Raw genomic sequence first — 230,686 nt, 5'->3', positions numbered from 1 at the left:
ACGGCCGCGTACCCGCCGCCCGCGACCACGAACAGCAGCCAGGACCCGAGCGTCGACAGGTTGCCGTTGGCCACCGCGTTGATCACGGGATCACGCAGGCCCAGCGTGCCGCCGTCGCCGATGAGCTGCAGGATCACGCCCTGCCAGGCGATGAACAACGCCAGGGTGACGACGAAGCTGGGCATGCCCGTCCGCGCCACGAGGAAGCCGGTGAGGCAGCCGACCGCCACGCCCACGCAGATCGCGAGCAGCATCTCGACCCAGGCGTTGGGCGGCACCCCGACCAGCAGGAGCACCGCCCCGAGCAACGCCCCGGCCGCGCCCGCCCAGACCTTCGTCCAGATCGCCAGCCCGGCGCAGACGACGAGGCCGATCACGAACACGACGAAGACGAAGCCGCCCATCGCGCCGAGCAGGTTCCCGCCGCTCACGAGGTGCAGCGCCATGAGCGCCGCCGCCAGGCCGGACGCGGTACCCGCGGCGAGGTCGATCTCGCCGGTGAGCAGCACGAACACCAGGCCCATGGCGATGATGGTCCGGCCGGCACCCTGCTGGAGGAGGTTGGCGAGGTTCAGCAGGCTGGGGAAGGTGCCGCCGTGGTCGAGGGCGGTGAAGAGGATGAACAGCGCGGCCAGGCCGAGCAGCGCGGGAAGCGAGCCGAGCTCGCCGTTGCGCAGCCCCGACACGTAGCCGCGGATCGCCTCGCCGGTGGTGCGGGCGGTGGTGTCGATGCCGAAGTCGGCGGCCCGGTTGCCCGGGTTGGCCTTCTCGGCGGCGGACTTCTCGGGTGCTGTCATGATTCCGCCTCCGCGGGAGTGAGTAGGTCGGCGGTCATGCCCCGACCACTCCTTCGGGACGCGCCAGCCCGAGATCCCCGGACCGGCCTGCGGTGATGAGCTCGACGACCTGCCCGTGCGTGACCTCGCGCGTGGGCACCTCGGCGACCATGCGGCCGAGGTAGAGGGTGGCGATGCGGTCCGCCACCTCGAAGACGTCCGCCATGTTGTGGCTGATCAGGACCACGCCGATGCCCTGCTCGGCGAGCCGGCGCACCAGGTCGAGGACCTGGCGGGTCTGGGCGACGCCGAGCGCCGCCGTCGGCTCGTCGAGCAGGACGACCCGGGAGTCCCAGAGCACGGCCTTGGCGATCGCGACGGTCTGCCGCTGGCCACCGGACAGCGACGCGACCGGGGTGCGGACGCTCGTCACCGTCCGGACGGAGAGGGACGCGAGGGTTCGCCTCGCCGCCTGCTCCATGTCGGCCTCGTCGAGGAGCCACGGCTTCCCGCGCTCCCGGCCGAGGAACATGTTCTGGACGATGTCGAGGTTGTCGGCGAGCGCGAGGTCCTGGTAGACGACCTCGATCCCGAGCTTCGCGGCGTCCGCGGGAGCGCTCATCGTCACGGCCCGGCCGTCGAAGACGATCTCCCCGTCGTCGATCGGGTGGATGCCCGCGACGCACTTGACCAGCGTGGACTTGCCCGCGCCGTTGTCGCCGACGAGCGCGGTGACCTCGCCCGCCCGCACGGTGAGGTCGACGTCGTGGAGCACCTGGACCGCGCCGAAGCTCTTCGACACGCCTCGCAGCTGCAGGATGGGTTCGGACATGCGCGGCCCTCCGTGCGAGGGCGCGCGGCCGGGTCCCGGCCGCGCGCCCTGGTCGTCGTTACTTGATGCCGGCCGCGGCACAGGCCGCCTGGGTGGCCGTCACGCAGATCTCGCTCGCCTTGACGTACCCGGCGTCGGTGACCACCTTGACGTTGTCCTTGGTGATCAGCTGCGGGGTGAGCAGCACCGACTTGACCTGACGGTTGCCCTTCGGGTCGTTGACCGTCTGGGTGGCGGTGGAGTCCGCGGTGGCCTTGTCCCCCTTGGCCAGGGCCGCGGCGAGCTTCGCCGTCGAGTCCGCCTCCTGCTGGATCGGCTTGAAGACCGTCATGTACTGGTCGCCGCGCAGGATGGCCTGCAGACCGTCCGCCGTGGCGTCCTGGCCGGTCAGGGCCACCTTGCCGTTGAGGCCGTACTTGGTCAGCACGGTGACGATCGCGCCGGCCAGGCCGTCGTTCGCGGCGACGACGCCGTCGACCTTGCCGCCGTTGCCGGTGAGGATCTGCTCGAAGGTCTGGCCGCCGACCTGGTTGTCCCACTTGTCGATGGCCTGCTTCTGCACCAGCTTGAGCGCGCCCGAGTCGTACATCGGCTTGAGCACGGTCTGCTGGCCGTTGTAGAACAGCGTCGCGTTGTTGTCCGTCGGCGCGCCCTCGATCTCGATCACCTGGGCGCCCTGCTTACCGGTCAGCGCCTGGGCGAGGCCCTGGCCCTGCAGCGCCCCGACCTTCTCGTTGTCGAAGCTGACGTAGTAGTCGCTGGTGCCGCCGAGGTTGAGCCGGTCGTAGTCGATGACCGGGATGCCCTGGGCCTTGGCCTTGGCGGCCACGGCGGAGCCGCCGTCGGAGCTGATCGACGCGATGACCAGCACCTTCACGCCCGAGGAGATCATCCCGTCGGCGAGGGTCGAGAACTTCTGCTCGTCGCCCTGCGCGTTCTGGATGTCCGGGTCCAGGCCCGCGGCCCGCATGGCCTTGTCGAGCATCGGCTTGTCGAAGCCCTCCCAGCGGGCGGACGTGTCCGTCTCGGGGAGAATGACGCCGACCTTGACCCCACCGGCCGCCGGGGCCGCCGAGGCCCCGCCCGATCCGCTCGAGGAGCCCCCGGAGCTGTTCGCCCCGCACGCGCTGAGGGTCAGGACGAGGCCCAGACCCGCAGCAGCCAGTACTCGCGGCGTCGCTGTGAGCGCCGCCTTCCGAATCCGCATCCAGTCCTCCACGCCGATGTGGCCCCGACGCGGTTGGACGCCGGGTGAATGTTGTGGGCGACAACGTATGCGGAAAATCTGTGTGATGTGAAGCATGGTGAATCGATAAAGTTACGGGGCGATCATCACGATTCGGTCACACAGGTCACGTTTTGTTGCCGGTCCCCGCACTACTCACCTCGCCACCCCGGCCCCCACGCACCCCGGTCCCCCACCCCGCGCGTCGGATCGCGAGCCCCGCGAGTCGGCAGTTCCGGGAGGCGAGTCGCACATCTGCGACGTGCCCCGTGCGACACCCGGCCCGGGTCGCGTACCGCGACCCCGGCACACCCGACCTCACGCCTCCGCCCCACTGCGCCGTCTGGTCGCGCGCCTCCCGGGTGAGTCCCTCCCGACGCACCCTGACCGTCGGGTCGGGCACTCGCTCGTCCGCCCGGAGCGAACAGCGCGAGCCCGGCGGCGCCCGACCGGACGTGTCCCCCGCCACCTTTCGGAGCCCTCCGCAGGTCACGTCCACCCACTCGGGTGATCTTCACTCGACCGCCGCGCCCGATGTCACGCTGTGTCACTCCCGCCGCGGGTCACGGTCCGTCACCGGATACGGCTGCCCGGGGGCCTCCACCGGCACGTCGCCGTCGCGCGAGCGGACCGCCACTGCGGCCACGACGGCCGCGATCCCCGCCGCCTCGGCCAGCCCCGGGAGCTGCCCGAGGACCACGAACCCGATCACCGTGGCCGTGGCCGGGAGCAGGGCGAGGAGCACCGCGAACCGGGCCCGCCCCACGCGTCGCAACACGATCTGGTCCAGCCCGTAGGGCACCACGCTCGACAGCAGTCCGACCCCGACGACCAGCAGCAGCACCGTCGGCTCGGCCAGCGGCGCGAGCCCGTGCGGACCGCCGAGGAACAGCGCCGGCGAGCAGACGATCCCGGCCACCGTGAAGCCGACGGCCATGTCGTCGACCCCGTTGCCGGCACTCGCCACCCTCGTGCCGAGGAGGATGTACGCCGCCCACATGGCCGCCGCCGCGAACGCCCACAGCACCCCGGACACGCTGCCCGACCAGCGGACATCCGCGATGAGGGCCACGCCGCCGGCCGCCAGGAGGACCGCCGCCACGTCCCGTGGCCGCCGGGAGAGCACGGCCGCCACGGCGACCGGGCCGCAGAACTCGACCGCCACCGTCGTCCCGAGCGGGAGGCGGGCGATGGCCTCGTAGAACGCGACGTTCATCAGGCCCGTCGCCACCCCGAACGGGACCGACCGCCGTAACCGAGCGCGACCCCACGCGGCCCGTTCCGGGCGCCGCACGACCAGCAGCACCACCCCCGCCGCCAAGATCCGTAACGCCGCCACGGCGGCCGGCGACAACCGGTCGAACAGACCGACGGCCAGGGCGGCCCCGACATACATCGAGACCGCCCCGGCGACGAAGAGCACCGGCGCCGGGACCCGGCCCGCCACGCTCGGCGTCACGACTGCGCTCCGTAGTCGGCTCGTCCGGACTGTTTACACACGACACCTTGCGGTGTCACAACAGGCACCGCATCATTCACTCGTAGTCAACTGAATCCGTGTTCGTACACCGGACCGCCACCGTGCCGATGATCTGACGACGGTCACCCGTCGAAACGTGATTGTCGTCGCGACACGGACCGGGAACACATGCAGGGGTGTCGAGCGTCTGGAAGAGTGGGACGTACCGCGCGAGCGGTCGTCACAGCAAGCGGTGCCGGAGCCATCCGGCACCAGACGGAGGGAGACCGCTATGCAGCCTGGAACCCTGACCCGGCCCGAGTTGACCCTCGCCGACCGCTGTGACCGCTGCGGAGCAGCGGCGAAGGTCCGCGCCGTACTTCCCAAGGGCGGCGAACTCCTCTTCTGCGGACACCACGCCCGTGCCCACGCCGACAAGCTGCGTGAGCTCGAGGTGGACGTGCAGCAGGGCTGATGGGTACCGGCGACTCCCCTCGCCGGCTTCGAGAACTTCCGCGAGAGGGCGGGCACCAGCAGGTGCGGCCCCTCTCGCGTACCCAGGTCCTGACTCCCCGAGACCCGGCCTCCGAGTCCGCGCGAGTCGGGGTGTGAGCCCGCGCGAGTCGGGGTGTGGATCGGGCGAGCCGCGAGTCGGCGGGTGAGCGGCGGGGCGCCCCGCCGCGAGATGATCTTTCCGACGGGCACCTCCGTGTCCCGGAGGTCGCTCGGCCGTCACCCTCGCGCTGATCATCGCCGAGGTGATCGTTGTCGCGGCGCCACCACGGTGGTCGGCGCCGCTCCCCGTTGTCCGTCGCAATGATCATGGGGACGGCGACCTCGCGGCTCGCGTCCCTCGGTACGGGGTCGTCGGATCGGCCGGCACGTCGTGAACGTGGGTTTCGGCCTCGGAGAAAGTGCCGACTCGCGGGCTCGACAGCCCGACTCGCCGGGAGCCAGGTCCCGACTCGCGGAATACGGTGGTCAGCGCCAGGAGCGGATCGTGGCGATCCGTTCCTCGATCTGCTCGATCGTCGCCATCGCGATGGGCGGGCCGCCGCAGGTCTTGCGGAGCTCGTTGTGGATCATGCCGTGGGGCTTTTTGGTGCGGTGGTTGTGCAGTGCGACCAGGGAGTTCAGCTCCTTGCGGAGCTTCTGGATCTGCTCTCGCACCGACAGCCCGCGCTCGGGCTCCGGGGCCGGCGGCGGGGTGGCGCGGGCGGCGGCACCGGTGCGCGGGGAGCCCCGGTCGACCCAGTCCTGCTGGCGCTGCTGCAGCAGCGAGCGGACCTGGTCGGCGTCGAGCAGGCCGGGCAGGCCGATGTAGTCCTCCTCGTCCGCGGAGAAGGAGGCGCCGTCGTAGATGAGCTGGTCGAGCTCGGCATCGGCGTGCAGGGCCGTGAAGGACTTCTCGTCCTCCCCCGGCTCGTCCTCCTGCCGGTTGGCGAGCATCAGCTCCTGGTCGTTCCACTCCTCCTTGGGCCGGTGCGGGGCCCCGAGGACGTGGTCGCGCTGAGCCTCGAGCTCGCTGGCCAGCCCCAGCAGCACCGGGACCGACGGCACGAACACCGACGCCGTCTCCCCCTGCCGCCGCGACCGCACGAACCGGCCGATGGCCTGCGCGAAATACAGGGGGGTGGACGCCGACGTGGCGTAGACACCCACGGCGAGCCGCGGCACGTCGACACCCTCGGACACCATGCGGACCGCCACCATCCACCGGTCCCGCGACTTCGAGAACGCCTCGATCCGCTCCGACGAGCCCGCCTCGTCCGAGAGCACCAGGGCCGGCATCGTGCCGGTGATCGTCATCAGCAGGGCGGCGTAGGCGCGGGCCGCGGTCTGGTCGGTGGCGATGACCAGCCCGCCCGCGTCGTCCATACCGCCGTTGCGGTGGGCGTCGAGCCGCCGGTCCGCGGCGGCGAGCACGGACGGCATCCACTCGCCGGCGGGGTCCAGCGCGGTGCGCCAGGCCATGCCGGTCTGTTCCTTCGTCATCGGCTCGCCGAGGCGCGCGGTGATCTCCTCGCCGGCGCTCGTGCGCCAGCTGGAGGTGCCCGAGTACGCCAGGAACACCACGGGCCGGACGACGTTGTCGGCCAGCGCGTCCGCGTACCCGTACTGGTGGTCCGAGCGCGAGCGCAGCGCGCCCTCCGCGTCCCGCTCGTACTCGACGAACGGGATCGGGTTGTCGTCCGACCGGAAGGGCGTCCCGGTGAGCGCCAGGCGCCGCTCGGCGGGCTCGAACGCGAGCTGGACGCCCTCGCCCCAGGACTTCGCGTCCCCGGCGTGGTGGATCTCGTCCAGGATCACCAGGGTCCGGCGGTTCGCGGTGCGGGCCCGGTGGGTGTTCGGGTGCACGGACACGCCGGCGTAGGTGATCGCGATGCCGTGGTAGTCCCGCGAGGTGCCCTGCGAGGCCCGGAACTCCGGGTCCAGGGCGATGCCCACCGCGGCGGCCGCCTGCGCCCACTGGTACTTGAGGTGCTCGGTCGGCGTGACGACCGTGATCGCCTCGATCGTCCGGTCCGCCAGGAGCTCGCTGGCCACCCGCAGGGCGAACGCCGTCTTCCCCGCGCCCGGGGTCGCGACGGTGAGGAAGTCCTGGGGCTTCGCGGCGAGGTACCGGGCCAGCGCGGACCGCTGCCAGGCACGCAGCGGACGCGAGGACGGGGACAGCGCGACCGTCCCGGATTCCGTCTGCGTCACGCGTCTCCCTGTCCTGCCGACCAACCGATCCGGCCGCCGTTCAGGGTATCCGCCCGCCCCGGCCCGGCGAGTCGCGACCCGCCTCACGCACGATCGCCGCACGTCATGGTGGACTCCCTCCCCGCCATGACAACCTCGCTCCGCGCCGGGCACCGGACCCGGCTCCGCACCCACCCGGCCACCCGGGTCGCCGGCCGGACGCTGGGCAAGGCGTGGGACGACGGCATCTTCTCGATGTCCGCGCAGGCCGCCTTCTGGCAGGCGCTGAGCCTGCCCCCGCTGCTGCTGGCGCTGCTCGGCTCGCTGGGCTACGTCGGGAGCTGGTTCGGGCCCGGGACCGTCGGCCGGGTCGAGGCGACGATCGTCGCGGCGTCCCGGCAGGTGTTCGCCGGCGACGTCGTGGACACGATCATCGCCCCGACCGCGGCGGAGATCCTGGGCCACGGCCGCGCCGACGTCGTCTCCATCGGGTTCGTGGTGGCCCTGTGGGCGAGCTCCTCTGCGGTCGCCTCGCTGGTCGACTCGACGACCCGGGCCCACGGCCAGCAGGGCATCCGCAACCCCGTCTGGCAGCGGCTCGTCGCCTGGACGATCTCGCTGGTCGCGCTGCTGCTGTCGCTGGTCGCGCTGCCCGGCCTCGCGCTGGGCCCGGAGCGGCTGAAGGCCTGGTGGCCGGCCGTCTCCCCGCTCGTCGACGCCGGCTACTTCCCCGGCCTCGGCCTGCTGCTGGTGTTCTGCCTGGCCACCCTCTACAAGGTCGCGCTGCCGTGCGGGCTGCCCTGGCACCGGCTGCTGCCGGGAGCGGGTCTGGCGGCCGTCGTGTTCGTGCTCGCGACCTCCGGGCTGCGGTTCTACATCGCCTTCGTCACCAGCACCGGCTACACCTACGGCGCGCTGGCCACCCCGATCGCCTTCCTCCTGACCGCCTACCTCTTCGGGTTCGCGGTCGTGCTGGGCGCGCAGCTCAACAACGCGCTGCAGGAGGTCCGGCCGGCCGAGCAGACCCGTCACCGGGAGCGCCTCGCGGGCGCCGCACGCGGGTGGGGACAATCGCTGCGATCCGCGAGAGGGGGCCCATGACCAGCAGGAACCACACCGACGACGCCGCACTGCCACTGGACGCGCTGCTCACCGAGGCGGCCCGCGGCCCGCTCGCCCGGCTGCTGCCCGCCGCGGCCGCCGCCCGGTTCGTCGGGGCACTCGTGCGGCACCCGACCCGGGTCGCGGCCCGCGGGACCGGCCTGGCCGCCGAGCTCGGCCGGATCGCCGGCGGCGGAGCCGGTCCCCGCCCGGACGCGACCCACCACGCCATCCGGGCCGCCGTCCTCGATCTGGTCGACGATCTCGCCGAGGCCCCCGAGGACGCGGAGCGGCTGCGGTTCGCGGCCACCCGGATCGCGGAGCTCCTGGCGCCCCGGCGCCCGGCCGAGCTGCGCGCGCTCGCGGCGGACCTGGCGTCGCTCCCCCGGGTCCCGGGCAGCGGGCTGCGCCTCGAACCCGGCACCGACACGGCCACCGCACCCGGCGCCGTCGTGTGGCGGACGCCGGTGTGCGAGCTGATCCGGTACCTGCCGGTCACCGAGCGGGTCGGCGAGGTGCCGGTGCTGGTGGTCCCCGGCTTCGTCAACCGGGTGCACCTCGTGGACCTCGCGCCGGACCGCAGCCTGGTGGCCCACCTCGTCGGGGCCGGGGTGCAGGTGCTGGCGCTGTCCTGGCGCGATCCGGGCCCGCAGGACGCGGCCCGGGACCTCGACACCTACGCGGACGCCGTCGCCGGAGCCCTGGACGCCGCGGGGCGGATCTGCCGCGTGGACCGGACCACGCTGCTCGGGCTCGGCGCGGGCGGGCTGCTCGCGGCCGCCGTCACGGCGCGCCTGGAGCGGCAGGAACGGGTCGCCGCGCTGGTCCTGGCCGGCACCGCGCCCGGCCGGGACGCCGGTAACACCGGGCCCGGCGCGCCCACCCCCGTCGACGAGCGGGAGGTCGAGGCCGCGGTCGGGGCCGTGACCCGCGCCGGGCGGCTCGACGGGCGGCGTCTCGCCGAGCTGCACGCCCTGCTCTGCCCCGCGCTGCTCCGGCCCGCGCGCGACGGCACCGCCGATCCGCTGCGCGCCTGGAACCTCGACACCCTGCACGTCCCGGCCGGGCTCTACCGCGACCTCACCCGGATCGCCCTGAGCGGCGAGGTGCCCGGCGCGGACCTCGGATCGGTCGACCGGGACGTCTACCTGGTGGCCGGCGTGACGGACCGGCTCGGCAGCTGGCAGGGCGTCTACCGGACCACCCAGGTCCTCGGCGGCAAGAGCCGGTTCGTGCTGGTCCCGGGCAGCACCGCGGCCGCCGTGGGGTACGGGACGAGGGTCTTCCGGGCCGCGGACGGCGGCGTCTCGTCCGGGAACCCGGCCGATCCCGAACGCTGGCGGAGCGCGGCCCGCCTGCACACGGGCTCCTGGTGGGCGGACCTCACCGCGTGGCTCGACGAGCGGTCCGGCGACCGGGTCGACGCGCCGCCGGAGCTGGGCGGGCGGGGGCTGCACGCGCTGCACCCCGCGCCCGGCACGTACTTCTAGGGGACCACCGTCACCGGCCAGCGACCCGCCTTCACCACCCGCGTCGCCACCGAGCCGAACAGCTTGTGGCCGGCCTGCACGCTGGCCCCGACGACCACCGCGTCCGCCCGCTCGCGCTCCGCCACCGCGACCATCGCGGCCACGGGATCACCCGCCACGGTCTCGAACGTCACGTCGACGCCGTACTGCGGGCCCATCTCGGCCACCTCCGCCCGCAGCTCCTCGATCAGGGTGTCCACGCCCGGATCGGCCACGGCCGCCGCGGCGAGCGGGACCGCGGTGGCGAAGGCGGCGGCCGGCAGCCGGTCCGCGTAGACCGCGACCACCCGTCCGCCCTGCCGCCGGGACTGGCCGATCGCGTAGTGCAGGGCCCGCCAGCCCGTCTCCGAGCCGTCGATCCCCACGACGACGGCCCGCGGCCCGTCGCAGCCGTACTCGAACCCGGTCATGACCGTCCGCTCTCGTGCCTCAGGGCGTCCTCGGCGAGGATCGCCTCCTCCGGATCGGCCGGGATCTCCGTGACGGCCTCCTCGGCGGCCTCCCCGTCGGCCGTCGCGTCGGCGTTCTCGAGGTCCCGGTGCACCGTGGTGAGCAGGGCCACGCCGGCCAGCACGACGACCGCCCCGATCCAGAACGGCACGTGCACGCTGATCCCGGCCGCGAGCAGGCCCGCGGCCAGCGGGGCCAGCCCGCCGCCGATGAACCGGACGAAGCCGTACGTGGCGCTGGCGACGCTGCGCGGCACCGGCGAGATGCTCATCACGGCGGTGGTGACGAGCGTGTTGTTCAGCCCGACGAACGCGCCCGAGGCGATGACGGCGACGATCACCGTGGGCACCGACCCCGAGAAGGTCCCGATCACCGCGAGGATGACGGCGACACCGACCAGGCTGCCGTAGAGCGTGCGCGCCGTGCCGAAGCGGTCCTTGAGCCAGATGGCGCCGAAGACCGCGAACAGGGCGACGAGCAGGCCCCAGCCGAAGAACACCAGGCCCAGCCGGATCGCCGAGAGGTTCATGAGGAACGGCGCGTAGCCGAGCAGGGTGAAGAAGCCCCAGTTGTAGAGGAGCCCGACCAGGCTGGTCGTGCGCAGGCTGCGGTGCCGCAGCGCCGTGAGCGGCTCGGAGAGCCTCGATCTCTCGGCGGGCGGCGGGGTCTTCTCCACGAACGCGACGGTGGCCACCAGCGCGACCAGCATCAGCACCGAGACGCCGAAGAACGGGCCGCGCCAGGAGATCGAGCCGAGCAGCCCGCCCAGCAGCGGGCCGGTGGCGATGCCGATGCCCAGCGCCGTCTCGTACAGGACGATGGCGCCGCCGAACCCGCCGCTCGCGGAGCCGACGATCACGGCCAGGCTCGTCGCGATGAACAGGGCGTTGCCCAGGCCCCAGCCGGCGCGGAAGCCGACGATCCCGCCGATGCTCCCCGACGCCGCCGCGGCCGCCGCGAACACGACGATCAGCACGAGGCCGGCGACGAGCGTCTTCTTGGCGCCGATCCGGCTGGACACCCAGCCCGTGACCAGCATCGCGACGGCCGTGACCACGAGATAGCTGGTGAACAGCAGCTCCGCCTGGGTCGGCGTGGCGTGCAGCTGGTCGGTGAGCGCCGGGAGGATCGGGTCGACCAGCCCGATCCCCATGAACGAGATGACGCAGGCGAACGCGACGGCCCAGACGGCCCTCGGCTGCCGGAACGGGCTGGCGGTGTGGGTACTCACGCGGCTCCCTCGGTGGTGTGGGTGAGGGCGGCCAGCGCGCGCGTCGCGTCGAGCAACGCGCGCCGGTCGTCGGCGGGCAGGGTCGTGATCCGGTCGGCCACCATGACGGCGCGCTGCGCGTGCCGCTCCCGGATGTAGCGACGACCGGCGTTCGTCGGGGCGACGAGCGTGGCGCGTCCGTCGGTGGGGTCCGGGGCGCGGCCGACCAGCCCGGCGGCCTGCAGCCGACCGACGATCCCGGTCATCCCCGGCTGGCTGGCCCGTTCGAGGGCGGCGAGCTCGGTGACCCGCCGCGGCCCCTCCCGCACGAGCTCGTCGAGGACCGAGAGCGCCACGGTGTTCCACTCCTCGTTCCGCAGCGTGCGGCGCAGCCAGCTGGCCACCTGCTCCAGGACGCCGGCCAGCTCGGCCACGTCGGGTGCATCGGTCTCCACCGTCCGGTTCACCCCTCCATTACATCACCGACTTATATAAATGGTCGATACAGGTGACCCGGTCCCGGCGCGGTCGAACACCTGTTCTACGGTCAGGCTTGTCGTCCCACCCGCCTGCCTGGAGAGGGAGCCCGTGACCACTGCCGAGCCCACCCCCGCCGACGTCCCGTCGACGGTCCCGCCCGCTGCCGACGCCTCCGGCTCCCCCGCCGGCACCGCTACCGATGCCGCCACCGGGACCAACGACGTCACCTCCGAGAAGCCCAAGCGGGGGCGTCCGAAGGGCTCCACGGCGCGCACCACGCGTGTCGTCGAGCTGACCCTCACCGTGAGCGGCTCCGCGGACGGCGAGTGGCAGGCCGAGCTCAAGCGCGGCGCCACCTGGCTGGCCCGGGCCCTGCCGGTGTCCGCCGCCGCGGTGGTCAAGGCCGCCGCGGAGCTGCACCCCGAGATCGGCGGGCCGATCGAGGAGGTCATCGGGGAGGCCCGGGCCGCGCGCGAGGCCAAGGTCGCGGAGCTGGAGGCCCAGCTCGAGCAGGCCCGGAAGGCCCTCGCCGAGCTGGAGTGAGAACCGGGTTCCGTACCCTTTCCCGGTCAGCACGAGGCGAGGGATACGGATGACGGTGGACGCTGAGGACCGGAGCGCAGGGATCGACCCCGGGGAGCTCGCGACCTGTCTGAGGGTGCTCGCGGCGCTCGACGAGCTGCCGCCCGAGCATCCCGACGCCGTCACCGTCCGGCGGGCCACCGCGGGCATCTGGAAGTCGGTGAAGGCCCGCCGCAAGAGCGACCGGCGCAAGGCCGTCACGGACGCGGACAACGCCGTGTTCGCCGCCACGGCGACCGCCGCCCCCGGCCGGGTGGACGACGAGACCGCGGGCATCCCGCTCGCCTCGACCACCCCGGGCGCGACGGCGGGCACGCTGCTGCGCGCCCGCTCCTGCTACATGTGCAAGCAGCGCTACACCGAGGTCGACGCGTTCCATCACAACCTCTGCCCGTCGTGCGCGGGGTTCAACAGGGCCCGGCGGGACGCCCGCACGGACCTGAGCGGCCGGCGCGCCCTGCTGACCGGCGGCCGGGCCAAGATCGGCATGTATATCGCGCTGCGGCTGCTCCGCGACGGCGCGCACACCACCATCACCACCCGCTTCCCGCACGACGCGGTGCGCCGCTTCTCCGCGCTCGAGGACAGCGCGCAGTGGCTGCACCGGCTGCGGGTCGTGGGCATCGACCTGCGTGATCCGGCGCAGGTCGCGGCGTTGGCGGACGACGTCGCGGCCCAGGGCCCGCTCGACGTCCTGATCAACAACGCGGCCCAGACGGTGCGCCGCGCCCCCGGCTCCTACGCCGCGCTGGCCGAGGCGGAGGCGACGCCGCTGCCCGCGGACACCGTCCCGGAGGTCCTGGTCTTCTCCCACGCCTCGGACGCGCACCCCGCGGCACTCGCGGGTGCCGTCCCCGCGCTCGGCGCGGTGGTGGAGACGGCGGAGGGCGGCTCGGCCGCCGCGGACCGGCTCGCCTCCCTGGCGATGACGGCGCGCAGCGCGTCCCCGGAGCGGATCGAGGCGGGCATCGCGGTCGACGCCGGCGGGCTGCTGCCGGACACGGCCCGGGTCAACAGCTGGGTCGCGAACGTCGAGGGCGTGGACCCGCTCGAGCTGCTCGAGGTCCAGCTCTGCAACCAGACCGCGCCGTTCATCCTGATCTCCCGGCTCCGGGCGTCGCTGGCCGCCGGGGCCGCCCGCGCGGGGCGCGCGTACGTGGTCAACGTCAGCGCGATGGAGGGCGTGTTCGGGCGGGGCTACAAGGCTCCGGGGCACCCGCACACGAACATGGCGAAGGCCGCGCTGAACATGCTCACGCGCACCTCGGCCGAGGAGATGTTCCGCTCCGACAAGATCCTCATGACGGCCGTGGACACGGGCTGGATCACCGACGAGCGCCCGCACCACCAGAAGCTGCGCCTCGCCGACGAGGGCTTCCACGCCCCGCTGGACCTGGTCGACGGCGCGGCCCGGGTGTACGACCCGGTGGTCCGGGGCGAGGCGGGCGAGGACCTCTACGGCTGCTTCCTCAAGGACTACGCCGTCAGCACCTGGTAGCGCCCTCGCGAGTCACGCCCGTTCCCCGCGAGTCGGCCCGCCGGCGGAGCCGGCCGATCGGCAGAGCCGGGAGGCCGAAACACACATCTGCGACGCCCGATCCTGTGGACAACCCGGGCTCGCGGGCGTGCCCCGCGCCGGAACCGTCGGCCCCCGTCAGTAGGTTCGTTCCCGTGCTGCTGATCCACCGGGCCGAGCGGGCCGACCGGTTGGCCGACGCGCTCGCCGAGGTGATCGGCGGGCCGGCGGTGGACCCCTTCGTGGCCGAGATCGTCGCCGTGCCCGAGCGCGGTGTGGAGCGCTGGCTCGGGCAGCGGCTGGCGGGCCGGTTGGGGACGGGCGGGGGGACGGACGGCGTGTGCGCCAACGTCCGTTTCCCCGCACCCGGGCAGATCCTGTCGGAGGTGGTCAACCTCGCGACCGGCACCGACCCGGAGGCCGATCCCTGGCACGCCGCCCGCGCGGTGTGGCCGCTGCTGGAGGAGATCGTCCGCGCCACCGCCGACCCCGGCGACACGTTCGCGGCCCTCGCCGCGCACCTCGCCCAGAGCGGCGGCTCCCGCACGTACGCCGTCGCCCGCCGGCTGTCGGACCTGTTCGCGGGCTACGCGATCCACCGCCCGGACATGGTGCGGGCGTGGCACGAGGGCGGGTCCGCGGGCGTCCCGGCGGACCTGCGGTGGCAGGTCGAGCTGTGGCGGCGGCTCCGGGCCCGGATCGCCGTCCCGAGCGCGGCCGAGCGGCTGCTCGCGGCCGATCGCGCGCTGCGGGCGGATCCCGGCCTCGTCGCCGCGATCGTCCCGGAGCGGCTGTCGGTCTTCGGGCCCACCCGGCTCGCCGCCGAGCACCTCGCCGTGCTGTCGGCACTCGCCGCGCACCGGGACGTGCACCTGTGGCTCCCCCATCCGTCCCCCGCCTTGTGGGAGTCGTTGCGGGGCAAGGACTTCGGGTTCACCCGGGAGCAGGACGAGTCCGCGCGGGCCGTCCGCAACCCGCTGCTGCGTTCCCTGGGCCGAGACATCCGCGAGCTGCAGCTGCGGCTCCCGACCGGCGCGCAGGACCTGCATCACGAGGCACCCGCTCCGCCGGACACGCTGCTCGGCTGTCTCCAGGCCGCGCTCCGCGCCGACAGCCCGCCGCCGCCCGCACCGGAGCCGCTCGCCGCGGGCGACCGGAGCGTCCAGGTGCATGCCTGCCACGGGCCGGACCGGCAGGTCGAGGTGCTGCGCGAGATCGTGCTCGGCCTGCTCGCGGCCGATCCCACGCTCGAGCCGCGGGACGTCATCGTGATGTGCCCGGACATCGAGGCCTTCGCGCCGTTGATCTCGGCCTCGTTCGGGCTGGCCGCGGAGACGGACGCCGAGGACACGCACCCCGGACACCGGCTCCGGGTGCGCCTCGCGGACCGGTCCCTGCGGCAGGCGAACCCGTTGCTGGGCACCGTGTCCGCGCTGCTGGAGCTGGCGGACTCGCGCGTCACCGCGTCCCAGGTGCTCGACCTGGTGGGGTCGAGCCCCGTCCGGCGCCGCTTCCGCCTCGACGACGACGCGCTGGACCGCCTCGGTGAGCTCGTGGTCGGTGCCGGCGTCCGCTGGGGGCTCGACGGTGAGCATCGCCGGCCCTTCCGCCTCGAGGGCTTCCCGCAGAACACCTGGTCGTCGGGCCTGGACCGGATGCTTCTCGGGGTGGCGATGGCCGAACGCCCCGGCGAGCAGGGCTGGCTCGGGACCGCGCTCCCCCTCGACGACGTCGACTCCTCGGACGTCGACCTCGTCGGCGCGCTCGCCGAGGTCCTGGAGCGGCTGCGCACCGTGCTCGACGCGCTGCGCGGCCCGCAGCCCCTCACCGCGTGGGTCGGGGCGCTGCTCGACGGGCTGTCGGCGCTGGCCTCGACCACCCTGACGGACGCGTGGCAGGAGGCCCAGGCCCGGGCGGAGCTGGCCGAGGTGGTCCGCTCCGCGGGCCCGCAGGCCGGCACGGTCGACCTGTCCCTGTCCGACGTCCGCGGCCTGCTCTCCGACCGGCTGCGCGGCCGCCCGAGCCGCGCGAACTTCCGCACGGGCACGCTGACCGTCGCCACGCTCGTGCCGATGCGCTCGGTGCCGCACCGGGTCGTCTGCCTGCTCGGGGTGGACGACGGGGTGTTCCCCCGCACCGGCGCCCCGGACGGGGACGACGTGCTGGCCCGCGATCCCCACCTCGGCGAGCGGGACCTCCGCAGCGAGGACCGGCAGCTGCTGCTCGACGCGGTCACCTCCGCCACCGAGCACCTCGTCGTCGTGCACTCGGGGATGAACGAGCGCACCGGTGCGCCCCGCCCGCCCGCGGTGCCGATCGGCGAGCTGCTCGACGCCGTGGACGCGGTGGCCGGGGCGGGCGCGGGTGAGCGGGTCACGACCCGGCATCCCCTGCAGCCCTTCGATCCCCGCAACTTCCGCGCCACCGGATCGCAACCGGCGCCGTTCAGCTTCGACCGCACCGCGCTGGCCGGCGCCCAGGCCCTGCAGCACGAGCCGCGCCCGGTGCCGCCCTTCCTCACCGAGCCGCTCGCCCCCGCACCGGAGCCGGACGGCGTGGAGCTCGACGATCTCGTGCGGTTCCTGGAGCACCCGATGAAGGCCTTCCTGCGCCAGCGGGTCGGCATGGTGCCCCGCTCGGAGGACGAGGAGCCGGCGGACGCGCTCCCGGTGCAGCTCACCGGGCTGGACGAGTGGTCGGTCGGCGACCGGATGCTGCGGGACCGGCTCGCCGGGGCCGACGCCGGGCACGGTGTCCAGGCCGAATGGCGGCGCGGCGAGCTGCCGCCGGGCGCGCTCGGCGGGGCCGTCCTGGAGAAGGTCGGGACGGCCGTGGAGCCGCTGGTGGAGGCCAGCGCGGACCTGCGGGTGGGCGACCCGGTGTCGCGGGACGTCGCGGCCGGGCTGCCGGGCGGGGCCCGCGTCGTCGGGACCGTGGCGGGCATCCACGGGAACACCCTGGTCACGGTCGAGTACTCGCGGCTGGGCCCGAAGCACCGGCTGCGCGCCTGGGCCCGGCTCCTCGCGCTCACGGTCACGCGCCCGGACACGCAGTGGCGGGCGGTCACGCTCGGCCGCGGCCGGGGTGGCGGCACGGCGAGGGCCTCGCTGCGCCCGCTCGGGCTCGAGGAGGCCCGCGAGGCGCTGGCCGGGATCGTCGCGCTGCACCGCGAGGGCCTGCGGGAACCGTTGCCGCTCACCGCACCCTGCGGGCTGGCGTACGCGAAGGCGCGCCGGACCGGGGCCGCCGTGCGGGACGCCGAGGCCGCAGCCGGCGGCGAGTGGCGGTTCGAGGCGGAGGACGAGTCGATCATCGCGGTGCTGGGCACCGGGGCCGGCTTCGACGCGCTGCTCCGGCAGCGGGATGCCGCGGGCGAGTCCCGGTTCGGGGCCCTGGCCGAGCGGATCTGGCGGCCGCTGCTCGACGCCGAGCACCTGGAGGTCCTGTGAACGAGCGGGGAGTCGCGCGATGACCCAGGCACTGCTGGCCCACCCGCAGTTCCGGGTCGACGGCGAGCTCCCCTCCGGCACCACGGTGCTGGAGGCGAGCGCCGGCACCGGCAAGACCTTCACCATCGCCGCCCTGGCCACCCGGTACGTGGCCGAGGGGATCGCGCTGCCCCGGCTGATGCTCGTGACCTTCGGCCGCGAGGCCACCCAGGAGCTGCGCGAACGCGTGCGGGAGCGGCTCGGCGCGACCGAGCGCGGGCTGGCGTCGGGCGAGCCGTCGTCGGACGAGGTGACCCGGCTCCTGCAGCAGGGCACCCCCGAGGAGGTCCGGTTGCGCCGCGACCGGCTCCGCACGGCGCTCGCGGACTTCGACGCGGCCACCATCGCCACCACCCACCAGTTCTGCCAGCAGATGCTCGCGGGTCTCGGGGTGGCGGGCGACAGCGATCCGGACGCCGAGTTCGTCGAGCACGTGGACGACCTGGTCACCGAGGTGGTCGACGACTTCTACGTGCGCAAGTACGCCGCCGCCGGGGCGGGCCGGCCGGACTTCGGCCGGGAGGACGCGCTGAAGCTCGCCCGCCAGGCCGTCGGGGACCCGCAGGCCCGGCTCGAGCCGCGGGACGCGGGTCCCGGCTCCGGACCCGGCGTCCGGTTCAGCTTCGCCGCCGCCGTGCGCGGCGAGGTCGACCGGCGCAAGCGCGCGCGGCGCCTGTTCAGCTACGACGACATGCTCACCCGGCTCGCGGGCGCGCTGCGGGACCCGGTGCGCGGCGAGGCGGCGCGGGCGCGGCTGCAGGCGCGCTACGACGTCGTGCTGGTCGACGAGTTCCAGGACACGGACCCGATCCAGTGGGAGATCCTGGAGCGGTCCTTCCACGGGCACGTCACGCTCGTCCTGATCGGCGACCCCAAGCAGGCGATCTACGCGTTCCGCGGGGCGGACGTCGTGTCCTACCTGGAGGCGGCGAAGGAGGGCAGCCGGCTCACCCTCGGCACCAACTACCGCACGGACGAAGAGCTGCTCGGCTCGCTCGACGGGGTGTTCGGCGAGGTCGCGCTGGGCAGCGACGAGATCGTCGTCCGGCACGTGGAGGCGCACCACACCGCCCGCCGGCTGTCCGGCGCGCCGTCCGACGCCCCCTTCCGGCTCCGGGTCGTGGACCGGGACCGGCTCGAACCGCTGACCGGGCGCAGGCTGGGACGGGCGGCCAAGGCGCGGGAGATCGTCGCGGAGGACGTCGCGGCCGACATCGGCGCGCTGCTGGCCTCGGGGGCGCGCTTCGAGGAGCGCGACCTGCGGGCGGGGGACATCGCCGTCCTGGTCCGGACCAACGCGCAGGGCGTGCTCGTCCGGGAGGCGTGCACGGCGGCCGGGGTCGCCGCCGTCCTCACCGGCACCACCAGCGTGTTCACCACGGAGGCCGCGGCCGAGTGGCTCACGCTGCTGGAGGCCGTCGAGCAGCCGCAGCGCACCACCCGGCTGCGGGCCGCGGCGCTGACCTGCTTCGTCGGGCACACCGTCGAGGAGCTCTGCGGCGACGGTGCCGAGCAGCTGGTCGACGAGCTCGGCGCGGACCTGCGGGCCTGGCACGCGATCCTCACCGAGCGGGGGGTCGCCGCGCTGCTGGAGGCCGTCACCACCCGGACCCGGCTGCCCGCCCGGCTGCTCGCGCTCCGCGAGGGCGACCGGATGCTCACGGACGTCCGGCACATCGGGCAGGTGTTGCACCAGGCCTCGCTCGAACGGCACCTCGGACCGTCCGCGCTGGTCGAGTGGCTGCGCCACCGCATGGCCGACGCCGCGCGCGACACCACCACCGAGCGGAGCCGGCGCCTGGAGTCGGACGCGGACGCCGTGCAGATCGTCACCGTGCACCGCAGCAAGGGGCTCGAGTTCCCGGTCGTGTACGTGCCGTTCGGCTGGGACCGCTGGGTCAACGACAAGGCCGAGGTGCTCCTGGTGCACGACGACGAGGGCGCCCGGGTGCTCGACGTCGGCGGCCCCGGTTCGCCGGAGCGCGGCGCCCGCCTGCAACGCCATCTCGACGAGGAGGCGGGCGAGGACCTGCGGCTGATGTACGTCGCGCTCACCCGCGCCCGCTGCCAGGTGGTGGCGTGGTGGGCACCCACCACGACCACGGAGTCCTCCGCGATCCACCGGTTGCTGATCGGGCGGCCGGCGGCGGGGACGGTCCCCGCCCCGAGCTACAAGGTGCCGTCGGACGCGTCGGCGGTGCAGCTGCTCTCGTCGGTGCCCGGGATCGTGGTGGAGACCCTGTCCGACCGCGGGCCCGCCGCCCCCGCGGAGCCGGCGGGTGAGCCGCCGCGGCTCGACGTCGCCCGGTTCGGCCGCCGCCTCGACTCGGCGTGGCGCCGCACCTCCTACAGCGCGCTCACCGCGGACGCGCACGGCTCCCACACCGCCGAGACCCCGGAGCCGCCCACGCCCGGGGTGGGTTCGGAGCCGGAGGTGGCCGGGACGGACGACGAGGCGGAGCTCGACGCGCCGGAGGTCGTCTCCGAGATCGGGGCGGACGTGCCGTCGCCGATGGCGGAGCTGCCGCTCGGCGCGGCGTTCGGCACGTTGGTGCACGCCGTGTTCGAGCACCTCGACCCCACGGTGGCGGACCTTCCCACCGAGCTGCTGGCCCGCACCCGCGAGGAGCTGGAGAAGCAGCCCACCGAGGTCGACGCCGAGGTCCTGGCCGCGGCACTCGTCCCCGTGGTGGAGACCCCCCTCGGCCCGCTCGCCGGCGGCCGCGCGCTGCGGGCGGTGCCCACGTCGGACCGGCTGCCGGAGCTGGACTTCGAGATGCCGCTCGCGGGCGGGGACCTGCCGACCGGCGAGGTCACGCTCGGGGACCTCGCGCCGGTGCTGCGCCGGCACCTGCCCGCGGGCAATCCGCTGGCGGGCTATCCCGATCTCCTCGCCTCCCCCGGCCTGGCCGGCCAGCCGCTGCGCGGGTACCTGACCGGCTCGATCGACGCGGTGCTGCGGGTCGACGGGCGGTTCCTCGTGGTGGACTACAAGACCAACTGGCTCGGCCCGTCGGGTCCGGGCGGCCGGGAGCCGCTGACGGCGGCGCACTACGCCCCGCCGGTCCTGGCGGCGGCGATGCAGGCGGCGCACTACCCGTTGCAGGCGCTGCTGTACTCCGTGGCCCTGCACCGTTTCCTGCGCTGGCGACTGGCGGGCTACTCCCCCGACGAGCACCTCGGCGGGATCCTGTACCTCTTCCTGCGGGGGATGTGCGGCCCGGACACCCCCGTCGTCGACGGCACCCCCTGCGGGGTCTTCGGCTGGCGCCCGCCGGGCGCCCTGGTGGAAGAGCTCTCCGACCTCCTCGCCGCCGCTCCCCGGGCACGGGCCACCCCTCCGGCCGACGTGTCCGGGCCCCCGGCACCGGAGCACACAGCGCCCCCCGGCCCACCGGCCGCACGCGATGATCACCGGCCCGGACCCGTCGACGCCGCACACGGCACCACGGAGTCCGAAGCGCCGAGCACAGACGAGCCCTACCCCGTTCATGATCACCGTATGGGACTCGGACACGCCAAATCCGGCGACCATGGGTCAGAGCCGCCGATCATGGACGGGGCGCCCGACCTCGACCTGTCCAGCCCGGTTCATGATCGCCAGCCTGGACCCGTTCCCGCCACATCCGGCGCCGATGGGTCCGAAGCGCCGATCATGGAGGAGGAGTCCGGACCGGCCGATGATCACCGGCCCGGGCCCGTCCTGGTCGCATCCGGCGCCGATGGGGCCGAGGTGCCGATCGTGGAGGAGGAGACGGGCGAGCTGGCGCTCGATCTGGGCGAACCCGCGACCACGACCACGTCCGGAACCACTTCCAAGGCCGCACCCCGAGGCGCGGCGGGCAAGGCGGCGCGCGCGTCCACGGAGGCACCGGCCGAGGAGGCCGGGCTGTTCGACCTCGACGATCTCGGAGGCTCCTCGTGACCGCCCCGGCCGCTATCTCCGCCCCGATCCCGGCCGCGAGCGGGTCGACCGGCCCCGGAACGCCGGCCGTCGGGGCGACCACCGCGCGGCGGCCCGAGCGCGATCCCCACGACCTCCGTACCGCCCTCGGCGCCCGGGGACTCCTCGGCGAGTTCAACGTCGCGGGGGTGCTCACCGCTGCGGACGTGCACGTCGCGACCCGGCTCGGCGCGCTGGGCGGCGATCCGGGAGGCGAGCCCGAGGAGGTGCTGCTCGCGGTGGCGCTGGCGGTGCGCGCCATCCGCAACGGCTCCGTGTGCCTGGACCTGGCCGAGGTCGCCCACACCGTACTGGGCGAGGGCGAGGAGAGCGTCGACGTCACCGACCTGCACTGGCCCGAGCCCGAGGGCTGGCGGGCCGCGGTCGAGCGCAGCCCGCTCGTCGCGCTCGGCACGGACGCCCCCGCCGGCCGGCCCCTGCGCCTGGTCCCGGTCTCGGGCGGCCGCGGCCTGCTCTACCTCGACCGGTACTGGGCCGAGGAGGAGCTGGTCCGCCGGGAGCTGCGGGACCGGGCCACGGGCGAGCAGCCAGAGGTCGATCCCACCCGCCTCGCCGCGGCCCTCACCCGCCTCTTCGGCCCACCCGCATCGCCCGGGGCGACCACCACCGACCCGACCGACACCGACCCGACCACCACCGGCCCCACGGCAGCCGGCCCCGATGAGGCCGCCACGAGCCCCCGACCCACGACCCACGAACCCGACCTCCAGCGCCTCGCGGCGGCGGTGGCGGCGCTCCGCCGGGTCACCGTGCTCGCGGGCGGGCCCGGCACGGGCAAGACCACCACGGTCGCCCGGCTCCTCGCCCTGCTCCACGATCTCCACGAGGCCGGTGGGATCGGGCGCGGCGAGCCCACCCCCCTGCGGGTCGCGCTGGTGGCGCCGACCGGCAAGGCGGCAGCCCGGCTCGGCGAGGCCGTCGCCCAGCACACCACCGAGCTCCCGCCCGAGGACCGGGCGCGGGTCGGCCGCCCCACCGCGTCGACGATCCACCGCCTGCTCGGCCGCCGCGCCGGCTCGTCCAGCCGCTTCCGGCACGACCGCGCCAACCGCCTGCCCCACGACGTCGTGGTGGTCGACGAGACCTCGATGGTCTCGCTGACCCTCATGGCGCGGCTGCTCGAGGCCGTGCGCCCGGACGCCCGGCTGGTGCTGGTCGGCGACCCGGACCAGCTCGCGTCCGTGGAGGCGGGGGCCGTGCTCGGCGATCTCGCCCGCGCCGGCGGCACCGCCGAACCCGCCCTCGACGAGCGGCTCCGCGCCGCCGGGGCCCTCGAACCGGGCGATCCACCGGTCGTCCACGGCGTCGTCACCCTGCGGCACACCTGGCGCTTCGACGGCGGCATCGCCGAGTTCGCCCGCGCCGTGCAGGCGGGGGACGCGGACACCGCCGTCGGGCTCCTGCACGCCGGGCTCCCGGACGTCACGTTCGTGGAGACCGATCTCGAGGTGCGCGAGCCCGCCGGCCTGGAGGGCCTGCGCCGGGACGTCGTGGCGGCGGCCGGGGCGCTCATCGACGCCGCCGCACGGGGTGATGCCGCGGGCGCGCTCGGGGCCCTGGAGCAGCACCGCCTGCTCTGCGCCCACCGCCGCGGGTCCTTCGGCGTGGCGCGCTGGGGCCTGGAGGTGGAGCGTTGGCTCGCCGCCGCACGCCCCGGGTTCGACGAACCGCCGCCCGGAGAACGTCGCAGCCCCTGGTACCCGGGCCGGCCCCTGCTCGTCACCACCAACGACTACGACCTCGGGCTCTACAACGGCGACACGGGCGTGGTCGTGCGGGAGAACGGGGTGCTGCGGGCGGTGTTCGGCCGGCCGGCCGAGCCGCAGTCCTTCGCCCCCGCCCGCCTGGGCGCGGCGCAGACCGTGCACGCGATGACCGTCCATCGCAGCCAGGGCAGCCAGTTCGCGCAGGTCACGGTCGTGCTGCCGCCTCCGGAGTCGCCGCTGCTCACCCGCGAGCTGCTCTACACCGCGGTCACCCGCGCCCGCGAGTCCGTCCGGATCGTCGGGGCCGAGGAGGCCGTCCGCGCCGCGGTGGGCCGCCCCGTGAGCCGCGCCAGCGGACTGCGCGAGCGGATGGGATGAGCCCGATGGACCCTTTGCAGTCGAATCACCGATGCCGCCGCTCGCCGGGCAGGGCAGGATGAGGTCATGACGGATGCCCCCACGTCGTCCGGGCCGCCCGGCTCGCTCGTCCCTGCCAAACCCGCACTCGTCACCGTCGACGACGATCCCTCCGTCTCCCGTGCCGTCGCCCGGGACCTGCGCCGCCGCTACGGCGCCGACCACCGCATCGTCCGGGCCGAGTCCGGCCAGCAGGCGCTCGAGGCGCTGCGCGAGATGGCCCTGCGGGGCAACGACGTCGCCGTGCTGCTGGCGGACTACCGCATGCCCGGGATGAACGGCCTGGAGTTCCTCGAGCAGGCCATGGACCTGTACCCGGCGGCGCGCCGGGTCCTGCTCACCGCCTACGCGGACACGGACGCCGCGATCACCGCGATCAACGTCGTCGACCTGGACCACTACCTGCTCAAGCCCTGGGACCCGCCCGAGGAGAAGCTGTACCCCGTCGTCGACGCGATGATCGAGTCGTGGCGCGCCGCGGACCGCACCGAGGTCTGCGAGACGCGGGTGATCGGGCACCGCTGGTCCGCCCGGTCGCACGAGGTGCGGGACTTCCTCGCCCGCAACCAGGTCCCCTACCGCTGGTACCCGGTCGACCAGCCGGAGGCCGCGCGGCTGCTGGAGGCCGCCGGCGTCGACGCGTCGACGTTGCCGGTGGTGATCTCCCCGTCCGGCGAGTGCCTGATCGCGCCCGCGGAGGTGCAGCTCGCCGAGCGGGTCGGGCTCTCGACCGTGCCGGCCACGGACTTCTACGACCTCGTCGTGATCGGCGGCGGACCGGCCGGGCTCGGCGCGAGCGTGTACGGCGCCTCCGAGGGTCTGCGGACGGTGCTGGTCGAGCGCACCGCGACGGGCGGCCAGGCCGGGCAGAGCTCCCGGATCGAGAACTACCTCGGCTTCCCGGACGGCGTCTCGGGCGCCCAGCTCACCGACCGCGCGCGCCGCCAGGCGGTGCGGCTCGGGGCCGAGGTGCTCACCGCCCGCGAGGTCGTCGGTCTGGAGGCGAACGGCTCCGCGCGCACCGTCCGGTTCTCCGACGGCAGCGCCATCCACGCCCACGCCGTCGTGCTGGCCACGGGCGTGAGCTACCGCGAGCTCGACGCCCCGGGGCTGGCCGACCTGGCCGGGCGCGGGGTGTTCTACGGCTCGGCGCTCACGGAGGCCTCGGGCTGCGCGGGCAGCGACGTCTACATCGTCGGCGGGGCCAACTCCGCAGGTCAGGCGGCCGTCTACTTCGCCCGGCACGCGCGCAGCGTGACCATGCTGGTGCGCGGCCCGAGCCTGCAGGCGTCGATGTCGCAGTACCTCATCGAGCAGATCGACGGCATCCCGGAGATCACGGTGCGGACCTGCGCGGAGGTCGTCGAGGCCACCGGCGGCGAGCACCTGGAGAAGCTCACGCTGCGCGACCGCACCACCGGCGAGACCGAGACCGTCGACGCCGGCTACCTGTTCGTGTTCATCGGGGCCACCCCGCGCACGGAGTGGCTCGACGGGCTGGTGGCCCGGGATGCCGCCGGTTTCGTGCTCGCCGGCCCGGATCTCGTCGTGAACGGGAAGCGGCCGGCGGGATGGTCCGCGGACCGGGATCCGTTGCACCTGGAGACGAGCCTGCCCGGGGTGTTCGTCGCGGGCGACGCCCGTGCCGAGTCCGTCAAGCGGGTCGCGTCGGCGGTGGGCGACGGGGCGATGGCCGTGTCCCTGGTCCACCGCTACCTGGAGAACCCGTAGAGGGAGTGACGATGACGGTCTGCGATCCCGAGGAGCTCAAGAGCCTCTTCCTCTTCGAGAAGCTCGACGACGACCAGCTCGCGGCGCTGTGCGAGCAGGGCGACATGGAGACGTTCGAACCCGGCACGGTGTACCGCGAGGGCGACACCGCGACCTGCTTCTACGTGCTCGTCAGCGGCACGGTGGTGCTCAGCCGCCGGTCCGGCGAGGAGGACGTCGAGGTCGAGCGGACCTCCCAGCCCGGCGTCTACGCGGGGGCCTGGCACGCCTACCTGGGCGACCGGGTGCCGCAGGTCTACAACAACTCGCTGCGGGTCACCGCGCCGTCGCGCTTCTACGTGCTCGACGCGGACAAGCTCTCCCTGCTGATGCGCGAGTGGTTCCCGATGGCGCTGCACCTGCTCGAAGGGCTGTTCTTCGGCATCCAGAACACCCAGCAGGCCGTCAGCCAGCGCGAGCGCCTGCTCGCCCTCGGGTCGCTGTCGGCCGGGCTCACCCACGAGCTCAACAACCCGGCGGCGGCCGCGGTCCGCGCCACCGCCACGCTGCGCGAACGCGTCGCCGGGATGCGCAGCAAGCTCGGCATGATCGCGGCCGGCCCGTACGACCGGGTGGACCTGGAGACGCTGGTGCGCCTGCAGGAGGACGCGGCCGACCGGGTCGGGAAGGCACCGGAGCTCTCCCCGCTGGAGACCGGGGACGCCGAGGACGCCGTCGGCGACTGGCTCGACGGGCAGGGCATCGACGGCGGCTGGGACATCGCGCCGAACTTCGTGGCCGCGGGGATCGACGTCGAGTGGCTCACCCGGGTCAAGGAGAGCGTGCCCGCGGCCGTGCTCGAGGGTGCGGTCCGCTGGCTGAACTACACCGTCGAGACCGAGCTGTTGATGAACGAGATCGCGGACTCGACCACACGGGTGTCCACGCTGGTCGGCGCGGCCAAGCAGTACTCGCAGATGGACCGGGCACCCTTCCAGACGGTCGACGTGCACGAGCTGCTCAAGTCCACGATCATCATGCTGCACAACAAGTTCGGCGACGGCATCACCCTGGTCAAGGACTTCGACCGGACGCTGCCGAAGATCGGTGTCTACGCCGCCGAGCTCAACCAGGTGTGGACCAACATGATCGACAACGCCGTCCAGGCCATGGCGGGCCACGGCACGCTGACCGTCCGCACCGCGCGCGACGGCGACAGCCTGCTCGTCGAGATCGCGGACACCGGCCCGGGCATCCCCGCCGAGATCCGCAGCCGCATCTTCGAGCCCTTCTTCACCACGAAGGCGGTCGGCGAGGGCACCGGGCTCGGCCTGGACATCTCGTGGCGGATCGTCGTCAACCGCCACCACGGCGACCTGCGGGTGCTGTCCGAGCCGGGGAACACCCGCTTCCAGGTGCGCCTGCCGTTCGAGCATCAGGAGGACTCGTGACCATCGATCCCTCGGTCCCGCCGTCGGGCGCGGGCTGCGTGGAGTGCGACGCGGCCGGCGGCTGGTGGGTGCACCTGCGCCGGTGCGCCACCTGCGGGCACGTCGGCTGCTGCGACTCCTCCCCCGGCCAGCACGCCACGGCGCACTTCGGTGCCACCGGGCACGCGGTCGTCCAGAGCTTCGAGCCGGGCGAGGACTGGTTCTGGGACTACGAGCACGGCGTGGGTGCCTCGGGCCCCGAGCTCGCCCCGCCGACCTCGCGCCCGGAGGACCAGACCGTCCCCGGCCCCGAGGAGCGGGTCCCCGGCGACTGGCAACGCCACATCCACTGACCTGCGGGCTCCGCCGCCCCTCGGGGGCGAAAGTGCCCACGCCCCCCTGACCTGCGAGGACGCGCCGTGCTGACGAGTGCCGGGATCCTGCTCCACCGGGAGCGCGAGGGCGCTGTGGAGGTGCTGCTCGGGCACATGGGCGGGCCGTTCTGGTCGCGCAAGGACGCCGCGGCGTGGTCCATCCCGAAGGGCGAGCTCGACGAGGGCGAGGACCCGGTCACGGCGGCGCGCCGCGAGTTCACCGAGGAGCTCGGCATCGCCGTGCCCGCGGGCGAGCTGCGCGAGCTCGGCTCGGTGGTCCAGTCCGGGCGCCGCAAGACCGTCCTCGGGTTCGCCCTGGCCGGGGACGTGCCCGACGCGGACGTGGCGGCGGTCGCCGGCCGGCCGGACGACGAGACCTGGGTCGAGATCGAGTGGCCCCGCAACTCGGGCCGGCGGCTGCGCTTCCCCGAGATCGACAAGGCGGAGTGGTTCGGCCTCGACGCGGCGCGGGAGAAGCTCGTCAAGGGCCAGGTGCCCTTCCTCGAGCGGTTGACCGCGCTGCTCGCATGACCGGCGCCCGGCGGGGTATCCGCAGGTCATGCCGAATCCGAGCATCAAGAACGAGAAGGTCTACGAGAAGATCCGCGACGAGGGCGGCTCGAAGGAGAAGGCCGCCCGGATCGCCAACGCCTCCGCCGCCGAGGGCGCGGGGACGGTGTCCGCGCGCGGCGGCCGCGCCGGCTCCTACGACGACATGACCAGGGACGAGCTGTACGAGCGGGCGCGGAAGATCGGGATCGAGGGCCGCTCGGACATGTCGAAGGACGAGCTGATCGCGGCCCTCCGCGACCACTGAGCCGGACCCGGAGCCCGCTCCGCGCCGCGCCGATAGCCGGGCCCACGCTGCAGGAGCACGAGAAGGCGCGACCGTTGGTCGCGCCCGGCCCTCCGCTGAGCGGAAGCGATGCGGCTGAACGGGTGACTGTCGGTTAACGCCCGGCACCTCGCGGTACTCCGGCGTCAGGGGACGGACGGGACGAGTTGCCCGCCCCCGAGTTGTGACCCGGCGGGGCCGCGGCACCGTCCCCGAGCCCGCCGGATGCCCACCCGCCGCCGGCTGCATCCCGGCGGCGGGTGGGGCACGCTCCCGATGAGCGAACGGGCCGCTCGCTCACCAGATGTGAACGAGAGCGCCGTTCGCTCACGAAACCCGCGGGGACCGCGCCCGCATCCCGCGGGGGACCACGCCTTCGCACCCGGTGAGCGAGGGGGCCGCTCGCTCACTAGGTATGAGCGAGAGCGCCGTTCGCTCACTCGGGGCGGGCGTCGGCGGCGGGGACGATCCTCGGGGGGCGGTGGGCGTCGACCGGTGGTGGTGCGCCCTCGTACCGGCTGACCTGCACCGTCGTCAGCTGGCCCGTGCAGCCCTGGGCCAACCGCGAGCTGCCGACGTCCCGGGTGAGGACGTTGGGGTTGCCGTGCACACAGGTCGGGTCCTCGTCGGACAGTGGCGTGTACCAGGCGCCGGTGGGCAATTGCACCACCCCGGCCCGGATCTCGTCCGTCACCCGGGCCGCGGCCAGGCAGGCGCCGCGCGCGTTGTGCAGGCGCACCACGTCGCCGTCCGTGATCCCCCGGACCCTCGCGTCGGACGGGTGGATGCGCATCACCTCGCGTCCGTCCACCTTGGCCTCCGCGCTGGTGGCGCCGAAGTCGAGCTGGCTGTGCAGCCGGGTGGCGGGCTGGTTGGACACCAGCCACAGCGGGTGCTCGCGCGTGGGCGGCTCGGTCGGCGGGATCCAGGCGGGGTGCCCGGGGCAGTCGTCGTAGCCGTAGGAGGCGATCTCCTCGGACGCGATCTGGATCTTCCCGCTCTCGGTGTAGAGCGGTCTCCCGCCGTTGCGGAAGGCGGCGAGCATGCCGCCGTCGTCCGGGCCGGGCGGGAGCAGGAGCTCCCCCGCCGCCCAGAACTCGTCGAAGTCCGGCGCCGGGAAGCCCTTGTCCGCCAGGCCCTTGCGGGTGCGGTCCCAGAGGTGCTCGAGCCACTCGCGGGGCGTGCGGCCCTCGGTGAAGCGCTCCCCGAAACCGAGCCGGCCGGCGAGCGCGGCGAAGATCGCGTGATCGTCCCGGGCCTGCCCGAACGGCGCCGCGACCGGCTTCATCGCGACGATCAGCGAGTCCGTGCCGGCGGCGCCGATGTCCTCGCGTTCCAGCGTGGTCGTCGCCGGGAGGACGACGTCGGCGTGGCGCGCCGTGGCCGTCCACACCGACTCGTGGACGACCACGGTGTCGGGCCGGCCGAAGGCCCGCCGCAGCCGCGTGAGGTCCTGATGGTGGTGGAACGGGTTGCCGCCGCACCACCAGACCAGCCGGACGTCCGGGTAGACGTGGTCCTCACCGTTGTACTGGTAGAGCGCACCGGGGTTCAGCAGCATGTCCGCCACCCGCGCGACGGGGATGTAGCTGCGGATCGGGTTGGGACGCCGCGCCAGGGTCGGGACGGGGACGGCGTTCGGCACGCGGCCGTACTGGGCCAGCGAGCCGAGGCCGTAGACGAAGCCGCCGCCGGGCAGCCCGATCTGGCCGAGCATCGCGGCCAGCGCCAGCCCCGCCCACACCGGCTGTTCCCCGTGCTCGGCGCGCTGCAGCGACTGCGAGACCGTGATCAGGGTGCGGCCGGCCGCGAGCCGCCGGGCCAGGGCGCGGATCTCGTCCGCGGGGATGCCGCAGATCCCGGCCGCCCAGTCGGCGTCCCGCAGGGTGGCGGCGTAGGTCTCCCAGCCGGCGCAGTGCCGCGCCAGGAAGGCGCGGTCGTGCAGGTCCTCGGCCACCAGCGTGTGCGCGAGGCCGATCATCAACGCCGCGTCCGTGCCGGGTTCCGGGGCCAGCCACCGCGCGTCGACCTCCGGCGGGAGGTCCGGCCGCAGCGGGCTGACCAGCACGAACCGGGCTCCGCGGCGGTGCGCGGCGCCCATCGCGCCCCGCTCGACGTGCCGGCTGACCCCGCCCGAGCCGACCGTCGAGTTCTTGAGCGCCATCCCGCCGAACGCGAGGACGGTGTCCGTGTGCGCGGCCACCTGGTCCCAGGTCACGACGGAGCGGGTCACCGGTTCGAACGGCCCGAGGACGTGCGGCAGCAGCACCTCGGCGGCGCCGCCGGAGTAGGTGTTGACGGACTGGGTGTAGCCGCCGGACATCGAGAGGAACCGGTGGATCTGGCCCTGGGCGTGGTGGAAGCGGCCCGCCGAGGCCCAGCCGTACGAGCCGCCGTAGACGGCCGCGGGGCCGTGGCCGGCGTGCACCCGGCGCACCTCGGCCGCGAGCCGGTCGAGCACCTCGTCCCAGCCGACCTCGAGGAACTCCTCGTCGCGACCCCGGTCGCGCGGGCCCGGACCGCCCTCCCACCAGGACCGCCGCACCGCGGGCGCCGCCACGCGGGCACGGTTCCGCAGCGCGGACGGGATGTTCTGCAGCACCGGCGACGGGTTCGGGTCCGCGGGATGCGGCAGGACCTGCAGCGTGTCGCCCTCCCACCGGGCGCGGAACGCACCCCAGTGCGCACTGTGCGAGAACTCCGGCATCGGCGAGACCCTCTGTGAGCGTGGAACGGTGCCCCCGCACTGTTCCACGCTCACGGGCGGATTTGTGTCGGTGGTGGGTCGTAGGGTCGTCACATGCCCCGCACCCCCCGCGCCCACGACCGCGATGCCGGCGGCGATCCCGCCGTGCTCGAGGCCAAGTCCGCGCTGCGCACCGAGGTATGGGATGCGCTCACCGAGGCCAAGGTCGCGCGGTTCCCCGGCGCCCGGCACCGGATCTCGAACTTCACCGGCGCCGAGAAGGCCGCCGAGCGGCTGCGCGGGCTGCCGGAGTGGGCGGCGGCGCGGGCGATCAAGTCCAATCCCGACTCGGCGCAGCTCCCGGTCCGCCAGCGCGCGCTCGAGGACGGGAAGACGCTGTACATGGCCGTCCCCAAGCTGGCCGAGGTCGATCCCTTCTTCCTGCTCGATCCGGAGGACCTCGCCGATCCGCCGCGCAAGGCCGTCTCCATCAAGCACGCCACGCGCAACGCCCGCCGGGTGTCGGTCGCCGAGCTGGATCCCGTCGACCTGGTGGTCACGGGGTGTGTCGCGGCCGGGGAGGACGGGGCGCGGCTGGGCAAGGGCGGCGGGTTCGCCGATCTCGAGTTCGCGCTGGCCGGGGCGGCCGGGCTGATCTCGGCGGCCACGGTCGTGGTCACCACCGTGCACGAGCTGCAGGTCCGCCCGGCCGGCGTGATCCCCCGCGCGGCGCACGACATCCCGGTGGACCTGATCGTCACCCCGGAGCGGGTGATCGACTGCCGGGCCGCGCGCGGCGAGCGGCCCACCGGCGAGATCCTGTGGGCCTCGCTGACCGAGGAGAAGATCGCGGCCATTCCGCTGCTGCAGAAGCTGAGAGGTGAGGCATGACCCGCATCGAGCTGGTCCGGGGCGACATCACCGAGCAGGAGGTCGACGCGATCGTCAACGCGGCGAACTCCGGCCTGCTCGGCGGCGGGGGCGTCGACGGCGCGATCCACCGCGCCGGCGGGCCGGCGATCCTCGCCGAGTGCCGGGAGCTGCGCCGCACCCGTTATCCGGACGGGCTGCCGACCGGGCAGGCCGTGGCCACCACCGCGGGGGACCTGCCGGCCCGGTGGGTGATCCACACCGTCGGGCCGGTGTACGCGAAGAAGGACGACCGCTCGGCCCTGCTGGCGTCGGCCTACCGCGAGTCGCTCCGCGTGGCGGACGAGCTCGGCGCGCGCACCGTGGCGTTCCCGGCGGTGTCCGCCGGCGTCTACGGGTGGCCGCTCGACGACGCCGCGCGGATCGCCGTCACCACGGTGCGCGAGGCGGGCGCGAAGGTCGAGCTCGCCCGGTTCGTGCTGTTCAGCGCCGACATTCTGAAGGAGTTCGAAGCCGTATGAGGATCGCGTTCCTGGACGACTACCAGCAGGTCGCGCTCGGCCTCTGCCCCCTGCCCGCCGGCGTGGAGGCCGTCGCCTTCGCCGACCACCTGAGCGATCCGGGGCAGCTGGTGGCCCGGCTCGCGGGGTTCGACGCCGTCGTCGCCATGCGGGAGCGCACGCCCTTCCCCGCCGCGGTGCTGCAACGGCTGCCGGACCTCCGGCTGCTGATCACCACGGGCATGCGCAACGCGTCCATCGACGTCCCGGCCGCCGTGGCCGCCGGGATCACGGTGTGCGGCACCGACAGTTCCGCGGGCGTCTCCTCCACGAACGAGCACACCTGGGCGCTGCTGCTCGCCCTGGCCCGCAACATCCCCGCGCAGGACGCGGCGATCCGGGCCGGCGGCTGGCAGCTCGGCCTCGGGACCGTGCTGGCCGGCAAGACCCTCGGCCTGGTCGGGCTGGGCCGGCTCGGCGCGGCGATGGTGCCCGTGGCGACCGCGCTCGGCATGCGGATCACGGCCTGGAGCCGCAACCTGACCGACGAGCGCGCGGCCGAGGTGGGCGTGACCCGGCTCGAGCACGGCGAGTTCTTCTCGACCGCGGACGTGTTCTCGGTGCACCTCGTGCTGTCCGAGCGCTCGGTCGGCACCGTCGGGGCGGCCGAGCTCGCCCTCATGAAACCCACGGCGCTGGTCGTCAACACCTCACGCGGCCCGATCGTCGACGAGCGGGCGCTGCTCGCGGCGCTGACCGAGGGCCGGATCGGCGGCGCGGCCCTCGACGTGTACGACCGGGAGCCCCTCCCGCTCGACCATCCGCTGCGCCGCGCCCCGAACACCGTGCTCGCCCCGCACACCGGGTACGCCAGCCGCGAGTCCTACGGCGGCTACTTCTCCGACGTCGCGGACGACGTGCGGGCGTTCCTCGACGGCGCGCCGGTGCGGGTGCTCGGGGGCGCCTGAGGATCCCGCGGCGGCGTCACCCCGCCCGCGCTCCCTCGCCCGAGCACGGGGTGTGCGCCGGCCGGGTCGGAGCGCCGGGCCTACCCGGTGACCGACCAGTCCCCCCGGGCGATCCGGCCCGCCACCGTGAGCAGCCGGACGGCGTGGCCGTGCAGCACGTCGCCGGTCTCCCGCGGTGCCTGACCGGCCGAGGCCCGCGCGTTCGTCCCCTCCAGGACGATCCCGAGCTTGAAGCCGGCCAGTGCGGTGTACCAGTCGAGGTGCACGGGTTCCCGCCCGCCGCCGGCCGCGTACGCCGCGACCATCTCGGTGCGGGTCGGAAGGCCACCGAGCCGCGCGAAGGGCCCGCCGACGTCCATCGCCTCGGGCTCCTCCGGCCAGCTGACCATCAGCCAGCCGAGGTCGAGGAGGGGATCGCCGACCGTCGTCATCTCGAAGTCGACCAGGGCCGCGACCCGCGGCTCGGCGCGGGCGAGCATCACGTTGTTGAGGTGGTAGTCGCCGTGGAGCACGCCGGGCGGGGCGTCCGCCGGGCGGTTCGCCTCCAGCCACTCGGCGACCGGCCCGACGTCCGGCAGCCCGCCCGGCTCCCACTCCGGGAACTCCCGGTAGCCCTCGAGCTGCCGGAGCCACTGGGGTACCTGCCTGCCCAGGAAGCTGCCCGGCTTCTGCAGGCTCCCGAAGCCCTCGGCGACGGGATCGACCGCGCCGAGGCGGGCCAGCGACCGGGCCACGTCGAGCGCCTGGGCGTGACGCAGCGCCGGATCGGCACGCTGCTCGGGGCTGGTCTCCTCGCCGGGATTGACCCCGTCGACCAGCTCCATCAGGTAGAAGACCACGCCGAGGACGTCCGGTTCCTCGCAGCCGGCGACCAGGCGGGGGTGCGGGACGTCCGTGCCGGCGAGGCCGCGCAGGACCGTGATCTCGCGGGCGATCGTCCGATTGCTGGAGGGCCGCGGGTGCACCGGCGGGCGGCGCAGCACGAGCGGGCGGCCGTCGATCTCGATGCGCAGCACCACGTTCTGCGTGCCGCCGGCCAGCGGCCGGACCTCGCCGATCTCGCCGCGCATCCCCCGGCCGCGCAGCCATTCGGCCAGCGCACCGAGGTCCACGAGATCGGCCACCGGCGTCACCGGCGTTCGCGCAGCCGCAGGGTCTCCGCCGAGCTGCGCGCGCCCAGCAGGCCGGTCATCGAGTCGACCAGCTGGCTCACGAACAGCCGATGGTCGGTGCGGCCGGGCGCCCGGGTCCGCTGCGCCAGCTCGACGAACATGAAGCGGATCGCGTGGAAGCGCCGGTGCAGCTCGATGGCGTCGGCGTCGAGCAGGGGGTTGATCAGGGCCCGCCAGCGGAAGACGCTGCCGCTCTCGGCGTCCATGCCGATGGAGGCGGTCGACGGTTCGGGACGGGTCAGCATGTCCGCCACCGTGCGCAGGTAGCCCGCGCCGCTCGTGCCGTCGTCGAGCTTGTCGGCCTCGGGCCGGACGAGGGCGCCGACGAGGGTGTGCAGGCGCTCCGCCTCGTCGCCCGCGGTGCCGTCGGCGAGGGCGCGCTCGTAGTCGTCGAGCAGCGCGGTCCGGCGCTCGGCGATGCCCGGCGCGTGCCGCTCGATGAGCGCGGTGACCAGGCCGTCCCGGTCGGTGAACCAGTACTGGGCGGCGATCACGTTCTTCGCGCCGGCGGCGCGGCCGATCTCGCGCAGGGACACCGTCTCGCACCCGCGTTCGGCGAACAGGGCCTCCGCGGCGTCGAGCAGCCGGCTGCGGGTGTCCGGGCGCCCCTCGGCCTGGTCGGTGGCGGGCCGTGGCCGGGTGGCCGTCATGCCGGCGCCCAGACCAGCCCGCCGTCGACCTTGATCACGGCGCCGGTGGTGTAGGACGAGTCCGGGCTGGTCAGATAGCGCACGGCGCCGACGATCTCCGGCGCCTCGGCCACCCGGCCGAGCGCGATCCGTTCGACGAGCGTCATCGTCTCCTCCGTCCACGCCTTGGCGATGTCCGTGCGGAACATGCCGGGCATGATGCTGTTGACCCGCACCGTCGGGCCGAACGCCCGGGCCAGGCCCTGGGTCAGGGTGTTGACCGCCGCCTTCGCCGCCGCGTACGGGATCTCCTCCCGGTGCGGCTCGATCGCCGACGTGCTGCTGACGTTGACGATCGTGCCGCCGTACGTGCGCGCCATCTCCTCGCCGGCGCGCACCGCGAGGCGGAACGGGCCCTTGAGGTTCACGCCGATCACCTTGTCGAACAGCTCCTCGGTGACCTCGCCGAGCGACGGGTACAGCGGCGACATCCCCGCGTTGTTGACCAGCACGTCGATCCGGCCGAACTCGGCGAGGGTCCGGTCGATGAGCGCGTCGCAGTCCTCCCAGCGGCCGACGTGGCAGGCCACACCGATCGCCGCGACGCCGAACTCGCGCCTGATCTCGGCGGCCACTGCCTCGCAGGCGCCGAGCTTGCGGCTCGCGACGACGACCCGGAACCCCCGGGCCGCCAGGTCGCGTACGATCGCGGCGCCCATGCCCCGGCTCCCGCCGGTCACGACCGCCACCTGCTGGTCCCCGCTCACCACGCCTCCCCGCTCCGCATCATCTCAATGCAGTCGCCTCAAACGGGGACCCTACCGGACCGTCAGCGCGTGGAGCCCCGCTCGTTCCACTCGCGGTCCGACTCGTCCTCCGCCTCGGTGCGCTCCTTGGCGATCTCCAGGGCGCGGGCGGCCGTCGCCTTGTCCGGGTACGGGCCCAGGCGGTCCGAGGCGCGGCAGCCGTCCGCGCCTTCCACCGTGTGGTGCTTGAGGCAGAAGAACCATTGCTCGTCGCTCATGCGAGGAGCGTGCCAGGTCCACGCGATCACTGCTAGATACCTTGTCGGCTATATAACCAAGTAGCTATGGTGTGGTCATGGTCGCCCCGTTCGCCGTCCTCGCCGAGCCGGCCCGCCGGCGGATCCTGGACCTGCTGCGCGAGCGTCCGCGCCTGGTCGGGGAGCTGTCGGCCGAGCTCGGACTGAGCCAGCCGGGCACGTCGAAGCACCTGCGGGTGCTGCGCGAGGCCGGGCTCGTCGAGGTGCAGGCGATCGCCCAGCGCCGCCGGTACGCGCTGCGGGCCGCGCCGCTCGCCGAGCTGGACGACTGGCTCGCCCCCTACCGCCGCTTCTGGACCCGCCGGCTCGACGCCCTGGAGCGCGAGCTGGACCGGATGGAGGACGCATGACCCCGGACTCGATCGGCACCGACGGCGGCCGCACCGTACTGCGGATGGAGCGCCCGCTCCCCCACCCGCCGGAGAAGGTCTGGCGCGCGCTCACCGAACCCGCGCACCTCGCCGCGTGGTTCCCGTCGACCGTCGAGATCGACCTGCGCGACGGCGGCGAGATCCTCTTCGACGGCGGCGACACCCGCGGCCGGGTCACCGCCCTCGAACCGCCGCACGTCCTCGCCTTCACCTGGGGAGACGACGACCACCTCCGCTGGGAGGTGCGACCCGACGGCCCGGGCACGGTCCTCGTCCTGCACCACGCCTTCACCGACCATCACGGCGCCGCGAGCTTCGCGACGGGCTGGTCGGCGTGCGTCGGTGCCCTCGCGGAGTCGCTGGGCTCGACGGCCCGACCGGTCGACATGGTGGCGCGGCACGAGGAGTACGTTCGGGAGTTCGATCTCGACGCCCCCGTGCTCGACGGCGGCCGGGTGCGCATCGAGCGCCAGCTCACCGCCCCTGCCGATCGGGTCCGCCCCCTCCTGGCTCCCGTGGCCGGGGTGACCTGGGAGCTCACCGAGGGCACCGGCCACGGCGCCCGCCTGATCGCGACGGCCACCGACCCCGCCCAGGCCTCCGTCCTCCGCACCCGGGTGGCCGAGATCGCCGCCGCAGCCGCCGCGGGGTAGCGCGCGAACGTCACATTCGGCCTCCCGCCCCGCTCATTGGCGGGCTCCGCCCGCAGGCCGACTCGCGGAAGTTTCGAAGCCCACCCCCGCGAGTCGGCACTTCCGGTAGTCCGAAATGCACGCCTGCGACGGTTTCGTGAGCATCGCTCATAGCTCTGTGTCAGAGGTATAGTCCGCGGCATGCTCACCACCCTCACTCCCGCCGAGGAAGCGCTCGACGTCGCCGCGGGGATCCGGCGGGTGCTGCGCCGGCGGCTGCGGGCCGAGCTGGCACTGCCGGCGCTGCGCGGCGCCCAGCTGGAGCTGCTCCAGCTCGTCGAAGCGGAGCCCGGCATCGGGGTGGCCGCCGCCGCGCGGTCGCTGCACCTGGCCGGGAACTCGGTGAGCACGCTCGTCAACCAGCTGGTCGAAGCCGGGCTCCTCCGCCGCGAGCCCGACCCCACCGACCGGCGCGCGGTCCGGCTGTTCCTGGGCCCGCCCGCGGTCGAGCGGCTCACCCGCTGGCGCACCGCCCGTCACGACCTGCTCGGATCCGCCCTCGCCACGTTGACGGACGCGGAGCGCGCGTCCGTCGGCGCCGCACTGCCCGCCCTGTCCCGCTTGCTCGACTCCCTGGAGGAGACGTGACCGACGACCCCGCGGTGCGCTGCGCGGGCCTGCGCCAGGTGTTCGGCGAGACCGTCGCCGTCGACGGGTTGGACCTCGAGGTCCGGCGCGGCGAGGTGTTCGGCCTGCTGGGCCCCAACGGCGCCGGCAAGACCACCACGATCCGCACCATCACGACGCTGCTGCCCGCCCCGCCGGACACGGTGACGGTGCTCGGCCGCGACGTCGCGCGCCGGCGCACCCAGGTCCGCCGGCTGATCGGCTATGTCCCGCAACAGCTCTCGGCCGACGGAACGCTGTCCGGACGCGAGAACGTGATGCTCTTCGCCCGGCTCTACGACGTGCCGCGCCGGCAGCGCCGCGAGCAGGTGGAGAGCGTGATCGCGGCGATGGATCTCGAGGAGGCCGCCGACCGTCCCGTCAAGACGTACTCCGGGGGGATGGTGCGCCGCCTCGAGCTGGCGCAGGCGCTGGTCAGCGCCCCGCAGCTGCTGATCCTCGACGAGCCGACCGTCGGCCTGGACCCGGTGGCCCGCGACGGCGTGTGGGAGCGGATCGCCCGCACCCGCGAGGAGACGGGCATGACGGTGCTGGTCACCACGCACGCCATGCAGGAGGCGGACGAGCACTGCGAGCGGATCGCGCTCATGCACCGCGGGAGCGTGCGGGCCCTCGGCACTCCGGCCGAGCTGAAGGAGGGCGTCGGCAGCCTCGACGACGTCTTCCGGCACTACACCGGCAACACCCTGGCCGAGGCCGAGAAGGGAGGGATGCGCGATGTCCGTGCCGCTCGCCGCACCGCAGGCCGACTGGGCTGAGACGGAGCCGGGGCCGCTCGCCCTGACCCGCACCGCCCTGTCGCGGATCGCCACGATGTGCCTGGTGGAGCTGCAGAAGCTCCGCCACGACCGCACCGAGCTCGTCACCCGCGCGGTGCAGCCCGCGCTGTGGCTGATCATCTTCGGCCAGGTCTTCACCCGGATCCACGCGATCCCGACCGGGAACACGCCCTACCTGGACTTCCTCGCGCCGGGCATCCTCGCCCAGTCCGCGCTGTTCATCGCGATCTTCTACGGCATCCAGATCATCTGGGAGCGCGACGCCGGCGTCCTCGCCAAACTGCTGGTGACGCCGACGCCGAGGGTCGCCCTGGTGGCCGCGAAGGCCTTCGCGGCGGGGGTACGGGCGGTGGCGCAGGCCGTCGTGGTGCTGCTGCTCTCGCTGATCCTCGGCGTGGGGATCACACCGAACCCGCTGAAGCTGCTGGGCGTGGTCGTCGCGCTGATGCTGGGCTCGGCGTTCTTCTGCTGCCTGTCGATCACCATCGCGGGGCTCGTGCTGTCGCGGGACCGGCTGATGGGCATCGGGCAGGCGATCACGATGCCGCTGTTCTTCGCCTCCAACGCGCTCTACCCGGTGGAGCTGATGCCGACCTGGCTGCAGGTGATCAACCACGTCAACCCGCTGTCGTACGAGGTGGAGGCCCTGCGCGGCCTGCTGATCGGCGAACCGGCTCGCCTGGGCCTGTGCTTCGGGGTCCTGGTGGTCGCGGCCGGGGTCATGATCACGATCGCCTCCGCCCTGCTCCCCCGCCTGACCCGCTGACCCCCCGTGAGTGGCGATAGTCGCCATGGCGACTATCGCCACTCACGAGGTCAGGACGGCGGTGACGACCGTGGCGACGTCCCGGGCGGCCCGGTCGGCGGGTCCGAGCGGCAGGACGATGTGGCTGACGGTGAGGCGGGCCGCGGTCTCGGCGGCGAGCCGCGCCGTCGCCTCGTCGATCTCCGGCCATCTGCGCAGGTAGGCGGCGGCGCGGTCCGTCGCCGCCCGCACGATCGGCTCGCTGCCCGAGCCGAGGACCCCTTCGGTGAGCAGGGCCTTGAGCAGCGGGTCCTCCTCCGCCCGGCGGAGCGCGGCGCCGACCGCCGCCATCCAGGCCGCGTGCAGGTCGGACTCCCCCGCCAGCGCCTGCTCGATCTCGTCGAGGAACCGCTCGGTCGCCCGCAGGACCAGCGCCGAGGTCACGCCGCGGCGGTCGCCGAACTCGGAGTAGAGGGTCTGTCGGCTCACCCCGACCCGCTGCGCGAGGTCCCGCATGGAGAAGCGCCCGGCGACGACCAGCGCCGCGGCGGCGTCGAGGGCCTCCTCACGCAGCCGGGCGCGGGCACGTTCGGCGAAGGTCAACACCGGGCCAGCGTGGACAGGCGAGCAGCAGCCGTCAAGCATCTGGACACTTTGCTCATTGTGTCTAGCGTCGGGCCCATGGTGGCATCGCTACGGGAGCGGTACTCGTCCGCCCTGACCCTCCCCCTGCCCGGGCGTCTCGACGCCGCGCTCCTCGACCGCTCGTCCGGCGGGGACGGCACGCCGCTCGGCCCGGTCCCCGAGGGCCTGCTCCCGATCCCGGGCGACGACGGCCTGCCGCTGCTGGGCCACGCGCTCGGCTACGTCCGGTTCGGGCACGAGCTCACCCGCCGCCGCACCGCGCACTACGGCCCGGTCTGGTGGATGCGCAGCCCGACCGGGCGCGCGGTCGTCGTCGGCGGGGTGGCCGCCACCCGCGAGGTGCTCACCAACCGCGACAAGGCCTTCTCGCAGGAGGGCTGGCGGGTTCTCGTCGATCGCTTCTTCCACCGTGGGCTGATGCTGCTCGACTTCGACGAGCACAGGGCCCATCGCCGGATCATGCAGGAGGCCTTCACCGCGGACCGGATCGCGACCTATGTGGACGAGACGGTGCCGGTGGTGCGCGGGACCGTCCCCACGTGGTCGGGGTCGATGCGGTTGTACCCGGCGCTGAAGGCGATGACGCTGGACGTGGCGACCCGGGTGTTCATGGACGGCGGAGGCAGAGCCGACCATCGGGACGGAGGCGGAGCCGACCATCGACTCTCGGGCGCCGCGGAGATCAACCGCGCCTTCGTCGACTGCGTGCGGGCCGCGAACGCGTTCGTGCGGTACCCGATCCCGGGGACGCGCTGGTCGAAGGGCCTGCGCGGTCGCGCGGTCCTCGAACGCTGGTTCCGCGAGGCGTTGCCCACCAAGCGATCCGGCACCGGTGACGACCTCTTCTCCGCCCTCTGCCACGCCGTGACGCCGGAGGGCGAGCGGTTCTCCGACGACGACGTCGTCAACCACATGATCTTCCTGATGATGGCCGCGCACGACACGTCCACGGTCGCGACGGCGTCGGCGGCGTACCACCTGGGGCGCCACCCCGAGTGGCAGGAGAGGGCGCGGGCGGAGTCCCTCGCGCTGGGCGACGCACCCCCCGGCGTGGCCGAGCTGCGTTCGCTGACCACACTGGACCGGGTGGTCCGCGAGGCGCTGCGGATGGACGCGCCCGTCCCCGTCGTGATGCGGACGGCGGTGAAGGACACCCAGGTCGCGGGCCGCTTCGTACCTGCCGGGACCCGGGTGGTGGTCGCGCAGGCGGTGAACCACTACGACCCCGAGTGCTGGACGGATCCGGAGGCGTTCGATCCCGGCCGCTTCGACGGACCGGTCGAGCGCGACGCGTGGGTGCCCTTCGGCGGCGGGGTGCACAAGTGCATCGGCCTGCACTTCGGCACGCTCGAGGTCACGGCGATCCTGCACGAGATGCTGCGGACCTTCCGCTGGACCGTCGAACCGGGCCGTCAACGCTGGGACAACACGTCCCTCCCCGTGCCCGTCGGCGGCATCCCCGTGCAGCTCAGCCCCCTGTGAGCGTGGAACAGTGCTAGAGCACCGCTCCACGCTCACAGGGACGGCCAGCCCACGCGCGGGGCGCCGACACGGGCGGTGCGGACCTGGCCGGTCCGGTCGCCCCACGGGTCGGCCGGGTTCCAGATCGCCATCAGGACGTGCAGCGTGCGGCCGTCGTCGCCGCCGAGCATGAGGGCGAACGCACTGCGGTCCAACGGGATCCGATCGAGGATCGTCCCGCCCTCGGCCACGCGGACGCAGTCCTTCTCCTCGCCGCCCCGGTCGAACGCGGCCGACGACGTCCAGATCGCGCCCTCGGCGTCCATCGTGATCCCGTCGGGCATGAGACCCTCGGCCCAGATCCGGCGGTTCGAGAGGCCGCCGTCCTCGGCGATGTCGAAGGCCACCAGCGTGCCGGGGAACGAGTCGGCCAGGACCAGGGTGCGGTTGTCCGGGGTGACGACCATGCCGTTGCCGAACTCGATGCCGTCGGCGACCTGCCGGACCTCGCCGTCCGGGGTGACCAGCGCGATCACGCCGGGGACGAACTCGGCGCGGCCGGCGAAGAACTCGAGGAGATCGAGGTCGGTGCCGTTGAGGTAGATGTTGCCGCGCCCGTCGACCACCATCTCGTTCCAACCGCCCGAGAGCTCGCGGAGGTCGGCGTGGACGACCACCGACCCGTCCGGCTCGACGCGCAGCAGCCGGCCGGCGTAGGCCTCGCCGCGGGCGACGATCAGCATGCGGCCGTCGGGCAGCCAGTCGATGGTGTGGGGGCCGATCTCCGGGGAGTGGAGGACGACCTCGGCGCGGCCGTCGGCGTCCACGGCGACGATCTCGTCGGCACCCCAGTGGCAGAACCAGAGCCGGCCCGCGTGCCAGCGCGGGGACTCGGGGAGCCGGAGGTTCTCGAGCAGCAGGTTCGTGTTCATGCCTCCTACACGAACGACTCCCACGGCTTTCGACAGTCGTGAGTGGCGATAGTCGCCATAGCGACTATCGCCACTCACGGGGGCTCAGGGGTAGGCGCCGGCTCGTTTGACGGTGCGCATGATGGGGCCCGTCTCGACCTCGCCGATGCCGGCCAGGGCGCCGATGCGTTCGGTGAGGTAGCGGAAGAGGTCGGCGTCGTCGCGGCAGACGACCGAGACGGTGAGGTTGGCGCGGCCGGTGGTCGCGGCGCAGAAGGCCACCTCGGGATGCGCCGCGATCGCCCGCCCCGCGTCGAGCAGGTGCGCGGGCGGGACCGAGATCCACAGCCGGGTGTGGGCGTGGAAGCCGAGGAGACGGTCGTCGACGTCGAAGTCGAAGAACAGCAGGCCGGCGGCCCGCAGGGCCTCGATCCGGCGGGCGACCGTGGACTCGGACCAGCCGGTGGCGCCGGCGAGCTCGGCGTAGGGGGCGCGGCCGTCGCGGTTCATCACGCGCAGCAGCGGGCGGTCCGCGTCGGTGATCCCGGTGGCGGGTTCGGTGCGGAAGACGGGCGTCAGGGCGGCGATCTCGTCCGGGGTGAGGACGTCGACGGCGTGGAAGACGTCCGGCCCGCCGCCGAACACGTGCAGGATGCTGTGCGCGGTGACGCTCTGGATCTGGGCGGTCCGCTGCAGGCGCTGCAGGATCAGCTCGTCGCGCTCCTCGGGTGACCAGGCCTGGATGCTGGCGCTGATCTCGGTGCCGCCGGAGAGCAGCTGCACCCACCGGGTGTCCTCGCGGCGGGCGAGCGCGTGCGCGACCTCCTCGGCGCTGCCCGGCCGGCACCGCATCCGCACGATCCACTGCGCGCCGCCGAGCCCGGCACCCCCGACGGCGCCGACCAGCCGCACCCGGTCCGTCTCGCGCATCCGCGCCCACCGCCGCGCGACGGTCCGGTCCGACACCCCGAGCACCTCGCCGATCCGGGAGAAGGGGGCCCGGCCGTCGATGTTCAGTGCATGCATGATCCGACGGTCCAAGGCGTCGATCTCCGTCATGAATCCCCCTTCGGTGTCGGATTCTTGCACAACGGCCGCTGGATTCGCGGGGCGCTGATCAGGGACCGATCCTTGCGGCATGCGTTCTCGGTGGTGGCCCCTGGTGGCCATCTGTCTCGGTTCCTTCATGCTGCTGCTCGACGTCACGATCGTGACCGTCGCGCTGCCCGACATGGCCGCCGACCTGCAGGCGTCGTTCACGGACCTGCAGTGGGTCCTCGACGTCTACGCCCTGGTGCTCGCGGCACTGCTGCTCGGCGCCGGCTCGGTCGCGGACATCGTCGGGCGCCGGCGGGCCTATGTCGTCGGGCTCGTGTTGTTCGCCCTCGGCTCGCTGGCCTGCGGGCTCGCGCCGACCGCGTCCGTGCTGATCACGGCGCGGGGGCTGCAGGGCATCGGCGGCGCGCTCATGTTCGCGACGACCACGGCGATGCTCAACGCGACCTACTCCGGCCGGGACCGGGGCGTCGCGTTCGGCATCTGGGGGGCCACGAACGGTGCCGGCTCCGCGCTCGGCCCGCTGGTCGGCGGCCTGCTCACCCAGCACGCGGGCTGGCGGTGGATCTTCCTGGTCAACCTGCCCGTCACCGTGGTCACGGTGGTCCTGACGCTCCTGGTGTGCGCCGAGACCCGGCGCCCGGGCGTGCGGATCGACGTCCCCGGCATCCTGGCCTTCACGGTTTTCGCCGGCTCGCTCACCTACGGGCTGATCCAGGCGGGCGACCACGGCTGGTCGGCCTTCGGGACCTGGTCGTTCCTGGTGCTCGCCGGGGTAGCGCTGCTCGTCTTCCTGCTGATCGAGCGGCGGGTGCAGCATCCGCTGCTGCAGCTGAGCCTGTTCCGCTCGGCCTCCTTCTCCGCGACGATCACGGCCGGGCTGATGCTCATGGCCTCGGCGTTCGCGATCCTGGCCTACACGTCGGTCTGGCTGCAGGGGGTGCTCGGGCTGACGCCGGTCGCCGCGGGCGTGGCGCTGCTGCCGATGGCGGTGTGCTCGTTCCTGGTGTCCGCGCTGGCCGGGCGGGTGCTGCAGGGCATCTCGCCGCGATGGACGGTCGGGATCGGCATGGTCCTGATCGGCGCGGGCGGCTGGCTGCAGTCGATGGTCGGCGCGGACTCCGGCGCCCTCGCCCTGCTGCCCGGGCTCGCCGTCGTCGGGATCGGGGTGGGGCTCGCGATCCCTACCCTGACGTCGGCGGCGATGTCGGCCGTCCCCCCGCAGCTCGGCGGCATGGTCGCGGGCACCCTCAACACCGCCCGTCAGCTCGGCTACGCCCTCGGTGTGGCGGTCCTCGGGCTGGTCTTCAGGACGACGGTCGAGGGGCACGTCGCGAACCCGGCGCTGGTCGGGGCGGTGGTGTCGGGGCAGGCGCCACGGACCCCCGAGGTGCACGCCGCCGTCGCGGCCGGGCTGCACACGGGGTACCTGGTCGCCGGCGCCGCCGGGATCCTGGGCGGTCTCCTGGTCCTGGTGCTGGTCCGCGCGACCCGCCCGCACCCCACCGGCCCGGCCCCCACCCGCGAGTCGGGGTCTGACTCCGCGCGGGTCGGGATCTGAGCCCGCGCGGGTCGGGATCTGAGCCCGCGCGAGTCGGGGCTAGGTCCGCGCGAGCCGGGTCTGAGCCCGTGCGGGTCGCGGGCGTGGCTCGCGGGCGTGGCTCGCCACGTTGCAGACGTGCGGCTCGCACTACCGAAAGTGCCGACTCGCGGAGAGGGGGCCGCCGCTTCCGCGAGTCGGCACTTTTCGGAGGCCGAGACACACGCCCGCGACGCCCGCTCGCTCACACCTCCTGAGCGAGCGCGCCGTTCGCTCATCGCCGGGTGGGGGCGGATAGCCTGCCGCGCATGAACGACGGGCGGGCGGGGCGGGCCGCGGGGGCGGCGGAGACCGGGGCCGGGCTGGCGGCGTCGCCGTTCCGGGTGGACCGCGACCGGATCGCGGCCTCCCCCTTCTTCGCGCGCCTCGCCGGCGTGACCCAGGTCGTGAGCCCCAACGGCTCCGGATTGCTCCTGCACAACCGGCTCACCCACTCCCTGCAGGTCGCGCAGGTCGCGCGGGCCATCGCCGAGCATCTCGACGAGGAGTTCGCCGACGCCGTCGACAAGCTGGGTGGGTGCGATCCGGATGTCGTGGAGGCCGCCGCGCTCGCCCACGATCTCGGCCATCCGCCCTTCGGGCACCTCGGCGAGCAGGTGCTCGACCGGATCGCCCGGGAGCGCCTCGGCCTCACCGACGGCTTCGAGGGCAACGCCCAGAGCTTCCGGATCGTCACGACGATCGACCTGCACGGCCCCGGCCGGACCGGCCTGGGGCTGACGGCGGCGGTGCGGGCGGCCGTCCTCAAGTACCCGTGGGCGCGGCACGGCTACCCGGACCCGCACCCCGCCGACGCCTCGCCCGCACCCCGGGGCGCGACCGGGAAGTTCTCCGCCTACCGCACGGAGATCGGCGAGCTGGTCGCCGCGCGGGAGCCGTTCCCGGTGGGGCCGTGGCAGCAGACCGTCGAGGCGTCCGTGATGGACACCGCGGACGACATCGCCTACGCCATCCACGACGTCGAGGACTTCCACCGCGTCGGCGTCCTCCAGCAGGCCGGGGTGGCCGCCGAGCTGCGGGGATGGGCGCTGGCCGGGAGCCCGGAGGCCGGCCCGGGCGCCGCGCTCGAGCGCCTGCGCCGTCGGATGGCCGAGCGCGACGACTGGATCTACTCCGACGACGCCTTCGCCGCCGCAGTCGCCCGGGTCCGCGCGGAGCTGGTCGACGGCCTGCTCGCCACGCCCTTCGACGGCTCGATGGCGGCCGAACGCGCGGTCGCGGAGTTCTCGGCGCGCTGGACCTCGCGGCTCGTCGGCGGGATCCGCGTGCTCACCGATCCCCCGGTCCGCGCGGCCCACGTGGTACTCGGCGAGGCGCAGTGGCACGAGGTGGCGGTGCTGAAGTTCGTCCACCAGCAGTTCGTGCTGCGTCGCGCCGACCTGGCCTCCCACCAACGGGGACAGGCCACGGTCGTCACCGGGCTGGTCGGGGCGCTGCACGAGTGGCTCGTCGACGCCCGGTCCCCGCAGGCCCCGTCGCTCCCGCCCCGCCTGCACGATCTCGTCGAGCTGGCCCGGGGTGAGTTCGCGGTGCTGGCCGACGACGGCGTGGTCCCGGCCGCGGAGGTCGCCGACCTGGCGCGGGGGCGGGCGGTGATCGACTACGTGGCGTCGCTGACGGACGCGCAGGCGGGCGCGCTGCTCGACGTCCTCACGGGACGGTCCGCGCGGCTCTGGACCGACGCGATGGCGCTGTAGCCGCGCCTGCCTGCGCTCCCCGGCAGAGGCGCGCTCCCTCGCGGCCGGACGACGCCGCCCGGGGACGTCGCAGATGTGCGTTTCGGCTTACGAAAAGTGCCGACTCGCGGGCTTGGGGTCGTTCCTTCCGCGAGTCGGCCCGCGGGCGGAGCCGCCATTGAGCAGAGCCGGGAGGCTGAATGTGACGTTCCGGTCGGTCAGAGGGTGAAGGGGCCGCCGACGTAGCGTCGGCCTGCTTCGTCCTTGGTCGGGTCGCCCGGGGACAGCTGGTCGGCGAACTGTTCGGCGTCGTCCTGGGGGTGGTAGCCGATCGCCCTGCCGCCGTCGAGGGACCAGAAGCGGCGGGTGTTGGCGCTGATCCCCCATACCGTGCGGAAGCCGGGGTTCTCGCAGGTCAGGGCGGCGTCGACCAGGCGGGTGACGTCGCCCGGGGAGAGCCAGGTCGAGAGGCCGCGCAGGTCGTGCGGGGCGTCGAAGCAGCTGCCGATCCGCAGGCAGAGCACGTCGAGGCCGTGCCGGTCGTGGTACAGGCTGCCGAGTGCCTCGCCGAGGACCTTGCTGACGCCGTAGTAGGTGTCCGGGCGTGGGGCCAGGTCGTCCGGTGCCTCGGGAGAGTTCTCGTGGAAGCCGACGGCGTGGTTGCTCGACGCGTGGACCACCCGGCCGACCCCGGCCCGTCGCGCCGCCTCGAAGACGCAGTAGGTGCCCTCGATGTTGACGTCCCGGATCCGCTCCCAGGCGTCCTCCCCGGAGATGCCGCCGAGGTGCACCACGGCGTCGACGCCCTCGCAGGCCGCGACCATCGCGTCCAGGTCGGTGACGCTCGCGGTGATCCCGCCCTCGATCGGCTCGATGTCCAGCAGCCGGAGGTCGTAGCCGGTCAGCCGCTCCCGCAGCATCCGCCCGATCCGTCCCGCCGCACCTGTGACCAGTACCCGTCGCACGCACCGGATGCTACGGTCCGAATTAGTTCAGGTCCTGACTTAATGGGGAGTCGCCATGCACCCGACGCCGGCCGACCGCTTCTCCTTCGGGCTGTGGACCGTGGGCTGGCAGGCCCGCGACCCCTTCGGCGACGCCACCCGACCCCCGCTCGACGTCGTCGAGGCCGTGCACCGGCTGGCCGAGCGCGGCGCCTGGGGGCTGACCTTCCACGACGACGACCTGATCCCGTTCGGCGCCGACACGGCGACCCGCGACCGGCAGATCGCCCGGCTGCGCGGTGCGCTGGACGAGACCGGCACGACCGTCCCGATGATCACGACGAACCTGTTCACCCATCCCGTCTTCAAGGACGGCGGGTTCACCAGCAACGACCGGTCGGTGCGGCGGTTCGCGCTGCGGAAGGTGCTGCGCAACATCGACCTGGCGGCCGAGCTCGGGGCGCGGACGTTCGTGCTGTGGGGCGGGCGCGAGGGCAGCGAGTACGACTCGGCGAAGGACGTGCGGGCGGCACTGGACCGCTACCGCGAGGCGATGGACCTGCTGTGCGGCTACGTCCTCGACCAGGGCGTCGACCTGCGGTTCGCGCTGGAGCCCAAGCCCAACGAGCCGCGCGGCGACATCCTGCTGCCGACGGTCGGGCACGCGCTGGCGTTCATCGAGCGGCTGGCGCATCCGGAGCTGGTCGGCGTCAATCCCGAGGTCGGGCACGAGCAGATGGCCGGGCTGAACTTCGTCCACGGCATCGCGCAGGCGCTGTGGGCCGGGAAGCTCTTCCACATCGACCTCAACGGGCAGCGCGGGATCAAGTACGACCAGGACCTGGTGTTCGGGCACGGCGACCTGCTGAACGCGTTCGCGCTCGTCGATCTCCTGGAGACCGCCGGCTACGACGGCCCCCGACACTTCGACTACAAGCCCTCGCGCACCGAGGACATGGCCGGGGTGTGGGACTCCGCGAGCGCCAACATGCGCACCTACCTGCTGCTGCGCGAGCGGGCGGCGGCGTTCCGGGCGGATCCGGAGGTGCAGGAGGCGCGGCGGTACGCCGGCGTCGACGCCCTGTCGGAGCCGACGCTGGCCCCCGGTGAGTCCCTGGCCGACCTGCGCGCCGAGGAGCTCGATCCGGACAGGGCGGGCGAACGCGGCTACGGCTTCGTCCGGCTGCACCAGCTCGCGCTGGAGCATCTCGCCGGGGCGCGGCTCATGGCACGGTGAGATCCATGTTGGTTGCGGGGATCGACTCGTCCACCCAGTCCTGCAAGGTCGTGGTCCGCGACGCGGCGTCCGGGGAGCTCGTCCGCGAGGGCCGGGCGCCGCATCCCGACGGCACCGAGGTCCACCCCGACCGCTGGTGGGAGGCCCTCTCCGCGGCCCTCGAGCAGGCCGGTGGGCTGTCCGATGTGGAGGCGGTGAGCGTCGCCGGGCAGCAGCACGGGATGGTCTGCCTCGATGCGGACGGCGAGGTGGTGCGGCCCGCGCTGCTGTGGAACGACACCCGCTCGGCCGAGGCCGCGGCCGATCTCGTCGACGAGATCGGCGCGCAGGCCTGGGCGGACGCGGTGGGCACCGTGCCGGTCGCGTCGATCACCGTGACGAAGCTGCGGTGGCTGGCCTCGCACGAGCCCGATCACGCCGCCCGGGTCGCCGCGGTCTGCCTGCCGCACGACTGGCTGACCTGGAAGCTCTCCGGCTCCCCGTCGCTCGACGATCTCGTGACCGACCGCTCGGACGCCTCCGGCACCGGCTACTTCGACGCCCGCTCCGGGGACTACCGGCGCGACCTGCTTCGGGCGGCGTTCGGGCGCGACGACGTCGTCCTCCCCCGGGTCCTCGGGCCCGCGGAGTCGATCCCCGGGCCGGGATGTCTGCTGGGTGCGGGGGCCGGGGACAACGCCGGCGCGGCCCTCGGGCTCGGGGCGGACGACGACGTCGTGGTGTCGCTGGGGACCTCGGGGGTCGTGTCCGCGCGGGGTGACCGGCAGGCCGCGGACCCCACCGGCACGATCGCGGGGTTCGCCGACGCGACGGGCGCCTTCCTCCCCCTGGTGGTGACGCTGAACGCCGCGCGGGTGCTCGCCGCCGCGGAGCATCTGCTCGGCGTGGACCACGCCGCACTGTCCGGGCTCGCGCTGTCGGCGCCTCCCGGCTCGGCCGGGCTCACGCTCGTCCCGTACCTGGAGGGTGAGCGCACGCCGAACCTGCCGCACGCCACCGGCGCGATCCACGGCCTGACCCTGGCGACCTCGACCCCCGCCCACCTCGCCCGGGCGGCGATCGAGGGGATGCTCTGCGGGCAGCGGGGCGGGATCGCGGCCCTGGAGTCCGCCGGCGTGCGGGTGACGGGTGTGCGGCTGGTCGGCGGGGCCGCCCGCTCCGAGGCGGTGCGGCAGATCGCGCCGACGGTCTTCGGGGTGCCCGTGACGGTGCCCGAGCCCGGCGAGTACGTGGCCGACGGCGCCGCCCGGCAGGCGGCCTGGGCGCTGACCGGATCCCTGCCGGAGTGGACGGCGGGCGGCGCCTCGACGGTGTACTCCGGCCCGGAGACGGAAGGTCTGTGGGAGCGGTACACGGAGGCGACGCACAAGCATCTGGACCACGTCGAATGAGCCCCCGGGTGCGGAGCCCCCGAGTGCAGTGCGGAGCCGGGGTGGGGGGCCGGTGACGGCGGCGGGGCTGCCGGCCGGGCCCGGGGCGCTGCGGCGGCACAATCTCGGGCTGGTGCTCGGCGCGCTCCGCGGCGGGCCGCTGTCACGGGCCGAGCTGGCGGCGCGGACCGGGCTGACCCGCGCGACCGTCGCGACGCTCGTCGAACCGCTGCTCGACGGCGGTGTGCTGGCCGAGGAGCTCGCCGTGCCACGTGGGGTGGGGCGGCCCTCGCGGCCGCTGCGGTTCCACGAGCGGGGGCCGGTGGCGCTGGGGGTGGCGATCGACGTCGACGCGCTCACCGTCGCCGGGGTGGATCTCGGCGGGCGGGTCGTCGCGCTGGAGCGGGTCGAGGGCGACAACCGGCAACTGCCCGCCGCCGCGATCCTGGCACGGGCCGGGGAGCTGGCGGCGCAGGTGCGGGCGGCTCTCGGTCGCCCGGTTCTCGGGGCGGGGGTGGCGGTGCCGGGGCTGCTGGGCGAGCCGGGGAGCGGTGCCGGGTCCGGTACCGCAGCCGGGTCCGGGACTGCGGGTGGGATCGGTGCCGCGGGTGGGATCCGCCGCGGTGGGGGCGTCGTGCTGCGGGCGCCGAACCTCCCGCTCCTCACCGGCACCCGGCCCGGGCCCGTGCTCGCGGCTGCCCTCGGCGTCCCCGTCTCGGTGGAGAACGAGGCGACGCTGGGCGCCCTCGCCCACCTCGGCCTCGCCCCCGACTTCGTGTACCTCTCGGCCGGGATCGGGCTCGGGGGCGGGGTGGTGATCGGCGGACGGGTCTTCCGCGGGGCGCGCGGGCTCGCCGGCGAGCTGGGGCACGTCGTGATCGAGCGGGACGGGCCGCGGTGCGGGTGCGGCGGGCGGGGCTGCGTCGAGCAGTACGCCGGGCGGGGCGCCCTGCTGAGGGACGCCGGTCTCCCCGACGTCGACGCCCTCCGGCACGCCCTGGATCTGGGGGAACGCCGCGCGACGGCCGCGGTGCGGCGGGCCGGGTCCGCGCTGGGCGTGGCGGTGGCGTCCGTGGTCAACCTGCTCGACGTCCCGACGATCGTCCTCGGCGGCGACTACGCGGAGCTCGCCGACGTCCTCGGCCCGGCCCTCGCCGGCGAGCTGCGGAACCGCTCGCTGCACCCCGACCCGCCCCGGGTGATCGCCTCCGACGCGGACGGGTCCGCCGCGGTCCGCGGCGCGGCGAGGCTCGTGCTGGAGGATGCCCTCCGCGCCCCGGACCGGCTGACCGCAGCGCCGTGACACCGCCCCTCGGTTACACGTCGGTCAGATCGCACGCGGCCAGTTCCTCCAGACCCACCCATTCCTGTGCCAGCCTCTCCCCCGCCGCGAAGAGCGCCGCGACCCGCGGGCGGAGATCACCCGGCAACCAGGACAGGTCGACGTCCGCCTTCCGACCGGGTTGCGGGATGCCGACGTCGAGCAGCAGGGCGTACAGGCGCGCTGCCGGCTCGAGGGGCGGCAGCCCGAGCCCGGCCGCGACGGTGACCGAACGGGTGGGGATCCGGACGCCCGCTGGGTCGAGGTCTCCGAAGTAGCGCAGGTCCCGCGGCGGGACGGGCTCGGCGGCAAGGGCCGCAAGCGCACTGCGCAGGTCGTTGCCCTGCCCGAAGACGAGCCGGCCGACCGCACCGCTGCCGTCCCGGGGCAGCGTGCGGGACAGCGAGTCGTAGGTCGCGACGTTCTCGACGATCAGCGTCACCGGTCCGGGCCCGATGGTCCCGGTGGTGACGGGGCGCCCCACCTGTCGCGTGCGCAGCAGCTCGGTGGAGAGGCCACCCCGGGTGAAGAGCCTGCCGGTGAGCATGCGGTCGAGCAGTTTCTCGTCCCCGAGCAGGTGCAACGACCGCTCGGCGGTGGGCACGTCGTGGGTCGCGGCCTCCTCCCTCAGCATGTCCTGGACACCGGAGAGAAGCAGCATCTCGTTCCCCGTCGGAGGCGGGCGCAGGGTAGTGAGGAACCTCGGGACCCAGCTCAGGCGATGGTGCCAACCCCGGCCGGGCGGCTGCAGAGCGGGGCGCGGGTCCCGGGGCCCGACCGGACGGGCCACCCGAAGCGGTAGTGGAGGGTGTGGGATGCGCTCCCAGGACCTGCCCGACTCCGAGGGGAGGATCGCCAGGCCGGCGTCGCGCAGCTCCTCGAGTGCGTCGCGCAGTCGGTGGCGTTGGTCCGGTGCGGCGATCAAGCTGGAGTCGGAGTCGACCGCCGCGCGGCGCAGATCCTCCATCGGCACCCACACCCGCCGAGACGTCCGGATCGTCTCGGCGAGGTGGGTGGCGAGCCTGGACAGCGTCACAGCAGGGTGAGGACCGGGTCGTCGCGGTGCAGGCGGGTGCTGTCGACCGCGCCCGACGGGTCGTCCCCGGCCTGCGTGCGGTCCGCGATCCGGACGTACTCCCGGCCCCGGTTCGCGCTGTTGCGGAGCCGGATGATGTTCGGGAAGCGGCCGACCGCCTTCATGTCCCCCACGCCCGTCAGGAAGATCAGCTGGACGCCGTTGGCGGCCGCGACCTTGCGCTGCAGGTCCAGGAACACGACGTAGTTGGCCTTGCCGAGCGGGTTGTCCAGCGGCAGGGCGCCGAGGCCGGGCAGGTCGCGGCCGCGGCTGGTGGCGCGCAGCTTGGCGACCATGCAGAACAGCAACAGCGAGATCGTCACCTTCTCGCCGCCGGACCACTTCCGCATCCGCTCGACCGAGACCCGCTCCACGGCGAGCGCGGTGGAGGGCTTGAGCACCCGGGCCCGCCAGTTCCCGTCCCCGACCACGGCGTTCGTGGCCTGCCAGAGCAGCTCCTGGCCGCGCGGGACCTCGGCGCCGCGGGAGGTCAGGAGGTCGACGAGGCGGGCGCACCGGTCCCGGACCACGACGTCGGCGGTCTCGACGGCCGAGCGGGGCCCGACGTCGAGGAACCGGTGCCCGGCCCAGGCCCCCAGGCTCTCCGGCAGCTCCGACAGCGACTGCGCCCGGGCCAGGGACTTCAGCGCCTGACGGACCATCCCGGTCATCGCCGTGACCACGACGGACTTGTGCTCCTCCAGCTCCTCCAGCCGGCCCTGCAGGTTGGTCGCGTACGTCTCCAGCTCACCGGCCAGCGACTCGGCCTCCGGGCCCAGCTCGCCGGCGACGTCGGTGACCCGGAACCGATCCCGCACCGCGGCCTTCACCGCGGCGAACCGGTCCGCGGCGGACCACACCACGATCTCGCGGGCGACCTTCTCGACGACGCCGCGTCCGCGCCGGACGGCGGTGCCGGCGGCGTCGAGCCGCGCGCGGACCGCCGCGACCTCGGCCTTCGCATCCTCCACGTCGACGACCCGGTCCGGCGCCTCGTCCTCGGGAGCCTCGATACCCAGCAGCTGTCCCTGGTGGCCCAGCTCGGACGCCCGCTCGCGCGCCTCCGCCCGCAGGCCACCTGCCTTCTCGTGCTCGGTGCGGGCCCGCTCGGTGGCGGCCCGCTGCTCGACGAGCTCCTCGGCCGCCTCCGCCGCGAGGGCCAGCGCCGTCGCCGCGTCCGCCGGGACGGGATCGGGCAGCGGCCCGCCCTGCGGGTAGCGGCCGGCCTCGTCCTCGGCGAGGTGGACGGCCGAGCGGGCGGCGCCGACGGCCTCGTCCGCGGCGCCCACGGCCGTCTCGGCGCGGGCCAGGGCGGCGGCCCGGGCCTCCGCGTCGACGGCCTCGGGTCCCCCTGCCAGCGCGGTGGCCGCGTCGACGACCGCGGCGGGGAGGGCCGCGACCTGCTGTGCGGGCCCCTCGACGGCGCGCCGGGCCTCGTCGAGCGCGGCGGCCAGCGCGGAGTCGGAGACCTCGCGGGCGTAGGCGCTCGCCGCGCTGTCGTGGGCCCGGCGGGCCTCGTCGAGCGGAACTTCCGCCGCGGTCTCCAGGTCGGCGGCGGGCACGTCCAGCCCGTCCCGTGCCTCGCGCAGGGCCGCACCGGCGCGGCGCAGGGTCGCTGCGCGGTCCTCGGCCTCACGGGCCTCGCGACGGGCGGCCTCCTCCTCCGACTCGCCGCGGGTGATGTCCGCGCGGGCGGCATCGATCTCCGCCGGCAGGGCCCGCGCGCGTTCCCGGGAGGGCTCGGCCCCGGCCAGGCGTTCGGCCAGGCCCGCCAGGATCGCGACCGCCACACCGGCCTCGCGGCGGATCCCCTCGGCCGCCTCGCGACGGGTCTCGCACTCCTGTTCGCGCTCGTCGACGGACTGGAGCTCGGCCGCAACACGCTCGGCGTCGACCGTCGCGCGGGCCTCGGTCTCCCGGGCCCCGGCGACCTCGGCGTCGAGGCCCTCGACGGTGCCGGGCGGGCAGTCCGCACGCAGCGCCCGCACGCGACGGCGCAGGTCCTCGTCCCGGTCCCGGGCGGCGCGGAGCCCGGCGTCCGCACTGACCCGGCCGGCCCGGGCCTGCTCGCGCGCGGCGGTCTCGGAGCCGCCCGCGGCAGGGTCGGTGAGGGCGGCTGCGGGGTGGATCAGCGTGTACGGCACCGCGGGCCGCTCCGAACCGTTCAGGGCGCCCGGGCCCCGCGCCGCCTCGAGATCGGCCGTGGTCGCCAGCACCAGCGCCGTCGTGGGCCGCAGGCCCGTGTCCTCGACCGCGGTCCGCGCGCGGACGAGATCGTCCGCCGAGTGCACCAGCAGGCCCGCGGCCAGGGCGGCCGCAGCCCGCATGACCGCGGTGTGCTCCCCCGCCGGCACCGAGTCCGCGAGGTACCGCCAGCCCGTCGTCACCGGGATACCGGCGGCCTCGACGGCCTCCTGCGCGCGGGCCAGGTCCAGGGTCGGCGGCAGCAGACCGGACGCGGCCAGCGCGGCGAGCGCCCGCTCGTCCTCGGCACCCTCGACCGCCAGCTCCACCCGCTGCCTCTCGGCGCGCGCGACCGACGCGGTGAGCAGCTCGTCCAGATCTCCGGCCTCGACCACCGGATCGAGCTCGTCGCCGCCGGTCAGGGCGCGCAGCCGGTCGTCCCCGGCCAGCTCGGTCACCCGCTCCCGCAGCGCCGCGGCGCGCTCCGCGGCGGCCCGCCCACGCTCCTGCGCGGTACGCCGCTCGGCGGCCAGCCCGTCGGCGGCGGCGCGCAGCTCCTCGCGGCGTTCCCGCAGGCCGGCGCGCTCCTCGACGAGCCGGCCGAGCTCGACGGCGGCCTCGCCGTCCGCGGCCCGGTGCCGCTCGACCGCGCTCCCGACCTCCTCGTCCGCCTCCACGTGCCCCGCGGCCCGGGCGGCGGCGATGCCGGAGTCCAGCTCGGCGAGCACGCCGCGCAGCGCCGCGAGCTCCCCGTCGAGCCTGCCGTGCACGATGGTCGCCGCGCGGGTGCGCTCGCGAGCATCCTCCGCCCGTTCCTGGGCCTCGGTCGACCGCGAGGCCAGTTCCCCTGCCTGCTCGGCCTGTTCGGCGAGGACGCCGTCGAGCGCGCGGGCGTAGCGGGCCGCGGCCTCGGCGAGCTTGCGCCGCAACGGCTCCGCGTCCTCCTCGGCAGCCGCGAGCTGCTCCTCCAGCGAGCGCACGCGGGCCCGGGCGCCGCGCAGGCGCAGCACCTCGACGACGCCGCGCCAGGCGGCGGCGGTTGCCCGGGCGGCGTCCTGCGTGTCCCGTGCACGGTCGAGCTCGGTGCGCGCGACGGCGAGCCGGTGCCGGGCCGCGACGCCGCGCAGCGCCCGCTCCCGTTCCTCGGTCCCGGCTGCTCGCCCGCGCAGCTCGGTGACCTGCGTCGACAGCTCCTCCTGGCGGTCCGCGTGCTCGGCCTCCTCGGCGCGGGCCCGCTGCAGCGACGCCGCGATCGCCCCGGCCAGCCCGGTCGCCCGCGCCTGGAGCGCCCGCTCCGCCGCCTCGGCCTCCTCGAGGCCGCCGCGGCCCTCGGCGAGGGCCCGCAGCCGCGGCACCGCCTCCGTGGCGAACGCCAGGTCCGCCAGCAGCTCCGGCCGCTCCGCGAGGCCCGCGCGCACCCGTTCCAGGATCGCCGAGACCTGCCCCGGCACCTCGGGATCGACGATCAGCTCCAGCAGGTACCGCACGAACTGGTCCGCGTTGCGGAACTGGAACTGCCCCTCGATGCCGCCCTCGGTGGCGTTCATCTGCAGCAGCGCGGTGAAGATCGCCGGATCGAGGCCCTGCTCGTCGAGCAGCCGCGACCAGCGGTCCTGCCCGTCGGTGATCGCGACGCCGGCCTTCGGGACGGCGTCCCAGCCGCGCAACGCGGCCAGGAACTCCTTCTGCGGCGCGGGTCTCCCGTCGAGCTCGAACGGCAGCAGGTCCAGCTCGGCGCGGCCGGCCTGCGGCGTGAACAGGTACCAGCGGGAGGTGAGCCGGTCGTGGTCGCGGTTGGGGTCCGCGGGCTGGGCCCGGTCCGCCCACTCGTGGACCGCGCCGGTGACCAGGCGCCGCCCCTCCGGCCCCGACCACTCGACGACGACGTGGGCCGTGTCCGCCCCGAGCACGTAGTCCTCGAGGTGCTTGCCGGTGGCCTGGGTGGCGAGGAAGTCCGTGCGCCGCGGCCGGATCAACGCGCAGATCAGCGACAGGACGGTCGACTTCCCGCCGCCGTTGCGCAGCCAGAGGATCGAGTCGAGCGGATGGCCGTCCCGCTCGTCCGTGAAATCGAGGGTGACGTCGAGGAACCGGGCCGCCGTCGGGCCCACGCGGTCCAGCCGGACGCGCGACATCTTCCACATGACGGGGGCGCTCACGAGACGCTCCGGAGCTCGCGCAGCGCGTCGAGCGCCGCCCCGCCGGCCGAGTCCGCGACGAGCAGCCGGAACCGGTCCGTGAGGTGGTACACGTCCGGGCCCAGGGTGCCGGCCTCGCGGGCCGCGCCCTGGTCCACGAGCCAGCCCAGCGCGTCCTCGATCGCCTTGAGGGTGCAGCCGCGGCCGCGCCGGCCGGTGGACGTGGTGATCAGCTGGGGCATGTCGGCATAAACCTCGGCAGCGGCGCGGGCGCGCTCCTCCGGCGTGCCCTCCGCGCCCTCCTGGGCCGTGAGGGTGTCGATGGCCGCGCGGAGGAACTCGTCGACCTTCACCACGTCGACCAGCTTGGTCTCGGGATCGTCGAAGTCGACGTCCTGCGGGTACGCGTAGGCCGCGATGCCGATCAGCACGAGACCGAACACCAACCGCTCCGCCTGGTCCATGGTCCGCAGGTCGGCGAGGCGGGTGGCGAACGCTCCGCCCGGATCGGGGGCGAGCACGATCCCGGAGCGCGGGGTGCCGAGCACCTCCAGGCCCAGGCCCTCCGCCAGGGTGTCGACGACGTCCCGGAACCGCAGCTCGGAGCGGTACCGGTCGAGCAGGGCGCGGTAGTCGCTGCCCTCGACCGGGCGGGAGCGGCGCTGCAGGCCGAACCCCACCAGCTCGGCGGCCGCCCGGACCTCCGTGAGGTCGGCGGCGACTGAGTTACTCACCGTTACTCACCGTTACTCACCCACGAGCTCCAGTTCCGTGTCCGGGACGGCAGCGGGTACGGCCCGCAGCACCAGGTTCCGGCCGCGCGCGAGCCGGTGGTCGAGGCGGGTGCCGTCGTCCTCCGCGACGAGGCCGGCGGCCAGCTCCGCAGATCCGTCCGCGCTGTCCGGTTCCTCGGAGTCCGCGGCGGGATCGGGCGCGAACGCCCACAGGGCGGTGAGGAGCACCAGCTCCGCGATCTCGTCGCTCGCGCACCCGTCGAGCAGGTCGGACAGCCGGGCGGACCCGGCGCGCGCGCCGTCGAGGACCCCGCGGGCGGCGTCGACGACGGCCTGCGGGTACCGCTGGACGTCCTCCTCCGCGATCTCCTCCAGCCCGGACTCCTCGGCGACCGGCTCGACGGTCTCGCGCTGCCGCGGCGGCGCCCACAGCTGGTCCACGAGGTCGTCGAACCGGACGAGCCGGGGCACGCTGATCCCGAGCGCCCTGTCCGCGAAGGCCGACGCCGCCTCCGCCGCCTGCTCGCGCGGCAGCTCCAGGGTCGGGCGCAGCACGTCCTCCCCCAGCGACAGCATGCGCAGCCGGCGGCGCTTCGCCAGCCGCTGCCGCACCTGCGCGGTCAGGAAGACCTCCCGGGCGCCGACGAGCCGTCGTTCCAGGTCGAGATGCACCTGCCGGACCCGCCCGAGCAGGTCCACGATCCGGCCGGACGCGGCCCGCACGTCGGGGCTCGTCGCCGAGTCTCCCGCGTCGAGCCCGCTCTGCACGTGCTCCAGGAACCGGTCGTCCTCGCCGATCCGCTCCTCGACGTGGCGGCGGGCGATGGTCAGCCGCTCCGGCACGTCGACCAGCCAGTCGTGGGAGCCGACGTCCCGTCGGGTGGCGTCGAGCAGCTCGGAGAGCGTGGCCGCGATCCCGACCGAGGTGCGCTCGGCCTGCGCCGCGGTGCGGACGGCGGCGTCGAACCGCCGGTCGTCGAGCTGGCGCTGCAGGACGTGGGCCAGCGCCCGGTCAGCGTCCTCGAGATCGACGTCCAGCCCGTGCAGGAACAGGGTGATCGCCTGGTCCGACGCGGTGAGCACCGGGCCGTACTCCGCCTCGCGCAGCGACAGCAGCCGGAAGGCGTAGGGCTCGCGGACGACCTCGGGCCCGGCGAGATCGGCGAACCAGTAGGTGAAGCGGCGGTGCTCGTGCGCCTCGTTGAGCAGCCCCTTGAGCACGACCTGAGCGACGTCCCGCGCCTGGCCCGCACGGTCCGGCCGCATCCGGGCGGCCAGCGCCGTGAGATCGTCCGCGACCTCCTCCAGCGTGGCCTCGCGGGCGAAGCCCATCGACCCGACCACCACGTCCACCGCGGCCAGGGCCAGCTGGCGCAGGTCGAACAGCTCGTCGTCGATCCCGGCGTGCGCCGCGTTGCGGACGAGCCGGGAGATCGGGTCGGTGAGCGCGAGGGCGCGCCAGCGGGCCCGGGCCGTGGCGTCGGCCGCGGGCGACACGATGGAGCCGACCGTCATGCCCCCGACCTTAGAAGGGGGGACCGACAGGAAACTCTCAGCCCCCTCTCACCTGCGAACCGGACACTCGGGGAGGTAACGAGAGGAGAACGTCGTGATCGCCACCCTGCTCGGCCTGCTGCTCGTGCTGTTCCAGCTGGTCCTGGTCGCCCGCATGGTCGTGGACTGGGTCGGGGTGCTGTCGCCCGGTACCGGCGGCAGCGGGCTCTACCAGGCCCGCCGCATCACCCACGGCATCACCGAGCCCGTCATCGCGCCCGTGCGGAGGGTGCTCGGACCGGTGCGGCTCGGCGCGGTGTCGCTGGACCTGGCGTTCCTCGCCGTGTTCGTCGGCGTGCTGCTCCTGCGGACGGTCGTGGTCCCGCTCATCCCGTTCTGACCGGATTCTGTCGGGGGTCGGGTCTACCGTCCCGGGCATGCAGCTGGAGAGCGTCGACTACGTCGATACGTTCATCGCCGTGTCCGAGGACTGCCCGGTCCCGGAGGGCACCGTGCCGCCCGACGCGAGGCCGACGATCGCGTCGCTGAGCTTCCGGATGCTCGCCGGCCGGCCGTACGAGCTGACCTCGGGGGACGTGCTGTTCGGGGTGCACGCGGAGCGGCGCGGCATCCCGGAGGAGGAGCGGGCTGCGGCGCGGGCGGAGTTCTTCGCGAAGCCCCAGCCCTGCCTGCGGGCCTCGGACCTGGGCCGGCGCTACGGCTGGGGCCTGCACGCGGACGGTGCGGGCCGCCTCGCGCTGGTCGGCGCGGGCACCCCGGAGTACGCGGAGTTCGCGGAAGGCCGTTTCCCGACGACCGGGGGCGAGCGGGGCACGGTGCGCCGGGCCATGCGCCGGGCCAGGAAGAAGTGAGTCAGGCGGGTTCGCCGTGGCGGCCCGCCGCCGCTTCCCCCTCGTCCCGGGCGGCGACCGCGGGGCACAGGGTGAACAGCACCTCGGCACCGGTCAGGCGCAGCACGCGGCGCAGCCCGTCGGTCACCCCGGCGAGCGTCACGGTGCCGTTGCGGCGCGCGGCGCGGCGCTGCAGGCCGATCAGCGCGGCCAGCCCGGCGGAGTCGCAGAACCGCAGCCGGGCCACGTCGACCACCAGGTCCGGCGCCCCGGCGGCGGCGCGCACGTGCTCCTCCAGAGCCGCGGCGGTGCCGTACGTCAGGTCGCCGACGAGCACGAGCGTGGTGTGCCCGTCCGCGGCGTGCGCCTCGATCCGCAGCGGCACCGGCCGGGCGTCCCCGGTGGTGGCGCTCATGCGGAGGCCCCCGCGACCTGCTCCCGCACCAGCGCGGAGCCGCGGGCCAGGCACTCCTGGGCGAAGGGGAAGTCGTGCAGGCCGCCGTCGAACTCGGTGAGGACCGCGTGGATCCCGTCGAAGCCCGCCCCGCGCTCGGTCAGCAGCGCGGCGAGCCAGCCGAGGTACCCGGTGAAGACCTCGGGATCGGAGAGGTAGACCGCGGCCGCGAGGAAGTCGACGGTCTGGGTGAGGTCGTCCTCCAGCCCGGCGTCCAGGCCGGCACCGAGGTCGCCGCCGGTCGAGCCGAGCGCGGTGCGGCCGTCGAGGGCGCGCAGGGCCGCCGCCACCAGGGTGCTGCGCCGTTCCCGGAGGCCGGCGTACTCGGCACCGGGGCCGTCGTCGCCGACCTGGTCCGGTTCGGGCTCGGGCCAGGGCAGCTCGTCGAGCAGCCGGACGGCCTCGCGCGCGTCCGGGGCCCAGGCGTCCACGCCCAGCTTGCGGGCCCAGCGGCCGTCCGCCCCGAAGCCGGGGCCGCCGGCGAGGACCGGGGTGCCGGTGCGCTGCGCGGCGACGATCGTGCGGTGCGCGGCGGGCAGGTGCACGGGCAGCGCACAGCTGACCGCGACCACGTCCGGGCCGTGCTGGTGCAGGTACGCCACCAGCTCCCCGGCCGGGACGCTCGCGCCCAGGAAGGTCACCGTCCAGCCCGCGAGCCGCAGGACCTCGGCCACGAGCCGGCCGGGCAGCGCGTGCCACTCGCCGTCCAGGCAGGCGAGCACGACATGGCCGCGGCTCCCGGGCGGGGTGCGCCGGCCCAGTGCCGCCACGACCCGCTCGTTGACCGCGGTAGCGGCGTGCTCCTGCGCCACGCTCCAGCTGCCCCGCTGCCAGCGCAGCCCCACCTCCTCCTGGCTGCGTCCCACCAGGTCCAGCAGCACGCGGGGTGGCGGCACCCCGGCGTCGAGGAGATCCAGGGCGATGCCGACGGCGGCGTCCTCGTCCGCGACACCCAGGGCGTCGAGGAAGTCCGCGTACGCGGCGGGGAGCAGGTCGGCGGGGACGGAGGGAGGGGAGGTCACGCACGCTCCTCTGCGGCGGGATCGGGGTCGGGCGTCCGGGTGCGCACGGAGTGCAGGTGGCGCTGCCCGGGGGCGCGCTCGGGGGTGGCGCGCGGCAGGGGTGCCTGGATGACCAGGACCGCGATGTCGTCGTGGGCCCCGGAGGCGAGCCAGCGGGTGGTGTGCTGCTCCACCCGCTCGGCGATCGCCGCGGCGGGCATCACGTGGCTGCCGGCCAGCAGCGCGGCCAGCCGCTCCTCGCCGAGGGTCTCGTGACCGCCGACGCCGCCGCGGGCCTCGCTGATGCCGTCCGTGTAGAGCACGCAGGCCTCGCCGGGGGCGAGGCGGACCGTGCGGCTGGTGAACCGGGCGGACGGGACGGCGCCGACCAGCATGCCGCCGATCTCGATCTCCTCCACCCCGTCCGCGCGCACGACGAGCGGGGACAGGTGTCCACCGCCGGCGAGCAGCAGCTCGAGGCCGCCGTCCGCGGTCGGCACGGCCGTGCCCAGCACGACGGTGGCGAAGGCCGGGTCGGCGTCCGGATCGGCCGCGTCGAGCATCGTCTCGTTGAGCAGCCGCAGGAGCGTGAGCGGATCGCGGTCGAGCCGGCGCAGCGCCTGGATGGACTGCCGGAGCTGCCCGGTGCTCACGGCGGCGTGCACGCCCTTGCCGCACACGTCGCCCAGGACGAACATCGCCTCGCCGTCGCCGGACCCGTCCGCGGGCCCGCCGGCGTGCACGTCGTAGAAGTCGCCGCCGATCAGCAGGCCCTCCTCGGCGGGCCGGTAGGCGGCGCCGAAGGACATCCCGGCCACCCGCGGCAGCTCGGGCTGCTGCAGGCTCCGCTTGAGGACGGCGGCGGTGCCGGCCTGGTTGGCGTAGAGCGAGGCCGCGGCGAGGGCGAGCCCGGAGCGCTGGGCGAACTCCTCGGCGAGCGCCTCGTCGAGGATCCCGGCCGCGACCGCGTCGGCCTCCTCGCGCAGGAGCACGAGGGCGCCCGCGGGGACGCCGTTGCCGGGCAGCGAGATGAGTGCCGCCGCGGGCCGTCCGCTCCCGGTCGCGGCCCAGGGCTGGCCGGCGAGGTCCTCGGCCAGCAGGGGCCGCGGCCCGGTGGAGAGACCGGCGAGCGCGTCCCGCAGCTCACCGGGCATGTCCGCCGCGTCGGCCCGGCCGCTGCGGGTGACCCGGTCGCCGTCACAGGCGTACCACTCGGACACCCCGGCCCGGATCGGCAGCACGACCACGGCGGCGTCCGCCAGCTCGGAGGACGCCAGCTCGACGACCGCCTTCGCGGTCCGCCCGGGGTGCAGGGAGAGCCCGAGCCGCCGGCTGGCGGTGGCCAGGAAGCGCGAGCGGGCCCGCTCCGCCAGCAGGTTGTCGAGCCGGCGACGGTGCTCGGTGACGTCCTCGACGTGCCAGGCGGTCCAGCCGTCGGGCAGGTCCTGGCGGCGCGCGGTCAGGGCACGGCCGGCGATCTGGCCGGCGCCGGAGTCGAGCGCGGCCAGCTCCCTCGGTGGCAGCTCGCCCTCGCGCAGCCCCGGCACCAGCCGCCGGGCTGCCGCGTTGGCCTGGCGGACGATGCCGCGGCCGTCGCAGGCGAGGACACCCACCGACGAGCCGTCGAGCAGGCGCTCGCTGAGGGAGACCGCGCGGGGCGCGGCCGGTGGTCGCGGCGTGGAGGCCGGGGCCCGGACGGGCGCGGAGGCGGTGGACGGGTCGATCGACCCGCCCCCGATTCCGGCCGCGATCCGGCCGGTGTCGCCGTCCTTGCTCATGGAGATGATCTCGGTGTACTTCCCTCCCGATCGGGCCGACGTCGCCCTCTGCGGCGCCGCGGGTACACGTCCCCAGGGTATCGCTCTGCCCCACGGCGTCCAGTGCAAGCCTCTGACCGGGAGATACGCTGCGTGTCGTGGCCCGCTCCCGTCTCCGCTCCCCGCTCCCCCAGCGGCACGGGCTGGACCCGGTGCGGCTGCGCACCCCGGACTCGGGCCCGTGGCGGACGCTGCACGAGCACCTCGTCGAGCGGCTGCCCCGGGTGGAGCCCGAGCGGATCACGGAGATGCTGCGCGAGGGGCGCATGGTGGGGCTCGACGGCCCGCTCGGGGTGGACGCGCCGTTCGTCCCGGGGTCGTTCGTGTGGTTCCACCGCGACCTGCCCGAGGAGGTGCCGGTCCCGTTCGAGATCGGGATCGTGCACCGCGACGACGACATCCTGGTCGTGGACAAGCCCCATTTCCTGGCCACGATCCCGCGCGGGCGGCACATCGTGGAGACGGCGCTGGTGCGGCTGCGCCGCGATCTCGGGCTGCCGCAGCTCTCCCCCGCGCACCGGCTGGACCGGGTGACCGCCGGGCTGGTGCTGTTCGTGGTGCGGCCCGAGCTGCGCGGGCGCTACCAGACGCTGTTCCGCGACCGGCGGGTCCGCAAGGTCTACGAGGCCGTGGCCCCGGTCGATCCCGCGCTGGAGCTGCCGCGCACGGTCCGGAGCCGGATCGTGAAGGAGCGCGGGGTGATCCGCGCCTACGAGGTGCCGGGCGAGCCCAACGCGGAGTCGCACGTGGAGCTGGTGGAGCAGCGCGGCGCGCTCGGCCGCTACCGGCTCGGCCCGCTCACGGGGCGCACCCACCAGCTGCGGCTGCACCTGGCCGGGCTCGGCATCCCGATCGTCGGCGACGACTTCTACCCGGACCTGCGCGAGACCCCGCTCGACGACTTCTCCACCCCCCTGCAGCTGCTCGCGAGGACGCTGGAGTTCACCGACCCGCTCACCGGGCACGTCCGCCGCTTCGACAGCCGGCTCGCTCTCGCCGAGTGGCCGGCGTCTTGAGGGTTTCCGGGGCCGTTCGGCCCACGGGCTGACGACGTCCGGGGCAACCGGCCGCCGCTCAGCGCTCCGGTGACCGCGTGCGACGGCCCGACCTCTCAGCGTGGCAACACGCGGGTCGTCGACGTTCCTACAGTCGATCGTCGGCTCCCGTCCCCGCTCCCCGGGACGGGAGACGCACACCTCGCTCCCCGCGAAGACCCGAAGGAACCACCATGACGCTCCCCCGTCAGCGCTCCCCCGAGGCGCGCCCGCCGAGCCGACGTGTCCGCACGTCGGTGCTCGCGGCCGCCGCGCTCGCCGCTGCGGCCGCGCTGTCCGCCTGCAGCGACGCCGGCTACGTCGACGCCGCCCTCGCCCGCCCCGCCGGTGGGTCCACCGCCCCGGCCACGAGCGCCCCCACCGGCGGGCTCGGGACCGGCGTCACGACCGTGGGCACGGTCGTGACCAGCGACGGCTTCACCCTCTACCGGTTCACGAAGGACCCGACCCGGCCGTCGAAGTCGACCTGCACCGGCGAGTGCGCGGTGGCCTGGCCCCCCGTGCACGGCGACGGTCAGCCCGTCCTGCAGGGCATCCCGTCCGGCCTGGTCGGGACGATCGGGCGGCCCGACGGCACCCAGCAGCTCACCCTGGGCGGCTGGCCGCTCTACCGCTACGCCGGCGACCGCAGGCCGGGCGACGCGAACGGTGAGGGGATGGGCGGGGTGTGGCAGGCGATCGGCCCGGCCGGCAAGCCCGCGGCGACGCTCCCCGGTTCCTCCCCGGGCGCGGCCGCCGGCACGCTGCCCGCCCCGGCCACGACCCACGACCAGACGGCCGACTCCGGGCACACCCCCGCCGCGGGCTACTGATCCGGCACTGATCCGCTCCTGATCGGCCGCTGGTCCGGCACCGATCCGGCACCGGGGTACCCGCCCACTGCCGCGCACGACGAAAGGCGCTCTCGTTCCGGTGAACGAGAGCGCCTTCGTGCGTGCGCGGGGCCGGTGTCAGCCCCGGGGGTCGTCGTCCCAGAGGCCCTCGCCGGTCCAGGGATCCCGGCGGTCCTCGATCCGTTCGATCGTGGGGCCCGGGAGGGGCCCCTGGACGGGGGCGGCGGCCCAGCCGTTCTGCCTCTGCTCGCGGGTTCCCGGCCGGGAGCGCGGCGCGAGGCCGTTGCCCTGAGGTGCCGGGTTCTCGGGGCGGTCGGTGGCTCGGGCGGGCGGGGTTCCGGGCACGTACTCCGGGCGCGGGGCCGGGGGCCCGGGATAGCGGACGTCGCCGGACGTGCCGCCGTCGTCCGACCAGCCGCTACCCGACCAGCCCGTGCCCGACCAGCCGTTGTCGGCCGCGCCGATGTCCGAAGCCCCGTTGTCCGAAGAGCCGGCGTCCGAAGAGCCGTAGCCGCCGTTGCCCGTGCCCCTGCGCCCGGCACCGTTGCGCCCGGCATCGCTGTACCCGGAATCGCTGTACCCGGCACCGCCGAACTGGGCACCGTTGAACTGGGCACCGTTGGACTCGGCGCGGATCTGCTCGGTGCCGCCGTACGGGGCGCTGCCGTGGTCGGCGCCGTGCTGGGTGCCGCCGTGCTGGGTGCCGCCGTACTCCGGGCGGTCGGCCTCACCGCCGGTGTACTCGGCCGCGACGTACCCCCGGCCGTTGCGGTCGGCGCCGCTGGAGGGGGCACCGTGGGAGGAGACACCGTTGTAGGGGGGATCGTCGTAGGGGGAACCGTTGTAGGGAGAACCGTTGACCCCGGCACCGTTGACCTGCGCGACGTCGCCCCGAACGCCGTAGTCGTGACCCGGGGTCCCGCCGCCGAGGGCGCTGCTGTCCGGGGCCCCGCCGTACTCGAGCCCGCCCCGGCCGGTGCCGTCGCGGCCCGCTCCACCGTGGACGTCCCGAGCGCCGTACCCGTTGTCGGATCCGGAACCGTTGCCGCCGTAGGGAACCCGCGACGGCGTGGGCCGCGGGTTGTCATAGTCCGGGGCGCCCCGGTGACCGCCGTACTCCGGGTCGGCGGCCCGATGGCCGCCGCGGCCGGTCCACGCGTCGCGTTCCGGGGAGGAGCCGAACCCGCCGACGGGGGCGTCCACGGGAGAGCCGTTGCGGTGCCCGCCGCCTGCGGCGGGTGCGGAGTCGCCGGGGTACTCGGCCGGTTCGCGGGTCGCGAGCCCCTCCCAGGCGTCGCCGGCGGGGGCTTCCTCCTCGGGGTCCGCGGCGCGGTGTCGACCGGCCTGCAGTCCGCGCTGGTAGGTCGAGAGGCGGTGGCGGACCCGCTCGGGTTCCCGTTCCGCGGGCAGCTCGGGGCCGGCGTCCGCGGTGGCGCGCAGGGGCGGCGCCACCATCTGCTTGCCGGGCCGGCGCTGCGGCAGGCCGCTGGCGGTGGTGGGCAGGACGGCCTCGGCGTCGGCCGCGCGGGCCGCGGCGGCCCGCCACTCGGCGTCTCCCGCCGAGGACCAGTCCGACGGCGCCGGCCCCGACAGGGCGTCCGTCGAGCCCGCGCCGATCCAGCTGTCGGCGAGCCCGCCGGTGCCGTGGGAGCCGTCCCGGGGGGCCGGGTCGTCGTCCGTCCGGAACCAGGCGGAGGCGACGGCGGCGAAGATCGGGGTGCCGGCCAGGTCCTCGTCCGCGGGGAGCGCGGTGCTGCCGGTGTACGGACCGAAGAGCTCGTCCGCGCCACCCGCCGACGGGGACGACAGGGCCGGCGAGGAGGACAGGGCCGGGTCCGGCGCGAAGGCGGGGACGGACGGGGCCGACGGAGCGGCACCCCCGACCGGCTCGACCAGCCTGCGCGGCATCCGGATCAGCGCGACCGTGCCGAACCCCGGTGTGGTGGGGCCGCCCAGCGGGGCCTGCAGCTCGACCTGGGCGCCGACGCGGCGGGCGAGCCGCGCGGCCAGGTGCAGCCCGAGGCGCTCCGGCGGGACCGCGCCCCCGGTGCCGCCGGCCAGCTCGTTCTCGAGCGCGACGGCCTCCTGCCAGGGCAGGTCGACCCCCTCGCCCAGCACCTCGACCGTGACGCCGCCGTCCCCGGCCCAGCGCCCGACGAGCTCGATCCGGCCGGTGCGCGGCACCGTGCGCTCGGCGTGCGCGAGCAGCTCGGCGAGCACCTGACCTGCGGTGACGGCCGTCTCGACGGCGATGGCGGCCGAGGGCGCGGGCGGTACGGACACCCGGTCCGGTTCCTCGGCCCCCGCCGCGGTGTCCGCCAGGATCCGGCCGACTCCGGTGGGGATCCGGCCGCGGCGCTCGGGGGTGCCGCCGGCCATCGCGAGGACGCTCTCGCCGTCGCGCAGCAGGCGCCGGGCACCCGCTCGCAGCTCGGTGGCCGCCTCAGCGGCGTCACCGAGCCGCTCGGCGACCGTGAGCTGCCGCTCGGCGTGACCGCAGATCCGCCTGGCGAGGGCGGCCAGCAACGCGTCAGGTCGCTGGTCTCCCGGCTCGTCGAGCCAGGATGCGGGCGAGAGATCTCGCTCCACGCTGTCCCTCCGCTGGTTCCTCACCCCGGCCGCGTCGGGACGCGGCACGGACACCGACCGGCCGAGCGGTCCGCACCCGCCGGGGAGCTCGCGACCCGACATCTGTAGGTGCCGGGGACACTACCCGGCGGTCATCCGGTCGAGGGTCTCTCGACGCGGCCTGCGATGACCGGTCGGCGCGGGGTGGTCCGGCGGTGATCGGCAAGCCGACACGCCGACCCGATCTGTGACGAGCGCCGCTCACCCCGGGTTCGTGCGGTCAACGACGGCGACGGTCGCCCGCGCGGGACCCCGACACGAAAAATGCCGGCCCGAAGGCCGGCAGTTTCCGCGATATCGCACAACAGGCGCGCCTCCGCCACGCTGCGGCGGTGCGCCCGGTCACAGAGGCTAGGTGAGCGCGGCCCGGGAGTCCATAGCCGGGATCACTCGAATCGGGACGGATCCCCGGCACCCTTGCGGATGATCTCCGGCTCCGGTCCGGACAGGTCCACGACGGTCGTCGGCTCGGTGCCGCACTCCCCCGAGTCCACGACCGCGTCGACGGCGTGGTCGAGGGTCTCCTTGACCTCCCAGCCCAGCGTGGGCGGCTCCTCCTGCTCGGGGAGCAGCAGGGTGGAGGACAGCAGCGGCTCGCCCAGCTCGTCGAGCAGGGCCTGGACGACGACGTGGTCCGGGATGCGCACGCCGACCGTCTTCTTCTTGGGGTGCAGCAGCCGCCGCGGCACCTCCTTGGTGGCCGGGAGGATGAACGTGTACTGCCCCGGCGTGGCCGCCTTCACGGCGCGGAACACGGGATTGCCCACCTGCACGAACTGGCCGAGCTGGGCGAAGTCCCGGCAGACCAGGGTGAAGTGGTGGCGGTCGTCGAGGCGGCGGATGGTGCGGATCCGCTCCAGCCCCTCCTTGTTGCCGAGCTGGCAGCCGAGCGCGAAGCAGGAGTCGGTCGGGTAGGCGATCAGGCCGCCCTGGCGCACGATGTCGACGACCTGGCCGATCGCGCGGCGCTGCGGGTTCTCGGGATGGACGTCGAAGTACCGGGCCATTCCGCGGAGCCTAGGTGCCGCGGCCGGGCCGAGCGCTCTCGGCGCGTAACGATTAGCGTTCACCCCGTGACTCCCGCAGAGCTCCTCACGGACGCCTTCGGCCGGATCTCCGAGGGCGTGCCCGCCGTCCTCGACGGACTCGAGGAGGACCAGCTCGGCCTCCGCGTCGACGGCTCGGCCAACTCGATCGCCTGGCTGGTCTGGCACCTGACCCGGGTCCAGGACGACCACCTGGCCCAGGCCTTCGGCACCGACCAGGTCTGGATCACCGACGGTTGGCACGAGCGTTTCGGGCTGCCCCTCGAACCCGAGGACACCGGTTACGGCCACGGGTTCGACCAGGTCGCGGCGGTGCGCGCGGGCGCCGGGCTGCTCGCCGGCTACCACGCCGCCGTGGCCGCGCGGACCGTCGAGCTGCTCGCCAAGGTCACCCCCGAGCAGCTCGACGAGGTCATCGACGACCGCTGGGACCCGCCGGTCACCCTCGGGGTGCGGCTGGTGTCCGTGGTGGACGACGACGCGAAGCACCTCGGCCAGGCCGAGTTCGCCCGCGGCCTGCTCCCCGGCTGAGCGGACGGGCGTGGACCTGCAGCTGGAGGGCAAGCGCGCGCTGGTCACGGGCGGCAGCCGCGGCATCGGGAAGGCCGTGGCCCGGGCACTGGTCGCCGAGGGCGCGCGGGTGGCGATCGCCTCCCGCACCGCCGCGACGGTCGAGGCGGCCGCGGCCGAGCTCGGGGCCGTCGGGATCGTCGTCGACACCACGGACGACGCGTCGGTGCAGGCCATGGTGGCCACCGCCGTCGCGGAGCTGGGCGGTGTGGACATCCTGGTCAACTCCGCGGCGCCACCCGCGAGCGACGGCCCGGTGCTCGCCGCCTCACGCACCCCGGACGACGCGGTCCGCGCCCAGGTCGAGACGAAGGTGCTCGGCTACCTGCGGTGTGCCCGGGCGGTCGCCCCGCTCATGACGGCGCAGGGCTGGGGCCGGATCGTGAACATCAGCGGTCTCAACGCGCGCAGCTCGGCCTCGCTGGTCGGCTCGGTGCGCAACGTCGCGGTGGCCGCGATGACCTCCGCGCTGGCGGCGGAGCTGGGCCCGCAGGGCGTCAACGTCACCGTGGTGCATCCGGGGATGACCGCGACCGAGCGGACCCCGCGGCTGGTCGCGGAGCGCGCGGCCGCACAGGGCGTCGACGAGGCCGAGGTCGAGCGGGCCATGGGCGCCACGACCACGGTCGGCAGGATGATCACCGGGGACGAGGTGGCCGCCGTCGTCACCTTCCTGGCCTCGCCCCGCAGCGTGGCGATCAACGGCGACGCCATCGCCGCAGGTGGTGGGCAGCCGGGCGTGACGTACTACTGACGCCACGCCGCCGATCACGGCGAGTGTGGACGATCACCCGAACGCGAGGACACGTTCCGGCGCTCCGCCGCGATGACCAGATATGGACGCGCTACCGAACGACCCCCGCCCGACCCAGGGTCAGGCCACCGGCGTCCTCTCTCCCGCCGACCCCGCCGTGCTGGCCGACGACGCGCTGATCGAGGCCGTGCGCGCCGGCCGCCGCGGCACGGCGGACCCGGACCCGCTGGTCCGGCTCCTCGCGTGCTGGCGTGAGCTCGTGCGCCGGCCGCGGCGGGGGCGCCGCGCACCGCGCACGCCGCACCGCTAGCTCCCCGTCGGCTCCGGCCCGTCAGCTCCGGCGCAGCGAGGCGAGCCGGCGGGTCGTCGGCCACCGCACGTCGTGCGCCCAGCCGAACTTCTCGAAGAACCAGATCAGCCGGGCCGAGATGTCGATCTGCCCCTTGAGTACCCCGTGCCGGGCGCAGGTCGGGTCGGCGTGGTGCAGGTTGTGCCAGCTCTCGCCCATGGACAGGATCGCGAGCGGCCAGAAGTTGCGGGAGCGGTCGCGCGAGCGGAAGGGCCGCGCGCCGATCATGTGGCAGATCGAGTTGATCGACCAGGTCACGTGGTGGCACACGGCCATCCGCACCAGCCCGCCCCAGAAGAACCCGGTGACGGCCCCGGCCCAGGACCAGGTCAGCAGGCCGCCCAGCAGCGCGGGCAGGACGAGACTGACGGTCACCCACAGGCCGAACAGGGCGCTCACCCGGCGCAGCACGCGGTCCGCCAGCAGGTCGGGGATGAAGCGGTCCCAGTTGGTCTTCTTGCGGTCGAAGACCCAGCCGATGTGCGCCCAGAAGAAGCCGCGCGCGACGCCCCACGGGGTGCTGCCGTAGCGCCACGGCGAGTGCGGGTCGCCCTCCTTGTCGGAGAACGCGTGGTGGCGGCGGTGGTCGGCCACCCAGGCCATCATCGAGCCCTGGATCGCCATCGACCCGGTGATCGTCAGGGCCACGCTCAGCCAGCGCTGCGCCTTGAACGAGCGGTGCGTGAAGTGCCGGTGGTAGCCGACGGTCACACCGAGGATGCCGACGGTGTAGAACACGGCCCCGATCGCCACGTCCCACCAGCCCAGGCCCCAGCCCCACACCACGGGCACGGTCGCGAGCAGGGCGATCATCGGGATCACCACGAACGCCCACACGAGGCCCTGCTGCCAGCCGCTGCGCCGATCGCCCAGGATCGGCTTCGCGCCTGCCGGCGCGGCGTCGCGGGCCGGGTCGTCGGGTGCTGCCTCGACGCTGTCGACGCTCAAGCGGGTTCACCTCGGGGTCTCGGGGAGCGGGCCGGACGGTTTTCCACGAACGAGGGTAAGGGGCGGCTTCCGCCCGGACCTACCCTCCCGGGCGATCGCCACACGAGCGCCACCGGCGCGTCACCCGATCCTCTCCGCCCGACCACTCCGTGCCGTCCCCCTTCAGCGTGCCCCCGCCACCATCAGCCGTGCCACGATCAGCCCCGCGACGAGTACCGACCCGAAGGAGACCCCCCATGACCGCCCCCGCCCGCTACGAGCGCGTCACCGCCCCCGACGGCGGCACGTTCGACGCCTACTGCGCCGTCCCGGAGTCCGGCTCCGGCCCCGGGGTGCTGGTGTTCCAGGAGATCTTCGGGATCAACGACAACATCCGTGGCATCTGCGACCGCCTCGCCGGCGAGGGCTTCACCGCGCTCGCGCCGGACATGTTCTGGCGGCTCGAGCCGCGCTTCGAGCGCAAGGACGAGTCCGGGATGCCGGACGGCATGGCGCTGGTGCAGCGCCTGGACTTCGGGGCCGCGGCGGGCGACATCACCGCCGCGTTCGCGCACCTCAAGGGCATGGCGGAGTGCACGGGCACGGTCGGCGCCACCGGTTTCTGCCTGGGCGGTGCGCTCGCCTTCCTCTGCGCGACGACGGCCCGGGTCGACGGCGTGGGCGTCGACGCCGCCGTCCCCTACTACGGCTCCGCGATCAACGACATGCTGGGCAACTTCGCCACCCTCGACTGCCCGACGCTGTTCCACTACGGCAACCACGACCCGTTCATCCCGGAGGAGAACATCCGGCAGGTCGAGGAGCTCGTCGCCGACAGGCCGAACGCCACGGTCCGCCGCTACGAGGCCGGGCACGCCTTCTCCAACTGGGACGCCCCGTCGATGTACGACGAGAAGGCGGCCACCGAGGCGTGGGGCCACACCCTGGACTTCCTCCGCGCGAACCTGGGTTAGGAGGGTGCTGAAAAGCTCCGGCCGTAGCGAGCGACGTCCAGGTGGTGGCATCGCAAGGCGCGCGGATGCGCCGATACCGTTGTTGTATCGGCGCATCCGCGCAACGCCGCGAGGTCGCCGGCTGGGCGGCGCGCAGCAGGCCCGAGCTTTTCAGCGCGCTCCTAGGAGCCGGTGGGTACGCTCGGTGCGTGCCCAAGGTCCTCGGTGGATCCCTGGCGGCCCATCGGGACGAGGTCCGCTCGCGGGTCTTCGCGGCCCTGCGTGAGCTGCTGTACGGGCGCGGCTTCGACGCCGTCACCCTCGCGGGGGTCGCCACGGCGGCCGGGGTCGGCCGCAGCTCGATCTACAACCACTTCCCGGACCGGCAGGCCCTGCTCATCGCGTTCGTCGAGCACGAGGCCGGCCGGTACGTCGCGGACCTGGAGGCGGCCCTCGCGGCGGCGCCGACGCCGACGGAGCAGCTGGCCGCCTTCGTCCGGCTGCAGGTCCAGCGGCTCACCGAGTTCCACCTGCCACCGGGGCAGGCCCTCGCCGCCGCGCTCGATCCCTCGGCGTACCGGCGGATCGCGGCCCACGCGGACCCGATCGGCGAGCGCCTCTCCGGCATCGTGCGGGCCGGCATCGAGGCCGCCGAGATGGCCGTGCCCGGCGATCCCGAGGTCGTGGTCGCCATGATCGGGTCCGCGCTGTCGGCCGGACACCTGGTCGAGGGCCGGTCCGACGCCGCGGACACCGCCGTCGAGGTCGTCCTGAGGATGGTCGGAGCCGGGAAACAAGGCTAGCCTCACCCGGACGGGTGCCCTATCGTTCTATCTGACACCGTGTCAGATAGTTCCGGAGGGGAACCCGCATGAGCGAGCTCGCGAGCCGCCTGCGTCAGGCGACCACCGAGGTGCACGAGCGCGCGCACCACTCCGGGTACATGTCCGCGCTGCTCGGCGGCCGGTTGCCGCTCGCCGGGTACACGCTGCTCGCCGAGCAGTACCTCGCGCTCTACGGCGCCCTGGAGGCCCGGGGCGACGAGCTGGCGTCCGACCCGGCCGCCGCGCCCTTCGTGATCGACGACCTCCGCCGCGTCCCCGCCCTGCGCCAGGACGTGGCCGCCCTCGGCGGCTCTGCCGACGCACCGCGGGTCCTGCCCGCCACCGAGGCGTACGTCGCCCGCCTGCGCGAGGCCGACGCGCCCCGCTGGGTCGCCCACCACTACACCCGCTACCTGGGCGATCTCGCCGGCGGGCAGATGGTCGGCAAGCTCCTCGAACGCACCTACGGCATCACCGGCCCCGGCGCCCTGTTCTACGACTTCTCGGTCCTGGGCAGCCCCTCGCGCTTCCGCACCCACTACCGCGAGCTGCTCGACGGCGCCCCGTGGGACGAGGTGGAGCAGCGCGCCGTGATCGACGAGGCCCTCCACGCCTTCGAGCTCAACATCGCCCTCCTCGACGCCCTCGCCGACCAGGTGGGCGTTCCCACCGCAGCCTGACCTGTCCCGGCTCCGCAGGAGGACCGGCCTCCGCGAGGGCGCCGGGCGCTCACGCCCCCAGGAGTCCGGCGAGCACGCGCGGGAGGATGCGGTCCAGGAGCTCACCCTCCGGCGCTGCGCTCCCGCCCCCGACCGCGGCGGCGAGGTGCGGGTGTGCGCCGTCCGCGACCGCCCGGGTGACCAACGCGGCCTGGTCCGCCTGCCACTGCGCGGCGTCCCCCGCGGACAGCTCGAGGCGGGCGACCAGCTGCACCACACCCGTCAGCATCCCGAGCGCCTCCAGCTTCGCGGCTCCCGGCCGGTCCAGTGGGGACAGCAGCGCGAGCCCCTGCTCCAGGTAGCCGAGACCGTTGGGGCCCAACGGTCCCCGGCCGGCCTCGAGCAGCCAGGGATGGCGCCGGTACAGGCCGAGGACCTCCCGGGCGAGCGCGAGGAGATCGGCCCGCCACTCCCCCGTCGCCGGGACCGCCACCAGCTCGCCCACCGCCGCGTCCGCCATCAGCTCGAGCAGCTCCTCGCGGGTGCGGACGTACCGGTACAGCGCCGCCGCGCTCGCCCCGATCTCGGCGCCCACCCGGCGCATGGACGCGGCCGCCAGCCCGCCCGCGTCCGCCAGCCGGATGCCGGCGGCGGCGATGGCGGCGCGGTCGTGCTCGGGTTCGGGGCCGCGCCCGCTGCGTTCCGGACGGAGCCAGATGCCGGACACGGCGTCAGAAGACGATCACGCCGCGCAGGTTGCGCCCGGCGTGCATGTCGTCGAAGCCCCGGGCGACCTGGTCGAGCGTGTACCGGGTGGTGATCAGCTCGTCGAGCTTGAGCGCGCCCCGCCGCCAGAGCTCCAGCTGCGCGGGGATGTCCGCGCTCGGGGCCGACGCGCCGAACAGCGAGCCCTGCAGCCGCTTCTGGTAGAGCACGAGCTCCATCAGCGGGATGTCGCCCTCGTGGCTGCGCACGTCCCCGAGCCCGACGACGACGGTGGTCCCGCCCTTGCGGATCGCCCGCAGCGCCGCGCCCACATGGGACCCGAGCGTGACGCCGACGGTGACGATCGCGGCGTCCGCACCCTGGCCGCCGGTCATCGACCGGGCCAGGCCGGCCGCCTCGCGGATGTCCTCGACGGCGTGGGTCGCGCCGAACCGCAGTGCCGACTCGCGCTTGAGCTCCACCGGGTCCACCGCGATCACGGCCGCCGCGCCGGCGTGCGCGGCGCCCTGGACGGCGTTGATCCCGATGCCGCCGATCCCCATCACGATCACGACCTGCCCGGGCCGCACCGCGGCGGAGTTGACCGCCGCGCCCCAGCCCGTGCCGACGCCGCAGCCGGTCAGGCAGGCGATCTCGAGCGGCACGTCCTTGTCGATCTTCACGGCGGACGCGGTGGAGACGGTGGTGTACTCGCAGAAGGTCGAGAGCCCGCACATCTGGCCGACGGGCGCGCCGTCGAGCGCGAGCCGGAACGAGGCCGGGTCGTCCCAGCGGGCGCCCGTGCCCAGTGACGCGCCGAGGTCGCACAGGTTCTGCATGCCGTGCGCGCAGAAGCGGCACTTCCCGCAGGAGGGCAGGAACGAGAACACGACGTGGTCGCCCTCGGCGAAGCCGGCCGTGCCGGGCCCGACGGCGTCGACGACACCGGCGCCCTCGTGGCCCCCGGCGAACGGCAGGATCGGGGCCACCTGGTCGCCCGTCGCGTAGTGGTCGTCCGAGTGGCACAGGCCCGTGGCCACCATCCGCACCCGCAGCTCGCCCGGCCGCGGATCGTCCACGTCGAGCTCCACGACCTCGTACCGGCCCGGGGCCTCCCGCAGCACTGCACCTCTGGTCCGCACGCGGGTCACGCTACGCGGTGGGGCCCCGGGGCGCGGACCACCGCGCGCCGGTCCACACTGGAAGCCGTGCGGGTAGTCCTCCTGGCCCACGGTGCCACCAGCGCGGTGCGGCGCGCCTCCTTCGCGGCCGACGAACCGCTCGAGGAGGGGGCGCTGGCGTCCGCGCCGGCGTTACCGCGCTACGAGGAGGTCCGGTGCGCACCGGCGCTGCGCTGCCGGCAGACGGCCGACGGGCTGTCGCTGCCCGCCGCCGTCGACGACGACCTGGCCGGGCTGGACCACGGGAAGTGGACGGGCCGGACCCTCGACGAGATCGCCGCCGAGGATCCGGCGGGCCTCACCCAGTGGCTCACCGATCCCGAGTCCGTGCCGCACGGCGGGGAGTCCACCGCCGCGTTCGTGGCCCGGATCGGCTCCTGGCTGCGCGCCGTGCCGACCCGCCCGCGCGGGCTGCTCGCGGTGGTCGACCCGGCGGTCGTCCGGGCCGCGCTCGCCCATGCCCTCGGCGCGCCGCCGACCGCGTTCTGGCGCGTCGACGTCGATCCGCTCGCGGTGGCGGTCCTGGTCGGCGAGTCCGGCCGCTGGACCCTGCGGGAGCTGCGGACCGGACCCGGCCGCGGGACCGGTACTCCCCCCTAGGCGCGCGCTCCTAGCGACCGTCGGCGGCGATCGCCACCGGCTGCCACTCACGCCAGGTCGCGAGCCGCTCCTCGTACTCCTGCTCGGCGATCCCGAGCGGCACGGCGCCCAGGAAGGCCCGCAGCGGGGGCTGCTCGGCGTCGACGATCGTCAGGACGGCGGCGGCCGACGCGATCGGGTCGCCCGGGTTCGAGGCCCGGGACTTGCGCAGCTCGGCGACCTCGGCCCGGAAACCGTCGTATACCGGCAGCGGATCGGCATGCCGGGCGGAGGCGCCGCCCCAGTCCGTGGAGAAACCGCCCGGCTCGATGATCGTCACGTGGACGCCGAAGTGCGCGGCCTCGGCGGCGAGGGCCTGGCTGAATCCCTCGAGGCCCCACTTGGACGCGTTGTAGATCCCGATGTTCGGGAACGCGCTGACCCCACCGATCGAGCTGACCTGCAGGAAGTGCCCGGAGCCCTGCGCGCGCAGGAAGGGCATCGCGGCCTGGCTGACCCACAGGGCCCCGAAGAGGTTGGTCTCGATCTGGGCGCGGGCCTCGGCCTCGGACAGCTCCTCGATCATGCCGAACTGCCCGTACCCGGCGTTGTTGACCACGACGTCGAGCCGCTCGAAGTGCTCGTGCGCCCGCGCGACGGCGGCGAACGCCGCCTCGCGGTCGGTCACGTCGAGGGTCAGCGGGAGGATCCGCTCCCCGTACCTCGCGACCAGGTCGTCGACGCTCGACGCGTCCCGTGCGGTGGCCGCGACCGAGTCGCCCCGCTCCAGCGCGGCGATCGCCCACTCACGTCCGAAGCCTCGCGATGTCCCGGTGATGAACCACGTCTTCATGTCCGGCCCAACGAAGAGGAGGGCCCTCCGTATTTCATCGGGAGCAGCATCTCATCGGGTGGCGCGCCTCACAGTCCGGTCCAGGATGCCGAGGGTCGCCTTCAGCGAGGCCTCGGAGATGATCGGAAAGATGTCCCGGGCCCGCCAGTCCGGGTGGATTCCGGACCAGTCGTAGAACTGGGTGACCCGGGTGCCGTGGTCGTCCGGCTCCAGCAGGTAGCCGTAGACGTGCCCGATCGGCGGGCGCACGGTGCCGTCGATCGTCCAGGAGATCTCGCGGTCCTCCTCGTAGCTGCGGATGATCACCGTGACGTCGTATTTCCCCAGCTCGGGCCGGTCGCCGAGCGCCTCCCGGTCCATGTGCACGACGAAGGTGTCGCCGGGCGCGGAGGCCGGCTCGCCGGTGGCGTCCTGCAGCATTCCGGAGGCGTCGATCGCGACGTGGCCCTGCGGGTCCCGCAGCACCGCGAAGATCGCCGCGGGCTCGGCGTCGATGGTGCGGGAGACCTCGATGCGTTCCATTCCGCGCACTCTGCCGTACTGCTCGGCGAGCCGCCGTCCGATCCGTGCCAGGTGGGCCCGGACCTCCGGCGGGCCCTCGACGTCGACGTACCCGGCCCAGCCCGCCAGCTGCTCGGCCAGCGCGTGGTCGGCCTGGGCGGTGATCCGCGCGCGCGTGGCGCTCACCGGCTCGAAGTGGCGCCCGAACCGCGCCCGCAGCACGGGGAGCAGCCGCTCCTCGAAGGTCACGGTCGCGGTCGCCGAGGAGCGGTGCCGCTCCATCGCGTCGACCGTCTCCCGCCAGGCCCCGGCCAGGGAGAAGTCCGCCGGGCGCTCGGCCGCCAGGTCCGTCCGCTCCGGGTCGGACATCCGGTCCACGCGGAAGGTGCGCCGCCCGCCGTCCGTGCCCGCGATCAGGTACCAGGTGTCGGCCTTGTCCACGAGCCCCCACGGGTCGACGAGCCGTTCCCGGCCGCCGTACCCGAAGCGCACCTTGCGCCGGGCCGTCACGGCATCGGCCAGGAGGTCGACGGCGGGGCTCCGCTCGGCGCCGTGCTCGCCCCACCGCGCCGGATCCAGGACGACCGAGTCCGCCGCCGCCCGGAACGTCTCCGGCAGCGCGCCCGTCAGCTTGCGCAGGGCGGACCGCAGCTCCGGTGCCGCCCCCGCCCCGGACCCGGTGAGCAGGAACAACGCCCGCGCCTCCCCCGCCGTCAGGCCGGTGAGGTCCGTGCGCGCCCCGCCGACCAGCGACCAGCCGCCGCCCTTCCCCGGCTGCGGGTAGACGGGGACGCCGGCGACGGACAGCGCCTCCAGGTCACGACGGGCGGTGGCCACCGAGACCTCCAGCTCCGCCGCGACCTGGCGGGCGGTCACGCGACCCCGCGCCTGCATGAGGAGGAGGACGGCGACGAGCCGGTCTGCGCGCATGCGGTCGATTCTGCCCCGATAAGTGTGCAAGAGGTGAGCACTTAGGGGTGCGAGGCTGTCGGCACACTCACCGAGGGAGACGGACATGCTTCGCGGAATGGCCACCCACAACTTCTTCGCCGCCGATCTCGACGCCGCCCGGGCCTGGTACTCGGACCTCTTCGGCGAGCAGCCCTACTTCGTGGTGGACGGCGGGTACCTCGAGTGGCGCATCGGCCCGCGCCGGGACGAGTTCGGGATCGTCAACGCCGCCTATGCCCCGCACCCGACCGGCACCCCGGCCGGCGCGATCACCTTCTGGGCGGTCGCGGACGTCGCCGCGGCGCTGAAGGACCTGGTGGCGAGGGGTGCGACCGAACAGATGCCGGTGACGGAACGCGGCCCCGGCTTCGTCACGGCAACGGTCGTCGACCCCTTCGGCAACGTCCTGGGGATCATGGAGAACTCCCACTTCGAGGAGGGCCTCCGGTAATCGCGTTATGGAACCATAACGCGATTTTCGACGTCCTCAGCGTGCGTTATGGAACCATAACGCGCATTGCGACGGCCCTGGGTTGCGTTATGGATCCATGATGCGTGGGGTGGTGAGGAGGCGGGCCGCGGAGTCCAGCATCCACTCCGCCGCCCGCGCGCTCGACCAGCCGAGCTCGCGCGTCAGCCGGGTGAACAGCGCCGGCTCCAGCAGCGCCCACACCGAGTCGACGGCCTCCTCGCGGGACAGGCTCAGGGGAGCCCGGGCCGCGATCCCGTCGACCAACCAGGCCGCCGTCCCCCGCCGCTGCGCGATCAGCTGCGCGACGAGCGGGGCGAGGCCGGGTCCCCCGGGCCCGGCACCCACAGCCTCGCCCTCCCGACCCCCGCCCTCCCGACCCCCGCCCTCCCGAACCCCGCCCTCCCGAACCCCGCCCTCCCGAACCCCGCCCTCCCGAACCCCGCCCTCCCGAACCCCGCCCTCCCGAACCCCGCCCTCCCGAACCACGATGTCGGCACGCGCCTCCTGCCGCCCGGCCTCGAACGCCGCCTCCACCAGCCCCGCCGACCGCTCCGCCGCCGCGGCCAGCACCGGCGCGGCCACGGCGAGGAACCCCCGCAGGTCCGGCGCCTCGGCGGCGGCCCGCGCCCACGGCCGTTCCAGTACCGCGACCGGCTCGCCGTCCCCCGCGATCGCGACGTCGATCGCCCCCTTGAGCAGCGCCGCCTTGGTCCCGAACCGCTGCTCCACGGCCTGCACCGACACCCCGGCCGCCGCCGCGATCGCCTTGACGGTCGCCCCCGCATACCCCCGCGCGGCGAACTCCGCGGCCGCCGCGGCGAGCACCCGGTCCCGGGTCCGCCGGGCCTGCTCCGCGCGCCGGGGCGACCGGTAGGCGCGCGGGGTCCTGCCGTCGTCGGGCACCTTGCGTTCCTCGGCCACACGGTCGATATTAGCTGGGGTCACCCCCTAGCGAAATGAGCCGCGCATGGCACCGACCCTGGGCCACGGCAAGATCTGCTACCTCGAGCTCCCCGCCCGCGACGTCGCCGAGTCCGCGGCCTTCTACGCCCGCGTCTTCGGGTGGCGGTCCCGCACCCGCGGCGACGGCTCCACCGCCTTCGACGACGGGGTCGGCCAGGTCAGCGGGACCTGGACCACGCGCAGGGCGGCCTCCGCGGACGGCCCCGGCATGCTGCTGTACGTCATGGTCGACGACTGCGCCGCGGCGATCGAGGAGGTCCGCGCGGCGGGCGGCGAGATCGTCCAGGAGATCGGCGGCGACGCCCCGGAGATCACCGCCCGCTTCCGCGACCCCGCCGGCAACCTCCTCGGCCTCTTCGAGGAGCGCGGATGATCGAGCACGGCCAGGTCTGCTACCTGCAGCTCCCCACGACCGACGTCGAGGCCTCGAAGGCCTTCTACGCAGGGGTCTTCGGCTGGACGGTCGACGACGGCACCGGCTTCGAGGCCCCCGGCGTCATCGGCCAGTGGATCACCGACCGCCCGGTCGCCGACGCCGGCCCCCTCCTCTGGATCGCCGTCTCCGACATGGACCGGACCCTCGCGGCGACGACGGAGCACGGCGGCACCCACCACACCGCCCCGTTCCCCGACGGCGACGAGCGCACCCTGGCAGTCGTCCGCGACCCGTCCGGCACCGAACTGGGCCTGGCATCCCACCCATGACCAGGCATTATGGAGCCACAATGTCCATTTGACGGCCCCGAAACGACAGTTATGGCTCCATAATGCCGTCCTCCTGCGGAGCACGGCCGCGTTCGGGTTGCTCCTTCGTCAGGTGCAGGAGCCAGTCCTCGCCGGTGTGGATCAGGGCGTAGCGGCGCGAGCCCTCCCTGCCGTGCAGCGTGAACACGATCCGCCGCTCGTCCCGGTCGTGCTCCTCCCACCAGCCGATGTCGGCGATGGACTTGTGCTCGTCGGTGTAGGTCAGGTGCTCCAGGTCGTGGTCGGCCACGGGCACGGCGAGCCGGTTGCGCCGCGGATCGTCCGGCAGCCCCCGCGGCACCGCCCAGGAGCGCAGCACGCTGGTCCCACCCGCCCCGTCGGCGTCCGCCCCCCGGACCTCCTCCAGCCGCAGGTCGAAGTGCGGCCGCGGCTTCCGGTGGTCGTGCAGCACGAACGCGGGTCGGTCCACACCCCCACCTTCCCGCGAGTCGGCCCGTCGGGCGAATCCCGCCATTCGGCAGAGCCGGTAGCCCGAAACACACATCTGCGACGTCCATCTTGCCGCGGCTCCCCGACTCTGGTCCGCTGTGCCCGTGGCCCGAACCCCCGCCCCGACCGGCCCCCTCCCCCGCATCGTGGTCCTCGGCGCCGGTTTCGCCGGGCACACCGCCGCGAAAGCGCTGCTCCGGAAGCTGAAGGGCCGCGCCCGGGTCATCGTGATCGACCAGCTCGACCACTTCCTCTACCTCCCGCTCCTCCCCGAGGTCGCGGTCGGGACCCTCGAGCCCCGCCGCGTCGCCGTCCCGCTCGCACGGTCGCTGAAGGGCGCCGAGATCGTGCTCGGCGAGGTCACCACGATCGACGTCGAGAACCGCTCGGTGAGCTGGCGCGATCCCGAGGGCGGCGCCGGCACGCAGGCCTACGACCATCTCGTGATCGCGGCCGGCAGCGTCAACAAGCTCCTTCCGGTGCCCGGCGTGGCCGCGTACGCGCACGGCTTCCGCGGCCTGCCCGAGGCCCTCTACCTGCGCGATCACATGATCCGCCAGATCGAGCTGGCCGCCACGGCCGCGGATCCGGCCGAGCGCGCGTCCCGCTGCACCTTCGTCGTGGTGGGTGCGGGCTACACCGGCACCGAGGTCGCCGCGCAGGCCGCGAGCTTCACCGCCGAGCTGGCGAAGGCGCACCCCCGGCTGCGCGACACCCCGGTCCGCTGGCTGCTCCTCGACCTCGCGCCGCGCGTCCTCCCCGAGCTCGACGAGCGGCTCTCCCGCACCGCGGACCGCGTCCTGCGCGAGCGCGGCGTCGAGGTCCGCACGGGGCAGTCGGTCGAGGAGGCGCTGCCGACCTGCGTCCGCCTCACCACGGGCGAGGAGGTCCCGACCCACACGCTGATCTGGTGCGTCGGCGTCCGGCCCGATCCGCTCGTCGAGGACATGGGACTACCGACGGACCGGGGCCGGCTCGTCGTCGGCACCGACCTGTCGGTACCGGGTCACCCGGAGATCCTCGCGTGCGGCGACGTCGCCGCGGTCCCGGACGTCACCCGCCCCGGCTCGGTCACGGCCATGACGGCGCAGCACGCGACCCGGCAGGGCACGCTCGCCGCCCGCAACGTCGCCGCGGCCCTCGGCGTCGGCAGCCCGAGGAGCTACGAGCACCACGACCTGGGCTTCGTCGTCGAGCTCGGCGGGACCGACGCCGCGGCCAACCCGCTCGGCATCCCGCTCTCCGGCTTCCCGGCCGCCGCCGTCACCCGCGGCTACCACCTGCTGTCCATGCCCGGCAACAGGATCCGTGTCGCCGCGGACTGGCTGCTCGACGCCGTCGTCGGCCGTCAGGCGGTCCAGCTCGGCGTGGTCCGCGGCGTGCACGTCCCCCTCGAGACCGTGCCGCACGACGTCAGCTGACCAGCGGTTTCAGTGTCAGGGCGAGGTGCAGGGTCAGTCGGTCGCGGCCATCGGCCAGGTCGAGGCCGGTCAGCTCGGTGATCCGGCGCAACCGGTAGTAGAGCGTCTGGCGGTGGATCGACAGGGCCTCCGCGGTCCGGGCCGCGTTGCCGGCCAGGTCGAGGTACACGGCGGCGGTCTCGGCGAGGACCGGCTGGTCGAACAGCGGCCGGACGGCGGCGTCGACGGCGGCCTCGCGCAGCGCCGGCCGCGGCCCGCAGGCCAGCAACCGGTACGGGCCCAGGGCGTCCCAGCAGGCCACTGGCCTTTCCCGGGGCACCTCGTGCGCCACCCGGACGGCGAGCCGCGCCTCCTGCACCGAGTCCCTGACCTGCGCGAGGTCCGGCCGCACGCCGCCGATCCCGGCCACCAGCCGCGGGTGCGCGGCGGGATCCAGGCGCTCGGCGTAGAGCCGGTGGGCCGTCCGCGCGATCTCGGCGGCCACCGCCGCGGGCGTGATCAGCACGACCTGGTCGTCGGCCACCGCGGCGACCACCGAGCGCGGCAACCGCCAGAGGTTGACCGGTGCCACGGGCCGGTCGCGGTCTGCCGCCAGGTGGAGCACCACCGCCCGCACCGGCGTCTCGCGGCGGATCGCGCCCAGCCGGTCGATCTCCGCGGCCGCCGGTTCGGGATCGCCCGCCACCAGGTCCCCGACGAGCGCGGCGAGGTTCTCCCGCGTGCGCGCCTGCCCCGCCATCAGGGTCCCGGCCCGGTCGGCGTGCCGCATGGCCCGGTCCAGCTCGTCGTCGCGCAGGCGGTGGTGGGCGTCGAGCACCCACAGGTAGCCGTAGGTGCGGCCGTTCCAGCGTGCCGGCAGGCAGACCCGCGCGACGACCCCGAACGCCGGATCGTCCGGTGTCCGGACGGGCCCCTCGCTGGTCGCGATGCCGAAGCGCTCGAACCAGTCCTGGACCTGCGCCGACGAGCGCCGGTGCAGGATCGTCCGCTGCCGGACGGCGTCCAGCTCGCCGGGGTGGTCCCCGTAGGCGACCAGCGCGAAGTCCCGGTCCTCGAGGACGACCGGCTCGCCCAGCGTCCGCGAGACCTCGTCGACGACGTCCTGCAGCTCCATCAGACAAGTGTACGAAGAATCCGCGCCGATGTTCTGCCTTCTGCTCGTATTGAGGCAGCACCGGCGCGGGCACCCTGGACCCATGTTGGGGACCGCCGTTCTCGCCGCCAGCCGGCGACCGCTCGTGCGCAGGGTCGTCACCGGCACGTCCGCCACCCGCAGGGTCGTCGAGCGGTTCGTCGCCGGGGAGACCCTCGACGACGCCCTCGCCGTCACCTCCGCCCTGAACGCCGACGGCCTGCTCGTCACCCTCGACCACCTCGGCGAGGACACCCGCGACGCCGCCCAGGCCGCCGCGATCACCGAGGCCTACGTCGCGCTGCTCGACAGGGTCGGCCCGGGCGCGGAGGTGTCGGTCAAGCTCACCGCGCTGGGCGCCGCCCTGACCGGCGAGCTCGCGCTCGACAACGCGGCCACGATCTGCGCCGCGGCCGAGCGGGCCGGCACCACCGTGACCGTCGACATGGAGGACCACACCCACGTCGACACCACCCTGGAGACGGTCGGGAACCTGCGCGTCGAGTACCCGTGGGTGGGGGCGGTGGTCCAGGCGGCGTTGCGGCGCACCGAGTCCGACTGCCGCGAGCTCGGCGGGCGGGTCCGGCTCGTCAAGGGTGCCTACGCCGAGCCCGCCTCCGTCGCGTTCCAGGCGAGGTCCGAAGTGGACGACTCGTACGAGCGGTGCCTGCGCACCCTCTTCGCCGGGGAGGCCTACCCGATGGTCGGCACCCACGATCCCCGCTTCATCGCCCTCGCCGGACAGCTGGGGACACCCGGCGCGTTCGAGTACCAGATGCTCTACGGCGTCCGCACCGACGAGCAGCGCCGCCTCGCCGCCGAGGGCCACCGGATGCGCGTCTACGTCCCCTACGGCGCCGACTGGTACGGCTACTTCGCCCGCCGCCTCGCCGAACGCCCCGCCAACCTGGGATTCCTCGTCCGCGCACTGATCGGGAGCTGACCACGATGGACGCGATCACCACCGTTCCGGAGCCGGTCAACGAGCCGGTCCGCACCTACGCCCCCGGCTCGGCCGAGCGGGCGACCCTCGAAGCCCGCCTCGCCTCGATGCGGGACGAGACCCCCGACCTGCCCCTGACGATCGGCGGCGAGCGCCGGATGGCGTCGGGCGAGCGGTTCGACGTGGTCGAGCCGCACCGGCACGCCTCCGTGATCGGGGTGTCCGCCCACGCGTCCGACGCCGACGCGGCCGCCGCCGTCGCCGCGTCCAAGAAGGCGGCGCGCGACTGGGCCGCGCTGCCGTTCGACGAGCGCGCCGCGGTCTTCCTGCGCGCCGCCGACCTCCTCGCCGGCCCCTGGCGCGACACGATCAACGCGGCGACCATGCTCGGCCAGTCGAAGTCCGTGCAGCAGGCCGAGATCGACGCCGCCTGCGAGCTCATCGACTTCCTGCGGTTCAACGTCCACTACGCGCGCCGGCTGCTCGCCGAGCAGCCCCGCAGCGTCCCCGGCGAGTGGAACCGGATGGACTACCGCCCGCTCGACGGGTTCGTCGTCGCCATCACGCCGTTCAACTTCACCGCCATCGCCGGGAACCTGCCGACCGTGCCCGCGCTGATGGGGAACACGGTCGTCTGGAAGCCGACACCGACCCAGCAGCTCGCCGCCGAGTACACGATGCGGCTCCTGGAGGCAGCCGGCCTTCCGCCCGGCGTGATCAACATGGTGACGGGCGACGGCCTGGCGGTCTCGCGCGTCGCCCTCACCGATCCGGACTTCGCGGGCCTGCACTTCACGGGTTCCACCGCGACCTTCAAGACGCTCTGGCGCAGCCTCGGCGAGAACCTCGACCGCTACCGCAGCTACCCGCGGATCGTCGGGGAGACGGGCGGGAAGGACTTCGTGGTCGTGCACCCGTCGGCGGATCCGTCGGTGCTGACGACCGCGCTGGTCCGGGGCGCCTTCGAGTACCAGGGGCAGAAGTGCTCGGCGGCCTCGCGCGCGTACGTGCCCCGCTCGCTCTGGCCGGCGCTGCGCGACGAGCTGGCCGCCGTCGCGTCGTCGCTGACCTACGGCGACGTCACGGACCTGCGGAACTTCGGCGGCGCGCTGATCGACTCGAAGGCGTTCGCCCGCGTCCGCACCGCCCTCGACCGCGCCAAGAACACGCCGTCGCTGGAGGTCCTGACCGGCGGCGGCAGCGACTCGTCGGAGGGCTGGTTCGTGGAGCCCACCGTGCTGGTCGGCACCGACCCGCACGACGAGGTGTTCAGCACCGAGTACTTCGGCCCCGTCCTCGCGGTCCACGTGTACGACTCGGGCTGGGAGGACGTCCTCGACCTGGTCGACTCCACCAGCCCCTACGCCCTCACCGGCGCGGTCTTCTCCACCGAGCGCCCGGCGATCGAGGAGGCGCACCGCCGGCTCCGCCACGCCGCGGGCAACTTCTACGTCAACGACCGCCCGACCGGCTCCGTCGTCGGCCGCCAGCCCTTCGGCGGCAGCCGCGGCTCCGGCACCAACGACAAGGCCGGCAGCATCGTCAACGTCCAGCGCTGGACCAGCCCCAGAGCGATCAAGGAGACCCTCGTCGCCCCCCGCACGCACACCTACCCCCACCAGAGCGTTATGGAACCATAACGCGCTTTCCGGACCCGTCTCAGCGCATTATGGTTCCATAACGCGAATTTTCGGAGCCTTTTATCGCGTTATGGTTCCATAATGGGAGGTTTTAGAGGCCGCCGCGCTTCACGAGCTGGGCGGCGATCACGTTGCGCTGGATCTCGTTGGTGCCCTCGCCCACGATCATCAGCGGGGCGTCGCGGAAGTAGCGCTCGACGTCGAACTCCGTGGAGTAGCCGTAGCCGCCGTGGATGCGGACCGCGTTGAGCGCGACCTCCATCGCGATCTCGGACGCGAACAGCTTCGCCATGCCCGCCTCCATGTCACACCGCTCGCCGGCGTCGAACTTCTCCGCCGCGAACAGGATCAGCTGACGAGCAGCGGTGATCTTGGTGGCCATGTCGGCCAGGTAGTTGCCGATGGACTGGTGCTGCCAGATCGGCTTGCCGAAGCTCTCCCGCTCCTGGCTGTAGCGCAGCGCGTCGTCGAACGCCGCCTGCCCCACGCCGAGCGCCCGCGACGCGACCTGGATCCGACCGGTCTCCAGGCCCTTCATCATGTGCCCGAAACCCTTGCCCGGCTCCCCGCCGAGCACCGCCGACGCCGGCACCCGCATGTCGTCGAACACCAGCTCACAGGTCTCGACGCCCTTGTACCCCAGCTTCTTCAGGTCCTTGGACACCGTGAGCCCCGGGCCGTGCTCCACGAGCAGAACCGAGATGCCGCGATGCTTGGGCTCGGCCTTCGGGTCCGTCTTGCACAGCAGCGCGATCAGCCCCGAGCGCCGGGCGTTGGAGATCCACGTCTTGGACCCGTTGATCACGTACTCGTCGCCCTCCGGCCGGGCACCGGTCGCCATGGCCTGCAGGTCCGAGCCGCCCCCGGGCTCGGTGAGCGCCATCGTCGCGCGCAGCTCACCGGTCGCCATCCGCGGCAGGTAGCGGTCCTTCTGCTCCTGCGTCCCGAACGCCAACAGCAGCTTGGCGACGACGGTGTGCCCACCCATCGCCCCCGCCAGGCTCATCCAGCCCCGCGCGAGCTCGGCGGTGACCAGCGCGTAGCAGGGCATCGAGACGGGCGCCTCGCCCCACGGCTCGGGGATCGCCAGCCCGTAGATCCCCAGGTCCTTCATCTGGTCGATGAGCTTCTCGGGGTACTCGTCGGCGTGTTCGAGCTCCCCGGCGACCGGCCTGACCTCGCGATCGACCCAGTCCCGGACCGTCTCGACGACGGCCCGCTCCTCGGTGCTCAGCTTCGCCATGCCAGGACCCCTCGTGCGTCGGAAATGATGCCGGAATGATTCTGCAGAATATACAAGTTGGCTCCGGCCTCGAACCACCCCGAGCGACTGTGACATGGAGCGGCAGCCGGGTCAGGTCGGGTCGGGGCGGGTCGGGGCGGGTCGGGGCGATGCGAGCCGGGGTCGGGGCTGGCAGGCTCCGGTGCACCAGCTCCCCTCACGCCCGGAGGCCGATCGGTGCCCGAACCGCAGCCCGTGCTCGCCCCGCTCACCGAGAGCGCGGTCTTCCTCACCCTCGTCGTCGAACCCGGCGGCGAGCAGGCCGTCCACGACTTCCTGCCGGACCTGGGCGGCGTGGTCCGCTCGGTCGGGTTCCGGATGCCGGAGGAGGGCCTGACCTGCGTCCTCGGCATCGGATCCGACGCCTGGGACCGGCTCTTCGACGGCCCGCGCCCCGCCCGGCTGCATCCCTTCCGGGAGATCCGGGGCGAGCGGCACCGGGCGCCCGCGACCCCGGGCGACCTCGTCCTGCACCTGCGCGCGGCCCGCACCTACCCGTGCTTCGAGCTCGCCCGCCGGATCACCGGTGCGCTCGGCGGCGCGGTCCGGGTGGTCGACGAGGTACAGGGCTTCCGCTACTTCGACCGCCGGGACCTGCTGGGCTTCGTGGACGGCACCGAGAACCCGACCGGCGCCGCCGCCTCGGCCGCCGTCCTGGTCGGCGCGGAGGACCCGGAATTCGCCGCCGGCTCCTACCTCCTCGTGCAGAAGTACCTGCACGACCTCGAGAAGTGGAACGCGTTGCCCGTCGAGGCCCGCGAGCACGCGGTGGGCCGCCGGATGCTCGACGACGTCGAGCTCTCCGACGAGGAGAAGCCCACCGACTCCCACGTCGCCCTCACCACGATCGTGGAGGAGGACGGCACGGAGCGGGAGATCCTGCGCGACAACATGCCCTTCGGCTCGATCGAGCGGGGCGAGTTCGGCACCTACTTCGCCGGCTACGCCGCGGACCCCGGCGTGACGGAGCGGATGCTCACCCGCATGGTCGTGGGCGACCCGCCCGGCCACTCGGACCGGATCCTCGAGGTCTCCCGGGCCGTCACGGGCGCGCTGTTCTTCGCGCCCTCCGCGGACTTCCTCGACGCACCCCCGCCGCGGGTCACCCCGCCGCAGCCTGCGCAGGAGGAGCCGACGCGAGCGGACCTCGGCATCGGCAGCCTCCGCGCGACCTGACCCGCCCAGGCCCCGTCGACGCCGCTCGCACACACCTCCGGTCACCCGCACACCAGTTCTGGCTGGTGTGCGAGGCACCGGACGTCTGCGCGAGCCCCGGGAGAGCTACTCCATCTCCGCCGTCGCTCCGGCGAACTGGGCGTTGTACAGGCGGTGGTAGGCGCCCTCGGCAGCGAGCAGCTGCTCGTGGGTGCCCTGCTCCACGATGGAACCGTCCTCCATGACCAGGATGAGGTCCGCGTCCCGGATCGTGGAGAGCCGGTGCGCGATCACGAAGCTCGTGCGGTCGCTCCGCAGCGCCGCCATGGCCCGCTGCACCAGCACCTCGGTGCGGGTGTCGACGGAGCTGGTGGCCTCGTCGAGGATCAGTAGCGACGGATCGGCGAGGAATGCCCGCGCGATCGTGATCAGCTGCTTCTCCCCCGCGCTGACGCCGGTGCCCTCCTCGTCGATCACGGTGTCGTAGCCCTGGGGCAGGCTGCGCACGAACCGGTCCACATAGGTCGCCCGCGCGGCCGCGAGGATCTGCTCCTCCGTGGCGCCCGGCCGCCCGTAGGCGATGTTGGCCCGGATGCTGCCGTTGAACAGCCAGGTGTCCTGCAGCACCATGCCGATGCCCGAGCGCAGGTCCGCCCGCGCCATCCGGGCGATGTCCACGCCGTCGAGCGTGATCCGCCCGCCGTCGAGCTCGTAGAAGCGCAGCACCAGGTTGACCAGCGTGGTCTTGCCCGCGCCCGTGGGCCCGACGATCGCGACCGTCTGCCCCGGCTCCGCGACCAGCGAGAGGTCGGTGATCAACGGACGGTCGGGCACGTACCGGAAGGAGACGTGCTCGAACGCGACCCGCCCACGACGCTCGCTGCGGACCTCCGGAACCTCCGGGTCCGGGGACTGCTCGGCCGCGTCGAGCAGCTCGAAGACCCGCTCCGCCGAGGCCACCCCGGACTGCAGCAGGTTCGCCATCGACGCCGCCTGGGTGAGCGGCTGGGTGAACTGCCGGGAGTACTGGATGAAGGCCTGCACGTCTCCCAGGCTCATCGAGCCCGAGGCCACCCGCAGCCCGCCGATCACGGCCACCAGCACGTAGTTGAGGTTCCCGAGGAACATCATCGACGGCATGATGATCCCGGAGATGAACTGCGCCCGGAAGCTGGCCTGGTAGAGCGCCTCGTTCTTCTCCCGGAAGATCTCCTCCACCTCGGCCCGGCGGCCGAACACCCGCACCAGCTCCTGGCCGGTGAAGGTCTCCTCGATGTGCCCGTTGAGCACGCCGGTGTTGCGCCACTGCGCCACGAACTGCTTCTGCGAGCGCTTGCCGATGGCCCGGGTGAGCCAGAACGTGACGGGGACGGTGATCAGCGCGACGAGCGAGAGCAGCGGCGACACCGTGAGCATCATCGCCAGCACGCCGACGATCGTGAGCAGCGACGTGAGCAGCTGCGACATCGTCTGCTGCAGCGACTGCTGCACGTTGTCGATGTCGTTGGTGACGCGGCTGAGCACCTCACCGCGCTGCCGGCCGTCGAAGTAGCTCAGCGGCAGCCGGTTGATCTTGTCCTCGACCTCGCGGCGCAGCGAGAACACCGTGCGCTGCACGATGCCGTTGAGCAGGTAGCCCTGGACGTAGCCGAACACGGCCGAGCCCAGGTAGATCGCCATCACCCCGGCCAGCACGAGGCCGAGGGCGTGGAAGTCGATCCCCATTCCGGGGATGACGTTCTGCGCCTCGATGACGTTGGCGATCGTGTCGTTGCCCTGCGCGCGGGCCCCGGCCGCCGCCTGCGCTGCGGTGATCCCGGCCGGCAGCTGCTTGCCGATGATCCCGGCGAACACCAGATCCGTGGCGTGGCCGAGGATCTTCGGGCCGATCACGTTGAGCGCCACGCTGACCACGCCGAGCACGAGGACGACGATCACGCCGATCCGCTCGGGCCGCAGCCGCGCGACGAGCCGCTTGGCCGAGGGGCCGAACGTCATCGCCTTCTCGGTGGGCTGGCCCGCGCCGGCCCACGGCGGACCGCCGCCCCGGCGCTGCGCGGCCATCCCGCGCGCGGCGGAGACGGTGTCCGCGTCCTGCTTCGGTTTGCCCTGCTGGGCACCCTGGGTGGTGGACCGGGCCGAGGGTTCGCTCGTCACCTCGCTCACGCGACAGCCTCCGCACTCAGCTGCGACTCGACGATCTCCCGGTAGGTCGGGCACTGCTCCAGCAGCTCCCGGTGCCTCCCGACACCGACCACCCGGCCGTCCTCCAGGACGACGATCTGGTCCGCCCCCTCGATCGTCGACACCCGTTGCGCGACGATCACCACCGTGGCCTCCGCCGTGACCGGCCGCAGCGCGGCCCGCAGCCGCGCGTCCGTGGTGAGGTCGAGCGCGGAGAAGGAGTCGTCGAACAGGTAGATCTCGGGCCGTTTGATCACCGCCCGGGCGATCGCGAGCCGCTGCCGCTGGCCACCGGAGACGTTCGTGCCGCCCTGGGAGATCGGCGACTCCAGGCCCTCGGGCATGGCGCGCACGAAGTCCTCGGCCTGGGCGACCCGCAGGGCCTCCCAGAGCTCTGCCTCCGTGGCGTCCGCCCGCCCGTAGCGCAGGTTGCTCGCGACCGTGCCGGAGAACAGGTACGGCTTCTGCGGCACCAGGCCGATCCGGGACCAGAGGTCCTCGGGATCCAGCTCCCGGACGTCCACGCCGTCGACCAGCACGGCACCGCCGGTGGCGTCGAACAGCCGGGGCACCATGGAGACCAGCGTGGTCTTGCCCGCGCCCGTGCTCCCGATGACGGCCGTGGTCCGGCCGGGCAGCGCGGTGACGGAGATGTCGTGCAGCACCGGCGACACCGCGCCCGGGTACTGGAAGGTCGTCTCCCGGAACTCCAGCCGCCCGGACCGCGACGCCGGCAGGACCGGCTCGAGGGGCGGCGCGACGGACGACTCGGTGTCGAGCACCTCGGTGATCCGCTCCGCGCACACGGCCGCGCGCGGGATCATGATCGCCATGAACGTGGCCATCATGACGGCCATGAGGATCTGCAGCAGGTAGGCGATGAAGGCCGTCAGCGCCCCGATCTGCATCTCCCCCGCGTCGATCCGCGCCGCGCCGAACCACATGACGGCCACCGTCGAGGCGTTGAGGATGAGCATCACGATGGGGAAGATCAGCGCCTGGAGCCGGCCCGCCGCCGTGGCCACCTCCGTGACCTCGCGGTTCGCGGTGCCGAAGCGCACCGTCTCCTCCGGCTCGCGCACGAAGGCGCGCACCACGCGGATGCCGGTGATCTGCTCGCGCAGGACGCGGTTCACGGCGTCGATCCGCGTCTGCATCAGCCGGAACTTCGGGACCATCCGGACGATCACCAGCCCGATGCACACCACCAGCAGCGGGACGGCGACCGCGACGAGCCACGACAGCCCGACGTCCTCCTGCAGCGCCATGATGATGCCGCCGACGCACATGATCGGCGCCGCGACGAGCATCGTGCAGGTCAACAGCACGAGCATCTGCACCTGCTGCACGTCGTTCGTGCTGCGGGTGATCAACGAGGGCGCGCCGAAGCGGTTGACCTCGCGCGCCGAGAAGCTGCCGACCCGGTGGAACACCGCACCACGCACGTCCCGCCCGAAGCCCATGGCGGTGCGCGACCCGAAGTAGACGGCGACGATCGAGCAGGCCACCTGCACGAGCGTGACCAGCAGCATCCAGCCGCCGATGCGCACGATGTAGCCCGTGTCGCCCCGGGCGATGCCCTGGTCGATGATGTCCGCGTTGAGGCTCGGGAGGTACAGCGCCGCCATCGTGCCCACGAGCTGGAGCGCGACGACCGCGGCGAGCGGGCCCGCGAACGGGCGGAGATACCGCCTCAGCAGGCTGAGCAACATGGGCTGGTCCTTCGTCTCGTGGTGGTGGGACGACGATAGCGACGGCCACCGACAGTTCTGCCCGCACCGCCCGTGACCGGCACGATTTCGCCCGGGAACGATATCGGAGCCGGCCGCGGGCCCACCAACGGGTTTCGGGTCCCACCGATCCGGACTGCGCACTTCCCGCACTACCGTCGGTGGCCGGGCCAGGTCGACCCTGGGCCCGACGAGGAGGGGTCGATGGCACGGTGGGTCGTCTGCTGCGACGGGACCTGGCAGGGCGTGGCACAGGACAGCAACGTCCGCCGGCTGAGCGGGGCCTACGTGCCCGCCGCGGGGGACGCGGCGGCCCACTACGTCCCGGGCGTCGGGACCTCCACCTGGAACGTGGTGGCCAACCTGCGCGCGGGCCTCACCGGCGCGGGCCTCGACTCCTCGATCCTCGACGGGTACGACTTCCTCGTCCGCTCCTGGCGCCCGGGGGACGAGATCGCCCTGTTCGGTTTCAGCCGCGGCGCCTACACCGCGCGCAGCCTCGCCGGCATGATCGGCCGCGTCGGGCTCGTCGACGGGCACGGACCGGACGGCCGGGACCTCGACGAGGCCGCGCGGCGCGACGCCGTCCGCCGCGCCTACCGGCGCTACCGCGCGATCGGGAGGACCCCGCAGGACGACACCTGGCACGCGGGCCTCACGCTCGGCTACACCCCCGGCGACCCGGACATCCCGGTGCGCCTCGTCGGCGTCTGGGACACCGTCGGCGCGCTCGGCATCCCCACCTACCTGGGCGTCCCGGACCTCGGGCACTCCCGGGAGCGCTACGAGTTCCTCGACGTCGCGCTGAACCCGCACATCCCCTTCGCCCGCCACGCCGTCTCCCTCGACGAGCGCCGTGGCCCCTTCCGCCCGACGCTCTGGTCCCCGCCCGCCGCCGGCCAGGACATGGTGCAGGCGTGGTTCCCCGGCGACCACTGCGACGTCGGTGGCGGGAACCCGTCGACGCAGCTCAGCGACGTCGCGCTGGAGTGGATGGCCGAGCAGGCCGCCGTCGCCGGCCTGCGGTTCGACCTCGCCCTGGTCGAGGGCTTCGATCCCTCCCCGCTCGGCCCGCTGCACGGCGCCGACGCCGGGATGAAGGGCGCCGCGACCGAGATCGCGTTCCAGCTCCGGCCGCGCGCCGTGCCGCGGATCGACGCCCCTGACATCTCGCGGAGTGCCCGCACCCGTCACGACCTGGCCGGATACCGGCCCACGACCACCCTCGAACCCGGCGAGTCGGCGACCGTGACCGTCGCCGGGGCAGCGGCCTGGACCGAGACGGGCCTCTGGCTGGTCGCGGGCGGCCGGTACCGCTTCGAGGCCAAGGGCGACTGGCGCAGCGCCGGCTACCCGTCCGGCCCCGCGGGCGACACGCGGCTGTGGCACCTGTCCGGACGGGTGTTCAGCAGCCTGTTCGACGGCCTGCAGAAGGGCCTGCAGGCCGTCCTCGCCAATCCGGAGGCCGCCCTCGTCGGCTCGCGGCGCCAGCACGACCTGCCGTGGATGTCCCTGGTCGGGCAGGTGGCGAACGAGTCGCCGCGCACGTCCGCGCAGTCGCCGGCCGACCCGGACCAGCGGATCCCGATCGGCGAGGAGGCCGTCGCGGAGATCGAACGGGAGGGCTACCTCCACGCCTACCCGAACGACGCCCTGGGCTTCTACGGCAACAACTCCGGCGAGGTGACGCTGACGGTGACGCGGACCGCGTGACCTGGCACGATGTGCCCGCATGATCACCGGTCTGCACAGCATCGTGTACGCGCAGGACGCGGAGCGCGCCCGGGACTTCTTCCGGGACGTCCTCGGCCTGCCCTTCGTCGACGCCCACGACGGCTGGCTGATCTTCGCCGCCCCACCGACGGAGATCGCCGTCCATCCGGCGGAGGAGTCCGGCCGCCACGAGCTGTACCTCATGTGCGACGACGTCGAGGCCACCGTCGCGGAGCTGACGGCGAAGGGCGTCGAGTTCGCCGCGGGCATCGAGGACGTCGGCTGGGGCCTGCTGACCAGGCTGCGCATCCCCGGCGGCGGCGAGCTGGGCCTCTACCAGCCGCGGCACGCGAGCCCGCTCGCGTGAGCGCTCTCGAGATCCGGCCCGGCCTGCAGGGCTACCGCGCCCGGCCCGAGGGCGACGGCCCGTGGCCCGGCATGGTGCTGGTGCACGAGGCGTTCGGCCTGGACGAGCAGATGCGCGGACACGCGGACCGCCTGGCGCGCAAGGGTTTCGTCACCCTGGCGCCCGATCTCTACTCGGCAGGCGGGGCCCGGCGCTGCCTCGTGGCGACCTTCCGGGCCCTGCTCTCGGGGCAGGGCAAGGCGTTCGGCGACATCGAGGCGGCCCGCGCGGCGCTCGCCGCCGACGGGGACTGCACGGGCCGGATCGGGGTGATCGGCTTCTGCATGGGCGGCGGGTTCGCGCTGCTCGCGGCGACGCGGGGGTTCGACGCGTCGTCGGTCAACTACGGCCAGCTCCCCCGCGACCTCGACGCGGCGGTCGCCGGCGCCTGCCCGGTCGTGGGCAGCTACGGCGGCAAGGACTTCTCGCTCCGCGGCGCCGCGGCGAAGCTCGACGCGGCCCTGGAGAAGGCGGGTGTCCCCCACGACGTCGAGGAGTACCCGAACGCGAGCCACGCCTTCCTCAACGACGGCGACAACGCCCCGGGATTCCTGCGCCCCCTCACGAGGATCACCGGCTTCGGCCCCGAGCCCGCGTCGGCGGAAGCGGCCTGGCACCGCATCGAGACCTTCCTGACCACCCACCTCACCTAACCCCCGCGAGTCGGTCGGCGGCGGCTCAGGCGGCGGCGAAGCTGCGCTTGGAGAGGCCCCACCAGAAGCCGTCGATCTCCGAGGTGCGGGCGGCTTCCGGGTTCGCGGAGGCGCCGAGGGTGACGAAGAGCGGGGTGAAGTGCTCGACGGTCGGGTGCGCGTAGGGCATGCCGGGGGCCTTGGCGCGGTAGGCGGCCAGCTCGTCGACGTCCCCGCGGGCGAGGGCCTCCTGCGCCCACGCGTCGAACTGCCGCGACCAGCCCGGCGCCTCGACCTCGCCCCGCATGACCTCGCGGGTGAGGAAGGGCAGGCCGTGAGTGGTGAAGCCGGAGCCGATCACCAGCACGCCCTCCTCGCGCAGCGACCGGAGCTTCCCGCCCAGCTCCAGCAGCGCGGCGGGCGACGACGTCGGGAGGCTCAGCTGGAGCACCGGGATGTCGGCCTCGGGGTACATGACCTTGAGTGGCACCCAGGCGCCGTGGTCGAGTCCGCGCCCCGTCCGGTGCACGTTCTCGCTGCTCAGCATGCCCAGCAGCTGCGCCGAGAGCTCGGTGGCGGCCGGGGTGTCGTACCGCATGCGGGAGTACATCGGGGCGAAGCCGCCGAAGTCGTAGACCGGGGTGACGGCCGCGTCCGCGCTGGTCAGCGCCAGCGGCGCCTCCTCCCAGTGCGCCGAGACGATCAGGATCGCCCGCGGCCGCGGCAGCGAGCGCGCCCACCCGAACAGCTGCTCCATCCAGGCCGTGTCCTCGAACAGCGGCGGCGCGCCGTGGCTGAGGTAGAGCGCGGGCAGCGGGCCGTCCGCGGGCTGCCAGCCGGCGTGCTCCCCCGCGCGGGCGACGCGGGCGAGATGGGTCTCGTAGGGGTGCGCGGCCATGTCCGACTCCAAGATTGAGCGTTCAACTACATGTCACGGTAGCACGTGGCTAGGCTCGCGTCATGGACTCTGTGAAGCTCGGCTCCACCGGTGTCGACGTCTCCCGGATCTGCCTGGGCGCGATGAGCTTCGGCACGCCCGAGCGGGGCACCCACTCCTGGTCCCTCGACGCCGACGCGTCCCGGCCGATCCTGCTGCGCGCGTTCGAGGCCGGGATCAACTTCGTCGACACGGCCAACGTCTACTCCGCCGGGACGAGCGAGGAGATCCTCGGGAAGGTCCTCGCCGAGTACGGCCACCGGGACGAGATCGTCCTGGCCACCAAGGTGCACGGCCGGATGCGGCCGGGGCCGAACGGGGCGGGCCTGTCCCGCAAGGCGATCCTGGCCGAGATCGACCACAGCCTGCGCCGGCTCGGCACCGACTACGTGGACCTCTACCAGATCCACCGCTTCGACCCGTCGGTGCCGGTCGAGGAGACGATGGAGGCGCTGCACGACGTCGTCAGGGCCGGGAAGGCGCGGTACATCGGGGCGTCGTCCATGTGGGCCTGGCAGTTCGCGACGATGCAGCACGTGGCGGAGGCGAACGGCTGGACGCGCTTCGTGACCATGCAGAACCACTACAACCTGCTCTACCGCGAGGAGGAGCGGGAGATGCTGCCGCTCTGCGCGGAGCTGGGCGTCGGCTCGATCCCGTGGAGCCCGCTGGCGCGGGGCAGGCTGACCCGGCCGTGGGACGTCACGACGGCGCGCAGCGACACGGACGAGTTCGGCCGCCGGCTCTACCTCGACGAGGACCGGGAGATCGTCGAGAGGGTGCGGTCGCTGGCGGAGAAGCGGGGCCTGCTGCCGGCGCAGATCGCGCTCGCCTGGCTGCTCGCCAAGCCGGTGGTGACGGCGCCCATCGTCGGCGTCACCAAGCCGCAGCACCTCGAGGACGCGCTCTCGGCAGTCGACGTCACGCTGGACGCCGACGAGATCGCCCAGCTCGAGGAGCCCTACCGCCCCCACGAGATCGCCGGACACGTCTGACCCACGCCGAGCTGAACCTCAGCCACGGGCCGGGCATCCGGAACGTGGCTGAGGTTCATCTCGACCGCGGCGAGGGCGCGGTGGGGCCGGGGCGGACGGTCATGCGGCCAGGGCGGCGTAGCGGCCCTCGCTCGCGAGCAGGGACTCGTGGTTGCCCCGCTCCACGATCCGGCCGTGGTCGAGCACCGCGATCTGGTCCGCGTCGCGCACCGTCGAGAGGCGGTGGGCGATGGTGATCGTGGTGCGGCCCTTGGCCAGCTCGGTGAAGGCGCGCTGCACGGCGCGCTCGGTCTCGGTGTCCAGGGCGCTGGTGGCCTCGTCGAGGACTAGGACCCGGGGATCGCGGAGCAGCGTGCGCGCGATCGCGATGCGCTGCTTCTCGCCGCCGGAGAACCGGTACCCGCGCGACCCGACGACCGTGTCGTAGCCCTCGGGCAGGCCCGAGATCAGCTCGTGGACCTGGGCCGCGCGGGCCGCGTCCTCGATCTCGGCGTCCGTGGCGTCCGGCTTGGCGTAGCGCAGGTTCTCGCGGACCGTGGTGTGCAGCAGGTAGGTCTCCTGGCTGACCACCCCGACGATGCCGGCGAGCTCCTGCAGGGTCATGTCGCGCACGTCGACGCCGTCGATCGTGATGCGCCCGGCGGCGGGATCGTGCAGCCGCGGAACCATCGACGCGAGCGTGCTCTTGCCCGATCCCGTCTCCCCCACCAGGGCGAGCGTGGTGCCGGCGGGCACGTCGAGGGTGACGCCCGCGACGGCCGCGGTCTCGCTGCCGGGATAGGTGAAGGTGACGTCCTCGATCCGGACGTGGCCCCGCACCTCGGGGACGTGCACCGGGTCGGCGGGGTCGTCGACCTCGACCGTGAGGTCCAGGTACTCGAAGATCCGGGCGAACAGGGCCAGCGAGCTGACCAGCGAGACGCCGACGTTGAGCAGGCCGGTGAGCGGCCGGAAGAGCGAGCCCTGCAGGCCGGTGAAGGCGATCAACGTACCGATGGTCATCGCGCCCGCCGTCATGGGCAGACCGGCTGCCAGGTAGATCACCGCGGGGATGGCGGCGAAGATGATGCTCATCGTGGCCATCCGCCAGCGGCCGGCGAGCTGGCTGCGCAGCTCGAGATCGACCAGGCGCTCGGACGACTGCGTGAAGCGGTCGACGACCGCGGGGCCGGCGCCCATCGTCTTGCTCAGCTGGATGCCGGAGATCGACAGGCCCTCCTCGATCGTCACGTTGAGGTCGGCCAGCTCGCGCTGCTGCGCGGCGGTGATGCTGCGCCGCATGCGCGCGACCCGGCGCGACAGCAGGATCGCGGGCGGCAGCACGACCAGCGAGACCAGCGTGAGCTGCCAGGACAGGGCGAGCATCGCGACCAGGGTGGCCACGGTCGTCGTCAGGTTCGAGGCGATCGACGTGGCCGTGGAGGTCACCACGGTCTGCATGCCGCCGATGTCGTTCGTGATGCGCGACTGCACCTCGCCGGTGCGGGTGCGCGTGAAGAAGCCGAGGCTCTGGCGCTGCAGGTGCGCGAAGACCGAGGTGCGCAGGCCGTGCATGACCTGCTGGCCGATCCTCGTCGACACCCAGGTCTGCACCACGCCGAAGGCCGAGGTGACGGCGGCGACGCCGATCATGCCGATGACCAGCCAGACCAGCAGCCGCAGGTTCTGGTGCGGGAGCGCGTCGTCGATCACGGCGCGCAGCAGGAAGGGGCTGGCCAGGCTGACGATCGACGACGCGACGATGATCGCGACGACCAGCAGCAGCGGCCAGCGGTACGGGGTGAAGAGCCGGCCGATGCGGCGGAGCGAGACCTCGCGGGCCTGCTGCTTCTCGGCGGCGGAGTTGGGGCGGCGGCGCTCTTCGGGCGGCCGGCCGCCGGGCTTCTTCTGTGGCGTGTCCAAGTGCGTTCCCCTCTCGTTTTACTGAGGTTACCTCATCATGAGGGAACAACACGAGTTCTTGCTAGGCTATTCCCGTGGACGAGCCCGAGACGCTGGGAGATGCCTTCTGGGCGGTCGCGCGGATGCTGCGCGGCCGCAACAAGGATGCCCTCGCGCCGTGGGACGTCACCCCGTCCCAGTTCCGCGCGCTCGCCACCCTCGCGCGCCACGGCGCCGTCCGGCTCTCCGTGCTGGCCGAGCACCTGCGGATCGCCCCGCGGAGCGCCACCGAGGTGGTCGACGAGCTGGAGACGCGCGGGCTCGCCTCGCGCGCGACCGATCCGGCGGACCGGCGGGCCACGCTGGTCGGGCTCACGGAGAAGGGGACGGAGCTGGTGCGCGAGGTGCACGCGGCACGGCGCGCGGAGTCCGAGACGCTCTTCGCGGGGCTCGACGAGCAGGACCGGGCCGACCTCGCCCGGATCCTGGGCCGCCTGCGGGACACGGACACCCGGGACCGCGACACGAGGGACCGCGACGCCCGGGACGCGCGGGGCCGGGATGCGGAGGGCGCCCCCGCCGGGGGACGATCGGGGGCGTGAACCGCTTCGCGACCACCACCGCGTCGGAGTCCGTCGTCGCCGCGGAGCGCGGGGCGATCTGGGCGGTCCTGACGGACCCGGACATGCTCCCCCTGCTCACCCCGCTGCTCACCGGCATCGAGACGGACGGCGACCTCTGGCGCTGGAGCATGATCCGGATCGCCGTGCTCGGGGTCGGGATCACGCCGACCTTCACGGAGCGGATGCGCTTCACCGAGAGGTCCCGCATCGACTACACGCACGAGCCCCCGGCCGGCGTGCACGAGTACGCCGGGGCCGAGGGCTGGTACGCGCTGGAGGACGTGCCGGGCGGGACGCACCTGGCGATCTCGCTGACCCTGCACGTGGAGCTGCCGCTCCCCCGCCTCGCCGCCCCGACGGTCGTCGGGCTGATGAAGGTGACACTGCAGCGGACCGGGGACCGGTTCGTCACCAACCTGCTGCGCCACCTGGGCGCGGACGAGGTCCCGGGCACCCGCCGCGCCTCGTGAGCCGCCGATGAGCGAACGGCGCGCTCGCTCACTAGGTGTGAACGAACGCGCCCCTCGCTCACCTCGGGCCCGGCGCGGCGAACGGGCCGCTCGCTCACTAGATGTGAGCGAACGCGCCGTTCGCTCATGGCTCAGGGGATGACGAGCTCGCCGGTCGTCGGGGCGGTGGCGGCGAAGGTCTGGGCGGTGACCCGGGGTGGGGTGCCGTCGGCCAGCCAGGCGGTCAGCAGCAGCTGCACCTTCTCCGCCATCTGGGTGCGGAGCATGGTGAAGGACTCCTCGGCGGTCACCCGGTCGTCGCCGCTCATGCCGACCCGGCCGAGCAGCAGCCACCAGGCCCAGGCCGCCGCGCCGGCGTTGGCCACGAAGTCCGGGACCACGGCGATGCCGCGGGCCGCGAGCATCGCCTCCGCCTCCGGGGTGGTGGCGGCGTTGGCGGCCTCGACGACGACCCTGGCGGTCACGTCGTAGCTGGTGTCCGGGGTGATCGCGTAGGAGATCGCGGCCGGGACCAGGATGTCCGCAGGGAGGCCGAGGACGGCGCCGCGGGGCAGGTGGGTGACGCCGGCGGGTACGCGGGAGCGGTCGATCTCGCCGTAGGTGTCCCGCAGGTCGAGCAGCGCCGGGACGTCGAGACCCTGCGGGTCGTAGAGGGTGCCCGCGGCGTCGGCCAGCGCGACGACCCGCATCCCGGCCTCGTGCAGGTACCAGGCGGCGCTGCCGCCCATGGTGCCGACGCCCTGGACCGCCACCGCGGTCTCCGGCACCGCCCAGCCGTGAGCGGCCGCGGCGCCCAGGCAGGCGTGGGCCACGCCGTAGCCGCCGATGACGTCGCCGAGCAGCCCTCCGGGGACCTGGGCGTCCAGGCCCTTCCGGACGCGGGCGAGGGTCGCCGAGGGATCGGCCGAGCGGCGGATCGCGGCGTGGTAGCTCTGGCCGAGGCCGAGCGAGGCGAAGACGTCGTCGATCAGGTGCTGCGGCACGCCGAGGTCCTCGGCGGTGACCCAGTGCGAGTCGATGTAGGGACGCATGGCCTCGCAGAAGCGCTGCAGCACCCCGAAGGCGCGCGGGTCCTTGGGGTCGAAGTCGATGCCGCCCTTGGCCCCGCCCACCGGCAGGTCGAAGGCGGCCGTCTTGTTCGCCATGCCCCGGGCCAGGTCCTCGACCTCGCCGAGCGTGCAGCCGGCGCGCATCCGGGTGCCGCCGGTCGCGATGCCCGAGCGCAGCACCTGCACCACGAGGTGGCCGCGCGCCTCGGTGACCGGGTCGGTCCAGGTCAGGCGCAGGTAGGGCTCGGTGCGCGGAGCGGCGGCGACCGTGTCGACGACGGGGGTCGTGGGGCCGAGGGGCTCCTGCATCGTGGTCACGGGGCGGACCTCCTGGATCTCGCTCGGGCGCGGGGAACCCGGCCGGGTGGGGTGCGGGGCGTCTCCACCGCCGGGTCCACTGTGCGGCGGGACCCTCCCGGCGTCCATCAACGATTGCTTGAGGGTCGCGTTCACGGCGGCTGCACGTACGGTGGGCGACGTGGAGCTCTCCCTGTCCCGCCTGCGCATGCTGCGCGAGCTGCACCGGCAGGGGACGGTCACGGCGGCCGCAGGCGCGCTGCACTACACGGCCTCGGCGGTGTCCCAGCAGCTCGCCCAGCTGGAGCGCGACGTCGGCGGCACCCTGTTCGAGCGGCTCGGCCGCCGCGTGCAGCTCACCGAGCTGGGCATCGTCCTCGCCGAGCACGCCGAGGAGATCCTGGGCTCGGTCGAGCGCGCCACCCTCGCCCTGGAGGATGCCCAGCAGGCCCGCACGGTCCGGCTGACGGCCGGGGTGTGGGCCTCGGTCGCGGCGGGCCTGCTGCCCCAGGCGCTCACCGCGCTCGCCGCCGAGCACCCCGGGATCCACGTGCGGACCCGCGAGCTGGCGCCGGAGGACACGGCCGGGGCGGTCCGCGACGGCGCCCTCGACTTCTCGTTCGTGATCGACTACTCGGGCCACCCGATGACCTGGGACCCGGCCCTGACCAGGGAGGTCGTGGCCGTCGAGCGGCTGTACGCGGCGGTCCCGGCGGGCACCCTGCCCGGCCCGACCGTCGCGCTCGCCGAGCTGGCCGAGCATCCCTGGATCCTCGCCGGTCCGCGCTCGCACTTCGGCCGGGCGGTGCGGCTGGCCTGCCGCCGCGCCGGCTTCGACCCGACGACCAGCCACGAGGTCGAGGAGCAGTACACCGCGCTCGCGATGGTGTCGGCCGGGCTCGGGATCACGCTGGTCAGCGATCTGGGGCTGGTCCGGCACCCCCCGGGTATGGACGTCGTGCCGCTCACCGAGCCGGTCATGCGCACGGTCTCCATCGCCTACCGCACGCGCGCCGCGCGCCGGCCCGCCCTGCACGCCGTGATCGAGTGCGTGCGGCGGGTGGCGGCGATGCAGGGACTCGGGGCGGAGGCCGGGCTGACCGTGCCGGACGACGGCACCACCGGGCCCCGGCTCCCCCTACCGTGATCGGCAGGACGAACGAGAGGATCTCCACGGTGGCGGACTTCGAGGTGCGGGTGACGACCGGGGCGGACCACGTGGGCGTGGTCGAGTTCGAGCGGGGGAGGCACAACTTCTTCCACCAGCCCCTGATCGCCGCGCTGGCCGACGCGATCGAGGAGCTCGCGCAGGACGACCGGGCGCGGGCGGTGGTGCTGTGCAGCACCGGGCGCCACTTCTGCGCGGGCGCGGACTTCGGCGGCGACGAGGACGTCATCGAGACGATCAACGCCGGCCGGCACCTCTACGACGAGGCGTTCCGGCTCTTCGCGCAGCCGTTGCCGGTGGTCGCGGCGGTGCAGGGCAGCGCGATCGGCGGCGGGCTGGGCCTCGCGCTGGCGGCCGACTTCCGGGTCTCGGGCCCGGGGTCCCGGTGGGCAGCGCCGTTCTCCCGGCTGGGCCTGCACCAGGGTTTCGGGATCTCCGTGACGCTGCCGCGCGCCGTCGGCGAGCAGGCGGCCGCGGACCTCCTGCTCACCGGCCGGCGGATCGACGGCACCGAGGCCCATGCGATCGGCCTGGTGGACCGGCTGGTCCCGGACGACGAGCTGAGGGAGGCGGCCCACGCCCACGCCGCGCAGCTGGCCTCGGCCGCCCCGCTGGCCGTGCGGTCCATCCGTGCCACCCTGCGGGGCGACCTCGCCGCCCGGGTGCAGGCGGCGACGAACCACGAGAAGGCGGAGCAGCTGCGGCTGTCGCGGACCGAGGACCACCGCGAGGGGATCGCGGCCGACCTGGCCCGCCGGGAGCCGAGCTTCGCGGCGCGATAAGAGCGGCGCGGTCCGAGCGGCACGGTAGGAACGGCGCGGTCGGAGCGGCGAAGTCGGAGCGACGCGGCCGGACCTCAGGTCGTCGCCAGCAGCCGCTCCGCCTCGGCCCGCTCGCACTCCGCCACCGAGCCCGGCAGGGCGTCCCGCAGCGTCCAGCGGGAGACGCTGCCGTCCGGGCCGGTGAGGCGCCCGGAGGTGAGGGCCTGGTCGATCCGGCGGCGGACGTCGTCCTCGTCGTCCGCCTCGCAGGCGAACACCACGCGCAGGCGCAGGCGGTCCCCCGTGCCGCCGGTCCGCAGGGCGACCGGGCCGGGGCAGCCCGCTCCCAGGGCGGCGGTCACCGCGGCGCCGGGGGCGGCGCGGTCCGCATCGGGGGCGACGTCGAGCTCTGCGGTGTGGGCGTAGGCGGAGCGCATCGCGACAGTATGCCCGAAGGTGTGGCCCCCATCACACCCCTACCAGAGCGGGATGTCGACACCCTTCTCCTCCTCGGGCCGGGGGCCGAAGATCCGCCGCTCCGAGGGGTCGATGACCCGGTCGTTGATGCTGGCCTCGCGGCGCACCATCAGCCCCTCGTCGTCGAACTCCCAGTTCTCGTTGCCGTAGCTGCGGTACCAGGTGCCCGCGGCGTCGTGGCACTCGTACTGGAAGCGCACGGCGATCCGATTGCCCGCGAAGGTCCACAGCGACTTGCGCAGCGCGTAGTCGAGCTCGCGCTCCCACTTGTCGGTGAGGAACGCGACGATCTCGGCCCGCCCGTGCACGTGCCGGTCCCGGTTGCGCCACACGGAGTCCTCGCTGTACGCGGCGGCGACGCGCTCGGGATCGCGGGAGTTCCACCCGTCCTCCGCGGCCTGGACCTTCTGCCGGGCGGTCTCGAGGGTGAACGGCGGGAACGGCGGGCGGGACATCGGGCCTCCTCTGGAGAACGGACGTTCTCCGGGGTAGCGTAGAGAACGTCCGTTCTCACGCGCAAGGACCTCCATGGACGACGACGCCCGCACCCGGCTGCTCGACGCCGCCGAGGCGCTCTTCTACGCCCGCGGCATCCAGGCCGTGGGCATGGACGAGATCCGCGCCGGGTCCGGCCTCTCGCTCAAGCGCGTCTACGGTCTCTATCCGGGCAAGGACGCGCTGGTGGAGGCCTATCTCGACCGCCGGGACGTCCGGTGGCGCGGCCGGCTCGCGGCGGCCGTCGAGCAGGCCGGGGATCCCGACGAGCGGATCCTCGCGGTGTTCGACTGGCTCGGCTCCTGGTTCCGCGAGCCCGGCTTCCGCGGCTGCGCGTGGATCAACGGGCACGGCGAGCTGGGCACCGTCTCGGAGGCCGTCGCGCGGTGCACGCGGGCGCACAAGCAGGCGTTCGCGGAGTACCTGGCCGGTCTCGTCGCCGCGGCCGGGCGGCCCGCGGCCCTCGGCCCGCAGCTGCTCCTGCTCGCGGAAGGGGCGATGGTGACGGCGGGGATCTTCCGGACGCCGGAGCCCGCCGCCCAGGCCCGGGAGGCTGCGGCCGTCCTCGTCGGGGCCAGTACGTTCGCGAGGTGACCGATCCCCGCATCGCCCTGCTCGGCGGCCGTCGCGTGGCGTACGAGGAGTACGGCGACCCCACCGGGCACACCGTGTTCGTCTTCCACGGGACGCCCGACAGCCGCATCGGGAAGGGCTACCTCGACCCGCTCGGCCGGGAGCGGAACCTGCGGATCGTCTCGCCGGACCGTCCGGGCATCGGCCGTTCGGACCCGCGGCCGGACCGGACGGTCGCGAGCTACGCCGGCGAGGTCCTCGGCCTGGCGGACGCGCTGGGGGCCGAGCGGTTCGCCGTCCTCGGCTACTCCGGCGGCGGCCCCTACGCGATGGCCTGCGCGACGGGGTGCGGCCCGCGCCTCACCGCGGCGGCGACGATGGCCGGCGCGGGTCCCGTCGACGACCGCGAGGGCGCCCGCGAGGGACTGTCGAAGAGCGACCTGGAGCTGCTCGACCTCGCCCTGCGCGATCCCCGGGCGGGCGCCCGGCAGCTACGGATCCAGAAGCTCGCCGTGCAGCTCTTCCCGCAGGCGGGCACGAGGTCGATGGCCGGTGAGCTCGACGAGCCGGATCGCGCGGTGCTCACCGCCGTGTCCGCGCGGGAGACCATGTCGTCCTTCGTCGAGTCGCTGCGCCAGGGCCCGGGCGGGGTGCTGCTGGACTACCGGCTCTGGGGCTCGCCGTGGGAGCTCGACTGGACGGCGGCCACCGCGCCGGTCCACCTGTTCCAGGGCGACCGGGACCGGATGGTGCCGATGCACCACGCCGAGGACCTCGCCGGCCGGCTGCCGGCGGGCCTCGCGACGCTGCACGTCGTCGAGGGTGCGGGGCACCTGTCGATCGTGGGCTCGGCGGGCGAGGTGCTCGACTCGCTGGTGCCGTGACGAGCCGCAGCGATCCCGCGCCCGCCCAGATCCCCGGCGCGACACCCTCTCCCACCGCCACCCGCCCGCCGGCGACAGCATCCCCTCCTGTGGCATCACCCCCTGCAGCACGGCCTCCCGGCGCGCGGGGCGTCGTGGCGAGAACCCGTGCCGCGAGGGCGTGGCCCTTCCTCGTCGCCGGCCTCCTGATCGCCGCGCAGGTCGCGGTGCTCGCGCTCTGGTTCCCGGCGCACGCCCTCATGATCGACCTGCAGGTCTACCGGGAGGGCGGCGCTGCGGTGCTCGCGGGCCGGCCGCTCTACGAGGGCGGGATCCTGCTCGACCTCCCCTTCGTCTACCCGCCGGTGGCCGCCGCGCTGTTCGTGCCGCTCACGCTGCTGCCGTTGCCGCTGCTCAAGGTGCTGTGGACGGCGCTCGGGGTGCTGCTGCTCGTCCTGGTGATCCGCCGCGCGGCGCGGCTGACGGGCCTTCCCGCACCTGTCGGCGTCGTCACTCTGCTGGTGGCCGCGGCGCTGTGGCTCGATCCGGTGCGCACCACGTTCTACCTGGGACAGATCAACGTCCTGCTGCTCGCGCTGGTGTTCCTCGACCTGACCGGGCGGAGCCGGTTCCGGGGGCTGGGGGTCGGGATCGCGGCCGCGCTGAAGCTCACGCCGCTGCTGTTCGTGGTGTACCTGCTGCTCACCGGCCGGCGGCGCGAGGCGGCGACCGCGGTCGCGGCGTTCGTCGCGGCCACCGGCATCGGGTTCCTGGTCGCCCCGGCGGACTCGGTGCAGTACTGGCTGCGTGGCACGTTCGCGGCCGCGAACCGGATCTCGGACGTCGGCGGGGACAGCAACCACTCGGTCCACGGGCTGGTGGTCCGGCTCGGCGGCGGACCCGTCGGCTACCTCGTGGTGGGCCTACTGCTCGGCGCTGCCGCGCTGTGGGTGGCCCGCGGCCTGCACCGGCGTGGGGCCGAGGTGGAGGCGCTGTCGCTCGTCGGGCTGGCTTCGGCGGCGGTCGCACCCTTCGCCTGGTCGCACCACTACGTGTGGTTCGTGCCGCTGCTGGTGGCGCTCGTCGCCCGGGGGCTCGCGGAGTACCGGGGGCCGGCCGAGAAGAACGGCGCGCGCCGGGCGTGGCTCGCCACGGGCCTCGTCCTCGCCGCGACCGCGGCCGTGATCACCCGGCTGCCCGGGCCGGGGGTCGGCCCGATCCCGGCGACGGGCCTGATCTCGCTCTGGCCGGACGCCTACGTCGCGGCGTTCGTGATCAGTTGTGCTGCTCTGCTGCCAGCAGCGCGTTCCGGCTCCGCCAGGACAGCACCGACCGGATCGCCACCCCGCTGAGCACCGACAGCACCGAGACGAAGGACCCGACCGACAGCACGGACGCGAAGGAGCCGACGGAGAGCACCGAGCCGTAGGACCCGATCGACCCGACCGACAGCACCGAGCCTGCGGACCCGATGGACAGCACGGACCTCGAGCTGCCGATCGACAGCACCGAGTCCTTCGACCACAGCGACAGGACGTTCTTCTCGCGCGCCATGGCGCGATCCTGTCAGTCCGGGAGCCCCGCGCCCAGCTCCGCGTCGATCTCGGCCGCCTGCGCCTTCGAGCGGGCCGCGTTCCGCTTGGCGTAGAACACGGTCCAGGTCACGAGGCCCGCGATCACCACGAAGGGCAGGACGTCCGAGATCACCACCGACACGGACACCGGCAGCGCGAACACCAGCGGCACCCGCACCGCCGCCTCGGCGACGAACCCGAGGCCCCACACGATCGTCATGACGCGCTGACCGTGCCGGAAGGCGGGCAACCGCCAGAACGACTCCCATCGGGCCAGTCCCTCCGCCGACCCGTCGGTGCCGAACTTGCGTCCGAAGTAGAACATCAAGGGGCGCTTGGCGAACAGCGTCGCCAGGAACACGATCCCGAGCACCCCGGTGAAGACCGACGACTTGAGCAGCAGCAGGCGCGGATCGTCGAACAGCAGCGAGCTGGCGGTGCCCGCGACGATCAGGACCAGCACGAACAGCCCGAACTCGTCCACCCGGCCGCGGCGCACCAGCGAGACGACGACGCTGAGCACCGGCCAGACTCCGGAGATCAGCAACGCCCAGAGGTCCGGAACTCCCTGGGCGGCGAGGACGTAGTAGGTGACCAGTGGGAGTGCGACGTCGACGATCATGGACGGGATCAACCCGACGATCGCGCTGCGTGCGCTCGGCTGCCGGATCCCCCCGGCGGCGGCCTGCTCGCTCATGGATCGACTGTAACGTATTCACACACGACCGTGAAGGAGAATGAGTCAGGTGAAGCGGGAGCAGGGGGTCCTCGATCTCGTCCCGTTCCTGTTCGGTGTGGCCGGGCGGGAGTGGCTGCCGGGGCCCGTCCTCGTGCAGCTGCTGGCGGAGGCCGGCCTGCCCGCCCCGACCGCCCGCACCACGCTGGCCCGGATGCGGGAGCGGGGTGGCCTCGCGAGCGAACGGGCCGGGCGGCACGTCCGCTTCCGGCTGGCGGGGGCGACCGCGGCGGCGTTCTCGCGGCTCGGCGCGCCGCGCCCGCCCGCCGCGGACTGGGACGGCAGCTTCCACGGCCTGCTCTACACGGTGCCCGAGAGCGCCCGCCCCTTCCGCGACGCGCTGCGCCGGGCCGCCACCCTGACCGGCTACGGCCACCTGCGCGCCGGCCTGATGATCGCGGCGCACGACGGGTGGCCGGTGATCGCCCCGCAGGTGGGCCCGATCCCGCCGGGAGCCCGGGTCGCCCCGCTGACGCTGCAGCTCGCGCCCGAGGACGCCCGCTCGGCGGCCGCCGAGGCGTGGGACCTGCCGGGGGCGGCCGCGGCGATGCGGGAGCAGGAGGAGAAGCTCCGCCGCGCTCCGTCGGTCACGCCACGGGCCGACGCGCAGGGCCTGCGGGAGTACCACGAGCTGGTCCGCCCGGTCTTCCGCACCTTCCTCTGGATCCCGACCCTTCCGACGCCGCTCCTCCCCCACGACTGGCCCCGCGCGAACCTGGAGTCCGCCCTCCACGCCGCCCTGCGCCACCACCAGCCCGCCGCGAAGGAGTACCTCGACTCCCTCCTCACCCCCTACGACCCGCCCCTTCCCGACGGCGAGTGATCGCCTCCCGCGGTATCCGGCCGCCGCGGGTGGTCGCCCTGCACTGCTGCCGATGGTCAGGGCGGGTTGCGGTGCACGGGCCGCTCCCGAGCGGCGGAGGTGCCGCAACCTCGGCGTGTCCCCGGAGTAGGGACTGCCCCCACCAGGTGTGGGGTCCACTCGATCGTTTCGGGGGCCGCGCGACGGCAGGATTTCCTCATCGGCGCGGGACGGACCCGCCGCCGGGCGCAGAGGGAGAACTCAGATGTCGCAGTTCGGCGGGAACACCGGATGGCAGCCGCAGCACCACGCGGCGTGGGCGCCCGCCGCCGCCCCCGCCGCCCGGTTCGCCGCCGACGCCCGGCCCTGGTACGCCCAGCAGAACCTGCGGGCCGAGGCCCGCCGGACCGACGAGGCGCCGGCCGGGAACGGCACGGGCGTCACCTTCGGCAGCACCGCGGACGCCGCCGAGTCGGCGCCCGTCCACCCCGCTGCGAACGCCACCCCCGCCCAGCCGCCCGCCGCCGCCCCTCAGCTCAACTCCGCCCCTCAGTTCAACGCCGCCCCCCAGGTCAACGCCGCCCCCCAGTTCAACTCCGCCCCGCAGGTCAACGCCGCCCAGCCCGCCGCTGTCCAGCCCTTCAGCGCCGCGGCCCAGCCCCCGATCGCGCCGCAGGTCCGGGGGCAGCAGGTCAGCGGTCCGCACGCCGTCCCGCAGGCTCCCGCGCCTCGGCCCCCGGCGCTGCAGGCCCCTGCCCACCAGATCCCCGCCCACCAGGTCCCCGCGCACCAGGTCCCGGTCCAGCAGTTCTCGGGCCCACAGTTCTCCGGCCCTCAGGCCCCCACGGCCCCCGGCCGCCCCGCCTTCGCGCAGGCCCCCTGGGCCCCGCAGACCCAGGCCGGGTGGAACGCCGGTGGGCCGCCCCACCCGCCCGTCGGCCCGCAGTTCGCCGCCACCCCCGGCGGCCCCGGCAAGCCCGGCCCCTCCCGCAACAAGATCATCGGTATCGCCGTGGCCGCGGTCGTCGCGGTCGGTGCCCTCGCCGGCGGCGGCTACGCCCTGCTCGGCGGGCACGGCGGAGGGAGCGCGACCACCTCCGCCGCGTCCGCCGCCGCCCCGGCCGACGGCGCGAGCACCCTGGTGACCGGCGGCGCCGCCGTCGACAACTCCTGCCCCTTCACCGCCGACCAGGTGGCCGCGCTCGTCGGGCAGCCCATGGTCGACAAGGGCACCTGCCTGTTCGGCGACGGCAAGGGCGTCGCCCAGCTCTCGGTGACCGTCGCCAGCGCGACCGCCACCCAGGCCACCCTCGGCTACTCCCGCGACAAGGCCGACTCGGTCTACACCAGCGTCACCGACATCGACGGCGGCTACCTGGCCTGGAAGGAGCTCGGCGCCGAGGCGGTCGTCGTCGGCCCGACCCGCGGCTTCACCGTCACCATGAGCAGCTTCAGCAGCATGTCGGCCTCCGACGGCGCGGGCTACGAGGGCGCCCTCCACGCCGTCGTCGCCGCCCTCCCGAAGAGCGAGGGCTGACCCCCACCCACGAGCGCGTCATGGATCCATAACGCGAAATCCGGCCCCCGATGATCGCGTTATGGTTCCATGACGCGGTTGGGCCCCGACGAGCGCGACCATGCCGTCCCCGACCGCCCAGGGGCTCACCGCCGGGTGGCCTCCTCCAGGAACCGCGCGATCCAGCCGTCCTCGACCCGGCGGACCCAGACGTCCGTGGCCGGGCCGTCGTCCGCGGAGTCGATGCGCCGCAGGTTCTCCCGGCGCTGCAGCTCCTTCGCGGCGGCGAACGCGTCCGGCGGGGTGAGGGCGCCGAGCGCCTCCGCCTCCTCGACGGCGAGATCCACCAGCTTCTCGCCCTCGACGACCCGGTCGACCAGCCCGAGGGCCTGCGCGTCGGCCGGTGTGTGGTTCTCGGCCCCGACGATCAGCCGCCGGGTGGCGACGTTCCCCACGCGCGCCAGGATGATCTCGAACGCCGACTGCGGGAACGCGACGCCGACGCGGATCTCGGGCAGCCCGATCCGGCCCTTCCCGTCCGCCATCAGCACGGTGTCCCCGGCCGCCGCGAGCACGGCACCGCCGGCGATCGCGTGCCCGTTGACCGCCGTGACGAGCGGGACGGGCAGGGTGAACGCGACCCGGAACATCGCGGCCAGGGCCGGGACGAACCGCCGGACGTACTCCTCGCCGCCGTCGACGATCCGCCGCAGGTCCACCCCGGCGGAGAACGCCTTCCCGGCGCCGGTCAGCACGAGCGGCCGGCCCTCGCCGCCGAGCTCGGTGAGCGCGGCCCCGAGCTCCTCGCAGAGCTCGAGGTCCATCGCGTTGACCGGGCCGTGCTCGATGCCGACCACGGTCACGCCGCCGGTCCGCCGGATGTCGATCACCGTGTGTGCCTCCGTTCGTCCCCCGGAGCATCGCACACGGGGAACATCGCACACGGGGACATCGCAGGAGCGCTCAGAGCACGCGGCGGGCGATCTCCGGGAGGTCCGCCCCCAGCCGCAGCCGCTCCAGGAACAGCACGACCGAGGCGGCCGCGGTGCGGTGGGTCTGGTCGTTGAGCGCGTCGTGCCGGCCGCCCGCGATGGTGACCAGCTCGGCGTGCGGCACGGCGGCGTACCACTCCTGCGCCGCACCGGGATCCGCGACGGTGTCGAGCGCGCCGTGCAGCCCGAGAACCGGCACGCGGACCGAGGTGGGGTCCGCGCGAACGGCCCACTCCACGGGCGGCGGGACGGTGAGGGCTCCGTGGCGCACGGAGTCATCGCCCTGCAGCCGGGCCTGGTGAGTGGGGCACGCGGTCCGGGCGAGCACCTCGCCGTCCCAGCTCAGAGCCGCTGCGGACGCGGTGACGGGGAGCCCGGCGAGCACCAGCCCGGCCACCCCGGGCAGCCCGGCGAGACCGGCGGCGAACAGCGCCCCCGCGTCCGAGCCCACGAGCACCCGAGGCCCGGGCTCGGTGGCGTCGTCGAGCAGGGCGCGGATCTGCCCCAGCGCACGGTCGGCGTCCACCGTCGGATCGGCGACGGCCCACACCCGGTACCCGTCGGCGGCGATCCGCCGCCCGAACCGCTCGTAGACGCCGGCGTGCTCACCGCGGCCCGGGACGACGACCACGGTCCCCCGCGGCGCCACCCCCTCGGGCTCCCGCCAGGAGGCCACCACAGGCACGGCAACGGTCATGATCACAGCCTTTCGAGTTCGGCACGCAGGGCGGCGCGGGACGCCCGGTCGAGCCCCGCGCCGTCGAGCGTGGGGGCAGAGCCGAGCAGCAGCCGCGTGTAGGGGTGGCGGGGTTCGGCGACGACCTCGGCGGTCGGGCCGTCCTCGACGATCCGACCCCGGTGCAGCACCGCGAGCCGGTCGGTGATCCCGGCGACCGAGCCGAGATCGTGGGAGACGAACACCATCCCGAGCTCCTGCTCGTCGCGGAGCCGGATCAGCAGCTCCAGCACCGAGATCCGGTGGGCCGCATCGAGAGCGCTCACCGGCTCGTCGCAGAGCAGCAGCCGGGGCCCGGCGATCATGGCGCGGGCGATGGCGGCCCGCTGCCGCTGCCCACCCGAGACCTCCGACGGCCGGCGCGCGGCGAGCGCGGGATCGAGCGAGACCTGCCGGAACGCGCCGGCGACCCGGTCCTCGATGTCCGGGATCCCCCGCACCTCCAGGACCTCGCCGACGGAGCGGCCGAGCGTCAGGTCCGGATCGAGGCTCTGCAGCGGGTCCTGGAAGACGTACTGCACGGACCCGCCCATCCGGAAGCCGCGCAGGGCCCGCCCCCGCAACCCGCCGACGTCCGTACCGGCCACCCGCACCGAACCCCGGTCGATGCCGTTGAGCCCCAACACCGTCCGCGCGAGCGTGGTCTTGCCGGAACCGGTCTCGCCGACCAGCCCGACGATCTCGCCCGGCCGCACGTCGAGGTCGATGCCGTGCAGGATCTCCCGGCGGGCCCGGCCACGGCCCAGCGACACCGCGAGATCGCGGACGGAGAGCAGCTCGGGCCCGCTCGGCTCAGACATGGGACCGGAACCTCTCGATGCCGAAGCGCGCGTGGGCGTCGACGAGCGTGCGCGTGTACTCGTGGCGGGGGTTGCGCAGCACCTCGGCGGGCGTGCCGCGCTCCAGCACCTCCCCGTCGCGCAGCACCAGCACCTCGTCGCACACCTGCGCGACCACGGCGAGATCGTGCGAGACGAGGACGAGCGCGAGCCCGGTCCGTTCCCTCAGGTCGGCGAGCAGGTCGAGGACCTCGGCCTGCACCGTGACGTCGAGGGCCGTGGTGGCCTCGTCGGCGATCAGCAGGTCGGGCTCGCGGCACACCGCGATCGCGATCATCACGCGCTGCTGCATGCCGCCGGACAGCTCGTGGGCGTACTGCCCGGCGACCCGCCCCGGCAGCCCGACGTCCGCGAGCAGCTCGGCGGCCCGCTCCCGCGCCGCCCGCCGGCCGAGCCCGCCGCGCACCCGCAGCACCTCGGCGAGCTGGCGCCCGACGGGGATCGACGGGTTGAGGTACGAGCCGGGGTCCTGGAAGACGGCCCCGATCCGGTCCGCGCGGTAGGGCAGCCACTCGAGGGGGTCCAGCCCGGTGAGCTCGGCGCCGTCGAAACGGATCGACGTCCCGGGGCCCGTGGTGAGGCCCGGGGGCAGGATGCCGAGCACGGAACGGCAGGTCAGGGACTTCCCGCTGCCGGACTCCCCCACGATCCCGAGGCTCCCGCCCCGGGCCAGGTCGAGATCCAGCCCGCGGACGAGGGTCTCCTCCCCGGCGTGGACGCTCAGGTTCCGGACGGTCAGCAGATCAGACACGGGCGAGCCCCTTCCGCGCCGACGACAGCAGGGAGGGCGCCCCGGTCACGTCCCGCAGCGCGTCGGCCAGGCCGTTGCAGGCCCCGACCGTGACGATGATCAGCAGGGCCGGGACGAGCGGGCCGGTGGGCCGCGCGAACAGGTACTCCAGGTTCGTGGCGAGCATCCCGCCCCAGGTCGGCGCGGGTGGGCGGATCCCGATGCCGAGGAAGGTCAGCGACGAGACGATCACCAGGCTGGCCCCGAGCAGGCTCGCCGTGCTCACCGCCACGGCCGGCGCGACCTTGGGCCACACGTGCCGGCGCAGCACGAACAGCGCCGGCGCCCCGGACAGCCGGGCCGCCTCGACGTACGGCGCCGAGGCCACCGGGAACGCCGCGGCGCGGGTGACCCGGTAGAACGCCGGCGAGATCAGGATCCCGACGGCGAGCATGGCCTGGGTCAGCCCGTTGCCCAGCAGCGCGGTCATCGCGACCGCGAACACGAGGAACGGCAGCGTGACGAAGGCGTCCATGATCCGCAGGGTGACCCACTCGAAGGGCCGGCCGAGGTAGACCGACAGCAGCCCGGGCACCACCCCGATCACGAGCCCGACGGCGACGGCCTCCAGCGCGGCGAGCAGCGAGAGCGTGGACCCGGCGAGCAGCCGGCTGAGCACGTCGCGGCCCAGGTTGTCGGTGCCGAGCAGGTGTGCGGCGGACGGGGCCTGCAGCAGCGCGGTGCCGTCCTGGGCGAGCGGGTCGTACGGCGCGAGCAGCGGCCCGAACACCGCGAGCAGGACCACGAGGGCCAGCACCGCGAGGCAGCCGGCGCCGAGCCGGTGCCGCAGCAGGGACCGCAGCATCACATCCCCCTCCCCGCGGCCGGCCGCAGCCGCATCAGCAGGGCGTTGACCAGCAGGTTCACCAGCAGCACGAGCACGATCGCGACGACGAGCGTGCCCTGCACCACCGGTACGTCCCCGCGGACCGCGCCGTCGGCGGCGAACCGGCCGAAGCCCGACATCCCGAAGACGCTCTCGGTCACGACCGCGCTGCCGATGAGCATCGGGATCCGCAGGCCGAGCACCGAGAAGGCCGGGCCCGCGCCGTTGCGCAGCACGTGGACCAGCAGGATCCGGCGCGGCGAGAGCCCGCGGACCACGGCGCCGAGCACGTAGTTCTCCCGCTGGGCCGCGACGAGCCCGGTGCGCAGCTGCCTGGCGATGTCGGCGACGGCGTCGAGCGAGAGCGCGACGGACGGGAGGATGATCAGCGAGAGCCAGGCCCCGACGTCCTCGGACGGGGAGACGTACCCCGCCGCCGGGAACACCGGGATGAGTACGCAGAACACCACGATCAGCCCGATGCCGACGACGAACGGCGGCAGCGTGGAGATCACCGTGCAGAAGGCGGTGACGGCCCGGTCGATCCAGCCGCCCTGCTTCACCGCCGCCAGCAGGCCCAGCGCCGTCCCGGCGACCAGCCCGATGACCAGCGCCAGCCCGGCGACGGACAGCGACACCTCGAGGCGCTGCCCGATCTGCGAGGACACGCTCACCCCGTTGAGCCAGGACGTGCCGAGGTCGCCGCGCACGACCCGGCCGAGCCAGCCGACGTACTGCACCAGCACCGGCCGGTCCAGGCCGAACTCGTGGTTCACCCGCGCGACGTCCTCCGGGGTCGCCGCGTCACCGAGCACGCTGCCGGCCGGCGAGAGCCCGCTGACGGCCCCCAGCACGTAGGTCACGAACGACGCGAACAGGAACACCGGGACCGTGATCGCCAGCGTCCGGCCGAGCCAGCGCAGGAACCCCCGGCCCCGGCGGGCCCGCGTCGGTGGGGGCACGGCAGCCGCGACGGCCGCCGGCGCCTCGAGGGTCGTCGTCACGCCCCGGCGCCCTTCGTCACGCCCTCCCAGCGGTACTGCGACAGGAAGTGCGGCAGGGGCGAGACCTTCGGGTTGCGGATCGCGATGCGCGGCATGGTGCCGAGCGAGAAGCTGGGCGACATCTCGACGCCGAGCTTCACCGCGTTCTGCAGGATCTGCGGGTACTGCGGCGAGTCCAGCGGGGTGCGGCGCACCTGGTCGAGCGCGGCGAGGAACTCGGGCGAGGCGACCTTGCTGGTGTTCATCAGGCCCTCGGGACCGTAGACGACGGTGAGGTTCTGCACCGGCGACTCGCGACCGACCGTGCCGTCGAGGGCGAACTGCGCCTTGCGGCCCAGGTAGACCTCCTGCTGCCAGGTCGACGAGCCGGGCGGCACCACCTTGATCGTCGCGTTCACGCCGACCTTCTGGAGCTGCTGCTGCACCACCTCGGCGGTGGCCTGGCTGACGGCGTTGACGGTGACGGTCAGCGAGAGCTGGCCGGGCTGGTAGCCGGCGGCGGCGAGCAGCTGCTGCGCCTTCGCCGGGTCGTAGGCGTAGATCCCGTCGAGGCTCGGGTCGTAGGCCACGTAGCCCTTCGGGAAGGGCTGGTAGGCGACGTCGCCGATGCCCCCGTTGGCCACGTCGATGATCGCCTTGCGGTCGATCGCGTACTTCAGGGCGTCGACGACCTTGCGGTCGGTCAGCGGGGCGAGCCCACTGTGGACGTCGACCTGGTTGACGCCGAAGGAGTCCACGACGTCGACCTGCAGCCCGGCGGCCTTCGCCTGGGCCACCTGGTCACCGGTGATGTAGGCGACGTCGAGCGCCCCGGACTGCACGGCCGGGATCACCGACGTCGACGCGGTCGCCGGCGTCAGCTCCATCCGGTCGATCTTGATGTCCTGCGCGTCCCAGTAGTCCGGGTTCTTCACGAGCACGGCCTTGGACTCGGGCACGAAGCTCTCGAACTTGAACGGCCCGGCGCCGACCGGGGCGGTCGGGATGGCGGCCGCGTCGTCGGTGAAGGCCTTGGGGCTCACGATCGCGCCGGTCTTGCCCGCCAACAGGTTCGGGACCTGGTAGTCCGGCGCGACCAGCTTCACGGTGACGTGCGTGGCGTCGTCCGCGGTGACGTCGGAGATCGTGGCGAGCTGGTCCTTGAGCAGCGAGTTCTGCTGGGTCTTGCCGCGCAGCAGGCTCTGCTTCACGGCGGTCGCGTCGAGGGCGGTGCCGTCCGTGAACTTCAGGTTGGGGCGCAACGTGAACGTGACCGCGGTGCCGTCCGCGTTGTACTTCCAGCCCTCGGCGAGCCCGGGGCCGGCGTTGCCCTTCTCGTCGAGCTGGGTCAGCGAGGCGTAGACCAGGCTGATCGTGTTGATGTCGTTGCCCGTGCTGGAGGTCACGGGGTCCCACGAGGTGGGGAGGTAGAAGCCCCACTTCAGCGTGGTGCCACCCGAGCCGGCGGCGCCGCCGCAGCCGGCCAGCGCGAACGCGGCGGCAGCGGCCAGGGCGGCCAGTCGGAGGAGGCGGGGGCGGGCCATGGTGGTCCTTCTTCCGAGAACGGGGTGGGTCAGGCGGGGACGGGGGTGCGGCGGCGGGCCGCGGTGTGGACGTTCTCGGGGATCGGCAGGCCGAGGTTGCCGCGCAGGGTGTCGGCCTCGTAGCGGTCCCGGACGACGCCGCGCTCGCGCAGGATCGGCAGCACCTCGTCGGTGAACCGGGCGAAGACGCTGGGCACGGTGATGTGGATGTTCAGCCCGTCGAGCGCGCCGGCCTCGAACCACTCCTGGATCCGGTCGGCCACGGTGCGCGGCGTCCCGACGAACGGGGCCGGGGTGGCGGCGGTGAAGCGCTGCACGGTCTGGCGGAGCGTGAGCCGCTCGTCGCGGGCGACCTGCTTGATCCGCTCGGCCTGGGTGCGGAACGAGTCCTTCCCCAGGTCGCCGAGGTCGGGGAACGGGGCGTCGAGGTCGTAGCGGCCGAAGTCGTGCCAGCCGAACGGGCGGCCGAACTGGGCGAGGTTCTTGGCGAAGTCGCGGCCGTTGCGGAAGTGCTCCTCGGCGGCCCGCGCCTCGGCGTCGGTGTCCGCGATCCACGGCGTGACGCCGGGCATGATCACGATCTCGTTCTCGTTGCGCCCCTTGGCCCGCGCCCGGTCCTTGATGTCCCGCGCGAACGCCACGCCGGCCTCGACGGTCGGGGCGTGGGTGAAGATCCCCTCCCCCACCGAGGCGCCCAGGTCGCGACCCTCCTCGGAGTCGCCGGCCTGGAAGATCACCGGGCGGCCCTGCTTCGACCGCGAGATGTTCAGCGGGCCGCGCACCGAGAAGTGCTCGCCGACATGGTCGAGGCGGTGCTGCTTGTCGGGGTCGACGAACCGCCCGGTGGCGACGTCGCGGGGGAAGGCGTCGTCCTCGTAGGAGTCCCACAGGCCCTGGCAGACCCGCACCGACTCGAGCGCGCGGCCGTAGCGCGCGGCGTAGTCGAAATGCTCGTCGCGGCTGTAGTTGGCCGCGGTGCCGCCGTCGCCGGTCGCGACCACGTTCCAGCCCGCGCGCCCGCCGCTGATCAGGTCCAGCGAGCCGAGCCGGCGCGCGAGGTTGAACGGCGAGTTGTAGCTGGTCGTCAGGGTCCCGACGAGGCCGATGTTGGTGGTGGACACGGCGAGCGCGGACAGCAGCGTGAGCGGCTCGAGCCGGTTGAGGTAGTGGGGCGGCGAGTCGGGCGTGATGAACTGGCTGTCCACGATGAACACCAGGTCGAACAGCGCGGCCTCGGCCTGCCGGGCCCGCTCGGCGTACCAGCGGATGTCCACGCTCGCGTCCCCGGGGATCTCCGGGTGGCGCCAGGTGTCGTGGTCGCCGGGGCCGCCGACGCCCATCAGGACGGCACCGAGCTTGAGCTGCCGGGACATGGGTCTCCCTCGCGTCGGGGTGGGTGGTGCGCGCACCAGGGCACCGGACGCGGCGGGGCGTCCGGGCGTGCGCGGGTGGTCCGGGGCCGTCAGCGGGACGGGCCGGTGCGGGTCTGCCGGATCAGCGACAGGGGAAGCAGCGACGACACGTCGCAGTGGAGGTGCGGGCGAGATCGACCGCGAGCCTCCGGGTGAGGACGAGGACCGGGAGCGCGACGGGGATCCCGTCGTGTCGCACGCGTCCGCCCGTCATGGCCCGATCGTGACATCCGGGTCCGCCCGGCGTCCAACTCCGCGATCCGATCACTTTCGATAGAGAAGCCCGATCGATCGTGCTTCGATCAGGCCGTGAACCGGGTGCTGGACGTCGTCGCGCTGCGCAGCCTGGTCGCCGTGGCGGACTGCGGCGGCTTCCATCGCGCGGCCGCATCCCTGCACGTCAGCCAGCCGACGGTGAGCCATCACGTGCGCCGCCTGGAGGCCGTCTGCGGGCAGCCGCTGGTGCGCCGGGAGGGCCGGGTCTCGCGGTTCACCCCTGCCGGCGAGACGCTCGTCGTCCAGGCCCGCAGGATCCTCGCGCTGCACGACGAGACGCTCCACACACTCGCCACCGGGCCTGCCGGGCCCGATCCGGAGCTCGTCGTCGGCTCCACCGAGCACGCGGCGGACCAGCTGCTCCCCCGGCTGACGCCGGCGCTGGGCGGGCGGGTGCGCTACCGGCTCGACCGCGGCTCGAACCTGCGCGCGGCCCTGGACCGCGGCGACATCGACCTCGCGCTGCTGATGGGTCCGGCCCCGGACGAGCGCTCCGCCGACGCCGGGCTGCTCGACGTGCACTGGTACGCGGCCCCGGGCTGGTCGGTCCCCACCGGCGGCGCGGTGCCGCTCGTCGCGCTCGACGAGCCCTGCGCGCTGCGGGACCGGGCCCTGGCCACGCTCGCGAAGGCGGAGCGGCAGGTCACCGTGGCCTGTGAGGCCGCCTACCTCGCCGGGGTGCTCGCGGCCGCCCGCGCGGGGCTCGGCGTCGCCCTGCTCGCCACCATGGGCCACGCGCCCGAGGGCCTGGTGCGCCGGGACGACCTGCCCCTCCCCGAGCCGCTCACGATGTCCGTCCGCAGCCGCCGCGGGTTCGGACGGCGCCGGCTCACCGAGGCCGCGTCCGCCGTCTCCGCACTGCTCGCCCCGGTCCCCGAGAGCGCCTGACCCCGGTCCGGCGTCGGCCCGGGTCCTCAGCGCGCCCCGGCCACCGCGAGCAGCACGAACGCCGCGACGATCACTGACACCCGCAGGTGGTGCAGCCGGTCCCAGCGGCGCACCTGCTCCTTCCAGTCCGCCGGCGGCTCCCCCGCGGCCCAGGTCCGCACCCGGTCGTTGATCGGCACCAGCAGCGTGACCGACATCAGCACGCTGACGACGAGCAGCGCGGCCGCGAGGATCACCAGCGGTGCCGCGGCGCCGCCCCACGCGAGCGCCGCCCATCCCGCCGCGAGCAGCAGCGACCCGATGTACCAGAAGGGCATCACCCGGCCCAGCAGCTGCGCGCCGGCGGTGCGGCCCCGCAGGCCGCCGTCCCCCGGCAGGCCGGCGAAGATCGGGTTGACGAAGGCCGCCACGGCGAACTCCACCCCCACCAGCAGCCCGACCACCACGACGGTCACGATCCCCAACACGAGCATCCCCATCTCCTCCTCCGTGCACGACGACCCCCGCCGAGATGAACCTCAGGGCGATCGCGACCATGATCGAATCGCTCTGACGTTCATCTCGGCCGCTTCGGGCGGAACGCTAGCAACGCTAGATTGTCGGCGCTCGATTGTCTAGCACTGCTAGAGTCGACGCATGGCCGCTCAGGATCGCAAGGAACGGGACCGCGCGGAGCGGCACCGGCTGATCGTCACCACCGCCCGCGCGCTGGCCGAGGCCGAGGGCTGGGAGGCCGTCACCACCCGGAAGCTCGCCGAGCGCATCGAGTACAGCCAGCCCGTGCTCTACAGCCACTTCCGCGGGGGCAAGGACGAGATCGTCGGCGCCGTGGCCCTGGAGGGGTTCGCGGAGCTGGCAGCCGAGCTGCGCGCGGCCGGCCCGGCCGCGGGTCGCGGGACACCGCAAGCGCCGCCCGGCGGGGAGCCCCGGGCGGTGCTCGCGGCGGTGGCGACGGCCTACCTGGCGTTCGCCGCGCGGTCACCGGCGGTATACGACGCGATGTTCCGGCTGGACACACCGCTCGCCTTCGCCTCGGACGACACCCCGGCCCCGCTCCGGGAGGGGTTCGAGGCCATCCTCGGCGCGGTCGCACCGCTGGCGGGCGACGCCGACCCGGGGACCCTCACCGAGGTGGTGTGGGCCACCCTGCACGGGCTGGTGACCCTCACCCGCGCCGGCCGGCTCCTCCCGGAGCAGGCCGCCGCGCGCCTGACCGTCCTCGTCGACCGGATCGGCCGGGAGAACCGCCCGCACAGCGGCTGGGACAACAGCGCCGGCAACGGCTTCGGCAACGGCCCGGACAACGGCTCGGACAACGGCTAGGAGTTCTTGCGCTCCAGCATCTTCTTGACCTGGCCGGGCGCGTCCGAGCGGCCGTGGCCCCGGTCCGAGTCGAGCGCGTCGAGCAGCGACCGGTAGGCCGTGACCTCCTCGCGGCAGTCCTGCTCGGCGTGAGCCTGCCCGAGCCGGCCGACGTCGGAGCACATCCGGGACGCGATGTCGCGGCCGTGGGTGGGGCCCGCGCCCGCGCCGGGCGCCGGCGTGACCTGCGCGGTCGGCTGGACGGCCGCCGACAGGGCCGCACGAGCCGCCCCCACCGCACCGGCCGTGTTGTCCGCCGCGCCCGACCACGTGGGCGCCTCCGCGAACCCGGGCGCCGCCGCCCGCGCGTCGCCCGGCGCGGCCGAGTTCGTCGCAGCCAGGGCCAGCCCGCCGCTCGCGGTGCCGACCAGGGCGAGCGTCGCCACGATCGTCTTGGCCGCCATCAGGTCCGACGCGCGGCCGACGAGCCCCCGCAGGGTCCGCCGGGCCGGGTCGGCGCGGGCCGAGGCGGCCGCGGTGAACGCCGCGACCGCGGCCGGTTCGCCGCCCAGCTCGTTGCGGTGGGCCGGGGCCGCGGCCGCGCTCAGCAGCCGGCGGATGTCCGTGGGCCCGGCGCCGCCGTCGAGCAGCAGCTCCGCGTCGGTGGCACTGACCCACCGGCGCGTCCCGCCCCGCTGGGTGGGAACGAAGAACCCCCCGTCACGCATCGGCGCGCCTCCCCCGTGTCCGGTACTCACCCTGGTTCTGCTCTTCCAACCGCTCGGCGAGCCGCCGCAGCCCGCGGTGCGCGGCGACCCGCACGGTGCCGGGGCGCTTGCCCAGCACCTGCGCCGCCGTGGCCACGTCGAGCCCGACCACCGCGCGCAGCAGGACCGCCTCCGCCTCGGTCTGCGGCAGCGCGAGGATCAGGTCGAGCGCCCAGCGGGTCTCCATCGAGTCCAGCAGGGCCCGGTCCGCCTCGTAGCCGACGGGCAGCGGCGCGAGCTCGGCGAGCTCCGACGGCCCGGCCGGCTGGGCCGGCCGCCGGGAACGCGCCCGGGCCGAGTCCATGGCCCGGTTGCGGCAGATCGTCGTGGCCCAGCCGCGGAACCCGTCGTAGTCACCGGAGAAGCGGTGCAGGTCCTTCGCCACGTGCAGCCAGGTCTCGGCGGTCACGTCCTCGGCATCGGCGCCGACCAGCGCGGTCGCGTAGCGCAGCAGCCGCGGCTGGAGGTCGCGGTAGAGCATGACGAAGGCCCATTCGTCTCCGGCCCTGGCCGCGGTCAGCGCGTCGGCGAGCAGGTCGTGCTCACCCGTGCCGCTGGGCGGCGCGGGCAGGCTGGCGAGAGCGGGCACTCGTCCTCCACGTCGGATCCGTGACGGGCCGGACGTCGGGGGGCGTCTCCGCCCGACCCGTCACGCCCTCAGCGCCCCGTCCGAGGCGGCCGTTACAGCGGGAAGCCGTCTCGTCAGGATTACCGACGAATGCCCGCAGCGATGCCGCCGGACGGCCCAACGACCCTGGATCGCGCGAAGAGGTGTGGCCGAAACCGCCAGCGCGGGAACCCGCACGCGGCTATCGTCGAGACCGACCCTTCAAGCGCTTTAAGAACTCGGAGAGAGAACCATGACCGATCTCGTCCGCACCCGCCTGCGGCGCCTGCACGACGAGTACGCGGCGGCCGCCAACCGCGCCGTCGCCGAGGGCCGCGAGGACCTCCTGACCCAGCTCGTCGCCGACTACCCGGACGCGGCCCTGCGCGTGATGACCACCGGGGACACCCACCCCACCCCCTGCTGACCCGTGATCATCAGGACCTCACCGCCCCTCCGCAGTGATCATCAGGGCGTCACCGTCGACATTCCATGATCATTCGACAGTGGCGCCCTGATGATCTCCACGGGCGATGATCACCAGGGCCTGACCGCGAGCCCACCGACCACCCCGGTGATCACCAGGACCTCACCGCACACCGACGGGCTGGCCCGCCCCCTCCCGCCCCGCGCACTCCTCCCCCGCGACGGCCCCCGTTCATCTTCCCGTCGCCCGCCCGGGCGAGGGTGATGCCATGAGCGCGACCGACCAGCCTGCCTTCACCGTCGAGGACTCCGACGACGACGATCCGGTGCTGATCTCCGGCGACGGCCTCCCGGTGGACACCTGGCGCGAGGGCTACCCGTACGAGGACCGGCTGACCCGCGACGAGTACGACCGCGTCAAGCGGCTCCTGCAGATCGAGCTGCTCAAGCTGCAGAACGAGATCAAGGCGCGCGGCGAGCGGCTCGTCATCCTGTTCGAGGGCCGGGACGCCGCGGGCAAGGGCGGCACGATCAAGCGGTTCACCGAGCACCTGAACCCGCGCGGCGCCCGCGTCATCGCGCTGGAGAAGCCGACGGACCGCGAGCGGACCCAGTGGTACTTCCAGCGCTACGTGGCGCACCTGCCCGCGGCCGGCGAGATCGTCCTGTTCGACCGCAGCTGGTACAACCGCGCGGGCGTCGAGCGGGTCATGGGCTTCGCGGAGCCCCGCGAGTACATGGAGTTCCTCCGCGCGGCGCCGGAGTTCGAGCGGATGCTGGTGCGCAGCGGGATCCGCCTGGTCAAGCTGTGGTTCTCGGTGTCGCAGAACGAGCAGCGGACGCGCTTCACCATCCGCCAGGTCGACCCGGTGCGGCAGTGGAAGCTCAGCCCGATGGACCTCGCGTCGCTCGACCGCTGGGACGACTACACCGAGGCCAAGGAGGCGATGTTCTTCTACACCGACACCGCCGACGCCCCCTGGACCGTGATCAAGAGCAACGACAAGAAGCGCGCCCGCCTCGAGGCGATGCGCCACGTCCTGCGCCTGTTCGACTACCCGAACAAGGACCTGTCGGTCGCCACGGACCCGGACCCCCGGATCGTCGGCCCGGCCTCGGAGATCTTCGAGGCCGGCGAGCGCAGCGGCCACTTCCCGCCCCTCGCCGGCCACGGCCACTGACCCCGTGAGTGGCAATCGTCGTCCTGGCGACGATCGCCGCTCACGAGGGGTTAACGAGGAGGCGCGGGCCTGCGAGTCCGGTGCAGGCGACATGCACCGGAGGTCGGCATGCCCGGTCCCTCACGAGACGGTGAAGGCGGCGCTGGTGGAGCCCGCGAAGGTCGGCGGTGTGCCGAGCACCGCGCTGACCAGGTAGTTCCCCGGCTTCAGGGTCGCCACGGCGTACGCGGGACCGGGGCCCGACGGCAGGGCACCGGCAGCGACGTCCGCCACCTGCTCGATGTCCGTGCCGGAGTCGACCTGCTGTGGCGTGGCGCTCTGCCCGTCCTTCACCCGGGCGACGAGCAGCACGAACCCGGCCTTCCCGGGATCACCGGCGTTGGTGAACCGGACGGCGACCGGGCCCGGCTTCAGCGCCGCGGTGACCGGTCCGAGGGTGCCGCCGTCGTTGGTGACGTCGAGGGTCTGGAAGCCGCACGAGTCGTGGACCCACTGGTCGAGGGTGTTGGTGGCCGCCGAGCTCTGCGGGTCGGACCCGTCGAGGGGCTTTCCCTGCTGGGCCTGCGCCAGCTGGTCGGCGTAGACCTTCAGCGGGGCGGCCAGCGAGTCGGGGGCGTTGCGCTGCACGGTCGCGAGGGGTCCGGCGACGGTGGCGGCCCAGGCCTTCATCTCGTCCGCGGAGGGTGTGGGGCCGTCCGGGTCCGCGCCCGGCGGGAGGCTGGAGTCGAGCTGCACCTGGGCGGTACACGCGGCGGCGGTGTCCTTCCCGCCGCCGGGGCCGGCGGCGGCCGCGGCGGCGGGTGCGGCGCTCGCGGGCGCGGCGCCCCCACCGGGAGCAGCGGTGGAGCACCCGGCGAGCGCGGTGGCGGCCGCGACGGCCACGGCACCGATCACCGCGGCCCGGCGCCGGCCGGGCATGGGACGGGCGCCGTCGGAGGGCGCGGGAACGGGACGGGGCGAAGGCGAAGTCGTCATGCCGGAAAGCCTCGCGACCGCGGCGCCCCGACACCTCCGTGCGACCACGGCTCTGTGTCTCCGTGCGGCCACGGCCCCGGGCCTGCGTGCCTGCCCCGCCACCGCCCTCCGTGCCAGCACGGGTCCGCCGCCGCACCGGGGGTCCTAGCGTGACCGCCATGTCCCGGACGTCCCCCTCGCCCCGGCCGGTGCCGACCCGCCCGCGACGGCGCCCGGCCCGGGAGACCTGGCCGCGGACGGCCACGCTCGCGATCGTCGCCGCCGCCCTGGCCGCCACGGCCTGGTGCGTCGTCCTGCTGGTCCGCTACCCCGCGCTCGGGATCGCGGACACGGTCGTGATCATGCTGATCGGGCTTCCCGCCCTCGCGATGGGCCTGCTCATCGGCCTGCGCCGCCCGCGCAACGCCGTGGCTCCCCTGCTGTCCCTGGTCGGCGCCGTGCTGATCGTCGTCGTCGGGCTCGGCGACGAGCAGACCGCCGTGACCGTCACGCACCCGGAGACCGGCGCGGTGTCCGGCTGGGGTGCGGCGCTCGCCCAGGGCTCGTGGATGCTGCTCTACCTCCCGACGGCGCTGCTCCTGCTCGTCTTCCCGACCGGCCGGTTCGCCGGCCGGGCCTCGCGCCGGGTCGGGATCGCCCTGGTCGCGGTCGCCGCGGTGTTCCTCGTGATCGCCGGGGGCCCCGAGGAGGGTTTCGATCCGCCGCTGCAGGACGTGCCGCCGCCTTACCATCTGCCGTTCGGCTTCCACCTCGTCAGCGCCGCGCTGCCCGTCGTGTTCCTGCTGCTGTTGATCGCCAGCGCGCTCTCCATGATCGTGCGCCACCGGCGGGCCGCCGATCCGGTCGTGCGCGCCCAGCTGCGCTGGTTCGCTCTCGGCTCGCTGATCCTGCCGCTCACCCTGCTCCTCTGCTGGCTGTCGTACCTCCTGTTGGGCACGGCCGACCTGGTGATGCTCGGGCTCGGGCTCGGCGCGATCGCCGTCCCTGCCGCGACCGGGATCGCGCTGCTGCGCCACGACCTGTACGACGTCGATCGCGCCTTCAGCGTCGCCGTCACGTACTCCCTGGTCAGTGGCGTGCTCCTGACGATCTTCGCGGTGGCGTCGGCGGCGGGAGGGGCGGTCCTGGGCCGCGGTTCCGCGATCGCCGCCACGGCGGCGTGCGCGGTGGCGTTGGCCCCCTTGCGCCGCCGCCTCTCCGAGCAGGTCGACCGGCGCCTCTACCCGCTGCGCCAGGGGGTCCGCGCGGCCCTGGCCCGGCTGCGCACCCGGATCGACGACGGCCTGGCCCGCCCCGAGGACCTCGTCCCGACCCTGCGGGCGGCCCTGCGCGATCCCGGGCTGCGGATCGGCTACGTCCTGCCCGGCCGTCCCGGCCTGGTCGACGAGCGGTGCGCGCCGCTCGCCGTGACCGGCCGGGAGCTGCCGGTGCAGCTCGGCGGCACCCACGTCGGTTCGCTGCTGCCCGACGCCACACCCGCCCCGCGTGAGCTGCTGCGCGAGACCGCCGCGGAGTCCGCGCTGCTCGTCGAGCTGATCCGGTCCCGGCTCGAGATCACCGAGGCGCTGCGCGAGGTCGCGGACTCCCGCGCCCGGCTGCTGCAGGCCGGCTACCGCGAGCGCCGCCGCCTCGAACGGAACCTCCACGACGGCGCCCAGCAGCGGCTCGTGTCGCTCGGCATGGCCATCCGGGTGGCCCAGCGCCGCCTGGCCACCGGATCCACACAGGACATGGACCAGATCGACGGCCTCCTCGACCAGGCCGTCGCCGAGCTCGGCACCGCGGTGGCCGAGCTGCGCACCATCGCCCAGGGCCTGCGCCCCGCCGACCTCGACGCCGGCCTCGGCCCCGCCATCCGCTCCCTCACCATGAGCATGCCGATCCCGGTGCGGCTCGCGGTCTGCGAGGAGCAGGTGCCCGACGAGGTCGCCACCACCGCCTACTACGTGGCGAGCGAGGCGCTGGCCAACGTCGTCAAGCACTCCGGGGCCGGCAACGTCGACGTCAGCGTGGCCCGGCGCGAGGGCGAGGTCGTCGTCCGGATCGTCGACGACGGGCGCGGCGGCGCCACCGCCCGCCCCGGTTCGGGCCTGGCCGGGCTGGTGGACCGGGTGGCCGCGGCCGGCGGCCGGTTCGCCGTCGGTCCCGGGGACCGTGCCGGCACCGCGGTGGAGGCCGTGCTCCCGTGCGTACCGTGATCGCCGAGGACAGCGTCCTGTTCCGCGAGGGCCTGGCCCGGCTCCTGGAGGACGCCGGGCACGAGGTCGTCGCCCGCGTCGGCGACGCTCCCGGCCTGGTCGCGGCCGTCGCGAAGACCCGGCCGGACCTCGCCGTCGTCGACATCCACATGCCGCCGCACGAGGGCGGCGACGGCGCCCGGGCGGCCCGCTCGCTGCGGATGGACCATCCCGGCCTGGGGATCGTGCTGCTCTCCCAGCACGTCGAGACCACCGCGACCGTCGACCTGGTCGGCGGGGGCGGCTTCGGCTACCTGCTCAAGGACCGGGTGTTCGACGTCGAGGAGTTCCTGGAGTCGCTGCGCCGCGTGGCGGGCGGCGGATCGGCCCTGGATCCCGAGGTCGTCGCGCGGCTGATCGGGCACCGGCGCACCGAGGACCCCCTCGAACGGCTCACCGCCCGGGAGCGCGAGGTGCTGGCGCTGATGGCGGAGGGCCGCACCAACCGCGGGATCGCCCGGCGGCTCTTCCTCACCGACCGCACCGTGGAGACGCACGTCACCAACATCATGGCCAAGCTCGGCCTGGCCGACGGCGTGGAGGACCATCGCCGCGTCCTCGCCGTGGTGACCTACCTCGGCGGCCGCTGAGCCGGACCGGCGTCAGCGGGGGCCCAGCGCCCGGGTGAGGGTGTCCAGCAGCTCGGGCACGTCGTCGCGCGGCACCACCGCCTGGACCAGCGTGAAGCCGTCCGGTCCGGCACCGGCGAGTGCCGCCCGCAGCTCCCCGACGGTCTCCGCCCGCACCGCTGTGGCGGCCGGGACGCCGAAGAGGGCGGGCAGCGTCGTCCAGTCCCAGCGCGCGATGTCGTTGTACGGCTCGTCCGGGCCGTGAATCGCGCGCTCGACCGTGTAGCCGTCGTTGTCCACCACGACCACGAGGGCCGGCACCCCCAGGCGCAGCACCGTCGAGAGCTCCTGGACGGTCATCTGCGCCGCGCCGTCGCCGATCAGCAGCACCCCGCGGCGCAGCGGATCGGCGGTGCAGGCCCCGAGCAGCGCGGGGAGCGTGTACCCGATCGACGCCCACAGCGGCTGCCCCACGAACGTGACGCCGGCCGGCAGCCGGTGCGGCGTCATCCCGTAGAAGGCGGTGCCCTGGTCCGCCAGGACCACGTCGCCCGCCCGCAGGCTCGCCGCGACCTCCCGCCACAGCGACTCCTGCCCGAGGGACTGCTCCGGCGGCGCGGCGGGCAGCGGGTCGGCGGGCGACGGTTCGGGCAGCGGCCCGGTCTCCAGCTCGGCCAGCAGGCCCTCCAGCGCACCGAGCGCGGCGGGCAGCTCCACCGGCGCGAAGGTCGCCGCACCCACGCTGGCCGAGCCCGCCCCGAGCTCGATGGTGCGCGAGCGGGTGATCCGCTGGCTGAACAGCCCGCTGTTGAGGTCCGTGAACTGCACGCCCGCGAGGATCAGCGCGGCGGCGTCCTCGATCACCCGCCGCGTCTGCTCGGTGCTGCCGGCCGCACCGGAGTAGGTGCCGGCGAACCCGGGCGCCGTCTCGTCGACCAGGCTCTTCGCCCAGGGTGTCGTCGCGTGGGGAACCCCGGCGGCCAGCAGCTTGGCCAGCCGCCCGGCCGCGTCGAACCGGTGGACCAGCAGCCCGGCGAGCACGCCGACGTCGGCCAGGGTGCCGGCGTGGGCGAGCAGCCGGCGGGCGGCCTCGGTGAACTCGACGAGCGCCTCCGGGTCGGTGCCGTCGACCGCGAGCGGGAGCGGCCCGGCGGCGCGCTCGACGGGCACCTCGGCCACGTCCGCGGGCATCAGCAGGTAGCCGGGCAGCCGCCGGTCGCGCACCTCGACGAGCACCCGGTCGATCTCCGCGACGGCGTTGTCCGGGGTCAGGCACGCGCGGGCGCAGGTGATGTCCGCATGGGCGGCCACGAAGTGCCCGAACTCCCCGTCGCCCAGGGTGTGGTGCAGGGGCCGGTGCAAGGCCTGCTTCGCCAGCGCCGGGGCGCCGACGACGTGCACCACCGGCACGTGCTCGGCATAGCTCCCGGCCACGGCGTTGAGCGCGGACAGCTCACCCACGCCGAAGGTGGTGCAGAGCGCGCCGGCGCCACGAAGCCGGCCGTAGCCGTCCGCGGCGTAGCCGGCGTTCAGCTCGTTGGTACAGCCCGTCCACCGCACCGACGGATGGTGGACGACATGGTCGAGCAGCCCGAGGCTGTAGTCGCCCGGCACCCCGAAGATGCGGTCCACCCCCAGCTCGGCCAGCCGGTCGACGAGGTGGTCCGCGACGGTGTAGCCGGACATGTCTTCCTCCGGGGTGTCGGCATGCCTCGCCCGACCCTGGCCCTTCCCGGCCCCGCGGACATCGTCAGGACGGGGGAAGTGTCCGGTCCCCACCGGTTCGCGCCGGGGCGGGACGGGTGCCCCACCCGTCCCGCCCCCGGCGTCAGAACCAGACCTTGCGCCCGGCGACCGGCCGTCCCGTCCGCCCGAGGACCAGGAAGATCAGTCCGATGACGAGCAGGATCCCGCCGATGTAGTACAGCAGCGACAGGCCCGTGAGCAGGCCTATCACCAGCAGGATGAGACCGAGGATGATCATTCGACCGTCCTTCCGTAGGGGGAGTTCGTGACGATGGGTTACCCGGTCACGATCGGTCGAACCTCTCGTCGGGTGAGTGATCCCGACTCGTGACCTACAGCGACCCCTGCCGGGCCCCCCGCCAGAGGTCGACGTCCGCCACCCCACCGCCGAGCTGCTCCTCGATCGCGGCGATCTCGTCCTCGGCCAGGTCGGGGTTCTCGAGCATCGCGACGTTCTGCTCCAGCTGGGCCACCGACGACGCCCCGATCACCAGCGAGGTCACCCGCTCGTCGCGCAGCGCCCAGGCCAGCGCGAGCTGCGCCAGCGACTGCCCGCGGGCCCCCGCGATCGCGTTCAGCGCCCGCAGCCTGCCGAGCATCTCGTCCGTCAGCCACTCCCGGGAGAACGACGAGTCCTGCGTGGCCCGCGAGCCCTCCGGGATGCCGTCGAGGTAGCGCGCGGTGAGCAGCCCCTGGGCCAGCGCGGTGAAGCCGATGATCCCGAAACCCTCGTCCGCCGCGGCGTCGAGCAGGCCCTCGGTCTCGATCCAGCGATTGAGCATCGAGTACGAGGGCTGGTGGATCAGCAGCGGCGTGCCCAGCTCGCGCAGCAGCCGGGCCATCGCACGGGCGTCGTCCGCGGTGTAGGAGGAGATGCCGACGTAGTGCGCCTTGCCCGCGCGCACCGCCGCGTCGAGCGCGCTCGCGGTCTCCTCGAGCGGCGTGTCCGGGTCGAAACGGTGGTGGGTAGAAGATGTCGACGTGGTCCAGCCCGAGCCGGCGCAGCGACTGGTCCAGCGAGCTCAGCAGGTACTTCCGCGAGCCGCCGCCCTGACCGTAGGGACCGGGCCACATGTCCCAGCCCGCCTTGGTCGACACGACGAGCTCGTCCCGGTACCCGGCGAGGTCGCCGCCGAGCAGGCGTCCGGCGTTGACCTCCGCGGCGCCGTAGGGCGGGCCGTAGTTGTTCGCCAGGTCGAAGTGCGTGATGCCCAGGTCGAAGGCCCGCAGCGCGATCGCCCGCTGGGTGTCGAACGGGCGGTCGTCGCCGAAGTTGTGCCAGAAGCCCAGGGACAGCAGCGGCAGGTCCAGGCCCGAGCGACCGCTGCGCCGGTAGCGCATGGTGCCGTCGTAGCGCGCGGGATCGGGACGGTGGGTCATCGTTGCTCCTTGCTCGGGACCGGTCCGGCCTATCCTCACCCCATGGGCGCACCCGTGGACGAGGACACCCGGGCCCGCGAGCTCGTGGCGGCGGAGCGCAAGGCGGTCGCCCTGTTCGACGAGGTGGCGCGGCGCGGCATCATCGCGGCCGGCGAGTCCGAGCGCGTGGTGAGCGACCGCGTCCGCGACCTCGCGCACGAGCTGTTCGGGGTGGAACGGCACTGGCACAAGCGCGTGGTGCGGGCCGGCCCGCACACGCTGGCGCCGTACAAGGAGAACCCGCCGGACCGCGTGATCGAGCCGGACGACATCGTGTTCCTCGACCTCGGCCCGATCTTCACGGACTGGGAGGCGGACGTCGGGCGCACCTTCGTGCTCGGCGACGACCCGGTGAAGCAGCGCCTGCGCGACGACCTGCCCAGGATCTTCGCCGCCGGGCGCGCCCACTTCGACGCCCGTCCGGACATCTCCGGCGCGGAGCTGTACGCCCACGTCGTGGGCCTGGCCGAGGAGGCGGGCTGGGAGTTCGGCGGCGCGCACAGCGGGCACCTGGTCGGCGAGTTCCCCCACGAGCTGGTCGACGGCGAGCGGATCGACAGCTACATCGCTCCGGGAAGCAACCACCCGATGCGCCGGACGGACCCCTCCGGCAGGCGCTGTCACTGGATCCTCGAGGTCCATCTGGTGGACCGCGAGCGCGCGATCGGAGGTTTCCTCGAACAGCTGTTGACGCTGGACAGCAGCGAGGGGTAACAGCCGGTCGGGCCGCGGCGAGCCCCGGGTCATGCAGCACCGGGAGGGCTCGTGACCACGTCACCGGAGGACGAGCGCGCCCGGGCCGTCCCTCCCACCGTGCCCCTGCCCCGCCCGCGCAGGCTGCTGGTCCGCGCCGTGCCCGGCACGCCGGCGGAGTGGACGCAGGTCACCGGCCGGGTGTCCGGGCTGTTGCTCGCCTACGCCGACGTCGAGCGCCGCGGGGCCGAGCTCCCGGCGCCGCTGCGGCAGCGCGCCGCGCTGCGGGCCTGGGCGCGGGTCGCCCGCCCGGTCCGCGCGGCCGTCGGCGGCGCGGGGCCGGCCGCCCTCGAGGAGATCCCGCCGGCCGACCTGCGCACGCTCGACGCCACCGCCCGACTGCTCGGCCGCCACCTCTGCCGGATGCAGACCGAGGGCCCGGGCGCCACACCGGTCACGGCCGTCCTGGCGGTCGAGGCGGCGGTGTACGGCGTCCCCGCCGGTGAGCTCGTCGCGCAGCTCGCCCGGGTGCATGGCGTGCTCGACCTCGACGCCGGCCGCCCGTCGCTGGCCCGCACGATCTGGGAGGCCGGCTCGTTCGGCTGAGCACCCCGGAGCGGTGCGGGGCCACACCGCATGCCGGGCACGGGCGTTTGACCCTCGCCCCGGGGGAGGGTGGACGGTTCCTGCATGACCGACCTTCCCGCGCTGCTCGAACGCTATTTCGCCCTCGCCGCCACCGGTGACGACAAGGCCGCCTACCTCGCCCAGTTCACCCCCGACGCCGTCGTCCGCGACGACGGGAAGACCTACCGCGGCGTCGACGAGATCGCCGGATGGCGCACCGAGGTGCCGCTGGTGGCCTACGCCGTCCGCGAGGTCGTCCCGTCCGCCGACCGGTACCGCGCCCGCACGGAGATCTCCGGCGCCTTCGCGGGCAGCCCCGTGGAGCTGACCTTCGACTTCACAGTCGCCACGGACGGCCGGATCGCGGCCCTCACCATCGCCCCGTAGCGGGACCGTGGGCCATGCTGGAGACCGTGAGCCGCGAGATGACCATCGGCGACTTCGCCGTCCTCACGCACCTGAGCATCCGGACGCTGCGGAAGTACCACGAGGCCGGCCTGCTCGAGCCCGCCCACGTCGACCCGTTCAGCGGCTACCGGCGCTACACCGCCGAGCAGATCCCGACGGCCCAGGTCATCCACCGGTTCCGCCGGCTCGACATGCCGCTGAAGGAGATCCGGGAGGTGCTGGCCACCGAGGACCCGGCGGCCCGCGCCGCCCTGATCGCCGAGCACCTCGACCGGCTCGAACGGCGGCTCGACGAGACCCGGGCCGCGGTGCTCTCGCTGCGGCGGTTGCTCGCCCCCGCGGAGCCCGACGTCGTGTACCGCACCGAGCCGGAACGGGTCGTCACCGCCGTGGAGGCCGCCCGGGTCGCCCTCGACGACTCCCTCCGCTGGTACTCCGAGGCGATGACCGCCCTCGACGCGGCGGTCGCGGCAGCCGGGGCGCGGCCGACCGGGCCCCCGGGCGGCCGGTACGACAACGCCCTGTTCGCCGACGGCGCGGGGCACGCCACCGTGTTCGTCCCCACCGATCCGCCGGTCGACGCCGGACCGGTGCACGCCCTGACGCTCCCCGCCGGGGAGCTCGCCGTGACCGTCCATCCCGGACCCCACGACGACATCGACGTCACCTACGGCGCGCTGGGCCGCCACCTCGCCGAGCACGCCCTGACCGTCGCCGGCCCGGTCCACGAGACCTACCTCGTGGGCCCGCGGGACACCTCCGATCCGGCCGCGTGGCGCACCGAGATCGGCTGGCCGGTCTTCCGGACCGCCGCCCGGTGACGGGCGCCCCGTCGGCCGCGCCACGTTGACAGGGAGCGACCGCGGCGATCAACCTGACGTCGGCTGATCGCCGCGGTCCGTGCGCGTCACCGGTTCCGGGCCGGCAAGCATGGTGCCGGCGACGCGCGGGATGCGTGCCGAGGTGTGGCCCGGTGGCGTCGTCCGACCCCTGCGGTCGGGCGACCCACCGTCACCCCCGGGCTCAGGCGGCGACGGCCTCCGCCGGCGCCGCCGGGGCGGGCGCCACCAGCCTGCCGACGATCAGGCTGCTGCCGTAGCCGAACGCGCCGCCCACCAGGAACGACACCAGCATCACCGTGAACGGCCCGGTGGGCAGCGAGAAGTCCGTGCCCGAGGCACCGGTGAGCAGGCCGAACGCCACCGTCGTCGCGAACCCGAACACCGAGCCCGGCACGAACCCGAGCGCCGGCACGAGCGCGCCGAGGATGAACACCGCGGTCATCCCGCCGACCACCACCCCGGCCAGGACCGGGTTGGCCACGAGCCCGAGCAGGATCAGCGTGACGGTGCCGCAGACGATGCCCCAGACGGTGGCGGGCACGGACTTCACGAGCGCGGCGCGGTCACCGCCGGCGGCGAAGAAGCTCGCCGCGCCGATGAACGTGGCCGGGACCATCAGGCCCAGCCCCGCCAGCGGGCCGACGTACAGGTAGGTGATCACGGCGCCGATCACGCCGATCACCAGTGCGAGTGCCACGGGCAGCTTCATGTCTCCCTCGAATTCCTCTGGATGTGCATGCGGACGACGGTCCGCGACGGTCCGGACGGACGAGTGCAGAGTGGAGGTCGGCCGCGCGCAGCGGCAATGCGCCGCGGGCCTTGGTGACCGCATGTTTTCCGGTGGCAACCATCCGGAAATACAACGGCCCGCGACGCGGCCGGCCCGCCGCTGCGCCTCATGCCGGATTCACCGCGGCGTAACAGGATTCGGGCACCGCTACCCTGCGACGACGCGGAACGGGGGGCGGGAATGCAGATCATCGGCCGGGGCCTCGTGTTCCGCCGCGAGCGGCTGCTGCCGGACGTCCTCGCCGGAGCCACCCTCGCCGCGCTGGCGGTGCCGGAGGTGCTCGGCTACGCGCGGATCGCGGGCATGCCGGTGGAGACCGGGCTCTACACGCTGCTCGCGCCCGCGATCGTGTTCGCCCTGCTCGGGGCGTCCCGGCACCTCGTCGTCGGCGCGGACTCGGCCACCGCCGCGATGCTGGCCGCGGGGCTCGCCGGCCTGGCCGCCACCGGCAGCGAGCGGTACGTCGAGCTCGCCGGCACCACCGCGCTGGTCGTCGCCGCGCTGCTCGTCGTCGCCCGGTTGCTGCGGCTGGGGGCGCTGGCGAACTTCCTGTCCCGCACCGTGCTCGTCGGGTTCCTCACCGGCGTCGGCATCCAGGTGGCGGTCGGCCAGCTCCCCGAGATCCTCGGGATCGCCGCGGCGTCGCGGGACGTCCCCGAACGGCTGGTCCAGCTGGCCCGCGGGCTGTCCGGCACGGACCTCACCTCGCTCGCGATCGCGGCGGCCGTCGTGGTCGTGGTGCTCGCGCTGCGGCGGCTCGACCGGCGGATCCCCGGAGCGCTGATCGCGGTGGTGGCCGCGATCGTCGTCGCCGCGGTGACGGACCTCGGGGCCCCGGCCGTCGGGCATGTGCCGTCGGGCCTCCCCCGGCTCACGCTGCCCGGCCTCGCCCCGGACGACCTGCGCGCGGTGCTGCCGACCGCACTGTCCATGGTGGTCGTGATCCTCGCCCAGAGTGCCGCGACCGCGCGCGCCTACGCGGCCCGCTACGGCGAGCGCCCCGCGGTCGACACGGACGTCACCGGCCTCGCCGGCGCGAACCTCGCGAGCGCCCTGACCGGGACGTTCGTGGTCAACGGCAGCCCCACGAAGTCGCAGATGGTCGACTCGGCGGGCGGCCGCAGCCAGCTCGCCCCGCTGGCCGCGGCCGTGGTCACCGTGCTCGTCGTGCTGCTGCTGACCCCGCCGCTGGGGCTGCTGCCGCTCGCCGCGCTCGCCGCCGTGGTGTTCCTGATCGGCATCGAGCTGGTCGACGTGGCCGGGCTGCGCCGGCTCTGGCGGGTCCGCCGGGCGGAGTTCGTGGTGGCGGTGCTGACCGCGCTGGCCGTCGTCGGGTTCGGGGTGGAGCTCGGGATCGTCGTCGCCGTGGCCGCGTCGATCGCGGACCACCTGCGGCACAGCTACACCCCGCACAACGCGGTGCTGCGCAAGTCCGCGGAGGGCCACTGGCACTCGGAGCCGGTGGCCGCGGGCGCCCGGACGGTCGACGGCCTGGTCGTCTACCGGTTCGGCAGCGGCCTCTACTTCGCCAACGCCTCGCGCCTCGCGGACGACGTCACCACCCTGCTCTCGGCCGGCCCGCCGGTCCGCTGGTTCTGCCTCGACGCGGCGGCGGTCGGCGACGTCGACTACACCGCCGGCACCGTGCTGGAGACGGTCCGGGCGCGGCTCGCGGAGCGCGGCGTCCGGCTCGTGATCTCGAACGTCCTCGACCCGGTGCGGCGCGAGCTGGGACGCTACGGGATCACACCCGACGCGGTCTTCGACACCTCGGGTGAGGCACTACAGGCTTTCCAGCAGGGGCTCGAGAAGGGGGACGGGTAGTGGGCAAGAAGAGCAAGCGCTTCCCGAAGGACGTGTACGAGGCGGAGCTGCTGCGGTTGCAGGGCGAGCTCGTGCAGCTCCAGGAGTGGGTGAAGGCCACGCAGGCCCGCGTGGTGATCGTGTTCGAGGGCCGGGACGCGGCGGGCAAGGGCGGGGCGATCAAGCGGGTCGTCGAGCATCTCAATCCCCGCGTCGCGCGGATCGTGGCGCTGCCCGCGCCCACCGAGCGGCAGCGCACGCAGTGGTACTTCCAGCGCTACGTCGAGCACCTCCCGGCGGCCGGGGAGATCGTGCTGCTGGACCGCTCCTGGTACAACCGCGCCGGGGTCGAGCGGGTGATGGGCTTCTGCACCCCCCGCGAGTACACCCGGTTCCTGCGCCAGTGCCCGATCTTCGAGGAGCTGCTCGTGGAGGACGGGATCCTGCTGCGCAAGTACTGGTTCTCGGTCAGCCCGGACGAGCAGGAGAAGCGCTTCCGCGAGCGCATGGACAACCCGCTCAAGCAGTGGAAGCTCTCCCCCATGGACCTGGAGTCGATCACCCGCTGGGACGACTACTCCCAGGCCAAGGACGACATGCTGGTGCACACGGACACCGAGACGGCCCCGTGGACCATCGTCGAGTCCGAGGACAAGCGCCGCGCCCGGCTCAACATGATCGCCCACCTGCTCGGCAGCATCCCGTGGGAGCCGGTCGACCGCCCGACCTTCGCGATGCCGGACCGCGGGAAGGGCAAGGGCTACGTCCGCCCGCCCCGCGAGGTCGACCACGAGGCCCCCGACCACGCCGCGAGCCTGCTGAAGGGGTAGTGATCAGCGCTCCGGTGCTCCCCCGCATGCTCGATCTGCGTGGGAGCACGGAAGCGACGATCACCAGGCGCCGCGCCCCGGTGCCGCCGCAGGATCGTCGTTCCGGTGCGCTGACGCCTCGTCGCCCTGCCTGACGCCTCGTCGCCCTGCCTGACAGCGTCGCCCTGCCAGACAGCGTCGCCCTGCCAGACAGCGTCGCCCTGCCTGACAGCACCGGGACGACGATCATCCGGCAGGAACGGTGCAGCACAGGCGAACGGGGCATCTCGCCCGGGAGCGCACCGCGGCCCGGCCCCCGGACCGGCCGGGCTAGCGTCGCGCCCGGAGGTCGGTCGATGAGTGCGTTCCTGCCGCTGGTGACGGCTCTGCTCCACCCAGCGGCTCTGCCCCACCCAGCGGCTCTGCCCCACCCCGCGACGCTGCCCCACCCGGCGGCGCTGCCCGGTCCGGCCGTGCCACCCCCGCTGACCTGGCTGCGCCTGCTGACGTCGTGGCGGTTCGCCCCCGGCGTGATCGCCGCGGCGGCGGTGCTCGGCGGCGGGTACGGGGCCGGCGTCCGGCGGTGGACCGGCCCCTGGCCCCGTCACCGCACCTGGTGCTTCGCGATCGGCCTGGTCCTCCTGCTCCTGGTCGGCTGTTCGTTCGTCGGCGTCTACGACGACACCCTGTTCTGGGTCCGCGCACTCCAGAACATCACGCTGCTCATGGTGGTCCCGATGCTGCTGGCGGTGGGCGCCCCGCTCACCCTGCTCGCCGCGGGCATACCGCCGGCGGCGAGGGCCCGGCTCTCCCGCGTCCTCCACTGCGCGCCCCTGCGCTGGGCGACGCTCCCCCTGGTCGTCACGCTGCTCCTGGTCGTGCCGATCCTCGCGCTGTACCTCAGCCCGCTCTACGAGCAGACGCTGCGCAGCACCGCGGTCTCCGGGGTGGCCGCCACCGTGCTCGCGGCATCCGGGTTCGTCTACTTCTGGACGCGTTTTCGGATCGACCCGACCCCGCGCGACGGCTCCCACCTGGTCACCCTCGCGATCACGATCGTCGAGATGATCGGCGACGCCGTCCTCGGCGTCGTGCTCTGGCTCGGCCCGCTCGTGGCCGCGGGCTTCTACACCGCGCTGAACCGGGGCTGGGGCCCGGACCTGCGCACGGACCAGCTGCTCGGAGCCGGGGTGCTGTGGATCGGCGGCGACGTCGTCGGGCTGCCGTTCATCGGGATCGTGTTCTCCCGCATGGTCCGCGAGGACGAGGACCGTGCCCGCGAGATCGACGCCCACCTCGACGCCGTCGAGGCCGCCGCAGCCGGGGTGCCCCGGATCCCCGAGACCCTGAGCGCCGCCGCGGGGAGCCCCGCCGACCAGCCCGCCCCGCAGCACCCCGCCCCGCAGCACCCCGACACCCAGCACCCCGACACCGCACAGCCCGCCTCTCGGCCCCCTGTCCCACAGCCCACCGCCCCACAACCTTCTGCCTCCCAGCCCACCACCCCGGGCCGCCTCTGGTGGGAGGACGACCCCCAGATCGCCGACCGCTTCCGCCGGCCCTGACCCGGCAGGTCCGACCTGCCGTCGCCGACGACCCGTGGCCGTGTGATCGCTGTATCGGTGCACCGACGCAGGTCGGACCTGCCTCCGTGCACGGATACAGCGATCAGCACGGGCGGATCGGCCAGCAGAGCAACTCGGGCGCCCGGGAACGGCGCAGCGGTCCGCGGATCAGTGCGGGCGCCGGAGGGTTGCCGACGACCGCCCGCCGCTACCGGTTGAGGATCCGGTTCAGCGCCGGGGCGACGTCACGGTGGCTCGCGACCGGGCTCAGGGTGCCCCGGCCCAGCCGGGCCAGGTCCCGGCCCAGCGGGAGATCGTGCTCCCCGTCGGTCTCCAGCAGCACGTGCAGCTCCGGGAACCGCCGGGCCAGCTCCCGCGGGTCCGGGCCCGCGTTGTGCACCGCGTCGGACAGCAGGATCGCCGTGCGCCGCCGCGCCGCGGACCGGCCCAGCTCCGCGAGCCCCACGGACAGCCCGAAGCCGACGTTCGTGAGGCCGCGGGCGGGGATGCGCAGCAAGGTGTCCAGCAGGCGCGCGGGCGTGGCCACCTGCGTCAGTCCCTTGAGGACGGCGGCGTCGGACCAGAAGGCGACCAGCGCGAGCTGGTCCCCCGCACCGGACAGGTCGGCCGACAGCGCCGCGACCGTGGCCGCGGCGATCCGGACCTTCTCCCCGCGCATGGACCCGGACACGTCGACGATCAGCACCGCCGCGCGCCGCGAGCTCATCCGCTCCCGGACGATCACGTCCGTGTCCTCCGGCACCGGCCGCTCGGCGAGCATCTCGATCGTCCTGTCGAGGTCGATGTCGTCGGAGCGGTAGGCGTAGGGCACCGACGCGAGTGCGCCCGTCCCCCGCTCGGCCCGGGCGTCCCGCGGTCGCCGGCGCACGGACAGCCGGCGCGCGATGGACTGCGCCATGGCCGCCACCGCCGGATCCGGCGCCACGTCCTCCAGCAGCTCCGCGAGCTCCTTCTGCACGGCCTTCTGCGCGGTCACGAGCACGCCCTGCCCACCCGCGGGCAGGTCCACCGCGCCGTCGCCGCGGTCGGGGTTCAGCTCCGCGACGACCGGCTGCCCGTTCCCCCGCGAGAACAGGTCCGGCGCGGAGGAGAGCTTCTTGGGCTTGCGGCGCAACGGTTCCAGGCTCCGTCGCTCACCGCCGGGGGCGGTGGGCAGCGCGACGGCGTTGGGGACGTTCAGGCGGTGCGGGCCCGGCGCTGCCCGCCGGGGGCCGAGAAAAAATGGTTCTCCCAGATCTCGGTGATCACCTGTTCCGGCGTGGCGTCGGACGCCTCGTCGACGCCGATCCGCGCCGAGAGCGCCAGCAGCGCGGCGTCGAGCACCACGCGGTCACGCTCGGCGTCCGGCGCGATCCGCTGCAGCTCCACCGCGACCGCCACCAGGTCGATCGCCCCGCGCACCGAGGAGCCGCGCCGCAGCTCCGGATGGATGCGGGTGGCGCGGGTCAGCGCCACCCCGTCGGCCACCAGCGCCGCGTCCGAGCAGTCGGTGCGGCGGGCGACGATGTCCGCCTCCTCCGCCGCCGACTGGTAGCCGACGGCGAGCCGGTTCCACCGGTCGTACACGGAGTCCGAGATCCGGGCGGTGCCCACGTTGTCGAACGGGTTCATCGACGCCAGGACGCGGAACGTCGGCTCGGCCTTCATGGTGCCCACCCTCGGCACCGTGACCGCCCGCTCCGCCATCGCGCCCAGCAGCACGTTCAGCGTGTCCTCGGGCGCACGGTTGAGCTCCTCGATGTAGAGGAAGCCGCCGGTGCGCATGGCCTCGACCAGCGGGCCGGGCACGAAGTTCTCCGCGGAGTAGTCCTCCTGCAGCACGCGGGCCGGATTGTGGTGGCCCACCAGGCGCGCCGGCGTGAGCTCGGCGTTGCCCTCGACCAGCACGAACGGCACGTCCCAGTGCTCGGTGATCGCGCGCAGCATCGTCGACTTCGAGGTCCCGGGCGGGCCCTCGAGCAGCACGTCGCGCCCTGCGGCCACCGCCGCGAGCACCAGCGTGAGCTCCCGCTCCCGCCCGACGACCGCCCGGCCGATGGCCTCCCGCGCGGCGGGCGACACCCGCGTGCTCCCCGGTGTGGCAGGCGCCGCGCTCATCCGGCCGTCCCGTCGCTCGCCCTCACGTGCCGCGCTCCCTCCGTCGGATGCCTTCGGGCCCACCCTACGTCGGCGTCCGATCGTCCGGAACCGGTCTACCGAACGGCCGTTATTCGACGACCGACCGGTGCGCGCGAGCGTCACATTCGGCCTCCCGGATGTGCCGACTCGCGGGGTGGGGTGTCCGATACGCACCGTTCGTCCCTCTCGCTAGGCTTCTCCTCGTGCGCTCCTTCCTGACCCGCGTCCTGTCCGTCGTGGCGCTCCTGTTCGCCCTGGTGGGCTGCGGCGGCGGTTCCTCGTCCACGGACTGCGGGCTCGACGGCTGCACGATCACGTTCCCCCGCAGCGGGGCGGCCTCGGTGTCCGTACTCGGGATCGAGGCGAGGCTCGTCGGCGTGCAGAACGACGTCGCCGAGGTGAGCGTCGCGGGTCAGCAGGTCCGGATCCCGGTGGGCGCCACCACCGAGGCGGGCGGCTTCACGGTCGGCGTCGAGCGCGTGACCGGCTCCGAGGTCGTGATCAGGGTCCGGCCCTGACCCCTGGTCGACCTGCGACACCGGGGAGCGGGTACGCCGGTCCGGTGCGCGAGCGGAGCGCCTGCGTCCGACCGGCGATCACCCCGGACCGTCGCTAGATTGCCGCGATGAGCGCAGCCCGCCGGGACGTCGCCGCCGCCATGGCGGAGGCCGCGGCCGCCTGGCTGGACTCCCTCGACGGCGGGCAACGCGCGGAGGCCACCGGCCACGCGCCGTCCGACACGGGGGCGGACGCCGAGCGCCGCCGCTGGTTCTACACCCCGACCGACCACGGCGGCCTGACCCTGCACCGGCAGCGACCGGCCCAGCAGCGCGGGGCGATGCGGCTGGTCGCGTCGGGCCTCTCGGCCGCCGGCTTCGTCACCGTGGCGACGACGATGGGGCTCGAGAACGTCCTCGACCGCACCGAGGGCTTCACGGCGCGGTTCGATCGCGAGCGCGGGCGCGATCCCGGCCTCTACTACCTGCGCGTGTTCGGCGAGCCGGGCTCCGCGACCTGGGGCTGGCGCTTCGGCGGGCACCACGTCTCCCTGAACAACCTGGTGCTCGACGGCGCGCTGGCGGCCACCACCCCGTGTTTCGTGGGCGCCGACCCGGCCGCCTCGCCGCTCCTGGGCGGTGCGGTGAACCGGCCGCTCGGTCGCGTCGAGGACCTCGCCCGCGACCTGGTCCGCTCGCTGCCCGCCGACCTGGCGGCGCGCGCGATCCTGCTGCCGAAGGCGCCGCCGGACCTGGTCACGGCGAACCGGCCGCGCGTCGGCGAGGGCGACCGCCCCATCCCGCTCGCCGGCATCTGGCGCGACGAGCGCTTCCCCGATCCGGTCGAGGCGGACCGGCTCCGGGCCGCCAGCGACGCGATCGACGAGCGTGCCGGGCTGACCGAGGCCGATCACCGCCTGCTCGAGTACACGGCCTCGCCCAAGGGGCTCCCGGCCACCGAGCTCGATGCGGCGCAACGCGAACAGCTGCGGCTCCTGCTCGGCACGGCGTTCGGCCGCCTCCCCGACCCGGTCGCCGCCGAGTACGCCGACGACTACTCCCGCGACGATGCCGCGCTCGACGCCGTCCACCTCGCCTGGGCCGGCCCGACCGCGCCCGGGCTGCCGCACTACTACCGGCTGCAGGGCCCGCGGCTCCTCGTCGAGTGGGACAACACCCAGCGCGACGCCAACCACGCGCACTCGGTCTGGCGGGATCCCGAAGCGGACTTCGGCCTGGACGTCCTCGCCCGGCACCGGGCGGCTCACCCGCACTAGGCACGGGTGGGCGGGGCGCGACCGGGTATCCCGGGGCCGACCACGACCGAGGAGCTGAGATGTCGACGCCGACCCCGCCACCCGACGAGCACCGCGACGAGCAGGAACGCGAGCAGGAACGCGCGCGGGACGAGGAGAGCCGCGAGGAGCTCCTCGAGCGCCTCGACCACGAGCTGGAGATCGCGAACGGCACCGCCGGAGAGCGCGAGTGACCCACCACGACCTGCTCGTCCTGGGCACGGGCTCCGGGAACATGGTCGTCGACGAGGCCTTCTCGGACCTCGGCGTCGCGATCGTCGAGGAGGAGCGGCGCTTCGGCGGGACCTGCCTCAACGTCGGCTGCATCCCGACGAAGATCCTGGCGCACACCGCGGACGTGGTGGAGACCGTCCGCACCGCGGGGGACTTCGACGTGGCCGCGGACCTGCGGGGCGCGGACTGGGCTGCCGTCCGCGAGCGCGTGTCCGGCCGGACCGATCCCCTCGCCCAGGAGGGCCGCGACGGCCGGATCGACACGCCGTGGATCACCGTGCACACCGGGACCGCCCGCTTCACCGGGCCGAGGACCCTCACCGTGGACGGAGACGTCGACAGCACGGAGGTCACCGCGGACCGCATCGTGATCGCCGCCGGGTCCCGCCCCGCCGTCCCCCCGCCCGTCGCCGGCTCCGGGCTGCCGTTCCACACGTCCGACACGATCATGCGGATCGACGCGCTCCCCCGGCACCTCGCCGTGCTGGGCGGCGGGTACATCGCCGCCGAGCTGGCCCACGTGTTCCACGAGCTCGGCTGCGCGGTCACGATCGTCGAAGCCGCCGACAGCCTGCTCGGGCGGCAGGACGGCCAGGTCGCCGAGGCCTACGGGAAGATCGCCGCCGAGCGCTACTCCCTGTGCCTGGGCCGCGAGCTCGAGCGGCTGGAGGGCGAGGCCGGCGCGCTCCGGCTCGTGCTCGACGACGGCGCGGTCGTCGAGGCGGACATGCTGCTCGTGGCCGTCGGCCGGATCCCGAACGGGGACCGGCTCGACCTGGGGAAGGCCGATGTGGACACCCACGGCGACGGCCGGATCGTCGTCGACGACCACCAGCGCACCACGGCGGACGGGATCTGGGCGCTCGGCGACGTCTGCACCCCGGTGCCGCTCAAGCACGTCGCCAACCGGGAGGCGGAGGTGGTGCGGCACAACCTGCTGCACCCCGACGACCTCGTGTCCGCCGATCACGACCTCGTGCCCTCCGCGGTCTTCACGGACCCGCAGATCGCCTCGATCGGCCCGACCGAGGAGGAGCTGCGGGAGGCGGGGACGCCGTACCTCCGCGGCGTCGCGGAGTACTCGGACACCGCCTACGGCTGGGCGCTGGGCGATCCGCCCGGCTTCTGCAAGGTCCTCGTCGACCCGGACAGCGGCCGGGTCCTCGGCGCGCACCTGATCGGGCCCGACGCGCCCGCCCTGATCCCGCCGCTGGTGCTCGCCGCGACCCACGGGCTCACCGCGGAGGCGCTGGTCCGCCGGACCTACTGGATCCACCCGGCCCTGCCCGAGGTCGTCCAGCAGGCGCTCGATCAGACGGTCCGGTAGCGGCCCGGCTCGATCGCGGCAACGGCGCGGGCGCGGACGCGCCGGGCGGGCTGCTGCTCGACCGTCCGCGCCTCGACGCCCTCCCTCCCGACCGGAGGCCACCGACCGGAGATCCCCCACCGGCTCAGGAGCCCAGGCGGCGCAACAGGTCAGCGAGACCACCCTCCGCCCGGCCGTCGGTCCGGGCCGAGGTGCGCACCCGGATCCCGGCGGCCGTCACGACCCGGTACCCGGCGGCCCGCAGCCGGGCGAGCAGGGCGTGCTCCTCGCCGTGGACGACGGCCGGGAACCCGCCGACCGCGCGGAACGCCGCCGCGCGGACGCCCAGGTTCGCCGCGTAGGCGTGCTCGGACCCGGACCCGAGGAGTTCGGCGTAGCGGCTCAGGACGTCGGCCGGCAGGACGTGCGGGTCGTCGAGATCGGCGAGCCCGGCCACGGCGTCGGCGCCGAGGCGGGCGTGCCGCAGGTGGTCGGCGGCCCAGGTCGGCGGGACGACCGTGTCGGCGTCGGTGCCGAGCAGCCAGGCGTCCGCCGGCAGCCGGGCCAGGACCCGGTGCGCGCCGAGGTTCCGCAGCTCACCGATGGTGCGGGGCCTCCCGTTGCGGACGACGTCGGCGAACGGGGCCGCCGCCGCGGCGGTGTCGTCCGTGCACCGGTCCGCCACCACGCACACCGCCGACGGCACGGCGACCCGGTCGAGCGCCGCGAGGACCGAGCGCAGGCAGGCCTCGATCCGGTCGCCCTCGTCCCGGGCCGGGACGACCACCCCCACCCCGGAGACGGCCCTCACCGGCGCCGCAGCACGTCGAGCAGGAAGTCCTCGTCGACGTGCTCCACCAGCGGATCGAACCGGGGGTCCGCGCGGAACCGGCGGTGTACCTCGGCCGCGGCCTGCGGGGCCTCCGGGGCGCGTCCCCGCCAGTGCACGAGCACCAGGTCGCCACCGGGGACCAGCGCGCGGGCGAGGCGGTCCGCGGTCGCGGCGACGTCGGCGGGTGCCAGGTAGTAGAGGACCTCGCTGAGGACCGCGAGGTCGATGCCGTCGGGCAGCGCGGCGGCGGACGGCAGCGCGGCCTCGCGGACGTCGAGGCCGGGATTCGCCGCCCGGGTGGCGGCGACCGCGGCGGGGGTGAAGTCCGAGGCGGTCAGCGTGCCGGCGCGGCCGGCGAGCATCCGGGTGAGCTCGCCCGTGCCGCAGCCCGGCTCCGCGGCGTGCGCGTAGCGCCTGCGCGGCAGGCAGGCGGCCACGACGGCCCGCTTCCGCTCCTCGTACCAGCGGCTGCGGGTGCCCCAGGGGTCCGGGTCCGCGGCGTAGAGCTCGGCGAACCGGGACACCGGGGCGCCGTCGGTCCGCGGGACGGCGAAGAACAGCTCGTCGCCGGCGAAGTGCGCCAGCACGTCCGGCGGCAGGATCGGCGGTCCGCCGTCCGGGGCCGGGGCGAGCTGGGTCGCGAACGCGGCCAGCGCGGCCGCCTTCGCCGCGCGGGCGTCCGCGTCCAGGCGGTGCACGAGCGCCCGGTCCCAGGGCAGGGCGGGATCGTCCGGACGGCGCCGGGGGCGGGCCCAGATCGGGTACGCGACGCGGTGCACACCGGCGGGCGCGGCTCGTTCGGCGGCGCGGCCCGCGGCGGCGTGGTCCGGGTGCGGGTCACCGGTCCACGGCGCGAGGCACGCGTCGGCGTCGAGGAGCAAGGGGCGGAGCGCCTCCACGAGCTCGGGCTCGTGGTCGGCGAGCGCGGAGTCCGGCAGCCCGAGCCAGGTCACCGCCGGTTCCAGGCCCAGCTCCCGCAGCGCGGCGTCCAGCTCGGCCCGCCGCGCCCGGCCGAGGGCGGCCCGCTCCGCGGGACCGGCGTCCGGGAACGCGGCCTCCCCGTCCGTGGCGACGACGACCTCGACCCGGCCGCCGGCGGCGTGCACCGCCCGCAGGTAGCCGGCCGCGGCAAGGGTCTCGTCGTCCGGGTGGGCCGCGACGACGACCAGCCGGCCGACGGTCACGTCCAGGGCGACGGGATCGTGCCGGTCGATCGCCCGCGTCCAGTCGCCGACGGGCGTGGTCACCGCTCGCCCTTCAGGATCGCCTCGCCGAGGTCGGCGAGATCCCGCTCGCCGTGGTGCTGGCGCACGTACATCCCCAGGTCCGCGAGCCGGTCGGCCAGCCCGGCGGCCAGCGCGGCCACCCCGGCGACCCCGGGCGCGACGTCGAGGACGGTGCGGCACAACCGTTCCGCCGCAGCCCGCGCGGTCCACACCGCGGTGCGATGTGGGTCCCCGGGCTCGGCGTCGATCAGGTCCGCGGTCCTGGCCAGCAGGGCGTCCGCCGCCGCGACCGCGGTGTGCAGCTCGCCGAGGTGGGACAGGCCGTACGGGTCCGGACGCTCGCCGAGGTGCCCGCGCAGGACGTCGACGACGCCCGCGGCCCCGCCGAGCCAGACGGCGGCCACTCCCCCTCCGCCCCACCAGAACCCGGGCCGCCCGGTGTAGAAGCCGGGCTCGCCGACCAGGTCCGTGACGCCGAGGTCGAGGCGGACGTCGATGGTGTCGCTCTCGCGCATCCCGCCCGCCCGCCACGACTCCGGGCGCCGGTCGATGCCCGACCGGGACAGGTCCAGGTCGACGATCCGGCTCCCGCCGGGGGCCTCGGCGACCACCAGGGCCCGCTCGAGATCCGAGGCGCCCGAACAGAAGCGGACCGTCCCGTCGAGCCGCCAGCCCCCGGGCGCGCCCGTCAGGCGCGCGCCGGTGCCGCCCGAGCGGGCGGCCCAGACCCCGTAGCGCGCACCGGGGACGGGATCGGTACCGGCCTCGCGCAGGATGGCGACGGCGTCGGTGTGGCCCTCGACCAGCCGGGCCAGTGGCAGGCTCACCCGGCCCCACGCGGCGAGCCGGGCCCAGCGGGCGGCCGTGTCGCCCCGTCCGGGCGGGGCCAGCTCCAGCTCGCCGGTGCGCAGCAGGCTGGCGAGCCGATCGGCGGTCCGGCCGGGCGGGGGGACGACGAGATCGTGCAGGAGCGACACGCGCACCTCTCTCGGGACGTTCGGGAGGAGGGCGCGGGCAGGCTTCTCGACCCGGCCGAGGGTCCGGGTACCCACCCCGACGAGGTCTACGCCTCCCCGCCCGACGGGTCCGGGCGGGTTCACGGTCCTCCGGATCCCCCGGTTTTCCGCGTCCCCGGACGGGTATCGCCGCAGCCGACGGGACCGCGCCCCGCGGTCCCGGCCTCGACGAAAGGTGTCGACCGTGACCACGACCGCCCCGAACGGCGTCTCCTACACCGTCCCCGGCCTCGGGACCGACGCCGCGGACCGGGTCGTCGCGCTGCTGCAGGACCGCCTGCACGCGCTCAACGACCTGGCGCTCACCCTCAAGCACATCCACTGGAACGTGATCGGCCCGCACTTCATCGCGGTGCACACGATGCTCGACCCGCAGGTCGAGTCGGTCCGCGGCATGGTCGACGACGTCGCCGAGCGCATCGCGACGCTCGGCGGTGCCCCGCTCGGGACGCCGGGTGCGCTCGTCGCACAGCGCAGCTGGGACGACTACTCGATCGGCCGCGACGACGCGATCGCCCATCTCGGCGCGCTCGACCTCGTGTACTCCGGCGTCGTCTCCGACCACCGGGCCGCGATCGCCGAGACCGAGGAGCTGGACCCGGTGACCCAGGACCTGCTCATCGCCCAGGCCGGGGATCTCGAGCAGTACCAGTGGTTCGTGCGCGCGCACCTGGAGAACGCGGACGGCACGCTCCGCTCCGCGGGCGCGAACAGCGAGACCGACGCCGCCCGCAGGGCATGAACCCCGGACGCCGCGGCGGTGGACCGCGTGGCAGGTCCTGAGCCCACCGCCGCCCGGGAGCGGCTCCCCGGGCCGGCGAGGAGTGTTCTCGGCGAGCTCGTCCGGGCCGCCGCGGTGGGGGCGGCGAGCGGCGGCCGCAGCACGGCCGGGGTCACCGCCCTGGCCCTGACCTCGTCGGTGGCGGACCTCGGACCCGCGGCGCGGCTCGGTGCACCGGCCGGGCGGTTCGTCACCTGCCTGCTGGCCTGCGGGGAGGCGGTCGCCGACACCCTGCCGGCGACGCCGTCGCGCACCGGTGCGCCCGGGCTCGTGCCCCGCGTGGCGCTCGCCCCGGCGGCGGCCACCGCGGTCGCCCTGCGCGACGGGCGGGTGCCCGGTCCGGGCGTGGCCGCAGAAGCCCAGGTGGCGGCGGGTGCGGCGCTGGCCGCGGCCTTCGCCGGTGCCCACGGGCGCGCGGCGCTCTCCCGTCGCCTCGGCTCGGACCTGCCCGGTGCGCTCGCCGAGGACGCGCTGGTCGGGGTGCTGGCCTGGTACGGCACCCGCCGTCGGGCGGCGTTCGGGGACGGTGCGGCGGGCCGCGCCCGCTGACCGCGGGACCGGTTGCCCGGACGGTCCGGGATCAGTAGCGCGCCGCGGGGCTACCGCGGTCCGGACCGTCCACACACCCACCCCGCCCCGCCGGGCCTAGGGTCGCCCCGTGGGCGGATCGACCATCGTCGTCGGGTGGCAGCTGGGGGTGGCGCTCGCCGCCCTGGTGCTGCTCGCCGTGGTCGTCGGGGTGCTCGGGAAGCTCGGGACCGGTCGGGCCGCGGTGCTCGCCGCCGTCCGTGCGGTCGTCCAGCTCGGCCTGGTCGCGACGGTCATCCTGGCCGTCGTCCGCTCCTGGTGGGCCACCGTCGCGTTCGTGCTGGTGATGTTCGGGGTGGCGAGCTGGACCTCGGCCCGCCGGATGACGCCGGGGCGCAGCGGCCTGCTCGCGGGCGTCGCGATCGCGGCGGGCACCGTGCCGGTTCTGGCGATCGTCCTGGGGTCCGGGGCCGTGCCGCTGACTGGGATCGCGGTCGTCCCGATCGCCGGGATCGTGATCGGCGGGGCGATGACGGCGACGTCCGTCGCCGGCCGCCGCGCGCTCGACCAGCTGGCCGCCCGCCGCGGGGAGTACGAGGCGGCTCTCTCCCTCGGTTTCCTCCCCCGCGACGCCGCGCTGCTCGTGGTCCGCGAGTCCGCGACGGACGCGCTGGTCCCGGCCCTGGACCAGACCCGGACCGTGGGACTTGTGACGCTCCCGGGCGCCTTCGTGGGCGTCCTGCTGGGCAGCGGCGACCCGGTCCGCGCCGGCGCCGCTCAGGTCCTCGTCCTCATCGGACTGCTGGCCGCGGAGACGATCGCCGTGCTCGCGGCGGTCGAGCTGGTGGCCCGGTCGCGGATCCGGCGGACCGAGCCGGCAAAGGGGTGATCCGCCGGCGCGCTCCGTCTGCAAGAGTGATCGGCAGACGAGCCCGAGGCGGTGCCGAGCATGACCACCACGATCCCGGTCGACGACGTCGACCTGTTCAGCGACGAGGCACGGATCGACCCGTACCCGGTCTACGACCGGATGCGCGAGGCCGGCCCGGTCGTCCACCTCGTGAGGCAGGATCTCTTCGCCCTCACCCGCTACGCCGACGTCCGCGCGGCGCTGATGGACTGGAAGACCTTCAGCTCGGCGAAGGGGGTGTTCGTCGATCCCGGGATCAACGCCCAGCTCGAGGGCATCACGCTGTGCAGCGACCCGCCGGACCACACGATGATGCGCGGCGTGCTGGGCCGGCCGTTGCGCCAGGAGCTGATGCGGGCCATCTCCTCGACGATCGAGGCGGCGGCCGACGAGATCGTCACCCGGCTCGTGGCGCGGGGGCGGTTCGACGCGGCCACCGAGCTGGCCGAGCACCTGCCGATGACGGTCGTGTCCGAGCTGGTCGGGCTCGGCGAGGGCAACCGCGGGAAGATGCTGGAGTGGGCCGAGGCCATCTGGAACGTCCAGGGCCCGGTGAACGAGCGCTTCACCGCCTCCGGGCCCCTCGTCGGGGAGTTCCTCGACTTCGCGGCGAACGAGGCCGTCCCGGGCAAGATCGAGCCCGACGGCTGGGCGGACCAGCTCTACCAGGCCGCGGACCGCGGCGAGCTCCCCCGCGACAAGTGCCCGGTCATGATGCTCGACTACGTCACGCCGAGCCTCGACACCACGATCCTGGCGATCACGAACGCCGTCGCCCTGTTCGCCCGCCATCCCGAGCAGTGGGAGCTGCTGCGGGCCGACCGGTCGCTGATCCCGCACGCCATCAACGAGTCCCTGCGCATCGAGTCCCCCGTGCCGCAGTTCAGCCGCGTGCTGACCGAGGACCACGAGATCGACGGCGTCGCCCTGCCCGCGGGCTCCCGGGTCGCGCTGCTCTACGGCGCCGCCAACCGCGACCCGCGCAAGTACCCGGACCCGGCCCGCTTCGACATCACGCGCCGGCCGTCGGACCAGCTCTCGTTCGGCCGCGGCGAGCACGTCTGCATCGGCATGAACCTGGCCCGGCTGGAGATGAGTGCGCTGCTGGGCCGACTGGCGGACGAGGTGGCCGAGTTCGAGATCGTCTCCGCCCGCCCGCTGCTGAACAACGGACTGCGCGGCCTGGAGAGCCTCGTCGTCTCCGTGAGAACGCCGTAGCCGGTCGGGGCAGCGCCGTAGACCACCCGGGGGTGCCACGTTGGGCCGAGTGCCGGGCGCGCGCTGGCCACTCGGCGAAAAGGACTCTGCTCACCCGTGACATCACGCGCCCGGATGGCATGGTGACGGAGTGACATCGGTCGACAACTCCCCGACGTGGCCGGCCGGGTCCGTTCCCGCGACCCCCACCACGGGGCCGGGAACGGCGGCGCCGACGGATCGCCCCCTCCAGGAACCGACGCCCCGCGAGCTCCCGGGATCCGACGGCGAGCACTCCCTGCAGACCGCCTACGGCACCACGGCGCGGGCGGAGCGCTTCTACGACGACCAGGTGCGGGAGCGGCTCCTCCCCCGAATGATCGAGTTCGTCGGGCGGATGGAGATGATGTTCGTCGCCACGGCGGACGCCCACGGCGAGTGCGACTCGTCCCTGCGCGCCGGCGAGCCGGGCTTCATCCGGGTGCTCGACGACCGTCATCTCGCCTATCCCGAGTACCGGGGCAACGGCGTGCACGCGAGCCTGGGCAACATCAGCGAGAACGGGAACGTCGGCCTCCTCATGGTCGACTTCGTCGAGGACATGATCGGCCTGCACGTCAACGGCAAGGCCTGGATCGTCGAGGACGACCTGTTCCGCGCCCAGTACCCCGCCGTCCCCGACGAGACGAGCCCGGGCCGCCGCGCCGACCGCTGGGTCGTGGTCAAGGTCGACGAGGCCTACATCCACTGCCGCAAGCACATCCCCCGCATGGCCCGGGTCACCGAGCGCCGCGAGTGGGGCACCGACGACCCGGCCCGCAAGGGCGGCGACTTCTTCGGCGCCAAGGGCGTGCACTGACCCGCGGGAACGTCCGGGCCCGGTCCGCTGTTGCACCCGTCGGGAACGACTGAGGAGGCACACGCATGAGCGAGAAGGCGATCCTGGCCGGTGGCTGCTTCTGGGGGATGCAGGACCTGATCCGCAAGCGCCCCGGCGTGCTGTCCACGCGGGTGGGCTACACGGGCGGCGACGTGGCCAACGCGACCTACCGCAACCACGGCACCCACGCCGAGGGGATCGAGATCGAGTTCGACCCGGCCGCGACGAGCTACCGCGACCTGCTCGAGTTCTTCTTCCAGATCCACGACCCGACGACGAAGAACCGGCAGGGCAACGACGTCGGCCTCTCGTACCGGTCCGCGATCTACTACACCGACGACGAGCAGAAGCGCGTCGCCGAGGACACGATCGCGGACGTCGAGGCCTCCGGCCTGTGGCCCGGGACGGTCGTCACCGAGGTCGAGCCGGCGGGCCCGTTCTGGGAGGCCGAGCCCGAGCACCAGGACTACCTGGAGCGGCTGCCCTGGGGCTACACCTGCCACTTCCCGCGGCCGGACTGGGTGCTGCCCAAGCGCGCCGAGGCCTGAGCCACGGCCGGGCCGATCGAGTGGTCGCCGAGACGCGCGACCACCACCGTGGCCGCGCCGGGGACGTCGAAGGCCGACGCTTCCTCTCCATCGGCACTCCTGGCTATCATCGCCCCGTGCCGATGGATTGCTGCCCGCCCGACGTGACCCCGGCCGTCGCCCTCTTCCGGTCCCTCGGGGACCCGACCCGGCTCGCCATCGTGTCCCGGCTCGCCGAGGGCGAGGCCCGGGTCGTCGACCTCACGCGGCTGCTCGGCCTCGCCCAGTCCACGGTGTCCGGACACCTCTCCTGCCTTCGGGACTGCCGGCTCGTCGACTTCCGCACCGAGGGCCGGCAGTCCTACTACTCGCTCACCCGGCCCGAGCTGATCGAGCTCCTGCGCAGCGCCGAGAACCTCCTCACCCGGACCGGGAACGCCGTGGCGCTCTGCCCCGTCTACGGCGAGCCGTCGACCGCACCGGCACCGGCATGAGCACCCCCGCCGCGACGGCCGGCGCCGACCGCCGTGCCGTGCTGCGCCGGCGCGTCCGGCTCCTCGTCGCCACCACGATCACGTACAACGTCGTCGAGGCGGTCGTCGCGATCACCTCCGGCACCCTGGCCGGCTCGGTCGCCCTGATCGGCTTCGGCCTGGACTCGGTCATCGAGGTCAGCTCGGCCGCCGCCGTGGCCTGGCAGTTCGCCGGGCGGGATCCCGAACGCCGCGAACGCACCGCCCTGCGCGTGATCGCGTGGTCCTTCTTCGCCCTCGCCGCCTACGTCACCGTCGAGTCGCTCCGCGCGCTGTTCGGCGCCGCCGAGGCCGGGCACTCCAGGGTCGGGATCGTGCTCGTCGCGCTGTCGGTGCTGGTCATGCCGTTCCTGTCCTGGGCCCAGCGCCGCGCCGGGCGCGAGCTCGGCTCGGCCAGTGCGGTCGCCGACTCGAAACAGACCCTGCTGTGCACCTACCTCTCCGTCGCGGTCCTCGCGGGCCTGCTGCTGAACGCGACGCTGGGCTGGTGGTGGGCCGATCCCGCCGCGGGCCTGGTCCTGGCCGCGCTCGCCGTGCGCGAGGGCCGCACCGCCCTGCGCGGACAGACCTGCTGCGCCCCACGGGTGGCCGACGACTGCTGCGAGCACTGACCACGAAACCTGGGGTACCCGATCGTGATCGCCCCCTACATGTAGTGTCTGACGCGCTGGTGGTTCACCCCGTACCCAACGGGGTGAGGCAAGAGGGAACCCGGTGCGAATCCGGGACTGCCCCGCAGCGGTGAGCGGGAACGACCGCCGTCACGAAGCACTGGGTGCGAGCCCGGGAAGCGACGGCCAGTAGGAACGAGCACGACGCCCGCGAGTCCGAAGACCTGCCACCCGTGCGCGCGCCGACCGGCGCGCGCGTGCTCGGGGCCTCGAGGGAAGGCGCCACGGGCGGGCGCTCCCCCAGGTCCCTCCGTCCTCCCCCGCGTGGTCCCGGCACTCGCCGAGCTCGCGAGGAGAGAGCCCATGGCAGCACCCACCCTGGCCCCCGCACCAGCCCGCTCGGACGGCCTGCGGGTCGTCCGCCGCGACGACCAGACCTCCGGGTTCGACGCCACCAAGATCTCGGTGGCGATGACGAAGGCCTTCCTGGCGGTGGAGGGTGGCGAGGCCGGTTCGTCCTCGCGCATCCACCATCTCGTCGAGGACCTCACCGACCAGGTGATCACCGCGCTGACCCGGTTCCCGGCAGCCGCGGTGCACGTCGAGCAGATCCAGGACCAGGTCGAGCTGGTCCTCATGCGCGGTGGGCACCACAAGATCGCCCGCTCGTACGTGCTCTACCGCGAGGAGCGCGCGAAGGCCCGCGAGTCGAGCGCGCCCGCCCCGAGGTCCCCCGAACTGCAGGTCACGGGACCCGACGACCTCCGCGTCCCCCTCGACTGGGCCCGCGTGGAGACGGTCGTCGGCGAGGCCGTGGCCGGTGTCGAGGACGTGTCCGCCGCACCAGTCCTCGCCGAGATCCGCCGGACCCTCTACGACGGCATCTCCACCACCGAGCTCGCGCAGGCGCTGGAGATGGCGGCCCGCACGCTGGTGGAGCGGGAGCCGAACTACTCGACGGTGGCCGCCCGCCTGCTGCTGGACCGGTTGCGCGGGGAAGCGCTGACCTTCCTGGGCGGCGAGACCCCCGACCACTCCGCGATGACCGCCGGGTACCCCGCGTACTTCCGCACGTACCTGGGCCGGGCCGTGGAGCTGGGTCTCGTGGATCCCGAGCTGGAGCTCTTCGACCTCGACCGGCTGACGGCGGCGATCCGACCCGAGCGCGACCTGGACTTCGGCTTCCTCGGCCTGCAGACCCTCTACGACCGCTACTTCCTGCACTCGGGCGGCACCCGCTTCGAGCTCCCCCAGGCCTTCTTCCTGCGGGTCGCGATGGGGCTGGCGCTGCGCGAGATCGACCGCGAGGCCCGCGCGATCGAGTTCTACGAGCTCCTGTCCTCGTTCGACTTCATGGCCTCGACGCCCACGCTGTTCAACTCGGGCACCACCCGCGCCCAGCTGTCGTCCTGCTTCCTGACCACCGTGGACGACGACCTGGACTCGATCTTCCGGGCCTACCGGAACAACGCGTTGCTCGCCAAGTACTCCGGCGGTCTCGGCAACGACTGGACGCCGGTGCGCGGGCTCGGCGCCCACATCAAGGGCACCAACGGCGAGTCCCAGGGCGTCGTGCCGTTCCTCAAGATCGCGAGCGACACGGCGGTCGCGGTCAACCAGGGCGGCAAGCGCAAGGGCGCGGCGTGCGCCTACCTCGAGACGTGGCACGTCGACGTCGAGGAGTTCCTCGACCTGCGCAAGAACACCGGCGACGACCGGCGCCGCACCCATGACATGAACACCGCGAACTGGGTGCCGGACGAGTTCCTCCGCCGTGTCGAGGCGGACGCCGAGTGGACGCTGTTCTCCCCCGACGAGGTCCCGGACCTGCACGATCTCTACGGCGCGGAGTTCGCGCAGGCCTACCGGGCGTACGAGGCGAAGGCCGACCGCGGCGAGATCCGGGTCTTCACGCGGGTCCGCGCGGTCGAGCTGTGGCGGCGGATGCTGACCATGCTCTTCGAGACCGGCCACCCGTGGATCACGTTCAAGGACCCGTGCAACCTGCGCTCGCCGCAGCAGCACGCCGGCGTGGTGCACTCCTCCAACCTCTGCACGGAGATCACGCTCAACACCTCCGCCGGGGACGAGGTGGCCGTGTGCAACCTGGGCTCGGTCAACCTGCTCGCCCACGTCACGGCCGACGGCCTCGATGTCGAGAAGCTGCGCCGCACCGTGACCACGGCCGTGCGGATGCTCGACAACGTCATCGACATCAACTTCTACACGATCCCCGAGGCCCGCCGGTCCAACCTGCGGCACCGCCCGATCGGCCTGGGGCTCATGGGCTTCCAGGACGCGCTGTTCGCGCAGGGCATCCCGCTCGCATCCGAGGCCGCCGTCGAGTTCGCGGACCGCAGCACGGAGCACCTGAGCCATCACGCGATCGCGGCGTCGAGTGCGCTCGCCGCCGAACGGGGCCGGTACGCGAGCTTCGACGGGTCCCTGTGGAGCCAGGGCATCCTGCCCATCGACTCCCTGCGGCTCCTCGACGCCGCCCGCGACGGCGACGCCCTGGACGTCGACCGCTCCACCACGCTGGACTGGGACACCCTGCGCGCCGCCGTCCAGCGGCAGGGCATGCGCAACTCCACCGTCATGGCCATCGCGCCGACCGCCACGATCTCCAACATCTGCGGCGTGGGGCAGTCCATCGAACCCCAGTTCCGCAACCTGTTCGTGAAGTCCAACATGTCCGGCGACTTCACGGTGATCAACCCGCACCTCGTCCGCTCGCTCAAGGAGCGCGGGTTGTGGGACGAGGTGATGGTCGCCGACCTGAAGTACTTCGACGGCAGCCTCGGCGACATCGACCGGGTGCCCGCGGACCTGAAGGCCCTGTACGCCACGGCTTTCGAGATCGAGCCGCGCTGGCTGGTCGAGGCCGCGTCCCGGCGGCAGAAGTGGATCGACCAGGCCCAGTCGCTCAACCTCTACCTGGCCGCCCCGAGCGGCCGCACGCTCGACGAGCTCTACCGGCTCGCCTGGCACAAGGGCCTCAAGACCACCTACTACCTGCGCGCCCAGTCCGCGACCCACGTCGAGAAGAGCACCCTGCGGGGCACCGACGGCAAGCTCCGCGGCGTCCCCATGGCGCCGGATCCCGTGCCCGAGGCACCCGCCTGCCGGATCGAGGACCCGGAATGCGAGGCCTGCCAGTGAGCACCGGACTCGAGGAGATCGTCGCCGGCGCCGCCCGCATCGAGGCCGACGCCAAGCGCATGATCAACGGCCGGGCGGACGTCAACCAGCTGCTCCCGCTGAAGTACCGCTGGGCCTGGGACAAGTACCTCGCGGGCTGCGCCAACCACTGGATGCCCACCGAGGTCGCGATGCAGGCGGACATCGCACTGTGGAAGTCCCCCACCGGCCTCACCGCCGACGAGCGCACGATGCTCAAACGCAACCTCGGCTTCTTCGCCACGGCGGAGTCGTTGGTGGCCAACAACATCGTGCTCGCGGTGTACCGCAACCTCACCAACCCGGAGTGCCGCCAGTACCTGCTGCGCCAGGCTTTCGAGGAGGCGGTGCACACCCACACCTTCCAGTACGTGTGCGAGAGCCTCGGCCTCGACGAGAGCGAGCTCTTCAACATGTACCGCGAGGTCCCGTCGATCACGGACAAGGACGCCTGGGCGCTGGAGCACACCCGCGCACTGTCCGATCCGGACTTCCGCACCGGCACCCCGGAGGCGGACCGGGCCTTCCTGCGCGATCTCGTGGCCTTCTACGTGGTGTTCGAGGGCATGTGGTTCTACACGGGCTTCGTGCAGATCCTGTCCCTGGGCCGCCGCAACAAGATGGTGGGCATCGCCGAGCAGTACCAGTACATCCTGCGCGACGAGTCCATCCACCTGAACTTCGGCATCGACGTCATCACCATGATCAGGCACGAGAACCCGCACCTCTGGACGCCGGAGTTCGCGGCGGAGATCCGCGCGATGCTGCTCGAGGCCTGCGAGCTCGAGGTCGCCTACGCCCGGGACACCATGCCCCGCGGGATGCTCGGGCTGTCGGTGGAGCTGTGCGAGCAGTACCTGCACTTCATCACCGACCGCCGCGCCGAGCAGCTCGGCCTCGCCCCGCTCTTCGGCGAGACGGAGAACCCGTTCCCGTGGATGAGCGAGGCGATGGACCTGAAGAAGGAGAAGAACTTCTTCGAGACGAGGGTCATCGAGTACCAGACCGGTGGTGGCCTGGACTGGGACTGAGCACCCTGTGAGTGGCAATGGTCGCCATGGCGACCATTGCCACTCACGAGGGTCAGCCGGCGGCCCGGACCTCGGCGGCGGCCGCGACCAGGTTGCGCAGGGTCTCGACCGTCTCGGCCTCGCCGCGGGTCTTCAGCCCGCAGTCCGGGTTGGCCCAGAGCCGCTCGCCGCCGATCACGTCGCGCGCCGCGGTCAGCAGCGACACGAGCTCCCCGACGCCCGCGACCTCGGGCGAGTGCACGTCGTACACCCCGGGGCCCAGGGCCCGCGGGACGCCCGGGCCCAGGTCGGCCAGGACCTCCATCCTCGACCTGGCCGCCTCGACGGTGGTGACGTCCGCGTCCAGCCCGTCGATCGCGCCGACGACCTCACCGAACTCCGAGTAGCAGAGGTGGGTGTGGATCTGGGTGGTGTCCGCCACGCCGCCGGTGGTGAGCCTGAAGGAGTCGATCGCCCAGTCCAGGTAGGACTGCTGGTCCGCCGTGCGCAGCGGCAGCAGCTCCCGCAGCGCGGGCTCGTCCACCTGCACGATCCGCAGGCCGGCGGCCTCGAGGTCGCGCACCTCGTCGCGCAGCGCCAGGCCGACCTGTCGCGCGGTGTCCCCCGGCGGCTGGTCGTCCCGGACGAACGACCAGGCCAGGATCGTGACCGGACCGGTCAGCATCGCCTTCATCGGCCGCGCGGTCAGCGACTGCGCGAACGTGCTCCACCCCACCGTGATCGGCGACGGGCGGGAGACGTCCGAGTGCAGCACGGGCGGCCGCACGCAGCGCGAGCCGTAGGACTGCACCCAGCCGGAGTCCGTCACCGCGAACCCGTCGAGGTGCTCGGCGAAGTACTGCACCATGTCGTTGCGCTCGGGCTCGCCGTGCACGAGCACGTCCAGCCCGATGTCCTCCTGCAGCCGGACCACGCGCTCGATCTCCGCGCGCATCCGCGAGGCGTACTCGGCGTCGTCGATCGTCCCGGCCCGCAGGGCGGCCCGGTCGCGCCGGATCTCCGCGGTCTGCGGGAAGGACCCGATCGTGGTCGTGGGGATCAGCGGCAGGTTCAGGGCCGCGTCCTGCGCCTTGGCCCGCACCTCCCCGGCCGGCCGGCGGTAGTGGTCCGCGCCGAGGGCCTCGAGCCGGGCCCGCACCCGGTCGTCACGCTGTGCCGGCCGGGCGGCCACGGCGCGGGCGGCCGCGAGCTCCTCCGTCATGTGCTCGCCGCGCAGCGCCCTGCCCAGCACGACCACCTCGGCGACCTTCTGGCGCGCGAACGAGAGCCGTTCCCGCAGAACGGGATCCAGCGCCCCTTCGCGTGCGGTGTCGTAGGGCACGTGCAGCAGCGAGCAGGAGCTCGAGATCTCCACCCGGCCCGCGATACCCAGCAGGGTGGCCGCCGCGGCCAGCGCGGCGTCCGGCCCGGTCCGCCAGACGTTGCGGCCCTCGACCACTCCGGCGAGCACGGTCTTCTCGCGCAGTCCGATCAGCTGCGCCGTCGCCTCGAGATCCGACCTCCCGGCCACCAGGTCGAGCGCGATGCCGTCGATCGGCGCGTCCGCCAGGACCGGCAGCGCCGGGCCGAGCGGGCCGAAATAGCCCGCGACGAGCAGGGCGGGCCGGTCGGTGAGCCCGCCGAGCCGCGCGTAGGCGCGGCGCAGCGCGGCGAGCTCCTCGGGCGTCCGGTCGGCGGCGAAGGCGGGCTCGTCGAGCTGCACCCACTCCGCACCGGCCGCGGCGAGCTCGCCGAGCAGCCGTGCGTAGACGTCGAGCAGGTCGTCGAGCCGGTCCAGCGGGCGGAACCCCTCCTCCGCCGCCTTGCTGAGCAGCAGGAACGTCACCGGGCCGACCAGCACCGGCCGGGTCACGAGGCCCTCGGCCAGGCCTTCCCGGAAGTCCTCGACGGGCGTGCGGTCCCACAGCCGGAACCGGGTGTCGGGCCCGATCTCGGGGACGAGGTAGTGGTAGTTCGTGTCGAACCACTTGGTCATCTCGAGCGCCGGGGCTCCCTCGGTCCCGCGGGCCATCGCGAACAGCAGGTCGAGCGGCTCCCCCGGGACGAGCCGGGTGAACCGCGGCGGGATCGCCCCGACGGTCAGGGCCGCGTCGAGCATCTGGTCGTAGTACGAGAACGTGTTGCCGGGCACCGAGCCCAGGCCGGCGGCACGCAGCTCGGCCCGGGTGTCGCGGCGCAGCCCGGCGGCGACGTCACGCAGCTCGGCCGCGGTGCCCTGGCCGCGCCAGTAGCGCTCCACGGCGCGCTTGAGCTCGCGGTCCGGTCCGATGCGCGGGTACCCCAGGACGGTGCTGCCCAAGACCGGGCTGCCCAGCGGTCGACGATCTGGCACTGCTCTCTCCTCGCGAGCGGTGGGAGGACCCACGGCCGCGCAGGAGCGACGCCACCGGGCACACGCGTGCCCGGTTCCGCCGAGCCCACCCGCGAGGCCACGGATCCGCGCGCACCGGTCGGCGCGCGCACCGGCGGCAGGTCTTCGGACTCGTGGGCGCCCTGCTCGTCCCTACTGGCCGTCGCTTCCCGAGGTCTCCCCCAGTGCGTCTGACGGCGGTCGTTCCCACTCACCGCTGCGGGGCAGTCCCGGAGTCACACCGGGTTCCCTCTTGCCTCACCACCACCCCGGGCGGGGTGGCCGTGAACCGTCGGCCTGGGCAGCCTACGGCAGGTCGCCCACCACCCGGGCGTGATCCGGCGCTCAGAGATCGCGCCGGTCGTCGGTTCGGGGCGAGATCGAGCAGCCCGTCGTCCGGCGCACCGACGAGTGCCTCCACGTCGTGCAGGACCGCCACGACCGTCGCCCGTCGGAGGCTCACGTCCGATCGACCCTGGTGAAGGGTCAGCCGGCCGAGACCAGCTCCGCCCGCTCTCCCGCGCCCGCGCGGGCGAGGACCTTCTCGGCCAGCGGCGCGAACGCCACCCCGATCACGCCCCACAGCAGGACCTGGGCGCACACCGAGTAGAACCGGAAGCGGAACAGGACGTCGGGATCGAAGCCCGGGAACACGATCGTCCCGGCCGCGTCCTTGAGCGGCTGCGGGGTCTCGGTGAGCAGCGGGGTCGCGCTGTCGGCGTTGGCCGAGAGCGATCCGAGCGGCGGCAGCAGCCCCATGACCACCCCGATGACCACCACGAACGCCAACCCGGCCAGCAGCGTCGCGGTCCAGGTGCCGAACCGCGCGCGCAGCCGGTCACCGAGCCACAGCGCGACCATGCCCATCAGCACGCAGGCGATCACCAGCACCGCGTACAACCCGGCCCGCTGCCCGATGGTGTCCGGGTTGCCGATCGCCGGCGGGTTCGCCGGATACTTGGCGAACGGCACCAGGTACAAGGCCAGGAACCCCGCCAGCGCGACCAGCAGCGACATCTGCCGCGGGCGGGTGTTGCCGTGCCGGCCGTAGAGCAGGCAGAACGCCACCCCGAAGAACAGGCCCACCGCGAGCCCGAAGAAGACCATGCCGACGCCGATGCCCAGGTTGCCCTGGATCGCCCGGCTGAAGATCTCCGGACCCTCGGGCTCGACCGCCTGTCCGGCCGCCTTGGCGAGCGCCTCCTCGACCTCGCCGCGCGCGCTCTCGTAGTCGATCGCCTGCTGGATCAACGGCTCCGCGAAGATCCGCGCGAAGACGAAGGCCACCAGGCCGCCGAGCGCGCCCACCGCAGCGGCGCGCAGGATCAGTGCTCTCGCGATCATCTCTCGCCGGTTCTCAGTGGCAGGGGAAGCCGAGGAAGTGCCGTGCGTCGTGCACGAACTCGTGGACCACCATCGAGTTGCCGAACACCGAGGTCGCGCCCTCGTCGATCCCGATGAAGTAGTAGACCAGCAGCCCCAGCACGAGGGCGCCGATCAGCCAGGGCATCGTCTGGGAGACGGGGATCGCCACGGGGCGGGCGACCGATCCCACCGACGGGTTCGCGGACATCGTTCCTCCGGGTTCAGTACAGCGACAGTAAAGGCTTGACAAAGCCTCATGCCTGTGCATATGACCAGACGACGGTAGGCCGCCGCCACGACGGAGTCAACGACCGCTCATATGCGAGAGTGTTCACGCATCAGGCCCGCCAGCGGTGGGGAACGGCCTCCCGGCGGCGCCTGGAAATGCTTCTCACCTGCAGGAACACGGCAACAGGGATGTTGTGGGGACAGTGTCCGAACTCTTCCCAGTACGCGTGGGGCGCCCTACCTTCCTGACCATGAGCACCCACACCCACGAGCACGCCCACGGCGACACCGCGCACACCCACGAGCACGGGGCACACGACCACCAGCACGTGGAGCACACCCACACCCACACGCACGCGGACGAGACCCACGAGCACACCCACGCGCACGACGCCGACGTCGAGCAGGCGCACGAGCACGCGCACTAGGAGGCGACTCCCAGTCCGGGTCGCCGACACCGGGATCCCGGCGTCGGCAGGCCCGGACCGTCCGATCGAGGGGGCCCGGACCCCGACCGAGGACGAAAGTCGGGGAACGTGCATTTCCCTGCCAACCGGACGAAAACCGGACTCCCCCACTTCTACCGGACACCGTGCGCGCCACCGGCATTGGGCCGGGAAGGTGAGCCGCGCCGCCCCACCTGCCGAGAGTCGGTTATTGCGTCTAACTTGCGAGAGCGATGTTCCGGCAGCGTTCTCGGAGGGCGACCATGCACATTCCCGACGGATACCTGAGCCCGCAGACCTGTGCGGTCGGGTTCGTCGTGGCCGCCCCGATGCTCGCCACCGCGGCCGTGCGCGTGAAGCGGCGGGTGAAGACCCGCAACGTGCCCACCCTCGCCGTGCTCGCCGCCGTCAGCTTCCTGATCATGATGTTCAACGTGCCGATCCCGGACGGGACGACGGCGCATGCGGTCGGGGCGGCGCTGATCGCGATCCTGTTGGGGCCCTGGGCGGCGACGATCGCCGTGACCGTCGCGCTGGCCTTCCAGGCGCTGCTGTTCGGCGACGGCGGGGTGCTCGCGTTCGGCGTCAACGTCGTCAACATGGCGATCGTGATGCCGTGGGTGGCCTACGGCGCGTACAAGCTCGTCAGCAGGGGCGCGACGCTGACCGCACCGCGCCGGATCGTCGCCGCGTTCCTCGCCGGCTATGCGGGTATCAACGCCTCCGCACTCTGTGCCGCAGCGGAACTGGGCATCCAGCCCGACCTGTTCCACGACGCCGCGGGGGCACCGCTCTACTCGCCCTACCACCTGGCGCAGACGGTCCCGGCGATGATGCTCGCGCACCTCACGGTCGCGGGGCTCGCGGAGGGCATCCTCTCCGCCGCGGTGCTGGCCTACCTGCAGCGCGCCAACCTGCCGTTGTTGCGCGCCAACCACCCCGGTGTCCCCGTCGACGCCGCGGCCGCGACCGCCGAGCAGAAGCGCCGCCGCCGGCTCCGCCCCGGTGTCGTCGCCGTGGCGGTCATGGCGGTCCTGGTGGTGCTGACGCCGCTCGGCCTGCTCGCTCCCGGCGGCGCCTTCGGCGAGGACTCCCCCGCCGACCTGCAGAGCTCCCTCGGACTCTCCGCGGTCCCGACCGGGCTCGCCCGGTACTCGGACCTCTGGCAGAGCGCGCTGTTCCCGGACTACCTCTCCGGCAGCCCCTGGACGTACGTCGTGTCGGCGGTCGTCGGGATCGTCGTGGTCGGGCTGGTCGTCCACGGGGCCGGGCTGCTCCTGGTGAGGCTGCTGAACCGGCGGGCCACCGAGCCCCGCGAACGCGTGGAGGCCTCCCGGTGACCGCGCCCGGGCGGACGGTCGAGGTCCCGGCCTGGCTGGTGGAGCAGAACCTCGCCCTGTGCCCCTGCGGGTGCATCGGCAAGCGCCGGAAGGGCGGCTTCCTGGCCAAGACCGTCCGCGGCGGATCGGCGATCCTGCAGCAGGTCCTGTTCGGCGAGGACGTCGCCGGCGCCTCCGGCCTGCTGCAGCGGATCGACCCCCGGGCGAAGATCGTCGGGCTCGTCCTCCTGCTGGTCACCGCCGGGCTCGCCCACTCGATGGTCACGCTCGCGGTCATGTACGCGCTCACGCTGGGGCTGGCCGCGGCGTCCGCGCTGCCGGTCGGGTTCTTCGTGAAGCGGGTCTGGCTCTTCGTCCCGATCTTCACCGGGATCGTCGTGCTGCCCGCGACCCTGTCCGTCGTCACCCCCGGGGACGTCGTCCTGACCCTGTGGCACTGGAACGGGACCGCGCAGGGCCTCACCGCGCAGGGCCTGACCGCGGCGGCCCGGGTGGTCTGCCGGGTCGCCGTGTCGATCTCGCTGGTGGTGCTGCTGACCCTGACCACGCCGTGGGTGCGGCTCCTCGCCGCCCTGCGCGGCCTCGGCGTGCCGAAGATCTTCATCCTGATCATCGGCATGGCCTACCGGTACCTCTTCCTACTGCTCGGCGTGGTGACCGACATGTTCCAGGCACGCCAGGCGCGCACCCCCGGGGTGCCGAAGCACGACCGCGAGGCCCGGGCCTTCGTCGGCGCCGGGGTCGGCGCGCTGCTCGGCAAGTCCGCGCAGCTGTCCGAGGAGGTCCACCACGCCATGGTCGCCCGCGGCTTCCGGGGCGACGCCACGACGCTGGAACGCCACCGGTTCCGCGCCGCCGACCTCGCGTTCGCCGCGGCGATCGTGGTCGCCGCCGCCCTGCTGATCTGGGGAGACCACGTCCTTGTCCCACGCTGAACGGCCCCACGCGGAACCCCTCCTGGTCTGTCGGGACCTGCGCTACTCCTACCTCGAGCGGTACCCGGCACTCGACGGCGTCTCGCTCACCGTCCACCGTGGAGAACGGCTGGCCCTGTTGGGCGCCAACGGGTGCGGGAAGTCCACCCTGCTCAAGGTGCTCGACGGGCTCGTCTTTCCCGACTCCGGCAGCTACACGGCGTTCGGCGAGCCGGTCACCGAGGACACCCTCGAGGACGAGCAGATGTCCGAGGGCTTCCGCTCCCGGGTCGGCTTCGTGTTCCAGAACTCCGACGCCCAGGTCTTCTCCCCCAGCGTCCGCGAGGAGGTGGCGTTCGGCCCGCTGCAGCTCGGGCTCTCGCGCGCCGAGACCGCGGGGCGGGTCGACGACGTGCTGGCGATGCTCGGCATCACCGAGCTGGCGGACCGCGCCCCGTTCCAGCTCTCCGGCGGGCAGAAGAAGAAGGTCGCCATCGCCACCGTCCTGGTGATGAGCCCCGAGGTGCTGCTCTTCGACGAGCCCACGGCCGCGCTCGACCCGCGCACGCAGTTCTGGCTGGTCGAGCTCGTCGAGCGGCTCGGCGAGGCCGGCAAGACCGTCGTCCACGCCACCCACGACCTGGACCTGCTGCACCGCATCGCCGATCGCTGCGTGGTGTTCTCCGAGGAGCACCGGATCGTCGCCGAGGGCACGCCGGGCGAGATCCTGGCCGACCGGGATCTCCTCGTCGCCGTGAACCTCGTCCACCCGGCGGCCGGGTCCGTGCGGTGAGGGCCGGCCGCGCGGGATCGAGGACCTGCGCCGGACCTGCGGGAAGGTGCCCGAGCGGTTCGGCATCGACCGGGAAGGTGCCCGAGCGGTTCGGCATCGACCGCGCGGTGATCAGCCGGTGGGGCGAGAGGTGACCGCAGCGGTGCGGCTGCTCCGGCGCGGTCGGCAGGCGAAGACCGCGATCGCGCCGATCAGGGTGAAGGCGGTGGCGACGAGGACCGCGGTGTCGAAGCCCTGGAGGAGGCCGGTGGGCCCGGCTGGCAGGCCGGGCCTGGTGGCGATCACGGCGACCACGGTGGTGCCGATGGCGGAGCCGACGTAGCGGGCCGTGTTGTTGGCGCCGCTGCCCATCGCGGCGCGGCCGGGCGGCGCGCTCGCGACCGCCTCGCGGCCCAGTGCCGAGTTCACGACCCCGCTGGTGACGCCCGCGACGAGCAGGCCCGGGACGTAGCGCCACAGGGACGACCCGGGCGTCGCACCCAGGAGCAGCAGTTGGCCGACGGCGACCACCACCAGACCCGCGGACAGCTGGAGGCGCCCGCTCCACGACGTCGGGAGCCGTCGCGCCAGCAGCGAGGTGACCACACCCGTCCCCGACCAGGCCAGCAGCACCACCGCACCCAGGACCGGTGGGGCGCCGAGCCCCCGGGACATCACGGTGAGCAGGAACGACGACGTGGCGATGATCCCGGCGCCGGTCGCGAACGCCCCGATCGTCGCGGCGAGGAAGGGCGGGGAGCGGAACAGCCCCGGATCGATCATCGGGGCGGGCCGGCGGCGCTCGACCGCGAACCAGATCCCGAGCAACGCCAGGCCACCGAGCACGAGCACGATCACCGGCGGGCGCGTCGGGCCGGTGCGGGCCTCGACCAGCCCGGTGAGCAGCGCCCCGATCGCGGCCGCGAACAGGACGACCCCCGGCACGTCGACCGGGCGGGGATGCTCCGCGCGCGACTCGGCGAGCAGGAACCGGGAGGCGAACGCGAGCGCGACGGCGAGCACCGCCTCGACCCAGAACGACGCCGCCCAGCCCCCGAGGGAGGTCGCACCGGTGGCCAGCAGCGGGCCGACGGCGATGCCGGCGCCCAGCGAGGCACCCCACATCCCGCTCGCCCGCCGCGCCTCGGGGCTGCCGGCCGGGAAGGTGTGGCCGATCAGCCCGAGACCGGCCGCGATCAGCGCCGCGCCGCCGACCCCGGCGAGGATCCGGCCCGCGACCAGCACCGCCGTGGTCGGAGCCAGCGCGCACAGGACGGACGCCACGGCGAGCACCGCGCTGCCGAGGACGAGGGCGCGGCGCCGGCCGAGCTCGTCGGCCACCGCACCGCTCGCGAGCAGGGCGATCCCCAGCCCGATGCTCATCGAGCTCAGGATCCACGCCTGCCCCTCCGGCCCCGACCCGAGCGCGGAGGCCGTCGCGGGCAGGATCGCCAGCGGGCTGGTGAACACGATGAGGGACAGGAACGTCGCCGCGGAGGCGACACCGACCGTCGCCCGGGCCGAACCTTCGAGTGCCACGACTGCCCTTTCCGAAACCGTTTCGCGTGTCCCGACCCTGCCCCCTGCCCGCGTCAGCGCAAGTGGAAGGCGCCGTTCACCTCACCGAAGGGATCGGCGTCGGCGAGCGAATCGAAGGTGCCCTTCTCCAGCACCTCGACCGCGGCGCGGCGGGCGAGCGAGTATGCGGCCTGCGCGATCGCCTGACCGACCGACACCCGGCGCACGCCGGCCACCCGGAGATCCTCGACGCTCGGGGCACCGGGCCCGGCCATGGCGTTGACCGGGAGGTCGACGCGGGCGGTCAGCGCGGACAGCGTGGCGAGGTCGAGGAGGCCGGGCACGAAGAGCGAGTCCGCGCCGGCTCGCGCGTAGGCACCGGCCCGGGCCACGACGTCGTCGAACCGGCCGGTCTCGGGGCCGATGCCGAACAGGAACACGTCCGTCCTGGCGTTGATCACGAGCTCCGGAAGACCTGCCGCGGCGGCGGCCTCCCGGGCCGCGCCGATCCGGGCCACCTGCTCCTCCACCTCGAACAACGGGCCGCCCGGCGCCCGGGAGTCCTCGAGGTTGATCCCGACCGCGCCGGCCCCGACCACGGCCGCGACGGTCGTCGCCACGGCGTCCGTGCCGGGTCCGTAGCCGCCCTCGACGTCGGCCGAGACCGGGAGGTCCACGGCGGCGACGATCCGCGCCACCGCGGCGACCATCTCGTCCCGGGTGAGGTTCTGCCCGTCCGGGCGGCCCAGCGCCCAGGACACCCCGGCGCTCGTGGTGGCGATCGCCCGCGCCCCGCCCGCGGCGATCAGGGCCGCGCTCGCGGCGTCCCAGGCGTTGGGGAGGACGAGCACGCCGTCCGTCTGCAGGGAGCGCAGCGCCGTGGCCTTCGCGCGCTGTCCGTCGGTGCTCATCGTCGGATCCTCCCGGTTGAGTTGCTGATCGCTACCCATCTAACGGCGACCCCGGCGGGGCGTCAAGCGATTCCCGGAAGAATTGCTGGCTTGGCATTTCCGCGCCACCTCCGCACCTTTCCCGATCACCCGAACTTGGCTTTTCCACGTCAGCAGGTGCGGGAACGGGGAATGCATTTCCGGCGTACTCTCGACCACATGTCCCACCAGCAGTCGCTGTTCTCCCCGACCGTCACGGAGCCGATCGACCACGAGCGCACCGGCGGCCTCGACGTCGCCGTCGACACCACGTTCGGCACGGCCGAGCGTGTCGACCTCGACGAGACCTCGTGGATCACACACGTGCCCGGCTGGCTGACCGGGGACGACGAGCTGATGCGGCTGCTGATGACGAATGCCCCGTGGGAGCAGCGCTCGCGGTGGATGTACAACCGCAGGGTGCAGGAGCCGCGCCTGACCGCGGAGTACCCGGTGGTGGCGCAGGCGCCCCATCCCGTGCTCCACCACCTCACCGGCGAGCTGAGCCGCCAGTTCGGCGTGCCCTACTCGCGGCTCTGGATGAACTGGTACCGCGACCAGGACGACGGCACGAGCTGGCACGCCGACCGCCCCGTCGACAGGCTCGACACCGCTGTGATCCCCGTGCTCAGCCTCGGCGCCACCCGCCGGTTCCTGATCAAGCCGAACGGCGGCGGCCGGTCCACGGTGATCGTGACCCGCGGTGGCGATCTCGTGGTGATGGGCGGACGCTGCCAGAAGGACTACAAGCACTCGGTGCCGAAACAACGCACCCCCGCCGGCCCGCGGCTGAGCCTCAATTTCAGCCCCGAGACCGCGCCTCAGATCGCATAGCGGTAGGCGATGTGGTCGGCCGGGACCACGGCATCGTCCTCGTCGACGAAATCGACGCGGACCGCCTTGTTCGCGCCCAGGGTGCGGCCGACCTCGGTGAGCCCGGACCCGCCGGGGCGGTGCACGTCCCCCCACTGCTGCAGCGCCGCCAGGACCAGCCGCATCTCCCCGCCGGCCCCGGTGAGCTCGTACCGGAAGCGGGCCCGCTGCCCCGGCTCCTTGTACGACTCCTTGGTGAGGAGGCCCTCGTCGACCAGCTTCGTGAGGCGCTGGGCCAGGACATCCGTCGCGATGCCCAGCAGGTCCTGGAACTCGGTGAACCGCGAGACGCCGTTGAGCGCGGCCTCGCAGAGAATGCGCAGGGTCCACTTGTCCCCCACGACGGAGATAACCCGGCCGATGGTGCAGACGCGCTCGTCCGCACCGCCGGCCCGCGGGCTCATCTCCTCCGCCACCGCACCCGGTCCGTCCACCACGAGGTCCGCCCCAGTCATGGCACGGACGGTACAACCCGGGTACGACAGAAACCGCACCTCGACGACAGGCGGGAACCTCGCATGATCACCACGCCGTTCGCGCGACTGCACCAGGGCGCGACCCCGTTGCTGCTCCCCAACGCCTGGGACGTCCCCTCCGCGCTCGCGTTCGCCCGCGCCGGGTACCCGGCGATCGGCACCACGAGCTTCGGTGTCGCCGCGAGCGCCGGGCGGCCGGACGGCGGCCGGGCCAGCAGGGACGCCACCCTCGCCCTGGCGGAGGCCCTCCGCGGCGTCCCGGTCCTGCTGAGCGCCGACATCGAGGACGGCTTCGCCGACGAGCCCGCGGCCGTCGCCGGGTACGTCGCGGTCCTGGCCCGAGCGGGCGTCGCCGGCGTCAACGTGGAGGACAGCACGGCGGAGCGACTGGTCGACCCCGCGCGTCACGTCGCGAAGATCGTCGCGATCAAGGAGCGTTGCCCGGAGGTCTTCGTCAACGCGCGGGTGGACACCTACTGGCTCGGCCAGGACGCCAGCCCCGAGGACACGCTGGCCCGCGCCGACGCCTACGCGCGGGCCGGCGCCGACGGCGTGTTCCTGCCCGGCCTCACCGATCCCGAGGTCCTCCGCGCGCTCACGCGACGGCTCCCCGTGCCCGTCAACACCCTCGTCGTCCCCGATCTGTCCCTGGCCCGGCTCGCCGACCTGGGCGTCCGGCGCGTCAGCACGGGATCGCTGCCCTACCGGGCGGCGCTGAACGCCGCCCTCGAGGTGGCCGCCGCGGTCCGGGAGGGCCGCACCCCGCCACCGGGGATCCCCTATCCGGAGCTGCAGGCCGCCCTCGTCGAGCACGACGCGAGTGCCTGAGCTCCCGGAGGTCGAGTCCGCGCGGGTCGTCCTCGAGCGGTCGGCGCTGGGGCGCCGGATCGAGGACGTCGACGACTCGGACACCTACGTCTGCCGCCCGCACCCACCCGGCGAGCTGCGCGCCGTCCTGGTCGGGAGCACGCTGCGCACGGCGCACCGCAGGGGGAAGTCGTTGTGGTGCACCACGTCCGAGGGCTCCGTACTCGGCATCCACCTCGGCATGTCCGGCAAGGTCGTGGTCGCCTCGGCGGACGGGACCGAGGTCGACGGCGGCGACCACTGGGAGTTCGGCCGCGCCCCCGGCGACTACCGGCACTCGCGGTTCTCCCTCGCCTTCGCCGACGGTGGCGCGCTCCACCTCGTCGACCCGCGCCGGCTGGGCCGAGTACGCCTCGATCCACCGGTCGACACCCTGGGCCCCGATGCCGCCGGCATCGACCTCCCCCGGTTCCTCCACGCGCTCGGACACGGCCGGGCGCCGGTGAAGGCCCGGCTCCTCGACCAGCACGCCCTCGCCGGGATCGGGAACCTGCTGGCCGACGACCTCCTCTGGCGCGCCGGCCTGAACCCCGCCCGCCCCGTCGACTCCCTCACCGGTCCGGAACGGGTCGCGCTCCACCGGTCGCTCACGGCGACGGTCGACGACGCCCTGCGCGGGGGCGGTGTGCACACGCTGCCCCTGGTCGCGCACCGCAGGCGGGACGGCCGGTGCCCGACGGACGGAGCTGCGCTGGTCAGATCCACGGTCGGCGGGCGCACGACCTACTGGTGCCCGCGGCACCAGCCGCGCCTGCCCCCACCGCCGGCTGGTCAGGCGCGCGCCGGGCAGGCCGCTGACGGGCGCGGGCTCCCGGTCGCCCCACCGTGAGGTACGGCCCGGTCCGACGGGTTGGCGCTGCTCCGGGCGGGTGGATCCGGGGCGCTCCGGTAGCGCTCCCCGGGGCCCGGGCGAGCCTCCGGGCGATCGCATCGTCGCGTCCGTGGAGGTAGCCATGCCCGTGTTCGCCGCCCGGTTCCGGTACGACGCGTCGACCTGGAGCAGCCTCGTCGATTCCCCCTCGAACCGGACCCCCGCCGTCGCCCGCAGCCTGGCCGACGCAGGCGCCGAGCTGCAGGACCTGTGGTTCGCCGCCGACGACCTCTCCGGACTCGCCGTCTTCGAGGCGCCCGACGCGGAGACGGCGACCACGGCGATGCAGCTCATCGAGTCGTCCGGCGCCTTCTCGGAGGTGCGGACCGTCCGGCTGTTCTCGGGGGCGGAGCTCCCGGAGCTGCTGGTGGGCGCCCGGCAGGCGCGCCCCGGCGACACTCCCTAGCCGGACCCTCCCGTCACGGGGTGGGCAGCCAGTTGCCGTGCTGCCCGAGCGGGACCCGGACCGGCATCCGGACGGTGGCGACGGGGCCCGCGGCGGGGTCGGCGGCCGGGATCACCACCAGGCTCGACTCCCCGGTGCTCGGCCGCGTGGCCAGGCTCAGCCACCAGCCCCGGTCCGGGGCGGACGAGTACGGGTCCGGCGCGAACGCCGGCTCGCCCAGGGCGAGGTCGGTGGCCTCCCAGCGGGCGACGTTCCCGGTGCGGGTGTCGTACCAGGCGAGCGCGTCCCCCCAGCCGGGGTGCGACCGCGGCCGCCCCGTCCGCAGGACCGCCGCCGCGACCGGGTGCGGGCGGCCGATCAGCCGGTCGTCGACCCGGGGGAAGTCCACCGCGACGTCGGCCAGCACCTCGCGGCGCATGCTGCCCGCGGCGGGATCGATGGTCGCCCTCGCCAGGCGCGGGGTGACCGTCGCACCCGGCGCCGGCGGGGAGGGCCGCTCCCACTCCGCATAGTCCAGGACCACGATGTCCGACCCGTCGACCGGGTCCTTCGCGTCGTGGGCGTTCGCGGTGTGCCACAACCAGAACGCCTCGTCCTCGCACCAGCGGACCGGGCCGCCGTCGCGCGGGACGAGGGCGATCCGGGTGCCCGCCTCCTGCTTCCACTCCAGCAGCGAGCCGCCCTTGGTCGCCTCGGCGACGTCGAAGAACAACGGGGCGAGGACGAGCACCACGTACCGATCGGTGATCGCCATGTCGTGGATCATCGACGGCCGCTCGACCCCCTCGACCGGCCGCGGCGGCGTGCCGACACCGTCCGGGCCGATCACCGTCCAGGTGAGGAACGGGGGCGCGACGTTGTCGCAGAAGGCGACCATCTCGCCGGTCCGCGGGTCGATCTTCGGGTGCGCGCAGATCCCCGCCGGCAGGGTGTCGCCGAAGGTGTCCTGACCGAGGGTCTGCAGCTGCGGGCCGATGCGGTAGGGCCGGTCGCACTCCGCCAGGGCGAGCAGCCGCCCGCCGTGGCGGACCACGTTGACGTCCGGGACCCGGCGCAGGGTGCCCGCCAGGACCGGGCCGACCTCGTCGGGGCCCGGGCGCCACAGCGTCGAGAGACCCGGCCGGATCACGTGCCCGGCGCGCTCCTCCACCTCCACCAGCGGGGTCCGGACGAATCGGTTGGTGTAGCGGGCGCGGCCGTCGGCGATCACCACGCGGTGCAGCATGCCGACGCCGTCGAGCGGGTGGAGGTGGCTCCCGACCGGGGCGAACCGGGGATTGGGACCGTTGCGGACGTAGGCGCCGTCGAGCGCGTCGGGCAGCTCGCCGTCGACATGGAGGTCCGTGACGTCGACCTCGGCGGTGACCGGGCTGTAGGGGCCGCTCAGGAAGGGGCCGGGCTCGACCGGAGCCGGGCGCGCCGGGGCGGTCATCGGGTCGCCGGCGCGGACTCGGTCTCGCCGACGACTCGGCGGGTGTAGCGGACCGTGAGCAGGATCAGGGCCCCGGGGACCAGCCAGTTCAGGATCAGGTCGGCGGGGCGGGCGGCCAGGTAGCCGCCGTACTCGGTGGTGGTCGAGGCGATCACCCCTGAGATCAGGTGTCCGACGCCCATGGCCGCGACGGCGCCGGCCCAGGCCGCGCTGATCCGGCGGTTGACGGCGTGGAACTGCGGCGAGTCCCAGTACTGCCGCGGCACCGACTCCCGGGCGTACTGCTCGGTGAACGGCGTGGCGGCGAGCGACAGGGCGATGACGACGGCCAGGACCAGGGCGGCGAGCCCCCGTCCGTAGTTCGCGAGGAACGCGTCGGAGGACGGGGCGACCACGGCCCAGGCACCGATCACCGCGAAGGTGGCGAGCCCCGTGACCTCGATGAGCTTGACCGACTCGCGCCGGGCGACGGTGCGGCCCACGAGGACCGCGGCCAGGACCAGCGCCAGCAGCGCGGCCATGCCGGCGGCGCCGGGACCGACGCGGGTGGCGATCAGGGAGAAGGCGATCCAGGGGAGGAAGCCGAGGAGGATCTGCTTGGTGGACATGACTCGACACTGGGCCCGTCCCGAGGAGGAAACATCCGCCATCTCACCCGACTCCCGCGAACCGACGCGGAGGCGGCGCCGGCGCGGGTCGTCGACTTCCTCCTGCGCCGGAAGGGAGGCGGCCCGCTTGGCGGAGAGCGCCGAACCGAGCCGGAAGACGCAGGTCAGGAGCGGATGCGAGGCGCGGCAACTCGCGCAATACGGTTGCTACCGGGTCGATCCGCGCCGGTCACGATCCGCGCCTTTCGTTGTGGGCACGCCCGGGCGGCACGCCGGGTGCCACCGCTTCGCACGGAAGGACCGCGCATGTTCCACCTCGGATGGTTCCTCGGCCAGGGTTTCGGCATCCAGCCCGGCCGCGGCGTGTTCGACGGCAACGCCTGGCGCGACTGGATGAAGCCACAGCGCTACGTCGAGATGACCGCGGCCCTGGAACGCGGCGGCTACGACTTCGTGTTCATCGAGGACACGGCCATGATCGAGGACACCTACGGCGGCTCCGCCGAGTTCACCCTCGCCCACGGCGAGATGGCCCCGAAGAACGACCCGTTGCCGCTCGTCCCGCTGATGGCCCAGGGAAGCAGGCACATCGGGATCATCAACACGATGTCGACGATCCAGTACGCGCCGTACACCGCGGCCCGACTGATGACCACACTGGACCACCTGACCGACGGTCGTGCCGGGATCAACGTCGTCACCTCGGTGACGCACCGGGTCGCCCAGAACTTCGGTTTCGACGAGCACCTCCCCCACGACAAGCGCTACGGCATGGCCGCCGAGTGGATGGACGTCGTGACCAAGCTCTGGGACTCCTGGGAGCCCGGCGCGGTGGTCGGCGACACCGAGACCCCGCGGTACGCGGACCACACGAAGGTCCATACGATCGACCACGCCGGCGAGTACTTCAAGGTTCGCGGGCCGCTCAACACCATCCCCGGACCGCAGGGCCGCCCGGTCGTGGGCCAGGCGGGCAACTCCGTCCCCGGACGCGAGCTGGCGGCACAGTACGCGGACACCATGCTGGCCATGGGCCACAACGTGGAGCAGATGAAGGCCTTCCGCGAGGACATGCACGAGCGCCTGATCGCCCACGGCCGCAAGCCCGGCGACCTGAAGGTGATGTTCCTGGTCTCCCCCATGCTCGGCGAGTCCGACGCTCACGCGCAGGACCGCGAGGCCCGCCGCGCGGCCGCGATGCACGAGGCCGAGAACATCGAGATGGTGCTCTGGGGCCTGTCCTACATCAGCGGCGGCACAGTCGACTTCTCGAAGTTCGACCTCGATGCACGGATGCCCGACATCCTCGGCAACGGCGAGCAGAGCTCAATGCGCCAGTTCGTCGCGGGCAACGAGGACAAGACGCTCCGCGAGGTCGTCACGGGCGTCCGGCAGATCGGGGACCTGGGCCTCGTCGGCTCGCCGGACACCGTGGCGGGGAAGATGGGCGAGATCATGGAAGAGGTCGGCGGCGACGGGTTCCTGCTCTACCAGCCGCTCAACCTGAACCCCCACTCGATCGCCGAGTACGTCGACGGCCTGAGCCCCGCGCTGCGCAAGCGGGGCCTGATCCGGGACGGGTTCGACTCGGTCCCCTTTCGCGACAACCTGCTGGCCTTCTGATGGGGACGAGCCCTTTCCGGCTCGGCTGGTTCGGCAACCTCACCGCCCCCGAATGGCGCGACGGCTGGTCGACCGACGACGCGACCGGCTGGACGGACGGCCGGTTCTACGTCCAGATGGTGCAGGCGATGGAACGAGCCGGCTTCGACTTCATGATGCTCGAGGACTCGGTGATGGTCCCGGACATCTATGCCGGCACCGCCGAGCTGGAACTCAAGCACGCGATCTACGCGCCGAAGCTCGATCCGGTTCCGGTGGTCGCGATGCTGGCCTACGCCACCGCGCACATCGGGATCGTCAGCACGGCGAGCACCACCTTCTACCCGCCCTATCTGCTGGCCAGGGCGTTCTCGACGCTCGACCACGTGACCCGCGGCCGGGTCGGCTGGAACGTCGTGACCTCGAGCGAGGACCGGGCGGCGCAGAACTTCGGCATGGACACCATCGGAGCGCACGACCGCCGCTACGACGTCGCGGCGGAGTTCCTCGAGGTCGTCCGGAAGCTGTGGGACTCCTGGGCACCGGACGCGGTCACGGCCGACGCGGCGACCGGGTACTACGCCGACCACACCAAGGTCGCGCCGATCCACCACACCGGGGAGTTCTTCTCCGTGCGCGGGCCGCTGAACACCCCGCGCAGCCCCCAGGGCAGGCCGGTGATCTGCCAGGCGGGCTCCTCGCCCAAGGGCCGGGACTTCGCCGCCGCCCACGCCGACATGCTGCTGTGCATCCCCAACGGACTCGACGGCATGAAGGCCTACCGCGACGACATCCGGCGTCGGGCCGAGGGCGTCGGCCGCGACCCGGACGAGATCAAGGTGTTCTTCGTCGTGGAGCCGGTCATCGGCCGCACGGACGACCACGCGCGCGAGAAGTTCGAGGAGTACCTCTCCCACGGCCAACGCAACTACGAGTTCCAGATGTGCAACTTCGCAGCGACGATGGAGATCGACTTCTCCGTGCTCGACCCGGACCTGCCGATCCCCGACGACGTCACCACCAACGGCCACCAGGGCCAGTTCGCCATCTGGAAGGAGACCTTCGGCGGACGGCCCATCCGCGAGGCGGCGGCGCAGATGCGGATCGGCAGCATCGAGCTGGTCGGCAGTCCATCGACCGTCGCCGACCTCATGGAGGAGGCCATGGCGCGGGTCGGCGGGGACGGGTTCATGTTCCTCTCCCAGCCGCCGAGCCGCTCCTATCTGGCCGACATCACGGAGGGGCTCTGCCCCGAACTGGCCCGCCGCGGGCTGATCCGCAGCGGCTTCCGCCACGCCACCTTCCGCGAGAATCTGCGATCTTTCTGAGTCCCGTCGGCCGGGGACGCGCATTGTCCCGCACCCTTCGCGGACGGTGAGAATCCGGCCCCGGAGCGTGTCCGACGCCACTACACGACCCGACCACGTTCGGCGGATTCCTCGGATCCCGGACCATCACTGCAGCTCAGTGGCACTGGACCCGGCCGCCGGGCGGCGAAATCGAGCTGCTACGGGCTCGACCCCACGACGACACCGCGCGGCTGTTTCCTTTTCACCAGAACGCGGAGACGAAAGGACGGACGATGGCTGCAACGCCATTCCGACTCGGCTGGTTCGGCAATCTGACGACGCCCGAATGGCGCACCGGGTGGTCGAACGACGCCCTCAGCTGGACCGACGCGCGCTACTACGTCGACATGGTCCGGGACATGGAGCGGGCCGGTTTCGACTTCATGATGCTCGAGGACTCGCTGATGGTCTCCGACGTCTACGCGGGCACGGCCGAGCTCGAGCTGAAGATGGCGATGTACGCGCCCAAGCTCGATCCCGTGCCCGTCATCTCCATGCTCGCCTACGCCACCGAGCACATCGGCATCGTCGGCACCGCGTCGACCACGTTCTACCCGCCGTACCTGCTAGCCAGGACGTTCTCCACGCTCGACCACGTCACCCGCGGGCGGGTCGGCTGGAACATCGTGACCTCCAGCGAGGACCGCGCCGCGCAGAACTTCGGCATGGAGAAGCTTCCGGAACACGACCTGCGCTACGAGATCGCCGAGGAGTTCGTCGACGTGGTCACGGCGCTCTGGGAGTCGTGGGAGCCGGACGCGATCGTCGCCGACCCGGTGAGCGGCTACTACGCCGACCACACCAAGGTCGCGCCGATCCACCACGAGGGCAAGCACTTCAAGGTCCGCGGGCCGCTCAACACGCCGCGCAGCCCGCAGGGGCGCCCGGTCATCTGCCAGGCCGGCGCCTCGCCCCGCGGACGCGACTTCGCCGCGAAGAACGCCGACATGCTGCTGTGCATCCCCAACGGACTGGACGGCATGAAGGAGTACCGCGACGACATCCGCGCGCGGGCGGAGGGCTTCGGCCGCGATCCGGACGAGATCAAGGTGTTCTTCGTCGTGGCCCCGATCATCGGCCGCACAACGGACGAGGCGCTGGCCAAGCAGGCGGCGTTCCGGGCGGACCGGCAGCGGAACTTCGAGGCCCAGATGGTGCATTTCGCGGCGATCATGGAGATCGACTTCTCGGTGCTCGACCCCGATCAGCCGATCCCCGACACCGTGACGACCAACGGCCACCAGGGCACGTTCGAGGGCTGGAAGCAGGTGTTCGGCGGCCGCACGATCAAGGAGGCGGCCAGCGACATGCGGGTGGCCAGCATGGAGCTCGTCGGGACCCCGGACCACATCGCGGACCAGATGGACAAGGCGATGGAGTACGTCGGCGGCGACGGGTTCATGTTCCTCGCCCAGCCCACCAGCCGGCAGTACATCCGGGAGATCACCGAGGGGCTCTGCCCCGCGCTGCGCCGGCGCGGCCTCATCCGCACCGGGTTCGCCCACGAGCACTTCCGCGACAACCTCAGGAGCTTCTGATGTTCCGACTCGGTTGGTTCCTCGGCAACGGGTTCGGCATGCAGCCCTGGTACGGGGACTGGGCCGGCCGCTCGATGACGCACTGGACGCAGCCCGACCTCTATGTCGACCTGACGACGTCACTGGAGCGTGCCGGGTTCGACCTGCTGTTCATCGAGGACACCTCGATGGTCGAGGACACCTACGGCGGCTCCGCGGAGACCACTCTGAAGTACGGGCTGATGGCGCCGAAGAACGACCCGGTGCCGCTCGTGCCCTTGCTCGCGGCGGCCACCGAGCACATCGGCATCGCGGTGACCATGTCGACGATCCAGTACCCGCCGTATCTCGCCGCCCGGTCGATGGTCACCCTCGACCACCTGACCAAGGGCCGGGCCGGGGTCAACGTCGTCACCTCGGTGACCCACCGGGTCGCGCAGAACTTCGGCTTCGACAAACACTTCGACCACGCCGAGCGGTACGCGATGGCCGAGGAGTGGATGGACGTCGTCAGCGCGCTGTGGGAGTCCTGGGAGCCCGACGCGCTGGTCCATGACCAGGTGGAACCCCGGTACGCGGACCACACGAAGGTCCATCCGATCGACTTCACGGGGAAGTACTTCCGCTGTCGCGGTCCGCTCAACACGATCCCCGGCCCCCAGCGGCGGCCGGTCGTGGCGCAGGCGGGCAACTCGACCCCGGGCCGGGAGCTGGCCGCCCGCAACGCGGACACGATGCTCGCGCTGGCGAAGTCGCCGGCGGAGATGAAGGCGCTGCGCGAGGACATGGACGAGCGTCTGTTGCGGCACGGTCGCGCGCCCTCGGACCTGAAGATCCTCTTCATGGCGGTGCCCTTCCTGGGCGACACGGACCGGGACGCGCAGGAGCGTTTCGACCGCCACCACGCCGCCAAGCGCGACCCGGACCGGATCGAGCAGCGGCTCTGGTACCTGTCCTACGTCAGCGGCGGGGTGGTCGACTACAAGCGCTACGACCTCGACGGCCCGGTACCGCAGGAGGTCGGCAACGGCGAGACGACCACCGCGAAGGCGTGGCTGGAGAACTCCCGCGACCTCACCCTGCGGGATCTCGCGGAGGGCCCGGGCAACTACGGCATGGAGTTCGTCGGCTCGGCCGAGACGATGGCCGGCGAGATGGCGGAGGTCATGGAGGAGGCGGGCGGCGACGGCTTCCTGCTCTTCCCGGACGTCACCCGCCGTTCGATCATGGAGGTCTGCGACGGCCTCGCCCCCGCCCTGCGCCGCCGCGGTGCGATCCGGGACGGATACGCGCACAAGACCTTCCGCGAGAACCTGCTCTCCTTCTGACCCGCCCGGTGGGGGCGACGACGCCGCCCGCCTCCCCCACGCACCGAGGAGCCGACCATGACGAGCGTCGTGGACACCGCACCGACCGATTCCGCCACCGCCGACCCGGACACCGCGCCCGCCCTGCTCGACGTCGCGGACCTGAGCATGGTCTACCCGACCCCCGATGGCCCGTTCACCGCCGTCGACCGCTTCGCCCTGACCCTGGCGCCGGGTGACAAGGTGGCCGTGGTCGGCGAGTCCGGATCGGGGAAGACCAACGCCTGCATGGCGATCGCCGGCTTCCTCGACCCCGAGGCACAGGTCCGCGCGGGACGGATGGCCTTCCGCGGGCAGGACCTGCTCGCCCGCCGCGCCCGGTCGGTGCCGCAGCGGATCACCGGCGTCGGCGTGGTCTTCCAGGACGCGATGACCTCGCTCGATCCGGTGTGGACGGTCGGGCAGCAGCTCGCCGCGGTGATCCGCAACAACGAGCGGCTGGGCCGCCGGGAGGTCCGGGCGCGCGCGGTCGACTGGCTGCGGCGCGTCGGCCTGCCGGACACCGACCGGGTGCTCGCGGCGCGCCCGTACGAGCTCTCGGGCGGCATGCGGCAACGGGTCATGATCGCGATCGCGCTCAGCGCCCGCCCGCAGCTGCTGATCGCCGACGAGCCGACCAGCGCGCTCGACGCCACGCTGTCCCGTGAGCTCATGGAACTGATGGTCGGGCTCACCGGCGAGCTCGGCGCCGCTCTGCTGATGGTCAGCCACGACATCGCGCTCTGCCAGGCCTACACCGACCGGATGCTGGTGATGCACCGCGGCGAGGTGGTCGAGCAGGGCCCGTCCGCGACGCTCGCCGACCATGCCACCCACCCGTACACGCAGGGGCTCATCGCCTGCGTGCCGCGGCTGGAGAACGCCGACTGGGACCGGCTCCCGACCATGGCGACGACCGCAGGGAGCCGCTCGTGAGCCCGTCGGCGACCATCCAGTTCAGCGACGTCCGCCGCAGCTTCGGTGGACGCGGCGGCGCCGCCCACACCGCGGTCGACGGGGTGGACCTGCTGGTCGACTCCGGCCGCCGGATCGGCATCGTGGGCGAGTCCGGATCCGGCAAGTCCACCGTGGTGCGGATGATGGTCGGGCTCGACGCGCCGACCTCCGGCAGCGTCACCTTCGACGGCAACCCCGTCGCGACGATGCCGACCGCCGCGCTGCGGAACTTCCGGCGCCAGGTGCAGCTCGTCGCCCAGGACACCTCGTCGTCGTTCGACCCGCGGCGCACTCTGCGCGACGCCATCCGCAAGCCCTGCCACAACCTGCTCGGCCTGGACACCGCTTCGGCGGACGCCGCCATCGACGCGACCCTCGCGGCACTCTCCCTGGACCCGGCGCTCGCCTCCCGCAAGCCCCACCAGGTCTCCGGCGGCCAGCGGCAGCGCTTCTCGATCGCCCGCGCGCTGGTCGTCCGACCACGGATCATCGTGTGCGACGAGGCGGTGTCCGCCCTGGACGTGTCGGTGCAGGGCTCGGTGCTGAACCTGCTCAAGGAGCACTGCGAGGCCCACGACGCCGGGCTGGTGTTCGTGTCGCACGGGCTGCCGGCGACCGCGTTCATCGCCGACGAGCTGATCGTGATGTACCAGGGGAAGATCGTCGAGCACGGACCCACCGGACAGGTCCTGTTCGCGAGCCGGCACCCCTACACACGCAGCCTGGTCGACGCCTACCGAGTGACCGGCGAGCTGCCGGTGGAGGCGGCGTGAGCGCCCTCTGGAGCCGGAACGGCTGGTGGGTGCGCAGGCTGGCGATCCTGCCCGTGCACCTGCTGCTGTTCGCCGTGGTGGTGTTCTTCCTGGTCAAGCTCATCCCGGGGGACCCGGTCGCCGTGCTCTCCGGCGGCCAGCGGATGACCCCGGAGCAGTACGAGGCGGCGCGCGCGTCGCTCGGGCTCACCGGCACCGTGTTCGGCCAGCTCGGCGCCTTCCTCGTGAACACCGTGACGCTCGACCTCGGGAACTCCGTGCTGACCGGCACCAGCGTGCTGGCCGAGATGGGCAGCCGGCTGCCCGAGACCGTCGAGCTGGCGGTCATGGCGATGGTGGTGTCGTCGCTGGTGGCGGTGGGGCTGGGCTTCCTGGTGGTGCTGCGTCCCCGCAACCTCGTCTCACGGGCCGTGGCGAGCTACTCGCGGGCGGCGGGTGCGGTCCCGGACTTCTGCCTCGGTGTGGCCGGAATCTTCGTCTTCTACTCGGTGCTGCACTGGGCACCCGCGCCGATCGGCCGCTACGACACGCTGCTCAACCCGCCGCCGCGCACAACCGGCTTCCCCTTCCTCGACGCCCTGTTCTCCAGCGACACGGCCTTGATGGGCTCGATGTTGGCGCACCTGTGGCTGCCGGTCGGGGTCCTCGTCGTCGCCTACGCGCCGATGCTGGTCAAGCTGTTCATCCGCTCGCTGGACCAGGCGAAGAACGCGCAGGCCACGAAGTTCCGGATCGCCTCCGGGGCCTCCCGGCGGATGGTCATGGTGAGTATTGCGCGCCGAGCGCTGCCGGCGACCGTCGCCATGTTCGGGACGATCTTCGGCTTCATGGTCGGCGGCGCGGTCGTTGTGGAACAGCTGTTCGCGATCCCGGGCATGGGCGAGTACGCGGTGCAGGCCGTGACCCGCTCGGACTTCGTGTCGCTGCGGGGGTTCCTCCTGATCGTCGGGGCGCTGTCGCTGCTGGTGTTCTTCCTCGTCGACGTCGTCACCATGCTGCTCGACCCGCGCCGCCGGCCCGGCGTCGCGGTGGCCGGAGGCTGATCATGACCCTGACCGTGGACATTCCCTCCGCACCGCCGTCACGGCCCCGCCGGACCCGGCGACCCGGCGTCGCGTCGGTCACGCTCGTCCCCGCCGCGATCGTGCTGTTGCTGGCCGTGATCGGGCCGCTGGTGGTGCCCTACAGCCCGGTCGACGTCGTGGACCGGCCGGACCTGCTGCCCGGCGCGGCGCACTGGTTCGGCACGGACTCGGCGGGGATGGACGTCTTCTCCCGCACGCTCGCGGCCACGCGCAACAACCTGCTGATCGGGCTGATCACCACGGTCGCCGCCACCGCCGTCGGGATCCTGGTGGGCCTGCTCGTCGGGATGAACGAGTCCCGGCGGGGGCCGCTCGGCTTCGTCGCCCGCGGCGTCTCCCGTGCTCTCGACCTCGTCCAGGCCCTGCCCGCCATCGTGATCGGCCTCGTGCTGATCGCCTTCTTCGGCGCCACGATCCCGTCGCTCACCCTGGCGCTGTCGGTGATCCTCTTCCCGAACCAGGCCCGGCTCGTGCGGACCGAGGTGCTGCGGGTGCGCGGCGAAGCCTATCTCGACGCCGCCCGGATCTCGGGTGACTCCGAGACCACGCTGATCCGCAAGCACGTGCTGCCGAACTCCTCGTGGCCCGCGCTGGAGAACGCCTCGCTCGTGTTCGGTTCGGCGATCGTGCTCACCGCCGGACTCGGCTTCCTCGGGGTCGGGCTGCACCCGCCGACCCCCGAGTGGGGCTCCATGATCGCGATCGGCGCACCGGGTGCCGCCTCCGGCCGCTGGTGGTCGGCGCTGTTCCCGGCAGTCGCGCTGGCGCTCACCGTGTTCGCCGTCTCCGGGGTCGGGCGCCGCCTGTTCGGCGACGACTGACCCCGCACGGCTCCCCGCCCCGCCACCCGTCGTCCCGTCACCCCCGCACGTCAGCCCGAGAAGGAGACACGTCCATGTCCGCAGCCCGTTCCCCCGACGGATCGTCACCCCGGTGGGGCGCCGCCGGTCGCCGCTCCCGGTTCGCGGTCGTGGCCGCCGCCGTGCTGGCCCTCACCGTCGCCTGCTCGACCTCGGCCAACAGCGGGGGCACGGGCGGCGGAGGCGGCTCCACGATGACCATCGTCACCCCGGACACCAGCATCGTCTGGGCGATCGACAACGGCTTCGGCGGCTACGAACAGGGCAAGAACGTGCAGGCGACGATGCTGCGCAAGCCCTTCGTCGACTCGAAGCAGGGCCGCGGCGTGCAGCAGCAGGACGTCTACAGCTACACGCCATACCTGGCCAAGGGCTACGACGTCAGCGCGGACGGACTGACCTACACGTTCCACCTCTCCGACGCGAAGAGCCAGGCGGGTAACACGCTCACCGCGGACGACGTCCTGTGGAGCTTCGAGCGCAAGTTCAACACCGCGACCTCGGTCATTCCCGGCGTCATGGCGCCCTCGCTGACAGACCCGAAGTCCCAGATCAGGAAGATCGACGACAAGACCGTCACCTTCACGCTGCCGAACGCCGGGCTGGGCACCACGTTCCTCGCCCTGATGTCCGACCTGTGTGGACAGATCTACGACAGCACGCTGCTCAAGCAGCATGTGTCGGCGGACGACCCGTACGCGGTGAAGTGGTCCTCGCAGAACCCGAACTTCGGCTTCGGCCCGTACTCGGTCACGGCGTACCAGCCGGGCGTGTCGGTGACCATGACCGGGCGCGACGACTTCGTACTGGGCGCGCCGAAGATCAAGACCATCAACGTCCGGATCGTGGCGGACCCAGGGACACGGGCCAACGCGGTGAAGAACGGTGACGCGCAGCTGGCCGAGTCCGTGACTCCGGCGGACTCCTCGTCCCTGGCCCAGGACAGCAAGGTCATCGCGCCGCAGGTGGACAACCCGAACACCTACATCATGATGCCGCTGGTCACGAACAAGGCGCCCTTCGACAACGTGGCAGTGCGCCAGGCGATGGCGTACGCGACGCCCTACTCGCAGATCGTGGACAACGTCTACCGTGGACTCGCAAAGCGCACCGGGCCCGGCTTCCTGCTCAACGACGCTCCGGGCTACAGCAGTGCCGGGTTCCCGAACTACACCTATGACCCCGACAAGGCGAAGGCGCTGCTGGCGCAGGCCGGCTTCCCGAACGGTGTGTCGTTCACGCTCGCGGTGAGCGCGGCGGACCCGGACACCCGGGAGGCGGCGATCCAGATCCAGACCGCCGCGAAGGCCGCGGGATTCACGGTCACGATCGACGAGCAGCCCGCGGCCGAGTTCGCCCAGCAGCGGGTGAACCACACCTCGGAGGCCTTCATCCTGCGCGACTACGCGATCACGCTGACCCCGCCGTACGAGCTGCTGGTCTACACCGCCCCGAAGTCGTCGAACAACTTCGCGGACTGGGAGTACAAGCCCTTCTACGACGCGCTCGCCGCCGGCAACGCCCTGCCGGACGCGCTGTCCCCGCAGGCCGGGGCCGCCTGGAACGCCGCCGAGAAGATCTACCTGGACCAGTCGCCGATCGTCTTCATCGCCCAGGTGCAGCCGAACGTCCTGGTCTCCAGCACGATCGGCGGCTACGCCTGGACCTCCGACAACTGGATCGACTACTTCAACCTGAGCCGCACCGACACCTGACCGAGGGCGGTCCCGCACCGGGACCGCCCTCCTCAGGAGTGGAACGAGACGATGTCGGCCCGGTAGTGGGCATAGGCGAACTCGTGGACGACGCCGTCGGAGTCCGACAGCACCTGGTCACGAACCAGCAGGCTCGCGCCGGGGCTGACGCCGAGCAGCGCCGCGGTCTCCTCGTCGGCGCCGACGGCGTCGATCCAGGTCTGCATCCCGCCGAAGGGCCGGCCGTAGATCATCTCGAACGTGGTGGCGATGTCGTCGACGGCGGGCTTGTGCACGAACATGTCTCGGTTCGGGTCGATCTGGAAGGCGACGAGCGTCCCGATCCGCGTCGACCCGCTGCTGATCACGTACTCGATCATCCGGAGCTGCGAACGGTCCGTGGGCATCCGGCTGCGGATCAGCCCGTGGGCGGGGAAGGTGTTGTCCCCCACGAGTCGGTACTCCAAGGGACCGGATGTCCGGGCGTCCATGACGTCCTGCATCGGGATCTGGACGGGCTTGCCCTGGACCAGGGTCCCGATCCGGCGACGGCGGGTGACCAGGCCCTCGTCGGCCAGGAGCTGCAGGGCGAAACGTACGGACTGCCGGGTGGTCTGCAGCTGCTGGACGAGATCGTCCTCCGGCAGGGAGTCGCCCTCGTGCAGGAGACCCGACTTGATCGACGACCGGATCAGCTGGTGAACCAGCCGCGCAGACCGGTGCCGCGGCCCCGGGGCACCGCCGACCGAGCGCGGATGTCGCGAGTGTATCGGGATCTCCATCTCCACCCCTCCGCTCCGGCGTCGAGCCGGGGCGGAGGACGATCGGCCCCGAACACGGTTCTGCTCGCCGCAGCGCTGGGGACGCTCACGAGGATAGACACGTCCGGGTGGTCACGAGTGTTTCGTGGTCGTAAAGGGCGGGGCTCCGGGATGGCCGCGGCCGCGGCGGGCGACGACGATGGGGGCTCTCGCCGTTCGCAGCGCGGTTCACCGCGCCGTGGGCGGTCCCCCGACCTGGACGGAGACCGGTGACCGCGCAGCATGCCCACCGCACCGAACTGCTGGCCCCGGACTCGCTGACCGCCCACTCGGGTGTGGTGTCGGAGTCCGAGCACAGCGCCCTGCGCGCGGACATCCGGCGGCTCTCCACGATGCTCGGGCAGTCGCTGGCCCACCAGTCCGGCCAGGAGCTGCTGGACCTGGTCGAGGAGGTCCGCAAGCTCGCCCGGGAGAATCCGGACGCCGTCACCGGGAGGCTCGCCGGGCTCGACACCGGCACCGCCGTCGTCCTCGCCCGGGCCTTCTCGCAGTACTTCCAGCTGGCCAATGTCGCCGAGCAGCTGCACCGCTCCCGCGAGCTGCGCGCGCTGCGGCCCGCCGACCGCCGGCCGCTGCACACCGTGATGGAGCGCCTGGCCGGGGACGCCGACCGCGAGACCGTCCAGGACGTCCTCGCCCGCGCCCAGCTGCGGCCCGTGTTCACCGCGCACCCCACGGAGTCCTCCCGGCAGTCCGTGCTGGCGATCCTGCGGCGGGTGGCGGACGGGCTGGACCACGGCGCGTCCGACGACGAGCTCGGCGCCCTGGTCGACCTGCTCTGGCAGACCGACGAGATCCGGCCGGGCAAGCCGACCGTGCAGGACGAGGCCCGCAACGTCGCCTGGTTCATGGAGCAGCTGGGCACCCGGACCGTCCCGGACCTGATCGGGGAGTTCGAGGCGGAGGCCGCGGCGCACGGCTTCACCGTGCCCGCGGACGCCCGCCCGCTCAGCCTCGGCTGCTGGGTCGGCGGGGACCGCGACGGCAACCCGAACGTCACGCCGGACGTCACCCGGGACGTCCTGGAGCTCTACTCGGACCGGGCGCTGAAGATCCACGGCGCGCTCGTCGAGCAGCTGATCGGAGAGCTGTCGATCTCCACCCGGGTGATGGGGGTGTCCGAGGAGCTGCGCGGCGCGCTGGCGCGCGACCGCCGGCTGCTGCCCGCGGTGTACGACCGCTTCATCCGGCTCAACGCCAACGAGCCCTACCGGCTCAAGCTCTCCTACGTCCAGGCCCGGCTGGCCCACACGCGCACCCGGATCGCCGAGCAGCGGCCGCACGTGCCGGGCGTCGACTACCTGGGGGTGGCGGACTACCTCGCCGACCTGGGGACCGTCGACCGCTCGCTGCGCGGGCACCTCGGTGCGCGCATCGCCGCCGGCACGCTCGCCCGCGCGATCCGGGCCGCGAAGGCACTGGGCCTGCACCTCGCCGAGCTCGACGTCCGCGAGCACTCGCAGAAACATCACGACGCCCTCGGCGCTATCTACGACCAGCTCGGGGAGCTGGACGAGCCGTACGCCTCGCTGTCTCGGGCGGAGCGGCGCGCGCTGCTGTCGAAGGAGCTGGAGGGGCACCGGCCCCTGATCCGCCGGCACTACGGGCTGCCCGAGGCGGCGAAGCAGGTCGTCGCCACGTTCGACATGCTCCACGAGGTCCAGCACACCTTCGGCCCCGAGGTCGCCCGCACCTACATCGTGTCCATGTGCCAGGACGTCGACGACATCCTCGCCGTGACCGTCCTGGCGCGCGAGTCCTACATGGTCGAGCTCAAGGCCGACCCGCGCAGCTCGGTGGACCTGGTGCCGCTCTTCGAGACCGTCGAGGAGCTCTCGCAGGCCGGGCCGCTGCTCGAGGGGCTGCTGTCGGATCCCGGGTACCGGCGGCAGGTCCGCAACCGGGGCGACGTGCAGGAGATCATGCTGGGCTACTCGGACTCCAACAAGGGCGCCGGGATCACCAGCTCGCAGTGGGAGATCCACCGCGCGCAGCGCCAGCTCCGGGACACCGCGGCGAAACACGGTGTGCGCCTGCGGCTGTTCCACGGCCGCGGCGGCTCGGTCGGCCGCGGCGGCGGCCCGGCCGGCGAGGCGATCGCGTCCGCCCCGTACGGCAGCGTCGACGCCACGATGAAGCTCACCGAACAGGGCGAGGTCATCTCCGACAAGTACTCGCTGCCCACGCTCGCCCACGACAACCTGGAGATCCTGCTCGCCTCGATGCTCGACGCGAGCGTGCTGCACCAGGCCTCCCGCTGGCCGGACGAGACCCTCGCCCGCTGGGACGAGGCCATGACCTGCGTGTCCGAGGCCGGCAAGAAGGCCTACCGCGAGCTGGTCGGGGAACCGGGCCTGCCGGAGTTCTTCACCACCGCCACCCCGGTCGACGAGCTGGGCCGGCTCAACGTGGGCTCCCGGCCGTCGAAACGCCCCGGTGCGAACCCCTCGCTCGACGACCTCCGCGCCATCCCCTGGGTGTTCGGCTGGACGCAGACCCGGATGGTCGTGCCCGGCTGGTACGGCCTGGGCAGCGGGCTGGCCGCGGCGCGCGAGGCCGGGTACGGCGACGTGCTCGACGAGATGCGCGAGTGGGCCTTCTTCTCCAACCTCCTGGGCAACGTCGAGATGACGCTCGCGAAGACGGACCTCCGGATCGCCTCCTACTACGTCTCCACCCTGGTCGAGCCCGGCCTCCAGGAGCTGTTCGAACCGATCCGCGCCGAGCACGGCCGCACCCTGCGCGAGGTGCTCACCCTCACCGGGGACGACACCCTGCTCGCCCGGCATCCGGTGCTGCGCAACACGCTCTCGGTCCGCAACGGCTACCTCGAGCCCCTGCACCACCTCCAGGTCGAGCTGCTCGCCCAGCGACGCACGGGATCCGAGGACCCCGACCTCGAACGGGCCCTGCTGCTGACGATCAACGGGATCGCGGCGGGGATGAAGAACACCGGCTGAGCCGGCGCGGGTGCGGCCTACGTCACCGCCCTTGCCAAGGTTAGGCATACCTTGTGAGGATCACGGGGTGACAACGCCGGGTTCCGCCGTTCTGCGAGGTTCGCTCCGACTCACCCGGCGCCGTCTGGTCGTCGGCTCGCTGTTCGGCATCGGGTACCAGGGTGGCGAGGCCCTGGTGCCGGTGCTCATCGGCGTGGTGATCGACCGCGCGGTCGCGACCGGGGACGCCGGCGGCCTCGCGCTGTGGCTGGGCGTGCTCGCCGCGACCTTCCTGGTCCTGTCGCTGTCGTGGCGCTTCAGCGCCCGGTACTCGATGTACGCCGCGGTCGAGGTCGAGCGCGACCTGAGGATGCGGCTGGGCCGGCGCATCCTCGACCCTCGCGGCGGCGCCGAGGCCGGCCACCTGCCCGGCGCCATGATCAGCATCGCGACGTCGGACGTCCGCTACGTCGCCGGGGTGGCGGACATGGTGCCGCGGGCGGTGGCGGCGGTGGTCGGGGTGACCGTCGCGAGCGTCGCGCTGCTGACGATGTCGGTGCCGCTCGGGCTGCTGGTGCTGCTGGGCACTCCCCCGCTGCTGTTCCTCTCGCAGCTGGTGAGCCGGCCGCTCGAGCGGCGCAGCGCGGCCCAGCAGGAGGAGGCGGCACAGGCCGCCGGGGTCGCCGCGGACCTCGTCCGCGGGGTCCGTGTGCTGAAGGGGATCGGCGCCGAGGAGCACGCCCGGGAGCGGTACCGCCGCGTCAGCCGCCGGTCGCTGCACGCCACCGTCGCCACTGCACGGGCCCAGGGCGGGTACGAGGGCGCGGTGCTGGCGCTCAACGGGCTGTTCCTCGCGCTGGTGGCGCTGGTCGGCGGGCTCCTGGCGCTCCACGGGTCGATCACGGTCGGCGAGCTCGTCTCGGCCGTCGGGCTCGCCCAGTTCCTGGCCGGCCCGATGCAGTCCGCGGGCGACATCGCCGCGGTGTGGGCGATCGGCCGCGCCTCCGCGGTCCGGATCGCCGGCGTGCTGGAGGCGCCCTGGGCGATCGCCGCGGGCGAGACGATCCCGGCGGAGCCGGTGCGGGGCGAGCTGCGCCTGGAGAGCGTCGCCGAGGTGCCGGGCGGGCCCGGGGTGGACCTCGTCGCCGTGCCCGGCACGGTGCTCGGGGTGGTCGCCGATCCGCCGGCGGCGGCCGCGCTGCTGGCCTGGCTCGGCCGGGAACGCGATCCCGGCGGTGGCCGGCTGCTGCTCGACGGACGCCCGTTCGCCGACCTGGATCCGGACGCCCTGCGCGGTGCGGTGCTCGTCTCGGCCCACGACGCCGACCTGTTCGGCGGGACGCTCCACGAGAACCTGACGGCGGTGGCCGCCGGCGACCCGTCCGGCGCGATCGCCGCCGCGGCCGCGGACACCGTCGCCGCCGCCCTGCCGGCCGGGCACGACACCGCGGTGGCCGAGCGGGGCTCGTCGCTCTCGGGCGGGCAGCGGCAGCGGGTCGCGCTGGCCCGGGCGCTCGCCGCGCACACCCCCGTGCTCGTCCTGCACGACCCGACCACCGCCGTGGACACCGTCACCGAGGCCCGGATCGCCGAGTCGCTGCGGGAGCTCCGCGCGGACCGCACCACGGTCCTGCTGACCAGCAGCCCCGCGCTGCTCGCGGTCGCGGACTCCGTCGTGGTACTGCGGGAGGGCCGGGTCGCCGCGACCGGCACCCACTCCGCGCTGCTGCGCGACGACGCCGCCTACCGGGCGACGGTGCTCTCGTGACCGGGACCGCGAACACGGCCATCCTCCCCGTCGCCACCCCCGCCCGCGTGCGGCGGGCGATCGCCGAGCTGATCCGCCCGCGCCGGGCGCAGGCGCTCGTGGCGCTGCTGACCCTGGCCGCGTCCGCGGCGATCAGCCTGCTCACGGCGCCGCTGCTGGGCCGGGTCGTCGACCTGGCCGTGGCCACCCAGCGCGGCGAGCCCACCGGATCGCTGGCCACGCCCGTGCTGTCGCTGGCCGGCGTGGCGCTGGTGCAGGGCGCGCTCGCCGCCCTCGGCTTCGTGCTGGTGGCGAGGCTGGGCGAGTCGGTCCTCGCGAGCCTGCGCGAGGACTTCGTGGACCACGCGCTGCGCCTCCCGCTCGCCCGCATCGAGCAGGGTGGCTCGGGCGATCTGACCTCCCGGGTCACCGACGACGTGTCCACCGTCAGCGAGGCCGTGCGGACCGCGTTCCCCGAGGTCGCGCGCTCCGCCCTGGTCATCGGCCTGACGCTGGTCGGGCTGCTGGCGCTGGACTGGCGCTTCGCGGTCGCCGCCCTGCTGGCCGTGCCGGTGCAGGCCTGGACCGCCCGCTGGTACGTGCGCCGTTCGGGCGCGATCTACGCCGAGGAACGCATCCTCACCGCCGTCGAGCACCAGCAGCTGCTCGACAGCGTCGGCGGCGCGCGCACCGTGCGGGCGTTCCGCCTGGCCGACCCGCACCTGGCCGCGATCCGCACCCGGGTGGACGCCGTCATCGACGTCGCGATGCGGCTGCTGCGGCTGCACACCCGCTTCTTCGGCCGGCTCAACGTGGCCGAGTTCATCGGGCTCGCGGCCGTGCTGGTGGCAGGGTTCCTCCTGGTCCGCTCGGGCACCGCGACGATCGGCGAGGCCAGCGCCGCCGCCCTCTACTTCGCGAACCTGTTCACCCCCGTCAACGGGCTGCTGTTCCTGCTGGACCGGGTGCAGTCGGCCACGGCCGGGCTGGGGCGGCTCGTCGGCGTCGTCGACATGGAGCCGCCCGCCGAGCCGCTCGACCCCGTCCGGGCCGGGGACGGGTCGGTCAAGGCGGTCGGCGTCGGCCACTCGTACACCGACGGCCACGACGTGCTCCACGGCGTCGACCTCGACGTCCCGCACGGCGCGCACGTCGCGCTGGTCGGGGCCAGCGGCGCGGGCAAGACGACGCTGGCCGCGATCCTCGCCGGGGTCCGCGAGCCCACCCGGGGCTCGGTGCACATCGGCGGGGTCCCGCTCGCCGACCAGGGGCAGAGCCTGCTCCGCCGCACGATCGCGCTGGTGAGCCAGGAGGTGCACGTCTTCGCCGGGACCCTGGTCGACGACCTGCGCCTGGCCGCGCCCGCCGCCACCGACGAGGAGCTGCGGGCCGCGCTGCGGACCGTCGACGCCCTCGGATGGGTGGAGCAGCTGCCGGAGGGGCTGGAGACCGTCGTGGGATCGGGCGGGCACGACCTGAGCGTGATGGAGGCCCAGCAGCTCGCCCTGGCCCGGCTGGTGCTGGCCGATCCGCCCGTCGCGATCCTCGACGAGGCCACCGCCGAGGCGGGCAGCGCGGGCGCCCGGCGCCTCGAGGGATCCGCCCGGGCGGCCCTGCAGGGCCGCACCGGGATCGTGATCGCGCACCGCCTCACCCAGGCGGCCACGGCCGACGCCGTCGTCGTGATGCACGACGGCCGGATCGTGGAGCACGGCACCCACGACGAGCTGGTCGCCGCGGGCGGGCACTACGCGCGGCTGTGGGCCGCCTGGACCGCGTCGGGCTGAGCGGCCCCGGCGAGGAACTCCAGGATCACGGCGTTGACCGCATCGGGCCGTTCGAGATACCCGACGTGCCCGCAGTCCGGGATCTCCCCGTGCCGGGCGCCCGGCACGATCGCGGCGACCTCGGCGGCCAGCCACGGCGCGATCAGCCGGTCGTCGGCGAAGCCCACCGCCAGCACCGGCACCCGGATCGCCGCGTAGGCGGCCCGCCGGTCGACGTTCTCCGACAGCGCCAGCTGCGCCCGGACGCCGGGCGTCACCCCGGGGCCCCCCATCTCGAACAGGTCCAGCCAGTCCTGCACCGCGACCTCGTTCCGCATGGTCGCGGGAGACAGGTTGAGGTGTGCGGCGATCGCGGCCTGGTAGGTCGCCGGCAGGCTCGTGCCGGCGTCGTGGAGCGCCCGCTCGCCCGCCGACAGCGTGCGCCCCACCGGGTCGATCCGGGCGTGCGCGGCCAGCGCGACCGCGCACCGGACGAGATCGGGGCGGGCGAGCGCGAGCTCCTGGGTGATCCGGGCGCCCAGCGAGGTGCCGATCACCGCGGCCGGGCCGCCGCCCAGGTGCTCGATCACGGCCGCGGTGTCCGCCACCATGTCGTCGATCGTGAAGCCCGTCGCGCACTCGTCCGAGGGCGCGATGCCGCGGTTGTCGAAGGTCGCGACCCGGTACCCGGCCCGGACCAGCGCGGGGACCTGGTGCAGGTTCCAGACCCGCCCGCGGCTGCCGGTGCCCATGACGAGCACCGCGAGCGGGCCGTCGTCGGGGCCCGTGACGTCGAGGTGGAGGCGGACGCCGTTCAGCGGGACGAGCGGCATCAGCTCGGCACCGGGTACGAGGTGAGGTACCCGCCCATGTGCGGGAAGTAGTCCACGGCGTCGAGCTCGGTGCCGTCGTCGAGCCGGACCCGGTCGATCCGCAGCCCGGTGTTGCGGCCCCGCCGCGCGTCCGCCCCGGCGACGATCACCACGCCACGGCCGTCCCGGATGAAGATCCGTCCCGGGGTGCCGCCGTAGGTCGTCTCCGTCTCCCGTGCGGCGAGGACGCGCAGCCGGGTGGTGCCGTGGAAGCAGTACGCGTTCGGGTACGGGTCCACCTGCGCGCGGACGAGGTTGAACAGCTCCCGGGCGGTCCAGGAGAAGTCGATGCGGTTCTCCTCCTCGGTGCGGCGGTGGAAGTAGGAGGCGACGCGGCGGTCCTGCGCGGGCCAGTCCGTGCGGCCCGACGCGACGAGCTCCAGCGCGTCGACCGTGATCGGCCCGAACATGGCCAGGGTGCGGTCGAAGAGCTCGACGATCGTGTCGTCCTCGGTGATGACCGTGGAGCGCTGTAAGACCACCGCTCCGGCGTCGAACTCGGCGTTCATCATGTGGGCGGTGACGCCGACCTCGGGCTCGTCGTTGATCAACGCCCAGTTCAGCGGGGCGAAGCCGGCGTAGGCCGGGAGCAGCGCGTCGTGCACGTTGAGCGTGCCGAGGCGCGGGATCGAGAACACCTCCGGCGGCAGCCAGGTCCGCCAGTTGGACACGACCATGATGTCCGCCTCGGCCGCGGCGATGGCGGCCTTCACCTCGTCGTCCGTGGCCCGGTTGCGGACCAGCGTCGGGATGCCGTGGTCCGCGGCGAGCTCCGCCACGGACTCGTTGAAGATCTTCTCGTAGGCGTTGTCGCTGTCCGGGTGGGTGACGATCAGCGGCACCTCGTGCCCGGCGGCGAGGATCGCCTCGATCGTCCGGCGGCCCCAGGTCATGTAGCCGAACGCCACGACTCGCATCAGTTCGCTCCCTCTCGGTCGGCCGCGTCGAACGCGGCCCGGATCAGCGGGCCGGTGGCCCGCAGGGTCTCCTCGGTCATCAGGCCGAGGTGGGTGGTGGCGACGTCGTGCGCCCGCACGACGCCGGTGACGAGCGGCGCCCAGTCCTGCGCGCGATGGCCGGGGTCGCGCTCCCCCTCCGTCGCGGCCAGGAACACCACCGTGGTGTCGACGCGTGGGTGCGGGCCGCCCAGCGGGATCTCCCCGAGGGTCCGCAGCCGCTCGACGAGCGCGGCGAGCTCGCCGCGCCCCATGCCGTGCAGCACGCTGGTCTCCGCCGTGGTGGCCGCCACGGCGTCGTCGAGGGTCGGGGCCTCCGGCGGCTCGTGGCCGGTGAAGGCGAGCAGCCCGTACACCGCGTCGGACTCGCTCAGGGGTTCGTCCACACCAGACGGTTCCGCGGGCAGCGGGTAGCCGTCGAGCATGACGACCACGGGCACCCGCTCCCCCTCGCCGGTCAGCCGCGCCGCCACGAGGTGGGCGAGCGTGGCGCCGAAGGACCAGCCGAGCAGCCGGTACGGGCCGTGCGGCTGGATCTCCCGGATCGCCCGGGCGTAGGTGTCCGCGCTCTCCCAGGCCGACCGGCCCGAAGCGCCCGCCGGGTCCTGCAGGGCGTGGACCGGCAGGTCGGTGGGCAGGTGCGGGAGCAGCCGGGCGTAGGTCCAGCCGAACCCGACGGCCGGGGGCAGGCAGAACAGGCCCGGCTCGGTCCCCCGGCGCAGCGTCAGCACCGGCGCCAGCCCCTGCGGTGCACCGTCCTGCAGGTATCGGTGCAGCGCGCGCGGGGTCGGGTGCTCGAAGAGCGCCTTCGCCGAGACGGGCCGCCCGGTGTCCGACCGCAGCCGGGCCGCGAGCCGCACGGCCAGCAGCGAGTGCCCGCCCAGCTCGAGGAAGGAGTCCTCCGGGCCGACGTCGGCGAGCCCGAGAACGTCCGCGAACACGGCGCACAGGGGTCGCTCGTCCGCCGTCGGAGCCGACGCGCTCCGCGCCCGGTCGGGTGCAGGGAGCGCCCGCCGGTCGAGCTTCCCGTTGGGGGTCAACGGGAACGCGTCCAGCACGACGACGGCGGCGGGCACCATGTGGGCCGGCAGCGTGCCGGCGAGGTGCGTTCGCAGCTCCTCCCCGGTCGCCTCCGCCACGGTGTAGGCCAGGACGGTCTGCTCCGCGACCACGACCACCGCCCGGGAGACGGCCGGATGGGCACGCAGCGCGGACTCGATCTCGCCGGGCTCGATCCGGTAGCCGCGGACCTTCACCTGCTCGTCGGCCCGCCCGGCGTACTCCAGCTCGCCGGCCGGGGTCCGGCGGGCCAGGTCGCCGGTCCGGTAGAGCCGCTCCCCCGGCGCGCCGAACGGGTTCGCCACGAAGCGGCCCGCCGACAGCCCGGCCCGCCCGTGGTAGCCACGGGCCAGCTGGGTGCCGGCCAGGTAGAGCTCGCCGACCGCGCCGGGCGGGGTCCGGCGCAGGGCCGCATCGAGCACCAGCGCGTCCGTACCCGCGCCGGGTCGCCCGATCGGGACGGGCCCCCGCTCACCCGGCCGGACCCGGTGGTGCGTGGCGTACACGGTGGCCTCGGTGGGGCCGTAGAGGTCGAAGACCTCGCGGGGCGCCAGCGCGTCGGCCAGGGCGCGCGGCAGCGCCTCACCTGCCAGCACCAGCGTGGGTGGCAGCGCGTCGGGGGTGTCGGCCACCAGGGCGTCGACGGCGGACGGCACCCCGGACAGCAGCGTCGCGGGCCCGTCCGGGAACGCCGCGGCGGCGTGCAGCACGTCCGGGACGATCCCGATCGCACCCCCGCTGCAGAGCGGGGCGAACAGCTCGAACACGGACACGTCGAAGTTGAGGGACGTGGAGAACACCGTGCGGCGCAGCCGGTCCGCGCCCAGCTCGGCGATCGTCCAGCGGACCAGCCCGACCGCGCCGCGGTGCGGCACCGGCACGCCCTTGGGCACGCCGGTCGAGCCGGACGTGTAGATCACGTAGGCGGGGTTGTCCGGGTCGAGGTCCCGTGCCCGGTCCGCGTTCGTCAGCGGCGCCCCGTCCCGCGCGGCCAGGTCGGCCGCGGTCGCGGGATCGTCGAGGACGATCCGGCGCGTGGCCTCCGGCAGCGCGGTCCCCGTGTCCCGCAGCGTGATCACCGCGGACGGGCGGGCGTCGGAGAGCACGAACGCGATCCGGTCCGCGGGGTACGCCGGGTCGACGGGCAGGTACGCCGCCCCGCTCGCCAGCACCCCGAGGACGGCGACGACGAGCTCCGTGGTCCGCGGCAGGGCCAGCCCGACGACGTCCTCCGCCCCGATCCCGGCGTCCGCGAGCCGGCGGGCCAGCCGGTGGGCCGCCGTGGTGAGCTCGGCATAGGTGAGCGTCCGGTCGCCCGCCACCACGGCGACCGCGTCCGGGGTCCGTGCGGCCTGCGCGGCGACCAGGTCGGGCAGGGTCCGTTCCGGGCCCGCGGCCGTCCCGGTGCGGGCTCCGGTGCTCGCCGCGAGGACGCCGTGCTCCCCGGGCTCGAGCAGGTCCAGCGCCGCGACGGGCGCGTCCGGCCCGGTCAGCGCGTCGAGGGCCCGCCGGAGCCGGCCCAGGAGCGCCGCCGCGGTGCCGGCGCCCAGGGTGTCCGGGCGGTGCACCATCTCGAGGCGCAGTGCCTCGTCGACCGGCGTCACCACCAGCGTCAACGGGTAGTGCGTGGCGTCCCGGACATCCACACCCGACGTCAGCAGACCGCCGGCCTTCTGCGCCCGCGTCACGTCGTCGCCGTCCACCGGGTACGACTCGAAGACGAGCAGCGAGTCGAACAGCTCGGTGTGCTCGGTGCGCGCGGTGATCTCCGCGAGCCCGATGTGCTGGTGGTCCAGCAGCGCCGCCTGCTCGGCCTGCAGCTCCCGGAGCAGCTCCCGCAGGGTCGCGGCCGCCCGGGCCCGCACGCGGACGGGGACGGTGTTGATGAACAGCCCGATCATGTCCTCGGCCCCCGCGAGCGCGGGCGGTCGGCCGGACACCGTGGTCCCGAAGGCGACGTCGTCGCGTCCGGTGTGGACGCCGAGCACCAGCCCCCAGGCCAGCTGCACCACCGTGTTGAGGGTGACGCCCTCGGCGCGGGCCAGCGCGGTCACCGGACCCGCGGGGAGGTCCACCGAGAGCGCCTCGGTGGACCCACCTCCGGGGACGGCCAGCAGCGTCGGCTGGTCGAAGCCGTCGAGTGCCTCTGCCCAGGCCGCGTGGGTGGCCGCCGGGTCGAGCGCAGCGAGCCGGGCGAGGTGGTCACGGAAGGGCCGCGGCGGCGCCCCGGCCGTGCCGGCGTAGAGGTCGAACAGGTCCCGGACGACCAGCGGCAGCGACCAGCCGTCGAGCACGATGTGGTGGTTCGTGACGAGCAGCCGGTGCCGCTCGTCGCCGAGGACCATCAGGGTGAACCGGAGAAGCGGCGCGACGGCCATGTCGAAGGGCCGCAGGCGGTCCTCGCGTACCCGCTCCTCGGCGCTGCCGGAGTCCTCCCGCAGGTCCAGGACGGTGAACCCGGGCCGGACGCCGGCCTCGACGACCTGCACGGGGACGCCGTCGCGGCCGTGGACGAACGCGGCGCCCAGGTTCGGGTGCCGGCGCAGCAGCGCCGTGGCGGCCTCTCGCATCCGCTCGGGATCGAGCGGGCCGTCGACGTCGAGGACGGTCTGGGCGAGGTAGACGTCCTCACCGGTGCCCCCGCCGTCGAAGGTCGCGTGGAAGTGCAGGCCCTCCTGCAGCGGCGAGAGCGGCCAGACGTCGGTCAGCCCGGGCCGATCCCGCTGCCAGAGGTCGAGCTGGTCCTGGGTGACGGGGGCGAGCACGTCCGACGGGGTGAGCGTGCCCCGCTCGATGCCGCCGAGGCGGTGCAGCGCCGCGATCCAGCGATCCGCGAGCGCCCGCACCTCGTCCTCGGTGAGGACGCCGGTGGCGTAGGCCCAGGAGGCGCGCAGGACGGGGCCGTCGGGTCCGGCCTCGACGATCGCGTTGACGTCGAGGGCGGCGGACACGGGGGTGCTGTCGTCGACGGCGCCGCCGAGGGCGCCGAACTCGTCGGCGGTGTCCCAGCCGTCCCTGCTCGCCACCGGACCGGTGGTGTCGAAGCGGCCCAGGTAGTTGAAGCGGATCTGCGGGGCCGCGCGCAGCGGCGGGTCGAGCAGCCCGAAGCCGATGCCGCGGTTCGGGAGCGCCCGCAGCTGCTCCTTCACCCGGGCGACGGCCCCGACCCCGTCGGCGGGATCCAGCCCGGTGAGGTCCAGGCGCGCCGGGTAGACGGTGGTGAACCACCCGACGGTCCGGGAGAGCTCGGCGCCCGGGACGGCCTCCTCCTCGCGGCCGTGGCCCTCGAGCCCGACCAGCACGGACGGCGCGCCCCCGCCCCGGTGCTCGCCGACGGCGAGCGCGAGCGCGGTGAGCAGGACGTCCTCGACCCCGGCGCGGAACGCCGCGGGCACCCGGGTCAGCACCGCCTCGGTCACCGCCGCGGGCAGCTCCACCGCGATCTCCGCCGCGGTGCCGACGAGGTCACGGGCGGCGTCGATCGGGCGGGAGCCGAGCAGTGGATCGGGCCCGGCGAGCACCCGCTCCCACACCGGCCGCTCCGTCTCGCGATCGGCGCCGGTCAGGCCCAGGGCCCAGCCGCGGAACGAGGTCCCCACCGGCTCCAGCACCGGCACGGCACCCGCCCCGGCCTGCTCCCCCGCCGAGATCAGGTCCGGGACGAGGATCCGCCACGAGACGCCGTCGACGACGAGGTGGTGCGCGAGGACGAGCAGCCGGCCGCGGTCCGGCCCGTCGAACCAGACCGCCTGGAGCACGACGCCGGCGGCCGGGTCGAGCCGGTCGGCGGCGGCGTCGAACTCGGTGGCGACGACCGCGCGGAAGTCCGCACCGTCGGTCCCGGGCACGGACACGCTGTGCAGCACCGACTCCGGGTCGACCGTGCCAACGGGAGTGGTGGTGAAGACCCACTCCTTACCCGACCGTCGCAGCCGGCCCCGGAGGACGTCGTGCCGGTCGAGGACCGCGCGCAGGGCGGCGGTCACGTGCTCCCGGGTCGTCCCGGGTGGGGTCGCGAGCAGCACGGCCTGGGAGAAGCGCCGGAACTCCCCGCCCCTGCCGACCATCTCCGCGACGATCGGGGTGATCGGGATCCGGCCGGTCCCCGACGCATCGACCTCGGTGCCACGCAACGGGTCCGGGGCGGGCCGCTCGTCGAGCACCCGCGCGAGGGCGGTGACGGTCTTGTGGTCGAACACGTCCCGCGGGGACAGCGCGAGGCCGGCGGCCCGGGCCCGCGACACGAGCTGGATGGCGACGATCGAGTCCCCGCCGAGGGCGAAGAACGACTCCTCCGCACCGACGGCGGGCAGCCCCAGCACCTCGGCGACGAGGCCGGCGAGCAGCTCCTCGGTGGCCCCCTCGGCCGCCCGCCCGGTGGTGGCCTCGACCTCCGGGACGGGGAGCTCCGTGCGGTCGACCTTGCCGGAGGCCATGAGCGGGAACGCGGCCAGCAGCGTCATCGTGCTCGGCACCATGTGCTCGGGCAGCTGCTCCCGCGCCCACGACAGCACATCGGCCTGCTCACCGACCACGTACGCGTGGACCGCGTTGCCCCGCACCGTCACCACGGCCTGACGCACCGCCGGATGCGCGGCGAGGGTCGCCTCGATCTCCTCCAGCTCCACCCGCATCCCGCGGATCTTCACCTGGTAGTCCGCCCGCCCCACGAACTCCAGGAGGCCGTCCGCGGTCCACCGGGCCAGGTCACCGGTCCGGTAGAGCCGACCGCGGCCGAAGGGATCGGCGACGAACCGGGCCGCTGTCAGGCCCGGGCTGTTCACGTAACCCCGGCCCAGCGGGAGGCCGCCGGTGTAGAGCTCGCCGGTCACCCCCGGCGCGACGGGCGCGAGCCCCTGGTCGAGCACGTAGATGCGGGTGTTCGGGTTGGGGACGCCGATGGTGATCCGGTCGCGCCGCTGCTCACCCCGGTAGGACTGGTGCGACACCCCGATCGTCGCCTCCGCCGGCCCGTAGCCGTGGTACATCACCGACGGGAACACCGCCCGGAACCGGTCGAACAGCTCCGGGGTCAGCACCTCGCCGCCGCACCACACGTGCTTCAGCACCCGCGCCGCCTCGTGCACGGCCGGCATCTGCAACCACATGTCCAACATGGAGGACACGATGTAGACGAAGCTGACGCGCTCGCGCACCACGAGATCGAGCAGGTACTCGGCGTCCCGCTCGCCCCCCGGCTCCGCGACGACGACCGCGCCACCGGTCGCGAGCGGCAGGAAGACCTCGTTCACCGAGATGTCGAAGCCCATGGGCGCCTTGAACAACGCGGCGTCCCCCGGGCCGTACCGGAGCATCTCCGGGCCCTGCTGCCACCGCAGCCGCGCACAGATCGCCGAGTGCCGGATCATCGCGCCCTTCGGCACACCGGTGGAGCCGGACGTGAACATCACGTACGCCAGGCCCTCCGGATCCACCGGGACATCCGTCCACTCCGGAGCCTCCGGACCGTCGACGGCGAAGACGGGCAGCCCCGACGGCAGCACGCCGAGCCCGGCCGCCGGCCCCCGGCCCCCGGCCTCACCCGACGCCACGGGCGAAGCGCTCACCAGGGCCGCCGCACCCGAAGCCTCGGGCGAGGAGCTCACCACCGCCGCGGCACCGGCCGACTCGCAGACCTGCGCGATGCGGGCCGCGGGCCAGGAGGGCTCCACGGGCACGAACGCCGCGCCCGCCTTGAGGATCCCCAGCAACGCCGTCACCAGGTCCGCGGAGCGCTCCAGATGCACCCCGACGACCTGCTCCGGCCCGATCCCGGCGGCGAAGAGACGCGCCGCGAGTCCGGCCGCACGCGCGTCCAGCTCGCGGTAGGTCAGCCGCGTCGACCCGTCCACCAGGGCCAGGGCGTCCGGAGTCGACCGCACCCACTCCGCGAACAGCACCGGCAGCGTCTCCGCCGGCACCTCCTGGTCCGTGTCGTTCCAGTCCTCGACCACCGATGCGCGTTCGGCGGCGGTGAGGACGTCGAGCCGCCCGACCGGCAGCTCCGGTCGCGCGGTCATCGTCGCGAGGAGCCCGTCGAGCCGGGCGAGCAGGAGGTGGGCGGCGTCGGCGTCGAGGACGTCGGGCCGGTACTTGATCTCCAGCCCGAGCCGCTCGCCGGGCCGGATCACCAGGACCGCCGGGTAGTGGGTGGCGTCATGGCCCTCGACGTCCGCGAGCCGCAGGCCGGCGGCGCTCTCGGCGGCGCCGACCGCCGCCTCGTCGAGCGGGTAGGACTCGACCACGGTGAGGGTGTCGAACAGCTCGCCGCCACCGACGGGGCTGGTGCGTGCGATGTCGGCGAGGCCCAGGTGCTGGTGGTCGAGCAGCACGGACTGCTCGGCCTGCACCCGTTCGAGCAGGTCACCGACGGTCTCGGCCGCGGCCAGCGACACGTGGACGGGGACGGTGTTGATGAACAGCCCGACCATGTCCTCGACGCCCGGCAACGCCGGGGGCCGTCCGGCGACGGTCGTCCCGAAGGTCACGGCCGTGCGCCCCGTCAGCCCGCCGAGCAGGATCGCCCACGCGGTCTGCAGGACGGTGCTGAGGGTGACGCCGCGCTCCCGGGCGAGCCCGGTGACGGCGGTGGTGCGGTCGTCGTCCAGATCGGCGCCGACGCCGACCGGGACCGTCGGCTCCTCGGGCGACCCCGGCAGCAGCAGGGTGGGTTCCTCGGCGGTGCGCAGCGCGTGCCGCCAGGCCTCGCGGGAGGCGTCGGTGTCCTGGTCGGCGAGCCACCGCAGGTAGGTGCGGTAGGACGGCGGCTCCGCCGCGGCGGTGCCGGCGTAGAGGTCGAGCAGGTCGCGCACGAGCAGCGGGGTGGACCAGCCGTCGAGGACGATGTGGTGGTTCGTCAGCACGAGCCGGTGCCCGCCGTCGCGGGGCCGCAGCAGGAACCGGACCAGGGGCGGCACCGTGAGGTCGAAGGGCCGCAGGCGTTCCCGGGTCTCGGCGTCGGCGTCGGCGTCGGCGTCGGCGTCCTCCACCACGGTGAACTCGGGCTCGACGCCGTCGACGACGAGCTGGACGGGGAGCCCGTCCGCCCCCTCGACGAACGCCGTGCGCAGCACCGGATGACGCGCGACGAGCCGGGTCGCCGCGACACGCAGACGCTCGGGATCGAGCGGGCCGTCGAGGTCCAGGACGGTCTGGGCGACGTAGACGTCACCGCCCGCAGAGTCCGCGTTCAGCGTCGAGTGGAAGTACAGGCCCTGCTGCAGCGGCGAGAGCGGCCACACCTCGGTGAGCCCGGGGAAGCGGCGCCGCCAGCGGTCGAGATCGCCGGGTGCGGCGGCCACCAGCTCCCGGTGCTCGGTGACGGTGGGGGCCTCCGCGGGCGCCCGGCCGTCGAGCACCCGGGCCAGGGCGGCCACGGTGCGCTGTTCGAAGACGTCCCGGGGGGACAGCGCGAACCCGGCCGCACGGGCGCGGGACACGAGCTGGATGGAGACGATCGAGTCGCCGCCCAGCGCGAAGAACGAGGTGTCGAGGTCGACGGCGGATCCCACGGTGTCGAGGCCGAGGACCTGGCCGACGAGCGCGGCGAGGGCCGCCTCGGTCGCGGTCGCCGGGGCGCGGCCGGCCACCGGGGCGGCCATTCCGGGATCCGGCAGGGCCTTGCGGTCGACCTTGCCGGAGGCCATGAGCGGGAACGCGCCGAGCAGCGTCACCGTGCTCGGCACCATGTGCTCGGGAAGGTGCTCGCGCGCCCACTCCAGGACGTCCGCGGGCTGGGGCGGGGTGGGCGTGGTCACGGTGTAGGCGTGGATGCTGTTGCCCCGCACCGTCACCACGGCCTGACGGACCGCCGGATGCGCGGCGAGGGTCGCCTCGATCTCCTCCAGCTCGACCCGCATCCCGCGGATCTTCACCTGGTAGTCCGCGCGGCCCACGAACTCCAGGAGCCCGTCGCTCGTCCAGCGCGCGAGGTCGCCCGTGCGGTAGAGCCGGGCGCCCCCGGAGGACCCGGCACCGTCAGCGCCATCACGACCAGCGCCCGCACGCTCGGAAGCGAAGGGATCGGCGACGAAGCGGGCCGCGGTCAGGGCGGGCTCGTGGACGTAGCCCCGGCCGAGCGGCAGCCCACCCGTGTAGAGCTCCCCCACCACGCCGGGCGGGACGGGGTGGAGCCCGTCGTCGAGAACGTGGATGCGGGTGTTCGGGTTGGGCACCCCGATGGTGATCCGGTCCCGCCGCTGCTCACCCCGGTAGGACTGGTGCGACACACCGATCGTCGCCTCCGCCGGGCCGTACCCGTGATACATCACCGACGGGAACACCGCCCGGAAACGGTCGAACAGCTCCGGCGTCAGCACCTCCCCGCCGCACCACACGTGCTTCAGCACCCGCGCCGCCTCGTGCACGGCCGGCATCTGCAACCACATGTCCAGCATGGACGACACGACGTAGACGAAGCTGACGCGCTCGCGCACCACGAGATCGAGCAGGTACTCCGCGTCCCGCTCCCCGCCCGGCTCCGCCACGACGACGGCACCACCGGTCGCCAGCGGCAGGAAGATCTCGTTCACCGAGATGTCAAAACCCATCGGCGCCTTGAACAACGCCGCATCCCCAGGGCCGTACGCGAGCATCCCCGGACCCTGCTGCCACCGCAGCCGCGCACAGATCGCCGCATGCCGGATCATCGCCCCCTTCGGCACCCCCGTCGACCCCGACGTGAACATCACGTACGCCAGGCCCTCCGGATCCACCCGCACATCCATCCACTCCGGAGCCTCCGGACCGTCCACAGCGAAGACGGGCAGCCCCGACGGCAGCACACCGGCCCCTGCACCCAGCCCGGCCTCCGGGCCCCCCGATTCACCCGCAGCCACGGGCGAGGAACTCACCAGGGGCGCCGAACCCACAACCTCGGGCGCGGCACTCACCACGGCCGCCGCACCCGCAGCCTCGGGCGAGGCGCTCACCACCGCCGCCGCGCCGGCCGACTCGCACACCTGCGCGATCCGCGCGGCCGGCCAGGAAGGCTCCACCGGCACGAACGCCGCACCCGCCTTCAGGATCCCCAGCAGCGCCGTCACCAGGTCCGCCGACCGCTCCAGATGCACCCCGACGACCTGCTCCGGCCCGATCCCCGCCGCCGACAGCCGCGCCGCCAACCCCGCCGCCCGCGCGTCCAGCTCCCGGTAGGTCAGCCGCGTCGACCCGTCCACCAGGGCCACGGCGTCCGGAGTCGACCGCACCCACTCCGCGAACAGTGCGGGCAGCGTCTCGGCCGGCACGTCGAGATCGGTGTCGTTCCAGCCGGTCACGACCTCGGCGCGCTCGGCCGGGGTGGTCACCTCGATCGCGCGCAGGGCGGCGTCGGGCCGCTCGGCGAAGGCCGTGAGGACCTGCACCACGCGCTCCGCGAACCGGGCGGCGGTCTCGGGCTCGAAGAGGTCCAGGGCGTAGTTCACGCTGCCGCCCATCGCGCCCCGGTCCTCGACGAAGTCCACGCTCATGTCGAACTTCGAGGTCCGCAGCTCGACGGCCACGGCGCGGGCGTCCAGAGACCCGGCCGCCGCCTCCTCGGTGACCTGGTAGGTGACCATGGTCTGGAAGAGCGGCTGCCGGTTCAACGCCCGCTCGGGCGCCCCGCTGCTCGACAGAACCACGTCCACGACCCGCTCGAACGGGAGGTCCTGGTGGGCGTAGGCCGCCAGGGCGGTCTCGCGGGCGCGGCCCAGGACCTCGCGCAGCGTCGGGTCGCCCGACAGGTCGGTCCGCAGCACCAGCGTGTTGACGAAGAAGCCGACCAGCCCGTCGAGGGCGTCGTCCGTGCGGCCCGCGATCGGCGTGCCCAGTGGGATGTCCGTACCCGCGCCGAGCTTGTGCAGCACGACGGCGACCGCGGTCTGGGCCAGGATGAACGGGCTCACACCGGTCTCCGCGGCGAGCGCCCGCAACGCGCCCGCGATCGGAGCGGGCAGGGTGAAGGGCGCGGTGCCCCCGCGGCCGGTCGGGACCGCCGGGCGGGGACGGTCCCGCGGGACCGGGATCTCGGCGGGCAGCCCGTCCAGCGCGGTGCGCCAGTGCGCGAGCTGGCGCGAGACCAGGCTCTGCCGGTCCTCCTCGGTGCCGAGGACCTCGCGCTGCCAGAGCGCGAAGTCCGCGTACTGCACCGGGAGCGGCGCCCACGCGGGGGCGCGGCCGTCGGCACGGGCGGTGTAGGCCGCACCGAGGTCCGCGAGCAGGGGCGTGGTGGACCATTCGTCGCCGGCGATGTGGTGGACGACGATCGAGAGCACCGCCTCACCGGAGGGCAGCACCAGGATCCGGGCCCGGACCGGCAGCTCGCTCTCCAGCAGGAACGGCTCGTCCGCGTCGGCGGCGAGGGCGGTGTGCAGGTCCTCGGCGGGGATGTCGACGACGGGGACCTCGAGCGTCCATTCCGGATCGGAGCTGCCGAGGATCCGCTGGTAGGGAGTGCCGTCCCGGTCCGGGAACAGCGTCCGGAGGCTCTCGTGGCGCGCCACGACGTCCCGCACGGCCTCGGCCAGGGCGGCGGTGTCCGTGTCGCGCGGGAACCGTGCCGCCGACGGGATCGAGTAGGTGGAGCTCGGGCCCTCGAGGCGGTAGAGGAACCAGAGCCGCTGCTGCGCGAAGGACAGCGGCGGCTCGGCGGGCCGCTCCCGCGGCACGAGCGGAGGCCGTTCGGTCGACGGGAAGGACTCCGCCGGGTCCGGGGAGGCCGGGGTCGCGCCCGCCGAGCGCTCCACAGCCGCAGCGGCCTCGATCGACGCCGCCAGCCGGGCGACCGTGGGGGCGTCGAAGATCTCGCGCACCGGGAGCCGCAGGTCGAGGACCTTGCGGATCCGCGCCACCAGCCGCGTGGCGAGCAGGGAATGACCGCCGAGGGCGAAGAACGAGTCGTCGACGCCGACGGGCACGCCCAGCACCTCGCCGAACAGCCCGCAGAGGGTCTCCTCCAGCGGAGTCGACGGCGGCCGGGACGCGGCGTTTCCGGCGCGCTCCGGGGCCGGCAGGCGGCCGCGGTCCAGCTTCCCGTTCGGCGTGGTCGGGAGGGCGTCGAGGACCAGGACCGCGGAGGGAACCATGTGCGAGGGCAGCCGCGCGGCGAGCTGTGTGCGCAGGTCCTCGCCGTTCGCCGGTCCCACCACATAGGACACGATCTCGGCGCCTGCCGGGCCGTCGGTGCGGACGATCGTCGCCGCACCCGTTGCGCCGCAGGCGAGCAGCGCGGCGGTGATCTCGCCCAGCTCGATCCGGAAGCCGCGGACCTTCACCTGGTCGTCGGTGCGGCCGCGGTACTCCAGCTCGCCGGCATGCCAGCGGACGAGGTCGCCGGTGCGGTAGAGCCGCCCGTCGCCGAACGGGTTCACCACGAACCGGCCCGCGGTCAGCCCGGGGCGGCCCAGGTAGCCGCGGGCGAGCTGGTACCCGCCGAGGTACAGCTCCCCCGGGACACCCTCGGGCACCGGGCGCAGGGCGGCGTCGAGGACGTACGCGGTGGTGTCGCGGGCGGGCGTGCCGATCGGCACCGGGCCGGTGTCCCCGGGCCGCGTGCGGTGGGCGGTGCTGTAGACCGTGGTCTCGGTGGGGCCGTAGAAGTTGTGCACCACCGCGTCCCGTTGCAGGGCACGGACGAGCTCGCGGGAGGTCGCCTCACCGGCGAGCACCACGGTCTGCGCGTGCAGCGGAGCGCCGGCGAGCAGGGCCTCGACGGCAGTCGGCACCCCCGAGACCAGCGTCGGGCTCTCGACCTCCGGGGCGGCGAGGACGTCGTCGACGATCTCGAGGGTGCCCCCGGCCCGCAGCGGCGCGAACAGCTCGAACACCGACACGTCGAAGCTCAGCGACGTCGAGAACACCGCGTGGTCCAGTGCGCCGGCGCCGAGCCGCTCGGCGGCCCACTCGACCAGCCGCACGACGTTGGCCTGCGGGAGCACCACGCCCTTGGGCACACCGGTCGAGCCCGACGTGAAGATCACGTATGCGGGATGGGCCGGGTCGAGCGCGCGGACCCGGTCCGCGTCGGTGAGCCGCTGCGGGGAGAGACCGGCCCCGTCGTCGAGGCCGACGACCGGCGTCCCGTGGTCGGGCAGGTCCACGCCGTCGGCGGTCAGGATCGCGGCCGGGGACGCCTGGTCGAGGACCGACCGGATCCGGTCCGCGGGGTAGCGCGGGTCGACGGGCAGGTAGGCGGCACCGGCGCGGATCACGGCCAGCACCGCGACGACGAGGTCGGGGGTGCGCGGCAGGGCCACGGCGACGACGTCCTCGGGCCCGATCCCCCGCGCGGCCACCAGCCGCGCGAGCCGGTTGGCCCGGGCGTCCAGCTCGCCGTAGGTCAGCCGGACGTCGCCACCGATCACCGCGACCCGCTGCGGGTCGGCCGGTTCCAGCACCGACGCGAGGGTGCGCGCGGGCTCGCCGGACGCAGTCCGGTTCGGGAGGTCCAGGAGCGCGGCGCGCTCCTCGCCGTCGAGCACCGGCAGGGCGCCGACCGGTGTGGACGGAGTCTCGGCGAGGGTGTGCAGGATGCGGCCGAAGCGCGCCAGCATCGGCTCGATCACGGTGGGCGGCACCCGGTGCGCGATCCCGAGCTCGAGATCGTTCTCGGGGTGGGCGAGCAGGGTCAGGGGGTAGTGGGTCGCGTCGCGGCCCTGCACGCCGGTCACGGTGAGCCCGTTCCGCGACGGGTCCAGGGCGTTCGTGTCGACCGGGTAGGACTCGAACACGGCGAGGGTGTCGAAGAGCTCGCCGCCCCCGGCGGCGCGCTGGACGTCGGCCAGGTTGAGGTAGTGGTGGTCGAGCAGCGCGACCTGCTCGGCCTGCACTCGGCGCAGCAGCGCCTCCAGGGTCTCGGCGGGATCGAGGTCCACCCGCACCGGGACGGTGTTGATGAACAGCCCGACCATGGACTCCACGCCGGGGACCTGCGGGGGCCGGCCGGAGACCGTCGCCCCGAACACGACGTCGCGACGGCCGGTGGTGTGGCCGAGCAGCAGGGCCCACGCCACCTGGACGACCGTGTTGAGGGTGACGCCGGTGGCGGCGGCGAGCCGGACGAGCCCGGCCGCGGTCTCCCGAGGCAGCGGGACCTCGGCGCGGGCGGGAAGGCCCTCCTCGTGCCCGGGCGCGACGACGCACGCCTCCACCCCGTCGAGCGCCTCGCCCCAGGTCCGCAGGGAGGCGTCCCGGTCCTGACGGCCGAGCCAGGCCAGGTGGTCGCGGAACGGGCGGACCCGCGGCAGGCCGGCCGGGTCGCCGTCGGACTCGTAGAGCGCCAGCAGGTCCGCGACCAGCAGCGGGGTCGACCAGCCGTCGAGCAGGATGTGGTGGTTGGTGATCGCCAGCCGGGAGCGGGTGGCCGACAGCCGCACCACGAGCAGCCGGATCAGGGGCGGGGCGGCGGGATCGAACGGCTCGGCACCGGCGGCGCCGACCAGCGCGGCGCAGGCGGCCTCCGGATCGGCCTCGCCCGACACGTCCGCGGCGGCGAACGGCAGCACGACCTCGCGCAGGACGACCTGCACCGGGCCGGACCGCTGGTGGGTGAACGCGGTGCGCAGGTTGGCGTGCCGCTCCAGCAGGGCCTGGCCGGCCCGGCGCAGGCGCTCGACGTCGATCCCGCCGTCCGGTCCGCCGTCCAGGTCGAGGACCAGCTGCGCGGTGTAGACGTCCGCGGTGCCGTCCTCGGCGGCCCGCAGTGCGTGGTGGAGGAGCCCCTCCTGCAACGGCGAGAGGGGCAGGACCTCCTCGATGCGGGACTTCCGGGCCGGTGCACTCGCCGCGCTCGCTGCCTTGCCGGAGCTCACTGGGTACCCCACTCTGCTTCCAGGTCGTCGAGATCGGACTGGTCGAGGTCGACCAGTGCCATGTCGGACGGCGTGTGGCCGCCGCCGTGCCCACCCGCCACGTGGGCCGCGAGCGCGGCGAGCGCCGCCACCCACAGCTCCGCGAGCGCCGTGACGTCGTCGCCGTCGAGGAGGCCGGACGGGTAGGTCCAGGTCGCCGACAACACCGGGCCGGCCGGTCCGTCCTCGGTGACGGCGTTGACGTCGAGGACGTTCGCCGCCGGCAGCCGCGCATCGGTGGTGCCGCCGAAGCCCGCGAGCTCGGGCGCCTCCGCCCAGCCCGTGACCTGCCGGCTCTCGGCCTCCCCGCCGCCGAACCGGCCGAGATAGTTGAAGCCGACCTGTGGGGCGGCCAGGCCGCCCAGCTCCCCGCGCAGGTGCCTCAGCAGCCCGTACCCCAGGCCGCGGCCCGGGACGGAGCGCAGCTGTTCCTTGACCCGCTTGACGACCAGGCCCGCCTCTGCGCCCCCCGCGTAGACATCCGCGAGGTCCACATCGGACAGATCCAGCCGGACCGGGTGGGTCGCGGTGAACCAGCCGACCGTGCGGGACAGCTCGGCGCCCGGCACGGCCTCCTCCTGGCGGCCGTGGCCCTCGAGCTCCACGAGCACCGAGTCGCGGCCGGGCCGCCAGCGCGCGACGGCGGCGCCGAGCGCGGCGAGCAGGACGTCGTCGACACTGCCGTAGAACGCCTCCGGCACCGCGGTGAGCACGGCCCGGGTGACCTCGACCGGCACCCGGACCTCGACGTCCCGGGTGGTGGCGACGGTGTCGACGACCGGGTCGAGAGCCCTGCGCCCCCACGGTCGCTCGGCCCCGGCGAGCGCCGAGGTCCAGTACGGCAGCTCGTCCGAGCGGTCCGCCGCGGCGAGCCCGCGGGCCCAGGTGCGGAACGAGGTGCCGACCGGCGCGAGGGGCGTGCCCGCGGCCGCCGCGACCAGGTCCGGCACCAGGATCCGCCACGACACCCCGTCGACGACGAGATGGTGCACGACCACCAGCACGCGGCCCCCCGCGGCGCCGCCGTCGAGGAGCACGACCTGCGCCATCACACCGGCGGCCGGGTCGAGCCGGTCCGCCGCGGCCTCCAGCTCGGCCTCGACCTGTGCCCACACCGGCTGCGCGGTCCACGGCCCGCCCGCCGCGACACCGGCGAGGGCGACCCGGCGGACCAGTCCGGCCACCGACGCGCCCGGCTCCGGCACCTCCAGGGCCTCCCCCACCAGCCGGGCCCGCAGCAGGTCGTGCCGGTCGGCGACGGTCTGCACCGCGGCGATCACGTCCTCGCGCCGGGTGCCGGCCGGGACGGTCAGCAGCGCGGCCTGGCAGAAGCGCCGCGGCAGGACCGGGGTCTCGAGGAGCGTCCGCATGATCGGGGTGAGCGGCACCACGCCGATCCCGGCGTCCGCGGGCTCGGCCTCCACCAGCGCGGAGACGTCCGCGATCTCGGCGAGCGCCGCGACCGTGCGCCGCTCGAAGACGTCCCGCGGGGTGATCGCGATGCCGCGCTCGCGGGCCCGGGCCACCAGCTGGATGGAGACGATGCTGTCGCCGCCGAGCTCGAAGAACGAGTCGTCCGCACCGACCTCGCCCAGGCCCAGGACCTCCGCGAACACCGCGGCCAGCCGCTCCTCGACGGGGGTCTCGGCGGCTCGGCCGGCGCTCTCGCGCGCCGGGGCGGGCAGGGCGCGCCGGTCGAGCTTGCCGTTGGCGGTCAGGGGCAGCCGGTCCAGCTCCACCACCGCGGCCGGCACCATGTGCTCCGGGAGGCGCTCCGCGGCCCAGGACCGCAGGGCGTCTCCGGCCTCCCCGGGCCGCCCGGCCCGGCCGACCTCTCCGGCCCTGCTGACCCGTCCCGCCCTGCCGACCACGTACGCGACCAGCTGCCGGACACCCGGGACGTCCTCACGGACGACCACCGCCGCCTGCGCGACCGCGGGATGTCCGGCGAGCGCGGCCGCGATCTCGCCGGGCTCGATCCGGAAGCCCCGGATCTTGACCTGGTCGTCGGCGCGGCCGAGGTAGTCGAGCCCGTCCGCCCGATGGCGGGCGAGGTCACCGGAGCGGTAGCGGCGCCCGCCCCCGGGGCCCGCCACGAACCGGGCCGCGGTGAGGCCGGGGCGGCCGAGGTAGCCCTGCGCGACCTGCGGGCCCGACACGTACATCTCACCGGGGACGCCCGGCGGGACCGGTCGCAGCAGGTCGTCGAGCACCTGCACGCGCAGGCCCGGGATCGGGTCGCCGATCGGGCTGCCGGCGGCCCCCGCACCGACCTCGTGGTGCGTGACGTGCACCGTCGTCTCGGTGATCCCGTACATGTTGACCAGCGCTGTGCCCGGCCGGTCGGCGATCCAGCGCTCCAGTGTGGACGGATCGAGGGCCTCGCCGCCGAAGATCACGTACCGCAGGGCGGGGAGGTCGGCGTCGGCCGCCGCGAGGGCGGCGAAGGCGGTGGGGGTCTGGTTCAGCACCGTGACGCCCTCGCGGCCGAGCAGCCCCAGGAAGCTCTCGGGATCTCGGGTGACCTCGCGGTCGACGACGACCACCCGCCCGCCCGTGGTGAGCGGGCCCCACATCTCCCACACGGAGAAGTCGAACGCCGCCGAGTGGAACAAGGTCCACACGTCGTCCGCGGTGAAGCCGAACAGGCCCTCGGTGCCCGCGAGCAGGGCGACCACGTTGCGGTGGCTCACCTCGACGCCCTTCGGGGCACCCGTGGAGCCGGACGTGTAGATCACGTACGCCGTGGCCGCCGGGTCGACGACCGGCAGCTCCTGGTGCGGCACATCGACATCACTGCCGTCGAGGACGACCGCGCCCTCCGGCGCGACGGCCCGGGTGCCCTCGGTGACCAGCACCGCGGCCGGCGCGGCGTCCGCGAGGGTGAACGCGATCCGCTCCGCCGGGTAGCCGGGATCGATCGGGACGTAGGCCGCGCCGGCCGCCGTCACCCCGAGGATCGCGACGAGGAGATCCGCGGTGCGGGGCACCAGGAGCGCGACCCGGTCCCCGGTCCGCACGCCGCGGGACCGCAGGACGCGGGCGAGGCGCTCGGCGCTCTCGCACAGCGCCGCGTACGTGAGCGCGCCCCCGTCCGGGCCGGTCACGGCGGTGTGGGCCGGGTGGTCCGCCGCGACCTGCCGGACCAGGTCGATGAGACTCGCCGCGGGGACGACCGGCGTCCGCTCCCCCACCGTCCCCTCGTCGCCGGGCGCCCCCGGCTCCTCCCCGTCGAGGGAGGCCGTCGGCTCCGCCGTCGTTCCGCCGTCGAGAGCAGTCGTCCGCTCTGCCGCCGTGCGGAGGTCCAGGCGGCTGAGCCGCCGGTCGGGGTCGGCCGCGAGCACCGCGAGGACCTCGGCCAGCCGCGCCGTCATGGCCTCTGCGGTGGGCCGGTCGAACAGGTCCGCGGCGAAGGTGACGGCGCCGTCCAGACCACCGGAGGCGTTCTCCCCCAGGTCCACCGCGGGCCCGAGGTCGACGGCGATGTCGAACTTCGCGGTGTCGAGCTCGGCGTGCAGCTGCCGCGCGGGCCGCCCGCCCAGCGAGGTGATCTCGGTTCCGCCCGAACGGTGCACGATGCTCGTCTGGAAGAGGGGGTGGCGGTCGATGCCGCGCGGCGGGTCGAGGAGCTCGACGAGCCGCTCGAAGGGCAGCTCCTGATGGGCGTACGCGCCCAGCGCGGTCTCCCGGGCGCGGCCCACGACCTCGCGCAGCGTCGGGTCCCCGGACAGGTCCGTGCGCAGCACCAGAGTGTTCACGAAGAACCCGACGAGATCGTCGAGCGCGACGTCCGTCCGGCCCGCCACCGGCGTGCCGAGCGGGACGTCCGGGCCCGCGCCATGGGCCTGCAGCCACACCGCGACCGCGGCCTGGGTGAGCATGAAGGCCGTCGCGCCCGTGTCCCGGGCCAGCCGGGTCAGGCCCGCCGCGGTCCCCGCGTCGATCGTGAGGCCGACGGTCGTGCCCCGGTGCGAGGCGGTCCGCGGCCGCGGGTGGTCGGCCGGCAGCGGCACCTCCTCCGGGAGCCCGGCAAGGGTCTCGCGCCAGTAGGCGACCTGGCGGGCCAGCACCGAGCCCGGATCGTCTTCGGCGCCCAGCTGCTCCCGCTGCCAGAGCGTGTAGTCCGCGTACTGCACCGGCAGCGGGGCCCAGCCCGGCTCTGCACCGGCGGACCGCGCCCGGTAGGCGAGGTCGAGGTCCGCGAGCAGGCGCTCGCCGGACCACTCGTCGCCCGCGATGTGGTGCAGCGCGAGGGAGAGCACCACGTCGCCGCCGGGCAGCCGGAGCACGCGCGGCCGGACCGGCAGGTCCGTGGCCAGGGCGAACCGGTGCCCGGATGCGGCCACCAGCTCCGCCTCCAGTGCCTCCTCCGCGATCTCGACCACCGGGATCTCCACGACGTCGGCGGGGAGGACCTCCTGGCGCGGGACCCCACCGGTCGTCGGGAAGGCCGTGCGCAGGCTCTCGTGGCGGCCGATCACGTCGGCGACCGCGGCCCGCAGCACCGCGACGTCGACCGGGCCGGTGAGCCGGATCGCGAAGGGCAGCACATAGGCCGCGGACGGGCCCTCCATCTGGTCGAGGAACCACAGCCGCTGCTGCGCGGACGAGAGCGGCACCGCCGCCGGACGTTCGCGCGGGATCAACGCACTCCCCGCACCACCCGACGCGGTGTCGACGAGGGCGGCGAGCGCCCGGACCGTCGGGGCGTCGAAGATCGCCCGGACGGACAGGTCCGCACCCAGCTCGGCACGGATCCGGGACACGAGCCGCGTGGCGACGAGCGAGTGCCCGCCGAGGTCGAAGAACGAGTCGTCCACCGCGACCCCGTCCACGCCCAGGACCTGCCCGAACAGGCCGGCCAGGGCGATCTCGGTGGCCGACGACGGCGCCCGGCCCGCGCCGCGCTCCGGCGCCGGCTCGGGCAGGGCGCGGCGGTCGAGCTTGCCGTTCGCCGTCATCGGCAGCGCCCCGAGCGAGACGAGCGCGGCCGGCACCATGTGCGCGGGCAGCCGGTCGGCGGCCCAGGCCCGCAGGGCCGCGTGCTCCGGACCCGTCCCGGTGCGGGGCACCACGTACCCGACGAGGCGCAGCGCCCCCGCCGGGTCCGGTGCCGCCACGACCGCGGCCTGCGCCACGTCGGGGTGCTCGCCGAGCACGGCCGCGATCTCGCCGGGCTCGATGCGGAACCCGCGGATCTTGACCTGCTCGTCCGCCCGCCCGAGGTGGTCGAGCCCCCCGTCGACGAGCAGCCGCGCCCGGTCACCCGAACGGTAGCGGCGCCCGCCGCCGGGCCCGGCCACGAACCGGGTGGCGGTCAGGGCCGCCCGGCCGAGGTAGCCCTGCGCGAGCTGCGGCCCGGACACGTAGATCTCCCCGGGGACCCCGGACGGCACCGGGCGCAACGAGTCGTCGAGCAGGTGCACGGCGAGGCCCGGAATCGGTGCCCCGACAGGACTCCCGCGCTCGGCGGAGCCGGCGACGTGGTGCGTGACGTGCACCGTGGTCTCGGTGATCCCGTACATGTTCACGGGCACGGCCTCGGGCCGGCGCCGCTCCCAGCCGGCCAGTGTGGACGGATCGAGGGCCTCGCCACCGAAGATCACGTGGCGCAGGTCGGGCGCCCGCCCCGGCCCCGCCGCGTCCGCGGCGTCGAGGGAGAGGAACGCGGTGGGGGTCTGGTTGACGACGGTGACGCCCTCGCGGTCGAGCAGGTCGAGGAAGCGCTGCGGGTCCCGCGTGATGTCGTGCTCCACGACGACGACCCGCCCGCCGGTGGTCAGCGGCGCCCACATCTCCCACACGGAGAAGTCGAACGCCGCGGAGTGGAACAAGGTCCAGACGTCGTCCGCGGTGAAGTCGAACAGGCCCTCGGTGCCCGCCAGGAGCGCGACCACGTTGCGGTGGCTCACCTCGACGCCCTTCGGGGTGCCCGTGGAGCCGGACGTGTAGATCACGTACGCCGTCGACCCGGGGTCGACGACCGGCAGCTCCTGATGCGGCACATCGACATCACTGCCGTCGAGGACGACCGCGCCCTCCGGCGCGACGGCCCGGGTCTCCTCGCTGACCAGCACCGCGGCCGGCGCGGCGTCCGCGAGGGTGAACGCTATCCGCTCCGCCGGGTAGCCCGGGTCGACCGGGACGTAGGCCGCGCCCGCCGCCGTCACGCCCAGGACCGCGGCGACCAGATCGACCGTGCGCGGCAGGAGCAGGGCGACCCGCTCCCCCGGCCGCACGCCGGCGACCACCAGCCGCCGGGCGACCTGCTCGGCGCGGTGCCGCAGGTCGCGGTAGGTGAGGGACACCCCGTCCGGCCCGGTGAGCGCCCGGCTGCGGGGGTGCGCGTCGGCCGTGGCGGCGAACAGCTCCCACAGCGTCCGGTCCGCGACCTCCGGCGCCGTCACCGGCGGCGCCGCGAGGCGCTCCGGGTCGGCGCGGACGTCGAGGCCGCTGATCCGGACGTCCGGATCGGCCGCCAGCGCGGTGAAGACCTGCGCGAGCCGGGCGCTCATCGCCTCGCCGGTCGCGCGGTCGAACAGGTCCGCGCTGTAGGTGACGGCGAGCGTCAGCCCGGTCGCGGTCTCCAGCGCGTCGACGCTCAGGTCGAACCGCGCCGCGTCCCAGGCCGTGCGGACCTCGGTGAGCCCCAGGTCGCCCAGCCGCATCCCCGAGGCCGCGTCCGCGGTGTGGATCACACTCGTCTGGAACAGCGGGTGCCGGCCGCCCGAGCGGGGCGGGTTCAGCAGCTCGACGAGCCGCTCGAAGGGCAGCTCCTGATGGGCGTAGGCCGCCAGGGCGGTGTCGCGGGCGCGGCCCACGACCTCGCGCAGCGTCGGGTCCCCGGACAGGTCCGTGCGCAGCACCAGCGTGTTCACGAAGAACCCGACGAGATCGTCGAGCGCGACGTCCGTCCGGCCCGCCACCGGCGTGCCCAGGGCGACATCGGGTCCGGTCCCGTGGGCGTGCAGCCAGAGCGCGACGGCGGCCTGCGTGATCATGAACGGGGTCGTGCCGGTGTCGGCGGCGAGCCGCTCCAGCCCGGTGCGGACCGCGGCCGGGACCCGGACCTCGACGGTGAAACCGGTGTGCGAGGCCGTGTCCGGGCGCGGGCGGTCCGTGTGCAGCGCCTGCTCCTCGGGCAGCCCGGCCAGCCGCTCGCGCCAGTAGCCGACCTGGCGGGCCAGCACCGAGGCCGGATCCTCCTCCGAACCGAGCTGCTCCCGCTGCCACAGCGTGTAGTCCGCGTACTGGACCGGCAGCGGCTCCCAGGCCGGGGCACGCCCGGCGACCCGGGCCCGGTACGCGGTGTCCAGGTCGGCGAGCAGGCGTTCGCCGGACCACTCGTCCGCCGCGATGTGGTGCAGCACCAGGGAGAGCACCCAGCCCTCGCCGGCGCGCAGCAGCCGCAGCCGGATCGGGAGATCGCGGTCCAGGGCGAAGACGTGATGGGCGTCGTCGAATAGGGCCGCGTCGAGGCCGTGGTGGCCCGGATCGTCCGTGTCGGCGACGGGGATCGTTGCGTCCCAGTCGGTCAGGATCTCCTGGCGCGGCGTCCCGTCCGTGGCCGGGAAGACCGTGCGCAGGCTCTCGTGGCGGCCGATCACGTCCGCCAGTGCGGCGCGCAGCGCCTCGACGTCGGGGGCTGCGGAGAGCCGGACCGCGAAGGGCAGCACGTAGGCCGCCGACGGGCCCTCCATCTGGTCGAGGAACCACAGCCGCTGCTGCGGGAACGACAGCGGCACGGTCTCCGGACGCGGCACGGGCCGCAGGGGGTTGCGGGCGCGGGCGGCCGCGTCGACGACCGCGGCGAGCCCGGCGACGGTCGGATGGTCGAACACGGCCCGCACCGACAGGTCCGCGCCGAGGGCGGCACGGATCCGCGACACCAGCCGGATCGCCACGAGCGAGTGGCCGCCCAGGTCGAAGAACGACTCGTCCGCCCCTACCGTCTCCACGTCGAGGACCTGGGAGAACAGGCCGGCCAGCGCGATCTCGGTGCCGGACGACGGCGCCCGGCCCCCGCTCTCGCGGCTCGGCTCGGGCAGGGCGCGGCGGTCCACCTTGCCGTTGGGCGTCATGGGCAGGGCGTCGAGGACGACGACGGCGGCCGGCACCATGTGCGCCGGCAGTGCCGCGGCGACGGTTTCCCGCACCGCCGTTCCGTCGAGGGCACCGCCGGCTCCGGTAGGTCCGGTAGCTCCGACGACGTAGCCGATCAGCCGTCCACTCCGGACGAGCGCGACCGCCTGCAGCACACCGGGATGGCTGCGCAGCGCGGCCTCGACCTCGCCGAGCTCCACCCGGAAGCCGCGGATCTTGACCTGGTCGTCCGCGCGGCCGAGGTACTCGACCGTGCCGTCGGCGAGCCTGCGGGCCAGGTCGCCGGTGCGGTAGAGCCGCGCCCCGCCCGGGCCGGCCACGAACCGCTCCGCGGTCAGGCCCGGCCGCTCCAGGTAGCCGCGCGCCAGGCCGGCGCCGCCCACGTACAGCTCACCGGGGGCGCCCGCCGGCACCGTCCGCAGGAACGCGTCGAGCACGACGGCGGTCGTGCCGGCCACCGGGCGGCCGATGTGCGGCGCGCGACCGGCCTCGATCGGAGTGAACAGCGCGTCCACGGTGCACTCGGTCGGGCCGTAGAAGTTGAAGGGCGCCAGCGCGTCCGCGGCGAGCCGCTCCCACAGCCCGGGTCCGACGGCCTCGGCGCCGGTCGCGACCACGGCCGGCCGGTGCTTCCCGGAGAGCAGACCCTCCTCCAGCACGAGGTCCAGGAAGGACGGGGGGACGTCGACGAAGTCCACGTCGTGCTCGCGCACGTACCGGACGAGGCCGCGGGCGTCTCCCATCAGCGCGTCCGGCAGGACGTGCATCGTGTGCCCGGCGAGCATCCAGGCCAGCGGGTCGACGGTGCCGTCGTAGGCGAACGACAGCGAGTTCAGGACCTGCAGCGGCCGCCCCAGCAGCTCGGCCGCAGGCTCCATGACGGCGGCGCGGTGCGCCGCGACCAGCGCCGCGAGGCTGCGGTGCTCGATCGTCACCCCCTTGGGCCGGCCGGTCGAGCCCGAGGTGTAGACGACGTAGGCGGCGCCGCGCGGATCGGGGCCATGCAGATCGGGGCCATGCGGACCGGGGCCGTGCGGACCGGGGCCGTGCGGATCGGGGCCGTGCGGCGGCTCCGGGGCGCGAGCGGCGATCGTGGCCGCGGTGTCCGGGTCGTCGAGCACGACCACGGCGGCCGGCCCACCGGGGCCCGGCAGGCCGGCGGCGGTCGCGCCGTGGGTCAGGACGACGACCGGCGCGGCGTCGGCGAGCACGCTCGCCACCCGCTCGGCGGGGTGCGCCGGATCGACGGGGACGTGCGTACCGCCGGCGGCCCAGACGGCGAGCATCCCGACGACCATGTCCGAGGTTCGGGGCAGGACCAGCCCGACCCGGGTGTCCGGGCCCACGCCCAGTCCGCGCAGGTGGGAGGCCAGGCGGCAGGCCCGGAGATCGAGCTCGGCGAAGGTCAGGACCGCGTCGGCGGCGACGAGCGCGGGCTCGTCGGGGCGGGCGGCGACGGCGGCGCTGAAGGCTGCGAGGACCGTGCCCTCGCCTGCACCGACTCCGACCGCACCAGCTCCGACCGCGCCGACTCCGACTGCACCGGCCGCCGCGGGCGCGGTGTCCTGGGTCGCCGCCGCGGCAGTGGGGGTCGCCGGCGTAGCGGTAGGGGTCGAGGTCGCGCTCTCGGTGGTCCCGCTCGCCCCGGCAACGGCCCCGGTCACCCCCTGCCCGGCCGGGGCCCCGTCGCCACGGAGCGGCGAGGTACCGCCCCCGACCGGGTTCGCACGACGGCGGGCGAGGGGGACGTCCGGCTCGGCGGCGAGACCGGCCACCGTGTCGAGCAACCGCTCCAGGACCGCGGTGGCTCCGCCGTGGACGTCGAGAACGTCGCCGAGGTGGTCGAGGGCCAGCTCGAGGGTGCTCCCGACCCGCGCGCTCAGGGTCAGCGGATAGTGCGTGGCATCCGCCGCCGAGACGTCCTTCATGGACGGACCGCCGGCCGGTCCGGCGTCCTCCGCGGGGTTCGCCGGGTAGCTCTCGAACACGGTGAGGGTGTCGAAGAGCTCGTCGATCCCCACGGCCTGCTGGATCGCGCCGAGCCCGGTCCGCTGGTGGTCGAGCAGGCGGGTCTGCTCCGCCTGCACCCGCCGTAGCAGCTCCCGGGCGGTCTCGGTGGGCCGCAGCCGCACCCGGACCGGCAGGGTGTTGATGAAGATCCCGACCATCTCCCCGACGCCGGGCAGCTCCGGCGGGCGCCCGGAGACGGTCGCGCCGAAGGCGACGTCCGTGCGGCCGGTCAGCTCGGCGAGCAGGAGCCCCCACGCGACCTGGACGACGGTGTTCGGGGTGACGCCCTCGCGGCGGGCGAGCGCCGACACGGCCTCCCACGCGACGGCGCCGAGGGCCCCCTCGACGCGGTCCGGCAGCCCGTCGGGCCTGGCCGCGGCCGGTCCGGCGACGAGGGTCGGCTCGTCCAGCCCGTCGAGCGCGCCCACCCAGGCGCGCAGGCTCGTGTCCGCGTCCCGGCCCGCCAACCAGGCGAGGAAGTCCCGGTACGAGCGCGCCGGAGGCAGCACGGCGCCACCGCAGAGGGCCGCGAGGTCTCCCAGCACGACCGGCGTGGACCAGCCGTCGAGGAGCAGGTGATGGGCGGAGACGAGCAGCCGGGCACGGTCCGGACCGGTCGTGAGCAGCACGAACCGGATCAGCGGGCCGGTCGCCGGGTCCATCCGGGTGGCCCGGTCGAGCGCCACCAGGCGGTCGAGCTCCGCGGCGTCCGTGCCGACGTCGACATGGGTGAAGGCGACCGGCATGCCGTCGGTGACGACCTGGACGGGCGCCCCGTCGGCGTCCGTGCCGAACGCGACACGCAGCGCCGGGTGCCGGTCCAGCAGCGCCTGGGCACCGGCGCGGATCCGCCCGGGATCGACGTCACCGGTGAGGTCCAGCATCGTCTGGACGAGGTAGACGTCCGTCCCGGCAGCGCCCGGTCCCCCAGCAGCGTCCGGTGCTCCGGCGGAGAGGAGTGTGTGGAAGAGCAGCCCCTCCTGCAGCGGTGACAGCGGCCAGACGTCGGAGAGCCCGGGATGGGCCCCCTCCCACCGCTCGACGTCCGCCTGCGTGGCCGTGACGAGCGGGAAGTCCGACGGCGTGTGCCCGCCTCCGCCCCCGGCGACGATCCTGGTGACCGCCTCGATCCACGACTCCGCCAGCTCCGCGACCCGCGCCTCGTCGACGATCCCCGTCGCGTAGGTCCAGGTCGCCCGCAGCACCGGGCCCGCGGGGCCGTCCTGCACGAGGGCATCGAGCGCGACCGTGGCGACGACCGGCATCGCCGGGTCCGCGCCGCCCGTCGGCGGGACGTCCGTCGCCTGCTGCCAGGCCCGCTGCTCGCCCGCGGCGAAGCGCCCGAGGTAGTTGAAGGCCAGCTCGGTGACCGCGTCGGTGGGCAGGCCGCCCAGCCCGCGGTCGGGGATCCGGCGCAGTGCCTCCTTGGCGCGCTTGACCACCGATGCGTCCACACCGGACGGATCGACGACGACGTGGGACTCGGTGGTGAACCAGCCGACGGTGCGGGACAGGTCGGCGCCGGGCACCGCGTCCTCCTCCCGACCGTGTCCCTCGACCGCGACGGTCAGCGGGTCCGGCCGGCCGGTGACGCGCGCGACCGCGAGGCCGAGCGCGCCGAGCAGGACGTCGTCGGGGCGGCCGTGGAAGGCCGCCGCGGTCCGGGTGAGCAGGGCCTCGGTGATCGCCACCGGGAGCTCGACCCGCAGCTCCGCGGTGTCCGCGGCGCGGTCCCCGGCCGGGTCCGGGAGCCGGCTACCGAGGACCGGGACCGGCTGTGCCACAACGGGCACGGCGCGGTTCTCGAGGGCGAGCGACCAGGCGCGGAAGGAGGTCCCGACCGGCGGGAGCGTCACCGGCCCGCCCCGCTCGGCCTGTTCCGCGGCGGAGGCGAGGTCCTCGGTGAGGATCCGCCAGGACACGCCGTCGACCACGAGGTGGTGCGCGGCGAGCAGCAACCGCTCGCCGTCGACCAGGACCGCGGCCATCATGGTCCCCTCGGCCGGGTCGAGCCGGGCCGCGGCACGGTCGTAGGCGGTGCCGGGGGTGATCCCGTCCTCGCAGGTCAGGATGTCGCCGGCCGGCACCGACCCGGCGGCCCGCACCCGCAGCCGCGAGCCGGTCAGGACCGCCCGCAGCATGTCGTGGCGGTCGAGGAGCGCCTGCAGGGCGGCCTCGACCGTCGCCCGGCCCGTGCCGGCGGGCAGCGCGAGGAACACGGACTGGGCGAAGCGGCCGATCCCGCCGCCGTACCGCGCGGCCCGCTCCAGCACCCCGGCCGCGATCGGCGTCGGGGGCAGCTCGCCGATCGGGTCGACGGCATCGGCCGGCGCGAGGCCCGGGACGGCCCGGGCCGCGAGCTCGGCCAGGCGGGCGACCGTGCGCTGTTCGAACACGTCCCGGGGGGACAGCACGAGGCCCGCCGCACGGGCCTTCGCAACGACCTGGATGGAGACGATGCTGTCGCCGCCGAGCGCGAAGAAGGACTCGTCGACGTCGACCGCCGGGAGCCCGAGGACCTCGGCCACGATCCCGGCCAGCAGCTCCTCGGCCGCGGTCGACGGGGCCCGGCCCGTCCCCGCCCGCACGGGCGCGGGCAGGGCGCGCTGGTCCAGCTTGCCGTGGGGGGTCCGGGGGAACGCCTCGACCAGCACGAACGCACTCGGCACGAGGTACTCCGGCAGCGCGGCGGCGGCCCGGGACCGCAGGTCCTCGGCCGCCACGTCTCCCACGGGGACCACATAGGACACGAGGGTCCGCAGGCCAGGCCGGTCCTCGCGCACGACCGTCGCGACCTGCGCCACGCGCGGATCGGCGGCCACGACGGCGTCGACCTCGCCGAGCTCGATGCGGTGGCCACGGATCTTGACCTGGTCGTCGTCGCGGCCGACGAACTCGACGGTCCCCCGGCGCGTCCAGCGCGCGAGGTCGCCGGTGCGGTACATCCGCGCCCCCGGCATGCCGGGATCGGCGACGAACCGCTCGGCGGTGGCGCCGGGACGGTCGAGGTAGCCGCGGGCGACGCCGGCCCCGCCGACGTACAGCTCGCCGGTGACGCCGATCGGGACGGGCCGCAGCGCGGCGTCGAGGAGCAGGACGTGGGAGCCGCCCACCGGGGTGCCGATGTGCGGCGCGACACCGGGCGCGAGCCGCGCGGACAACGCGTCGACGGTGGTCTCCGTCGGGCCGTACATGTTGTGCGCCAGAGTGTCCGGCGCGCTGGCCAGAGCCTCCCACAACGCGGAGCCGACCGCCTCGGACCCGGTGACGACGTGCCCGGGGCGCCGCTCCCCCGTCAACAGACCGGCGTCGAGCACCGGCTCCAGGAACGACGGCGGGAGGTCGACGACGTCGATCCCCTCCGCACGCACGAGCTCGACGACCCCGGCGGCGTCGCCCATCAGGCGCTCGGGCAGCAGGTGCAGTTCGTGGCCGGCGAGCATCCAGAGCAACGGGTCCACGGCACCGTCGAAGGCTAGGGACATCGCGTGCAGGACGCGACGGGGCCCGGGTCCCGCCATGAGATCCGCCCGGTGCGCCGCGAGCAGGTTCACCACCCCGGCGTGCGTCGCGACGACGCCCTTGGGCCGCCCGGTGGAACCGGACGTGTAGATCACGTAGACCGCGTCGAGCGGGTCCGGCCGCGCGGTCACCCCGCCGACCGGGCCGTCCGCCTCGACCAGCAGCACCCCGGCGCGCCCGGCGACCCGGTCCGCGACGGACCCGCTGGTCAGCACCACCTCGGGCCGGGACTCGTCGAGCAGCTGGGCGATGCGCTCCGCGGGATGGTCGGGGTCGACGGGGACGCTGGCCGCGCCCGCACGCCACACCGCGAGCGGCGCCACGAGGCCGTCGAGGGTCCGCGGCAGCACGACGGCGACGCGCGAGCCCCGCCCGACCCCGCGGGCGGCGAGGCGCGCGGCCAGCCGGTCCGCGCGGGCGACCAGCTCGGCGACGGTCAGCCGCCCGTCCACCGCGACGAGGGCGGTGCGGTCCGGGTGGGTGCGGACCAGCTCGTCGAGGACGTCCACGACGGTGCCGGCGGGGTGCACGACCGGGCCCGTCCCGGCGGCGGCCAGCGCGGCCCGCTCCCCGGCGTCGAGCACGTCCAGGGCGCCGAGACGGGTGTCCGGCGCCTCCGCCATCACGGCGAGGATCCGCTGCAGCCGCACGGTCAGCTCGGCCGCGGTGCCGGCGTCGAAGAGGTCCGCGGAGTACTCCAGGGCACCGGTGAGCACGCCCGCGTCCCCGATCCCGCCCTCCTGCACGAGGTCGATCGAGAGATCGAGCTTGGCGGCGGGCAGCTCCACCCACTCCCGGCGGCACGTCAGGCCGGCGAAGCCGTCGACGGCGCCGGTGTCCTGCCCGAACGTCACCAGGGTCTGGAACAGCGGGTTCCGGGCGGCCGAGCGGTCCGGGACCAGCGCGTCGACGACCCGGTCGAACGGGGTCTCCTGGTGCGAGTACGCGGCCAGCGCGGTCTCGCGGGCCCGGCGCACGAGCTCGCGCAGCGCGGGATCACCGCCCAGGTCGTGGCGCAGCACGACGGTGTTGACGAAGAAGCCGACGACGTCGTCGAGCGCGGCCTCCGGGCGGCCGCCGACGGGGGTGCCGAGCGGGACATCGGTGCCCGCGCCGTGGGCGTGCAGGAGCGCCGCGACGGCCGCGTGCAGCACCATCACGTCGGTCGCGCCCTCGGCGAGCGCCAGCGCGCGCAGGCCCTCGGCGACACCGGCGGGGACCGTGAACGGGATCCGACCGCCGGCCCCGGTCGGGCGCGCCGGGCGCGGCCGGTCCCGGGGCAGGTCGAGCTCCGCCGGCACCCCGGCCAGCTGCTCGCGCCAGAAGCCCGGCCCGTCGGCGGACAGGGCCCGCTGCCAGAGCGTGTAGTCCGCGTACTGCACCGGCAGGACGGTCCACTCCGGAGCCCGGCCCGCGCGGCGGGCCGTGTAGGCGGTGCCGAGGTCGCGCAGCAGCACGTCCGTGGACCACTCGTCGCCGGCGATGTGGTGCAGGACCAGGGCGAGCACGTGCTCGCCCTCGGCCCGGAACAGCAGGGCGCGCAGGGGGATCTCCCGGTCGAGCGTGAAGGGCCGGGCGGCGTGGGCCGTGAGCGCGTCGGACGTCAGGTCCGCGACCGGCAGGTCGGGGACCGCCCGGTCGAGGACCTCCTGGCGGGGACGCCCCTCGGTCTCCGGGAAGACGGTGCGCAGGCTCTCGTGCCGGGCCACGACGTCCGCCAGCGCGGCGCGCAGCGCGTCGACGTCGAGCGCGCCGCGCAGCCGCAGCGCCAGCGGCATGTGATAGCTCACCGAGCCGGGATCGACCCGCCACAGGAACCACAGCCGCTGCTGGGCCGCGGACAGCGGGATCTCCGCCGGGCGGGCGGCGGCGACCAGCGCGGGCCGCTGCGCGACCGGGGTGGAAGCGGCGACGAGCGCGGCGAGCTCGCGGGCCGTCGGGGCGTCGAAGACGGCCCGCATCGGCAGATCCGCGCCCAGCTCGGTGCGGATCCTGGCGACGAGCCGCGCCGCCAGCAGGGAGTGCCCGCCGAGGGCGAAGAACGAGTCGCGCACGCCCGGAGCGGGCACGTCCAGGACCTCGGCCACCAGGACGAGCAGCGTCGTCTCCAGCGCGGTCGGCGGGAGGTCCTCGTCCCGGGAGAGCACCGGCTCCGGAAGGGCGCGACGGTCGAGCTTGCCGTTCGTGGTGAGCGGCAACGACTCCAGGACGACGACGGCCACGGGCACCATCGCGTCCGGGAGCAGGGCGGCGACGTGGGCCCGGAGCGCCGCCGGGTCCACGGTGCCCGTGCCCGAACCCGCCGGGCCCGAACCCACCACGTACCCGACCAGGGTGCCGGCCCGCAGGACCACCGCGGCGGCCCCGACCTCCGGATGCGACCGCAGGGCCGCCTCGACCTCGCCGAGCTCGACCCGCACCCCGCGGACCTTGACCTGGTCGTCGGCCCGGCCTCGGTACTCGAGCGTCCCGTCGCCCCGGCGCCGCACCAGGTCACCGGTCCGGTAGAGCCGGGATCCGGGCGGCCCGCACGGATCGGCGACGAACCGCTCGGCGGTGAGCCCCGGCCGTCCCCGATAGCCGCGGGCGACCTGCGCCCCGCCGATGTGGAGCTCGCCGAGAGTGCCGTCCGGGACGGGCTGCAGGCCGGCGTCGAGCACGAGGGCGCGGGTGTTCCACACCGGACGCCCGATCACCGGCTCCCCCGTCACGTGCTGCGACGTGACGACGTGGGTCTCGGTGGGGCCGTAGTGGTTGTGCAGCGTGACCGCCGGGTGCCGGGCCAGCAGGGCGCGGAGCGCCTCGGTCACGACGAGGGCCTCGCCGGCCTGGAAGATCCGGCGCAGGGCGGGCAGCTGCTCGCCGGCGGCGGCGCGGGCGATCTCCTGCAGCACCAGGTTGGGCGCGTAGACGTCGGCGACCGACCGTTCCCGCAGCAGCCGGACCAGCGCGTCCGGGTCGACGCGGGTCTCCTCGTCCGGCACCACGAGCGAGCCGCCGGTGGTCAGCGTCGCGAAGACCTCCTGGGTCGCCACGTCGAAACCGGGACTCGTGAACTGCAGCGCGGGCCCGCTGCCGCCGGCCGTGCGGGCGTGCCACTCGAGGAGGTTGACCAGGCCGCGGCCGGTCATCACGACCGCCTTGGGCCGGCCCGTCGAGCCGGAGGTGAACAGGACGTAGGCCGGGTTCTCCGGCTCGGGCCGGACCCGGGTTCGGGTCGGGCCGCCCTGCCCGGTCCCGTCGAGCCCGGTCCCGCCGGGCCCGGTCCCGTCGAGCACAGGGCCGTCGAGCACGGTGCCGTCGAGCACGGTCCGGCCGGCGCCCTCGGGTCCGTCGGGGGTCGTGACCAGGGCGACCGGGTCCGCGTCGGCGAGGATCGTGGCGATCCGCGCCTCGGGGTACGCCGGGTCGACGGGCAGGAACGCGGCGCCGGTCTTGGCGACGGCGAGCATCGCGACGACCAGCTCCGGCGAGCGCGGCAGCACGAGCGCGACGATCCGCTCGGGCCCGGCGCCCGCGGCGGCGAGCCGGTCCGCGAGGCGCTCGGCGTGGGCGTCGAGCGCGGTGTAGTCCAGGGTGCGGTCGCCGGCGACCACGGCGGTGGCCGACGGGGTGCGCCGGACCTGGGCCTCCACCAGCTCGGCCACGGACGCCGACGCGACGGCGACCGGCGAGAGGTCGCCGCGCAGCAGTGCGTCCCGCTCGTCGGTGGCCAGCAGCGGGAGCTCGCCGATCGGCGTCGCCGGGGCCTCGACGGCCGCGGTCAGCAACCGCTCGAGGCGGGCCAGCATCGCGTCCACCGTGGACTCGTCGAAGAGGTCGGCGCTGAAGGTGGCCTCGATCTCGAAGCGATCGCCGATCATGAACGTCTCGAAGGAAAGCGGGAACTGCATGGCGCCGTTGTGGATCGTGCGCCAGCGCAGGTCGATGCCGGGGAGCTGCGGGCCGCCGAGGTCCTGGGTCAGGAAGACCAGCAGCACGTCGAACAGCGCCGCCTCGCCGGTCCCGCGGTCGACGCGCAGCTCGGAGACGAGCCGGTCGAAGGGCAGGTCCTGGTGGGCGAACGCCTCGAGGCCCAGGTCCCGGCAGCGGCGCAGCGCCTCGGCGAAGGTGGGCCGGCCGGACAGGTCCGCGCGCAGCACGAGGGTGTTGCCGAAGTCCCCGACCAGGCGTTCCAGGTCGGCGTGGTCGCGGTTCATCACGGCGGAGCCGACGGGCACGTCCGTGGCCCCCGTCAGCCGGTGCAGCAGCACCGCGAGACCGGTGTGCACCACCATGAACGGTGTCACGGACTGCGCGCGGGCGAACGCGGCGACCCGCGCGGCGAAGCCGGGCGCGAACTCGCGCACCCACCGCCCGCCGCGCGAGGTCGGCACGACCTGCCGGTCGACGGGCAGGGCCAGGGGCTCCGGCAGCGGATCGAGGACCCGGCGCCAGTGCGCGAGCTGCGCGGTCAGCCGTTCGGAGCCGTCCTGCTCCGCCTGCCAGGTGGCGAAGTCCAGGTACTGCACGGGATGCGGCTCGGGCGCCGCGGCCGCGGGATCGACCCGGGAGCGGTAGAGCGCCCCGAGATCCCGGGACAGCGCGCTCCACGTCATCCCGTCCCAGGCGATGTGGTGCACCACCTGCACGAGGACGTGGTGCTCCGGGGCGAGGCGGTAGAGGTCGAGCCTGATCACGCGATCGCGGCGCAGGTCGAACGGCGTCGCCGCGGCGCCTGCCGCCCGCTCGTCCACCTCGGACTCGGAGCCGGCCTCGACGACCGGCAGTGGCACCGGTGCGGCGGGTCCGACCCGCTGCACCGGCGCCCCGTCCGCGCCGAGGTCGTAGGTCGTACGCAGCACCTCGTGCCGCGCCACGAGCTGGGTGTAGGCCCACTCGAGAGCCGCGACGTCGAGCGCCCCGCGCAGCTCGATCCGCAGCGTGACGTTGAACGCCGTGCTGCCCGGCTCCAGCTGCTGCTGGAACCACATCCGCAGCTGGGCGGGCGAGAGCGGGCCCTCGCTGCGCCCGGCCGCCCGCAGCGGGCGCCGCTCGTCCGAACCCCCCGCCCCGGCCCCTGCATCCGCGAGCCTGCGGCGCAACAGCGCCCGCCTGCGGTCGGCGGCGCGCTGGTCGCGGGCATGGTGCAGCTCGGTCACGGGTCCTGGGCCTCTCGGGAGTGCAGGGGCCGCGGACCTCGCGTGCGGTGCGGCCGGGACGGGTGGGTCGTTACGCCTTGGTCGCCTGGGCGAGCATCGGGGTGAGCTTGTCGAGCACGTACGGGATGGACAGCAGCGTCGGCGAGTTGAGGCCGTTGGCCAGCGCGTCGTCGAGGAAGACCGCGCCGCCCGCCTTCACCCCGGCCAGGCTCTGCCAGGTGCGCTGCCCCTCGAGGTCCGCCTTCGCCTCGGGCGAGCTCGGGTAGATGATGATCACGTTGGCGTCGATGTCGGCCAGCTTCTCGACGCTGACCTCCTTGGAGTACGTGCTCTGCGGGTTGCCGAGCCCCGGCTTGAGCGCCAGGCCCAGGTCACCGAGGAAGCTGATGACCGGCGCGCCCGGCAGGTCGACGGTGTTGATCAGGCCCGGGTCGTAGGTGCTCCAGGTGAAGGTCTTGCCCTTGAAGCCGGGGTTGGCGGCGGCCGTCGCCTTGATCCTGTCGTCCGTGGAGGCGACCAGCTTCTGCCCCTCGGCGGACTTGCCGAGCGTCGTGGCGATCGTCGTGACCTGGTCGCGCCACTTGGTGGTGAAGGTGTCGCTGACCTGCCAGAGCACCGGGGCGATCTTGGAGAGCTGCGCGTAGTCCGCCTCCTGGCCCCAGCCGGTGATGATCAGGTCGGGCTGGAAGCCGGCGATCTTCTCGAAGGGGATGCCGTCGGTGATGTCGATGTTCTCGACCGTCTTCCCGCCGGCCGCGGCGGTGAACCACGAGTCGATGGGCCCGTAGCCGCCGACGGCGACCGGGGTGACCCCGAGCGCGAGGGTGGTGTCCCGCTCCGCGACACCGATGGCCACGACGCGCTGCGGCGCCGCCTTCAGCGTGGTCTCCCCGTACTGGCTCTTCAGGGTCTGGGGGAAGACGTCGGCACTCGCCGCCGCCGAGGGGCCGGGGGCCGTGCTCGGGGCGGTGGCGGCCGCACCGCCGCCACAGGCGGCCACGGCGGTGAGCAGCGCGGCCGCGATCCCTGCGATCAGGCCGTTGCGGCGGGCGCGACCCCGCCCTCCGCGGCGCTCCCCCGCCCCGGGGGCATCGGAGGCGCCGCGCGGGGGCACGCCGGTCGTCGTCGAGCTCATCTCGTGCACTCCATGGGTGTTCTCGTGGTCCGGTGACGCGATTCGCGCCGCCGAGTAAGCTAAGGTTCACCTAACCATGACGTCAAGGTGATCCGATCCGTGCCGCGATCTCCTTTTTGTCTATCTTTCCGACGGCGGTGACGGGGAGTGCGTCGGCGACCACCAGCCGGTCCGGGTGCATGAACCGGGCAAGGCCGCGGCCTGCCAGGAAAGCCTTGAGCTCCTTGAGTTTCGGGGCCCGTCCGGCGTTCGGGGTGAGGGTGACGACCGCGCAGGCGATCTCACCCAGCGTGAGATCCGGCACTGCGACGACGGCGGCGTGCGCGATCGCCGGATGCGCGAGCAGATGCTCCTCCAGCTCGGTGGCCGAGACGTTCTCCCCACCGCGGTTGATGACGTCCTTGACCCGGCCCTCGACGGCGAGATGGCCGCTGGGCAGGACCCGCACCAGGTCGCCGGTGCGGAACCAGCCGTCCTCGGTCACGACGATCCGGTTGTGCTCGGGCGCCCGGTAGTAGCCGCGCAGCGTGTAGGGGCCGCGGGTCCACAGCTCGCCGACCTCGCCGGGCGCGACGTCGGCGCCGTCCTGCCCGGTCACCCGGATCTCGTCCGCCGGGGAGAGCGGCCGCCCCTGGGTCGACACGACGATCTCGTGCGGGTCGTCGAGGCGGGTGTAGTTGAGCAGTCCCTCGGCCATCCCGAAGACCTGCTGCAGCGCGCAGCCCAGACCGGGGCGCACGCGGGCGGCGGTCTCCGGGTCCAGCCTGGCCCCGCCGACCTGCAGCAGCCGCAGGCTCGACAGGTCGCGGGTGTCCCACTCGGCGGCCTCGAGCCAGAACCGCACCAGCGGCGGGACGAGCGCGGTGACGGTGACCCGCTCGGCCTGGATCAGCCCGAAGGCGACGTCGGCGCTGCCGGCGGGCGCGAGGACGACCGTGCCACCGACCGAGAAGGTGCCCAGCAGGCCGGGGCAGGCCAGCGGGAAGTTGTGTGCCGCAGGCAGACACGCCAGATAGACGTCCTCTTCGGACAGTCCGCAGACCGCGGCGCTGGCGAGCGCGTTGTAGGTGTAGTCGCGGTGGGTGCGCGGGATCAGTTTGGGACGTCCGGTGGTGCCGCCCGAGACGAGCAGCACCGCGATGCCCGCGGGATCGGCGCGTCCGGTGACCGGCTCGCCCTCCGGGAGGTCCGCGAGCGCGGTGAAAGGCCCGGGGTCGCCGGTGAGCAGGACGTGCCGCAGCGACGGGCAGACGGCGGAGATCTCCGCGGCGAGCTCGCGGTGGTCGAAGCCCTCGTGGACGTCCGGCGCGACGTAGGCGACGGCCCCGGACAGCCGGACGAGGTGCTCGATCTCGTTGCGGCGGTGGGCCGGCAGGGTCAGGACCGGCACGATCCCGGCGCGGAGCATGCCCAGCAGGACGATCACGACGTCGGCGGAGTTGGGGAGCTGGACGACCGCCCGCTCCCCCGCCGCGATGCCGAGCGCGCGCAGGCCGCGGGCGGTCCGCTCCGCCGCCTCGTCGAGCTCGGCGTAGGTGAGCCGCCGCTCCCCCACGACCAGCGCGGTGCGGCCGGCGAACCGGGCGGCCCAGCCGCGGAACTCCTCGTCGAGGGTCGCCGCGCCCCAGTAGCCCTCGGCGACGTACCGGTCCACCAGGTCGGCGGGCCACGGTGTCAGGTCGGCCGGGTCGCTCACCGCTCGCTCCCCAGCGCCGCGGCCACGTCCTCGTCGGACAGGCCGTCGATCTCCTCCAGGATCTCCAGGACGACCTCGGCGGTCGCCTCGATCCCCGGCCCGGCGGCCTCGACGACGCGCTCCGCCAGCCCCGCCACGCTCTCCCCGGCGAACAGCAGCCGCACGGTCACGGCGTCCGTGTCCAGGTCCTCGCGGAGCCGCGACACGACCGACGCGGCCAGCACGGAGTCCCCGCCGAGGGCGACGAACCCGTCGTCCACTCCGAACTCCGGGACGGGCAGCACCTCGGCCCACACCCGGGCGATCACGGTCTCCAGGGCGGTGCGCGGGGCGACGAGGGCGTTGGGTGCCACTGTGGCCAGAAGGGTGGCCGGGTCGTCCGGGAGCTCGGTGACGACCCGGAGATCGTCCGGGACGAGATGGCCGGGCGCCCGGGTGCGCATGCCGGCGAGGATCGCGGCCGGTTCGGCGCCGCTCACGACGACGGCCGCGGCGGGGCGGCCGGGACGCAGGACGACCTGCGCCGCCGTGACCCGCGGATCGGCGAGCAGGGCCTCCTCGACGTCGACCGGGAGGACCGGGACACCGCGGACGACGACCTGGTCACCGGCGCGACCGCGGACCTCGACGGCGCCCGGGGCACCGGCCCCGAGCACCACGCCACCCGACCGCCCAGCGTCGTCCGACGGCCCGGCACCGTCCGACCGCCCGGCACCGTCCGACCGCCCGGCACCGCGGGCGACACCCAGCTCACCGTCCGAGCCCGCGATCCGGCCGAGCACCCCGACCGGCTTGGGGTGCCCGTTGAGGTCGACCACCCGCGGATCCCCGCCGAGGGTCTCCGGAGCCGGCCGAGCCCAGGCGTCGTCTCCCCCGGTGCCCTCGGCGAGGCCCGTCAGCAGGGCGTGGAACGCGGCGAACATCGCGTCGAGCACGCCGGGGGCGAACATCTCCTCGCGCGTGTCCCAGTTGACCAGCACGCCGCCGCCGAACTCGGTGATCTGCGCGTCGAGCAGCACCTGCGGACCCTGCGACACGATCCACACGGGCTCGCCGAAACGGGCGAGGACCTCGGGCGCGAACAGGTCGCCGAGGCTCAGGGCGCTGGTGAACACCACGGTCGCGAGGGCGCGCTCGCCGTCTCGGCGGGTGAGGTCGCGCAGCACCTCGAGGCCGGGGTGGCCGGCGTGCGAGGCGTCGGCGTGCAGCCGGCGCTGGACGGTCCGGGCCCGGTCCAGGAACGACACCGGCTCGGTGAGGTCCACCTCCAGCATCACGGAGCTGCTGAAGTCGCCGACCACCTCACCGACCGCGGGGTGCAGCGGCTCGCGGTCGAACAGCGGGACGTTGAGCAGGAACCGCGGGCCCGCGCTCCAGTGGCCGACGGTCTCGGCGAACGCGGTCGCGACGGCGGACGCCGTGGTCAGCCCGTGCCGGGCGGCCGCGGC

General features: G+C 74.1%; 183 protein-coding genes, 4 pseudogenes and 2 riboswitches (1 of these 189 cut by a window edge). Of the genes and pseudogenes, 105 read left to right on the top strand and 82 right to left on the bottom strand.

The window, feature by feature from the left end:
- From ABD324_RS20245 to ABD324_RS20230, 4 genes are all read right to left on the bottom strand, one after another.
- Nucleotides 1-797, bottom strand: partial view of a sugar ABC transporter permease gene (locus ABD324_RS20245; RefSeq protein WP_344419200.1) — the 5' portion only. The gene continues 637 nt to the left of window position 1, outside the view; only the first 797 of its 1,434 coding nucleotides appear in the window; the start codon lies at nucleotides 795-797; the stop codon falls past the left edge of the window.
- 34 nt (nucleotides 798-831) lie between these two features.
- Nucleotides 832-1,608, bottom strand: coding sequence for an ATP-binding cassette domain-containing protein (locus ABD324_RS20240; protein ID WP_344419197.1), 777 nt, complete (start codon nucleotides 1,606-1,608; stop codon nucleotides 832-834).
- Nucleotides 1,609-1,666: 58 nt separating this feature from the next.
- Complete coding sequence (locus tag ABD324_RS20235) at nucleotides 1,667-2,815, bottom strand: sugar ABC transporter substrate-binding protein (protein ID WP_344419195.1); 1,149 nt, start codon at nucleotides 2,813-2,815, stop codon at nucleotides 1,667-1,669.
- A gap of 565 nt (nucleotides 2,816-3,380) precedes the next feature.
- Complete coding sequence (locus ABD324_RS20230; protein WP_344419419.1) at nucleotides 3,381-4,229, bottom strand: EamA family transporter; 849 nt, start codon at nucleotides 4,227-4,229, stop codon at nucleotides 3,381-3,383.
- Nucleotides 4,230-4,584: 355 nt separating this feature from the next.
- Between ABD324_RS20230 and ABD324_RS20225 the strand changes: the two genes are divergently transcribed.
- The gene (locus ABD324_RS20225; RefSeq protein WP_344419193.1) at nucleotides 4,585-4,767 is read left to right on the top strand and encodes a DUF7455 domain-containing protein; all 183 of its coding nucleotides are present in this window, start codon (nucleotides 4,585-4,587) and stop codon (nucleotides 4,765-4,767) included.
- A gap of 506 nt (nucleotides 4,768-5,273) precedes the next feature.
- Here ABD324_RS20225 and ABD324_RS20220 read toward each other — a convergent pair.
- Nucleotides 5,274-6,998, bottom strand: a complete 1,725-nt coding sequence (locus tag ABD324_RS20220) for a DEAD/DEAH box helicase (protein WP_344419190.1) — start codon at nucleotides 6,996-6,998, stop codon at nucleotides 5,274-5,276.
- A 126-nt stretch (nucleotides 6,999-7,124) separates the two neighbouring features.
- Between ABD324_RS20220 and ABD324_RS20215 the strand changes: the two genes are divergently transcribed.
- Nucleotides 7,125-8,078, top strand: coding sequence for a YihY/virulence factor BrkB family protein (locus ABD324_RS20215; RefSeq protein WP_344419187.1), 954 nt, complete (start codon nucleotides 7,125-7,127; stop codon nucleotides 8,076-8,078).
- Entirely contained in the window at nucleotides 8,075-9,568 is a 1,494-nt protein-coding gene (locus ABD324_RS20210) for an alpha/beta fold hydrolase (RefSeq protein WP_344419184.1), read from the top strand. The genes ABD324_RS20215 and ABD324_RS20210 overlap by 4 nt, the downstream gene beginning before the upstream one ends.
- On the opposite strand, the gene ABD324_RS20205 is transcribed toward ABD324_RS20210, so the two are convergent.
- Genes ABD324_RS20205 through ABD324_RS20195 form a run of 3 tightly spaced genes read right to left on the bottom strand, consistent with a single transcriptional unit; the run spans nucleotide 9,565 to nucleotide 11,734 of the window.
- Nucleotides 9,565-10,017: a universal stress protein gene (locus ABD324_RS20205; protein WP_344419181.1), complete on the bottom strand. Its 453-nt coding sequence runs from the start codon at nucleotides 10,015-10,017 to the stop codon at nucleotides 9,565-9,567. The genes ABD324_RS20210 and ABD324_RS20205 overlap by 4 nt on opposite strands.
- Nucleotides 10,014-11,288, bottom strand: a complete 1,275-nt coding sequence (locus ABD324_RS20200) for an MFS transporter (RefSeq protein ID WP_344419178.1) — start codon at nucleotides 11,286-11,288, stop codon at nucleotides 10,014-10,016. Before ABD324_RS20200 ends, ABD324_RS20205 begins: the two co-directional genes overlap by 4 nt.
- Nucleotides 11,285-11,734, bottom strand: coding sequence for a MarR family winged helix-turn-helix transcriptional regulator (locus ABD324_RS20195; RefSeq protein WP_344419176.1), 450 nt, complete (start codon nucleotides 11,732-11,734; stop codon nucleotides 11,285-11,287). Before ABD324_RS20195 ends, ABD324_RS20200 begins: the two co-directional genes overlap by 4 nt.
- Before the next feature lie 121 nt (nucleotides 11,735-11,855).
- On the opposite strand from ABD324_RS20195, the gene ABD324_RS20190 reads away from it, so the two are divergent.
- The 10 genes from ABD324_RS20190 (at nucleotide 11,856) to ABD324_RS20145 (ending at nucleotide 27,751) form a co-directional block, all read left to right on the top strand.
- Nucleotides 11,856-12,290, top strand: coding sequence for a DUF6319 family protein (locus ABD324_RS20190; protein ID WP_344419173.1), 435 nt, complete (start codon nucleotides 11,856-11,858; stop codon nucleotides 12,288-12,290).
- Nucleotides 12,291-12,339: 49 nt separating this feature from the next.
- Nucleotides 12,340-13,827 (top strand): SDR family NAD(P)-dependent oxidoreductase, encoded by a 1,488-nt coding sequence (locus tag ABD324_RS20185; protein ID WP_344419170.1) that lies wholly within the window; start codon nucleotides 12,340-12,342, stop codon nucleotides 13,825-13,827.
- A 173-nt stretch (nucleotides 13,828-14,000) separates the two neighbouring features.
- On the top strand, nucleotides 14,001-17,294 hold the full coding sequence (gene recC / locus ABD324_RS20180) for an exodeoxyribonuclease V subunit gamma (RefSeq protein WP_344419167.1): 3,294 nt from the start codon (nucleotides 14,001-14,003) through the stop codon (nucleotides 17,292-17,294).
- 19 nt (nucleotides 17,295-17,313) lie between these two features.
- Nucleotides 17,314-21,258: a UvrD-helicase domain-containing protein gene (locus ABD324_RS20175; RefSeq protein WP_344419164.1), complete on the top strand. Its 3,945-nt coding sequence runs from the start codon at nucleotides 17,314-17,316 to the stop codon at nucleotides 21,256-21,258.
- On the top strand, nucleotides 21,255-23,381 hold the full coding sequence (gene recD, locus ABD324_RS20170) for an exodeoxyribonuclease V subunit alpha (RefSeq protein WP_344419161.1): 2,127 nt from the start codon (nucleotides 21,255-21,257) through the stop codon (nucleotides 23,379-23,381). The genes ABD324_RS20175 and recD overlap by 4 nt, the downstream gene beginning before the upstream one ends.
- Before the next feature lie 66 nt (nucleotides 23,382-23,447).
- Nucleotides 23,448-25,151, top strand: coding sequence for an NAD(P)/FAD-dependent oxidoreductase (locus ABD324_RS20165; protein ID WP_344419158.1), 1,704 nt, complete (start codon nucleotides 23,448-23,450; stop codon nucleotides 25,149-25,151).
- Nucleotides 25,152-25,162: 11 nt separating this feature from the next.
- The gene (locus tag ABD324_RS20160; protein WP_344419156.1) at nucleotides 25,163-26,581 is read left to right on the top strand and encodes an ATP-binding protein; all 1,419 of its coding nucleotides are present in this window, start codon (nucleotides 25,163-25,165) and stop codon (nucleotides 26,579-26,581) included.
- Nucleotides 26,578-26,913, top strand: coding sequence for a UBP-type zinc finger domain-containing protein (locus ABD324_RS20155; protein ID WP_344419153.1), 336 nt, complete (start codon nucleotides 26,578-26,580; stop codon nucleotides 26,911-26,913). Before ABD324_RS20160 ends, ABD324_RS20155 begins: the two co-directional genes overlap by 4 nt.
- Before the next feature lie 69 nt (nucleotides 26,914-26,982).
- Nucleotides 26,983-27,465, top strand: a complete 483-nt coding sequence (locus tag ABD324_RS20150; protein ID WP_344419416.1) for an NUDIX hydrolase — start codon at nucleotides 26,983-26,985, stop codon at nucleotides 27,463-27,465.
- A 28-nt stretch (nucleotides 27,466-27,493) separates the two neighbouring features.
- Nucleotides 27,494-27,751 carry a DUF7218 family protein gene (locus ABD324_RS20145; protein ID WP_344419150.1) on the top strand — a complete coding sequence of 86 codons (258 nt, stop codon included), beginning with the start codon at nucleotides 27,494-27,496 and terminating at the stop codon, nucleotides 27,749-27,751.
- Between the two features lie 454 nt (nucleotides 27,752-28,205).
- On the opposite strand, the gene ABD324_RS20140 is transcribed toward ABD324_RS20145, so the two are convergent.
- Complete coding sequence (locus tag ABD324_RS20140; RefSeq protein WP_344419147.1) at nucleotides 28,206-30,476, bottom strand: molybdopterin-dependent oxidoreductase; 2,271 nt, start codon at nucleotides 30,474-30,476, stop codon at nucleotides 28,206-28,208.
- 93 nt (nucleotides 30,477-30,569) lie between these two features.
- On the opposite strand from ABD324_RS20140, the gene ABD324_RS20135 reads away from it, so the two are divergent.
- From ABD324_RS20135 to ABD324_RS20125, 3 genes are read left to right on the top strand one after another with little or no spacing between them, the layout of a single operon-like run.
- Nucleotides 30,570-31,346: a 5-formyltetrahydrofolate cyclo-ligase gene (locus ABD324_RS20135; protein WP_344419144.1), complete on the top strand. Its 777-nt coding sequence runs from the start codon at nucleotides 30,570-30,572 to the stop codon at nucleotides 31,344-31,346.
- Complete coding sequence (locus ABD324_RS20130) at nucleotides 31,343-31,846, top strand: O-acetyl-ADP-ribose deacetylase (protein ID WP_344419141.1); 504 nt, start codon at nucleotides 31,343-31,345, stop codon at nucleotides 31,844-31,846. The genes ABD324_RS20135 and ABD324_RS20130 overlap by 4 nt, the downstream gene beginning before the upstream one ends.
- Nucleotides 31,843-32,793, top strand: a complete 951-nt coding sequence (locus ABD324_RS20125) for a D-2-hydroxyacid dehydrogenase family protein (protein ID WP_344419138.1) — start codon at nucleotides 31,843-31,845, stop codon at nucleotides 32,791-32,793. The genes ABD324_RS20130 and ABD324_RS20125 overlap by 4 nt, the downstream gene beginning before the upstream one ends.
- A gap of 80 nt (nucleotides 32,794-32,873) precedes the next feature.
- On the opposite strand, the gene ABD324_RS20120 is transcribed toward ABD324_RS20125, so the two are convergent.
- From ABD324_RS20120 to ABD324_RS20105, 4 genes are all read right to left on the bottom strand, one after another.
- The gene (locus ABD324_RS20120) at nucleotides 32,874-33,917 is read right to left on the bottom strand and encodes a phosphotransferase family protein (protein ID WP_344419136.1); all 1,044 of its coding nucleotides are present in this window, start codon (nucleotides 33,915-33,917) and stop codon (nucleotides 32,874-32,876) included.
- A gap of 5 nt (nucleotides 33,918-33,922) precedes the next feature.
- Nucleotides 33,923-34,615, bottom strand: coding sequence for a TetR/AcrR family transcriptional regulator (locus ABD324_RS20115; RefSeq protein ID WP_344419134.1), 693 nt, complete (start codon nucleotides 34,613-34,615; stop codon nucleotides 33,923-33,925).
- Nucleotides 34,612-35,361: an SDR family NAD(P)-dependent oxidoreductase gene (locus tag ABD324_RS20110; protein WP_344419131.1), complete on the bottom strand. Its 750-nt coding sequence runs from the start codon at nucleotides 35,359-35,361 to the stop codon at nucleotides 34,612-34,614. The genes ABD324_RS20115 and ABD324_RS20110 overlap by 4 nt, the downstream gene beginning before the upstream one ends.
- A gap of 62 nt (nucleotides 35,362-35,423) precedes the next feature.
- Nucleotides 35,424-35,618, bottom strand: a complete 195-nt coding sequence (locus tag ABD324_RS20105; protein ID WP_344419128.1) for a hypothetical protein — start codon at nucleotides 35,616-35,618, stop codon at nucleotides 35,424-35,426.
- A 77-nt stretch (nucleotides 35,619-35,695) separates the two neighbouring features.
- Between ABD324_RS20105 and ABD324_RS20100 the strand changes: the two genes are divergently transcribed.
- The 5 genes from ABD324_RS20100 to ABD324_RS20080 all read left to right on the top strand — a co-directional run bounded on the left by ABD324_RS20100 (nucleotide 35,696) and on the right by ABD324_RS20080 (nucleotide 38,892).
- Nucleotides 35,696-36,007, top strand: coding sequence for an ArsR/SmtB family transcription factor (locus ABD324_RS20100; protein ID WP_344419126.1), 312 nt, complete (start codon nucleotides 35,696-35,698; stop codon nucleotides 36,005-36,007).
- Nucleotides 36,004-36,681: an SRPBCC family protein gene (locus ABD324_RS20095; protein ID WP_344419124.1), complete on the top strand. Its 678-nt coding sequence runs from the start codon at nucleotides 36,004-36,006 to the stop codon at nucleotides 36,679-36,681. The genes ABD324_RS20100 and ABD324_RS20095 overlap by 4 nt, the downstream gene beginning before the upstream one ends.
- Before the next feature lie 180 nt (nucleotides 36,682-36,861).
- Nucleotides 36,862-37,308 (top strand): MarR family winged helix-turn-helix transcriptional regulator, encoded by a 447-nt coding sequence (locus tag ABD324_RS20090; protein ID WP_344419121.1) that lies wholly within the window; start codon nucleotides 36,862-36,864, stop codon nucleotides 37,306-37,308.
- Nucleotides 37,305-38,105, top strand: coding sequence for an ABC transporter ATP-binding protein (locus ABD324_RS20085; protein ID WP_344419117.1), 801 nt, complete (start codon nucleotides 37,305-37,307; stop codon nucleotides 38,103-38,105). The genes ABD324_RS20090 and ABD324_RS20085 overlap by 4 nt, the downstream gene beginning before the upstream one ends.
- Entirely contained in the window at nucleotides 38,065-38,892 is an 828-nt protein-coding gene (locus tag ABD324_RS20080; protein WP_344419114.1) for an ABC transporter permease, read from the top strand. The genes ABD324_RS20085 and ABD324_RS20080 overlap by 41 nt, the downstream gene beginning before the upstream one ends.
- A 42-nt stretch (nucleotides 38,893-38,934) precedes the next feature.
- Here ABD324_RS20080 and ABD324_RS20075 read toward each other — a convergent pair whose 3' ends face one another.
- Nucleotides 38,935-39,477: a TetR family transcriptional regulator gene (locus tag ABD324_RS20075; RefSeq protein ID WP_344419111.1), complete on the bottom strand. Its 543-nt coding sequence runs from the start codon at nucleotides 39,475-39,477 to the stop codon at nucleotides 38,935-38,937.
- Between the two features lie 75 nt (nucleotides 39,478-39,552).
- Here ABD324_RS20075 and ABD324_RS20070 point away from each other — a divergent pair, with 75 nt between their 5' ends.
- Nucleotides 39,553-40,998 (top strand): cytochrome P450, encoded by a 1,446-nt coding sequence (locus ABD324_RS20070; RefSeq protein WP_344419108.1) that lies wholly within the window; start codon nucleotides 39,553-39,555, stop codon nucleotides 40,996-40,998.
- 32 nt (nucleotides 40,999-41,030) lie between these two features.
- On the opposite strand, the gene ABD324_RS20065 is transcribed toward ABD324_RS20070, so the two are convergent.
- Together ABD324_RS20065 and ABD324_RS20060 are read right to left on the bottom strand one after the other, a co-directional pair.
- Nucleotides 41,031-41,909: an SMP-30/gluconolactonase/LRE family protein gene (locus tag ABD324_RS20065; protein ID WP_344419106.1), complete on the bottom strand. Its 879-nt coding sequence runs from the start codon at nucleotides 41,907-41,909 to the stop codon at nucleotides 41,031-41,033.
- 84 nt (nucleotides 41,910-41,993) lie between these two features.
- Nucleotides 41,994-42,947: an Lrp/AsnC family transcriptional regulator gene (locus ABD324_RS20060; protein ID WP_344419103.1), complete on the bottom strand. Its 954-nt coding sequence runs from the start codon at nucleotides 42,945-42,947 to the stop codon at nucleotides 41,994-41,996.
- Nucleotides 42,948-43,026: 79 nt separating this feature from the next.
- Between ABD324_RS20060 and ABD324_RS20055 the strand changes: the two genes are divergently transcribed.
- Both ABD324_RS20055 and ABD324_RS20050 read left to right on the top strand, forming a co-directional pair.
- Nucleotides 43,027-44,505 (top strand): MFS transporter, encoded by a 1,479-nt coding sequence (locus ABD324_RS20055; protein ID WP_344419101.1) that lies wholly within the window; start codon nucleotides 43,027-43,029, stop codon nucleotides 44,503-44,505.
- Between the two features lie 287 nt (nucleotides 44,506-44,792).
- The gene (locus ABD324_RS20050) at nucleotides 44,793-46,241 is read left to right on the top strand and encodes a deoxyguanosinetriphosphate triphosphohydrolase family protein (RefSeq protein ID WP_344419098.1); all 1,449 of its coding nucleotides are present in this window, start codon (nucleotides 44,793-44,795) and stop codon (nucleotides 46,239-46,241) included.
- 197 nt (nucleotides 46,242-46,438) lie between these two features.
- Here ABD324_RS20050 and ABD324_RS20045 read toward each other — a convergent pair whose 3' ends face one another.
- Nucleotides 46,439-47,185 (bottom strand): NAD-dependent epimerase/dehydratase family protein, encoded by a 747-nt coding sequence (locus ABD324_RS20045; protein ID WP_344419095.1) that lies wholly within the window; start codon nucleotides 47,183-47,185, stop codon nucleotides 46,439-46,441.
- Between the two features lie 55 nt (nucleotides 47,186-47,240).
- Between ABD324_RS20045 and xylA the strand changes: the two genes are divergently transcribed.
- The 3 genes from xylA to ABD324_RS20030 are packed head-to-tail and all read left to right on the top strand — an operon-like array spanning nucleotide 47,241 to nucleotide 51,074.
- Complete coding sequence (gene xylA / locus ABD324_RS20040) at nucleotides 47,241-48,401, top strand: xylose isomerase (protein ID WP_344419092.1); 1,161 nt, start codon at nucleotides 47,241-47,243, stop codon at nucleotides 48,399-48,401.
- A gap of 5 nt (nucleotides 48,402-48,406) precedes the next feature.
- Complete coding sequence (xylB, locus tag ABD324_RS20035; protein WP_344419089.1) at nucleotides 48,407-49,792, top strand: xylulokinase; 1,386 nt, start codon at nucleotides 48,407-48,409, stop codon at nucleotides 49,790-49,792.
- 52 nt (nucleotides 49,793-49,844) lie between these two features.
- Nucleotides 49,845-51,074, top strand: coding sequence for an ROK family protein (locus ABD324_RS20030; RefSeq protein WP_344419087.1), 1,230 nt, complete (start codon nucleotides 49,845-49,847; stop codon nucleotides 51,072-51,074).
- Nucleotides 51,075-51,087: 13 nt separating this feature from the next.
- Here the strand turns inward: ABD324_RS20030 and ABD324_RS20025 are convergent, their stop codons facing one another.
- From ABD324_RS20025 to ABD324_RS20010, 4 genes are all read right to left on the bottom strand, one after another.
- Entirely contained in the window at nucleotides 51,088-51,753 is a 666-nt protein-coding gene (locus tag ABD324_RS20025; RefSeq protein WP_344419085.1) for a hypothetical protein, read from the bottom strand.
- Nucleotides 51,754-52,124: 371 nt separating this feature from the next.
- The gene (locus ABD324_RS20020) at nucleotides 52,125-56,510 is read right to left on the bottom strand and encodes a hypothetical protein (protein ID WP_344419083.1); all 4,386 of its coding nucleotides are present in this window, start codon (nucleotides 56,508-56,510) and stop codon (nucleotides 52,125-52,127) included.
- Nucleotides 56,507-57,223: a hypothetical protein gene (locus tag ABD324_RS20015; RefSeq protein WP_344419081.1), complete on the bottom strand. Its 717-nt coding sequence runs from the start codon at nucleotides 57,221-57,223 to the stop codon at nucleotides 56,507-56,509. The genes ABD324_RS20020 and ABD324_RS20015 overlap by 4 nt, the downstream gene beginning before the upstream one ends.
- A 12-nt stretch (nucleotides 57,224-57,235) precedes the next feature.
- Nucleotides 57,236-58,738 (bottom strand): hypothetical protein, encoded by a 1,503-nt coding sequence (locus tag ABD324_RS20010; protein WP_344419079.1) that lies wholly within the window; start codon nucleotides 58,736-58,738, stop codon nucleotides 57,236-57,238.
- Between the two features lie 94 nt (nucleotides 58,739-58,832).
- On the opposite strand from ABD324_RS20010, the gene ABD324_RS20005 reads away from it, so the two are divergent.
- Together ABD324_RS20005 and ABD324_RS20000 are read left to right on the top strand one after the other, a co-directional pair.
- A complete protein-coding gene (locus tag ABD324_RS20005) occupies nucleotides 58,833-59,117 on the top strand; it encodes a YggT family protein (protein WP_344419076.1) in 285 nt (94 codons plus the stop codon).
- Between the two features lie 37 nt (nucleotides 59,118-59,154).
- Nucleotides 59,155-59,589, top strand: coding sequence for a DUF6157 family protein (locus ABD324_RS20000; RefSeq protein WP_344419073.1), 435 nt, complete (start codon nucleotides 59,155-59,157; stop codon nucleotides 59,587-59,589).
- A 1-nt stretch (nucleotide 59,590) separates the two neighbouring features.
- Here ABD324_RS20000 and ABD324_RS19995 read toward each other — a convergent pair whose 3' ends face one another.
- Genes ABD324_RS19995 through ABD324_RS19985 form a run of 3 tightly spaced genes read right to left on the bottom strand, consistent with a single transcriptional unit; the run spans nucleotide 59,591 to nucleotide 62,801 of the window.
- The gene (locus tag ABD324_RS19995) at nucleotides 59,591-59,983 is read right to left on the bottom strand and encodes an STAS domain-containing protein (protein WP_344419070.1); all 393 of its coding nucleotides are present in this window, start codon (nucleotides 59,981-59,983) and stop codon (nucleotides 59,591-59,593) included.
- Nucleotides 59,980-61,044: a cobalamin B12-binding domain-containing protein gene (locus tag ABD324_RS19990; protein WP_344419067.1), complete on the bottom strand. Its 1,065-nt coding sequence runs from the start codon at nucleotides 61,042-61,044 to the stop codon at nucleotides 59,980-59,982. The genes ABD324_RS19995 and ABD324_RS19990 overlap by 4 nt, the downstream gene beginning before the upstream one ends.
- The gene (locus ABD324_RS19985; RefSeq protein WP_344419064.1) at nucleotides 61,041-62,801 is read right to left on the bottom strand and encodes a PP2C family protein-serine/threonine phosphatase; all 1,761 of its coding nucleotides are present in this window, start codon (nucleotides 62,799-62,801) and stop codon (nucleotides 61,041-61,043) included. The genes ABD324_RS19990 and ABD324_RS19985 overlap by 4 nt, the downstream gene beginning before the upstream one ends.
- Before the next feature lie 137 nt (nucleotides 62,802-62,938).
- Here ABD324_RS19985 and ABD324_RS19980 point away from each other — a divergent pair, with 137 nt between their 5' ends.
- Both ABD324_RS19980 and ABD324_RS19975 read left to right on the top strand, forming a co-directional pair.
- Nucleotides 62,939-63,856 (top strand): RluA family pseudouridine synthase, encoded by a 918-nt coding sequence (locus tag ABD324_RS19980; RefSeq protein WP_344419061.1) that lies wholly within the window; start codon nucleotides 62,939-62,941, stop codon nucleotides 63,854-63,856.
- Between the two features lie 212 nt (nucleotides 63,857-64,068).
- The gene (locus ABD324_RS19975; RefSeq protein WP_344419059.1) at nucleotides 64,069-64,707 is read left to right on the top strand and encodes a COG4315 family predicted lipoprotein; all 639 of its coding nucleotides are present in this window, start codon (nucleotides 64,069-64,071) and stop codon (nucleotides 64,705-64,707) included.
- Nucleotides 64,708-64,845: 138 nt separating this feature from the next.
- Here the strand turns inward: ABD324_RS19975 and ABD324_RS19970 are convergent, their stop codons facing one another.
- On the bottom strand, nucleotides 64,846-67,317 hold the full coding sequence (locus tag ABD324_RS19970; RefSeq protein ID WP_344419056.1) for a hypothetical protein: 2,472 nt from the start codon (nucleotides 67,315-67,317) through the stop codon (nucleotides 64,846-64,848).
- Between the two features lie 425 nt (nucleotides 67,318-67,742).
- Nucleotides 67,743-68,363 carry an L-threonylcarbamoyladenylate synthase gene (locus ABD324_RS19965; RefSeq protein WP_344419053.1) on the bottom strand — a complete coding sequence of 207 codons (621 nt, stop codon included), beginning with the start codon at nucleotides 68,361-68,363 and terminating at the stop codon, nucleotides 67,743-67,745.
- A gap of 66 nt (nucleotides 68,364-68,429) precedes the next feature.
- On the opposite strand from ABD324_RS19965, the gene ABD324_RS19960 reads away from it, so the two are divergent.
- The 3 genes from ABD324_RS19960 (at nucleotide 68,430) to ABD324_RS19950 (ending at nucleotide 70,036) form a co-directional block, all read left to right on the top strand.
- On the top strand, nucleotides 68,430-68,933 hold the full coding sequence (locus tag ABD324_RS19960; protein WP_344419050.1) for a mycothiol transferase: 504 nt from the start codon (nucleotides 68,430-68,432) through the stop codon (nucleotides 68,931-68,933).
- A 10-nt stretch (nucleotides 68,934-68,943) separates the two neighbouring features.
- Nucleotides 68,944-69,726 (top strand): SDR family NAD(P)-dependent oxidoreductase, encoded by a 783-nt coding sequence (locus ABD324_RS19955; RefSeq protein ID WP_344419047.1) that lies wholly within the window; start codon nucleotides 68,944-68,946, stop codon nucleotides 69,724-69,726.
- Nucleotides 69,727-69,808: 82 nt separating this feature from the next.
- Nucleotides 69,809-70,036 carry a hypothetical protein gene (locus ABD324_RS19950; protein ID WP_344419044.1) on the top strand — a complete coding sequence of 76 codons (228 nt, stop codon included), beginning with the start codon at nucleotides 69,809-69,811 and terminating at the stop codon, nucleotides 70,034-70,036.
- A gap of 21 nt (nucleotides 70,037-70,057) precedes the next feature.
- Here the strand turns inward: ABD324_RS19950 and ABD324_RS19945 are convergent, their stop codons facing one another.
- Nucleotides 70,058-71,023, bottom strand: coding sequence for an acyl-CoA desaturase (locus ABD324_RS19945; RefSeq protein ID WP_344419041.1), 966 nt, complete (start codon nucleotides 71,021-71,023; stop codon nucleotides 70,058-70,060).
- A gap of 236 nt (nucleotides 71,024-71,259) precedes the next feature.
- Here ABD324_RS19945 and ABD324_RS19940 point away from each other — a divergent pair, with 236 nt between their 5' ends.
- The 3 genes from ABD324_RS19940 to ABD324_RS19930 all read left to right on the top strand — a co-directional run bounded on the left by ABD324_RS19940 (nucleotide 71,260) and on the right by ABD324_RS19930 (nucleotide 73,459).
- Entirely contained in the window at nucleotides 71,260-71,976 is a 717-nt protein-coding gene (locus ABD324_RS19940) for a dienelactone hydrolase family protein (protein ID WP_344419038.1), read from the top strand.
- 188 nt (nucleotides 71,977-72,164) lie between these two features.
- Nucleotides 72,165-72,758, top strand: a complete 594-nt coding sequence (locus tag ABD324_RS19935) for a TetR/AcrR family transcriptional regulator (protein WP_344419035.1) — start codon at nucleotides 72,165-72,167, stop codon at nucleotides 72,756-72,758.
- A gap of 68 nt (nucleotides 72,759-72,826) precedes the next feature.
- Complete coding sequence (locus ABD324_RS19930) at nucleotides 72,827-73,459, top strand: biliverdin-producing heme oxygenase (protein WP_344419032.1); 633 nt, start codon at nucleotides 72,827-72,829, stop codon at nucleotides 73,457-73,459.
- A gap of 49 nt (nucleotides 73,460-73,508) precedes the next feature.
- On the opposite strand, the gene ABD324_RS19925 is transcribed toward ABD324_RS19930, so the two are convergent.
- Entirely contained in the window at nucleotides 73,509-74,165 is a 657-nt protein-coding gene (locus ABD324_RS19925; RefSeq protein ID WP_344419029.1) for a TetR/AcrR family transcriptional regulator, read from the bottom strand.
- A gap of 4 nt (nucleotides 74,166-74,169) precedes the next feature.
- Nucleotides 74,170-75,285 (bottom strand): NDMA-dependent alcohol dehydrogenase, encoded by a 1,116-nt coding sequence (locus ABD324_RS19920; RefSeq protein ID WP_344419026.1) that lies wholly within the window; start codon nucleotides 75,283-75,285, stop codon nucleotides 74,170-74,172.
- A 66-nt stretch (nucleotides 75,286-75,351) separates the two neighbouring features.
- On the opposite strand from ABD324_RS19920, the gene ABD324_RS19915 reads away from it, so the two are divergent.
- A complete protein-coding gene (locus tag ABD324_RS19915; RefSeq protein ID WP_344419023.1) occupies nucleotides 75,352-75,924 on the top strand; it encodes a histidine phosphatase family protein in 573 nt (190 codons plus the stop codon).
- Between the two features lie 10 nt (nucleotides 75,925-75,934).
- Here ABD324_RS19915 and ABD324_RS19910 read toward each other — a convergent pair whose 3' ends face one another.
- The 3 genes and pseudogenes from ABD324_RS19910 to ABD324_RS19900 all read right to left on the bottom strand — a co-directional run.
- On the bottom strand, nucleotides 75,935-76,756 hold the full coding sequence (locus tag ABD324_RS19910; RefSeq protein WP_344419020.1) for an SDR family oxidoreductase: 822 nt from the start codon (nucleotides 76,754-76,756) through the stop codon (nucleotides 75,935-75,937).
- A 51-nt stretch (nucleotides 76,757-76,807) separates the two neighbouring features.
- A pseudogene (locus ABD324_RS19905) lies at nucleotides 76,808-77,266 on the bottom strand (SRPBCC family protein); the annotation flags it as partial.
- Nucleotides 77,267-77,293: 27 nt separating this feature from the next.
- Nucleotides 77,294-78,187: pseudogene (locus ABD324_RS19900) on the bottom strand (helix-turn-helix transcriptional regulator); the annotation flags it as partial.
- A gap of 85 nt (nucleotides 78,188-78,272) precedes the next feature.
- On the opposite strand from ABD324_RS19900, the gene ABD324_RS19895 reads away from it, so the two are divergent.
- A complete protein-coding gene (locus ABD324_RS19895) occupies nucleotides 78,273-78,659 on the top strand; it encodes a VOC family protein (RefSeq protein WP_344419017.1) in 387 nt (128 codons plus the stop codon).
- A gap of 87 nt (nucleotides 78,660-78,746) precedes the next feature.
- Here the strand turns inward: ABD324_RS19895 and ABD324_RS19890 are convergent, their stop codons facing one another.
- Nucleotides 78,747-79,601: a TetR family transcriptional regulator gene (locus ABD324_RS19890; protein WP_344419014.1), complete on the bottom strand. Its 855-nt coding sequence runs from the start codon at nucleotides 79,599-79,601 to the stop codon at nucleotides 78,747-78,749.
- 46 nt (nucleotides 79,602-79,647) lie between these two features.
- On the opposite strand from ABD324_RS19890, the gene ABD324_RS19885 reads away from it, so the two are divergent.
- Nucleotides 79,648-80,016 carry a VOC family protein gene (locus ABD324_RS19885; RefSeq protein WP_344419011.1) on the top strand — a complete coding sequence of 123 codons (369 nt, stop codon included), beginning with the start codon at nucleotides 79,648-79,650 and terminating at the stop codon, nucleotides 80,014-80,016.
- Nucleotides 80,013-80,348, top strand: a complete 336-nt coding sequence (locus tag ABD324_RS19880) for a VOC family protein (protein ID WP_344419008.1) — start codon at nucleotides 80,013-80,015, stop codon at nucleotides 80,346-80,348. Before ABD324_RS19885 ends, ABD324_RS19880 begins: the two co-directional genes overlap by 4 nt.
- 49 nt (nucleotides 80,349-80,397) lie before the next feature.
- On the opposite strand, the gene ABD324_RS19875 is transcribed toward ABD324_RS19880, so the two are convergent.
- Nucleotides 80,398-80,817: a DNA polymerase ligase N-terminal domain-containing protein gene (locus ABD324_RS19875; RefSeq protein ID WP_344419005.1), complete on the bottom strand. Its 420-nt coding sequence runs from the start codon at nucleotides 80,815-80,817 to the stop codon at nucleotides 80,398-80,400.
- A 124-nt stretch (nucleotides 80,818-80,941) separates the two neighbouring features.
- On the opposite strand from ABD324_RS19875, the gene ABD324_RS19870 reads away from it, so the two are divergent.
- Nucleotides 80,942-82,258 (top strand): NAD(P)/FAD-dependent oxidoreductase, encoded by a 1,317-nt coding sequence (locus ABD324_RS19870; protein ID WP_344419002.1) that lies wholly within the window; start codon nucleotides 80,942-80,944, stop codon nucleotides 82,256-82,258.
- Here ABD324_RS19870 and ABD324_RS19865 read toward each other — a convergent pair.
- Entirely contained in the window at nucleotides 82,251-83,372 is a 1,122-nt protein-coding gene (locus ABD324_RS19865) for a PucR family transcriptional regulator (RefSeq protein WP_344418999.1), read from the bottom strand. The genes ABD324_RS19870 and ABD324_RS19865 overlap by 8 nt on opposite strands.
- Nucleotides 83,373-83,454: 82 nt before the next feature.
- Here ABD324_RS19865 and ABD324_RS19860 point away from each other — a divergent pair, with 82 nt between their 5' ends.
- Both ABD324_RS19860 and pruA read left to right on the top strand, forming a co-directional pair.
- On the top strand, nucleotides 83,455-84,333 hold the full coding sequence (locus ABD324_RS19860; protein ID WP_344418996.1) for a proline dehydrogenase family protein: 879 nt from the start codon (nucleotides 83,455-83,457) through the stop codon (nucleotides 84,331-84,333).
- 5 nt (nucleotides 84,334-84,338) lie between these two features.
- Nucleotides 84,339-85,973, top strand: coding sequence for an L-glutamate gamma-semialdehyde dehydrogenase (gene pruA / locus ABD324_RS19855; RefSeq protein ID WP_344418993.1), 1,635 nt, complete (start codon nucleotides 84,339-84,341; stop codon nucleotides 85,971-85,973).
- A gap of 91 nt (nucleotides 85,974-86,064) precedes the next feature.
- On the opposite strand, the gene ABD324_RS19850 is transcribed toward pruA, so the two are convergent.
- Nucleotides 86,065-87,216 carry an acyl-CoA dehydrogenase family protein gene (locus ABD324_RS19850; RefSeq protein ID WP_344418990.1) on the bottom strand — a complete coding sequence of 384 codons (1,152 nt, stop codon included), beginning with the start codon at nucleotides 87,214-87,216 and terminating at the stop codon, nucleotides 86,065-86,067.
- A 216-nt stretch (nucleotides 87,217-87,432) separates the two neighbouring features.
- Between ABD324_RS19850 and ABD324_RS19845 the strand changes: the two genes are divergently transcribed.
- Nucleotides 87,433-88,431 carry a Dyp-type peroxidase gene (locus ABD324_RS19845; protein WP_344418987.1) on the top strand — a complete coding sequence of 333 codons (999 nt, stop codon included), beginning with the start codon at nucleotides 87,433-87,435 and terminating at the stop codon, nucleotides 88,429-88,431.
- 105 nt (nucleotides 88,432-88,536) lie between these two features.
- Here ABD324_RS19845 and ABD324_RS19840 read toward each other — a convergent pair whose 3' ends face one another.
- Both ABD324_RS19840 and ABD324_RS19835 read right to left on the bottom strand, forming a co-directional pair.
- Complete coding sequence (locus ABD324_RS19840; protein WP_344419413.1) at nucleotides 88,537-90,474, bottom strand: ABC transporter ATP-binding protein; 1,938 nt, start codon at nucleotides 90,472-90,474, stop codon at nucleotides 88,537-88,539.
- Between the two features lie 98 nt (nucleotides 90,475-90,572).
- Complete coding sequence (locus ABD324_RS19835) at nucleotides 90,573-92,306, bottom strand: ABC transporter ATP-binding protein (protein WP_344418984.1); 1,734 nt, start codon at nucleotides 92,304-92,306, stop codon at nucleotides 90,573-90,575.
- Nucleotides 92,307-92,528: 222 nt separating this feature from the next.
- Here ABD324_RS19835 and ABD324_RS19830 point away from each other — a divergent pair, with 222 nt between their 5' ends.
- From ABD324_RS19830 to ABD324_RS19820, 3 genes are read left to right on the top strand one after another with little or no spacing between them, the layout of a single operon-like run.
- A complete protein-coding gene (locus ABD324_RS19830; RefSeq protein ID WP_344418981.1) occupies nucleotides 92,529-94,037 on the top strand; it encodes a DUF2235 domain-containing protein in 1,509 nt (502 codons plus the stop codon).
- A gap of 19 nt (nucleotides 94,038-94,056) precedes the next feature.
- Nucleotides 94,057-94,404: a VOC family protein gene (locus ABD324_RS19825; protein ID WP_344418979.1), complete on the top strand. Its 348-nt coding sequence runs from the start codon at nucleotides 94,057-94,059 to the stop codon at nucleotides 94,402-94,404.
- Complete coding sequence (locus ABD324_RS19820) at nucleotides 94,401-95,096, top strand: dienelactone hydrolase family protein (protein WP_344418976.1); 696 nt, start codon at nucleotides 94,401-94,403, stop codon at nucleotides 95,094-95,096. Before ABD324_RS19825 ends, ABD324_RS19820 begins: the two co-directional genes overlap by 4 nt.
- Before the next feature lie 25 nt (nucleotides 95,097-95,121).
- Here the strand turns inward: ABD324_RS19820 and ABD324_RS19815 are convergent, their stop codons facing one another.
- Entirely contained in the window at nucleotides 95,122-95,973 is an 852-nt protein-coding gene (locus tag ABD324_RS19815) for a dioxygenase family protein (protein ID WP_344418973.1), read from the bottom strand.
- Nucleotides 95,974-96,035: 62 nt separating this feature from the next.
- Here ABD324_RS19815 and ABD324_RS19810 point away from each other — a divergent pair, with 62 nt between their 5' ends.
- Entirely contained in the window at nucleotides 96,036-97,007 is a 972-nt protein-coding gene (locus tag ABD324_RS19810) for an aldo/keto reductase (protein WP_344418970.1), read from the top strand.
- Nucleotides 97,008-97,106: 99 nt separating this feature from the next.
- On the opposite strand, the gene ABD324_RS19805 is transcribed toward ABD324_RS19810, so the two are convergent.
- Nucleotides 97,107-98,909, bottom strand: a complete 1,803-nt coding sequence (locus ABD324_RS19805; protein WP_344418967.1) for an ABC transporter ATP-binding protein — start codon at nucleotides 98,907-98,909, stop codon at nucleotides 97,107-97,109.
- A gap of 74 nt (nucleotides 98,910-98,983) precedes the next feature.
- On the opposite strand from ABD324_RS19805, the gene ABD324_RS19800 reads away from it, so the two are divergent.
- Both ABD324_RS19800 and ABD324_RS19795 read left to right on the top strand, forming a co-directional pair.
- Nucleotides 98,984-99,490 carry a MarR family winged helix-turn-helix transcriptional regulator gene (locus tag ABD324_RS19800; protein WP_344418964.1) on the top strand — a complete coding sequence of 169 codons (507 nt, stop codon included), beginning with the start codon at nucleotides 98,984-98,986 and terminating at the stop codon, nucleotides 99,488-99,490.
- A complete protein-coding gene (locus ABD324_RS19795; RefSeq protein ID WP_344418961.1) occupies nucleotides 99,487-99,981 on the top strand; it encodes an SRPBCC family protein in 495 nt (164 codons plus the stop codon). Before ABD324_RS19800 ends, ABD324_RS19795 begins: the two co-directional genes overlap by 4 nt.
- Nucleotides 99,982-100,112: 131 nt before the next feature.
- Here the strand turns inward: ABD324_RS19795 and ABD324_RS19790 are convergent, their stop codons facing one another.
- Nucleotides 100,113-101,348: a Glu/Leu/Phe/Val dehydrogenase dimerization domain-containing protein gene (locus ABD324_RS19790; RefSeq protein WP_425565869.1), complete on the bottom strand. Its 1,236-nt coding sequence runs from the start codon at nucleotides 101,346-101,348 to the stop codon at nucleotides 100,113-100,115.
- A gap of 160 nt (nucleotides 101,349-101,508) precedes the next feature.
- Between ABD324_RS19790 and ABD324_RS19785 the strand changes: the two genes are divergently transcribed.
- Both ABD324_RS19785 and ABD324_RS19780 read left to right on the top strand, forming a co-directional pair.
- Nucleotides 101,509-102,474, top strand: coding sequence for a LysR family transcriptional regulator (locus tag ABD324_RS19785; protein ID WP_344418958.1), 966 nt, complete (start codon nucleotides 101,509-101,511; stop codon nucleotides 102,472-102,474).
- A 29-nt stretch (nucleotides 102,475-102,503) separates the two neighbouring features.
- Nucleotides 102,504-103,277 carry an enoyl-CoA hydratase/isomerase family protein gene (locus ABD324_RS19780; RefSeq protein WP_344418955.1) on the top strand — a complete coding sequence of 258 codons (774 nt, stop codon included), beginning with the start codon at nucleotides 102,504-102,506 and terminating at the stop codon, nucleotides 103,275-103,277.
- Nucleotides 103,278-103,351: 74 nt separating this feature from the next.
- Here ABD324_RS19780 and ABD324_RS19775 read toward each other — a convergent pair whose 3' ends face one another.
- Nucleotides 103,352-103,693, bottom strand: coding sequence for a hypothetical protein (locus tag ABD324_RS19775; protein ID WP_344418952.1), 342 nt, complete (start codon nucleotides 103,691-103,693; stop codon nucleotides 103,352-103,354).
- A gap of 39 nt (nucleotides 103,694-103,732) precedes the next feature.
- Nucleotides 103,733-104,188 (bottom strand): DUF1348 family protein, encoded by a 456-nt coding sequence (locus ABD324_RS19770; protein ID WP_344418950.1) that lies wholly within the window; start codon nucleotides 104,186-104,188, stop codon nucleotides 103,733-103,735.
- A 73-nt stretch (nucleotides 104,189-104,261) separates the two neighbouring features.
- Here ABD324_RS19770 and ABD324_RS19765 point away from each other — a divergent pair, with 73 nt between their 5' ends.
- From ABD324_RS19765 to ABD324_RS19755, 3 genes are all read left to right on the top strand, one after another.
- Nucleotides 104,262-104,822: a TetR/AcrR family transcriptional regulator gene (locus ABD324_RS19765; protein ID WP_344418948.1), complete on the top strand. Its 561-nt coding sequence runs from the start codon at nucleotides 104,262-104,264 to the stop codon at nucleotides 104,820-104,822.
- A complete protein-coding gene (locus ABD324_RS19760; protein ID WP_344418945.1) occupies nucleotides 104,819-105,685 on the top strand; it encodes an alpha/beta fold hydrolase in 867 nt (288 codons plus the stop codon). The genes ABD324_RS19765 and ABD324_RS19760 overlap by 4 nt, the downstream gene beginning before the upstream one ends.
- Before the next feature lie 134 nt (nucleotides 105,686-105,819).
- A complete protein-coding gene (locus ABD324_RS19755; protein ID WP_344418942.1) occupies nucleotides 105,820-107,016 on the top strand; it encodes a glycosyltransferase 87 family protein in 1,197 nt (398 codons plus the stop codon).
- Here ABD324_RS19755 and ABD324_RS19750 read toward each other — a convergent pair.
- The gene (locus ABD324_RS19750) at nucleotides 106,940-107,218 is read right to left on the bottom strand and encodes a hypothetical protein (protein WP_344418940.1); all 279 of its coding nucleotides are present in this window, start codon (nucleotides 107,216-107,218) and stop codon (nucleotides 106,940-106,942) included. The genes ABD324_RS19755 and ABD324_RS19750 overlap by 77 nt on opposite strands.
- A 12-nt stretch (nucleotides 107,219-107,230) precedes the next feature.
- Nucleotides 107,231-107,935: a VC0807 family protein gene (locus ABD324_RS19745; protein WP_344418937.1), complete on the bottom strand. Its 705-nt coding sequence runs from the start codon at nucleotides 107,933-107,935 to the stop codon at nucleotides 107,231-107,233.
- A 49-nt stretch (nucleotides 107,936-107,984) separates the two neighbouring features.
- On the opposite strand from ABD324_RS19745, the gene ABD324_RS19740 reads away from it, so the two are divergent.
- Together ABD324_RS19740 and ABD324_RS19735 are read left to right on the top strand one after the other, a co-directional pair.
- Nucleotides 107,985-108,797: a PaaX family transcriptional regulator C-terminal domain-containing protein gene (locus tag ABD324_RS19740; RefSeq protein WP_344418934.1), complete on the top strand. Its 813-nt coding sequence runs from the start codon at nucleotides 107,985-107,987 to the stop codon at nucleotides 108,795-108,797.
- 244 nt (nucleotides 108,798-109,041) lie between these two features.
- Nucleotides 109,042-110,313 (top strand): hypothetical protein, encoded by a 1,272-nt coding sequence (locus tag ABD324_RS19735; protein ID WP_344418931.1) that lies wholly within the window; start codon nucleotides 109,042-109,044, stop codon nucleotides 110,311-110,313.
- A gap of 125 nt (nucleotides 110,314-110,438) precedes the next feature.
- Here the strand turns inward: ABD324_RS19735 and ABD324_RS19730 are convergent, their stop codons facing one another.
- From ABD324_RS19730 to ABD324_RS19695, 8 genes are all read right to left on the bottom strand, one after another.
- Entirely contained in the window at nucleotides 110,439-111,182 is a 744-nt protein-coding gene (locus ABD324_RS19730; protein WP_344418928.1) for an enoyl-CoA hydratase/isomerase family protein, read from the bottom strand.
- A gap of 73 nt (nucleotides 111,183-111,255) precedes the next feature.
- Nucleotides 111,256-111,981: an alpha/beta hydrolase gene (locus ABD324_RS19725; RefSeq protein ID WP_344418925.1), complete on the bottom strand. Its 726-nt coding sequence runs from the start codon at nucleotides 111,979-111,981 to the stop codon at nucleotides 111,256-111,258.
- Between the two features lie 2 nt (nucleotides 111,982-111,983).
- Nucleotides 111,984-112,820 (bottom strand): ABC transporter ATP-binding protein, encoded by an 837-nt coding sequence (locus ABD324_RS19720; protein WP_344418922.1) that lies wholly within the window; start codon nucleotides 112,818-112,820, stop codon nucleotides 111,984-111,986.
- Nucleotides 112,813-113,610 (bottom strand): ABC transporter ATP-binding protein, encoded by a 798-nt coding sequence (locus ABD324_RS19715; protein WP_344418921.1) that lies wholly within the window; start codon nucleotides 113,608-113,610, stop codon nucleotides 112,813-112,815. The genes ABD324_RS19720 and ABD324_RS19715 overlap by 8 nt, the downstream gene beginning before the upstream one ends.
- Nucleotides 113,603-114,454 carry an ABC transporter permease gene (locus ABD324_RS19710; RefSeq protein WP_344418918.1) on the bottom strand — a complete coding sequence of 284 codons (852 nt, stop codon included), beginning with the start codon at nucleotides 114,452-114,454 and terminating at the stop codon, nucleotides 113,603-113,605. The genes ABD324_RS19715 and ABD324_RS19710 overlap by 8 nt, the downstream gene beginning before the upstream one ends.
- Complete coding sequence (locus tag ABD324_RS19705; RefSeq protein WP_344418915.1) at nucleotides 114,454-115,479, bottom strand: ABC transporter permease; 1,026 nt, start codon at nucleotides 115,477-115,479, stop codon at nucleotides 114,454-114,456. Before ABD324_RS19705 ends, ABD324_RS19710 begins: the two co-directional genes overlap by 1 nt.
- Entirely contained in the window at nucleotides 115,476-117,002 is a 1,527-nt protein-coding gene (locus tag ABD324_RS19700; protein WP_344418912.1) for an ABC transporter substrate-binding protein, read from the bottom strand. Before ABD324_RS19700 ends, ABD324_RS19705 begins: the two co-directional genes overlap by 4 nt.
- A 29-nt stretch (nucleotides 117,003-117,031) precedes the next feature.
- The gene (locus tag ABD324_RS19695; protein WP_344418909.1) at nucleotides 117,032-118,375 is read right to left on the bottom strand and encodes an NtaA/DmoA family FMN-dependent monooxygenase; all 1,344 of its coding nucleotides are present in this window, start codon (nucleotides 118,373-118,375) and stop codon (nucleotides 117,032-117,034) included.
- A gap of 348 nt (nucleotides 118,376-118,723) precedes the next feature.
- On the opposite strand from ABD324_RS19695, the gene ABD324_RS19690 reads away from it, so the two are divergent.
- Entirely contained in the window at nucleotides 118,724-119,578 is an 855-nt protein-coding gene (locus ABD324_RS19690) for a LysR family transcriptional regulator (RefSeq protein WP_344418906.1), read from the top strand.
- Between the two features lie 26 nt (nucleotides 119,579-119,604).
- On the opposite strand, the gene ABD324_RS19685 is transcribed toward ABD324_RS19690, so the two are convergent.
- Nucleotides 119,605-120,051: an anthrone oxygenase family protein gene (locus ABD324_RS19685; RefSeq protein ID WP_344418903.1), complete on the bottom strand. Its 447-nt coding sequence runs from the start codon at nucleotides 120,049-120,051 to the stop codon at nucleotides 119,605-119,607.
- Nucleotides 120,052-120,214: 163 nt separating this feature from the next.
- Between ABD324_RS19685 and ABD324_RS19680 the strand changes: the two genes are divergently transcribed.
- A complete protein-coding gene (locus tag ABD324_RS19680) occupies nucleotides 120,215-120,901 on the top strand; it encodes a TetR/AcrR family transcriptional regulator (protein ID WP_344418900.1) in 687 nt (228 codons plus the stop codon).
- Here ABD324_RS19680 and ABD324_RS19675 read toward each other — a convergent pair.
- Together ABD324_RS19675 and ABD324_RS19670 are read right to left on the bottom strand one after the other, a co-directional pair.
- Nucleotides 120,898-121,608, bottom strand: a complete 711-nt coding sequence (locus ABD324_RS19675; RefSeq protein WP_344418897.1) for a hypothetical protein — start codon at nucleotides 121,606-121,608, stop codon at nucleotides 120,898-120,900. The genes ABD324_RS19680 and ABD324_RS19675 overlap by 4 nt on opposite strands.
- Nucleotides 121,601-122,236, bottom strand: coding sequence for an RNA polymerase sigma factor (locus tag ABD324_RS19670; RefSeq protein ID WP_344418894.1), 636 nt, complete (start codon nucleotides 122,234-122,236; stop codon nucleotides 121,601-121,603). Before ABD324_RS19670 ends, ABD324_RS19675 begins: the two co-directional genes overlap by 8 nt.
- A 271-nt stretch (nucleotides 122,237-122,507) precedes the next feature.
- Between ABD324_RS19670 and ABD324_RS19665 the strand changes: the two genes are divergently transcribed.
- Nucleotides 122,508-122,681, top strand: coding sequence for a hypothetical protein (locus ABD324_RS19665; protein ID WP_344418891.1), 174 nt, complete (start codon nucleotides 122,508-122,510; stop codon nucleotides 122,679-122,681).
- A 268-nt stretch (nucleotides 122,682-122,949) separates the two neighbouring features.
- On the top strand, nucleotides 122,950-123,861 hold the full coding sequence (ppk2, locus tag ABD324_RS19660) for a polyphosphate kinase 2 (RefSeq protein WP_344418888.1): 912 nt from the start codon (nucleotides 122,950-122,952) through the stop codon (nucleotides 123,859-123,861).
- A gap of 120 nt (nucleotides 123,862-123,981) precedes the next feature.
- Here the strand turns inward: ppk2 (ABD324_RS19660) and ABD324_RS19655 are convergent, their stop codons facing one another.
- A complete protein-coding gene (locus ABD324_RS19655; protein ID WP_344418885.1) occupies nucleotides 123,982-124,836 on the bottom strand; it encodes a hypothetical protein in 855 nt (284 codons plus the stop codon).
- 158 nt (nucleotides 124,837-124,994) lie between these two features.
- On the opposite strand from ABD324_RS19655, the gene ABD324_RS19650 reads away from it, so the two are divergent.
- Both ABD324_RS19650 and ABD324_RS19645 read left to right on the top strand, forming a co-directional pair.
- Complete coding sequence (locus ABD324_RS19650) at nucleotides 124,995-127,034, top strand: sensor histidine kinase (RefSeq protein ID WP_344418883.1); 2,040 nt, start codon at nucleotides 124,995-124,997, stop codon at nucleotides 127,032-127,034.
- Nucleotides 127,022-127,663: a LuxR C-terminal-related transcriptional regulator gene (locus ABD324_RS19645; protein WP_344418881.1), complete on the top strand. Its 642-nt coding sequence runs from the start codon at nucleotides 127,022-127,024 to the stop codon at nucleotides 127,661-127,663. The genes ABD324_RS19650 and ABD324_RS19645 overlap by 13 nt, the downstream gene beginning before the upstream one ends.
- A 12-nt stretch (nucleotides 127,664-127,675) precedes the next feature.
- Here the strand turns inward: ABD324_RS19645 and ABD324_RS19640 are convergent, their stop codons facing one another.
- The 3 genes and pseudogenes from ABD324_RS19640 to mgrA all read right to left on the bottom strand — a co-directional run bounded on the left by ABD324_RS19640 (nucleotide 127,676) and on the right by mgrA (nucleotide 130,768).
- Complete coding sequence (locus ABD324_RS19640) at nucleotides 127,676-129,328, bottom strand: alpha-keto acid decarboxylase family protein (protein ID WP_344418879.1); 1,653 nt, start codon at nucleotides 129,326-129,328, stop codon at nucleotides 127,676-127,678.
- A 142-nt stretch (nucleotides 129,329-129,470) separates the two neighbouring features.
- Complete coding sequence (locus ABD324_RS19635) at nucleotides 129,471-129,626, bottom strand: hypothetical protein (RefSeq protein ID WP_344418877.1); 156 nt, start codon at nucleotides 129,624-129,626, stop codon at nucleotides 129,471-129,473.
- A 94-nt stretch (nucleotides 129,627-129,720) separates the two neighbouring features.
- Nucleotides 129,721-130,768: pseudogene (mgrA, locus tag ABD324_RS19630) on the bottom strand (L-glyceraldehyde 3-phosphate reductase).
- Between the two features lie 42 nt (nucleotides 130,769-130,810).
- Between mgrA and ABD324_RS19625 the strand changes: the two are divergent.
- The 4 genes from ABD324_RS19625 to ABD324_RS19610 all read left to right on the top strand — a co-directional run bounded on the left by ABD324_RS19625 (nucleotide 130,811) and on the right by ABD324_RS19610 (nucleotide 133,356).
- Nucleotides 130,811-131,521, top strand: a complete 711-nt coding sequence (locus ABD324_RS19625) for a M24 family metallopeptidase (RefSeq protein ID WP_344418875.1) — start codon at nucleotides 130,811-130,813, stop codon at nucleotides 131,519-131,521.
- A 51-nt stretch (nucleotides 131,522-131,572) separates the two neighbouring features.
- Nucleotides 131,573-132,106 carry a hypothetical protein gene (locus ABD324_RS19620; RefSeq protein WP_344418874.1) on the top strand — a complete coding sequence of 178 codons (534 nt, stop codon included), beginning with the start codon at nucleotides 131,573-131,575 and terminating at the stop codon, nucleotides 132,104-132,106.
- An 84-nt stretch (nucleotides 132,107-132,190) separates the two neighbouring features.
- On the top strand, nucleotides 132,191-132,514 hold the full coding sequence (locus tag ABD324_RS19615) for a nuclear transport factor 2 family protein (protein ID WP_344418873.1): 324 nt from the start codon (nucleotides 132,191-132,193) through the stop codon (nucleotides 132,512-132,514).
- A gap of 26 nt (nucleotides 132,515-132,540) precedes the next feature.
- Nucleotides 132,541-133,356 (top strand): MerR family transcriptional regulator, encoded by an 816-nt coding sequence (locus ABD324_RS19610; protein WP_344418871.1) that lies wholly within the window; start codon nucleotides 132,541-132,543, stop codon nucleotides 133,354-133,356.
- Nucleotides 133,357-133,558: 202 nt separating this feature from the next.
- On the opposite strand, the gene ABD324_RS19605 is transcribed toward ABD324_RS19610, so the two are convergent.
- Nucleotides 133,559-134,086 carry a DUF1097 domain-containing protein gene (locus ABD324_RS19605; RefSeq protein ID WP_344418869.1) on the bottom strand — a complete coding sequence of 176 codons (528 nt, stop codon included), beginning with the start codon at nucleotides 134,084-134,086 and terminating at the stop codon, nucleotides 133,559-133,561.
- Between the two features lie 261 nt (nucleotides 134,087-134,347).
- Here ABD324_RS19605 and ABD324_RS19600 point away from each other — a divergent pair, with 261 nt between their 5' ends.
- The 3 genes from ABD324_RS19600 (at nucleotide 134,348) to ABD324_RS19590 (ending at nucleotide 138,344) form a co-directional block, all read left to right on the top strand.
- Nucleotides 134,348-135,991 carry a SulP family inorganic anion transporter gene (locus ABD324_RS19600; protein ID WP_344418867.1) on the top strand — a complete coding sequence of 548 codons (1,644 nt, stop codon included), beginning with the start codon at nucleotides 134,348-134,350 and terminating at the stop codon, nucleotides 135,989-135,991.
- On the top strand, nucleotides 135,991-136,800 hold the full coding sequence (ppk2, locus tag ABD324_RS19595; protein ID WP_344418865.1) for a polyphosphate kinase 2: 810 nt from the start codon (nucleotides 135,991-135,993) through the stop codon (nucleotides 136,798-136,800). Before ABD324_RS19600 ends, ppk2 (ABD324_RS19595) begins: the two co-directional genes overlap by 1 nt.
- A 335-nt stretch (nucleotides 136,801-137,135) precedes the next feature.
- Nucleotides 137,136-138,344 carry a cytochrome c oxidase assembly protein gene (locus ABD324_RS19590; RefSeq protein ID WP_344418863.1) on the top strand — a complete coding sequence of 403 codons (1,209 nt, stop codon included), beginning with the start codon at nucleotides 137,136-137,138 and terminating at the stop codon, nucleotides 138,342-138,344.
- Between the two features lie 208 nt (nucleotides 138,345-138,552).
- On the opposite strand, the gene ABD324_RS19585 is transcribed toward ABD324_RS19590, so the two are convergent.
- Together ABD324_RS19585 and ABD324_RS19580 are read right to left on the bottom strand one after the other, a co-directional pair.
- The gene (locus ABD324_RS19585) at nucleotides 138,553-139,479 is read right to left on the bottom strand and encodes a vWA domain-containing protein (RefSeq protein WP_344418861.1); all 927 of its coding nucleotides are present in this window, start codon (nucleotides 139,477-139,479) and stop codon (nucleotides 138,553-138,555) included.
- Nucleotides 139,480-139,541: 62 nt separating this feature from the next.
- Nucleotides 139,542-140,462, bottom strand: a complete 921-nt coding sequence (locus tag ABD324_RS19580; RefSeq protein WP_344418859.1) for an AAA family ATPase — start codon at nucleotides 140,460-140,462, stop codon at nucleotides 139,542-139,544.
- Between the two features lie 224 nt (nucleotides 140,463-140,686).
- On the opposite strand from ABD324_RS19580, the gene ABD324_RS19575 reads away from it, so the two are divergent.
- The 4 genes from ABD324_RS19575 to ABD324_RS19560 all read left to right on the top strand — a co-directional run bounded on the left by ABD324_RS19575 (nucleotide 140,687) and on the right by ABD324_RS19560 (nucleotide 143,836).
- Complete coding sequence (locus tag ABD324_RS19575) at nucleotides 140,687-141,001, top strand: hypothetical protein (protein WP_344418856.1); 315 nt, start codon at nucleotides 140,687-140,689, stop codon at nucleotides 140,999-141,001.
- A gap of 107 nt (nucleotides 141,002-141,108) precedes the next feature.
- Complete coding sequence (locus ABD324_RS19570) at nucleotides 141,109-142,257, top strand: DUF3500 domain-containing protein (RefSeq protein ID WP_344418854.1); 1,149 nt, start codon at nucleotides 141,109-141,111, stop codon at nucleotides 142,255-142,257.
- A 59-nt stretch (nucleotides 142,258-142,316) separates the two neighbouring features.
- A complete protein-coding gene (locus tag ABD324_RS19565) occupies nucleotides 142,317-142,469 on the top strand; it encodes a hypothetical protein (RefSeq protein ID WP_344418851.1) in 153 nt (50 codons plus the stop codon).
- Entirely contained in the window at nucleotides 142,466-143,836 is a 1,371-nt protein-coding gene (locus ABD324_RS19560; RefSeq protein WP_344418849.1) for a mycothione reductase, read from the top strand. The genes ABD324_RS19565 and ABD324_RS19560 overlap by 4 nt, the downstream gene beginning before the upstream one ends.
- A 124-nt stretch (nucleotides 143,837-143,960) precedes the next feature.
- Here ABD324_RS19560 and ABD324_RS19555 read toward each other — a convergent pair whose 3' ends face one another.
- Genes ABD324_RS19555 through ABD324_RS19545 form a run of 3 tightly spaced genes read right to left on the bottom strand, consistent with a single transcriptional unit; the run spans nucleotide 143,961 to nucleotide 146,925 of the window.
- On the bottom strand, nucleotides 143,961-144,626 hold the full coding sequence (locus tag ABD324_RS19555) for a glycosyltransferase family 2 protein (RefSeq protein WP_344418847.1): 666 nt from the start codon (nucleotides 144,624-144,626) through the stop codon (nucleotides 143,961-143,963).
- Nucleotides 144,623-145,894, bottom strand: a complete 1,272-nt coding sequence (locus ABD324_RS19550) for a PIG-L family deacetylase (protein WP_344418845.1) — start codon at nucleotides 145,892-145,894, stop codon at nucleotides 144,623-144,625. The genes ABD324_RS19555 and ABD324_RS19550 overlap by 4 nt, the downstream gene beginning before the upstream one ends.
- Nucleotides 145,891-146,925, bottom strand: coding sequence for an acyl-CoA dehydrogenase family protein (locus ABD324_RS19545; protein ID WP_344418844.1), 1,035 nt, complete (start codon nucleotides 146,923-146,925; stop codon nucleotides 145,891-145,893). Before ABD324_RS19545 ends, ABD324_RS19550 begins: the two co-directional genes overlap by 4 nt.
- Nucleotides 146,926-147,073: 148 nt before the next feature.
- Between ABD324_RS19545 and ABD324_RS19540 the strand changes: the two genes are divergently transcribed.
- The 10 genes from ABD324_RS19540 (at nucleotide 147,074) to ABD324_RS19495 (ending at nucleotide 157,067) form a co-directional block, all read left to right on the top strand.
- Nucleotides 147,074-147,631, top strand: coding sequence for a Dps family protein (locus ABD324_RS19540; protein WP_344418843.1), 558 nt, complete (start codon nucleotides 147,074-147,076; stop codon nucleotides 147,629-147,631).
- Between the two features lie 27 nt (nucleotides 147,632-147,658).
- Nucleotides 147,659-148,219, top strand: coding sequence for a hypothetical protein (locus tag ABD324_RS19535; RefSeq protein WP_344418841.1), 561 nt, complete (start codon nucleotides 147,659-147,661; stop codon nucleotides 148,217-148,219).
- 109 nt (nucleotides 148,220-148,328) lie between these two features.
- Entirely contained in the window at nucleotides 148,329-149,087 is a 759-nt protein-coding gene (locus ABD324_RS19530) for an ABC transporter permease (RefSeq protein ID WP_425565868.1), read from the top strand.
- Between the two features lie 60 nt (nucleotides 149,088-149,147).
- Nucleotides 149,148-150,326 (top strand): cytochrome P450, encoded by a 1,179-nt coding sequence (locus tag ABD324_RS19525; RefSeq protein ID WP_344418838.1) that lies wholly within the window; start codon nucleotides 149,148-149,150, stop codon nucleotides 150,324-150,326.
- A 130-nt stretch (nucleotides 150,327-150,456) separates the two neighbouring features.
- Entirely contained in the window at nucleotides 150,457-151,164 is a 708-nt protein-coding gene (locus ABD324_RS19520) for a pyridoxamine 5'-phosphate oxidase family protein (protein ID WP_425565867.1), read from the top strand.
- Nucleotides 151,165-151,229: 65 nt separating this feature from the next.
- Nucleotides 151,230-151,733: a peptide-methionine (S)-S-oxide reductase MsrA gene (gene msrA / locus ABD324_RS19515; RefSeq protein WP_344418835.1), complete on the top strand. Its 504-nt coding sequence runs from the start codon at nucleotides 151,230-151,232 to the stop codon at nucleotides 151,731-151,733.
- A 122-nt stretch (nucleotides 151,734-151,855) separates the two neighbouring features.
- Nucleotides 151,856-152,206 (top strand): ArsR/SmtB family transcription factor, encoded by a 351-nt coding sequence (locus ABD324_RS19510; protein WP_344419401.1) that lies wholly within the window; start codon nucleotides 151,856-151,858, stop codon nucleotides 152,204-152,206.
- The gene (locus ABD324_RS19505; RefSeq protein WP_344418832.1) at nucleotides 152,203-152,856 is read left to right on the top strand and encodes a cation efflux transmembrane domain-containing protein; all 654 of its coding nucleotides are present in this window, start codon (nucleotides 152,203-152,205) and stop codon (nucleotides 152,854-152,856) included. Before ABD324_RS19510 ends, ABD324_RS19505 begins: the two co-directional genes overlap by 4 nt.
- Before the next feature lie 43 nt (nucleotides 152,857-152,899).
- Nucleotides 152,900-153,102, top strand: a riboswitch (cobalamin riboswitch).
- A 117-nt stretch (nucleotides 153,103-153,219) separates the two neighbouring features.
- Complete coding sequence (locus tag ABD324_RS19500) at nucleotides 153,220-156,018, top strand: ribonucleoside-diphosphate reductase subunit alpha (RefSeq protein ID WP_344418830.1); 2,799 nt, start codon at nucleotides 153,220-153,222, stop codon at nucleotides 156,016-156,018.
- Nucleotides 156,000-157,067, top strand: coding sequence for a ribonucleotide-diphosphate reductase subunit beta (locus ABD324_RS19495; RefSeq protein ID WP_344418828.1), 1,068 nt, complete (start codon nucleotides 156,000-156,002; stop codon nucleotides 157,065-157,067). The genes ABD324_RS19500 and ABD324_RS19495 overlap by 19 nt, the downstream gene beginning before the upstream one ends.
- Before the next feature lie 52 nt (nucleotides 157,068-157,119).
- Here the strand turns inward: ABD324_RS19495 and metE are convergent, their stop codons facing one another.
- The 3 genes from metE to ABD324_RS19480 form a co-directional block, all read right to left on the bottom strand.
- A complete protein-coding gene (metE, locus tag ABD324_RS19490; protein ID WP_344418825.1) occupies nucleotides 157,120-159,399 on the bottom strand; it encodes a 5-methyltetrahydropteroyltriglutamate--homocysteine S-methyltransferase in 2,280 nt (759 codons plus the stop codon).
- 118 nt (nucleotides 159,400-159,517) lie between these two features.
- A riboswitch (cobalamin riboswitch) is annotated at nucleotides 159,518-159,726 on the bottom strand.
- Nucleotides 159,727-159,903: 177 nt separating this feature from the next.
- Nucleotides 159,904-160,761 (bottom strand): CbtA family protein, encoded by an 858-nt coding sequence (locus ABD324_RS19485; protein WP_344418822.1) that lies wholly within the window; start codon nucleotides 160,759-160,761, stop codon nucleotides 159,904-159,906.
- Between the two features lie 13 nt (nucleotides 160,762-160,774).
- A complete protein-coding gene (locus ABD324_RS19480; protein WP_344418819.1) occupies nucleotides 160,775-160,990 on the bottom strand; it encodes a CbtB domain-containing protein in 216 nt (71 codons plus the stop codon).
- Between the two features lie 271 nt (nucleotides 160,991-161,261).
- Between ABD324_RS19480 and ABD324_RS19475 the strand changes: the two genes are divergently transcribed.
- The 4 genes and pseudogenes from ABD324_RS19475 to ABD324_RS19460 form a co-directional block, all read left to right on the top strand.
- Nucleotides 161,262-161,438, top strand: a complete 177-nt coding sequence (locus ABD324_RS19475) for a zinc transporter Slc39a7 (protein ID WP_344418816.1) — start codon at nucleotides 161,262-161,264, stop codon at nucleotides 161,436-161,438.
- Nucleotides 161,439-161,719: 281 nt separating this feature from the next.
- Entirely contained in the window at nucleotides 161,720-162,796 is a 1,077-nt protein-coding gene (gene cbiM, locus ABD324_RS19470; protein WP_344418813.1) for a cobalt transporter CbiM, read from the top strand.
- Nucleotides 162,793-163,731: a cobalt ECF transporter T component CbiQ gene (gene cbiQ / locus ABD324_RS19465; RefSeq protein ID WP_344418810.1), complete on the top strand. Its 939-nt coding sequence runs from the start codon at nucleotides 162,793-162,795 to the stop codon at nucleotides 163,729-163,731. The genes cbiM and cbiQ overlap by 4 nt, the downstream gene beginning before the upstream one ends.
- Before the next feature lie 82 nt (nucleotides 163,732-163,813).
- A pseudogene (locus ABD324_RS19460) lies at nucleotides 163,814-164,503 on the top strand (energy-coupling factor ABC transporter ATP-binding protein); the annotation flags it as partial.
- A gap of 111 nt (nucleotides 164,504-164,614) precedes the next feature.
- On the opposite strand, the gene ABD324_RS19455 reads toward ABD324_RS19460, so the two are convergent.
- The gene (locus ABD324_RS19455) at nucleotides 164,615-166,021 is read right to left on the bottom strand and encodes an MFS transporter (protein WP_344418805.1); all 1,407 of its coding nucleotides are present in this window, start codon (nucleotides 166,019-166,021) and stop codon (nucleotides 164,615-164,617) included.
- A gap of 53 nt (nucleotides 166,022-166,074) precedes the next feature.
- On the bottom strand, nucleotides 166,075-166,911 hold the full coding sequence (locus ABD324_RS19450) for an isocitrate lyase/PEP mutase family protein (protein ID WP_344418802.1): 837 nt from the start codon (nucleotides 166,909-166,911) through the stop codon (nucleotides 166,075-166,077).
- A gap of 198 nt (nucleotides 166,912-167,109) precedes the next feature.
- Here ABD324_RS19450 and ABD324_RS19445 point away from each other — a divergent pair, with 198 nt between their 5' ends.
- Nucleotides 167,110-167,763 carry an alpha-ketoglutarate-dependent dioxygenase AlkB gene (locus tag ABD324_RS19445; protein ID WP_344418799.1) on the top strand — a complete coding sequence of 218 codons (654 nt, stop codon included), beginning with the start codon at nucleotides 167,110-167,112 and terminating at the stop codon, nucleotides 167,761-167,763.
- Here the strand turns inward: ABD324_RS19445 and ABD324_RS19440 are convergent.
- Complete coding sequence (locus tag ABD324_RS19440; protein ID WP_344418797.1) at nucleotides 167,751-168,257, bottom strand: winged helix-turn-helix transcriptional regulator; 507 nt, start codon at nucleotides 168,255-168,257, stop codon at nucleotides 167,751-167,753. The two genes, ABD324_RS19445 and ABD324_RS19440, sit on opposite strands and share 13 nt — an antisense overlap.
- A gap of 63 nt (nucleotides 168,258-168,320) precedes the next feature.
- Between ABD324_RS19440 and ABD324_RS19435 the strand changes: the two genes are divergently transcribed.
- The 3 genes from ABD324_RS19435 to ABD324_RS19425 all read left to right on the top strand — a co-directional run bounded on the left by ABD324_RS19435 (nucleotide 168,321) and on the right by ABD324_RS19425 (nucleotide 170,422).
- The gene (locus ABD324_RS19435) at nucleotides 168,321-169,106 is read left to right on the top strand and encodes an isocitrate lyase/PEP mutase family protein (protein WP_344418795.1); all 786 of its coding nucleotides are present in this window, start codon (nucleotides 168,321-168,323) and stop codon (nucleotides 169,104-169,106) included.
- Nucleotides 169,099-169,974: an Fpg/Nei family DNA glycosylase gene (locus tag ABD324_RS19430; RefSeq protein WP_344418793.1), complete on the top strand. Its 876-nt coding sequence runs from the start codon at nucleotides 169,099-169,101 to the stop codon at nucleotides 169,972-169,974. Before ABD324_RS19435 ends, ABD324_RS19430 begins: the two co-directional genes overlap by 8 nt.
- A gap of 124 nt (nucleotides 169,975-170,098) precedes the next feature.
- Complete coding sequence (locus ABD324_RS19425; protein WP_344418791.1) at nucleotides 170,099-170,422, top strand: GYD domain-containing protein; 324 nt, start codon at nucleotides 170,099-170,101, stop codon at nucleotides 170,420-170,422.
- A 13-nt stretch (nucleotides 170,423-170,435) separates the two neighbouring features.
- Here the strand turns inward: ABD324_RS19425 and ABD324_RS19420 are convergent, their stop codons facing one another.
- Together ABD324_RS19420 and ABD324_RS19415 are read right to left on the bottom strand one after the other, a co-directional pair.
- A complete protein-coding gene (locus tag ABD324_RS19420; RefSeq protein ID WP_344418788.1) occupies nucleotides 170,436-171,854 on the bottom strand; it encodes a carotenoid oxygenase family protein in 1,419 nt (472 codons plus the stop codon).
- Complete coding sequence (locus ABD324_RS19415) at nucleotides 171,851-172,462, bottom strand: hypothetical protein (protein WP_344418785.1); 612 nt, start codon at nucleotides 172,460-172,462, stop codon at nucleotides 171,851-171,853. The genes ABD324_RS19420 and ABD324_RS19415 overlap by 4 nt, the downstream gene beginning before the upstream one ends.
- Before the next feature lie 306 nt (nucleotides 172,463-172,768).
- On the opposite strand from ABD324_RS19415, the gene ABD324_RS19410 reads away from it, so the two are divergent.
- The 9 genes from ABD324_RS19410 to ABD324_RS19370 all read left to right on the top strand — a co-directional run bounded on the left by ABD324_RS19410 (nucleotide 172,769) and on the right by ABD324_RS19370 (nucleotide 183,666).
- The gene (locus ABD324_RS19410; RefSeq protein WP_344418782.1) at nucleotides 172,769-174,085 is read left to right on the top strand and encodes an NtaA/DmoA family FMN-dependent monooxygenase; all 1,317 of its coding nucleotides are present in this window, start codon (nucleotides 172,769-172,771) and stop codon (nucleotides 174,083-174,085) included.
- Nucleotides 174,085-175,392, top strand: a complete 1,308-nt coding sequence (locus ABD324_RS19405; protein WP_344418779.1) for an NtaA/DmoA family FMN-dependent monooxygenase — start codon at nucleotides 174,085-174,087, stop codon at nucleotides 175,390-175,392. The genes ABD324_RS19410 and ABD324_RS19405 overlap by 1 nt, the downstream gene beginning before the upstream one ends.
- 254 nt (nucleotides 175,393-175,646) lie before the next feature.
- Nucleotides 175,647-176,951, top strand: a complete 1,305-nt coding sequence (locus ABD324_RS19400) for an NtaA/DmoA family FMN-dependent monooxygenase (protein WP_344418772.1) — start codon at nucleotides 175,647-175,649, stop codon at nucleotides 176,949-176,951.
- Nucleotides 176,951-178,258: an NtaA/DmoA family FMN-dependent monooxygenase gene (locus ABD324_RS19395; protein WP_344418769.1), complete on the top strand. Its 1,308-nt coding sequence runs from the start codon at nucleotides 176,951-176,953 to the stop codon at nucleotides 178,256-178,258. The genes ABD324_RS19400 and ABD324_RS19395 overlap by 1 nt, the downstream gene beginning before the upstream one ends.
- Nucleotides 178,259-178,315: 57 nt before the next feature.
- Nucleotides 178,316-179,212 carry an ABC transporter ATP-binding protein gene (locus tag ABD324_RS19390; RefSeq protein ID WP_344418767.1) on the top strand — a complete coding sequence of 299 codons (897 nt, stop codon included), beginning with the start codon at nucleotides 178,316-178,318 and terminating at the stop codon, nucleotides 179,210-179,212.
- A complete protein-coding gene (locus ABD324_RS19385; protein WP_344418764.1) occupies nucleotides 179,209-180,006 on the top strand; it encodes an ABC transporter ATP-binding protein in 798 nt (265 codons plus the stop codon). Before ABD324_RS19390 ends, ABD324_RS19385 begins: the two co-directional genes overlap by 4 nt.
- A complete protein-coding gene (locus ABD324_RS19380) occupies nucleotides 180,003-181,049 on the top strand; it encodes an ABC transporter permease (protein WP_344418761.1) in 1,047 nt (348 codons plus the stop codon). The genes ABD324_RS19385 and ABD324_RS19380 overlap by 4 nt, the downstream gene beginning before the upstream one ends.
- 2 nt (nucleotides 181,050-181,051) lie before the next feature.
- Nucleotides 181,052-181,912: an ABC transporter permease gene (locus tag ABD324_RS19375; RefSeq protein WP_344418758.1), complete on the top strand. Its 861-nt coding sequence runs from the start codon at nucleotides 181,052-181,054 to the stop codon at nucleotides 181,910-181,912.
- 74 nt (nucleotides 181,913-181,986) lie between these two features.
- A complete protein-coding gene (locus tag ABD324_RS19370) occupies nucleotides 181,987-183,666 on the top strand; it encodes an ABC transporter substrate-binding protein (protein ID WP_344418755.1) in 1,680 nt (559 codons plus the stop codon).
- 32 nt (nucleotides 183,667-183,698) lie between these two features.
- Here ABD324_RS19370 and ABD324_RS19365 read toward each other — a convergent pair whose 3' ends face one another.
- A complete protein-coding gene (locus tag ABD324_RS19365) occupies nucleotides 183,699-184,427 on the bottom strand; it encodes a GntR family transcriptional regulator (RefSeq protein ID WP_344418752.1) in 729 nt (242 codons plus the stop codon).
- Between the two features lie 248 nt (nucleotides 184,428-184,675).
- On the opposite strand from ABD324_RS19365, the gene ppc reads away from it, so the two are divergent.
- The 3 genes from ppc (at nucleotide 184,676) to ABD324_RS19350 (ending at nucleotide 190,939) form a co-directional block, all read left to right on the top strand.
- Entirely contained in the window at nucleotides 184,676-187,426 is a 2,751-nt protein-coding gene (ppc, locus tag ABD324_RS19360; protein WP_344418749.1) for a phosphoenolpyruvate carboxylase, read from the top strand.
- Nucleotides 187,427-187,493: 67 nt separating this feature from the next.
- Entirely contained in the window at nucleotides 187,494-189,173 is a 1,680-nt protein-coding gene (locus tag ABD324_RS19355; RefSeq protein WP_344418746.1) for an ABC transporter transmembrane domain-containing protein, read from the top strand.
- On the top strand, nucleotides 189,170-190,939 hold the full coding sequence (locus ABD324_RS19350; RefSeq protein ID WP_344418743.1) for an ABC transporter ATP-binding protein: 1,770 nt from the start codon (nucleotides 189,170-189,172) through the stop codon (nucleotides 190,937-190,939). Before ABD324_RS19355 ends, ABD324_RS19350 begins: the two co-directional genes overlap by 4 nt.
- Here ABD324_RS19350 and ABD324_RS19345 read toward each other — a convergent pair.
- The 7 genes from ABD324_RS19345 to ABD324_RS19315 form a co-directional block, all read right to left on the bottom strand.
- Nucleotides 190,900-191,751: an alpha/beta fold hydrolase gene (locus tag ABD324_RS19345; RefSeq protein ID WP_344418740.1), complete on the bottom strand. Its 852-nt coding sequence runs from the start codon at nucleotides 191,749-191,751 to the stop codon at nucleotides 190,900-190,902. The genes ABD324_RS19350 and ABD324_RS19345 overlap by 40 nt on opposite strands.
- Nucleotides 191,751-192,707, bottom strand: a complete 957-nt coding sequence (locus ABD324_RS19340; protein ID WP_344418737.1) for a methionyl-tRNA formyltransferase — start codon at nucleotides 192,705-192,707, stop codon at nucleotides 191,751-191,753. The genes ABD324_RS19345 and ABD324_RS19340 overlap by 1 nt, the downstream gene beginning before the upstream one ends.
- Nucleotides 192,707-207,604: an amino acid adenylation domain-containing protein gene (locus tag ABD324_RS19335; RefSeq protein ID WP_344418734.1), complete on the bottom strand. Its 14,898-nt coding sequence runs from the start codon at nucleotides 207,602-207,604 to the stop codon at nucleotides 192,707-192,709. The genes ABD324_RS19340 and ABD324_RS19335 overlap by 1 nt, the downstream gene beginning before the upstream one ends.
- The gene (locus ABD324_RS19330; protein WP_344418731.1) at nucleotides 207,589-226,407 is read right to left on the bottom strand and encodes an amino acid adenylation domain-containing protein; all 18,819 of its coding nucleotides are present in this window, start codon (nucleotides 226,405-226,407) and stop codon (nucleotides 207,589-207,591) included. The genes ABD324_RS19335 and ABD324_RS19330 overlap by 16 nt, the downstream gene beginning before the upstream one ends.
- A gap of 70 nt (nucleotides 226,408-226,477) precedes the next feature.
- Nucleotides 226,478-227,542 carry an iron-siderophore ABC transporter substrate-binding protein gene (locus ABD324_RS19325; protein ID WP_344418728.1) on the bottom strand — a complete coding sequence of 355 codons (1,065 nt, stop codon included), beginning with the start codon at nucleotides 227,540-227,542 and terminating at the stop codon, nucleotides 226,478-226,480.
- Between the two features lie 82 nt (nucleotides 227,543-227,624).
- Nucleotides 227,625-229,238 (bottom strand): (2,3-dihydroxybenzoyl)adenylate synthase, encoded by a 1,614-nt coding sequence (locus ABD324_RS19320; RefSeq protein WP_344418725.1) that lies wholly within the window; start codon nucleotides 229,236-229,238, stop codon nucleotides 227,625-227,627.
- Nucleotides 229,235-230,686, bottom strand: a 1,452-nt coding sequence (locus ABD324_RS19315; protein ID WP_344418722.1) for a phosphopantetheine-binding protein, incomplete at its 5' end; no start/stop codon positions are given. The genes ABD324_RS19315 and ABD324_RS19320, both read right to left, overlap by 4 nt.

The sequence above is a fragment of the Pseudonocardia ailaonensis genome (genome assembly GCF_039531635.1).
Taxonomy (GTDB): Bacteria; Actinomycetota; Actinomycetes; order Mycobacteriales; family Pseudonocardiaceae; genus Pseudonocardia; species Pseudonocardia ailaonensis.
The sequence above is the reverse complement of the archived record's forward strand: the minus strand, read 5'-3'. Positions and strand labels throughout refer to the sequence as shown.

Bases quoted from the DNA above. Each gene is read 5' to 3' on its own strand.
- ABD324_RS19495 (WP_344418828.1), top strand. From the start codon at position 156,000: ATGCGAGGCCTGCCAGTGAGCACCGGACTCGAGGAGATCGTCGCCGGC.
- ABD324_RS19500 (WP_344418830.1), top strand. From the start codon at position 153,220: ATGGCAGCACCCACCCTGGCCCCCGCACCAGCCCGCTCGGACGGCCTG.
- ABD324_RS19565 (WP_344418851.1), top strand. From the start codon at position 142,317: ATGTCGACGCCGACCCCGCCACCCGACGAGCACCGCGACGAGCAGGAA.
- ABD324_RS19840 (WP_344419413.1), bottom strand. From the start codon at position 90,474: ATGGCCGCGCAGCGCCGGGGCGGCGGTCCGCCGTGGGCCGGCGCGGGC.
- ABD324_RS20060 (WP_344419103.1), bottom strand. From the start codon at position 42,947: ATGACGGAGATCGACGCCTTGGACCGTCGGATCATGCATGCACTGAAC.
- ABD324_RS20185 (WP_344419170.1), top strand. From the start codon at position 12,340: ATGACGGTGGACGCTGAGGACCGGAGCGCAGGGATCGACCCCGGGGAG.
- ABD324_RS19775 (WP_344418952.1), bottom strand. From the start codon at position 103,693: ATGCGCTCCGCCTACGCCCACACCGCAGAGCTCGACGTCGCCCCCGAT.
- msrA (WP_344418835.1), top strand. From the start codon at position 151,230: ATGAGCGAGAAGGCGATCCTGGCCGGTGGCTGCTTCTGGGGGATGCAG.
- ABD324_RS19505 (WP_344418832.1), top strand. From the start codon at position 152,203: ATGAGCACCCCCGCCGCGACGGCCGGCGCCGACCGCCGTGCCGTGCTG.
- ABD324_RS19375 (WP_344418758.1), top strand. From the start codon at position 181,052: ATGACCCTGACCGTGGACATTCCCTCCGCACCGCCGTCACGGCCCCGC.
- ABD324_RS20130 (WP_344419141.1), top strand. From the start codon at position 31,343: ATGACCCGCATCGAGCTGGTCCGGGGCGACATCACCGAGCAGGAGGTC.
- ABD324_RS20070 (WP_344419108.1), top strand. From the start codon at position 39,553: ATGGTGGCATCGCTACGGGAGCGGTACTCGTCCGCCCTGACCCTCCCC.
- ABD324_RS20210 (WP_344419184.1), top strand. From the start codon at position 8,075: ATGACCAGCAGGAACCACACCGACGACGCCGCACTGCCACTGGACGCG.
- ABD324_RS19750 (WP_344418940.1), bottom strand. From the start codon at position 107,218: ATGGCGCGCGAGAAGAACGTCCTGTCGCTGTGGTCGAAGGACTCGGTG.
- ABD324_RS19390 (WP_344418767.1), top strand. From the start codon at position 178,316: ATGACGAGCGTCGTGGACACCGCACCGACCGATTCCGCCACCGCCGAC.
- ABD324_RS19580 (WP_344418859.1), bottom strand. From the start codon at position 140,462: ATGAGCGCGGCGCCTGCCACACCGGGGAGCACGCGGGTGTCGCCCGCC.
- ABD324_RS20000 (WP_344419073.1), top strand. From the start codon at position 59,155: ATGCAGCTGGAGAGCGTCGACTACGTCGATACGTTCATCGCCGTGTCC.
- ABD324_RS20160 (WP_344419156.1), top strand. From the start codon at position 25,163: ATGACGGTCTGCGATCCCGAGGAGCTCAAGAGCCTCTTCCTCTTCGAG.
- ABD324_RS20240 (WP_344419197.1), bottom strand. From the start codon at position 1,608: ATGTCCGAACCCATCCTGCAGCTGCGAGGCGTGTCGAAGAGCTTCGGC.
- ABD324_RS19950 (WP_344419044.1), top strand. From the start codon at position 69,809: ATGGACGCGCTACCGAACGACCCCCGCCCGACCCAGGGTCAGGCCACC.
- ABD324_RS20125 (WP_344419138.1), top strand. From the start codon at position 31,843: ATGAGGATCGCGTTCCTGGACGACTACCAGCAGGTCGCGCTCGGCCTC.
- ABD324_RS19910 (WP_344419020.1), bottom strand. From the start codon at position 76,756: ATGAAGACGTGGTTCATCACCGGGACATCGCGAGGCTTCGGACGTGAG.
- ABD324_RS19440 (WP_344418797.1), bottom strand. From the start codon at position 168,257: ATGACTGGGGCGGACCTCGTGGTGGACGGACCGGGTGCGGTGGCGGAG.
- ABD324_RS19710 (WP_344418918.1), bottom strand. From the start codon at position 114,454: ATGCTGCGGTCCCTGCTGCGGCACCGGCTCGGCGCCGGCTGCCTCGCG.
- ABD324_RS19340 (WP_344418737.1), bottom strand. From the start codon at position 192,707: ATGCGAGTCGTGGCGTTCGGCTACATGACCTGGGGCCGCCGGACGATC.
- ABD324_RS20145 (WP_344419150.1), top strand. From the start codon at position 27,494: ATGCCGAATCCGAGCATCAAGAACGAGAAGGTCTACGAGAAGATCCGC.
- ABD324_RS19510 (WP_344419401.1), top strand. From the start codon at position 151,856: ATGGATTGCTGCCCGCCCGACGTGACCCCGGCCGTCGCCCTCTTCCGG.
- ABD324_RS19325 (WP_344418728.1), bottom strand. From the start codon at position 227,542: ATGAGCTCGACGACGACCGGCGTGCCCCCGCGCGGCGCCTCCGATGCC.
- ABD324_RS19865 (WP_344418999.1), bottom strand. From the start codon at position 83,372: ATGGAGCTGCAGGACGTCGTCGACGAGGTCTCGCGGACGCTGGGCGAG.
- ABD324_RS19815 (WP_344418973.1), bottom strand. From the start codon at position 95,973: ATGGCCGCGCACCCCTACGAGACCCATCTCGCCCGCGTCGCCCGCGCG.
- ABD324_RS19825 (WP_344418979.1), top strand. From the start codon at position 94,057: ATGATCACCGGTCTGCACAGCATCGTGTACGCGCAGGACGCGGAGCGC.
- xylB (WP_344419089.1), top strand. From the start codon at position 48,407: ATGTTGGTTGCGGGGATCGACTCGTCCACCCAGTCCTGCAAGGTCGTG.
- ABD324_RS19405 (WP_344418779.1), top strand. From the start codon at position 174,085: ATGGGGACGAGCCCTTTCCGGCTCGGCTGGTTCGGCAACCTCACCGCC.
- ABD324_RS19975 (WP_344419059.1), top strand. From the start codon at position 64,069: ATGACGCTCCCCCGTCAGCGCTCCCCCGAGGCGCGCCCGCCGAGCCGA.
- ABD324_RS19615 (WP_344418873.1), top strand. From the start codon at position 132,191: ATGACCGACCTTCCCGCGCTGCTCGAACGCTATTTCGCCCTCGCCGCC.
- ABD324_RS19965 (WP_344419053.1), bottom strand. From the start codon at position 68,363: ATGGCCCGGTACTTCGACGTCCATCCCGAGAACCCGCAGCGCCGCGCG.
- ABD324_RS19735 (WP_344418931.1), top strand. From the start codon at position 109,042: ATGTCGCAGTTCGGCGGGAACACCGGATGGCAGCCGCAGCACCACGCG.
- ABD324_RS19525 (WP_344418838.1), top strand. From the start codon at position 149,148: ATGACCACCACGATCCCGGTCGACGACGTCGACCTGTTCAGCGACGAG.
- ABD324_RS19830 (WP_344418981.1), top strand. From the start codon at position 92,529: ATGGCACGGTGGGTCGTCTGCTGCGACGGGACCTGGCAGGGCGTGGCA.
- ABD324_RS19940 (WP_344419038.1), top strand. From the start codon at position 71,260: ATGACCGCCCCCGCCCGCTACGAGCGCGTCACCGCCCCCGACGGCGGC.
- ABD324_RS19480 (WP_344418819.1), bottom strand. From the start codon at position 160,990: ATGTCCGCGAACCCGTCGGTGGGATCGGTCGCCCGCCCCGTGGCGATC.
- ABD324_RS19930 (WP_344419032.1), top strand. From the start codon at position 72,827: ATGAGCGAGCTCGCGAGCCGCCTGCGTCAGGCGACCACCGAGGTGCAC.
- ABD324_RS19345 (WP_344418740.1), bottom strand. From the start codon at position 191,751: ATGCCGCTCGTCCCGCTGAACGGCGTCCGCCTCCACCTCGACGTCACG.
- ABD324_RS19995 (WP_344419070.1), bottom strand. From the start codon at position 59,983: ATGAGCGCCACCACCGGGGACGCCCGGCCGGTGCCGCTGCGGATCGAG.
- ABD324_RS20025 (WP_344419085.1), bottom strand. From the start codon at position 51,753: ATGCTGCTTCTCTCCGGTGTCCAGGACATGCTGAGGGAGGAGGCCGCG.
- ABD324_RS19640 (WP_344418879.1), bottom strand. From the start codon at position 129,328: ATGTCCGGCTACACCGTCGCGGACCACCTCGTCGACCGGCTGGCCGAG.
- xylA (WP_344419092.1), top strand. From the start codon at position 47,241: ATGCACCCGACGCCGGCCGACCGCTTCTCCTTCGGGCTGTGGACCGTG.
- ABD324_RS20165 (WP_344419158.1), top strand. From the start codon at position 23,448: ATGACGGATGCCCCCACGTCGTCCGGGCCGCCCGGCTCGCTCGTCCCT.
- ABD324_RS19895 (WP_344419017.1), top strand. From the start codon at position 78,273: ATGCTTCGCGGAATGGCCACCCACAACTTCTTCGCCGCCGATCTCGAC.
- ABD324_RS19570 (WP_344418854.1), top strand. From the start codon at position 141,109: ATGAGCGCAGCCCGCCGGGACGTCGCCGCCGCCATGGCGGAGGCCGCG.
- ABD324_RS19765 (WP_344418948.1), top strand. From the start codon at position 104,262: ATGGACGACGACGCCCGCACCCGGCTGCTCGACGCCGCCGAGGCGCTC.
- ABD324_RS19680 (WP_344418900.1), top strand. From the start codon at position 120,215: ATGGCCGCTCAGGATCGCAAGGAACGGGACCGCGCGGAGCGGCACCGG.
- ABD324_RS20115 (WP_344419134.1), bottom strand. From the start codon at position 34,615: ATGACGGCCACCCGGCCACGGCCCGCCACCGACCAGGCCGAGGGGCGC.
- ABD324_RS19425 (WP_344418791.1), top strand. From the start codon at position 170,099: ATGCCCGTGTTCGCCGCCCGGTTCCGGTACGACGCGTCGACCTGGAGC.
- ABD324_RS19770 (WP_344418950.1), bottom strand. From the start codon at position 104,188: ATGTCCCGCCCGCCGTTCCCGCCGTTCACCCTCGAGACCGCCCGGCAG.
- ABD324_RS19435 (WP_344418795.1), top strand. From the start codon at position 168,321: ATGATCACCACGCCGTTCGCGCGACTGCACCAGGGCGCGACCCCGTTG.
- ABD324_RS19885 (WP_344419011.1), top strand. From the start codon at position 79,648: ATGGCACCGACCCTGGGCCACGGCAAGATCTGCTACCTCGAGCTCCCC.
- ABD324_RS20135 (WP_344419144.1), top strand. From the start codon at position 30,570: ATGCCCCGCACCCCCCGCGCCCACGACCGCGATGCCGGCGGCGATCCC.
- ABD324_RS19745 (WP_344418937.1), bottom strand. From the start codon at position 107,935: ATGAGCGAGCAGGCCGCCGCCGGGGGGATCCGGCAGCCGAGCGCACGC.
- ABD324_RS19985 (WP_344419064.1), bottom strand. From the start codon at position 62,801: ATGAGCAAGGACGGCGACACCGGCCGGATCGCGGCCGGAATCGGGGGC.
- ABD324_RS19370 (WP_344418755.1), top strand. From the start codon at position 181,987: ATGTCCGCAGCCCGTTCCCCCGACGGATCGTCACCCCGGTGGGGCGCC.
- ABD324_RS19445 (WP_344418799.1), top strand. From the start codon at position 167,110: ATGTCCCACCAGCAGTCGCTGTTCTCCCCGACCGTCACGGAGCCGATC.
- ABD324_RS20050 (WP_344419098.1), top strand. From the start codon at position 44,793: ATGAACGACGGGCGGGCGGGGCGGGCCGCGGGGGCGGCGGAGACCGGG.
- ABD324_RS20140 (WP_344419147.1), bottom strand. From the start codon at position 30,476: ATGCCGGAGTTCTCGCACAGTGCGCACTGGGGTGCGTTCCGCGCCCGG.
- ABD324_RS19365 (WP_344418752.1), bottom strand. From the start codon at position 184,427: ATGGAGATCCCGATACACTCGCGACATCCGCGCTCGGTCGGCGGTGCC.
- ABD324_RS19675 (WP_344418897.1), bottom strand. From the start codon at position 121,608: ATGCGTGACGGGGGGTTCTTCGTTCCCACCCAGCGGGGCGGGACGCGC.
- ABD324_RS19685 (WP_344418903.1), bottom strand. From the start codon at position 120,051: ATGCTCGTGTTGGGGATCGTGACCGTCGTGGTGGTCGGGCTGCTGGTG.
- ABD324_RS19450 (WP_344418802.1), bottom strand. From the start codon at position 166,911: ATGAGCACCGACGGACAGCGCGCGAAGGCCACGGCGCTGCGCTCCCTG.
- ABD324_RS20080 (WP_344419114.1), top strand. From the start codon at position 38,065: ATGTCCGTGCCGCTCGCCGCACCGCAGGCCGACTGGGCTGAGACGGAG.
- ABD324_RS19410 (WP_344418782.1), top strand. From the start codon at position 172,769: ATGTTCCACCTCGGATGGTTCCTCGGCCAGGGTTTCGGCATCCAGCCC.
- ABD324_RS19880 (WP_344419008.1), top strand. From the start codon at position 80,013: ATGATCGAGCACGGCCAGGTCTGCTACCTGCAGCTCCCCACGACCGAC.
- ABD324_RS19590 (WP_344418863.1), top strand. From the start codon at position 137,136: ATGAGTGCGTTCCTGCCGCTGGTGACGGCTCTGCTCCACCCAGCGGCT.
- ABD324_RS19835 (WP_344418984.1), bottom strand. From the start codon at position 92,306: ATGTTGCTCAGCCTGCTGAGGCGGTATCTCCGCCCGTTCGCGGGCCCG.
- ABD324_RS19700 (WP_344418912.1), bottom strand. From the start codon at position 117,002: ATGGCCCGCCCCCGCCTCCTCCGACTGGCCGCCCTGGCCGCTGCCGCC.
- ABD324_RS20090 (WP_344419121.1), top strand. From the start codon at position 36,862: ATGCTCACCACCCTCACTCCCGCCGAGGAAGCGCTCGACGTCGCCGCG.
- ABD324_RS19655 (WP_344418885.1), bottom strand. From the start codon at position 124,836: ATGACGACTTCGCCTTCGCCCCGTCCCGTTCCCGCGCCCTCCGACGGC.
- ABD324_RS20095 (WP_344419124.1), top strand. From the start codon at position 36,004: ATGACCCCGGACTCGATCGGCACCGACGGCGGCCGCACCGTACTGCGG.
- ABD324_RS20055 (WP_344419101.1), top strand. From the start codon at position 43,027: ATGCGTTCTCGGTGGTGGCCCCTGGTGGCCATCTGTCTCGGTTCCTTC.
- ABD324_RS19485 (WP_344418822.1), bottom strand. From the start codon at position 160,761: ATGATCGCGAGAGCACTGATCCTGCGCGCCGCTGCGGTGGGCGCGCTC.
- ABD324_RS20205 (WP_344419181.1), bottom strand. From the start codon at position 10,017: ATGACCGGGTTCGAGTACGGCTGCGACGGGCCGCGGGCCGTCGTCGTG.
- ABD324_RS20235 (WP_344419195.1), bottom strand. From the start codon at position 2,815: ATGCGGATTCGGAAGGCGGCGCTCACAGCGACGCCGCGAGTACTGGCT.
- ABD324_RS19720 (WP_344418922.1), bottom strand. From the start codon at position 112,820: ATGTCTGAGCCGAGCGGGCCCGAGCTGCTCTCCGTCCGCGATCTCGCG.
- ABD324_RS19625 (WP_344418875.1), top strand. From the start codon at position 130,811: ATGGGCGCACCCGTGGACGAGGACACCCGGGCCCGCGAGCTCGTGGCG.
- ABD324_RS19415 (WP_344418785.1), bottom strand. From the start codon at position 172,462: ATGTCCACCAAGCAGATCCTCCTCGGCTTCCTCCCCTGGATCGCCTTC.
- ABD324_RS19475 (WP_344418816.1), top strand. From the start codon at position 161,262: ATGAGCACCCACACCCACGAGCACGCCCACGGCGACACCGCGCACACC.
- ABD324_RS19650 (WP_344418883.1), top strand. From the start codon at position 124,995: ATGTCCCGGACGTCCCCCTCGCCCCGGCCGGTGCCGACCCGCCCGCGA.
- ABD324_RS19810 (WP_344418970.1), top strand. From the start codon at position 96,036: ATGGACTCTGTGAAGCTCGGCTCCACCGGTGTCGACGTCTCCCGGATC.
- pruA (WP_344418993.1), top strand. From the start codon at position 84,339: ATGGACGCGATCACCACCGTTCCGGAGCCGGTCAACGAGCCGGTCCGC.
- ABD324_RS19695 (WP_344418909.1), bottom strand. From the start codon at position 118,375: ATGTCCCGGCAGCTCAAGCTCGGTGCCGTCCTGATGGGCGTCGGCGGC.
- ABD324_RS19395 (WP_344418769.1), top strand. From the start codon at position 176,951: ATGTTCCGACTCGGTTGGTTCCTCGGCAACGGGTTCGGCATGCAGCCC.
- ABD324_RS19725 (WP_344418925.1), bottom strand. From the start codon at position 111,981: ATGACCGTTGCCGTGCCTGTGGTGGCCTCCTGGCGGGAGCCCGAGGGG.
- ABD324_RS20105 (WP_344419128.1), bottom strand. From the start codon at position 35,618: ATGAGCGACGAGCAATGGTTCTTCTGCCTCAAGCACCACACGGTGGAA.
- ABD324_RS20175 (WP_344419164.1), top strand. From the start codon at position 17,314: ATGACCCAGGCACTGCTGGCCCACCCGCAGTTCCGGGTCGACGGCGAG.
- ABD324_RS19665 (WP_344418891.1), top strand. From the start codon at position 122,508: ATGACCGATCTCGTCCGCACCCGCCTGCGGCGCCTGCACGACGAGTAC.
- ABD324_RS19600 (WP_344418867.1), top strand. From the start codon at position 134,348: ATGCAGATCATCGGCCGGGGCCTCGTGTTCCGCCGCGAGCGGCTGCTG.
- ABD324_RS19635 (WP_344418877.1), bottom strand. From the start codon at position 129,626: ATGATCATCCTCGGTCTCATCCTGCTGGTGATAGGCCTGCTCACGGGC.
- ABD324_RS19420 (WP_344418788.1), bottom strand. From the start codon at position 171,854: ATGACCGCCCCGGCGCGCCCGGCTCCGGTCGAGCCCGGCCCCTTCCTG.
- ABD324_RS20230 (WP_344419419.1), bottom strand. From the start codon at position 4,229: ATGTATGTCGGGGCCGCCCTGGCCGTCGGTCTGTTCGACCGGTTGTCG.
- cbiM (WP_344418813.1), top strand. From the start codon at position 161,720: ATGCACATTCCCGACGGATACCTGAGCCCGCAGACCTGTGCGGTCGGG.
- ppk2 (WP_344418888.1), top strand. From the start codon at position 122,950: ATGAGCGCGACCGACCAGCCTGCCTTCACCGTCGAGGACTCCGACGAC.
- ABD324_RS20225 (WP_344419193.1), top strand. From the start codon at position 4,585: ATGCAGCCTGGAACCCTGACCCGGCCCGAGTTGACCCTCGCCGACCGC.
- ABD324_RS20215 (WP_344419187.1), top strand. From the start codon at position 7,125: ATGACAACCTCGCTCCGCGCCGGGCACCGGACCCGGCTCCGCACCCAC.
- ABD324_RS19850 (WP_344418990.1), bottom strand. From the start codon at position 87,216: ATGGCGAAGCTGAGCACCGAGGAGCGGGCCGTCGTCGAGACGGTCCGG.
- ABD324_RS19605 (WP_344418869.1), bottom strand. From the start codon at position 134,086: ATGAAGCTGCCCGTGGCACTCGCACTGGTGATCGGCGTGATCGGCGCC.
- ABD324_RS19400 (WP_344418772.1), top strand. From the start codon at position 175,647: ATGGCTGCAACGCCATTCCGACTCGGCTGGTTCGGCAATCTGACGACG.
- ABD324_RS20010 (WP_344419079.1), bottom strand. From the start codon at position 58,738: ATGACGGTCGGCTCCATCGTGTCGCCCGCGGCCGACGCCACGGCCCGG.
- ABD324_RS20100 (WP_344419126.1), top strand. From the start codon at position 35,696: ATGGTCGCCCCGTTCGCCGTCCTCGCCGAGCCGGCCCGCCGGCGGATC.
- ABD324_RS19860 (WP_344418996.1), top strand. From the start codon at position 83,455: ATGTTGGGGACCGCCGTTCTCGCCGCCAGCCGGCGACCGCTCGTGCGC.
- ABD324_RS20065 (WP_344419106.1), bottom strand. From the start codon at position 41,909: ATGAACACGAACCTGCTGCTCGAGAACCTCCGGCTCCCCGAGTCCCCG.